Source organism: Acetobacter fabarum, assembly GCF_011516925.1.
GTDB lineage: Bacteria > Pseudomonadota > Alphaproteobacteria > Acetobacterales > Acetobacteraceae > Acetobacter > Acetobacter fabarum.
In genome coordinates this window covers 111,627-337,286 of record NZ_WOTG01000001.1, presented here as the reverse complement: position 1 = coordinate 337,286, position 225,660 = coordinate 111,627, and the positions used below count along the sequence as shown (strand labels likewise).

At 59.3% G+C, this 225,660-nt stretch carries 212 protein-coding genes and 2 tRNA genes (1 of these 214 cut by a window edge); 122 read left to right on the top strand and 92 right to left on the bottom strand.

Annotated elements, in window-relative coordinates; genetic code table 11:
* The 32 genes from rpsJ to GOB83_RS01480 all read left to right on the top strand — a co-directional run.
* On the top strand, window positions 1-96 hold the end of the coding sequence (rpsJ, locus tag GOB83_RS01635; RefSeq protein WP_007282720.1) for a 30S ribosomal protein S10. Its footprint begins 213 nt before the window's first position; the window shows 96 of its 309 coding nt (coding positions 214-309); its start codon lies off the left edge, out of view; it ends in the stop codon at window positions 94-96.
* 10 nt (window positions 97-106) lie between these two features.
* A complete protein-coding gene (rplC, locus tag GOB83_RS01630; protein ID WP_086647125.1) occupies window positions 107-787 on the top strand; it encodes a 50S ribosomal protein L3 in 681 nt (226 codons plus the stop codon).
* Between the two features lie 4 nt (window positions 788-791).
* Entirely contained in the window at window positions 792-1,406 is a 615-nt protein-coding gene (gene rplD / locus GOB83_RS01625; RefSeq protein ID WP_048852978.1) for a 50S ribosomal protein L4, read from the top strand.
* On the top strand, window positions 1,403-1,738 hold the full coding sequence (locus GOB83_RS01620) for a 50S ribosomal protein L23 (protein WP_165925039.1): 336 nt from the start codon (window positions 1,403-1,405) through the stop codon (window positions 1,736-1,738). The genes rplD and GOB83_RS01620 overlap by 4 nt, the downstream gene beginning before the upstream one ends.
* A 16-nt stretch (window positions 1,739-1,754) precedes the next feature.
* Window positions 1,755-2,585 carry a 50S ribosomal protein L2 gene (rplB, locus tag GOB83_RS01615; protein ID WP_086647126.1) on the top strand — a complete coding sequence of 277 codons (831 nt, stop codon included), beginning with the start codon at window positions 1,755-1,757 and terminating at the stop codon, window positions 2,583-2,585.
* Window positions 2,586-2,598: 13 nt separating this feature from the next.
* A complete protein-coding gene (gene rpsS / locus GOB83_RS01610) occupies window positions 2,599-2,877 on the top strand; it encodes a 30S ribosomal protein S19 (RefSeq protein WP_012812769.1) in 279 nt (92 codons plus the stop codon).
* An 8-nt stretch (window positions 2,878-2,885) separates the two neighbouring features.
* Entirely contained in the window at window positions 2,886-3,296 is a 411-nt protein-coding gene (gene rplV / locus GOB83_RS01605) for a 50S ribosomal protein L22 (RefSeq protein ID WP_086647127.1), read from the top strand.
* A gap of 3 nt (window positions 3,297-3,299) precedes the next feature.
* Window positions 3,300-3,977, top strand: coding sequence for a 30S ribosomal protein S3 (gene rpsC, locus GOB83_RS01600; RefSeq protein ID WP_086647128.1), 678 nt, complete (start codon window positions 3,300-3,302; stop codon window positions 3,975-3,977).
* 17 nt (window positions 3,978-3,994) lie between these two features.
* Window positions 3,995-4,411: a 50S ribosomal protein L16 gene (rplP, locus tag GOB83_RS01595; RefSeq protein WP_025826957.1), complete on the top strand. Its 417-nt coding sequence runs from the start codon at window positions 3,995-3,997 to the stop codon at window positions 4,409-4,411.
* 1 nt (window position 4,412) lies between these two features.
* Window positions 4,413-4,649, top strand: a complete 237-nt coding sequence (rpmC, locus tag GOB83_RS01590) for a 50S ribosomal protein L29 (RefSeq protein WP_086647129.1) — start codon at window positions 4,413-4,415, stop codon at window positions 4,647-4,649.
* Between the two features lie 13 nt (window positions 4,650-4,662).
* Window positions 4,663-4,932: a 30S ribosomal protein S17 gene (rpsQ, locus tag GOB83_RS01585; RefSeq protein WP_086647130.1), complete on the top strand. Its 270-nt coding sequence runs from the start codon at window positions 4,663-4,665 to the stop codon at window positions 4,930-4,932.
* An 18-nt stretch (window positions 4,933-4,950) separates the two neighbouring features.
* Window positions 4,951-5,319, top strand: a complete 369-nt coding sequence (gene rplN, locus GOB83_RS01580; protein ID WP_025826951.1) for a 50S ribosomal protein L14 — start codon at window positions 4,951-4,953, stop codon at window positions 5,317-5,319.
* On the top strand, window positions 5,319-5,639 hold the full coding sequence (gene rplX / locus GOB83_RS01575; protein ID WP_086647131.1) for a 50S ribosomal protein L24: 321 nt from the start codon (window positions 5,319-5,321) through the stop codon (window positions 5,637-5,639). The genes rplN and rplX overlap by 1 nt, the downstream gene beginning before the upstream one ends.
* A gap of 10 nt (window positions 5,640-5,649) precedes the next feature.
* Complete coding sequence (rplE, locus tag GOB83_RS01570) at window positions 5,650-6,219, top strand: 50S ribosomal protein L5 (RefSeq protein WP_048852987.1); 570 nt, start codon at window positions 5,650-5,652, stop codon at window positions 6,217-6,219.
* 71 nt (window positions 6,220-6,290) lie between these two features.
* The gene (rpsN, locus tag GOB83_RS01565) at window positions 6,291-6,596 is read left to right on the top strand and encodes a 30S ribosomal protein S14 (RefSeq protein WP_025826945.1); all 306 of its coding nucleotides are present in this window, start codon (window positions 6,291-6,293) and stop codon (window positions 6,594-6,596) included.
* 9 nt (window positions 6,597-6,605) lie between these two features.
* Window positions 6,606-7,004 (top strand): 30S ribosomal protein S8, encoded by a 399-nt coding sequence (gene rpsH, locus GOB83_RS01560; protein WP_086647132.1) that lies wholly within the window; start codon window positions 6,606-6,608, stop codon window positions 7,002-7,004.
* 10 nt (window positions 7,005-7,014) lie between these two features.
* Window positions 7,015-7,548, top strand: coding sequence for a 50S ribosomal protein L6 (gene rplF, locus GOB83_RS01555; protein ID WP_086647133.1), 534 nt, complete (start codon window positions 7,015-7,017; stop codon window positions 7,546-7,548).
* Window positions 7,548-7,910, top strand: a complete 363-nt coding sequence (gene rplR, locus GOB83_RS01550; protein ID WP_086647134.1) for a 50S ribosomal protein L18 — start codon at window positions 7,548-7,550, stop codon at window positions 7,908-7,910. Before rplF ends, rplR begins: the two co-directional genes overlap by 1 nt.
* A 15-nt stretch (window positions 7,911-7,925) precedes the next feature.
* Window positions 7,926-8,501 carry a 30S ribosomal protein S5 gene (rpsE, locus tag GOB83_RS01545; RefSeq protein WP_048852990.1) on the top strand — a complete coding sequence of 192 codons (576 nt, stop codon included), beginning with the start codon at window positions 7,926-7,928 and terminating at the stop codon, window positions 8,499-8,501.
* A complete protein-coding gene (gene rpmD / locus GOB83_RS01540) occupies window positions 8,494-8,679 on the top strand; it encodes a 50S ribosomal protein L30 (protein WP_086647135.1) in 186 nt (61 codons plus the stop codon). Before rpsE ends, rpmD begins: the two co-directional genes overlap by 8 nt.
* Before the next feature lies 1 nt (window position 8,680).
* Window positions 8,681-9,169 carry a 50S ribosomal protein L15 gene (rplO, locus tag GOB83_RS01535; protein ID WP_165925038.1) on the top strand — a complete coding sequence of 163 codons (489 nt, stop codon included), beginning with the start codon at window positions 8,681-8,683 and terminating at the stop codon, window positions 9,167-9,169.
* Window positions 9,170-9,309: 140 nt separating this feature from the next.
* The gene (secY, locus tag GOB83_RS01530) at window positions 9,310-10,662 is read left to right on the top strand and encodes a preprotein translocase subunit SecY (protein ID WP_086647137.1); all 1,353 of its coding nucleotides are present in this window, start codon (window positions 9,310-9,312) and stop codon (window positions 10,660-10,662) included.
* Window positions 10,659-11,327, top strand: coding sequence for an adenylate kinase (locus tag GOB83_RS01525; RefSeq protein WP_086647138.1), 669 nt, complete (start codon window positions 10,659-10,661; stop codon window positions 11,325-11,327). Before secY ends, GOB83_RS01525 begins: the two co-directional genes overlap by 4 nt.
* Window positions 11,328-11,448: 121 nt before the next feature.
* Window positions 11,449-11,826: a 30S ribosomal protein S13 gene (gene rpsM, locus GOB83_RS01520; RefSeq protein WP_086647139.1), complete on the top strand. Its 378-nt coding sequence runs from the start codon at window positions 11,449-11,451 to the stop codon at window positions 11,824-11,826.
* Between the two features lie 63 nt (window positions 11,827-11,889).
* Complete coding sequence (gene rpsK / locus GOB83_RS01515) at window positions 11,890-12,282, top strand: 30S ribosomal protein S11 (protein ID WP_025826926.1); 393 nt, start codon at window positions 11,890-11,892, stop codon at window positions 12,280-12,282.
* A gap of 110 nt (window positions 12,283-12,392) precedes the next feature.
* On the top strand, window positions 12,393-13,412 hold the full coding sequence (locus GOB83_RS01510) for a DNA-directed RNA polymerase subunit alpha (protein ID WP_165925037.1): 1,020 nt from the start codon (window positions 12,393-12,395) through the stop codon (window positions 13,410-13,412).
* A 31-nt stretch (window positions 13,413-13,443) separates the two neighbouring features.
* Window positions 13,444-13,869 (top strand): 50S ribosomal protein L17, encoded by a 426-nt coding sequence (rplQ, locus tag GOB83_RS01505; protein WP_025826922.1) that lies wholly within the window; start codon window positions 13,444-13,446, stop codon window positions 13,867-13,869.
* Window positions 13,870-14,064: 195 nt separating this feature from the next.
* Entirely contained in the window at window positions 14,065-15,105 is a 1,041-nt protein-coding gene (locus GOB83_RS01500; protein ID WP_165925036.1) for an ABC transporter substrate-binding protein, read from the top strand.
* Window positions 15,084-15,866, top strand: coding sequence for an ABC transporter permease (locus GOB83_RS01495; protein ID WP_369823061.1), 783 nt, complete (start codon window positions 15,084-15,086; stop codon window positions 15,864-15,866). Before GOB83_RS01500 ends, GOB83_RS01495 begins: the two co-directional genes overlap by 22 nt.
* Entirely contained in the window at window positions 15,863-16,669 is an 807-nt protein-coding gene (locus GOB83_RS01490; RefSeq protein ID WP_194301238.1) for an ABC transporter ATP-binding protein, read from the top strand. Before GOB83_RS01495 ends, GOB83_RS01490 begins: the two co-directional genes overlap by 4 nt.
* Window positions 16,670-16,754: 85 nt before the next feature.
* Window positions 16,755-16,988, top strand: a complete 234-nt coding sequence (locus GOB83_RS01485) for a hypothetical protein (RefSeq protein ID WP_086647141.1) — start codon at window positions 16,755-16,757, stop codon at window positions 16,986-16,988.
* Window positions 16,989-17,041: 53 nt separating this feature from the next.
* On the top strand, window positions 17,042-17,218 hold the full coding sequence (locus GOB83_RS01480) for a DUF1328 domain-containing protein (RefSeq protein WP_165925034.1): 177 nt from the start codon (window positions 17,042-17,044) through the stop codon (window positions 17,216-17,218).
* Between the two features lie 82 nt (window positions 17,219-17,300).
* On the opposite strand, the gene GOB83_RS01475 is transcribed toward GOB83_RS01480, so the two are convergent.
* The 5 genes from GOB83_RS01475 to GOB83_RS01455 form a co-directional block, all read right to left on the bottom strand.
* Complete coding sequence (locus GOB83_RS01475; RefSeq protein WP_165925033.1) at window positions 17,301-18,854, bottom strand: efflux transporter outer membrane subunit; 1,554 nt, start codon at window positions 18,852-18,854, stop codon at window positions 17,301-17,303.
* The gene (locus tag GOB83_RS01470; protein WP_165925032.1) at window positions 18,855-22,157 is read right to left on the bottom strand and encodes an efflux RND transporter permease subunit; all 3,303 of its coding nucleotides are present in this window, start codon (window positions 22,155-22,157) and stop codon (window positions 18,855-18,857) included.
* Window positions 22,154-25,333, bottom strand: coding sequence for an efflux RND transporter permease subunit (locus tag GOB83_RS01465; protein WP_165925031.1), 3,180 nt, complete (start codon window positions 25,331-25,333; stop codon window positions 22,154-22,156). Before GOB83_RS01465 ends, GOB83_RS01470 begins: the two co-directional genes overlap by 4 nt.
* Window positions 25,330-26,538 (bottom strand): efflux RND transporter periplasmic adaptor subunit, encoded by a 1,209-nt coding sequence (locus tag GOB83_RS01460; RefSeq protein WP_165925030.1) that lies wholly within the window; start codon window positions 26,536-26,538, stop codon window positions 25,330-25,332. The genes GOB83_RS01465 and GOB83_RS01460 overlap by 4 nt, the downstream gene beginning before the upstream one ends.
* Before the next feature lie 178 nt (window positions 26,539-26,716).
* The gene (locus GOB83_RS01455; RefSeq protein WP_086647147.1) at window positions 26,717-28,111 is read right to left on the bottom strand and encodes an MFS transporter; all 1,395 of its coding nucleotides are present in this window, start codon (window positions 28,109-28,111) and stop codon (window positions 26,717-26,719) included.
* A 112-nt stretch (window positions 28,112-28,223) separates the two neighbouring features.
* Between GOB83_RS01455 and GOB83_RS01450 the strand changes: the two genes are divergently transcribed.
* The 3 genes from GOB83_RS01450 to GOB83_RS01440 all read left to right on the top strand — a co-directional run bounded on the left by GOB83_RS01450 (window position 28,224) and on the right by GOB83_RS01440 (window position 30,383).
* The gene (locus tag GOB83_RS01450) at window positions 28,224-28,529 is read left to right on the top strand and encodes a DUF883 family protein (protein ID WP_165925029.1); all 306 of its coding nucleotides are present in this window, start codon (window positions 28,224-28,226) and stop codon (window positions 28,527-28,529) included.
* 124 nt (window positions 28,530-28,653) lie between these two features.
* Complete coding sequence (locus tag GOB83_RS01445; protein ID WP_095348972.1) at window positions 28,654-29,283, top strand: ribonuclease HII; 630 nt, start codon at window positions 28,654-28,656, stop codon at window positions 29,281-29,283.
* Window positions 29,280-30,383 (top strand): site-specific DNA-methyltransferase, encoded by a 1,104-nt coding sequence (locus GOB83_RS01440; protein WP_086647149.1) that lies wholly within the window; start codon window positions 29,280-29,282, stop codon window positions 30,381-30,383. The genes GOB83_RS01445 and GOB83_RS01440 overlap by 4 nt, the downstream gene beginning before the upstream one ends.
* Window positions 30,384-30,472: 89 nt before the next feature.
* Here the strand turns inward: GOB83_RS01440 and GOB83_RS01435 are convergent, their stop codons facing one another.
* The 5 genes from GOB83_RS01435 to GOB83_RS01415 form a co-directional block, all read right to left on the bottom strand.
* Window positions 30,473-31,066 (bottom strand): ankyrin repeat domain-containing protein, encoded by a 594-nt coding sequence (locus GOB83_RS01435; RefSeq protein ID WP_165925028.1) that lies wholly within the window; start codon window positions 31,064-31,066, stop codon window positions 30,473-30,475.
* Window positions 31,067-31,136: 70 nt separating this feature from the next.
* A complete protein-coding gene (locus tag GOB83_RS01430; protein WP_165925027.1) occupies window positions 31,137-33,287 on the bottom strand; it encodes a VWA domain-containing protein in 2,151 nt (716 codons plus the stop codon).
* A complete protein-coding gene (locus GOB83_RS01425) occupies window positions 33,284-36,034 on the bottom strand; it encodes a DUF4159 domain-containing protein (RefSeq protein ID WP_165925026.1) in 2,751 nt (916 codons plus the stop codon). Before GOB83_RS01425 ends, GOB83_RS01430 begins: the two co-directional genes overlap by 4 nt.
* Complete coding sequence (locus tag GOB83_RS01420; RefSeq protein ID WP_264802402.1) at window positions 36,031-37,029, bottom strand: DUF58 domain-containing protein; 999 nt, start codon at window positions 37,027-37,029, stop codon at window positions 36,031-36,033. The genes GOB83_RS01425 and GOB83_RS01420 overlap by 4 nt, the downstream gene beginning before the upstream one ends.
* Window positions 37,030-37,033: 4 nt before the next feature.
* A complete protein-coding gene (locus tag GOB83_RS01415) occupies window positions 37,034-38,053 on the bottom strand; it encodes an AAA family ATPase (protein WP_086647154.1) in 1,020 nt (339 codons plus the stop codon).
* Window positions 38,054-38,244: 191 nt separating this feature from the next.
* Between GOB83_RS01415 and GOB83_RS01410 the strand changes: the two genes are divergently transcribed.
* The 5 genes from GOB83_RS01410 to GOB83_RS01390 all read left to right on the top strand — a co-directional run bounded on the left by GOB83_RS01410 (window position 38,245) and on the right by GOB83_RS01390 (window position 44,745).
* Window positions 38,245-38,754 carry a DUF1285 domain-containing protein gene (locus tag GOB83_RS01410; protein ID WP_194301258.1) on the top strand — a complete coding sequence of 170 codons (510 nt, stop codon included), beginning with the start codon at window positions 38,245-38,247 and terminating at the stop codon, window positions 38,752-38,754.
* Window positions 38,741-39,964: a CCA tRNA nucleotidyltransferase gene (locus tag GOB83_RS01405; protein ID WP_165925024.1), complete on the top strand. Its 1,224-nt coding sequence runs from the start codon at window positions 38,741-38,743 to the stop codon at window positions 39,962-39,964. The genes GOB83_RS01410 and GOB83_RS01405 overlap by 14 nt, the downstream gene beginning before the upstream one ends.
* A 46-nt stretch (window positions 39,965-40,010) precedes the next feature.
* Window positions 40,011-41,795 carry an ABC transporter ATP-binding protein gene (locus GOB83_RS01400; protein ID WP_165925023.1) on the top strand — a complete coding sequence of 595 codons (1,785 nt, stop codon included), beginning with the start codon at window positions 40,011-40,013 and terminating at the stop codon, window positions 41,793-41,795.
* A 167-nt stretch (window positions 41,796-41,962) separates the two neighbouring features.
* The gene (locus tag GOB83_RS01395; protein WP_165925022.1) at window positions 41,963-43,171 is read left to right on the top strand and encodes an HlyD family secretion protein; all 1,209 of its coding nucleotides are present in this window, start codon (window positions 41,963-41,965) and stop codon (window positions 43,169-43,171) included.
* The gene (locus GOB83_RS01390; RefSeq protein WP_086647159.1) at window positions 43,168-44,745 is read left to right on the top strand and encodes a DHA2 family efflux MFS transporter permease subunit; all 1,578 of its coding nucleotides are present in this window, start codon (window positions 43,168-43,170) and stop codon (window positions 44,743-44,745) included. Before GOB83_RS01395 ends, GOB83_RS01390 begins: the two co-directional genes overlap by 4 nt.
* 130 nt (window positions 44,746-44,875) lie before the next feature.
* Here the strand turns inward: GOB83_RS01390 and GOB83_RS01385 are convergent, their stop codons facing one another.
* From GOB83_RS01385 to carA, 9 genes are all read right to left on the bottom strand, one after another.
* Window positions 44,876-45,382 carry an RNA pyrophosphohydrolase gene (locus tag GOB83_RS01385; RefSeq protein ID WP_165925021.1) on the bottom strand — a complete coding sequence of 169 codons (507 nt, stop codon included), beginning with the start codon at window positions 45,380-45,382 and terminating at the stop codon, window positions 44,876-44,878.
* Entirely contained in the window at window positions 45,382-46,497 is a 1,116-nt protein-coding gene (locus GOB83_RS01380; protein WP_165925020.1) for a divergent polysaccharide deacetylase family protein, read from the bottom strand. The genes GOB83_RS01385 and GOB83_RS01380 overlap by 1 nt, the downstream gene beginning before the upstream one ends.
* Window positions 46,498-46,523: 26 nt before the next feature.
* Complete coding sequence (locus GOB83_RS01375; protein WP_086647161.1) at window positions 46,524-47,972, bottom strand: S41 family peptidase; 1,449 nt, start codon at window positions 47,970-47,972, stop codon at window positions 46,524-46,526.
* A 182-nt stretch (window positions 47,973-48,154) separates the two neighbouring features.
* Window positions 48,155-49,600 (bottom strand): murein hydrolase activator EnvC family protein, encoded by a 1,446-nt coding sequence (locus GOB83_RS01370; RefSeq protein ID WP_165925019.1) that lies wholly within the window; start codon window positions 49,598-49,600, stop codon window positions 48,155-48,157.
* The gene (gene gpmI / locus GOB83_RS01365; RefSeq protein ID WP_194301237.1) at window positions 49,601-51,139 is read right to left on the bottom strand and encodes a 2,3-bisphosphoglycerate-independent phosphoglycerate mutase; all 1,539 of its coding nucleotides are present in this window, start codon (window positions 51,137-51,139) and stop codon (window positions 49,601-49,603) included.
* A gap of 169 nt (window positions 51,140-51,308) precedes the next feature.
* A complete protein-coding gene (locus GOB83_RS01360) occupies window positions 51,309-52,505 on the bottom strand; it encodes a threonine ammonia-lyase (RefSeq protein ID WP_086647164.1) in 1,197 nt (398 codons plus the stop codon).
* A 1-nt stretch (window position 52,506) separates the two neighbouring features.
* The gene (gene greA, locus GOB83_RS01355; RefSeq protein ID WP_025827198.1) at window positions 52,507-52,980 is read right to left on the bottom strand and encodes a transcription elongation factor GreA; all 474 of its coding nucleotides are present in this window, start codon (window positions 52,978-52,980) and stop codon (window positions 52,507-52,509) included.
* Window positions 52,981-53,123: 143 nt separating this feature from the next.
* The gene (carB, locus tag GOB83_RS01350; protein WP_165925018.1) at window positions 53,124-56,378 is read right to left on the bottom strand and encodes a carbamoyl-phosphate synthase large subunit; all 3,255 of its coding nucleotides are present in this window, start codon (window positions 56,376-56,378) and stop codon (window positions 53,124-53,126) included.
* Between the two features lie 16 nt (window positions 56,379-56,394).
* Complete coding sequence (carA, locus tag GOB83_RS01345; RefSeq protein WP_086647166.1) at window positions 56,395-57,801, bottom strand: glutamine-hydrolyzing carbamoyl-phosphate synthase small subunit; 1,407 nt, start codon at window positions 57,799-57,801, stop codon at window positions 56,395-56,397.
* A gap of 181 nt (window positions 57,802-57,982) precedes the next feature.
* On the opposite strand from carA, the gene GOB83_RS01340 reads away from it, so the two are divergent.
* From GOB83_RS01340 to GOB83_RS01305, 8 genes are all read left to right on the top strand, one after another.
* Window positions 57,983-58,438 carry a GatB/YqeY domain-containing protein gene (locus GOB83_RS01340; RefSeq protein ID WP_086647167.1) on the top strand — a complete coding sequence of 152 codons (456 nt, stop codon included), beginning with the start codon at window positions 57,983-57,985 and terminating at the stop codon, window positions 58,436-58,438.
* A gap of 24 nt (window positions 58,439-58,462) precedes the next feature.
* Window positions 58,463-60,298, top strand: a complete 1,836-nt coding sequence (gene dnaG, locus GOB83_RS01335) for a DNA primase (protein ID WP_165925017.1) — start codon at window positions 58,463-58,465, stop codon at window positions 60,296-60,298.
* A gap of 155 nt (window positions 60,299-60,453) precedes the next feature.
* Complete coding sequence (gene rpoD, locus GOB83_RS01330; protein WP_095348957.1) at window positions 60,454-62,439, top strand: RNA polymerase sigma factor RpoD; 1,986 nt, start codon at window positions 60,454-60,456, stop codon at window positions 62,437-62,439.
* Window positions 62,429-63,007, top strand: a complete 579-nt coding sequence (locus tag GOB83_RS01325; protein WP_165925016.1) for a GNAT family N-acetyltransferase — start codon at window positions 62,429-62,431, stop codon at window positions 63,005-63,007. The genes rpoD and GOB83_RS01325 overlap by 11 nt, the downstream gene beginning before the upstream one ends.
* A 157-nt stretch (window positions 63,008-63,164) precedes the next feature.
* The gene (gene rpsF / locus GOB83_RS01320; protein ID WP_086647171.1) at window positions 63,165-63,620 is read left to right on the top strand and encodes a 30S ribosomal protein S6; all 456 of its coding nucleotides are present in this window, start codon (window positions 63,165-63,167) and stop codon (window positions 63,618-63,620) included.
* Between the two features lie 5 nt (window positions 63,621-63,625).
* Complete coding sequence (gene rpsR, locus GOB83_RS01315; RefSeq protein WP_025827191.1) at window positions 63,626-63,901, top strand: 30S ribosomal protein S18; 276 nt, start codon at window positions 63,626-63,628, stop codon at window positions 63,899-63,901.
* Between the two features lie 11 nt (window positions 63,902-63,912).
* Window positions 63,913-64,503 carry a 50S ribosomal protein L9 gene (rplI, locus tag GOB83_RS01310; RefSeq protein WP_086647172.1) on the top strand — a complete coding sequence of 197 codons (591 nt, stop codon included), beginning with the start codon at window positions 63,913-63,915 and terminating at the stop codon, window positions 64,501-64,503.
* Window positions 64,504-64,625: 122 nt separating this feature from the next.
* Window positions 64,626-65,852, top strand: a complete 1,227-nt coding sequence (locus GOB83_RS01305) for an SAM-dependent methyltransferase (RefSeq protein ID WP_165925015.1) — start codon at window positions 64,626-64,628, stop codon at window positions 65,850-65,852.
* On the opposite strand, the gene rsmA is transcribed toward GOB83_RS01305, so the two are convergent.
* The 6 genes from rsmA to GOB83_RS01275 all read right to left on the bottom strand — a co-directional run bounded on the left by rsmA (window position 65,849) and on the right by GOB83_RS01275 (window position 74,540).
* Window positions 65,849-66,673 carry a 16S rRNA (adenine(1518)-N(6)/adenine(1519)-N(6))-dimethyltransferase RsmA gene (rsmA, locus tag GOB83_RS01300; protein ID WP_165925193.1) on the bottom strand — a complete coding sequence of 275 codons (825 nt, stop codon included), beginning with the start codon at window positions 66,671-66,673 and terminating at the stop codon, window positions 65,849-65,851. The genes GOB83_RS01305 and rsmA overlap by 4 nt on opposite strands.
* Before the next feature lie 2 nt (window positions 66,674-66,675).
* Window positions 66,676-68,046 carry a peptidylprolyl isomerase gene (locus GOB83_RS01295; protein WP_086647175.1) on the bottom strand — a complete coding sequence of 457 codons (1,371 nt, stop codon included), beginning with the start codon at window positions 68,044-68,046 and terminating at the stop codon, window positions 66,676-66,678.
* Window positions 68,047-68,127: 81 nt separating this feature from the next.
* Window positions 68,128-70,455, bottom strand: a complete 2,328-nt coding sequence (locus tag GOB83_RS01290) for an LPS-assembly protein LptD (RefSeq protein ID WP_086647212.1) — start codon at window positions 70,453-70,455, stop codon at window positions 68,128-68,130.
* Between the two features lie 6 nt (window positions 70,456-70,461).
* Entirely contained in the window at window positions 70,462-71,574 is a 1,113-nt protein-coding gene (gene lptG / locus GOB83_RS01285; protein ID WP_086647176.1) for an LPS export ABC transporter permease LptG, read from the bottom strand.
* Window positions 71,575-71,590: 16 nt separating this feature from the next.
* Complete coding sequence (gene lptF / locus GOB83_RS01280) at window positions 71,591-72,739, bottom strand: LPS export ABC transporter permease LptF (RefSeq protein ID WP_086647177.1); 1,149 nt, start codon at window positions 72,737-72,739, stop codon at window positions 71,591-71,593.
* 91 nt (window positions 72,740-72,830) lie between these two features.
* Window positions 72,831-74,540 (bottom strand): porin, encoded by a 1,710-nt coding sequence (locus GOB83_RS01275; RefSeq protein ID WP_165925014.1) that lies wholly within the window; start codon window positions 74,538-74,540, stop codon window positions 72,831-72,833.
* 492 nt (window positions 74,541-75,032) lie between these two features.
* Between GOB83_RS01275 and GOB83_RS01270 the strand changes: the two genes are divergently transcribed.
* Together GOB83_RS01270 and GOB83_RS01265 are read left to right on the top strand one after the other, a co-directional pair.
* Window positions 75,033-76,955 (top strand): ABC transporter ATP-binding protein, encoded by a 1,923-nt coding sequence (locus GOB83_RS01270; RefSeq protein WP_242005678.1) that lies wholly within the window; start codon window positions 75,033-75,035, stop codon window positions 76,953-76,955.
* Window positions 76,952-77,644: a GntR family transcriptional regulator gene (locus GOB83_RS01265; RefSeq protein ID WP_086647180.1), complete on the top strand. Its 693-nt coding sequence runs from the start codon at window positions 76,952-76,954 to the stop codon at window positions 77,642-77,644. The genes GOB83_RS01270 and GOB83_RS01265 overlap by 4 nt, the downstream gene beginning before the upstream one ends.
* A 133-nt stretch (window positions 77,645-77,777) precedes the next feature.
* Here GOB83_RS01265 and minE read toward each other — a convergent pair whose 3' ends face one another.
* The 3 genes from minE to minC all read right to left on the bottom strand — a co-directional run bounded on the left by minE (window position 77,778) and on the right by minC (window position 79,719).
* Entirely contained in the window at window positions 77,778-78,062 is a 285-nt protein-coding gene (minE, locus tag GOB83_RS01260; protein ID WP_086647181.1) for a cell division topological specificity factor MinE, read from the bottom strand.
* Entirely contained in the window at window positions 78,059-78,874 is an 816-nt protein-coding gene (gene minD, locus GOB83_RS01255) for a septum site-determining protein MinD (RefSeq protein ID WP_086647182.1), read from the bottom strand. Before minD ends, minE begins: the two co-directional genes overlap by 4 nt.
* Before the next feature lie 149 nt (window positions 78,875-79,023).
* Complete coding sequence (minC, locus tag GOB83_RS01250) at window positions 79,024-79,719, bottom strand: septum site-determining protein MinC (RefSeq protein ID WP_165925013.1); 696 nt, start codon at window positions 79,717-79,719, stop codon at window positions 79,024-79,026.
* Between the two features lie 185 nt (window positions 79,720-79,904).
* On the opposite strand from minC, the gene GOB83_RS01245 reads away from it, so the two are divergent.
* Together GOB83_RS01245 and GOB83_RS01240 are read left to right on the top strand one after the other, a co-directional pair.
* On the top strand, window positions 79,905-80,573 hold the full coding sequence (locus GOB83_RS01245) for a glutathione S-transferase family protein (RefSeq protein ID WP_095348950.1): 669 nt from the start codon (window positions 79,905-79,907) through the stop codon (window positions 80,571-80,573).
* 28 nt (window positions 80,574-80,601) lie between these two features.
* Window positions 80,602-81,780, top strand: coding sequence for a BaiN/RdsA family NAD(P)/FAD-dependent oxidoreductase (locus tag GOB83_RS01240; RefSeq protein WP_165925191.1), 1,179 nt, complete (start codon window positions 80,602-80,604; stop codon window positions 81,778-81,780).
* 44 nt (window positions 81,781-81,824) lie between these two features.
* On the opposite strand, the gene rsmI is transcribed toward GOB83_RS01240, so the two are convergent.
* Window positions 81,825-82,790 carry a 16S rRNA (cytidine(1402)-2'-O)-methyltransferase gene (rsmI, locus tag GOB83_RS01235; protein WP_165925012.1) on the bottom strand — a complete coding sequence of 322 codons (966 nt, stop codon included), beginning with the start codon at window positions 82,788-82,790 and terminating at the stop codon, window positions 81,825-81,827.
* Between rsmI and GOB83_RS01230 the strand changes: the two genes are divergently transcribed.
* Window positions 82,778-84,235, top strand: a complete 1,458-nt coding sequence (locus GOB83_RS01230) for a penicillin-binding protein activator (RefSeq protein WP_165925190.1) — start codon at window positions 82,778-82,780, stop codon at window positions 84,233-84,235. The two genes, rsmI and GOB83_RS01230, sit on opposite strands and share 13 nt — an antisense overlap.
* A 71-nt stretch (window positions 84,236-84,306) precedes the next feature.
* Here GOB83_RS01230 and GOB83_RS01225 read toward each other — a convergent pair whose 3' ends face one another.
* The 3 genes from GOB83_RS01225 to GOB83_RS01215 all read right to left on the bottom strand — a co-directional run bounded on the left by GOB83_RS01225 (window position 84,307) and on the right by GOB83_RS01215 (window position 87,577).
* Window positions 84,307-85,905 (bottom strand): tetratricopeptide repeat protein, encoded by a 1,599-nt coding sequence (locus GOB83_RS01225; RefSeq protein ID WP_165925011.1) that lies wholly within the window; start codon window positions 85,903-85,905, stop codon window positions 84,307-84,309.
* A 139-nt stretch (window positions 85,906-86,044) separates the two neighbouring features.
* Complete coding sequence (locus GOB83_RS01220) at window positions 86,045-86,635, bottom strand: CarD family transcriptional regulator (RefSeq protein WP_086647188.1); 591 nt, start codon at window positions 86,633-86,635, stop codon at window positions 86,045-86,047.
* A gap of 66 nt (window positions 86,636-86,701) precedes the next feature.
* Complete coding sequence (locus GOB83_RS01215; RefSeq protein ID WP_086647189.1) at window positions 86,702-87,577, bottom strand: bestrophin family protein; 876 nt, start codon at window positions 87,575-87,577, stop codon at window positions 86,702-86,704.
* 156 nt (window positions 87,578-87,733) lie between these two features.
* On the opposite strand from GOB83_RS01215, the gene fghA reads away from it, so the two are divergent.
* A complete protein-coding gene (gene fghA, locus GOB83_RS01210; protein ID WP_086647214.1) occupies window positions 87,734-88,594 on the top strand; it encodes an S-formylglutathione hydrolase in 861 nt (286 codons plus the stop codon).
* An 18-nt stretch (window positions 88,595-88,612) separates the two neighbouring features.
* Here fghA and GOB83_RS01205 read toward each other — a convergent pair whose 3' ends face one another.
* Genes GOB83_RS01205 through GOB83_RS01195 form a run of 3 tightly spaced genes read right to left on the bottom strand, consistent with a single transcriptional unit; the run spans window position 88,613 to window position 90,845 of the window.
* Window positions 88,613-89,242 (bottom strand): YdcF family protein, encoded by a 630-nt coding sequence (locus GOB83_RS01205; protein ID WP_338420629.1) that lies wholly within the window; start codon window positions 89,240-89,242, stop codon window positions 88,613-88,615.
* Window positions 89,221-90,168 carry a cell division protein FtsX gene (locus GOB83_RS01200; protein ID WP_165925010.1) on the bottom strand — a complete coding sequence of 316 codons (948 nt, stop codon included), beginning with the start codon at window positions 90,166-90,168 and terminating at the stop codon, window positions 89,221-89,223. Before GOB83_RS01200 ends, GOB83_RS01205 begins: the two co-directional genes overlap by 22 nt.
* Window positions 90,165-90,845 (bottom strand): cell division ATP-binding protein FtsE, encoded by a 681-nt coding sequence (locus GOB83_RS01195; protein WP_165925009.1) that lies wholly within the window; start codon window positions 90,843-90,845, stop codon window positions 90,165-90,167. The genes GOB83_RS01200 and GOB83_RS01195 overlap by 4 nt, the downstream gene beginning before the upstream one ends.
* A gap of 267 nt (window positions 90,846-91,112) precedes the next feature.
* Between GOB83_RS01195 and GOB83_RS01190 the strand changes: the two genes are divergently transcribed.
* Window positions 91,113-92,171: a zinc-ribbon domain-containing protein gene (locus GOB83_RS01190; RefSeq protein WP_165925008.1), complete on the top strand. Its 1,059-nt coding sequence runs from the start codon at window positions 91,113-91,115 to the stop codon at window positions 92,169-92,171.
* Window positions 92,172-92,227: 56 nt separating this feature from the next.
* Here GOB83_RS01190 and GOB83_RS01185 read toward each other — a convergent pair whose 3' ends face one another.
* Window positions 92,228-92,641 carry a hypothetical protein gene (locus GOB83_RS01185; RefSeq protein ID WP_165925007.1) on the bottom strand — a complete coding sequence of 138 codons (414 nt, stop codon included), beginning with the start codon at window positions 92,639-92,641 and terminating at the stop codon, window positions 92,228-92,230.
* Window positions 92,642-92,898: 257 nt separating this feature from the next.
* Between GOB83_RS01185 and GOB83_RS01180 the strand changes: the two genes are divergently transcribed.
* Genes GOB83_RS01180 through GOB83_RS01160 form a run of 5 tightly spaced genes read left to right on the top strand, consistent with a single transcriptional unit; the run spans window position 92,899 to window position 99,071 of the window.
* The gene (locus tag GOB83_RS01180) at window positions 92,899-94,695 is read left to right on the top strand and encodes an ATP-binding protein (protein ID WP_086647193.1); all 1,797 of its coding nucleotides are present in this window, start codon (window positions 92,899-92,901) and stop codon (window positions 94,693-94,695) included.
* Window positions 94,679-96,673, top strand: a complete 1,995-nt coding sequence (locus GOB83_RS01175) for a response regulator (RefSeq protein ID WP_086647194.1) — start codon at window positions 94,679-94,681, stop codon at window positions 96,671-96,673. The genes GOB83_RS01180 and GOB83_RS01175 overlap by 17 nt, the downstream gene beginning before the upstream one ends.
* A 45-nt stretch (window positions 96,674-96,718) precedes the next feature.
* Window positions 96,719-97,318 carry an ATP-dependent protease subunit HslV gene (gene hslV, locus GOB83_RS01170; protein WP_086647195.1) on the top strand — a complete coding sequence of 200 codons (600 nt, stop codon included), beginning with the start codon at window positions 96,719-96,721 and terminating at the stop codon, window positions 97,316-97,318.
* Complete coding sequence (hslU, locus tag GOB83_RS01165) at window positions 97,318-98,631, top strand: ATP-dependent protease ATPase subunit HslU (protein ID WP_165925006.1); 1,314 nt, start codon at window positions 97,318-97,320, stop codon at window positions 98,629-98,631. The genes hslV and hslU overlap by 1 nt, the downstream gene beginning before the upstream one ends.
* The gene (locus GOB83_RS01160; protein ID WP_095348939.1) at window positions 98,631-99,071 is read left to right on the top strand and encodes a SufE family protein; all 441 of its coding nucleotides are present in this window, start codon (window positions 98,631-98,633) and stop codon (window positions 99,069-99,071) included. Before hslU ends, GOB83_RS01160 begins: the two co-directional genes overlap by 1 nt.
* A 70-nt stretch (window positions 99,072-99,141) precedes the next feature.
* Here GOB83_RS01160 and GOB83_RS01155 read toward each other — a convergent pair whose 3' ends face one another.
* From GOB83_RS01155 to GOB83_RS01140, 4 genes are all read right to left on the bottom strand, one after another.
* Window positions 99,142-99,654, bottom strand: a complete 513-nt coding sequence (locus GOB83_RS01155) for a hypothetical protein (protein ID WP_165925005.1) — start codon at window positions 99,652-99,654, stop codon at window positions 99,142-99,144.
* A gap of 140 nt (window positions 99,655-99,794) precedes the next feature.
* Window positions 99,795-102,125 (bottom strand): xanthine dehydrogenase family protein molybdopterin-binding subunit, encoded by a 2,331-nt coding sequence (locus GOB83_RS01150; protein ID WP_165925004.1) that lies wholly within the window; start codon window positions 102,123-102,125, stop codon window positions 99,795-99,797.
* Window positions 102,118-102,594: a (2Fe-2S)-binding protein gene (locus GOB83_RS01145; RefSeq protein WP_048853986.1), complete on the bottom strand. Its 477-nt coding sequence runs from the start codon at window positions 102,592-102,594 to the stop codon at window positions 102,118-102,120. The genes GOB83_RS01150 and GOB83_RS01145 overlap by 8 nt, the downstream gene beginning before the upstream one ends.
* Before the next feature lie 20 nt (window positions 102,595-102,614).
* Complete coding sequence (locus GOB83_RS01140; protein WP_095348937.1) at window positions 102,615-103,943, bottom strand: c-type cytochrome; 1,329 nt, start codon at window positions 103,941-103,943, stop codon at window positions 102,615-102,617.
* A 546-nt stretch (window positions 103,944-104,489) separates the two neighbouring features.
* Between GOB83_RS01140 and rpmI the strand changes: the two genes are divergently transcribed.
* From rpmI to pstS, 5 genes are all read left to right on the top strand, one after another.
* Complete coding sequence (rpmI, locus tag GOB83_RS01135; RefSeq protein ID WP_048853984.1) at window positions 104,490-104,690, top strand: 50S ribosomal protein L35; 201 nt, start codon at window positions 104,490-104,492, stop codon at window positions 104,688-104,690.
* A gap of 14 nt (window positions 104,691-104,704) precedes the next feature.
* The gene (gene rplT / locus GOB83_RS01130) at window positions 104,705-105,064 is read left to right on the top strand and encodes a 50S ribosomal protein L20 (RefSeq protein ID WP_025824929.1); all 360 of its coding nucleotides are present in this window, start codon (window positions 104,705-104,707) and stop codon (window positions 105,062-105,064) included.
* Between the two features lie 154 nt (window positions 105,065-105,218).
* Window positions 105,219-106,289, top strand: a complete 1,071-nt coding sequence (gene pheS / locus GOB83_RS01125) for a phenylalanine--tRNA ligase subunit alpha (protein ID WP_086647200.1) — start codon at window positions 105,219-105,221, stop codon at window positions 106,287-106,289.
* A 4-nt stretch (window positions 106,290-106,293) separates the two neighbouring features.
* Entirely contained in the window at window positions 106,294-108,753 is a 2,460-nt protein-coding gene (gene pheT, locus GOB83_RS01120) for a phenylalanine--tRNA ligase subunit beta (RefSeq protein WP_165925003.1), read from the top strand.
* 28 nt (window positions 108,754-108,781) lie between these two features.
* Complete coding sequence (gene pstS / locus GOB83_RS01115; protein ID WP_086647202.1) at window positions 108,782-109,819, top strand: phosphate ABC transporter substrate-binding protein PstS; 1,038 nt, start codon at window positions 108,782-108,784, stop codon at window positions 109,817-109,819.
* Between the two features lie 83 nt (window positions 109,820-109,902).
* Here the strand turns inward: pstS and GOB83_RS01110 are convergent, their stop codons facing one another.
* Genes GOB83_RS01110 through GOB83_RS01100 form a run of 3 tightly spaced genes read right to left on the bottom strand, consistent with a single transcriptional unit; the run spans window position 109,903 to window position 112,037 of the window.
* The gene (locus GOB83_RS01110; RefSeq protein WP_165925002.1) at window positions 109,903-111,630 is read right to left on the bottom strand and encodes an ABC transporter substrate-binding protein; all 1,728 of its coding nucleotides are present in this window, start codon (window positions 111,628-111,630) and stop codon (window positions 109,903-109,905) included.
* On the bottom strand, window positions 111,617-111,790 hold the full coding sequence (locus GOB83_RS01105; protein WP_158093064.1) for a hypothetical protein: 174 nt from the start codon (window positions 111,788-111,790) through the stop codon (window positions 111,617-111,619). Before GOB83_RS01105 ends, GOB83_RS01110 begins: the two co-directional genes overlap by 14 nt.
* Window positions 111,780-112,037, bottom strand: coding sequence for a hypothetical protein (locus tag GOB83_RS01100; protein ID WP_242005676.1), 258 nt, complete (start codon window positions 112,035-112,037; stop codon window positions 111,780-111,782). Before GOB83_RS01100 ends, GOB83_RS01105 begins: the two co-directional genes overlap by 11 nt.
* A gap of 252 nt (window positions 112,038-112,289) precedes the next feature.
* On the opposite strand from GOB83_RS01100, the gene GOB83_RS01095 reads away from it, so the two are divergent.
* The gene (locus tag GOB83_RS01095; RefSeq protein WP_165925187.1) at window positions 112,290-114,932 is read left to right on the top strand and encodes a cation:proton antiporter; all 2,643 of its coding nucleotides are present in this window, start codon (window positions 112,290-112,292) and stop codon (window positions 114,930-114,932) included.
* 32 nt (window positions 114,933-114,964) lie between these two features.
* Here GOB83_RS01095 and GOB83_RS01090 read toward each other — a convergent pair whose 3' ends face one another.
* Window positions 114,965-115,495: an HdeD family acid-resistance protein gene (locus GOB83_RS01090; protein WP_086647205.1), complete on the bottom strand. Its 531-nt coding sequence runs from the start codon at window positions 115,493-115,495 to the stop codon at window positions 114,965-114,967.
* 302 nt (window positions 115,496-115,797) lie between these two features.
* On the opposite strand from GOB83_RS01090, the gene rpsD reads away from it, so the two are divergent.
* From rpsD to GOB83_RS01070, 4 genes are all read left to right on the top strand, one after another.
* A complete protein-coding gene (gene rpsD / locus GOB83_RS01085; RefSeq protein WP_025824941.1) occupies window positions 115,798-116,415 on the top strand; it encodes a 30S ribosomal protein S4 in 618 nt (205 codons plus the stop codon).
* 99 nt (window positions 116,416-116,514) lie between these two features.
* Window positions 116,515-118,062 carry a peptide chain release factor 3 gene (locus GOB83_RS01080; RefSeq protein WP_095348932.1) on the top strand — a complete coding sequence of 516 codons (1,548 nt, stop codon included), beginning with the start codon at window positions 116,515-116,517 and terminating at the stop codon, window positions 118,060-118,062.
* Between the two features lie 15 nt (window positions 118,063-118,077).
* Entirely contained in the window at window positions 118,078-118,983 is a 906-nt protein-coding gene (locus GOB83_RS01075) for a LysR family transcriptional regulator (RefSeq protein ID WP_165925001.1), read from the top strand.
* A 115-nt stretch (window positions 118,984-119,098) separates the two neighbouring features.
* On the top strand, window positions 119,099-121,018 hold the full coding sequence (locus GOB83_RS01070; protein WP_242005675.1) for an FUSC family protein: 1,920 nt from the start codon (window positions 119,099-119,101) through the stop codon (window positions 121,016-121,018).
* 80 nt (window positions 121,019-121,098) lie between these two features.
* Here the strand turns inward: GOB83_RS01070 and GOB83_RS01065 are convergent, their stop codons facing one another.
* The 4 genes from GOB83_RS01065 to GOB83_RS01050 form a co-directional block, all read right to left on the bottom strand.
* The gene (locus GOB83_RS01065; RefSeq protein WP_086645832.1) at window positions 121,099-122,130 is read right to left on the bottom strand and encodes an isocitrate/isopropylmalate dehydrogenase family protein; all 1,032 of its coding nucleotides are present in this window, start codon (window positions 122,128-122,130) and stop codon (window positions 121,099-121,101) included.
* Between the two features lie 98 nt (window positions 122,131-122,228).
* Window positions 122,229-124,010: an aminopeptidase P family protein gene (locus tag GOB83_RS01060; RefSeq protein WP_194301235.1), complete on the bottom strand. Its 1,782-nt coding sequence runs from the start codon at window positions 124,008-124,010 to the stop codon at window positions 122,229-122,231.
* Between the two features lie 84 nt (window positions 124,011-124,094).
* Window positions 124,095-125,009 (bottom strand): 50S ribosomal protein L11 methyltransferase, encoded by a 915-nt coding sequence (locus GOB83_RS01055; protein ID WP_165924999.1) that lies wholly within the window; start codon window positions 125,007-125,009, stop codon window positions 124,095-124,097.
* The gene (locus GOB83_RS01050) at window positions 125,009-127,234 is read right to left on the bottom strand and encodes an ATP-dependent helicase (RefSeq protein WP_165924998.1); all 2,226 of its coding nucleotides are present in this window, start codon (window positions 127,232-127,234) and stop codon (window positions 125,009-125,011) included. Before GOB83_RS01050 ends, GOB83_RS01055 begins: the two co-directional genes overlap by 1 nt.
* A 45-nt stretch (window positions 127,235-127,279) precedes the next feature.
* Between GOB83_RS01050 and GOB83_RS01045 the strand changes: the two genes are divergently transcribed.
* A complete protein-coding gene (locus tag GOB83_RS01045) occupies window positions 127,280-128,041 on the top strand; it encodes a JAB domain-containing protein (protein WP_165924997.1) in 762 nt (253 codons plus the stop codon).
* On the top strand, window positions 128,038-128,751 hold the full coding sequence (locus tag GOB83_RS01040; protein ID WP_165924996.1) for a JAB domain-containing protein: 714 nt from the start codon (window positions 128,038-128,040) through the stop codon (window positions 128,749-128,751). Before GOB83_RS01045 ends, GOB83_RS01040 begins: the two co-directional genes overlap by 4 nt.
* Window positions 128,752-128,783: 32 nt before the next feature.
* Here the strand turns inward: GOB83_RS01040 and GOB83_RS01035 are convergent, their stop codons facing one another.
* The 3 genes from GOB83_RS01035 to GOB83_RS01025 are packed head-to-tail and all read right to left on the bottom strand — an operon-like array spanning window position 128,784 to window position 130,756.
* A complete protein-coding gene (locus tag GOB83_RS01035; RefSeq protein WP_165924995.1) occupies window positions 128,784-129,956 on the bottom strand; it encodes a 5-(carboxyamino)imidazole ribonucleotide synthase in 1,173 nt (390 codons plus the stop codon).
* Window positions 129,953-130,504 carry a 5-(carboxyamino)imidazole ribonucleotide mutase gene (gene purE / locus GOB83_RS01030; RefSeq protein ID WP_255375210.1) on the bottom strand — a complete coding sequence of 184 codons (552 nt, stop codon included), beginning with the start codon at window positions 130,502-130,504 and terminating at the stop codon, window positions 129,953-129,955. The genes GOB83_RS01035 and purE overlap by 4 nt, the downstream gene beginning before the upstream one ends.
* Window positions 130,505-130,549: 45 nt before the next feature.
* Window positions 130,550-130,756, bottom strand: coding sequence for a YdcH family protein (locus GOB83_RS01025; RefSeq protein WP_025824960.1), 207 nt, complete (start codon window positions 130,754-130,756; stop codon window positions 130,550-130,552).
* 230 nt (window positions 130,757-130,986) lie between these two features.
* On the opposite strand from GOB83_RS01025, the gene GOB83_RS01020 reads away from it, so the two are divergent.
* On the top strand, window positions 130,987-131,151 hold the full coding sequence (locus GOB83_RS01020) for a YdcH family protein (protein ID WP_086646044.1): 165 nt from the start codon (window positions 130,987-130,989) through the stop codon (window positions 131,149-131,151).
* A 60-nt stretch (window positions 131,152-131,211) separates the two neighbouring features.
* On the opposite strand, the gene GOB83_RS01015 is transcribed toward GOB83_RS01020, so the two are convergent.
* The 3 genes from GOB83_RS01015 to rpmE all read right to left on the bottom strand — a co-directional run bounded on the left by GOB83_RS01015 (window position 131,212) and on the right by rpmE (window position 132,960).
* Window positions 131,212-131,802 carry a DUF1013 domain-containing protein gene (locus GOB83_RS01015; RefSeq protein ID WP_086645837.1) on the bottom strand — a complete coding sequence of 197 codons (591 nt, stop codon included), beginning with the start codon at window positions 131,800-131,802 and terminating at the stop codon, window positions 131,212-131,214.
* A gap of 204 nt (window positions 131,803-132,006) precedes the next feature.
* The gene (locus GOB83_RS01010; protein WP_242005674.1) at window positions 132,007-132,555 is read right to left on the bottom strand and encodes an Hsp20 family protein; all 549 of its coding nucleotides are present in this window, start codon (window positions 132,553-132,555) and stop codon (window positions 132,007-132,009) included.
* Between the two features lie 174 nt (window positions 132,556-132,729).
* Window positions 132,730-132,960 carry a 50S ribosomal protein L31 gene (gene rpmE / locus GOB83_RS01005; RefSeq protein WP_086638545.1) on the bottom strand — a complete coding sequence of 77 codons (231 nt, stop codon included), beginning with the start codon at window positions 132,958-132,960 and terminating at the stop codon, window positions 132,730-132,732.
* Between the two features lie 303 nt (window positions 132,961-133,263).
* Between rpmE and mscL the strand changes: the two genes are divergently transcribed.
* A complete protein-coding gene (gene mscL / locus GOB83_RS01000; protein WP_095348924.1) occupies window positions 133,264-133,743 on the top strand; it encodes a large conductance mechanosensitive channel protein MscL in 480 nt (159 codons plus the stop codon).
* A 62-nt stretch (window positions 133,744-133,805) separates the two neighbouring features.
* Entirely contained in the window at window positions 133,806-134,204 is a 399-nt protein-coding gene (locus tag GOB83_RS00995; RefSeq protein ID WP_086645839.1) for a hypothetical protein, read from the top strand.
* Between the two features lie 66 nt (window positions 134,205-134,270).
* On the opposite strand, the gene secF is transcribed toward GOB83_RS00995, so the two are convergent.
* Complete coding sequence (gene secF, locus GOB83_RS00990; RefSeq protein WP_165924994.1) at window positions 134,271-135,218, bottom strand: protein translocase subunit SecF; 948 nt, start codon at window positions 135,216-135,218, stop codon at window positions 134,271-134,273.
* 17 nt (window positions 135,219-135,235) lie between these two features.
* A complete protein-coding gene (secD, locus tag GOB83_RS00985) occupies window positions 135,236-136,795 on the bottom strand; it encodes a protein translocase subunit SecD (RefSeq protein ID WP_165924993.1) in 1,560 nt (519 codons plus the stop codon).
* A 265-nt stretch (window positions 136,796-137,060) separates the two neighbouring features.
* Here secD and GOB83_RS00980 point away from each other — a divergent pair, with 265 nt between their 5' ends.
* The 3 genes from GOB83_RS00980 (at window position 137,061) to GOB83_RS00970 (ending at window position 141,264) form a co-directional block, all read left to right on the top strand.
* Entirely contained in the window at window positions 137,061-138,041 is a 981-nt protein-coding gene (locus tag GOB83_RS00980; protein WP_165924992.1) for a Gfo/Idh/MocA family protein, read from the top strand.
* A 191-nt stretch (window positions 138,042-138,232) separates the two neighbouring features.
* On the top strand, window positions 138,233-140,170 hold the full coding sequence (locus tag GOB83_RS00975; RefSeq protein WP_165924991.1) for a ribonucleoside-diphosphate reductase subunit alpha: 1,938 nt from the start codon (window positions 138,233-138,235) through the stop codon (window positions 140,168-140,170).
* Window positions 140,171-140,247: 77 nt separating this feature from the next.
* Entirely contained in the window at window positions 140,248-141,264 is a 1,017-nt protein-coding gene (locus GOB83_RS00970; RefSeq protein ID WP_086646046.1) for a ribonucleotide-diphosphate reductase subunit beta, read from the top strand.
* 21 nt (window positions 141,265-141,285) lie between these two features.
* Here GOB83_RS00970 and GOB83_RS00965 read toward each other — a convergent pair whose 3' ends face one another.
* Entirely contained in the window at window positions 141,286-142,041 is a 756-nt protein-coding gene (locus GOB83_RS00965; RefSeq protein WP_165924990.1) for a tRNA1(Val) (adenine(37)-N6)-methyltransferase, read from the bottom strand.
* A 101-nt stretch (window positions 142,042-142,142) separates the two neighbouring features.
* On the opposite strand from GOB83_RS00965, the gene GOB83_RS00960 reads away from it, so the two are divergent.
* Entirely contained in the window at window positions 142,143-143,213 is a 1,071-nt protein-coding gene (locus tag GOB83_RS00960; protein ID WP_194301234.1) for a polyprenyl synthetase family protein, read from the top strand.
* 93 nt (window positions 143,214-143,306) lie between these two features.
* Here GOB83_RS00960 and GOB83_RS00955 read toward each other — a convergent pair whose 3' ends face one another.
* Together GOB83_RS00955 and GOB83_RS00950 are read right to left on the bottom strand one after the other, a co-directional pair.
* A complete protein-coding gene (locus GOB83_RS00955) occupies window positions 143,307-144,170 on the bottom strand; it encodes a glutamate racemase (protein ID WP_165924989.1) in 864 nt (287 codons plus the stop codon).
* A 4-nt stretch (window positions 144,171-144,174) separates the two neighbouring features.
* On the bottom strand, window positions 144,175-144,927 hold the full coding sequence (locus GOB83_RS00950) for an orotate phosphoribosyltransferase (RefSeq protein ID WP_086645846.1): 753 nt from the start codon (window positions 144,925-144,927) through the stop codon (window positions 144,175-144,177).
* A gap of 269 nt (window positions 144,928-145,196) precedes the next feature.
* On the opposite strand from GOB83_RS00950, the gene GOB83_RS00945 reads away from it, so the two are divergent.
* Window positions 145,197-145,436 carry a hypothetical protein gene (locus GOB83_RS00945; protein WP_086645847.1) on the top strand — a complete coding sequence of 80 codons (240 nt, stop codon included), beginning with the start codon at window positions 145,197-145,199 and terminating at the stop codon, window positions 145,434-145,436.
* A gap of 194 nt (window positions 145,437-145,630) precedes the next feature.
* On the opposite strand, the gene gltA is transcribed toward GOB83_RS00945, so the two are convergent.
* The 4 genes from gltA to GOB83_RS00925 form a co-directional block, all read right to left on the bottom strand.
* Window positions 145,631-146,941: a citrate synthase gene (gltA, locus tag GOB83_RS00940; protein WP_086645848.1), complete on the bottom strand. Its 1,311-nt coding sequence runs from the start codon at window positions 146,939-146,941 to the stop codon at window positions 145,631-145,633.
* Between the two features lie 150 nt (window positions 146,942-147,091).
* Window positions 147,092-147,637 (bottom strand): SixA phosphatase family protein, encoded by a 546-nt coding sequence (locus GOB83_RS00935; protein ID WP_165924988.1) that lies wholly within the window; start codon window positions 147,635-147,637, stop codon window positions 147,092-147,094.
* A gap of 14 nt (window positions 147,638-147,651) precedes the next feature.
* Complete coding sequence (locus tag GOB83_RS00930; RefSeq protein ID WP_369823018.1) at window positions 147,652-147,972, bottom strand: chorismate mutase; 321 nt, start codon at window positions 147,970-147,972, stop codon at window positions 147,652-147,654.
* 69 nt (window positions 147,973-148,041) lie between these two features.
* A complete protein-coding gene (locus GOB83_RS00925; protein ID WP_095349157.1) occupies window positions 148,042-148,785 on the bottom strand; it encodes a metallophosphoesterase in 744 nt (247 codons plus the stop codon).
* Window positions 148,786-149,093: 308 nt separating this feature from the next.
* Between GOB83_RS00925 and GOB83_RS00920 the strand changes: the two genes are divergently transcribed.
* On the top strand, window positions 149,094-150,611 hold the full coding sequence (locus tag GOB83_RS00920) for an acetyl-CoA hydrolase/transferase family protein (RefSeq protein WP_165924987.1): 1,518 nt from the start codon (window positions 149,094-149,096) through the stop codon (window positions 150,609-150,611).
* A gap of 130 nt (window positions 150,612-150,741) precedes the next feature.
* On the opposite strand, the gene GOB83_RS00915 is transcribed toward GOB83_RS00920, so the two are convergent.
* The 8 genes from GOB83_RS00915 to GOB83_RS00880 all read right to left on the bottom strand — a co-directional run bounded on the left by GOB83_RS00915 (window position 150,742) and on the right by GOB83_RS00880 (window position 162,034).
* Window positions 150,742-151,518: a hypothetical protein gene (locus GOB83_RS00915; protein WP_086645851.1), complete on the bottom strand. Its 777-nt coding sequence runs from the start codon at window positions 151,516-151,518 to the stop codon at window positions 150,742-150,744.
* Entirely contained in the window at window positions 151,505-156,052 is a 4,548-nt protein-coding gene (locus GOB83_RS00910; protein WP_165924986.1) for a coiled-coil domain-containing protein, read from the bottom strand. Before GOB83_RS00910 ends, GOB83_RS00915 begins: the two co-directional genes overlap by 14 nt.
* A gap of 47 nt (window positions 156,053-156,099) precedes the next feature.
* Entirely contained in the window at window positions 156,100-156,720 is a 621-nt protein-coding gene (locus GOB83_RS00905; RefSeq protein ID WP_165924985.1) for a DsbA family protein, read from the bottom strand.
* Between the two features lie 70 nt (window positions 156,721-156,790).
* A complete protein-coding gene (locus tag GOB83_RS00900) occupies window positions 156,791-157,738 on the bottom strand; it encodes a hemolysin family protein (protein WP_086646049.1) in 948 nt (315 codons plus the stop codon).
* Window positions 157,735-158,277 carry an rRNA maturation RNase YbeY gene (gene ybeY / locus GOB83_RS00895; protein ID WP_165924984.1) on the bottom strand — a complete coding sequence of 181 codons (543 nt, stop codon included), beginning with the start codon at window positions 158,275-158,277 and terminating at the stop codon, window positions 157,735-157,737. Before ybeY ends, GOB83_RS00900 begins: the two co-directional genes overlap by 4 nt.
* Entirely contained in the window at window positions 158,261-159,358 is a 1,098-nt protein-coding gene (locus GOB83_RS00890) for a PhoH family protein (RefSeq protein ID WP_369823019.1), read from the bottom strand. Before GOB83_RS00890 ends, ybeY begins: the two co-directional genes overlap by 17 nt.
* On the bottom strand, window positions 159,355-160,740 hold the full coding sequence (gene miaB, locus GOB83_RS00885; RefSeq protein ID WP_165924983.1) for a tRNA (N6-isopentenyl adenosine(37)-C2)-methylthiotransferase MiaB: 1,386 nt from the start codon (window positions 160,738-160,740) through the stop codon (window positions 159,355-159,357). Before miaB ends, GOB83_RS00890 begins: the two co-directional genes overlap by 4 nt.
* A gap of 205 nt (window positions 160,741-160,945) precedes the next feature.
* Window positions 160,946-162,034 (bottom strand): lysophospholipid acyltransferase family protein, encoded by a 1,089-nt coding sequence (locus GOB83_RS00880; protein ID WP_165924982.1) that lies wholly within the window; start codon window positions 162,032-162,034, stop codon window positions 160,946-160,948.
* A 304-nt stretch (window positions 162,035-162,338) separates the two neighbouring features.
* On the opposite strand from GOB83_RS00880, the gene GOB83_RS00875 reads away from it, so the two are divergent.
* Window positions 162,339-164,219 carry an autotransporter assembly complex protein TamA gene (locus tag GOB83_RS00875; RefSeq protein ID WP_242005700.1) on the top strand — a complete coding sequence of 627 codons (1,881 nt, stop codon included), beginning with the start codon at window positions 162,339-162,341 and terminating at the stop codon, window positions 164,217-164,219.
* Window positions 164,219-168,457, top strand: a complete 4,239-nt coding sequence (locus tag GOB83_RS00870) for a translocation/assembly module TamB domain-containing protein (RefSeq protein WP_165924980.1) — start codon at window positions 164,219-164,221, stop codon at window positions 168,455-168,457. The genes GOB83_RS00875 and GOB83_RS00870 overlap by 1 nt, the downstream gene beginning before the upstream one ends.
* Window positions 168,458-168,640: 183 nt before the next feature.
* Here the strand turns inward: GOB83_RS00870 and GOB83_RS00865 are convergent, their stop codons facing one another.
* Both GOB83_RS00865 and GOB83_RS00860 read right to left on the bottom strand, forming a co-directional pair.
* Complete coding sequence (locus tag GOB83_RS00865; protein ID WP_165924979.1) at window positions 168,641-169,330, bottom strand: class I SAM-dependent methyltransferase; 690 nt, start codon at window positions 169,328-169,330, stop codon at window positions 168,641-168,643.
* A gap of 321 nt (window positions 169,331-169,651) precedes the next feature.
* Entirely contained in the window at window positions 169,652-170,452 is an 801-nt protein-coding gene (locus GOB83_RS00860; protein WP_086646051.1) for an exodeoxyribonuclease III, read from the bottom strand.
* Between the two features lie 116 nt (window positions 170,453-170,568).
* On the opposite strand from GOB83_RS00860, the gene GOB83_RS00855 reads away from it, so the two are divergent.
* The 6 genes from GOB83_RS00855 to GOB83_RS00830 all read left to right on the top strand — a co-directional run bounded on the left by GOB83_RS00855 (window position 170,569) and on the right by GOB83_RS00830 (window position 175,915).
* Window positions 170,569-171,651 (top strand): dipeptidase, encoded by a 1,083-nt coding sequence (locus GOB83_RS00855; RefSeq protein WP_165924978.1) that lies wholly within the window; start codon window positions 170,569-170,571, stop codon window positions 171,649-171,651.
* 247 nt (window positions 171,652-171,898) lie between these two features.
* The gene (gene uvrC / locus GOB83_RS00850; protein WP_165924977.1) at window positions 171,899-173,812 is read left to right on the top strand and encodes an excinuclease ABC subunit UvrC; all 1,914 of its coding nucleotides are present in this window, start codon (window positions 171,899-171,901) and stop codon (window positions 173,810-173,812) included.
* Window positions 173,813-173,933: 121 nt separating this feature from the next.
* The gene (pgsA, locus tag GOB83_RS00845; RefSeq protein ID WP_086645862.1) at window positions 173,934-174,503 is read left to right on the top strand and encodes a CDP-diacylglycerol--glycerol-3-phosphate 3-phosphatidyltransferase; all 570 of its coding nucleotides are present in this window, start codon (window positions 173,934-173,936) and stop codon (window positions 174,501-174,503) included.
* A gap of 70 nt (window positions 174,504-174,573) precedes the next feature.
* A complete protein-coding gene (locus GOB83_RS00840; RefSeq protein WP_165924976.1) occupies window positions 174,574-175,107 on the top strand; it encodes a hypothetical protein in 534 nt (177 codons plus the stop codon).
* Window positions 175,108-175,179: 72 nt separating this feature from the next.
* A complete protein-coding gene (moaD, locus tag GOB83_RS00835) occupies window positions 175,180-175,443 on the top strand; it encodes a molybdopterin converting factor subunit 1 (RefSeq protein WP_165924975.1) in 264 nt (87 codons plus the stop codon).
* A 7-nt stretch (window positions 175,444-175,450) separates the two neighbouring features.
* Window positions 175,451-175,915, top strand: a complete 465-nt coding sequence (locus tag GOB83_RS00830) for a molybdenum cofactor biosynthesis protein MoaE (RefSeq protein ID WP_165924974.1) — start codon at window positions 175,451-175,453, stop codon at window positions 175,913-175,915.
* 34 nt (window positions 175,916-175,949) lie between these two features.
* On the opposite strand, the gene GOB83_RS00825 is transcribed toward GOB83_RS00830, so the two are convergent.
* Window positions 175,950-177,221 carry an adenosylmethionine--8-amino-7-oxononanoate transaminase gene (locus GOB83_RS00825; RefSeq protein WP_165924973.1) on the bottom strand — a complete coding sequence of 424 codons (1,272 nt, stop codon included), beginning with the start codon at window positions 177,219-177,221 and terminating at the stop codon, window positions 175,950-175,952.
* 58 nt (window positions 177,222-177,279) lie between these two features.
* Between GOB83_RS00825 and GOB83_RS00820 the strand changes: the two genes are divergently transcribed.
* From GOB83_RS00820 to bioD, 3 genes are read left to right on the top strand one after another with little or no spacing between them, the layout of a single operon-like run.
* Window positions 177,280-178,503 (top strand): aminotransferase class I/II-fold pyridoxal phosphate-dependent enzyme, encoded by a 1,224-nt coding sequence (locus tag GOB83_RS00820; RefSeq protein ID WP_165924972.1) that lies wholly within the window; start codon window positions 177,280-177,282, stop codon window positions 178,501-178,503.
* Entirely contained in the window at window positions 178,490-179,182 is a 693-nt protein-coding gene (locus tag GOB83_RS00815) for an alpha/beta fold hydrolase (protein ID WP_165924971.1), read from the top strand. Before GOB83_RS00820 ends, GOB83_RS00815 begins: the two co-directional genes overlap by 14 nt.
* Window positions 179,179-180,579: a dethiobiotin synthase gene (gene bioD / locus GOB83_RS00810; RefSeq protein ID WP_165924970.1), complete on the top strand. Its 1,401-nt coding sequence runs from the start codon at window positions 179,179-179,181 to the stop codon at window positions 180,577-180,579. Before GOB83_RS00815 ends, bioD begins: the two co-directional genes overlap by 4 nt.
* A gap of 69 nt (window positions 180,580-180,648) precedes the next feature.
* Here bioD and lexA read toward each other — a convergent pair whose 3' ends face one another.
* A complete protein-coding gene (gene lexA, locus GOB83_RS00805; protein ID WP_095348904.1) occupies window positions 180,649-181,302 on the bottom strand; it encodes a transcriptional repressor LexA in 654 nt (217 codons plus the stop codon).
* Window positions 181,303-181,387: 85 nt separating this feature from the next.
* Entirely contained in the window at window positions 181,388-182,659 is a 1,272-nt protein-coding gene (locus tag GOB83_RS00800; RefSeq protein WP_194301230.1) for a molybdopterin molybdotransferase MoeA, read from the bottom strand.
* Window positions 182,660-182,728: 69 nt separating this feature from the next.
* Between GOB83_RS00800 and rpmG the strand changes: the two genes are divergently transcribed.
* Window positions 182,729-182,896, top strand: a complete 168-nt coding sequence (gene rpmG / locus GOB83_RS00795) for a 50S ribosomal protein L33 (RefSeq protein ID WP_003623017.1) — start codon at window positions 182,729-182,731, stop codon at window positions 182,894-182,896.
* 112 nt (window positions 182,897-183,008) lie between these two features.
* Here rpmG and GOB83_RS00790 read toward each other — a convergent pair whose 3' ends face one another.
* On the bottom strand, window positions 183,009-183,338 hold the full coding sequence (locus tag GOB83_RS00790) for an FtsB family cell division protein (RefSeq protein WP_086645870.1): 330 nt from the start codon (window positions 183,336-183,338) through the stop codon (window positions 183,009-183,011).
* A gap of 177 nt (window positions 183,339-183,515) precedes the next feature.
* On the bottom strand, window positions 183,516-184,796 hold the full coding sequence (gene eno / locus GOB83_RS00785) for a phosphopyruvate hydratase (protein WP_086645871.1): 1,281 nt from the start codon (window positions 184,794-184,796) through the stop codon (window positions 183,516-183,518).
* Between the two features lie 179 nt (window positions 184,797-184,975).
* Between eno and GOB83_RS00780 the strand changes: the two genes are divergently transcribed.
* The 5 genes from GOB83_RS00780 (at window position 184,976) to GOB83_RS00760 (ending at window position 188,132) form a co-directional block, all read left to right on the top strand.
* Window positions 184,976-185,452: a DUF3429 domain-containing protein gene (locus tag GOB83_RS00780; RefSeq protein ID WP_095348902.1), complete on the top strand. Its 477-nt coding sequence runs from the start codon at window positions 184,976-184,978 to the stop codon at window positions 185,450-185,452.
* A gap of 106 nt (window positions 185,453-185,558) precedes the next feature.
* Entirely contained in the window at window positions 185,559-186,527 is a 969-nt protein-coding gene (thiO, locus tag GOB83_RS00775; protein ID WP_086645873.1) for a glycine oxidase ThiO, read from the top strand.
* Between the two features lie 20 nt (window positions 186,528-186,547).
* On the top strand, window positions 186,548-186,745 hold the full coding sequence (gene thiS / locus GOB83_RS00770; protein WP_086645874.1) for a sulfur carrier protein ThiS: 198 nt from the start codon (window positions 186,548-186,550) through the stop codon (window positions 186,743-186,745).
* 5 nt (window positions 186,746-186,750) lie between these two features.
* The gene (locus GOB83_RS00765; RefSeq protein WP_165924968.1) at window positions 186,751-187,527 is read left to right on the top strand and encodes a thiazole synthase; all 777 of its coding nucleotides are present in this window, start codon (window positions 186,751-186,753) and stop codon (window positions 187,525-187,527) included.
* Window positions 187,524-188,132, top strand: a complete 609-nt coding sequence (locus GOB83_RS00760; protein WP_165924967.1) for a thiamine phosphate synthase — start codon at window positions 187,524-187,526, stop codon at window positions 188,130-188,132. Before GOB83_RS00765 ends, GOB83_RS00760 begins: the two co-directional genes overlap by 4 nt.
* Before the next feature lie 42 nt (window positions 188,133-188,174).
* On the opposite strand, the gene recG is transcribed toward GOB83_RS00760, so the two are convergent.
* Window positions 188,175-190,322 (bottom strand): ATP-dependent DNA helicase RecG, encoded by a 2,148-nt coding sequence (recG, locus tag GOB83_RS00755; protein WP_165924966.1) that lies wholly within the window; start codon window positions 190,320-190,322, stop codon window positions 188,175-188,177.
* 68 nt (window positions 190,323-190,390) lie between these two features.
* Between recG and GOB83_RS00750 the strand changes: the two genes are divergently transcribed.
* Both GOB83_RS00750 and mfd read left to right on the top strand, forming a co-directional pair.
* Window positions 190,391-190,720, top strand: a complete 330-nt coding sequence (locus GOB83_RS00750) for an FAD assembly factor SdhE (RefSeq protein ID WP_086645878.1) — start codon at window positions 190,391-190,393, stop codon at window positions 190,718-190,720.
* A gap of 50 nt (window positions 190,721-190,770) precedes the next feature.
* Window positions 190,771-194,247 (top strand): transcription-repair coupling factor, encoded by a 3,477-nt coding sequence (gene mfd / locus GOB83_RS00745; protein WP_165924965.1) that lies wholly within the window; start codon window positions 190,771-190,773, stop codon window positions 194,245-194,247.
* 65 nt (window positions 194,248-194,312) lie between these two features.
* Here mfd and GOB83_RS00740 read toward each other — a convergent pair whose 3' ends face one another.
* Window positions 194,313-195,239: a hypothetical protein gene (locus GOB83_RS00740; RefSeq protein ID WP_194301229.1), complete on the bottom strand. Its 927-nt coding sequence runs from the start codon at window positions 195,237-195,239 to the stop codon at window positions 194,313-194,315.
* Between the two features lie 65 nt (window positions 195,240-195,304).
* On the opposite strand from GOB83_RS00740, the gene GOB83_RS00735 reads away from it, so the two are divergent.
* Both GOB83_RS00735 and GOB83_RS00730 read left to right on the top strand, forming a co-directional pair.
* Window positions 195,305-196,285, top strand: a complete 981-nt coding sequence (locus GOB83_RS00735) for a bile acid:sodium symporter family protein (protein ID WP_165924964.1) — start codon at window positions 195,305-195,307, stop codon at window positions 196,283-196,285.
* Between the two features lie 51 nt (window positions 196,286-196,336).
* Complete coding sequence (locus GOB83_RS00730) at window positions 196,337-197,812, top strand: pyridoxal phosphate-dependent decarboxylase family protein (protein ID WP_264802393.1); 1,476 nt, start codon at window positions 196,337-196,339, stop codon at window positions 197,810-197,812.
* Here the strand turns inward: GOB83_RS00730 and cobT are convergent.
* The 3 genes from cobT to GOB83_RS00715 form a co-directional block, all read right to left on the bottom strand.
* A complete protein-coding gene (gene cobT / locus GOB83_RS00725; protein WP_165924962.1) occupies window positions 197,809-199,719 on the bottom strand; it encodes a cobaltochelatase subunit CobT in 1,911 nt (636 codons plus the stop codon). The genes GOB83_RS00730 and cobT overlap by 4 nt on opposite strands.
* Window positions 199,720-199,748: 29 nt before the next feature.
* A complete protein-coding gene (locus GOB83_RS00720; protein WP_086645883.1) occupies window positions 199,749-200,756 on the bottom strand; it encodes an AAA family ATPase in 1,008 nt (335 codons plus the stop codon).
* Between the two features lie 66 nt (window positions 200,757-200,822).
* On the bottom strand, window positions 200,823-201,434 hold the full coding sequence (locus GOB83_RS00715) for a J domain-containing protein (RefSeq protein ID WP_086645884.1): 612 nt from the start codon (window positions 201,432-201,434) through the stop codon (window positions 200,823-200,825).
* 51 nt (window positions 201,435-201,485) lie between these two features.
* Here GOB83_RS00715 and GOB83_RS00710 point away from each other — a divergent pair, with 51 nt between their 5' ends.
* Both GOB83_RS00710 and GOB83_RS00705 read left to right on the top strand, forming a co-directional pair.
* Window positions 201,486-201,824 carry a BolA family protein gene (locus tag GOB83_RS00710; RefSeq protein WP_086645885.1) on the top strand — a complete coding sequence of 113 codons (339 nt, stop codon included), beginning with the start codon at window positions 201,486-201,488 and terminating at the stop codon, window positions 201,822-201,824.
* Window positions 201,821-202,378, top strand: coding sequence for a LolA family protein (locus GOB83_RS00705; RefSeq protein ID WP_165924961.1), 558 nt, complete (start codon window positions 201,821-201,823; stop codon window positions 202,376-202,378). Before GOB83_RS00710 ends, GOB83_RS00705 begins: the two co-directional genes overlap by 4 nt.
* On the opposite strand, the gene lipB is transcribed toward GOB83_RS00705, so the two are convergent.
* Entirely contained in the window at window positions 202,356-203,066 is a 711-nt protein-coding gene (lipB, locus tag GOB83_RS00700; RefSeq protein WP_165924960.1) for a lipoyl(octanoyl) transferase LipB, read from the bottom strand. The genes GOB83_RS00705 and lipB overlap by 23 nt on opposite strands.
* 74 nt (window positions 203,067-203,140) lie before the next feature.
* On the opposite strand from lipB, the gene GOB83_RS00695 reads away from it, so the two are divergent.
* From GOB83_RS00695 to moaA, 4 genes are all read left to right on the top strand, one after another.
* Window positions 203,141-203,226: transfer RNA gene (locus GOB83_RS00695), tRNA-Leu, on the top strand.
* A gap of 334 nt (window positions 203,227-203,560) precedes the next feature.
* Complete coding sequence (galU, locus tag GOB83_RS00690; RefSeq protein WP_086645888.1) at window positions 203,561-204,445, top strand: UTP--glucose-1-phosphate uridylyltransferase GalU; 885 nt, start codon at window positions 203,561-203,563, stop codon at window positions 204,443-204,445.
* Complete coding sequence (gene pgmG, locus GOB83_RS00685) at window positions 204,445-205,854, top strand: phosphoglucomutase/phosphomannomutase PgmG (protein WP_095348893.1); 1,410 nt, start codon at window positions 204,445-204,447, stop codon at window positions 205,852-205,854. Before galU ends, pgmG begins: the two co-directional genes overlap by 1 nt.
* Before the next feature lie 142 nt (window positions 205,855-205,996).
* A complete protein-coding gene (moaA, locus tag GOB83_RS00680) occupies window positions 205,997-207,013 on the top strand; it encodes a GTP 3',8-cyclase MoaA (RefSeq protein ID WP_086645890.1) in 1,017 nt (338 codons plus the stop codon).
* Window positions 207,014-207,043: 30 nt separating this feature from the next.
* On the opposite strand, the gene GOB83_RS00675 is transcribed toward moaA, so the two are convergent.
* Entirely contained in the window at window positions 207,044-207,910 is an 867-nt protein-coding gene (locus tag GOB83_RS00675) for a methyltransferase domain-containing protein (protein ID WP_165924959.1), read from the bottom strand.
* A 63-nt stretch (window positions 207,911-207,973) separates the two neighbouring features.
* Here GOB83_RS00675 and GOB83_RS00670 point away from each other — a divergent pair, with 63 nt between their 5' ends.
* The 4 genes from GOB83_RS00670 to GOB83_RS00655 all read left to right on the top strand — a co-directional run bounded on the left by GOB83_RS00670 (window position 207,974) and on the right by GOB83_RS00655 (window position 210,248).
* Entirely contained in the window at window positions 207,974-208,756 is a 783-nt protein-coding gene (locus GOB83_RS00670) for a double zinc ribbon domain-containing protein (RefSeq protein WP_165924958.1), read from the top strand.
* Window positions 208,757-208,833: 77 nt separating this feature from the next.
* Window positions 208,834-209,094 carry a glutaredoxin 3 gene (gene grxC, locus GOB83_RS00665; RefSeq protein ID WP_165924957.1) on the top strand — a complete coding sequence of 87 codons (261 nt, stop codon included), beginning with the start codon at window positions 208,834-208,836 and terminating at the stop codon, window positions 209,092-209,094.
* Between the two features lie 42 nt (window positions 209,095-209,136).
* Window positions 209,137-209,616, top strand: a complete 480-nt coding sequence (locus GOB83_RS00660; protein WP_165924956.1) for a DUF1178 family protein — start codon at window positions 209,137-209,139, stop codon at window positions 209,614-209,616.
* Between the two features lie 113 nt (window positions 209,617-209,729).
* The gene (locus GOB83_RS00655; RefSeq protein ID WP_165924955.1) at window positions 209,730-210,248 is read left to right on the top strand and encodes a DUF2147 domain-containing protein; all 519 of its coding nucleotides are present in this window, start codon (window positions 209,730-209,732) and stop codon (window positions 210,246-210,248) included.
* Between the two features lie 51 nt (window positions 210,249-210,299).
* On the opposite strand, the gene ubiG is transcribed toward GOB83_RS00655, so the two are convergent.
* Entirely contained in the window at window positions 210,300-211,040 is a 741-nt protein-coding gene (gene ubiG, locus GOB83_RS00650) for a bifunctional 2-polyprenyl-6-hydroxyphenol methylase/3-demethylubiquinol 3-O-methyltransferase UbiG (RefSeq protein ID WP_165924954.1), read from the bottom strand.
* A gap of 172 nt (window positions 211,041-211,212) precedes the next feature.
* Between ubiG and GOB83_RS00645 the strand changes: the two genes are divergently transcribed.
* The 6 genes from GOB83_RS00645 (at window position 211,213) to prfA (ending at window position 218,580) form a co-directional block, all read left to right on the top strand.
* A complete protein-coding gene (locus GOB83_RS00645; RefSeq protein ID WP_086645896.1) occupies window positions 211,213-212,466 on the top strand; it encodes an aspartate kinase in 1,254 nt (417 codons plus the stop codon).
* Window positions 212,459-213,547 carry an NAD(P)H-dependent flavin oxidoreductase gene (locus GOB83_RS00640; RefSeq protein WP_095348888.1) on the top strand — a complete coding sequence of 363 codons (1,089 nt, stop codon included), beginning with the start codon at window positions 212,459-212,461 and terminating at the stop codon, window positions 213,545-213,547. Before GOB83_RS00645 ends, GOB83_RS00640 begins: the two co-directional genes overlap by 8 nt.
* 37 nt (window positions 213,548-213,584) lie before the next feature.
* Window positions 213,585-214,853, top strand: coding sequence for a helix-turn-helix domain-containing protein (locus GOB83_RS00635; RefSeq protein ID WP_242005672.1), 1,269 nt, complete (start codon window positions 213,585-213,587; stop codon window positions 214,851-214,853).
* A gap of 138 nt (window positions 214,854-214,991) precedes the next feature.
* Window positions 214,992-216,152 carry a flavodoxin-dependent (E)-4-hydroxy-3-methylbut-2-enyl-diphosphate synthase gene (gene ispG / locus GOB83_RS00630; RefSeq protein WP_086645898.1) on the top strand — a complete coding sequence of 387 codons (1,161 nt, stop codon included), beginning with the start codon at window positions 214,992-214,994 and terminating at the stop codon, window positions 216,150-216,152.
* A 122-nt stretch (window positions 216,153-216,274) separates the two neighbouring features.
* On the top strand, window positions 216,275-217,522 hold the full coding sequence (hisS, locus tag GOB83_RS00625) for a histidine--tRNA ligase (RefSeq protein WP_095348886.1): 1,248 nt from the start codon (window positions 216,275-216,277) through the stop codon (window positions 217,520-217,522).
* Window positions 217,522-218,580, top strand: coding sequence for a peptide chain release factor 1 (gene prfA / locus GOB83_RS00620; protein WP_165924952.1), 1,059 nt, complete (start codon window positions 217,522-217,524; stop codon window positions 218,578-218,580). The genes hisS and prfA overlap by 1 nt, the downstream gene beginning before the upstream one ends.
* Before the next feature lie 5 nt (window positions 218,581-218,585).
* Here prfA and GOB83_RS00615 read toward each other — a convergent pair whose 3' ends face one another.
* On the bottom strand, window positions 218,586-218,930 hold the full coding sequence (locus tag GOB83_RS00615; protein WP_373321578.1) for a hypothetical protein: 345 nt from the start codon (window positions 218,928-218,930) through the stop codon (window positions 218,586-218,588).
* 159 nt (window positions 218,931-219,089) lie between these two features.
* Here GOB83_RS00615 and prmC point away from each other — a divergent pair, with 159 nt between their 5' ends.
* Window positions 219,090-219,968, top strand: coding sequence for a peptide chain release factor N(5)-glutamine methyltransferase (prmC, locus tag GOB83_RS00610; RefSeq protein WP_165924950.1), 879 nt, complete (start codon window positions 219,090-219,092; stop codon window positions 219,966-219,968).
* A gap of 93 nt (window positions 219,969-220,061) precedes the next feature.
* Here the strand turns inward: prmC and GOB83_RS00605 are convergent, their stop codons facing one another.
* On the bottom strand, window positions 220,062-220,202 hold the full coding sequence (locus tag GOB83_RS00605; protein WP_165924879.1) for a hypothetical protein: 141 nt from the start codon (window positions 220,200-220,202) through the stop codon (window positions 220,062-220,064).
* Window positions 220,203-220,240: 38 nt separating this feature from the next.
* Here GOB83_RS00605 and GOB83_RS00600 point away from each other — a divergent pair, with 38 nt between their 5' ends.
* Entirely contained in the window at window positions 220,241-220,684 is a 444-nt protein-coding gene (locus tag GOB83_RS00600) for a DUF4167 domain-containing protein (protein WP_165924949.1), read from the top strand.
* Between the two features lie 161 nt (window positions 220,685-220,845).
* Here the strand turns inward: GOB83_RS00600 and GOB83_RS00595 are convergent.
* Both GOB83_RS00595 and GOB83_RS00590 read right to left on the bottom strand, forming a co-directional pair.
* Window positions 220,846-220,920, bottom strand: a tRNA-Met gene (locus GOB83_RS00595).
* A 96-nt stretch (window positions 220,921-221,016) separates the two neighbouring features.
* The gene (locus GOB83_RS00590; RefSeq protein ID WP_095348883.1) at window positions 221,017-221,475 is read right to left on the bottom strand and encodes an MlaD family protein; all 459 of its coding nucleotides are present in this window, start codon (window positions 221,473-221,475) and stop codon (window positions 221,017-221,019) included.
* A 130-nt stretch (window positions 221,476-221,605) separates the two neighbouring features.
* Between GOB83_RS00590 and GOB83_RS00585 the strand changes: the two genes are divergently transcribed.
* Both GOB83_RS00585 and GOB83_RS00580 read left to right on the top strand, forming a co-directional pair.
* Window positions 221,606-222,454 (top strand): undecaprenyl-diphosphate phosphatase, encoded by an 849-nt coding sequence (locus GOB83_RS00585; RefSeq protein WP_165924948.1) that lies wholly within the window; start codon window positions 221,606-221,608, stop codon window positions 222,452-222,454.
* 12 nt (window positions 222,455-222,466) lie between these two features.
* On the top strand, window positions 222,467-224,011 hold the full coding sequence (locus GOB83_RS00580; protein ID WP_165924947.1) for an amino acid permease: 1,545 nt from the start codon (window positions 222,467-222,469) through the stop codon (window positions 224,009-224,011).
* Here GOB83_RS00580 and GOB83_RS00575 read toward each other — a convergent pair.
* Both GOB83_RS00575 and GOB83_RS00570 read right to left on the bottom strand, forming a co-directional pair.
* Complete coding sequence (locus GOB83_RS00575; RefSeq protein ID WP_194301251.1) at window positions 224,001-225,071, bottom strand: ATP-binding protein; 1,071 nt, start codon at window positions 225,069-225,071, stop codon at window positions 224,001-224,003. The genes GOB83_RS00580 and GOB83_RS00575 overlap by 11 nt on opposite strands.
* Before the next feature lie 8 nt (window positions 225,072-225,079).
* The gene (locus GOB83_RS00570; RefSeq protein ID WP_086645908.1) at window positions 225,080-225,646 is read right to left on the bottom strand and encodes a DedA family protein; all 567 of its coding nucleotides are present in this window, start codon (window positions 225,644-225,646) and stop codon (window positions 225,080-225,082) included.
* Window positions 225,647-225,660 lie beyond the last annotated feature (14 nt).

Sequence of the window (225,660 nt, the reverse complement as noted above, 5' to 3'; positions counted from 1 at the left end):
CGTTTGCTCGATATTGTTGAGCCCACTCCGCAGACCGTGGACGCTCTCATGAAGCTCGACCTCGCCGCTGGCGTGGATGTCGAGATCAAACTTTAAGGTCCAGACGATGCGCACCGGATTGATCGCAAAAAAGTTGGGCATGTCCCGACTGTTCAAGGAAGACGGCACTCATGTGCCTGTCACCGTTCTGCACGTTGATGACGTGCAGGTGGTAGACGTTCGTACTCAGGAGCGTGATGGTTACGTAGCCGTCCAGCTGGGTATGGGCAACGCCAAGGTGAAAAACGTAACAAAACCCAACCGTGGCCATTTTGCCCGCGTGAAGGTTGAACCCAAGAAAACAGTTCGTGAGTTCCGTGTGGCCGATGACGCTACGCTGGAAGTCGGTGCTGCTCTTTCTGCTTCCCACTTCGTTGTTGGCCAGAAGGTTGACGTGACGGGGACGAGCAAGGGTAAAGGGTTTGCTGGCGCCATGAAGCGCTGGAATTTTGCTGGTCTTGAAGCCTCGCATGGTGTGTCCATTTCGCACCGTTCGCATGGTTCGACCGGTAACCGCCAGGACCCTGGCAAAACCTTCAAGAACAAGAAAATGGCTGGTCATCTGGGTGATGAACGCGTGACCACCTTGAATCTGGAAATCGCAGCGGTCGATCCGGAAAAGAATCTGATCATGATTCGTGGCTCCGTTCCGGGAGCAAAGAATGGTGTCGTTCTCATTCGTGATGCGATCAAGAAAGCCCGCCATAGCGATGCGCCGTACCCGGCAGCTGTGAAGGCGGAGGCCTGAGATCATGGAAATCGAAATCAAGACACTTGATAACGGCACGGCTGGTTCAGCTACGCTTCCGGAAGAACTTTTCGGCGCAGCACCCCGGGCAGATGTAATGGCACGCGTTGTGCACTGGCAGCTGGCAAAGCGCCGCGCTGGTACGCACAAGGTCAAGGGCATGGGCGAAGTGTCCGGCACGACCAAAAAGCCGTACCGCCAGAAGGGCACGGGTAGTGCACGTCAGGGCTCCCTGCGCGCTCCCCAGTATCGTACTGGTGGTGTTGTGCACGGTCCGGTTGTGCGTGATCACGGCTATGACCTGCCTAAAAAGGTGCGTCGTCTGGGCCTGATCTCCGCTCTGTCGCAGAAGGCTGCTGAAGGTAAGCTTGTTGTTCTGGACGCCGCTTCCGGCGTGACCAAGACCAGCGAACTGGCCAAGAAGCTGCAGGGGCTCGGCTGGGGCTCGGCTCTGATTGTGGACGCATCCGTGGACGAAAATTTCGTGCGCGCTGCTCGCAACCTGCCGAAGATCGACATTCTGCCGACCATTGGCGCGAATGTTTATGACATTCTGAACCACGAGGTGCTTGCCATCACGCAGGCAGGCCTTGAAGGACTGAAGGAACGCCTGGCATGACGAATATTCTTGCTATTCGCAAGAAAGCCGAGCGTCTCTCTCGGGAGGCTCTGTACGACATCGTGCGGACGCCTGTCATTACCGAGAAGGCGACTACGCTTTCTGAAAAAAATCAGGTTGTTTTCAAGGTCGCAATGACGGCTAGCAAGCCTGAAATCAAGGTTGCGGTGGAAACGCTGTTCGGGGTCAAGGTTGTTGGCGTCAACACCCTTGTCCAGAAAGGTAAAACCAAGCGCTTTAAAGGGCGTATTGGTCAGCGTTCTGACGTTAAGAAGGCGTTCGTTCAGCTTGCAGAAGGTCAGTCCATTGACCTGACCGCGAAGCTGGCGTGACCAAGGGTAGAAACTAATGGCACTGAAGCACTTTAATCCTGTCACGCCGAGCCTGCGTGGTACGGTTCTGATTGATCGTGCTGACCTGTGGAAGGGCAAGCCGGTCAAGCAGCTTACGGAAGGTAAGAACAAGTCGGGCGGCCGTAATAATAACGGTCGTATCACGTCTCGTTTCCGTGGCGGCGGTCATAAGCAGTCCTATCGTTATGTGGACTTCAAGCGGCGCAAATTTGATGTGCTGGGCACTGTGGAACGTCTCGAATACGATCCCAACCGCACAGCCTTCATCGCGCTGGTGAAGTACGAAGACGGTGAACTGGCCTACATTCTGGCACCCCAGCGTCTGAAGGTTGGTGACAATGTCATCGCTGGTGCGCGTGTGGACATTAAGCCAGGCAATGCTATGCCGCTTGCTGCTATTCCGGTGGGTACGATTATCCATAACATCGAACTGAAGCAGGGCGCTGGCGGCAAGCTGGCCCGTTCCGCAGGGACGTATGCGCAGTTGGTTGGTAAGGATTCCGGCTACGCCCAGATCAAGCTGCAGTCTGGTGAATTGCGTGTTGTTCGCGGTGAATGCATGGCAACCGTTGGTGCCGTGTCCAATCCGGACAACATGAACCAGCACATGGGTAAGGCTGGTCGTTCCCGTTGGCTGGGTCGCCGTCCGCATAACCGCGGCGTGGTGATGAACCCGGTTGACCATCCGCATGGTGGTGGTGAAGGCCGCACATCTGGTGGTCGTCATCCGGTTACGCCGTGGGGCAAGCCCACCAAAGGTTACAAAACTCGGGTCAACAAGCGGACGGACGGTCTGATTATCCGTCGCCGGAAGACCGGCAAGTAAGGGGCAATAGAAGATGGCACGTTCCGTCTGGAAAGGTCCGTTCGTCGACGGGTATCTGCTGAATAAAGCTGAAGTATCCCGCGCATCGGGTCGGAATGAAGTGATCAAGATCTGGTCGCGTCGTTCAACGATTCTTCCGCAGTTCGTTGGTCTGACGTTCGGTGTTTATAACGGTCAGAAGTTCCTGCCCGTGCAGGTGACAGAGAATATGGTTGGCCACAAGTTTGGCGAATTCTCTCCCACCCGTACGTTCCACGGGCATGGTGCTGACAAGAAGTCTAAGCGGGGCTAAGAGCACAGATGAGCAAGCCGAAGCATCCGCGCACGCTCGCGGAAACAGAAGCGCAAGCTATCACGCGTAACATCCGGGTTAGCCCCCGCAAGCTGAACCTTGTGGCAGGCCTGATCCGTAATAAACCTGCATCTCAGGCAATTGCGACGCTGACATTCTCCAAGCGCCGTATCGCTCAGCAGGTTAAGAAAACGCTGGAAAGCGCGATCGCTAATGCTGAAAACAACCACCAGCTCGATGTTGATCAGCTGGTGGTGAAAACGGCCGAAGTGGGTAAGTCCATTGTCATGCGGCGTTTTCACGCACGTGGCCGCGGTCGTTCCGCACGCGTCGAAAAGTTTTTCAGTCACCTGAAGATTGTTGTAGCCGAGCGGGCCGTTGTGTCTGACACGGCTTCTTCCGAGCAGAAGGCGGCCTGAGCTATGGGGCATAAAGTCAATCCGGTCGGGCTGCGGCTCGGCATCAACCGCACCTGGGACAGCCGCTGGTACGCAGATGCAGACTATTCCCGTCTGCTGCACGAAGATCTTAAGCTTCGTGCATTCCTGCGTCGCAAGCTGGCTGGTGCAGGCGTATCCCGCGTAGTGATCGAACGCCCGGCCAAAAAGCCGCGCGTTACGATTTACGCAGCACGCCCTGGTGTTGTCATCGGCAAGAAGGGTCAGGACATCGACGCTCTGCGCAAGGAACTGACCCGCATGGCGGGTACGGAAGTTGCGCTGAACATCGTTGAAATCCGCAAGCCGGAAATCGATGCGACTCTGGTTGCTGAAAACATTGCCCAGCAGCTTGAACGCCGCGTAGCCTTCCGTCGCGCCATGAAGCGCGCCGTGCAGTCTGCCATGCGTCTGGGTGCCCAGGGTATCCGGATCAACTGCTCTGGCCGTCTGGGTGGTGCTGAAATCGCACGTATTGAATGGTATCGTGAAGGTCGTGTGCCCTTGCACACCCTGCGCGCCGACATTGATTACGGCACGGCAACGGCGAAGACCACCTACGGCACCTGCGGTGTGAAGGTATGGATCTTCAAGGGTGAAATTCTTGCTCATGATCCGTTGGCACAGGATCGCCGGGCGGCCGAACAGGCTCCTCAGCGCTGAGGAGAGGATAAAAAACAATGCTTTCCCCTAAGCGGACAAAATTCCGCAAAGCTCATAAAGGTCGTATTCACGGCCTTGCTAAAAGCGGTACCACACTGAACTTTGGTACGTTTGGCCTTAAGGCTCTGCAGCCGGAACGTATTACGGCGCGCCAGATCGAGGCCTCCCGTCGTGCCATTACCCGCGCCATGAAACGTGCGGGTCGTGTCTGGATTCGGATCTTTCCGGATATTCCGGTCTCGACAAAGCCTGCAGAAGTGCGTATGGGCTCTGGCAAGGGATCGCCTGAATTCTGGGTGGCCCGTGTGAAGCCTGGTCGTATTTTGTTTGAGATCGAAGGCGTACCGCCCGAACTGGCGCGCGAAGCGCTGGCTCTTGGTGCTGCCAAGCTGCCGATCAAGACCAAATTTGTGACCCGAATTGGAGATGCGTGAGATGGTAAAGGCAGTAAAGCCAGCTGATTTGCGCGCTAAAACACCAGACGAGCTTGAAGCCCGTCTGGTTGAGCTCAAGCGTGAGCAGCTCAACTTGCGTTTCCAGCAGGCCACCGGCCAGACAGAAGCGCAGAGCCGCGTCCGTGTGGTCCGCCGTGAAATTGCGCGCATCAAGACAATTGCTGCGCAGAATGCAAAGAATGCAGCAGGTGCAAAAACATCTGCTGCCAATGCCTGAGGAGAGGTAGCCGATGCCGAGGCGCGTCCTGACCGGACGTGTGACGAGCGACAAGATGGACAAGACCGTTACGGTTCTTGTCGATCGTCGCGTCATGCATCCTGTGTATAAGAAGTTCATTCGTCGCTCCAAGAAGTATGCGGCGCATGATGAAGAAAACATCTGCAAGATCGGTGATTCTGTGCGGATTGTTGAATGTGCGCCTATTTCTCGGCGTAAGACGTGGACCGTGATTTCCCGCAACGGTGAAGCCGTGGGCGTGGAACAAACCGCGTCGGCCTAACGTAAGGATTTCTAGGTTATGATCCATCCCGAGACCAACCTCGATGTGGCCGACAATTCCGGTGCACGTCAGGTGCAGTGCATTAAGGTGCTGGGCGGTTCCAAGCGGAAGTCTGCCTCGGTCGGCGACGTGATCGTCGTTTCCGTCAAGGAAGCCATCCCCCGTGGGAAGGTGAAGAAGGGCGATGTTCACCAGGCCGTTATCGTGCGTACGTCTTACCCGGTTCGCCGTCCCGATGGCAGCGCCATCCGGTTCGACCGCAACGCTGCCGTGCTGATCAACAAGCAGCAGGAACCGATCGGTACCCGTATTTTTGGCCCGGTCGTGCGTGAACTGCGTGCTAAGAAGTTCATGAAGATCATCTCTTTGGCGCCGGAGGTGCTGTAATGGCTGCCCGTATTAAAAAAGGCGATACGGTTGTCGTCATCACCGGCTCTTCCAAGGGTGTGCAGGGTGAAGTTCTGGAGGTTCGTCCTTCCGAAGATCGCGCTGTTGTCCGTGGTGTTGCAATTGCCAAACGTCACCAGCGCGCTAGCCGCATGGGTCAGGAAGGTGGAATTATTGCCCGTGAGGCAGCTGTTCACCTCTCCAACCTGAAACTGGTTGACCCGGCCTCCAAGAAGCCGACCCGCGTTGGCTTCCGTGTGCTGGAAAACGGCAAAAAAGTTCGCGTTGCCAAGGCGACTGGCGAAGTGATTGAAGGTTGAGAGGCCAGGTATGAGTGCGAATCAGGAAGGGCGTTCCCTCCCGCGCCTTCACCAGCGCTATGAGAGTGAACTTCGTGCCAAGCTGCGTGAGCAGTTTGGGTATAGCAACGAAATGCAGGTGCCGCGGCTTGAAAAAATCGTCCTGAATATGGGCGTTGGTGAAGCCGCGGGTGACCAGAAGAAGCTGGATGCAGCCGTTGCAGAAATGACCCTTATCGCAGGTCAGAAGCCGGTCAAAACGGTTGCTAAAAAAGCAATCGCTGGCTTCAAGATCCGTGAGGGGCTGCCGATTGGCTGTAAGGTCACGCTGCGTCGGGCTCGGATGTACGAATTTCTCGATCGTCTTGTGACGATTGCAATGCCGCGCATCCGCGACTTCCGTGGTCTCCCTGCGACAAAAGGCTTTGATGGTCGTGGCAATTTTGCCCTTGGCCTGAAAGAGCAGATTGTTTTCCCTGAAATCGAATACGACAAAGTGGACGAAGTCCGCGGTATGGATGTTGTGTTCGTGACCAGTGCGAAAACGGACGCAGAAGCTAAGGCTTTGCTGAAGGCATTTGATCTTCCCTTCTTGGGATGATACAGGCTGCTTTATTGTGTGATCTTGGAAAACCGTCGAAGGTTTTCGAAGGGTTCCGGAGGTAATGTTGTATGGCTAAAACATCTGCCATCCTGCGTAATGCTAAACGCAAGCGCATGGCGGCACGGGATAATGAGAAGCGTACTGCTCTCAAAAACATCGTAATGGATCGGTCTTTGCCCGTGGAAGATCGGTTCGATGCGTCTCTCAAGCTGGCAGAACTGCCGCGTAACGGTTCTCGTGTACGTGTGCGTCTGCGTTGCAAGCTGACAGGTCGTTCTCGCGGTAACTACCGTAAGTTTGAGCTGTGTCGTATCGCTTTCCGTGATCTGGCTTCTGATGGCCAGATTCCGGGAGTGGTGAAAGCTAGCTGGTAAGGGCTCGAGATGTCGCTTTCAGATCCTTTGGGTGATATGCTCACCCGTATTCGCAACGCTCAGCGTGCACGTCACAACTCTTGTGTTGCTCCGGCATCCAATCTGCGTGTGAACGTGCTTGAAGCTCTGCAGCGCGAAGGTTACATCCGTGGCTACAAGCGCGAAGAAGTGCGGAAGGGTATTTCCCAACTGCACATCGAGCTGAAATACGCGGAAGGTGAACCGGTTATTCGTGAAATCCAGCGTGTTTCCCGCCCTGGCCGCCGCGTCTATTCCAAAATTAAAGAACTGCCGCGTGTGTGCGCTGGTCTGGGTGTTTCCATCCTGTCCACGCCGCGTGGTGTTCTGTCCGATGTAGAGGCCCGCGCCGCCAATGTTGGTGGTGAAGTCCTTTGCCGCGTATTCTGAGGAGGGATAAATGTCACGAGTAGGCAAGTATCCCGTCGAAGTTCCGGCAGGGGTTACAGTTTCCATCGCGGACGGTGTTTTCAAGGCCAAGGGTAAGCTGGGTGAGCTTTCTCTGCCCATCTCCAGTCATGTTACGGCTGAAGTGAAGGACAATTTGGTTGTTGTGCAGCCAAATGGTACCGAATCTCAGGCACGCATGATGTGGGGTACAACACGCGCACTTATCGCTTGTGCGGTCAAAGGTGTTTCTGACGGGTTCTCCAAGACCCTGGAAATTACCGGGACAGGTTATCGTGCTGCAGTGCAGGGTTCTAACCTCGTTATGAACCTCGGCTTTTCTCACGACGTGATCTATCCGATTCCTGCTGGCATCAAGATTTCTACCCCGCGTCCTACCGCGATTGTGGTGGAAGGGATTGATAAGCAGCGTGTTGGCCAGGTGGCTCTGGATATTCGTAGCTATCGCAAGCCTGAGCCTTACAAAGGCAAGGGTGTTCGTTATGATACGGAAACCATCCGCCGTAAGGAAGGCAAGAAGAAATAATGAGCACTCAGCAGGAATTGCGGAATCGGCGGCGCGCGCGTCTCCGTTTTCAGCTTCGCCGCAAGGCTGGTGGCCGTCCTCGTCTGTCGGTTTTCCGGTCTGGTAAGAATATCTACGCTCAGGTGATTGATGACGCACAGGGGGTTACCCTTGCTGCAGCATCGACGCTGGATAAAGAACTGCGTGAAGCCCTGAAAAACGGCGCAACGCGGGAAAGCGCTGGTGCGGTTGGTAAGCTGGTTGCCCAGCGTGCTGTTGCGGCTGGTGTGTCTCAGGTCGTGTTCGACCGGGGATCTTATCTTTATCACGGGCGCGTCAAGGCCCTGGCGGAGGCGGCCCGTGAGGGCGGTCTCTCCTTCTGAGGAAAGGATCACGCAATGGCTCGTGAACCAAGAGAAGGCGGTCGAGGCGGCCGTGAGCGTGAACGCGAAGGCGATGAACTGGTTGATAAGCTGGTAACCATCAATCGCGTTGCAAAGGTTGTTAAGGGTGGTCGGCGCTTTGCGTTTGCTGCTCTGGTTGTGGTTGGTGACCAGAAGGGTCGCGTGGGCTACGGCGCCGGTAAGGCCCGTGAAGTTCCTGAAGCGATCCGTAAGGCTACCGAACGCGCCAAGCGTGGGATGATTCGCGTTCCCATGAAAGAAGGGCGCACGCTGCACCATGACGTTGCTGGTCACTTCGGTGCTGGTAAAGTTGTGCTGCGTTCGGCTGAAGCCGGTACGGGGATCATCGCTGGTGGTCCGATGCGTGCCGTGTTTGAAAGCCTTGGCATTAACGACGTTGTTGCCAAGTCCTTGGGGACCCGGAACCCGCATAACATGGTCAAGGCGACTTTTGACGCGCTGACACGTTGTGCCAGCCCCCGTGCTGTGGCAAACCGCCGCGGCAAGAAAGTGGCGGAAATCTTTGGCAAGCGCGACCAGGCTGCTGGTGCGGAGGCTGCAGATGTCTGATAAAAAAACTTTCAAGGTGACACAGATTGCGTCCGGTAACGGACGTAAGCCGGGTCAGCAGGAAACCCTGATCGGGCTTGGTCTGAACAAGATCGGGCGCGAAAAGGTTCTGGAAGATACCCCGTCTACCCGGGGTATGGTCCGCAAAGTGGCCCACCTGGTGAAGGTGGAGGACTAATATGAGACTCAACGAACTTCGTGATAACGAAGGTGCTCGCTACCGCAAAAAGCGGCTCGGGCGCGGTATTGGTTCCGGTAAGGGCAAAACGTCCGGTAAGGGTGTGAAAGGCCAGAAAGCACGTGAGGGTGTTTCCCTCAACGGGTTTGAAGGTGGTCAGCTCCCGATTTACCGTCGTCTGCCGAAGCGGGGCTTTAAAAACATCTTCCGCATGGTCTATGCACCAGTTAACCTTGGTGCAGTAGAACAGGCACTGGCCGATGGTAAGCTGGAAAACGGCGTGACCATCACCGAAGAAGCGCTGAAGAAAGCCGGTCTGGTCGGGACCGGTAAGTACGCAGGGGTTCGCATTCTGGGTGAAGGCGAACTGACAAAAGGCGTTTCTTTCGAAGTGTCTGGCGTTTCTGCTTCTGCTAAGGCTGCCATTGAAAAAGTTGGCGGCAGCATCAAGCTGCTGGTGACGGCACCTGTGGAAGCTAGCGCCTCCTGATTGGCATGGGGGAGAGAGCAGTGGCAGACCCTGTTCTCTCTTCCGTGTTTAAGTCAGAACAGCTGTCTGATATTTTTCAGGCAATCATGCCAGCGTCTCCACTTTGTGTGGCGGCGCTGTTTGTGTGAAAGGACGGATGCATGGCTTCCGCGGCCGAACAACTGGCTGCCAATTTTAACGTAGGCTCCTTTGCCAAGGCGACGGAACTCAAGAAGCGGATCTGGTTTACGCTAGGCGCGCTGATTGTTTACCGTTTGGGAACGTATATTCCTGTGCCCGGTGTAGATGCTACGGTTATGGGGCAGCTTCTGGCGCAGCATCAGGGCGGCATTCTTGGCATGTTCAACATGTTTTCGGGGGGTGCTCTTGGGCGTATGACCGTCTTCGCGTTGAACATCATGCCCTATATCTCTGCGTCCATTATCGTGCAGTTGATGTCTACGGCGGTGCCCTCTCTTGAAGCCCTCAAGAAAGAGGGTGAGCAGGGGCGCAAAAAGCTCAACCAGTACACGCGTTACCTGACCGTGCTGATTGCGGTTTTTCAGGCCTACGGGATTGCGATCGGGCTTGAGAATGTTCAGAGCGGCGCTGCTGTTGTGAATCCGGGTCCGCTTTTTCTGGTCACCTGTGTAACAGCACTGGTGGGCGGAACAATGTTCCTGATGTGGCTTGGTGAGCAGATTACGTCGCGCGGTGTTGGTAATGGGATTTCTCTCATTATCTTTGCCGGTATCGTGGCCAACCTGCCGCATGCCTTGGTGAGCCTTTTCCAGTTGGGGTACACGGGCGCTCTGTCGTCCTTCTTTGTGCTTCTGTTCCTTGTGCTGGCTGGTCTGACCATCATGTTCATCGTGTTCATGGAACAGGCACAGCGGCGGGTTATCATCCAGTATCCCAAGCGGCAGATGGGGCAGCGCATGTTTGGTGGAGACACCACGCATATGCCACTCAAGGTGAACACGGCGGGGGTTATTCCACCGATTTTTGCCTCTTCGGTGCTGCTGATTCCTGTTACCCTGGCAGGGTTCATGAACGGTAAGTCATTGCCGGGCTGGTTATCATTTCTGGGTGAAGAGCTGGGGCAGGGGCAGCCTCTGTATCTGCTCTTTTACGCATTGATGATTATCTTTTTCTCGTACTTCTATGCTGCGGTGACCTTTAACCCGGCAGAGACGGCAGATAACCTGCGTAAGCAGGGTGGGTTCATTCCTGGCGTGCGGCCCGGTGCTTCCACTGCATCGTACTTTGACAAGATCCTGACGCGTCTGACGACCATTGGCGCGGCTTATATGGTGGCGGTCTGTCTGTTGCCGCAGATCCTGATCAGTCGCTATAATGTGCCCTTCTACTTTGGTGGGACCAGCCTGATCATTATTGTGTCGGTTACGATTGATACGGTTACTCAGGTGCAGTCACACTTGGTGGCGCATCAGTACCAAGGGCTTATGCGTAAGTCTCGTGGTGGCAGGAAGCAGAGGATCATCAGACGATGAATATTATTTTTCTGGGCCCGCCTGGGGCCGGAAAAGGGACGCAGTCCAAGCTTCTGGAAGAACGCCACGGACTGATCCAGATTTCCACCGGAGATATGCTGCGTGCCGAAGTGGCGCGTGGCTCCGAGGTTGGTAATCAGGCGAAGGCATTGATGGTCGCGGGCAAGCTTGTGCCCGATGCCCTGATTATTGCCATGCTCAAAGACCGGATTGCCCAGCCGGACTGCCAGAATGGGTTTATTCTGGATGGCTTCCCCCGCACTCTGGGGCAGGCTGAAGAGCTGGATGCCATGCTCGCAGCGGATGGGAAGAGCATTGATGTCGTGCTGTTCCTGGACGTGAATGAAGAGATCCTTGCAGATCGTATTTCTGGACGTTTTACCTGCGCACAATGTGGGCAGACATATAACGAAGCGTCCAACCCGCCCGTAAAGGAAGGCGAATGCGATAGCTGTGGGAGTCATGAGTTCAAGCGCCGGGCAGACGACAAGCGTGAGACAGTTGTTGAGCGCCTGAAAGAATACCGCAATCTGACCGCGCCGATTCTGCCGTTTTATGAAAAAACGGGGCGTTTGCGTAAGGTAAACGGCATGCTTTCGACTGCTGAAGTGACAGCAGAAATTGAAGCAGCGCTTAAGGATAGCGGCGTGATCACGAAGAAGTGATCAGTTTTCGTTGACTTGTAACGGTGGTCGGTATATTTCGCGGCCACCAAGTGAAATCCGCCCAGTCAAGACAGGGCTATGAGCCGTTCGCTGTAAAAGCGGGCGAACAGGAGTATAAGGCGTGGCACGTATTGCCGGCGTGAATGTCCCGACAAACAAGCGGGTTGTGATCGGGCTTCAGTATATTTATGGAATTGGCGCATCTAAGGCGGCAGAAATCTGCAAGTCCTTGGAGATTCCGGAAGCAAAGCGGGTTAACGAACTCAGCGACGATGAAATCATGAAGCTCCGTGAGCTGATTGATGGCACCTATCGCGTTGAAGGCGACCTGCGTCGTGAAATTGCGATGAACATTAAGCGCCTGATGGATCTTGGTTGCTACCGCGGCCTGCGTCATCGTCGTGGCCTGCCGGTGCGTGGTCAGCGGACGCACACCAATGCCCGTACCCGTAAGGGTAAGGCAGTGGCCATTGCCGGTAAGAAGAAAGCAACCCGTTAATCCAATCCGCTAAGGCGGCCAGCCTGCAAACGCAGGCTGGACAGGGACTGAGGTAGAAAAGACATGGCGAAAGCCGCAACACCGCGTGTTCGTAAAAAAGAGCGTAAGAACATTATTTCGGGCGTGGCGCATGTGCTCTCCACGTTCAACAACACCATGATCACCATCTCTGATGCTCAGGGGAATGCTATCTCCTGGTCTTCTGCTGGTGCGCAGGGCTTTAAGGGCTCGCGGAAGTCTACGCCTTATGCGGCGCAGGTTGCGGCTGAAGATGCAGGCCGCAAGGCCCGTGAACACGGCATGGAAACGCTGGAAATTGAAGTTTCCGGTCCTGGGTCGGGGCGTGAAAGCGCACTGCGTGCCCTGCAGGCTGTTGGTTTCACGATCACTTCCATTCGTGATATGACACCAGTCCCGCACAATGGCTGCCGCCCGCGCAAGCGTCGCCGCGTCTGAGCTTACGAGCGGAAAGGCTGCCTGATAACAAGCCGCCTTTCCATTTGTTGTGTCCACTTCAGAGAAATCGCTGCGTAAGCAGTGGTTTTTCGTATTGAAAGGCCGGTCCATTGGTCCTTCAGAAAAACTGGCAATCTCTGATCAAGCCCGAAAAGCTTGAAGTTGAATCCGGAGTGGAGCCCGCTCGTATCGCAACCGTAGTGGCTGAGCCGCTGGAACGCGGTTTTGGTATGACGCTCGGTAACGCCCTGCGTCGGGTTCTGCTGTCTTCTCTTCAAGGTGCTGCGGTCACGGCGGTTCAGATTGACGGCGTTCTGCACGAGTTTTCGTCCGTTGCCGGTGTGCGGGAAGATGTCACTGACATCGTCCTGAACATCAAGCAGCTGGCGTTGCGCATGCACGGTGAAGGGCCGAAGCGTATGGTGCTGACGGCTACTGGCCCCGGCGAAGTGCGCGCAAGCCAGATCCAGACAGGTCATGACATTGAAATCATGAACCCTGATCTGGTCATCTGCACGCTTGATGACGGCGTCAAGCTGGGCATGGAATTTATTGTTAATACCGGAAAAGGCTATGTTCCTGCGGCGGCTAACCGCCCGGAAGATGCCCCGATCGGCCTGATCCCGGTTGATGCAATCTATTCGCCCGTCAAGCGCGTGTCCTATAAGGTGGAACCGACCCGTGTTGGTCAGGTCACCGACTATGACAGGCTGCTGCTTACGGTCGAAACAAATGGTGCGGTAACGCCCGAAGATGCAGTGGCTCTGGCCGCGCGCATTCTGCAGGATCAGTTGCAGCTCTTCATCAACTTTGATGAGCCGCGTCCTGTACAGGCTGAAGAGCCTGAGGATGATCTGCCGTTCAACCGTAATCTGCTGCGCAAGGTGGATGAGCTTGAATTGTCTGTTCGTAGCGCAAACTGCCTGAAGAACGACAACATCATCTACATCGGGGATCTGGTTCAGAAGAGTGAGCAGGAAATGCTGCGCACACCGAACTTTGGCCGTAAATCCCTGAACGAAATTAAGGAAGTCCTGACCTCCATGGGGCTGTCCTTGGGTATGAATGTCCCGGCCTGGCCGCCGGAAAATATTGAAGAGTTGGCAAAGCGGCTTGATGAGCCGTTTTGATCTGACTTTTCCCGATACTAGGAACTGAACCATGCGTCACCGGATTGCCGGCCGAAAGCTCGGCGTTACCTCTTCTCACCGTGCAGCCATGTTCCGCAACATGGCTGTGGCTTTGATCAAACACGAGCAGATCACCACCACGCTTCCCAAAGCGAAGGAACTGCGCCCGTTTGTTGAAAAGCTGATCACCCTTGGCAAGCGTGGCGATCTGCACGCACGTCGGCAGGCATTTGCTGTGCTGCGTGATGATGTGATTGTTAAAAAGCTGTTTGCAGCCGTGGCAGAACGCTACAAGGCCCGCAACGGTGGTTACACACGCGTCCTGCGTGCTGGCGTGCGTTATGGCGATGCCGCTCAGATGGCCGTGATCGAACTGATCGACCGCGATGTGAGCGCAAAAGGGCAGGACAGCGGTCCGCGCCCGGAAGTGGAAGATAAGCAGGATCTTGCTGCTTAATCTTTTGCTCGCAAGTGCAATGAAGGAAGCTGGCTCTCAGGAGCCAGCTTTTTTTATGTCCTGTGTGCGCGCCACGATGTGATGCAAATCTGCGTGGAATAAAAATATTTCATGCTTGCTCGTGAGTGATTGACAAAGACAAGAATATATCCACTATTATTTTTGATAAAATATTTCAGCGAAAGAGATAACGTCATGAAACGTGCGTTGCTAAAAATGCTAACGTTTGCCACCGTGGCATTGGGTTGGGCTGTAAGCCCGGCACAGGCGGCGGACAGCATTCGTATTGGCTATATTCCTGTTCTGGGCTCTTCCGCGCTGTTTGTGATTGATGGGGAAGGCTGGGCCAAGCAGGCAGGGCTGGATGTGCAGCTTGTCCGCTTTACCTCTGGCCCGCAGGCTATTCAGGCACTCGTATCCGGGCGGATTGACGGCTACGTAGCAGGGGTGCTGCCCTTGTTGCAGGCCCGCGCGCATGGCGTGGATGTTAAGGTTGTCGCAACCGCCTCGATTGAGGAACTGTCGGTTATTGCGCGCGGCGCACTGGCAGAGGGCCTGAAGCCGGATAGTGAGGCCGGACTGACGCCAGATGCGGTAAAGGATATTTTGGCGCGGTTCAAGCAGGACCAGAAGCGTCTGCCACGTCTGGCAGCCCAGCCTGCCGGTTCGGTGCCAGACACACTATTGCGCTACTGGCTGCAAAAGCAGCTTGGCTTTGCGCAGGTCAATACCGTGGCCTCCATTGTTGGGGTGGATATTGATGCGGCACAGCAGGCATTTCTGGCAGGTGCTGTGGATGGCGCGGTTTTGAGGGAGCCAGCCCTGACAGTTGTTAAAACCCGTCTGCCGGACGCCCGCATTCTGGCTTCGGGCCATAGCATGATGCCAGACCAGCCGGGTTCCGTTCTGGCAATTGTCAAGCCTGATGCACCTGAACACAAGGCATGGGCCGGAACACTGACCAGCCTGTTTGTGCGTGCGACAACTTTGCTGGCTCAGCACCCGGATGATGCTGTGCCATTTGTGCAAAAAGCGCTTGGCGGTGGTATGCTGAATGATAGTGTGATGAAAGCCGCGCTGGAGCATTCTGCTTCCCGTTTTGTCAGCGACCCGGCGCGTATTGTGGAAAGTGTCAAGCAGTTGCAGGAATTTGAAGTGGCCGAAGGTCTGTTGCGTAAGGCAGAACCTGTTGAAGATCTGTTTGATACGGGTCTGTGGCAGCAGGCCAAGCCGTGAGTGTAAAATTGTCTGGACCCGCTCGCCTGGGGCTTGGGCTGGCGGGGCTTGTTCTGTTCTTTGGCGTGTGGGAGGCAGCAGTCCAGTCCGGGCTGCTGCCATCTGGCATGGTGCCAGCACCTTCTTCCCTTGGTCCGGCCTGGCTGGATGAGGTGCGGGGAGGGTTCTGGCAGCAAGCCATTCTGGATAGTCTGAACCATTATCTGCTGGGCCTGCTTATTGGCTCCGTTCTGGGGGCCGGGCTTGGCATTCTGTGCGGTATGCTGGGGCTATTGGATAGTCTGCTGGAAGGCGTTGTCCGCCTGCTGCGGCCTGTACCGGGGCTGGCCTGGGTGCCGTTTGCCATTCTCTGGTTTGGGCTGAGCACGGCTGGGGCTACTTTTGTTATTGCCATATCGGTTTTCTGGATCAATTTTTACGCAGCCCACAGTGCCGTTCGTGGGGTGGACCCCGAGCTGTATGAACTGGCTTCCGCCTTCGGGCATGGCAGTTTTGTGGGGCGGTTGGTCAAGATTGTCCTCCCAGCTTCCGCACCGGGCATTATGGCCGGGTTGCGTACGGGGCTGGGGCAAGGGTGGATGTCCGTTGTGGCGGCGGAACTGTTTGGCGTGCCGGGTATTGGTGCCCGCATGATGCAGGCTTCCAGCCTTCTGGCGACCGATGTTGTGGTGGTTTACATGCTGACCATGGCCATGCTGTATGCCATTACCGATTTTCTTTTTGGGTTTGTGCGTAAATGGGTACTCAGGTGGCAGCCATGAGCAAGGCGGATGTGGTTGCCTCCTTGCATGATGTTGGCCTCTCTCACGATGGTGGCGCCCATTTTGTGCTGCGGCATGTCAGCCTGACGCTGGAGCGTGGGGAGTTTGTTGCACTTCTGGGGCCGTCTGGTGTGGGTAAATCCACGCTGCTCAGGGTTCTGATGGGGCTTATGCACCCAACGGAAGGGCAGACAGGAGGTTCGGCCTGTGTAGCGGATGCCGGGGCACATGCCACGCGGCGGAGCCGGGCTATGGTGTTCCAGGATGCGCGGCTTCTGCCGTGGCGCTCGGTGTTGCGGAATGTCATGTTCGGGCTGGAAGGCCTGCACCTGAGCAAGAGCGAAAAAATAGCCCGTGCGCAGGAGGCCCTGCGTCTGGTTGGGCTGGAGGATGCGCAGGACCGGCTCCCGCGCCGTTTGTCTGGTGGGCAGCGGCAGCGTGTGGGGGTTGCCCGCGCCCTGACCGTGGACCCCGACCTGTTGCTGATGGATGAGCCGTTTGGGGCGCTGGACCCCATTACCCGCACCAGCCTGCAGGAAGAGTTGCAGCGGATATGGCAGCAGACACACAAAACAGTGCTGTTTGTGACGCATGATATTGAAGAGGCTCTTCGCCTTGCCACACGTGTTGTGGTGCTGGCCGGTGGCCCCCCTGCGGGGATTACGGGCGAAATTGTGCTGGATATGCCGCACCGCAACCCCGATACCCCTGCCTTCAGAACCTATGCCGCGCGCTTGCGCGCCATGATTGCAGGTGAGCCTGATCCGGGTGGGGAAGCCTACTGGCGCTCGGCTGAAATCTAGTCTTGAGCAAAAAAATCGTTCACATAGGCATCTTTAGGGGTGCAAGGCGCGTTACCCCTTAATCCAGTATGGAGGACATCCTCGTATGAGTGATGAGAGCAAGGCAGATTTTGGTCTTGAGGATGGTATTGGCAATCTTCAGGACGGTGCCGATGGTTTTTTTGGCAAGGTGTCCAGTTACGATGCCCTTAATCCGGGCAAGCGCAGCACCGCAGTAGAAGCTCTGCGGGATGTTGTTATTGACCAGCCATTGTTGACCGTTGCTACGGCAGGTGTTGTCGGTCTGATTATTGGGATTTTTCTGCGGCGCAGAAAATAAGTGGGCAAGAGCGTTCCGGCTCTGGTCAGGATTGAAATGCAAGGGAGTGCGTTATGCTGAAACTGGCACTGTTTTTTCTGGTTGTTTCACTTGTTGCAGGGCTGTTTGGTTTTGGCGGAATTGCCTCTGCCTCGGCCGGTATGGCTAAAATCCTGTTCTTTATCGCCATCATGCTGTTTGTTGTTTTTCTGGTTGTGGCCCTGCTGGTCGGCCGTGCGGTCATGAAGTAACGGCGCCTGACCACTTTGCAAACGGTATAAAAAAACCTCCGGGGCCAGCGCTCCGGAGGTTTTTTGTTGGGCGGTGGTCCGCCTAGTTTTTGTCTTTTTGAATAAAGGAGGGCAGGAGCGGGTTGTCTGTCTGCATGGAGTTTTTGCTGGGGAGTTCGGAGGCATTCCATCCCCCGCCAAGGGCTTCCACCAGACTGACAGAGTCCAGAATACGGCTTTGCTGGATTTGCAGTGCGGTCTGCGCGTTGGACAGGGCCGTCACCTCGGCGGTAATCACGGTCGTGTAAATCTGGGTGCCTGCCATATACTGGTTGAATGCAACCGTAACGGCCTTGTTGGCGGCATCCAGCGCAACATGCTGCTGCTCTGCCTGATCAGCCAGAATACGCAGGTTGGAAAGCTGGTCTTCCACCCCCTGCAGGGCTGTCAGTACGGTTTGCCGGTAGGTGGCCACATAGGCGTTGTAATTGCTGTCGGCCTCATGGACGGCAGCAGTTCTTGCGCCCCCGGCAAACAGTGTTTCCGTAGCCGAGGCGCCAAGGGTCCAGATGCGGTTTGCAACCTGCACAAGAGAGCCAACAGGGTCCCCGCTATAGGAGTATGTCGCCGTGAGTTTGACATCGGGGTAGAACGCCGCCATGGCCGCGCCAATCTGGGCGTTGTATTCCTCCATCCGGCGCTCGGCCGCCGCAATATCGGGGCGGCGCTGGAGCAGACTGGCCGGAACCATAACCGGAATAGCCGGAATGGCCCGTGGCAATGCGCCATGGGGGATGGAAAGGTCCGCAGGGGCTTTACCCATAAGAACAGCAATGGCGTGCTCATACTGTGCGCGGGCTATGCCGGTTGCGGTGGCCTGAGCGCGGGTCTGTTCCAGCTGTGTTTTGGCCTGCAGTAGGGTGGTTGGGTCTGCCGTGCCTGCATCATACTGGTTTTTGGTGATCTGGTACGAGCGCTCATAAAACGCCACGTTTTTGGTCAGCAGATCATACAGGCTGTCCTGATACCGCAGGTTGAAATAAGCCGTGGCCAATTGTGCCTGATAAGACAGGCGTGCATTGGCAAGGTCTGCGGCTGTGGCTTGTGCTTCTGTAACCTGAGCCTGAATCTGCCGCCTGATCTTGCCCCATAAATCCAGATCCCACGAAACACTTGGCCCCGTGGCATAGGTGTTTTCGGTCGAGTTGGAGGGGGTTGCGCTCGTGCTGCTCGAGCCATCGGAACCATAATTGATAATGGTGCCGCTGGAGCGCGACCCGCGGCCCGAACTCTGTCGGTTGAAGGAGAGCGCACCGCTGAGCGTTGGGTAAAGCTGTGCCCGGATGGAGTTAATGGTGGCCCGGGCGTTACGGTAGCGTGCCTCGTACTGAATGATATTCTGGTTGTTGATGTCTACCTGAGCTTCCAGAGCATTCAACTGCGGGTCGTTATAGATTGTCCACCACGAACCTTTGGGCAGGCTGGCCAGTTGTGGGGCAGCGTACTGCCAGCCCGGTGCCGGACGCAGTTCCTTGAAGGTGGGCGAGATAATGGGAGTGGGCCGTTTGTAATCCGGCCCAACCATGCACCCGGCCAGAGCGGCAGGTGCCAGCAGCAGGGACAGGCGAAGGGAAAGGAAGGGACGATAAAAAGGCATTCAGCGGTCCTGCCTGAAGCTGCGGGAAAACGATAACGAGCGGATAAAAGACCCGGCACGGGCCTGCCAGGCATCGAACATCAGATAAATAACCGGCGTTGTATAAAGGGTAAGGGCCTGGCTCACGATCAGCCCGCCAACAATGGCAATGCCAAGTGGGTGCCGCAGTTCGGCCCCGTATCCGTTGGCGACCATAAGCGGGGCAGCCCCCAAGGCCGCTGCGACCGATGTCATCATGATCGGGCGGAAGCGGAGCAGGCAGGCGGTGCGTATGGCATCATGGGCGGACATACCCTCTTCGCGTTCGGCCATAATGGCAAAGTCCACCAACATGATGGCATTTTTTTTCACAATGCCAATCAGCAGGATCACCCCGATCATGGCAATGAGCGAGAACTCCTCCCCAGCCAGTTGCAGGGCCAGCAGGGCGCCTACACCAGCCGAGGGCAGGGTGGAGAGAATGGTCAGCGGGTGTACGTAACTTTCGTACAGAATACCCAGCGTAATATAGACGGCCACAAGGGCTGCCAGAATAAGCAGGGGTTCATCGCTGACCGCTTTCTGGAACTGCGCGGCATTGCCAGCAAAACTGCCGTGGATGGTATTGGGCATATGCAGCGCGACTTGTGCGGTGTTGATGATCTGCGTGGCCGTGCCCAGAGAAACCCCCTTGGCCAGATTGAACGAGAGCGTAGCCGCAACCGCCAGCCCCTGATGGTTGACCGAAAGCGGGGTGCGGCTTGGCACCAGATGAGTAACCAGTGTGAGCGGCACCATGGCTTCGGATGAGGTGCTGACTGCTGAACCATTGGACGCACCAGCCCCCCCGGCCAGCGCATTGGCAATCTGGTTTTTAAAGGACAGGGAACTCTGGCTGGCCTGCGTGCTGGTGGAGCCGGTGCTGGAGGCATTGCGCACCCGAATGGTGTTGGAGCGCGTTCCCCCACCAGCCGAGCCCCCGGCAACGCTTATCCAGACCTGCATCAGACTTTCCGGGTTGGACCAGCTTTTGGGGTCGGCCTCCATGATCACGCGGTACTGGTTGAGCCTGTTATAGATGACCGAGGCTGCGCGCTGGCCAAACGCATCGTACAGCGTGTTGGACAGGAGCTGGGGGGTAATGTTGACACGGGCGGACGTATCCCGGTCGATCTGGGTGCTAATAGCCGAGCCACCGAGCTGCACGTCGGAGGAAAGGGTTGTCAGTTCCGGGTGGCGGCGCAGCTCTGCCAGCAGGCGGGCGGTCCATGTGTAGAGCTCTGATGAGTTTTCACCCTCCAGCGTATACTGGTACGCCGCATTGCTCTGCCGTGCGCCGGAACGGATGGCACCGGGCTGCATCAGAAAAAAACTGGCTCCGACCAGATTACGCAATTTGCGGTTAACACGGGCGATCAGGTCGGTCGGGGTATCGTTCCGGGCAGCTTTATCCTTGAGCTGCAAAAACACCCCTGCCTCGTTGGAGGAGCCTCGCCCCCCGATAAAGGAGGACACGCTCTCCACATCGCGGTCGTGCAGCAGCACTTTCTGCACTTCGGTCAGCTTTTTGGCTAACGCCCCGAAGGAGATTGACTGGTCCCCCTGCAGGCGCCCCATGAGCATGCCCGTGTCTTCCACCGGGAAAAACCCCTTGGGCATCAGCATGAACAAGGCTGCCGTAAGGGCCAGTGTAAAGGGCAGGCTGAGCAGGACGGTCTTGTGGTAGCGCAGGGCAAGGTCGAGCGAGCGGGTATAACCGGTCTGCATATGGTCCAAAAATGCAGTCATGGCGGCAATAGCGTGGCGCATCAGGCTGCCAGAACCCGCAGGGGCCGTGCCTGCCGTATGGGGCACAAGCAGGTAAGCCGCCATCATGGGGGTCAGGGTCAGGGACAGCACCATCGAGATCAGGATGGTGATGGAAACTGTCATGGCGAACTCATGGAACAGGCGGCCAGCCAGCCCCCCCATGAGCAGAATGGGCAAAAAGACGGCAATCAGGGAGATGGAGATGGAAATAACCGTAAAGGCCACCTCCGCACTGCCTTTTATGGCGGCATCCCGTGGGGGGAGGCCCTGCTCTATGTAGCGGGCTATGTTTTCCATCACCACAATGGCGTCATCCACCACAAAGCCGGTGGAAACCGTAAGCGCCATGAGCGACATGTTATCGAGCGAAAAACCAAGCAGGCGCATAACGCCAAAGGTCGCCACAATGGAGGTGGGCACAACCACGGCGGGAATAAGCGTCATGCGGAGCGAGTGCAGGAAGAGCAGCACCACCAGCACCACAAGTATGACCGAGATCAGCAGGGTCAGCTGCGTATCTACCAGCGCTGCACGAATGGTCAGTGAGCGGTCAAGCCCCACATGCAGGGCCACACCACCGGGCAGGGCGGATTTAAGCAGGGGCATTTCCGCATTGATCTGGTCCACGGTGTGAATCACATTGGCCCCGGCCTGGGGGAACACCACCGCAATAACCGATGCCTGACCATTATAGTACCCGGCGTTGCGCAGGTCTTCCACGCTGTTCTGCACCTGCGCCACATCGGCCAGTCGCACGGGGCGGTTGTTGCGCCATGCAATAATCAGGTCACGGTAGTCCTGCGCCGTGCGGACCTGATCATTCGTGTCCAGCGTGTAGCGGACGCCGTTCTGGTCAATAATCCCTTTGGGGGTGTGGGCATTGGCAGAGGCAAGGGCTGCGCGTACGTCCTCAAACCCGATACCGTATTTGAACAGGGGCAGGGGGTTTATTTCCGCCCGGATGGCAGGCAGCGCACTCCCGCTGATTTCCACCTGACCCACGCCCTGTATGGCGGACAGGTGCTGCACCAGCACGTTGGTTGCGTAATCATAAAGCTGGGGGCGGGTGTGGGTGTCCGATGTCAGGGTGAGAATAAGGATCGGCGCGCCGTTTGGGTTGGCTTTGCGGTAGCTGGGGTTCTGCCGCAAGGAGGAGGGCATGTCCGCATGGGCGGCCTGAAGGGCGGCCTCCACATCCCGCGCGGCACCGTTAATATCGCGCGAGAGGGCGAACTGGAGCGTAATGCGTGTGCTGCCTTCGGTAGATTGGGATGTCATTTCCGTAACATCGGCAATCTGCCCAAGGTGCCGCTCCAAGGGGGCGGCCACGGCACTGGCAATTTCCTCCGGGGAGCCGCCAGCCTGCCGTGCCTGCACCTGAATAACCGGGAAGTCCACGTTAGGCAGGTCGGCAACAGGCAGGCCACGGTAGCCCAGTAGCCCCCCAAGGAACAGGGCTACGCTTAGCAGGATGGTGGCAACAGGCCGGTCAATAAAAATCCGGCTGATATTCACGGCACGGGTTGCCCGCTAGGGGGGGATGCAGAACCGGGGGGGCGCAGCCCGCGCCATTTATGCGCCCATGTGTCCAGCGTAAGGTAGATGACCGGTGTGGTGAACAGGGTCAGCAACTGGGAGAGGGCAAGCCCGCCAATAATGGCCAGCCCCAGCGGATAGCGCAGTTCGGACCCCGTACCATGCGAGAGCACCATGGGCACGGCCCCCAGCATGGCCGCCAGTGTGGTCATGAGAATGGGGCGAAAACGCAGTGTGGCCGCCGTGCGAATGGAGCGCAGGCTGTCCATCCCATGTTCACGCTCCGCCTCCAGCGCGAAGTCGATCATCATGATGGCGTTTTTCTTGACAATGCCAATCAGCAGCACAATGCCAATAATGCCCATGATGTCGAGGTTAACCCCCGCAACAATCAGGGTCAGCAACGCGCCAATGGCGGCCGAGGGCAGGGTGGAGAGAATGGTAACCGGGTGGATAAAGCTCTCGTACAGAATGCCCAGCACAATATAGACGGCAATAATGGCGGCAGCGACCAGAAACAGTTCGTTGCTGAGTGAGCCTTCAAATGCCGCTGCTGTCCCTTGGAAAGATGTCTGGAAAGCTGCGGGGAGGTGGATGTCCGCCTCCACCCGGCGGATGGCGGCTGTGGCATCCCCCAGCGCATAGCCGGGTGCGAGATTGAACGAGATGGTCGTGGCCGGGAACTGCCCAAAATGGGTTAACAGCAGGGGAGCTGTTTCCTGCGTGACCTTGGTGACTGCTGGCAGAGGCACCAGCCCGGAGGTTGGCGAGCGCGTGGGGCCGGATGTGCTCTCCCCCGTATTACCGCTGATACCGGGCAGGTAAAGCTGGTTGAGCGAGGACATCTCTTTTTGAAAGCGCGGTTCGGCTTCCAGAATAACGCGGTACTGGTTGGACTGCGTATAGATGGTGGAAATCTGGCGCTGGCCAAAGCTGTCATACAGCACGTTATCCACGGTCTGGGGTGTAATCGAGTAACGCGCACCTGTGGGGCGGTCGAGCGTTACGCGTGCGACCAGCCCTTCGGCCTGCAGGTCGGAGGTGACATCCGCAAGAGAGGGTTCCTGCCGCAACCGTTCGATCAGCTTGGGCACCCATGTTTTGAAGGCATCGTAATCGGGGTTTTCAAGCAGGAACTGGTATTGTGTTGCCGATACGGTTGTATCGAGCGAGAGGTCCTGCACGGGCTGGAGGTAGAGCTTTATCCCCGCAACCTGCGCTGTTTCCTGCTCCAGCCGTGCTGCAATTTCGGTGGCGGAGGAGGAGCGGCTGTCATGCTCTTTCAGGTTGATCAGGAAGCGGCCCTGGTTAAGCGTCGCATTCTGCCCGTCCACCCCCACAAAGGAGGAGAGGGAGGCCACATCCGGGTCCTTCAGGATTACTCTGGCCAGTTCCTGCTGATGCACCTTCATGTTCTCGAACGAGATGGACTGCGCCGCAACGGAAATACCCTGAATAACCCCCGTATCCTGCACGGGGAAAAACCCTTTGGGAATGTACCAGCCCAGCAGGCCGGTCAGCACCAGTGTCCCCACGGCCACGCCCAGTGTGAGCTTGCGCCATTCCAGCACCACATCGAGCATACGGTCATAGGCCGCAATCAGGCGCTCGGTTGCCACTTCCATCCGAGCGGACCAGCGCAGGAACGGGGTGGCAGCCGTGCCTGCGTCATGCGGGCGCTCGGAAAGAATACGGGCGCACATCATGGGAACAAGTGTGAGCGACACCACGGCAGACAGAATGATGGTCGTGGCCAGCGTAAGGGCGAATTCGTGGAACAGGCGGCCCACCACATCGCTCATGAACAGCAGCGGAATAAGCACGGCAATGAGCGATATGGTCAGCGAGATAATGGTAAAGCCAATTTCCCCCGCCCCCTTGAGCGAGGCGCTCATGCGGTCCTCGCCCGCTTCCACATAACGCGAGATGTTCTCGATCATCACAATGGCATCATCCACCACAAAACCGGTGGCGATGGTGAGAGCCATGAGCGAGAGGTTATCGAGCGAGAAGTCGAGCAGATACATAATGGCCAGTGTGCCGATAATGGAAAGCGGCACGGACAGGCTGGGAATAATGGTGGCGGGAACATTGCGCAAAAAGACAAAAATAACCGCCACAACCAGCACAAGTGCGAGAAACAGCTCGAACTGCACATCGGCTACGGAGGAGCGGATGGTGGTGGTGCGGTCTGTCAGGGGGATAATATCAATCCCCGGTGGCAGGGTCTGGCGCAGGGTGGGCAGGGTGGCCTTGACGTTGTCCACCACGGCAATCACGTTGGCACCCGGCTGGCGCTGCACGTTCATGATCAGGGCCGGGGTCTGGTTGGACCACGCGGCAAGCTGTGTGTTTTCCGGCCCGATCACAACCGTAGCTACGTCGCGGATGCGGACCGGCCCGCTGCTCTGGTAGGCAATGACCTGATTGAGCAGCATTTCCGGGCTGGTAATCTGCCCGTCCACCCGCAATGTGGCCGAGCGTTGTGCTCCATCAAACGTACCCGTGGGGGAGTTGACGTTCACATTGCCAATGGTTGTACGCAATGTGTCCAGATCAATGCCGTAGGAGGTCAGCTTGGGCACGTTGACCCGCACACGGTAGGCCTTGCGGTTGCCGCCTGAAAGCGTAACCAGCCCCACGCCCGAAATCTGGCTGATTTTTTGTGCCAGACGGGTGTCCACGTAATCTTCCACCTCGGGGAGCGGAATGGTGGCCGAAGTAATGCCCAGTGTGAGCACAGGGGTGTCTGCCGGGTTGACCTTGGCGTAAACCGGGGGGGCGGGCAGGTCGGTTGGCAGCAGGGAGTTGGCCTGGTTAATGGCGGCCTGCACTTCCTGCTCCGCCACATCCATGGACATGGACAGGTCAAACCGAAGGGTAATGACCGATGCCCCACCCGATGAGCGCGATGTCATCTGGTCCAGACTGGGCATCTGGCCAAGCTGTGTTTCCAGCGGCGCAGTCACCGAGGTAGCCATAACATCCGGCCCCGCACCGGGATAGAAGGTCTCCACCGTTATGGTGGGGTAATCAACCTGTGGCAGCGCGGAAATGGGCAGAAAATGGTAGCCCAGCAACCCGGCCATAAAAATGGCCAGCATCAGCAGCGTAGTTGCAACGGGCCTGCGGATGAAAATGGCAGATGGGTTCACGGCGTGGCATGGTCCGGTGCTGGGGTGGGAGCCGTGGTGGGAATGCTCACCTTGATTCCGGCGCGCAAATGGTCTGTGCCGTCCGTAACCACCCTGTCGCCTTCCTTCAGCCCGGAGGTGACAACGCTGAGCGTACCGTTGGAAATGCCGGTGGTCACGGGCTGGACGCTGACCGTGTCATCATCCTTGACAACATATACGAACAGGCCGGAGGGGCCGGTCTGCACAGCGGTTGTGGGCAGGAGCAGAACGTGGTCCAGCGTTTTAACCAGCAGGCGTGCGTTAACAAACTGGTTGGGGAAGAGGTGTTCGTCCTCATTGGTAAAAATGGCGCGCAGGCGCACGGTGCCGGTTGCCGTGTCAATCTGGCTGTCCAGCGTGCTGACCGTGCCATCGGCTATTTTTTGTGTGTTGGAACTGTTCCAGGCCGAAACAGGGAGCGATTTGCGCGCCTGTAGCTGGGCAAATACTTCGGGCAACTGGTCTTGCGGCAGCGTGAAAATGACCGAGATAGGCTGCATCTGTGTCAACACCGCCAGCCCGCCGGACTGGCCGGCCGCCACGTAGTTGCCCTGATCCACTGCACGAATGCCAATGCGCCCATCCACTGGCGCAATAATGTGGCAGTAGATCAGTTGCAGCTTCTGGTTATCCACCAGTGCCTGATCAGCCTTGACCGTGCCTTCAAGCTGCTGAACCGTAAACTGCTGGTCGCGTGCGGTTTTGGCGTCAATACTGTCCTGCTTGATCAGGCGCTGGTAGCGCCCGCTGTCCACCCTTGCCTGTTCAAGCTGTGCCTTGTCCTGAGCAAGCTGGCCTTCATACTGCTCCAGTTGTACCTGATAGGGGCGGGGGTCGATCAGGGCGAGCAGGTCACCCTTATGCACGTGCTGGCCTTCGGTAAAAAGCACCTGCATCAGGTAGCCTTCCACACGGGTCTGCACGGTTACGTTGGTAATGGGGACAACCGTGCCCAGTTCGGTCAGTTCCACGGGCATACTGCCGGCGTGCACTGTCTGTACCGCTACAGGCTGGCTCTGGCTGGAATCAGCCGCGCCGTGGTGCGTTTTGTGGCCTGCCTGCGGGCGCAGGAAGGCAAAGCCCAGAATACAGGCGGCCACCACGGCACCACCCGTCAGAAGCAGGCGCTTTTTGGAGGAACGCGGCTTGGCGGGGGAGGCGGAGGGCGGAGAGTTATCGTCCATGAGGTGCGCTGTTCGTTAACCTAAGTTGCGTCAGAAAATGCAGGGGAACGCTGTGCATAGGGGCACCCTGTTTACAGAGGGAACTGTGCTGAACTCTTTGTCCAAGTGCAAGCCTCCTCATTGAAACCGTGCATAAAATAACATTTCGCTATGTAATTTGTGCGTTAAAAGCGTGCGCTTAACGGCGGTTACCGCTCATGTTTGCCCCTGCAGAAGGCGAAAGTGCGGCGCATAGCGGCACGGCCAGCAGGGAGATGCCGCCAGTCACAACAAAGCCGAGTGCAAAATCGGTCATGTTTGCAGGGGTGTTATGGTGCAGCCTGCTCAGCACGGTCAGGGTGCCTGCGGCAATGCAGATTCCGGCCGAAAGCATGATCTGCTGCATGGTGGAATACAGGCTGGTGGCCGCACTCATCCGGTCCTGCGGAATGTCGGCATAGGCAACGGTGTTATAAGCCGAAAACTGGAGCGACTGGGCCGCCCCGGCCAGTGTGAGCACAAGCGAGAGCAGCCATAAAGGGTAGCTCGGGCGGAAAAGGGCGATCAAGGCAAAGACCAGTGCCGCGGATGAGCCATTGGCCATGAGAATGGTGCGGAACCCCCAGCGCTTGAGCAGTGCCGGCACAAAGGGGCGCATGGCAATGGCCCCCAGTGGAGCCACAAAGGTGACAAGCCCGCTCTGTGCCGCGCTCAGCCCCGCCCCGATCTGCAGGAAGGACGGGAGCAGAAACGGCAAAGACCCCACCGCAATGCGTGATGCCGCTCCCCCAAAAACGGAAATGCGAAAGGTCTGGAAGCGCATAAGCCGCAGGTCCAGGAGCGGAAAAGACGTACGCCCTGCGTGATGGGTGTAAATGCCCAGCAGCAGCAGGCCTGTGCATAAAAGGGCCGTAACAAGTGCAGGCGAGCCTGTACCGTGGCTGAACAGTTCTGCAAAAACAGACAGCACCGCCAGCCCGCCCCCTGCCAGAAACAGGCCTTTGAGATCAAACGGAGGGGGGGAGGGTTCGCGTACTTCGGGGATAAAGCGGTAGGTCAGGAACAGCCCGACCACACCGACAGGAATATTCAGGTAAAAATTCCACCGCCATGTCAGCCAGGAGGTAATATACCCCCCCACCACAGGCCCCAGCAGGGGGCCGAGGGTGGCTGGCAGCATCATCCATGTCATGGTGCGTACAAGCTGGTCCGCTGGGGTGCTGCGAATAACCGCCAGCCGCCCCACGGGCACCATAAGGGCACCACCAATGCCCTGTATGGTGCGCATGATGGCCAGAAACAGCAGAGAGTGGGCGGTACCGCAAAAAATTGAACTGCCCACAAAAATGCAGATTGCCACCATCAGGATCGTGCGGCTGCCCAGACGGTCAGCCAGCGCACCAGATGCGGGAATAAAAATGGCCAGCCCGATAATATAGGACGTCAGGGCAACAGACGTGGCGACCGTGTCCACATGCAGGCTATGGGCGATGGAAGGCAGGGCCGTTGCCAGAATGGTGCCATCAAGCTGTTCCATAAAAAACATGGAACCAACAATGAGCGCAGTCAGTTGTGTGGACGTCGGAGAAGGCATGCCTAGTCAGAGACGCGTTTTTGCGGTCTGATGCAACAGGCGATCGTGCAGATCTCCGGTCGCTTCCATGCGCGGGCCGTTACGGAATGGTTCAAAAAAGGAGAAAGTCGTCATGGCTAAAGATAAAATCGACATCATCGAAAACAAGATCGACGCCAAGGTTCGGGACGTTCAGGGACATGTCAAGGATGCCGCTGGTGGTCTGACCGGCGATATCGGTCTTCAGGCGGACGGAAAGCTCGACCAGTTCACCGCACACATGCAGGAAGATTTTGCCGATCTGTATGAGGAAGGTGAGGGCGTGGTTGAAAAAGCAGTCACTTTTGTGCGGGATAAGCCCTTGCTTTCATTGGGTATTGTCTCGGTTGTGGGTGTTCTGCTCGGCTGGCTCTTCTTCCCCCGTCGTAGCCGTTCCTAAAAATCATTTGACCGGGACTCTTGCGCACCCGGGTAAAAAAATGCTTTTCCTTCCCTACGGAGTCGCAATTGCTGCGACTCGGTAATTTTAACCGAGTCGTTTCAAGCGGACGGGAAGGGATGCAATGCCGGACTTTAGGCGGGAACAACAGCATGGCGGCTTGGTCGCCGGAGTGGATGAAGTGGGCCGTGGCCCGCTTGCCGGTCCGGTTGTGGCCGCCGCCGTGGTGTTTGCCCGTGGCGTGCCGGATGATCTTGCTGCCGTTATTGATGATTCCAAAAAATTAAAACCCGCATTGCGTGAGGCCATTGCCGAGCGTCTGCCCCATGTGCCCGGTGTGGCCATTGGCGTGGGTGCCGCCTCCACGGCGGAAATTGACCGTATCAACATCTACCATGCGTCCCACCTTGCCATGCAGCGTGCAGTTGCCCGCCTGCCGGTCCGGCCTGACCATGTGCTTGTTGATGGCAACAAAATTCCGGATTTCGGGTGTAGTGCAGAGGCCATCGTGGGTGGGGACGGGGTGAGCCTGTCCATTGCCGCGGCCTCCATTATGGCCAAGGTGGTGCGTGACCGCATCATGGCGCGGCTGAATGTGCGCTGGCCCGATTATGGATGGGAAAAAAATGCAGGTTACGGCACGGCGGTTCATCGCCGGGCTCTGCTGCAAACGGGTGTAACCCCGCACCACAGAAAAACATTTGGCACCGTACGCCAGCAGCTAGAACATTTGAAAACGGAGACCCGGGCATGAGCGGCGCAAAAGCAGTTTCCATGGACCTCCCCCTAGACGAAATCCTGCGGGGTGAATGCGTGGAGACCATGCGCACCCTGCCTTCGGGCTCAGTGGACTGCATTTTTGCCGACCCACCGTACAACCTGCAGCTTCGGGGGGAACTCCGCCGCCCGGACGACAGCGTTGTTGATGGCGTGGATGATGACTGGGACAAGTTTTCCGACCTGCAGGAATACGACCGCTTCACGCGGGAATGGCTGAGCGAAGCCCGCCGTCTGCTGCATAAGGATGGAACAATCTGGGTGATTGGTTCCTACCATAACATCTTCCGCCTCGGGGCTATTCTGCAGGACCTTGGGTTCTGGATCCTGAATGATGTGGTCTGGCGCAAGTCCAACCCCATGCCCAACTTCCGTGGCCGTCGCTTTACCAATGCGCACGAAACGCTCATCTGGGCTGCCCGCAGTCAGGATAGCCGCTACCGCTTCAACTATCAGGCCATGAAGGCGCTGAATGATGACGTGCAGATGCGCTCGGACTGGTATCTGCCGCTCTGCACAGGCAATGAGCGCCTGCGGAACGAACATGGGCTGAAGCTCCACCCCACCCAGAAGCCTGAAAGTCTGCTCCATCGTGTGCTGCTGGCGTCCACCACGGTCAATGATGTGGTGCTTGACCCGTTCTCCGGCTCTGGCACTACGGCCGCCATGGCCCGCCGCCTGCGCCGCCATTTTGTAGGCATTGAGCGGCACCCGGATTATGTGGAAGCCGCCAGAGCCCGCGTGGCCAGCGAAGTGCCCCTGGATGATGATGCCATACAGACCACGCAGGATAAGCGCGAAGCCCCGCGTGTGCCTTTTGGTAGTCTGGTGGAGCAGGGCGCACTTGTGGCCGGAACAGTGCTGAGTGATAAAAAACAGCGTATTCAGGCTACAGTTGCCGCAGATGGCACGCTGATCAGTGGTGCCAAGCGTGGCTCAATCCATAAAATGGGGGCCATGCTGACCAACGCCCCCTCATGCAATGGCTGGACATTCTGGCACTTCGAGCGTGAAGGCGTGTTGCTCCCGCTGGATGTGCTGCGGCAGGAAAGTCTGGGGGCTACAGTCGCGCTGTAAAGCCTGACGACATAGCTTGAAGTTATAAAAAAAGGGGCACTTCTGGTGCCCCTTTTTTTATGTGTAGTCCGGCAGGGCGGGCAGGTGGCTTAGCTGCCACCAAACCCCAGAAAGCCGATGGAAGGCTGGGCAGCCCCGCCCGTGCGGTCATAACGCGGGTCATGCGTTTTGCTTTTGGTATCGTCTTCCATATCCACACTGCTGTTGCCTACGTGCAGGTCGGATGTGCTGACCGTTCCCACGCTATCATTCCCCTGCAGGCTGCTGGAATTGCGCAGGGACAGAAGCAGGAAGGTAATGGGGTTACGGTTCAGGTCGATGGACATATCAAGCGGTGTCTGGCCCAGAATATTATGCCCGTTCAGGTCCGCACCACGGTTAATGGCATCACGCGCGGAGGAAACACTCCCCCGGTTTATGGCCTCGAACAGTGCAACTGTGGGTTCCACATCCTTGTTGGGATGGCCACCGCCTTCCCCTGCTTCATCATCGCTGCCATCGGCACCGGGAATGGCCGTGGGCGGGGCTGCGCGTTTGGCGGCCTTGGCGCTTTCCGCTTTTTCGGCGGATTCCGCCGCCGCAGCCTGATCTTCGGCATCATCAGCAAATGCCGGAACCGCAGCAAACATGGCAAGGCTGCTGAACAGCAGAGCGGATGAAACAAGGCGTGGAAAACGGGTCATTGTCTGTCCATCAATACAGGAGCCGCTAACGTATCACAGCCCATGGGAGCGGAAAAGACGCTCCGGGAGCCTATCGGGTCCGTCCTTCCCGCCACCATGCGCCAAACAGCAGCAAAAGGGCGAGCACCATGGCTAGAGGAGCGGGCAGGAGGGGTATGGGTGTTCTGCCCGTTACCAGATGTGCATCGCGCCGGGCAAAGCCCAGCCAGTCCGCCCCGTGTAGCGCGCCTGATGCAACCAGTCTTGGCGTGGGGGCATGCAGGCTGGCTGTGCTGTCACCGAGCCAGAAAATACCCCCGCCACTCTGTTTGACCACATCCGCCAGACGGGTTGCGGTCGCGCGCAGGTCGGTTAGCTCACGCGTGTTTTCTGGTTCAGGTGCCGCATAGGTTGTGCGTGTGCCATCGGAAATACGCCAGATACCGGACTCCGTTATGGGCAGTTGTGCTGTCTGGGTGCCTTCCTGTGCGGATGCGTGCATGGGCACGGTGCTGCTCTGCCCGGTGGGGGAGGTCAGGGTAAGGGTGGTGGCCGCAGGTGTGCCCACACTGTGGCGGGTAATGTGGAGCGTATTGGCGCTTATACTGGCTGTAAGCTGCTCCTCCTCCAGTTCCGGCTCTTTCATCAGCCAGTGCGAAATGCGGCGGAGCAGTTCGGCCTGCGGGCCGCCGCCATCCTCCCCGCGTGACCATAGCCATATCTGGTCAGACAGAAGCAGCGCAATCCGGCCCTGATCAACCCGATCCAGCACCAGCAGGGGGCTGTTATCGGGTCCATTCATCAGTACCTCACCATGGGTGCTGTCGGGGTGCAGGGCGCGGTACCACGGCCCCCACAGGCCCGGTACGGCTGTAGCACTGTTGACCTGTGCACCCGCTTTTGGCGCACCGGGAAGTGATGCCGTAACAGGGTGCCTGCGCCCGGTATCGGTCAGGGTGGGGCGGAAGCGGCTGACGAGCATGCTGCTCTGGTCAGGGGTTACGTGGGCGGGCAGCACGTCCCCCACCGGAGTATCCTGCAAGGAACCGGGGCCAATAAATTCGGGTCCGGCGGTCAGGAGCAGGCCACCCCCGCGGCGGACAAAGCCTGCAATATTTTCCAGATAACTGTGCGGCAGAATATGCCGGTTTTCAAACCCATCAAGGATGATCAGGTCAAACTGGTTGATCTTGTCCTGAAACAGCTCGCGCACGGGGAATGCAATCAGCGCAAGGTCGGACAGGGGGGTGCCATCGTCCTTTTCGGGGGGGCGCAGAATGGTAAAGTGGATCAGATCAACCGAAGGGTCCGCCTTGAGCAGCCGGCGCCAGACCCGTTCCCCCTGATTGGGTGTGCCCGAGATCAGCAGCACCTTCAGCCGGTCCCGTATGCCGGTAATATGGGCTACGGTCTGGTTGTTCAGTTCCGAGACTTCCCCCGGCAGGGCCGAGGCGGACAGGCTGACCAGCAGTGGCCCCGGCTGGGTTACGGGCACGGTAATTTCCTGCGGCATCCCGCTCAGGACAGAAATGTGCTGCGGTTCCTCCCCATTCACCCGGACCGTCAGCTCTGCCGGTGTGCCTGCCTGCGTGCCCGGTCCCATGTCATCTACCTGCACGCGCAGTTTGGCGCTCTGGCCCGCAATGGCGTAGGGGGGAGCCTGAAGGATGCTCAGCTTGCGGTCTTTCTGCTCCGTGCTGGCGGTGAGCAGAACGTGCAGGGGCAGGGTTGTGCGGCTGCCATTGTCCTGCATGGGGCGCAGGCGCTCGGGCAGGGTGGCGGGAACATCGCTGACCTCCCCATCAGTAACCATCATGGCCCCGGCAAACTGGGCGGGGGGAATGTCGGCTGCGGCCTGATCCAGCGCGTCAAACAGTTTTGTGCCATCACGTGCAGCACCGCGTACGGTTACGGTGCGGAGGTTCAGCCCCTCCACCTTGGCCTGCGCCAGTGCGTCCGCCACCTGCCGGGCAATGGCGGCACGCTGGTCCAGCGCCATGGAGGGGGACTGGTCCACTACCAGAAGTGCAGTCTGGGGGAGCGCGCGCCGCTGCTCGTGGTAACGTTGTGGCCCGGCCAGCCACAGCAGCACCATACCTATGGCGCACAGGCGCAAAATGGCTCCCCCCGTGCGCTGGAACAGGCTCCACCCGCATAGGCCCAGTGCCGCAACGCCCAGTATGGCCAGCAGCCACAACGGCAGCAAAGGTGCAAACCCAAAGGAAGCCAGAAGAGTGCTCATGGTTTGTCCTCCAGCCGTTTGAGCAGCATGGGAACATGCACCTGATCAGCCTTGTAGCTGCCTGTTAAGGCGTAAATAACGGTGTTCAGCCCAAAGCGGTACGCCTGCAGGCGCTGGTCGCTGCCACCGGGGATAACGGCAAACGGGGTATTGCCCGCACTGTCCACCGCCCAGGCGTGCGCCCAGTCTGCCGAGCCAATAATGACCGGGCTGACATCATCATTCTCGGCATCTCCTTCCTTGGCGACCCAGATCGGCAGGCCTGCATACCGGCCCGGAAAGTCGTGGAGCAGGTAAAAGGTATGTGCCAGCAGGTGGTGGTCGGTCATGACCACCAGCGGTGGCACCGCAAGGCCGGTTGTAACCCGGCGCAGGGCTGCGGCCGTGCCGGGGGCATCGGCGGTAAAGGTGGTGTCGGCTGTGCTGGAGCTGCCGTCCTGCCCCTGTGTGTCAATCAGCAGAATACCGCCGTGGGCCATAAAGGTGTTCAGCGCTGCCGTCATGGCCGGAGTGGTGGTGGCGTCTGCGGTAATCGGCCAGTAAAGCAGGGGGTAGTAGGTCAGGTCATCCGTGCCGGGGTGGACGGCATCGGGGTGCCCCATAACAGCGGAGGTGCGGGCGTTTACAAAGTCGGACAGGCCCTGCAACCCCTCGCGGGAGGCTGTGTCCACGTCCTCATGCCCGGTTACAATATACCCCAGTCGGGTTTCCAGCGCTGCGGCGGGGACTGCGGGTGGCGTGCTCAACTCCTGTGCATGCAGGGGGGATGTTAGCGCACCAAGGGTGGCCAGCAGCGCAAGCAGGGTAAGGAGCCGTGGTGCAAACAGCCTGCCTGTGCGCATAAGGCCTACAACCACGCCATCGAGCAGTAAAAGCAGAATGGCTGCCAGCAGGCAGTAACGCCCGAGAGGCAGAACCGGCTTCTGGCCCGAAGCATCCGTAATGGTGCCAACAGGGGGGGGGGGGGGCAGGCTTTGCACACCCGCTGCGGTATTGAGTGCCCGGCGTCCATCCGTGGGGCCATACAGGCCGGGCGGGTGGATGGGGGAGGCAGATGTGGTGGCAAACACATTGCCCTGTATGCCCCGTGCGGTTGGCGGCGGCGGGCCGGCAATGCCCTCACCGTCCAATGTCAGGGCCGGGGAGAGCAGTATATTTTCGGCAGGAATGTTCAGCCCGTTGGCGTGTTCGGTCAGGCGTTGCAGCATGGCTACAAACAGGCCGGACAGCGGCAGGTTGGACCAGTCCGCCGTGCTGCTGACATGGAACAGGATTACCTCACCCTTGCCCAGTTCGGCATGGGTGACCAGCGGCGTGCCATCAGCCAGCCGTGCCCATACATGCGTGCCCAGATCGGCCGAAGGGCTGGCCAGCACCTGACGGGAAACCGTTACATCGGCAGGAATATCCAGCCCCCGGAAAGGGGATTCCTGTTCAAAGGGTGCAAGTTTTTGCGGTGTGCCCCATGTCATGGACCCACCGAGCTGGCGGGCTCCATCCAGCAGGGGCACGGGCAGCAGGTTCCGTGCCGTGTCGGCCGGGTTGGAAGGGCTTGTATCCTGCTGGCTACCAGCAAGTGCCGGGCCTGCAAAGCGAATGAGCGTGCCGCCGTTTTTTATCCATTCCAGTACGGTTTTCTGGCTTTGCGCGCCGGCCAGTGTGCCATCGGGCGCGATCAGCACGGACAGAGGGCGGCTGAGCAAGGCGTCCAGTGTTCCTTCATGCAGGTCTGACAGGGGAGCCAGCGCGCGGCGGAGGTAAAAGACAGAGCCAATCAGGGGAGTATCTGCCCCACCGCTGGAAAGCAGGCCAACAGGGTGCAGGCGTGTGTTTTCGTCCAGCAGAACGGTTGTGGCGGCACTCGCAATACCCTGCACGCTCAGCGTATCTATCCGGTTGCGTACGGTTATGGGCAGGTTGATGCGTACATCCGCCTGTGTGGCATTGGCCGCTACGGGCACAGGGATTACGGCCAGCGTTCCCCCATCTGTCGCGCGGGCCACAACATGAACAAGCCGGGGCTGCGCCGATGGGAGCATGATCAGGCGCGCCATGGTCCCATCCGACGTGGGGGCAACGGGGGCAAGCACCATGCCTGACTGGGAGGAAAAGCGGATTTCCTGCACGGCACCCCGTGCGCGCAGGGCTTGGGCAAAAGCGTTATCCCCGCTCTGGGCAACGCCATCAGCCAGATAGACAATGCGGGCAAAGGGGAGGGCTGGCAGTTGCCCGATCTGCCGGGCAGCCTGTGCCCGGTCCACACTCCATGGGCTGGGGTGGAGGCTGTTCAGCATCCGCCGCACAGTAGCGGCTGGCTGTGGCGCAGGCGGTATTGCGGAAGCCTCCGCCTGTGGAGCGGTAGTCAGGAGCAGCAGGCTGGATTTTGTGTGCTCCGCATCGTCCACAATGGTTTGTGCGGTGGTCAGGCGGTCGGTCCAGTCTGCGGCACTGAACATACCGTCATCCACCACCAGCAGAACCGGGCCGGGGGTTTGTGTGCTGTCCCTGCTGCCGGGAATAAACGGGCGGGCAAAGCCCGTAATCAGCAGGCCCACAGCCAGCAGGCGCAAGAGCAAGACCCACGGGGGCGAGCGTGCGGCTTCGGTTTCCTTCGGGCGCAGGCGGGCGAGGAAAGCAATGGGGGGAAAAACCTGCTGGCGCGCGCGCGGGGGCGTGGCACGCAGCAGCCACCACACCAGCGGCAGGCAGAGCAGGGCAAACAGCAGGGCAGGGAACTGGAAAATCATACGCGTTGGCTCATCTGGGCATGGAGCGCCAGCAGCGTGGGGAGGGGGGACTGATCGGTCTGGTGGTGTGCCAGCGTGTGGCCGCAATGGCTTGTGGTTTGTTCAAGCCACTGGCTGCGCGCTGCTACAAGGGCTGCGTAGTCCGTGCGCAGGCTCTGCACATGGGGCAGCTCCAGCGGGGGCTCGTGCTCAAGCCCGCAAAACTCGGTGCGGCCGGTATAAGGGAGCGTGCTTTCCGCCGGATCGCTAACATGGAGCACATAGGCCCGCGCCGGGTGTGCGGCCAGTTGGTGCAGGCAGTCATGGATATGGGTGTCAGGGCAGAGCAGGTCACTGGCCAGCAGCAGGCGTGCGCGCCGGGGCACAAGGGCGGGTGGGGGGAGTGCTGCATCCATGGGGCTGCTATTGGCTGCCAGCTCGCACAGCCCGAGTGCCAGCCGCTCCAGCGCGTTGGGGGCAGGGGGCAGGGACACAATACCGGAAGGAGAAAGCAGCAGAACCCGCTCGCCATTGCGCAGCAGCAGGGCCGCCATGCTGAGCAGAAGCAGGATGGCGCGGTCCAGCTTGCCGGGCAGGGCATGACCGGAGCGCCATTGCATGGAACCGGAAAAATCGCACCATAGCAGGACTGTCTGCGCCGCTTCGGCTTCGGTTTCACGCACATGGGCGCGGGCTGTGCGGGCGGATTGTCGCCAGTCTATGCGGTTGACCGGCTCGCCGGGCTGTGCCGGACGGTACTGCCAGAATGTGTCCCCCCATCCTGCGCGGCGCTGGGGGTGCCTGCCTGCTGCCAGTGTGGTGGCAATGTGGCTGGCATGGAGCAGCAGGTCCGGCAGGCGGGTGGCCAGTGTTTGGGCTGCACAGGCCATGTCCGCCGTAGCGGAAACCGGGGGGCTGGGCGTGGCCGCAGGGCTGAATGGCGCACCCGCCACGGGCTGGTCCCGGCCCAGAAACCGGCGCAGCAGGGTGGTTGGGATCGGTCGGAACCGGCTCACAGGGTCAACCCAGGGTCTTGAGCAGTCGGGTTATAATATCATCCGTGGTGACCCCTTCGGCCCGGGCGGCAAAGGTCAGTGCCATGCGGTGGGCCAGCACCGGGCGGGCCAGTGCGGCTACGTCATCCAGACCGGGGGAGAGCCTGCCATCCAGCAGCGCGCGCGCACGGCTGGCCAGCATAAGCGTTTGTGCTGCACGGGGGCCGGGGCCCCAGGCAATCTGCTCGCGCAATGTGGCATCGGACGTGCTCTGGGGGCGGGCTGCGCGGACAAGATTTACGATGGCATCGAGCACTTTTTCACCCACAGGCATGCGCCGGACCAGTGCCTGCGCCTGCATAAGGCTTTGCGCGTCCATGACCTGCTGGGCCTGTTTGTTCTGTGCGCCGGTTGTGGCTAGCAGCATGGCGCGTTCGGCCGCAGCATCGGGGAAGGTCAGTCCGATCTGGAGCATAAAGCGGTCAAGCTGGGCTTCGGGCAGGGGGTAGGTGCCTTCCTGCTCCATCGGGTTCTGGGTTGCCAGCACATGAAAAGGCTCGGGCAGGGGGTATTCCACCCCAGCCACGCTCACGCGGTGTTCCTGCATGGCCTGCAACAGGGCAGACTGGGTACGTGGGCTGGCACGGTTGATTTCGTCCGCCATCAGCAACTGGGTAAAGACGGGGCCGTGCACAAAACGGAAGCTGCGGTGCCCGGTTGCATCCTCGTCCAGTATTTCACTGCCGGTAATGTCGGAGGGCATCAGGTCGGGGGTAAACTGCACGCGGCGGGCGTTCAGCCCCAGCACGGTGCCAAGGGTCGTAACCAGCAATGTCTTGCCCAGACCCGGTGCCCCGACCAGCAGGGCATGCCCGCCAGCCAGAACGGTGGTCAGTGTCTGGCGGATAATCTGGTCCTGCCCGAAAATGACGGTTGAAATTTCCTGCTGGACGGCGGCAAGCCGTTCACAGATACGATCTGCCTCCCGCACTTCTGGGGGGGAGGAAGGCTGTTGTGCCGGGAACGGTGCGTCTGATGTGGTCATGGATCCAGTCTGAATTACATGCAGGGCTTACATCAAGCGGGGTAAGCTCCCTATATCATTGTGCACAACACAAGGACACGTATTAACAGGATGGTGAGTCAGTGAAAGGTGAACAGGAAAGCGGCGTGCAGGCCCTTTCGTGCCACGATAAGCACGAGACCGATACCCCCGATACGGCGGAAAACAGGCGTTTGCCGTTTTTGGTCAGGCGGGATGGCGTGTGGCTGTACCGTGGGTCCGAGATCAAACGCAAGGCCATGTCCTGCCTGTTTGGCTCCCTGCTCACGCGGAATGCGCAGGGTGCCTACCTGCTGCGCACACCATTCGAAAGCGGGCTGATCGAGGTTGAGGACGTTCCTTTTCTGGCGGTGGAACTGGACTGGACCGGCATGGGCCGCATGCAGCGGCTGAGTTTTCGCACCAATATGGACGAAGTGGTGGTGGCCGATTCCGAACACCCGATTCGGACTGTGTGGGACATCCCGCCCGAAGCCTGCCCGGAGGGGTGCCCCCCGTACCTGAGCGTACGCGCGGGGGAGGGAGCCTACCCGCTGGAAGCCCGCCTGTCCCGCGCAGTGTGGTACGAACTGGCTGCTCTGGCCGAGCCCGGAGCCTGCCAGGGAGTGCCCTGCATGGGCGTGTGGAGCTGCGGCTGCTTTTTTCCCATAGCGCGGATGGCGGTGAATAATGGGGGCGCATGACACGCTCATAAACGGGCTGGACCCATCCCGGCAGGCCGCTCTGGCGCGGTTGTGGCAGGTTCTGCCTGCCATGCGCCTTGTGGGCGGGTGTGTGCGCGACCTGCTGGCGGACCGCCCGATTGCCGATATTGATCTGGCTACCCCCGAACCTCCCGAGCAGGTCATGGAGCGTTTGCGCGCATATGGGGCGCATGTTGTGGCGACCGGCCTGCAACACGGAACCGTAACCGCCGTGCTGGACGGCGCTCCGTACGAAATCACCACCCTCCGGCGTGATACGGAAACAGACGGGCGACACGCCGTTGTCCGCTGGACGCAGGACTGGCAGGCGGACGCACAGCGGCGGGACTTTACAATAAACGCCATGTCGGTCGATCAGGCCGGGGTTCTGTACGATTATTTTGGCGGGCAGGCCGATCTGGCGGCAGGGCATGTGCGGTTTGTTGGCGCGCCCGCATTGCGGATTAAAGAAGATGCCCTGCGCATCCTGCGGTTTTTCCGGTTTTATGGGCGCTACGGGCATGGCGCGCCAGACCAGCAGGCCGTGCAGGCCATAACCTGCGGCGTTGCCCTGCTTGATGGCCTTTCTGTTGAGCGGATATGGATGGAACTACGGCGGATTCTGGCTGGCCCCAATGTGGCAGCCATTCTGCGCCTTATGGACAGCACGGGTGTTCTGGCCCGCATTTTGCCGGAAGGGCATACGCTGGACCGGTGCGTACGCCTGCTGGATGATGGTGCCCCGGCAAACGCATTGTTGCGGCTGGCAGGGCTGACAACGCACACCGCAGCCGTAGCCCGCCGCCTTAAACTCTCGCGCGCTGAGACCGGGGCGCTTGCCGCCTTGAGCAGATCCGCCCCCCTGCCTGACGTGAGCATGAGCGAGGTAGCACTGCGCCGCCTTGTGGCAGAAGAACCGGCGGATGTGCTGGCCGGGCGCATATGGTTGCATCAGGCCGCCCAGCCGCGTACGGCGGAGGAAAAAGCGGCATTTGCACAGCTTAGGCACAGGCTGTGCGGGCTGACTGTTCCGGCTTTTCCCGTTGCGGGGCGGGATGTTCTGGCCATGGGGGGGCAGGCCGGGCCAGAGGTCGGGCGTATTGTGGGCCTTGTCCGCCAGTGGTGGCTGGATGGCGGCTGCCATGCGGATGCACAGGCATGCCGGGCACAGATCGCACTGTATCTGGGCACAAAAGCGGCACAAAGCTGAGTTCCGCCCCTTACATGCAGGGCCGGGAGGCTGGTAGAGACAGGGTATGACGTCCCAGCCCCATGCCCCCCGGCCCGCACCCCGCCCGCATCTGCGCCCTGATGATACGCGCACCCTGCTCATGCGGCTGTGGCGAACCCAGATCAGCCGTTACCCTGCCCGGATAGTCACCGTTTTTGTCTTTACGGTGCTTATGGCGGTGTTAACGGCGCTGTACCCGCTGGTTATCCAGCGTGCGCTGGATATGTTTGCCACGCGCGACCCGCGCATTCTGTCTCAGGTCCCGTTGCTGGTGGTGGCAATTACGTTGGCAAAGGCTCTGGCCCAGTACGGGCAGACACTGGCAACCCATGGGCTGGTGCTGCTGGTGATCCGTGGCTTGCAAGGGCAGATGTTTGACCACCTGATCCAGACCGACATCGCCCATGTGGAGCGGGAGGCCCCGGCCAAGCTGGCTGCACGGTTTACAACAGATGCCGTTATTATCCGCGATGCCATGATCCGCGCCGTAAGCGGCATAGGAGACGTGGTTACGGTTGTGGGGCTGATTATCTCCATGGTGTACATGGACTGGGAGCTTAGCCTGATAGCAGCAGTGCTGTACCCCATAGCGGCTGTTCCCCTCCAGCGGCTGGGCAAACGGGTACGCCGCGCCTCCAGCGGTATGCAGGAACGGGTGGGGGAAACGGCTGCCTTTTTAACCGAAAGTTTTGCGCAGGCGCGCACGGTGCGTGTTTACAGGCTGGAGGAAAGCGAGGGCGCACGGGCGGCTCTGTCGTTCAACCATCTGTATCAGGCCATGCTGCGGATTACCCGTGGCCGCGCAAGGGTGGAGCCCATGCTGGAAACGCTGGGTGGTGTGGCCGTGGCCGCAGTGCTGGGCTTTGCTGGCTGGCGGGCTACCATGGGCGGGGCCACGCTGGGGGATTTTTCGGGCTTTGTGGCGGCTTTGCTGCTGGCCTCGCGCCCGCTGCGTGCCCTTGGCTCGCTTAATGCCGCCTTGCAGGAAGGGCTGGCCGGGCTGGTGCGCATATTTGCCGTGGTGGATGACCCACCAGCCGTGACCGACAGCCCACAGGCCCGCCCGCTCCCCGCTGGTGGTGGGCACCTTGTGTTTGAGAACGTCCGCTTTGTTTATGCCGATGGCCGCGTGGGCCTTGAGCATTTAAGCTTTGATGCCCGGCCGGGTAGCACGGTTGCGCTGGTCGGCTCCTCTGGGGCGGGTAAGTCCACAGCATTGTCCCTTGTGCCCCGCCTGCATGATGTTTCTGGCGGTCGTATCCTGCTGGATGGAATGGACCTGCGGGATGTGCAGCTGGAAAGCCTGCGGAACAGCATGGCGTATGTTAGTCAGGACCCGCTGCTGTTTGACCTGTCTGTGCGCGATAATATCCTCATTGGTCGGCCGGGAGCTTCCGATGTGGAGGTCGCTGCTGCCGCACAGGCTGCGGCGGCGGAGCAGTTTATACAGGCCCTGCCCAACGGGTATAATACGGTGGTCGGCCCGGGTGGGCAGCGCCTGTCGGGCGGGCAGCGGCAGCGGGTGGCACTTGCACGGGCCTTGCTGCGCAACCCCCGCCTGCTTTTGCTGGATGAAGCCACGAGTGCTCTGGATAGTGAGAACGAAGCACTGGTGCAGGATGCGCTGGCCACGCTGCGCAAGGGGCGGACAACGCTTATTGTAGCCCATCGCCTGTCCACTGTGCGCTCGGCGGACATGGTGGTGGTCATGAAGGATGGGTGTGCCGTGGAGTGCGGCACGCATGATGAACTGATGCAGCAGGATGGGCTTTATGCCCGTCTGGTGAGAACACAGGGGCTGGACCGCTAGAAAACTGCTGGCGGTTTTGCTGGTATAAACGCAAATTATGGGCATGGGGGCCTATGTGGCGCTTGATGCAGGGATATGAACGTGGCACATACTGACCGAACTGGTCGGTCAGAGCATCTGACCGCAAAAATGCCGCGCAGGATGTGTTAGAGAGGGCAAGGAACAGAATGGCCGACGACCATAACGAGCAGTCTTTATCATCCCCCCCTGCGCCGGAGCAGAATAGTGCTGCGGAACAGCCATCGGCCGATAAGCCGCAGGCCAAAAAGAGCAGCCGGGGCAAGGTTATTCTTTCCGGCGTTATTGGCTGTCTGGTTGTGGCAGGCGGGCTATACTGGTTCATGACCCGTAATGAGGTGGAAACGGACGACGCCTTTACCGCAGGGCGCTCCATTACCATCGCACCGCATGTGGGTGGCTACGTAACCGAACTGCTGGTGAACGATAACCAGTTTGTGCGCAAAGGCCAGATTCTGGCCCGCATTGACCCGCGTGACTGGGTGGCGGAAAAAGACAAGGCCGCCGCGCAGTTGGCCAATGCACAGGCCGCCGCACAGGCGAGTGACATGATGCACCGCGTGGCGCTGCTGGAATTCCCCGGTAAGCTGTTGCAGGCGCAGGGCCAGCTGGCCGATGCCAAGGCGCAGCTTTTCAAGGCGGAAACAGACTACCGCCGCCAGCATGGTGTGGAACGTGCCGCAACATCCCAGCAGGATATAGATTACGCCAAGGCTGCGCTGGAAGCAGCACAGGCACGGGTCATGGCATCCGAAGGTGCGGTGCAGATGGCCCAGCCCGTCCAGCCGAATATTGAAAACGCAGCCGTGCAGATTTCGCAGCAGGAAGCGCAGGTCAAGGCCGCGCAGGCCAGTCTGGTTTCTGCCGCGCTGAACGTGGAATGGACCGTTATCCGCGCCCCGCATGATGGCTGGATTTCCCAGCGTAACATCGAGCAGGGCAACTACGTCCGTCAGGGCCAGAGCCTGTTTGCCATTGTGGAACCCGAAGTCTGGGTTGTCGCCAACTACAAGGAAACGCAGATCACCAGAATGCGCCCCGGCCAGAAGGTGGACATCCGGGTGGATGCTTACCCCAGCCTTAAACTGCATGGGCATATTGATTCGCTGCAAAAAGGCACAGGGGCGACCTTTAGCGCCTTCCCGCCCGAAAATGCGACCGGCAACTACGTCAAGATCGTGCAGCGTGTGCCTGTTAAAATCCTGATTGATGATGGCCTGAACCCCGACCAGCCACTGGCCCTTGGCCTGTCGGTTGAACCAACGGTGCATGTGGATACGCAGGGCCATTCCGATGCCCCTCCGTCCGATGCGCCATCCAGCGCAGGCGTGGGTAACGGCGGGCAGACCGCTCCATGAGTGCACAGGCAGGGGCTGTGTCGGCCGGGTGGAAGCCAAAGCATAATCCATGGACCGTTGCGTTTGTGGTGACCATGGCAGCGTTCATGGAGATTCTGGACACCACCATTGTCAACGTGTCCCTGCCGCATATCGCGGGTAGTCTTTCCAGCACGTATGATGATTCAACGTGGACGCTCACAGCCTATCTGGTGGCCAATGGCATTGTGCTCACCATTTCGGGCTGGTTGGGAAAAGTGTTTGGCCGCAAACGCTATTTTCTTATCTGTATTGTCATGTTCACGGTCTCGTCCTTCCTGTGTGGTATGGCGACCAGTCTGGGTGAGCTGGTTGTGTTCCGGCTTATGCAGGGGTTTTTTGGTGGCGGGCTACAGCCCAACCAGCAATCCATTATTCTGGACAGCTTCCCCCCCGCCAAACGCGCGGCAGCCTTTGGGCTAACCGCCATTGCCGCGGTTGTGGGGCCGGTTATTGGCCCAACCCTTGGGGGCTGGATTACCGATAACTTCTCATGGCGGTGGATCTTTTTCATCAACGTGCCATTCGGGTTTTTGACCACCGTAGGGGTTATGGCCGTGGTGGAAGACCCGCCATGGGCACAAAAGCAGAAAGCCCCGGTGGATGTTATTGGCATCAGCCTGATTACCCTTGGCTTTAGCTGCCTTGAGGTCATGGTGGACCGTGGGGAGGATGCAGACTGGTTTGGCTCCACCTTTATCCGCATTATGGGTGTTCTGGCTTTTCTGGGCCTGACAGGCGCTGTTTTCTGGCTGCTGCGTACCGATAAACCCGCTGTGGACCTGCGTGTTTTCAAGGACCGCAACTTTGCCGTGGGTACGGCCCTTATGGGGGCCATGGGGGCATTGCTTTATGCTTCGGCCATTGTGGTGCCGCAGTTTGCCCAGCAGGTTATGGGGTACACGGCAACCTTGTCCGGGCTGCTGCTTTCCCCCGGTGGTATTGCCGTTATCGTGCTTATTCCCGTGGTGGGTAAGCTGATGACACTGACCAGTGTGCGCAACGTGATTGCCATAGGCTTTACGCTTATGGGGGTATCGTTGTTCTATTCAGCCCAGCTGCTGCCATTGCTGGATTTCAAACACCTCATGCTGTACCGCATGAGCCAGACGGCATGCTTGGCTTTTCTGTTTGTGCCGCTTTCCACTATTGCGTATTCCACTATTCCCGAACGGCTGAACCCGGATGCTTCGGCCCTGTTCAGTATGGCGCGTAACGTGCTGGGGTCTTTGGCTATTTCCGGCGCAACAGCCATGCTGACCGAGCGCAAACAGGCGCATCAGTCCTATATGGTGCATTGGATGACGCCGTTTCATCAGCCGTTCAATGAGTATCAGGAGCAGGTGCGGCAGGCCGCCATAGCGCGTGGCGCGCCAGAGGGGCTGGCCGATGCCGCGGCACAGCATACCCTGTTTCAGGAATTTTCGCGTCAGGTGGCCATGTTGTCTTATAACGAGGTCTTCATGATTCTGGGCATTGGCGCATTTTTGTGTGTGCCACTCTGCTTTTTGCTTTCCCCCCTTCGGGGTGATGGAAAAGCCAAAGGTGCGCACTAACGCCCATAGGGTGTAAGACCAGCATTAAAAAAAGCCATTGGTTGGGAATGTTTTATTCCAGACCAATGGCTTTTTTGTTTTTGGGGCGTTCAGCTCTGCTCAAAGGTGCAGAGAATGCAAAGCTTATGGTTCAGCCGGCCACGGCGTGGCGGGCAAAATCCCTGACCAGTTGCTCGTAAATCGGTTTTTTAAAACCGACTGAACAGTTGGGCAAAGTTTGCAGGTCAATCCACATCCATGCATCAAATTCGGCAGGCAGGTGGCTGTCCAGCTGAATGTCGGCTTCGGTGCCGGTAAAGCGCAGGGCAAACCACTTCTGGGTCTGGCCACGGTAGCGCCCGCCAAGGGCATGGCCAATGAGTGCGACTGGCAGATCGTAGGCAATCCATTCCGGGTGTTCGGCCAGAATACGGACGTGGCTTGTGCCTAGCTCTTCCCCGACTTCACGCAGGACAGCGGTGCGGGGGTCTTCCCCTTCATCTATCCCGCCTTGTGGGCATTGCCATGTTCCCTGCGAAAGCGGACCACCTGCGCCGGGCATGTCGGTCCTGCGGGCAATAAGCACCTGACCTTGGGCATTAAAAATCAGTGCCCCGACATTGGGGCGGTAGGGCAGGGTGTTTGGGTCAACAGGCATTAGTGGCTGCCTCCCATCATGCGGGGGGCCGGGTTGGTCAGGTTGACGTGCATCTGGCCATTGCTGGCAGGCTGGGGCAGGCTGGCCGGGTCCGGGGGCTGGATCAGCTGACTGACAGGTACCAGCGTTATGCCCACATCCTTGAGGTGGGGCAGCCATGCCCGCAGGCAGGCCAGAGCAACAGGGCGCAGGGGGCCAAGCACACCAATGGCGCGCCCGTTCTGGCGGGCAAGCTGCTGGAGTTTAAGCAACTGGATGTCGATATTCACAATGTCTTCGTCGGTGTTGATGCTTACATCAGCCGTGCCGACTGCATTGCTGCTCTCAATACGGGTATCGGGGCTTGCGTTCAGGTAAAGCAGGCCGCGCTGGTCCAGAGCAGAGAGAATGGATTTGAATCCGCTGGAATTGGGGAACCCACCACCATTCTGCCCGTCAAAGGCATTGGTAACCCCGACATAGCCCGCCAGATGGGACAAAGACCAGTTCAGGTTTTCCATGTTCTGCTGGGCAGAAAGTAGAACACCCAATGCTTTGGGGCCTTCGCTGTCGGCTGCGGCATCCTTGCCTGCATCGGCCGTTTTTGCAGCATCCCCCTGCATGGGGAGCGAGAGCAGCAGTTCATGCTGGTGCTGGCGGGCTGCCTCCATAATGGCATCCGGGTCCGCCACATAAGGGGAGACGGCAAGGGATACCTGACCGGGCAAGGCGGCAATGGCTTCTTTTGTCAGGTCTTCAGACTGGCCGACACCATCCACCAGCAGGGCCACCATTGGGGTGCCGGGGGGCACGTCCACTGTGGGGGCTGCGTAAACCTGCCGTGGCAGGGCACCATGTGGCCCCCGCTTGGGTAGGGGAAAGCCGCCCGGTCCAGCGCTCTTGTCCAGCAGCCCGGCCTGTGGAGGGGGAATGTTGACAAGGTGGGCACCAGTGCCGGTTTTGTTGCCCGGTTCTGCCACGGTATCAATATCGTCCCCACCGGCAATCAGGTGGGGTGGTCCCATCATCTGGAGGGCCAGAGCCAGGACAGCCGTTGCAGCAAAAGCCCCCCCCCAAAAGCGGATGAACAACCGGCCATTGGCCGGCAGTTGCTGCCATAAGGGGGGTGTCTGCATGACCACTGCCTTGTACCTGCTACGCGTTAGTTATGGGCTGAACAGTCGGTTTTGGCCGCTGGCTTGACCGGGGGCAGGGATGCCGTGGGGTCGGGGGCTGGCAGGCCAGCCATGGAGCGTACAACACGCAGGCCTTCCTGTAGCTGGAAGTCTGTGTTGGGCTTGTTGTATTCAAACTCCGGCCAGTTGGCGGGTGGCTGGTCAGGAATAATCTTGGCAATGGCGGGCAGGTCCGTACGGGGCTGCGCCTTGGTCTGGTTGCCGCCCTGATTTTTAAGGATATGCTCAAGATCCGCTTCGCGCAGGCTGAAGGCGGGGTCTTCTCGCGTTTCCTTGACCACAATATCAGGCGTAATGCCTAGTGCCTGAATGGAGCGGCCCGAAGGTGTGTAGTAACGCGCGGTGGTCAGGCGTACGGCCCCGTTGCCGGGAATGGGAATAATGGACTGCACGGAGCCCTTGCCAAAGGTGCGTGTGCCAATAAGCACGGCGCGGTGGTGGTCTTGCAGTGCGCCGGACACAATTTCCGATGCGGAGGCCGAACCACCGTTGATCAGCACCACCATGGGCAGGCCGTCCGTAATATCCGTACCATGCGCATCCCAGCGCTGGCTGTCCTTGGCGTGGCGCGCACGGGTGGAAACAATCTCGCCCGAGCGGATAAAGCTGGAGGAAACCTCTACCGCCTGATCAAGCAGGCCGCCGGGGTCGTTCCGCAGGTCCAGCACCAGACCGCCAAGCTTGCCACCGGCCTGCTGCTTGAGGGTGTTGTAGCCCTTGAGCAGCTCTTTTTCCGTGGTTTCATTAAACTGGGCGATGCGCAGGTAGCCAATCCGGTCGTACAGAGCGGATTTAACCACATCGATATGAATGATCTCGCGCGTCAGGGTAACCGTAATGGGCTTGGGTGTTTTTTCACGCACAAGGGTCAGGGTGATTTTGGTATTGGCCTTGCCGCGCATTTTTTTAACCGCTTCATCCAGCGGTGTGCCGTCTATGGTGTGGCCATCCACGGCAATAATGTAGTCGCCCGGCTTGATCCCTGCACGAAAGCCCGGTGTGCCATCAATGGGGGATACAACGCGGATGTGGCCGTCCTGCTGCTGGAGCTCCAGCCCAAGGCCGCCAAACTCGCCCTTCATCTGCACCATCATGTCATCATACTGCTTCTGGGTCATGTATGAGCTATGGGGGTCCAGGCCGCTGAGCATGCCGTTCAGGGCATTGGTGATCAGGTCCCGGTCGGAAACAGGCTCAACATAATCCGCCCGCACAAGGTCCAGCACCGTGCCAAACAGGGTCAGCAGGCGGTAGGTTTCCGCATGGTTGGTGGTGGGGGAGGCGTCCGGGGTGGTGCTTTCCGCCTGAGCCGGTGTGCTCAGGAACCCAGCGCCATTGTGGTATCCGGGGTGAAAAGTCAGGGCAAGGCCGGTCATGGCTGCGGCGCCGAGCATCAGACCTGTGCGGAACTTCATGCGATCTTGTCTCCTGTCGCAGGGCTTTGCCCGTGCGCTTGTTCTTCCTGTCTTTTCAAATGCGCGCACCAACCATGGTCGGGTGCGTTGCGCGCCGTGCCGGAGCATGGCGGCATATTGCGCAAGACTAGCGTGTTCCGCAACAGAGGGAAACAGCCTGAGCGTGCAACCCGCCTCTCTCTTTACAGAAACGGAGCGGGGTTGACGGTTTTTTGTCCGTTACGCAGCTGAATGAAAAGTGTGGCGGAACTGCCTGCTGCACTCATGTGTCCCACGGGTGCGCCTTTTGTCAAACTCTGGGCCGTGTCCACACTCAGCTCGGAAAGTCCTGCCAGAACAAAGCGGTAATGCCGCCCGCAGTTTAAAATAACCATCTGCCCGTAGCTGCGGAATGCCCCGGCAAAGTCCACGCTGCCAGAACAGGGGGCCCGTACACTTGCCCCCGGTGGGGTGCGGTACGTCATGCCGGTTGTGGGGCCGGAATCGCTGGCAACCCCCCAGCCCGAAACCAGTTTGCCTGCCACAGGTTGTGAGCCCGTGCCTGTGCTGTGTTCAGCCAGACCCGGCCCCTGGTTCTGGCTGAGTGTAGCCTCCTGCTGGCGGGCGGCCCGTACCCGCTCGGCCTGATGCGCCTGCTCGGCGGCGGCAATTTCGCGCTGCAGGGCGGCGCGGGCGGTATCTTCCAGCGCGTCCAGCCGGGCAATCGCATCCTGCAGGCTGGAGGCGCGCTGGGTTGCAGCAAGCAGTTGCTGTGCGGTGTTTTGCGCCAGTTTGCTGGCCTGTTGCTGGGTTATGCGGGCACGGGCAGCCTGCTGGCGTACGGTATCACGCTGCTGGCGCTGGTTCTGCTTTAGCCCCGCAAGGGTTGCGTACTGGGCGGAAAGGTCCGCATCCACAGCACTCAGGCGCGCCTGCTGGGTGCGCATGCCCTGTGCCTGCACCTCCATCTGACGAGATAACCCCCGCAGGATCAAGAACCCGGTTACGGCCTCCCCCTGTGGTACAGGGGCTGCGAGCAGGGTATCGGACGGGTAAAGGGATAAGCGTTCAGCCAATGGCAGAATGGGGGCAAGGGCCTGTGCGCTGGTGCGCAGGGCGTTTTGCAGGTTCCGTTGTTCATCCCGGATTGCGTTAATGCGCTCGCTCAGGTCGGAGATCTGCTGTTCCGTATCATGCAACTGGCTGGTTGCGGCCACGGTTGCTGCAGACAGGGCAAGTGCCTGATTTCTGGCCTGCATGGCCGCTGCCTGTGCGGCTTCGTTTTTAAGGCGTGACGCCTCTATGGCTTCTGCCTGCCGTTTTTTTTCCTGCTCCATGGCCAGATGCTGCGCGCGGGCGGCTTCTACCGCCGCCTGTGCCTGCAAAACGGAATGCCCCACCTTGCCGTGGGCTGGGGGGCGCGCATTGGGCAGCGTATCCGGGGCAGGTGTGCCCTGTTGGCTGGCATGCTTTTTTTTGTGCGTGCTGGTGGTGCCGGCCTGCCGGGCGTGGTGTGTGTGCTCGGCCCCCCAGACTGCCTGTAGGGGGCAGAACAGGCCCACCCCCAGCAGCAATGCTGCCCCGACCAGTGTGCCACCTGTTTTGGCAGAGGGGCCTGTGGCGTAAAAAAATGGCCGGGGGGTACTCATTCAGTGCGCAAGCAGGGACTGGCCTGTCATTTCGGCGGGTTTGGGCAGGTTGAGGGCATCAAGCAGGGTAGGGGCCAGATCAGCCAGTTTGCCGCCATCATGCAGTTTTGTTGCGCTGGCACCAGCAACAATAAAGGGCACAAGGTTAAGCGTATGGGCTGTGTGCGGGCCGCCTGTCTGCGGGTCTTTCATGGTTTCGCAGTTGCCGTGGTCGGCTGTGACCAGCAGGATTCCGTGTTCTTCCTCCAGCGCGCGTGCAATGCGGCCCAGACCGGTATCCACGGCTTCCACGGCGGTAATGGCCGCGGCCAGCACCCCGGTATGGCCTACCATGTCCGGGTTGGCAAAGTTGAGCACGATCAGGTCGTATTCCCGGCTTTTAATGGCGGCTACGGCCTTGTCGGTCAGTTCCGGTGCCGACATTTCGGGTTGCAGGTCGTAGGTGGCCACTTTGGGGGAAGGCACCAGAATACGGTCTTCGCCTTCAAACAGTTTTTCGCGGCCACCATTCATGAAGTAGGTGACGTGCGGGTATTTTTCCGTCTCCGCCATACGGAGTTGGCGGAGCCCAGCCTGCGCGACCACTTCACCCAGCAGGTTGGTCAGTTCTTCCGGCGGGAATAGGACGGTCATGCGCCCTGCCAGTGCATCGCTGTAGTGGGTCATGGCTAGAACTGCGGCAAAATGCACCGTTTTGCTGCGGGCAAAGCCTGCAAAATCCGGCTCCAGCAACGTATCCATCAACTGGCGGATACGGTCTGCCCGGAAGTTGAAGGACAGAATACCATCCCCATCCTGCATGCCCGTATAGCCTGCCAGCACGGTGGGGAGAATGAATTCGTCCGACACATCCTGCGCATAGGCCGCATCCACAACTTCTTCTGGCGTATTGGCCTGCGGGCCGGTGGCACTGACCAGAGCGTTGTAGGCTTTTTCCACCCGGTCCCAGCGTTTGTCGCGGTCCATGGCGTAATAGCGGCCCGATATGGTGGCAAGCTGCACACTGGCAGGCAAAGCCGCGCGGAGCTGTTGCAGGTAGGTGTGTGCCGAGCGGGGGGCTGTATCGCGGCCATCGGTAAACAGGTGTAGGGCTACGGGTACGCCTGCGTCACTGACAATACGGGCAAGGGCTGCGGCGTGGTCCTGATGTGAATGGACCCCACCGTTGGAAATCAGCCCCATAAGGTGGCAGGTGCCACCGGTTTTTTTGAGCGTGGCAATAAAATCAGTCAAAACCGGGCTGCGCGCCAAGGACCCGTCCTCAATGGCGGTAAAAATACGTGGCAGTTCCTGCATGACCACCCGGCCTGCGCCAATATTGAGGTGCCCGACTTCCGAATTGCCCATCTGCCCCGCAGGTAGGCCTACGTCCTCCCCGCTTGTGCGCAGGAAGCTGTGCGGGTTGGCCTGCCACAACTGGTCAAAGTTGGGTGTTCTGGCCAGTTGCACCGCATTGTCTGACGAGTCTTCGCGCCAGCCAAATCCGTCAAGAATGACCAGCATGGCAGTGCGCTTGGGGGGCCGCGGGGTGGATGGCATGGTGTTGGACCTCATTTTTATGTTTTTTTGGTTCTGCATGAATAATGCCACCAAAACGCGGGGAAGATAAAGAGGTCGCGCACAGGGTAGGCGGGTGGATACAAAAACGGGGTGGTGGAACTGCTTCCACCACCCCGTTCAGGGTTTATTCCAAAGTGCAATAAAGCCTTCAGGCCCTGCGTACGATGTAGGTGCGTTCCAGCGCCTTGGTAATAAGGGCTGCGTGTTCGGGGTCACGCGCTTCTATCATCACCTCAAGCTGGGCAGCCTGCACGGAGGGAGCGGCAAAAAGCCTCTGGTGCGAGACTTCTATAATATTGCCACCCGCTTCCCCGATGGTTTTGGAAATATCGGCCAGCACGCCCGGGCGGTCGGGAATTTCCATAACCAGCCGCAGGATGCGCCCGTCGCGCAGCATGGCGCGCAGGAGGGTGTTGGCCAGAATGCGGCTGTCAATGTTCCCGCCAGAGATGGGAAGAGCCACCTTTTTACCCCGGAACAGGTCGGGGTAGGTCAGCACGGCGGCAAGAGCAGCGGCTCCGGCCCCTTCGCTCACCTGTTTTGCACCTTCGGCCAGCAGGGTAATAGCGTTTTCAATCGCACATTCGGAAACAACCAGAACCTTGTCTACCTGCTTGCGAATGACCACATCCGTCTGTTTGCCAATCTGGAGTACGGCAATGCCTTCGGCAATGGTGGAACCACCATTGGGGTGTGTGGCCGGGCCGGGGAAAGCCGCAAGGGAATCGTACGATTCAACCTGCACGCCAATCAGCTCCATGTTCGGGCGCAGTGCGCGCGCGGCAATGGAGCAGCCCGCCAGCAGGCCGCCGCCCCCAATGGGGGCTACCAGCATGTCCAGCTCGCCCGCATCTTCCAGCAGTTCCAGTGCGCAGGTGCCCTGGCCCGCCATAACGGCGGCATCATCATACGGGTGCACAAAGGTCCGGCCTTCGCGCGCCTGCATGTCCTGTGCAAACATCAGCGCTTCGGCAAAGGTTTCACCTTCCAGTATCACGCGCGCACCCCAGTTGCGGGTGCGTACTACTTTGCCGGTAGGCGTGAACTTGGGCATGACAATAACCGCGTCAATGCCCAGCAGGCTGGCATGGCGGGCCACACCCTGTGCATGGTTGCCAGCAGATACGGCAATAACACCGCGTGCGCGTTCCTCCGGGGTCAGCAGAGCCAGCTTGTTGGCGGCCCCGCGTTCCTTGAAGGAGCCAACGGCCTGAAGGTTTTCCAGCTTGAGCGTAATATCCGCCCCCGTTGCGCGGGAAAGCGCGTGGGAGGGCAGTGTTGGCGTGCGGATAACCTTGCCACGAATGCGCTCGGCCGCGGCGGTGACATCTTCGAGGGAGATCATGTCAGATAAATTTGACGGACAGGATTTCGTAAGTCCGGTCCCCGCCGGGAGCGGGCACGGAAACGGTGTCACCTTCCTGCTTGCCAATCAGGGATTTGGCGAGCGGGGAGGAAATGGAAATCTTGCTCTGTTTGATGTCCGCCTCGTGCAGGCCCACGATCTGGTAAGTGATTTCCTTGTCCGTATCTTCGTCAACAAGGCACACGGTCGCACCGAACTTGATATGGCTGCCAGACAGGGAGGAAGGCTCGATCACCTCGGCGGTGGAGATCAGTTCTTCCAGTTCCTGAATCCGCCCTTCAATAAAGGACTGGCGCTCGCGCGCGGCATGGTATTCAGCGTTTTCCGAAAGGTCGCCATGGCTGCGGGCTTCCGCAATGGCGCGGATAACAGCTGGGCGTTCTTCTGATCTCAGCTTGCGCAGCTCGTCTTCAAGCTGAAGCAGACCCTTGCCCGTCATTGGAGTTTTCTGCAAGACGTGTCCCCAGAATAAAAGCTGCCGGGCCTGCTGGCCCGGCGCAGTAGTTACACAATAATCGCGTCGGGTGACGCCTCACACTCGTGGGGTTTGGCCCGGCATGGAACGGATGGGGCAGCCCTAAAGGCTACCCCGTGCGCTCAGAACGAACCGCTAAAGTATGACTGAAGTGGCGCAACATCAAGCGGTCCTTCACGCATTGCCGCAATCGCATGGATTGCCGCACGCGCGCCCGCCATGGTGGTGTAGTGCGGAATGCCCAGTACAAGGGCCGAGCGGCGGATGTCAAAGCTGTCTGCCACCGACTGCGCCCCCTGTGCGGTGTTGATGACCATCTGCACTTCACCGGAGCGAATGGCATCCACGCAGTGCGGGCGGCCTTCAAGCACCTTGTTGACCACGCTGACCTCGATCCCGGACTCACGCAGCTTGCGTGCCGTGCCCCGTGTGGCCACGATCTTGAAGCCCATGGAAGCCAGCAGGCGGCCAAGTGGCGGCAGCTGGGGCTTGTCGCTTTCCCGCACGGACAGGAACACCGTGCCGCTCATGGGCAGGCGCACGCCAGCCCCAAGCTGGGATTTGGCAAAGGCCCGCTCGAACGAGGTATCCAGCCCCATGACTTCACCCGTGGAGCGCATTTCCGGCCCAAGGATGGTGTCCACTTCCGCAAAGCGGTTGAAGGGGAACACCGCTTCCTTGACGGCCACATGCGGCACCACGGCGCGGTCGTCCAGATTAAAGGTGTTCAGTTTGCTGCCTGCCATAACCCGTGCGCCAATTTTGGCGACCGGCACACCCGTTGCCTTGGCCACAAACGGCACAGTGCGCGATGCGCGAGGATTGACCTCGAGCACAAAGATCTCCTGATCCTTGATGGCGTACTGGACGTTCATCAGCCCCACAATGCCAAGCTCGCGGGCCATGGCTTCGGTCTGGGCCTTGAGCTCGGTCACAATGGCGGGGGAGAGGGTATAGGGCGGCAGGGCGCAGGCACTGTCACCCGAGTGAATGCCCGCTTCTTCAATGTGTTCCATAACGCCGGCGACGTACACATCCGTGCCATCGGCAATGCAGTCCACGTCTGCTTCAATCGCTTCGTTCAGGTAGCGGTCGAGCAGGATCGGGCCGGAGGAAATCTCATGTCCGGCAACCCGCAGCACGTCACGCATGTAACGCTGGAGGGAGGCGCGGTCATACACGATTTCCATCGCCCGGCCGCCCAGCACGTAGGATGGGCGGACAACCACGGGGTAGCCTACGCGCTCGGCTACGCTTTCGGCTTCTTCGGGGCTGCGGGCAATGCCGTTTTCGGGCTGGCGCAGGCCAAGCTTGTGCAGCATGGCCTGGAAGCGCTCGCGGTCTTCCGCACGGTCAATGGCATCTGCCGGTGTGCCCAGCAGCGGAATGCCAGCGGCTTCCAGTGCGCGGGAGAGCTTGAGCGGGGTTTGGCCGCCGTACTGCACAATGCAGCCCTTGACCGTGCCGTTACGCTGTTCGCAACGGATCAGGGCAATTACGTCCTCGGCGGTCAGGGGTTCAAAATACAGGCGGTCGGAGGTGTCGTAATCGGTGGAGACCGTCTCGGGGTTGCAGTTGACCATAATGGTCTCATACCCAGCCTCACGCAGGGCGTAGGCGGCATGCACACAGCAGTAGTCGAACTCGATACCCTGACCGATACGGTTGGGGCCACCGCCGAGAATAATGATCTTTTCGCGGTCCGTCGGGTTGGATTCACAGATCGGGGGGGCAAAATGCCCTTCGTAGCTGGAATACATGTAAGGCGTTGCCGAGGCGAACTCACCAGCACAGGTATCAATCCGGCGGTAAACGGGGGTAACACCCGCTTTTGTGCGGAGCTGGTCCACTTCTTCAGGCTGCGTGCCCGACAGGCGGGAGAGCTGCACATCGGAAAAGCCAAGGGCTTTCAGGCGGCGCAGGCTCTGCGCATCCTTGGGTAGGCCGTGGTGTTCGATTTCCCGTTCCGCATGGATGATTTTTTCCATCTCACGCAGGAACCACGGTTCAAACTTACAGGCTTCGTGAATGGCTTCAACCGACAGGCCAGCCCGCAGCGCCTGAGCTGCCATGAGAATACGCTCCGGCCGCGGCTGGGAGAGCGCTGCACGGAAGGCATCTTCCCCACCATCGCCGGGGGCTTCCACGGGGTCCAGCCCATGCAGCCCGGTTTCCATCGAACGCAGGCCCTTCTGGAGCGCTTCGGGGAAGGAGCGGCCAATGGCCATGGCTTCCCCAACCGACTTCATGGAGGTGGAGAGCAGGGCTGGTGCGCCGGGGAATTTTTCAAACGTAAAGCGCGGGATCTTGACCACAACGTAGTCAATGGTCGGCTCGAAGGAGGCCGGGGTTGTGCGCGTGATGTCGTTTTTCAGTTCATCAAGCGTGTAACCCACAGCCAGCTTGGCCGCGACCTTGGCAATGGGGAACCCCGTAGCCTTGGAAGCAAGGGCCGAGGAGCGCGAGACGCGGGGGTTCATCTCGATCACCACCATACGGCCGTCGGCGGGGTTTACGCCAAACTGCACGTTGGAGCCGCCCGTTTCCACCCCAATGGCGCGCAGGCAGGCCAGGGAGGCATCGCGCATACGCTGGTATTCCTTGTCGGTCAGCGTAAGGGCGGGGGCTACGGTAATGGAGTCACCCGTGTGGATGCCCATGGGGTCGATGTTTTCGATCGAGCAGATGATAATGCAGTTGTCCGCGGTGTCGCGCACAACTTCCATTTCGTACTCTTTCCAGCCCAGAACGGACTCTTCAACCAGCACTTCCGTGGTGGGGGACGCATCCAGCCCCGAGAGGATGATCCGCTCGAACTCCTCCCGGTTATAGGCGATGCCACCGCCGGAGCCGCCCATGGTAAAGGAAGGGCGGATAATGGTGGGGAAGCCAATCTGCTTGAGCGCTTCGTGCGCTTCGGCCAGCGTATGGGCAATAAAGCTGCGCGGGCTTTCAATGCCAATGGCATCCATGGCTTCGCGGAACTTCTGGCGGTCTTCTGCACGGTCGATCACGTCGGCCTTGGCGCCGATCAGCTCAACATTGTGCTTTTCCAGAAAGCCCGAGGCATGCAGCGCCATGGCCGTGTTCAGGGCCGTCTGCCCGCCCATGGTGGGCAGGACTGCGTCTGGCTTTTCCTTGAGGATAATGCGCTCGACCACTTCTGGCGTAATGGGCTCCACATAGGTGGCATCCGCAAGGCCGGGGTCGGTCATGATGGTGGCGGGGTTGGAGTTGACCAGAATAACCCGGTACCCTTCTTCCCGCAGGGCCTTGCAGGCCTGTGCGCCGGAATAGTCGAATTCGCACGCCTGACCGATAACAATGGGACCGGCGCCGATGATGAGGATGGAGCGGATGTCTGTCCGTTTGGGCATGATGCGTTCGGTCCTGTTAGTGCTTGACGCCGTTGGTGTCGATCAGGGTGACAAACCGTTCAAACAGATAAAAGCTGTCTGACGGGCCGGGGCTTGCCTCGGGGTGATACTGGACGGAAAAAGCTGCGTATTTGTCGGATGCCAGCCCTTCGTTCGAGCCGTCAAACAGGCTGACATGGGTCACATGCGCGTCGTCGGGCAGGGTTTTGGCATCTACGGCAAAGCCGTGGTTCTGGCTGGTAATTTCCACCTTGCCGGTTGCCAGATCCTGCACGGGCTGGTTGGCGCCCCGGTGGCCGCGTTCCATCTTGTAGGTCTTGGCCCCAAGAGCCTGTGCCAGAAGCTGGTGCCCAAGGCAGATGCCAAACAGCGGTATGCCTGCTTCCAGCACGGTGCGGATGGCAGGTACGGCGTAGGTGGCCGTGGCTGCCGGGTCCCCCGGACCGTTGGACAGGAACACACCTTCGGGCTTGAGGGCGAGGATCTGCTCACCCGTGGTGGTGGCAGGGACTACGGTCACATCACAGCCAGCACTTACAAGGCAGCGCAGAATGTTGCGTTTTGCCCCGTAGTCCACTGCAACAACCTTGCGGCGCTTGCCGGTGGGGGCTGCGGTGTTGTCTGGCCATGACCACACACCTTCGGACCAGTCATAGGGCGCTGCACAGGTGACTTCCTTGGCAAGGTCCATACCTTCCAGCCCCGGCCATGCGGCAACTTCTGCGGCAATGGCGTCCAGATCGAACTTGCCATCGGCAGGGAATACAAGGGCTGCGGTCTGTGCACCGCCGTCACGGATTTTCAGGGTCAGGCTGCGGGTGTCCACGCCGGCAATGCCGGGGGTGCCGTGCTGCTTGAGCCACGCATCCAGACTGCTGGTTGCGCGCCAGTTGGCCTGCTCGGTCGGGTCTTCCTTGACCACAAGCCCAAGGGCTGCGGGGCGTACGGCCTCATCATCCAGCGCGTTCGTGCCAACATTGCCGATATGCGGGAAGGTAAAGGTAATGATCTGCCCGGCAAAAGAGGGATCGGTCAGGGTTTCCTGATACCCGGTCATGCTGGTGGAAAAGCAGATTTCCCCAATGGCGGGCTTGGGTGTGAAGGCGCCAAAGCCTTTCCCCCACAATACGCTGCCATCTGCGAGAACAAGAGCGGCGGTCGCGCCATCCGGGCGGGCTTGAGGCATGGATGATCCTGTCTGGCTGCCTCCCGCAAGGGGGGAGGGTCTGTCTGTAACTGCGGGTGTGGGCTGGAGGTCCTGAAGGGAAAGACCCGTGGCCTGCGCAATGGCTGGCCAATGGCGGGAGGGAATGGCCTGCGCCTGCCGCCATTTGCGAATGGCCTCGGTGCCAACGCCGGTCAGCCGCGCTGTGGCATCTGCGCCGCCAATGCGGGCTATAATGGAGTCGATTGACATGGGCATGTGCAAAATGGTTCCTCCCGGAGCGCTCTTCTAGCAGCATGTCAGCGAGGTGGGAAGAAATTTCCCACCCGAAGAAAACGAACGCGCGGGACGCTGGGAAGTTTTTTCCCGTAAAGCTTTTTCCCGTGCCGGGTGGTATGGTGCGGGGCGATTGTAAACACATATGGAGCGTAGAAGAAGCATGACCCTTCGTGAAAGCCTGATGGCAGACCTGAAAACCGCAATGAAGGCAGGCGAAAGCGCACGCGTTGCAACCATTCGCATGGTTACGGCCAAGCTCAAGGATGTGGAAATTGCAGGCCGTGCAAAGGGGAATGAAGGGCTGAGCGAGGAAGAAGGCATTTCCGCCCTGCGCGGCATGATCAAGTCCCGCACGGAATCCGCTACCCTGTACCGCGAAGCCGGGCGCCCCGAACTGGCAGACAAGGAAGAGGCTGAAATTGCCGTCATCCGTGGCTACCTGCCGCCTGAACTGGATGAAGCAACGCTGAATGCTGCCGTGGCCGAGGCTGTGGCTTCTACCGGTGCTGCGTCCATGAAGGATATGGGCAAGGTCATGGGTGTGTTAAAAGGCAAGTTTGGCGCTGCGCTGGATATGAGCCGCGCAAGTGCCGCCGTAAAGGCCCTGCTGGGCTAAGGCACGGAGTAACATACGCACCCCATGGCCATTGATTCCAACTTTCTGGATGAACTGCGCGCCCGTACGCCCATAACCTCTGTTATCGGGCGTAGGGTCAAACTCGCGCGTTCGGGGCGGAACTGGAAAGGGTGCTGCCCCTTCCATGGGGAAAAAACGCCGTCGTTCTATGTGTATGATGACCACTTCCATTGCTTCGGCTGTGGTGTGCATGGGGATGTAATTTCCTTTGTCATGCAGATGGAGGGCAAAAACTTCCCTGAAGCGGTGGAGGAACTGTCCGCCGCCGCAGGGATGGAAGTGCCAAGGGACACCCGCGCCACGCGTGAGGAGGTGGCCCATGTCCGCTCGCTGGAAGATGTTCTGGAGGCCGCTCAGGTCGTGTGGTCCGCCGCCCTGTACAAGCCCGAAGGGCGTGCAGGGCTGGACTACCTGCTCGGCCGTGGCCTGACGCGTGAGACCATAACGGCTTTTGGGCTGGGCTGGGCCAGTGCGGGGCGTGGGCATCTGGTGGAGGCACTCGCCCCACAGGGCATAACCCCCGAGCAGATGGCGCAGGCCGGGCTCATGCGGGTGGATGAGGATGGCAGGCCAAAGGGCGAGCTGTTCTGGGGGCGTGTGACATTCCCCATCCGTGACCGCAAGGGGCGGCTTGTCTCCTTCGGGGGGCGTATTCTGGGGGATGGGCAGCCCAAATACCTGAACGGGCCGGAAACGCCACTTTTTTCCAAGCGCAGGCTGCTGTTCGGGCTGGACCGCGCCCGTGCGGCCGTGCGGGCGCCAAGGCCCAAAGGTGTGGTGGCCCCGGACCTGATTGTGGTGGAAGGGTATATGGATGTCATAGCCCTGCATCAGGCGGGCTTTACAGGGGCTGTGGCCCCCTTGGGCACCGCCCTGACACCTGAGCAGATGGAAGTGCTGTGGCAGGTCGATCGGGCACCCATATTGTGTTTTGATGGTGATGGCGCAGGCAGGCGGGCTGCCGTAAAGGCGGCGGAAACCGGCTTGCCCCTGCTTGCCCCCGAGCACACGCTGCGCATCTGCCTGCTGCCTGATGGGGAGGACCCCGATAGTCTGGTCCGCCAGCGGGGCGCCGCCTTTGTGGCGGAGTTTTTTGCCGGGGCTTCCCCCTTGTCCAGCGTGCTGTTTGACCTGCTGGCCGCCGGGGTTACCAACCCGGGGCCGGAGGAACGTGCCGCCCTGCGGCGCAGGCTGACCGATGTTGCCGCCCTTATTCCGGACAAGGCTCTGGCATCGGAATACCGCGCGACATTGCTGGACCGGTTTTTTGCCACTTTCCGCCAGCAGGGGCGGGGGAAGGCAAAGTCCGGGGGAGGGAAGTCTGCTTTTGCCAGCCCCGGTGCCGTGCAGGATTCGCACACGGTCAATCTGGACCAGACGCAGGAGCTGCAACGCCTGATGCTGCTCCTGCTGGTGGAGCACCCCCAACTGGTGGCAGAAATGGAAGAAGCCCTGTGCCGCCTTGACTTACCAGTGGATTTTGCGCCATTGCGTGGTGTGCTGCTGGATCTGTCGGCCGATGGTTGTCTGCCCCAAACGGAGGATGACCTGCGGGCATGGCTGAAGGCACACGGGCAGGAGGCAACTCTGGCGCCGCTCATGCGTGTTGATGGCGCAGGCCTGAGTCATGGCGACGTAGAGATTGTTGCTGCCAGAACACGATGGTGGCATTTTTACGGCTTGTTGTACCGTGACCATTTCATACGCGAGGTTATGGACGACGCGGCCCGTTTTTGTTTGGAAAAAACGGGAGATACCAGCCAATGGCAGAGATTACAGGCGCGGCTGGAGGCTATGGAGCGCCTGCGTCGTGGTGGACTGGATGAGGCAGATATCTGAGTAGTGGCTGAATGTTCCTGAGGGTGTTCCTCTTGACTTCGCGCTCAGTATATCCCACGTCCTGCCCGCCCCGAATAACGTGAACAGTGTAGTGTGGTAAACTGGTCGTTCTGTATCCTGCCCGGGATACAGATGGGGGGAGGAGCAGGTCTGGCATGGCGACAAAAACGGCATCAACGAACGCAGCGCAGGAACAGGATGGTGATTCCAGCCTGTTGGATACTCAGTCATCCGCGGTCAAAAAGCTGATCGCAAAAGGGCGCGAGCGGGGATGCATCACGTTTGATGAGCTGAATGCCGTTCTGCCGCAGGATAAAATGTCCTCCGAACAGATCGAGGACATTATGGCCGTCCTGTCCGAAATGGGCATTCAGGTGGTCGAAAGCGAAGAGAGCGAAGAAGGCGAAGCCCAGAAGCCTGCCGAAGACGATGAAGAATCGGATGAGGAAGAGCCCGAAGCCGAGGCCGATGCAGAAGGCCCGGCGGCCGGGAATGTGAACGAAAGCGCAGGTCGCACGGATGACCCCGTCCGGATGTACCTGCGCGAAATGGGCACGGTTGAACTGCTCTCCCGCGAAGGCGAAATCGCCATCGCAAAGCGGATCGAAGCAGGCCGTGATGAAATGATCGGCGGTCTGTGCGAAAGCCCGCTGACCTTCCGCGCCATTATCTCCTGGCACGAGAAAATCCTGAACAATGAAATGCTGCTGCGTGACATTGTGGACCTTGAAGCCATGCAGAGCGGCGGGCCGATGGAGGAAGGGGCTGAGGGTGCCGAAGGCGGAGCCTTTGCCGAATCCGAGTCCGAAACCGAAGAGGCTGAAGAGTCCGACAGCGAATCCGAAGGCGATATTGAGGGTGAAGGCAGCGGCCTGTCACTTTCCGCGCTGGAAGAAAAACTCAAGCCAGAGATTCTGGCCCATTTTGCTGAAATCGAACCCCTGTACGAGGCCCTGCGCAAATTGCAGGTGCACCGGATTGAAGCCCTGACATCCGGTGAGGATGTGGATGGCGCGTTCGAGGATAACTACATCGCATTGCGCGACCAGCTTGTGAGCAAGGTTGAGCAGGTTCACCTGCACAACAACCGGATTGAAGATCTGGTGGCCCAGCTCAAGCAGATGTTCCAGCGCCTGAACGTGCTGGAAGGGCGCATGCTGCGTCTGGCTGAAAGCTGCCGTGTCTCCCGCGATGATTTTTTGCTGAAATACCGTGGCCGCGAGCTGGATCCGGGCTGGATGGACATGGCTTCCGCCCTGCCGGGCCGCTCATGGAAAAACTTTGTGGCCAAGCACGCAGCAACGGTTATTGACCTGCGGAACAACGTGGCAGGGCTGGCGCAGGAAACCGGTCTGCCAATTGGTGAGTTCCGGCGCGTGTATGCAACGGTCGCCCGTGGTGAGCGTGATTCCGCCCGCGCCAAAAAGGAAATGATCGAAGCCAACCTGCGGCTGGTTATTTCCATTGCCAAAAAATACACCAACCGTGGTCTTCAGTTCCTTGACCTGATTCAGGAAGGCAATATCGGCCTGATGAAGGCGGTGGACAAATTTGAATACCGCCGTGGCTACAAGTTCTCCACCTACGCTACGTGGTGGATCAGGCAGGCGATCACCCGCTCTATTGCGGATCAGGCGCGGACAATCCGTATTCCTGTGCACATGATCGAGACCATCAACAAGCTGGTGCGCACCTCGCGCCAGATGCTGCATGAAATCGGGCGCGAACCAGCCCCCGAAGAACTAGCCGAAAAGCTGGGCATGCCGCTGGAAAAAGTGCGCAAGGTGCTCAAGATCGCCAAGGAGCCTATCTCCCTCGAAACCCCGATCGGGGATGAGGAAGACAGCCACCTTGGGGACTTCATTGAAGATAAGTCGGCTGTTATTCCGCTTGATGCGGCTATCCAGACCAACCTGCGCGAGGCAACAACCCGCGTTCTGGCCTCTCTCACCCCGCGTGAGGAACGCGTGCTGCGCATGCGTTTTGGTATTGGCATGAACACCGACCATACGCTTGAAGAAGTCGGTCAGCAGTTCAACGTTACCCGCGAGCGTATTCGCCAGATTGAAGCCAAGGCGCTGCGCAAGCTCAAACACCCCAGCCGGAGCCGCAAGCTGCGTTCCTTCCTGGATGATAACTGATCTAGGCTTGTTGGAACCGGTCACACGCATGCAGGTGCAGGTCACCTTCATGCGTATGGACCGGCCCCCGGCAACGCCTGCTCTGGCCTTGCCGCCGGGCTGGGTGCTTGATGATGATGTACACCTATCTGTCAGCCAGTACCGGGCCCTGCATTTTGGTGTCGGGCGCAACTGCTGCTGGTGGATGCGGCAGGTTCTGTCAGACAAGGCCCTGGCCCATCTGCTGGCGACAGCTCCCATAAAAGTTGGCCTGCTGCGTGAGCATGAGCATATTCGCGGCTTTTATGAGCTTAATCTGGGTGACCCGCAAAACATCAATCTGGCCTATTTCGGGCTGCTGCCCGACGCCATAGGGCTTGGTGTTGGTCGGGCTTTTCTGGATGGAGTGCTGCGCCGCGCATGGGCTTATGGCCCGCAGAGCGTGCGGGTCAACACCTGCACGGCAGACCACCCCCGCGCCCTGCCGCTCTACCGGCAGATGGGGTTTGAGGTGATCCGCCGTGTTGATGAGGAATGGGACGTGCCAGACCGCCTTGGGCTGGATATTCCTGCGCATCTGCGCTGCTAAATATCTTGCATTTTCGGGCTGGGTGTGGTTGACACTCCCTTTCCCTGCCGGGCTCAGGCATTGGTCCGGCTATACCCTCGCTTTCTGGCCAGTTCAGAGGCTCCGCTGCCGAAAGGGTTCGGCGTGGATGGGTTGATTGTATCCGAAGGGAGCAAACATGCCACTTTACGAAAGCGTGCTTATTGCACGTAATGACATTTCTCAGCAGCAGGTAGACGCTATTCTGGACGGCATTGCCGCTCAGATCGAAGCAGACGGCGGTGCCGTTCGCAAGCGTGAATACTGGGGCCTGCGCAGCCTTGCATACCGCATCAAAAAGAACCGTAAGGGCCATTACGCTCTTCTGGGTCTGGAAGTGCGCTCCGAGCTGCTCAAGGAAATTGAACGCCAGCTGTCCCTCAATGAAGACATCCTGCGTCTGCTGACGCTGCGGGTGGAAGAAATTGACGAAGCACCGTCCCCCGTTCTGTCCCGCAAGGGCGAAGATCGTGGCGAACGCGGCAGCTTCCGTGGCGGCGCCAAGCCGGCCGGTGGTCGTTTTGAAAGCGGCCGTGGTGGCCGTCGCGGTGGCGACGACCGGGTTGCTGACCAGCCTGAAAACGCAGCGGAGTAATTCAGATGTCTGAAACAACAGAAATCAACCCCGCCGCCCGTCGTCCGGCTGTTGGCGCTCGCCGTCCGTTCTACCGTCGTCGCAAGTCCTGCCCGTTCTCCGGCCCCAACGCGCCGAAGATCGACTACAAGGACGTGCGTCTGCTCAGCCGCTTCCTTTCCGAACGTGGAAAGATCGTGCCGAGCCGTATTACGGCGGTTTCCGCAAAAAAGCAGCGTGAGCTGGCACAGGCTATCAAGCGTGCCCGCTTCCTGGCTCTGCTTCCTTACGTTGTGAGCTGAGGGGAACAACCATGGCTGCTACAGAAGTAATCCTGCTCCAGCGCGTAGCGCATCTGGGTCAGATGGGTGATGCGGTAAAGGTTCGTCCGGGTTATGCCCGTAACTACCTGCTGCCGCAGGGCATGGCTATTCGTGCGAACGAAGCCAACCGCGCCCGTTTTGACCGTGAACGTGCACAGCTTGAAGCACAGAACATCAAAAACCGCGAAGAAGCAGAACGTCTGTCCGAACGGATGGAAGGTCTGGCGGTTGTTCTGATCCGTCAGGCTGGTGACAGCGGCAGCCTGTATGGCTCCGTGAGCACCCGCGACGTGGCACAGTCCGTAACGGAAGCTGGTTTTACCATCTCCCGTCAGCAGGTCTCCCTTGCTCACCCCATCAAGTCCCTCGGGCTTTATGAGGTCAAGGTTGCTCTGCACCCGGAAGTTGTCGTGTCTGTTATCGTTAACGTTGCCCGTTCGCAGGAAGAAGCTGAACGTCAGGCACGTGGCGAAGCGACCTCCGTGGAAGAAGAAGCCACTCTGGCCGGTGACGAAGCCTTTGTTGAAGGCGAAATCGTTGCTGACGCTGAAGAAGTTGAAGCTCAGGACGCAACGGCCTGATTTTTCGCTTTTGCGAGAGTGTGAAAAGAGGATCGGCTTAGGCCGGTCCTTTTTTTTTGTCGGTTTGTCCGTTTCGTTCTATGTATTTGCTTAATTATTTTTAAGCATAGGGAAACGTGGACATGAAGCGCGTTCTGGGGCCGATCTTGCGGCATTTTGTGGAATCTGGCTCCCTGCGCGTGTTATGGCCAGACGCGACAACCACTGTTTATCAGGGCGCAAAACCCGGCCCGCAGGTTGGCGTGCATTTAAAGAATGCAGCTGCCGTTAAATCCCTTGTGCTCAACCCCGGTCTGGCCTTTGGCGAAGCCTATATGGATGGCTTTCTGGAGCCGCTGGACTGCACCCTGTACGACCTGCTGCACCTGCTTATGTTGAATGCCATGAACCCCTCTGGCCATATTGCAGAGCAGCTTTCCGCAGCATTACGCTATGTGCGGCGCGGCTGGATCCAGTTTAATTCCACCTCGCGCTCCAAGCAGAATGTGGCCCATCATTATGACTTGGGGAACAGCCTGTATGCGCTGTTTCTGGATAAGGACTGGCAGTATTCCTGCGCTTACTTCCCTACCGGGGAAGAAACGCTGGATGAAGCACAGGAAGCCAAAAAACACCACATTGCGGCCAAGCTCAAACTCGACCGGCCCGGGCTGGAAGTGCTGGATATAGGTTGTGGCTGGGGTGGCATGGCCCTGACACTGGCCAAGGATTACGGTGCCCGTGTTACGGGGATTACCCTCTCGGAAGAACAGCTGGCTTTTGCACGCCAGCGTGTGCAGGATGCGGGGCTTGCCGGGCAGGTAAGTTTTGAGCTGCTGGATTACCGCCACCTCAAGCGCAAGTTTGATCGGATTGTCTCGGTTGGCATGTTCGAGCACGTTGGGGTCGGGCATTACAAGGCGTTTTTTGAAACCATCCGCAATGCCCTTACCCCCGATGGCATAGCGCTGATTCACTCCATAGGCCGGAGTGATGAGCCGGGTACAACCAATCCGTGGATGAACAAATACATCTTTCCCGGTGGCTATTCCCCTGCATTGAGCGAGGTTTTTTCTGCCGTGCAGCAGACGGGCCTATGGGTAACGGATTGTGAAATCCTGCGTCTGCACTACGCCAGAACCATTGCCATCTGGCGCGAGCGTTTTGCCGCACGCCGCCCCGAAGCCGTAGCCATGTATGACGAACGCTTTGCCAGAATGTTCGAGTTCTATCTGGCCGCAGCCGAGCTGGCTTTCCGTGTACAGGGGCACATGAACTTCCAGTTGCAGCTTTCCCCCTCCATAAGCGCTGTGCCTTATACCCGCGACTATATGGTGGATGCAGAGCGGACCAAAACTGGCGCGAACTAACCCAGCGCCAGATGGGCGCGGGCTAGCTGGTCAAACTCTGCAATGCTCAGGGTTTCGGCCCGGCGGGTGCCGTCTATATTGGCGGCATCCAGCAGCTTTGCACCGTTCAGGCTTTTGAGCGAGCCACGCAGCATTTTACGCCTTTGGCCAAAAGCCGCAGCAGTAACGCGCTCCATGGCTTTGAACAGGGCAGGGGCAGGCTGCTCGCGGTGGGGCGTAATGCTGGCCACAGCGGACCAGACCGCCGGGGGAGGCGTAAAGGCCCCCGGTGGCAGCTTCATCACCACAGCGCAATCCGCACACCACTGGCTTAGCACGGCAAGGCGGCCGTAATGTTCGCTATCGGGTGCGGCACAGATCCGCTCTGCCACTTCCAGCTGGAACATAAGGGTCAGCCGCCCCCATGCCGTACCCTGCCGCAACCAGCCCACAAGCAGGGGAGTGGCCACATTGTAGGGCAGGTTGGCGATAATCTGCCGGGGGGCAGGGCAGAGGGCTGTCAGGTCCTGTTTAAGGGCATCAGCCTCGACCACGCTCAGGCGGTCGGGATAGAACTGGGCCAGCTCCTGAATAACCGCCACAGCGCGGCTATCCAGTTCCACTGCGGTAACGCTGGTAGCCCCAGCCGTCAGCAGGGAGCGTGTTAGCCCACCCGGGCCGGGACCAACCTCCACAACATGTTGCCCGTCCAGCGCGCCTGCAAGGGCTGCAATGTGGTCGGTAATGCCGGGGTCGAGCAAAAAGTGCTGGCCCAGCGCCTTGCGGGCGTCCAGTTCATGGCGGCGAATAACGTCGCGCAGGCTTTCCAGTTCGGGAGGCAGGGTTACGCCCCTTTCAGTTTAACGTGCAGGTCGATCATGGCGCGGCGGTGCAGGTCGCTATCCAGCTGGCGGGCAGCCTGTTCCACGCGCTCGTTCATCAGCTGGTCAGCAATTTCGCTCGGGGAGCGGTTGGAAAAGTTCTTTTCCGTTTTGGAGCAGACCATCAGCAGATCAATCCCCTCGCGCGAGACCATGGGGCGCGAAACCTGACCAATGGGAAGTTCCGCCAGCACAGACTGCATTTGCGGGTTCAGGCGTTCCAGCGGCAGTTCACCGGGGTTGCTGGGGCGTTTTTCCCCTTCGCCCTTGTTGGCAGCTTCCATTTCCGTGCAGCTATGGGTTGTCTGGGCTATGTGCATGGCCTTCTGGAGAGCAGCTTCCTGCTGGGGGGTCACATGCTGGGGGTCGAGCGGTGTGTCAAACCCGACAAAAACCTGACGGACATCAACCATATGCCCCATTTCCTTGCCCACAACCCGCTTGCCGTTCAGTGTGACAATCAGGAACCCGCCGGGTACGGTAATGGGGTTGGAAACAGCGCCGATGCCCACAGGCATCCGGCGGACAATATCGACCACGCTGGGGTCCAGCTCATCCTCCTGCACCCAGCCCATGGAGCCACCGTCAAGCGCTGTCTGGCTCTGGGAGAACTGGGCCGCAACAATGGGGAAGGGCGCGCCTTTGTGCAGTTCGTCAATAACCGTATTGGTAAAGGCGAGCTCTTCCTCCGCATGGCGGGGGTCGTCCACCTTGACAAAAATTTCGCTGATTTCGTATTCCGTCCGGCCTTCTTCACGCTTTAGCGCGGCCTGTCGCTGCGCAATATCGCCAGCGGAGACGCGCGAGCGTGGGCCAAGCTCCTGCCGCAGGACCTGAATCCAGCCGATCTGGACGCGCAACTGGTCGATCAGCGTGGTCAGGGAGACACCATCCTTTGCAAGATGGTTGCGCAGGGTGCCTTCGGGCATGCCATTGCGTTTTTCAATATTGCCAATGGCGGCGGCAATCTGTTCAGGCGCAATATTGATGTGGCGGCTCAGGATTTCCTGTGTGCGCAGCTTTTCATCAATCATCTGGCGGATAATCTGCGGGCGCAGGCGGGCCATCAGGTCATCGGATACGGGCAGGCCGGTGGAAAGGGCAAACAGCTTGCCGCGGTTGTCCACGTCTCTCTTGGTGAGGGGAATGCTGTTGACGACCGCAACGATCATGTCATCCGGTTCGGGCTGTGCCTCGGCAGCAGGCGCCTGCGCGGATTTGGCGGCAGATGAGTGGTGGTGGGTGGCCGCTGCCGCGTGGGGAGCCGCCGCACAGACCGGAAGAGCCAGCGCGGTAAGAGAACAACAAGCCAGTGTTAAGGAGCGCAGACGCATACGGAACGGTCTTTCAGCTTTCTGCCATATCAGAACGGTCTGTTTGTGATACCGGAGATGGCACTATTTTTGAAGCGGTTCTTACTTGAGCCCGAAAGCCCCCAGGGTTTTAAGGCTTACCGTGACCAGATAGGTCGAGTTACGCTGCTGCCCACCAATGGTGGTGTATTGCTTCAGATACATGAAGTCGATAGCGAAGCAGTCATTATCATACCCAAGATCCCCGCCGAGAGAGACGAAGTTCTTGCGTGAGAGGCTGCGCCGCGAAAAGCCAGAAGCGTGCCAGTTCTGCCAGTCCACGGAGACCCCGCCACTGAGTTCGCTGGTCTGTGTCGTGTAAAGCTGGTTGGGGGAGTAGGCGCGGTAGTTGGTGGCAAAGTAGTAGTAGGGCGTTACGGGCTCGTAAATATAACCGCCACGAATGCGGAAGTGCGGCACACCTGCGCTGAAGAGTGCATCGCCAAAGTTGATTTTGGTCTTGTGCGGGTCCAGGCGCATGCGGGCCGTGAAGTCAAAATACTGGCTGGGAATAACGCGTGCGCGTGCCACCACATCCGACGCATGGTGATCCAGCCCGGAGTAGGGGATCATGTCATGTGTAATGTGCTGCTGAAAACTTTCGCCCGCCAGCAGGTCCACAATATGGCCGTCCCATGTCCAGTTGGCATGCACACCCACGTTGCCGCGTAGCCCGCCGTCTAGCCTGTCCGTGCCCTGATACCGGTTGAGGGCAAACAGCGTGCTATCGGTAAACTCGTAGCTCATGCTGTCTTCGTTGGGGATCATGTCGTTGCCGTTGTTGCCGGTATTGGGGGCGTAAATGCCCTGCACAATCGGCTCGATTAGCTGCGTGCCACGGCCGTGCTCAAAAGTCCGCACAAACGGCCAGTTGGTTTTAAGGGCTATGGTTGGCAGAACCTGCCCGGTTACGGAGGTATGGGACGTATTATAATAGGTTGGCTGCTGGTACAGTTTGCGGGCGCGATAGACCATTGAATCCAGCCGCAGGGTCAGCAGGAACTGCTGGCCCATTTTGGTATGGAACGGGCGGTTCCAGTTCAGCTGCAACTCGCCACGCTGGTCGGAAACCCCGTTATCGCGCTTTACATTGAAGTCTGTTGTGTTGACGCTCAGACGCCCACCCAGCATGTCGGGCTGGCCGGTAAAGCTGTAGGTGTAGCGGGGCAGCACAAGGGGCAGGTCCCTGTTGTGAATGATCCCCTGGTTCAGCCCTTCATAGTACTGCCCGTCCAGCCGGTTGTAGGAGCCGGTGCCAAACCCTTCCAGGTAGGCGTTGGAGTTCAGGGTATCTGCCCCATAACCCTGCACACGGTAGTCACGCATGTAGTTGGCGGAGCTGGTGTAGTTGATGTTCGCACCCGCGCGCCAGTATTTGTTGATGGAGAAGTTGCCGCTGATGAACACATGGCCTTGCAAGCCATGGTTGCCGCCGCTTTTTTCCTGATGGCCGAAGTTGTTGGTGTACATCTCGGCTCTGTGCGTATCGTAGGCTACGCCTGCACGCACGCTCAACTGGCCAAAGTTCAGGCGGTTGCGGTAAAGCCCGCTTAGCTGCGGCCCCGTTTTGGTGGCAAACAGCCCCTGTATGTTCATGTCCGACTGCTGGTTGATTACCCAGTAGTAGGGAATTGTAACATAGGTGCCCAGATAACGGTCATGCGGTGTAAGCCCGGGCATAAGAAAACCGCTGCGCCGCTTGGCCGAGGGGTCGGTCATGGAAAAATAGGGCAGGTAGACGACTGGCACGCCCAGAATATCCAGATAGGCATCACGGAAGTCTATTTTCTGGTGTTCAAGGTCCTGCGTCGCGTTAAAGGCGCGGAACTGCCAGAAGGGCGGGCGGGTCTTGTCTTTTTCACAAATTTCGCAGGCCGTGTATACGGCGCGGCTCATATCGTTGATCTTGCCGCCGGTGCGCCGCATGCCGTTGGCGGCCAGTTTGGCGTTATCTGGCATGGTGGAGTTCACATGCAGCATGATCCCGTCCTTCATGCCGCCTGTCAGCTCGGCATAATGGGCGTATATGACCGAGCCATTGGGCTGGATGGTGGCCACATTCCCGCGCGCGGCCATAAGGCCTGAATCCCGGTCGTACACGATCTTGTCCGCACGCAGGACGCGGTCGCCCTGCCATACCTGCACGTTGCCGGTCCAGGTTACGGTGTGTTCCACATCGTTGTAATCGACCTTGTCAGCCTGAAAGGTGGCCGGGTCGTTGGGGGATGTCCGCTGCTGGGAGTTGACGTGCATGGACCGGGGCTTGAACTGCGCAAAAGCCGCTTTGGGCTGGCTGATCACCAGACACGCGGCAACGCTCCCCAGCGCTGTTGCAGCACTCAGGGTGGAGCGGCGGCGCAGCAGAGCGCAGCAAAAGGGCCGGAGCGCCACGATCAATCAGCCATCCTCCAGATGAAGAAGTAGTGCAACAGCCAGACAAAGCCCGGCAAGGGTAGGTGCCCATGCAGCCAGAACGGGGGGAAGCGCTCCTGACTTTCCTAACTGCTCAGCGACTTTGGATATGGTGAAAAGCAGAAAACCCGCCGCAACACCAGACCCAACCATTTTGGCAACGCCCCCCCGCCGTGACGGACGCATGGAAAAACCGGCGGAAACCAGTGCCATGGTGCCAGCCAGTATAGGTAATGCCAGAAGAGACTGGAAATGAATACGGTGGCGTATGGATGAAAAACCTGAATGATCCAGCAAGGTTATAAAACCCGGCAGCGCCCAGACGGAAAGCGTGTCGGGCGAGGCAAAGCTTTCCTGCACCCGATCAAGGGTCAGGCTTGTGGGGAGGACGATGACGCCAACAGGCGTTAGAATGTTGTTGGGCCGGACCACAGATGCCTCGGTAAGCTCCCACCCTGCGTTTTTCAAAGCCCCTCTGGGGGATTCGATTCGCATGATCAGCTTGTCTTCATGGTCGAGCCGAAACACGCTGATATCGCGAATATGCAGTTGCCCCTGAGTTACCTGTACGTCCCCCGCATGCAGCATGGTTACGCCGTGCGGGTCGTATTGTGTGTCTGCCTGACGCAGCCACAGTGAACCGCCTGAAAGGCTGAGAGGCCCTCCGTCGGAGCGGAGGTACTGCTGGTCCAGATCCGCAGCGCGGCGGTACATGACGGAGGAAAGGGGGGAGATGACGCATGTGGCCGTAATGCCAAGCAGAATGGCGCAGGCCAGAGGTGCTGCCAGAAACTGCCAGACCGAAAGCCCCGCCGCACGCGCGACTATGAGCTCGGATGAGCGCGTCAGCCGCCAGAAACACACAATGCCGCCCAGCAGAATGCCAAATGGCAGAATTTCCATGGCAAAATAAGGTACGTGCAGCCCGGCAATTTCCGTCACGATGTTGGAGGAAACTTCAGGGCGGGAGGAAACCCGGCGGAACAGGTCAATCAGGTCAAACAGGCAGATAATACCCGTCAGGGCCGCAATCATGGTCAGCACGCACAGCAGGAACTGCCGCGCAATATAACGCGAGAGGGTGACGGCAACGATCATGCGTTCGGGCGTCCTCTCATGCCTGCTGGGGCTGGCGGCGGTTGGCTTTTATTTCCGGCATGAACAGCAGATAGGCACAGACCAGCCCGGGCAGCGTGGCAAAGAGCGGAATAAGGGGAATAAGCCGCATGTTGCGCCCGGCCAGATTTTGCAAAAGCATGGTTACGGCCAGCAACCCGACAACACACAGCACCGCCACAAGCGGGCGCGTTACGCTGCCATGGCGCGAGAATGCGCCCCGGAGCATGGCAAACATGCCGATCATGGCAAAGGAAAAACAGGTTAGCGGGGAGGTCAGGCGCCGCCAGCCTTCAACCTTGAACTTGCCCGTATCCCGTGCCGAGACAGCGCTGGGGTCGGGGGAGAGCAGCTCGGAGAGGGACATCTCGGCTGAATCACGCAGATGCTGGCTGGATGGGTGTGCGGTAGAAAAATCCATGGTGTCCTGTTTGAAAACCAGCATGTTCAACCGGCCGGTTTTGCGGTCGAGAACCTGACGGGACCCATCATAAAGCACAACGCGCGGCACGTCATTGACCATGACCATATTGCCGTGGCTGGCCAGAATTGTGGCATGGTTGTCGGGTTGCCGGTCATCTTCCACCAGAATACCCCACAGAACCCCATTCTGGTCGCGCGAGCGGATATAGACGGTCATGGTGTTTGATACTTTTGTAAAAACACCATCCTGCAGCATAAAAGCCGCCATTTTGTTCCGGATCTGGAGCTCGTACTGGCGGAACGCATGGTAGGAGGAGGGGACAATCCACACGTTGAGCACAAATACAATCAGGGTGGAAAGTGCCGCGCAGATTAGCCCCGGTCGCGCCAGAGAGAAGGGGGAAAGCCCCGCAGCCTGCATGACCGTAAGTTCACGGTCGCTGGCCAGACGCTGGTAAACAAACAGGCTGACAATAAAGGTGGTAATGGGCATGACCACCGCCACAAAGGACGGCAGCAAAAGACTGGTCAGTTCTATGAACACACGCAGGGACAGGCCCCTGTCCACAACCAGCGACACAAAATGCAGGGACTGCATGAGCCAGATCAGTGCCGCCAGCCCGCCCGTAGTGGCTGCCAGCGCCACCAGCAACTGGCGCAGCACGTAGCGGTCCAGCGTTAAAAAGTGGTGTTGGAGCCACAGAAGAAGGGAGCGGACAGTCATGCTCTCGGTTATCTACCTCTGTGGTGTCAGAGGCAACAGCCCGGGCTGTAATCGGTCTATAAAATAGAGACGATAGAACCCCTTGACCGGACTAGAACATCAGCATGACACCGCCAGATGCGGTGTTGTCGCTCTCCTTGCTGCCCCCATGTGCGGAGGAGGACGTGTGGGAATATTCGCCAACCACGGTCAGCCAGTCGGTCATCTGGTAATAGGCGGCCCCGACCTCGGACTGGTTGCGGCGCACAAGCCCCGCAGAACCCGCCTGACTTTCCAGAGCCGTATTTTCCCCACCAGCCAGATACAGGTTGCTTACGCCATAGCTGCCAACCAGACGGAATTTTTTGGTAATATGATAGGCGCCCTGCACGTAATACCCTTCCGAGTCACGTTTGCGGCCACTGGCATCCACACCATCAAAGAACAGGCCGGTCGTGCCCAGCCCGCTGCCACGGTAGTAGTAGGCAACGCCTTCAAGCGGCCCGTAGGTGACCTTGGTGCCAATATCCCCCGCTTCCACCATCGCGCTGTGGTGCTGGTCGGAGCTGAGCAGGGGTGTTTTGCCATCTGCCTGCAGGCTGCTGAGTCCCTGCATGTGCTGGATCAGGAAGCTGGCCCAGATGTGGAACTGCACATCGGAGACGGAAAAATCATACACGGCGCGGCCCTGCACCATGGGGGAGGAATGCTGGGTGGACCCGGCCGAATACTGGCTGGCAGCGGAGGCCGCAGTGGGGTTTGTGGCATCGGCGTAGCCAAATTCATCCAGCGGCTGGAAAATACCCACTGACCCCTGAAAACCGCCCAGCTTGGGGGAAGTATAGGAGATCTGGGGGATCCAGTCCGCGTACACATAACCCACGCCAATACGGCCCAGCGATGTATTGGCAGGGGAGGCATTGCTGCCTGTGGAACCAACACTGAGCAGGGTTGCATCGTTCATGATCGCATCGCTGGCGAACAGGGCCAGATCACGACCGATCTTGAAGGTCCCCATGTCCTTGTTGCCAAAGGTCATGTACACCTGACGAAGGTCGATGCCTGCCGTGCCCAGCCCCACGGGGCTACCGCCGGAGTTGGCGTTAAAGGCGGCAGGTTTGGCGTTGTCCAGCCCCGGATACATGCCCAGAACAGCGGAAATATCCATACCCTGCTGCACGGTGTTCATTTTGAGAATAAACCCGGCAGGCAGCAGCCCGTTCCTGACTGCGGAGGAATCAAAGCCCGAAGACCCGGAGGAAACACCACCGGCAACAGGGCGGCCACCCGCAGGGCTGTTATAGGTGTAAAAACCGTTCACAAAGCCTGAAAGGTTGATGTCTATGGGGCCAGCTTTAAAGGTCAGCCCCTTGCCCGGCACATATTTGGCAACGCGTACAAAATTGCCGCTATCCAGCGCTTTGGCGGCTTCCTGTGCGGAGCGCGCGCTGGCTTCTGCCCGGGTGGCGGCATCTTCTGCTCGCAGGGATATGTCGTTTTCACCCGCGCCGGGATCAAAGCGGATACCTGGCTCATAGCCCGATTGCGCACCATGGGCTGCATGCGCCATGGCCGTGCGCGTGCCGCCGGAAGCTACATGGGCCGGGCGTGTTGCACGGGGTTCAGCCGCAAGGGCGGCATGGTGGACATGCTTGGCCAGAAGTGTGTCATATTCATGTCTGGTCAGGCTGCCCTTGGCACGCAGAACATCCAGCAGGTCTGCGTAGTCATCCGCGTAGGCAAGCGTGGGGAGCATATAAGGCACCCCGGCAACTGATGCAGCCATGACAGTAGCCAACAGTGCCTTTTTTCGCGATGCCATGAACTGTGTACTCCCTTGAATTCTCATGTTCTCTGTGGAAGCCAAGGCTTGCTGTCGTCAATATGTGGATAATGGGCGGCAAGGCTGCGCAGGCGGTGCGGTTGCCCCCCGTTTTTGGGCGTTCTGATATGCGCGCATTGGGTGGCGTGTACCCCGGTTGTGTGTGGAGCCCGCTGGATGCTGCGTTATTTCAGTTAAAATAGTGTAATATTTTCAGGGATTTATATAATTTTTAGCATATGTGGGCCGGGAAAAATTCTGTTTGGAGATGAGCCAGTAGCGGATAGCCCGCGCCACAGAACGGGGTGGAAAAGTTGAAAAACAGGTGAAGGATGGTTGCCTCGGGTCGTGGCTCATCACGCAATGTTTATCGTTATAACAAGGGGTTCTGGCGCTTCCGGTTGGTTCGGAATCATAACGGGCATGGCGTAGGCCGCGTGTTGGTATGCGTTAAAACCTGTTTGGGATAAGCCGGAAAGACACGTAATGTGGATGCAATACCCGACTGCGGCAGGCAGGATGGGGGCTGTTCCGGTCTGGCTGTTGGGTCAGGCGTATTCTGCCAGGGAAGAAAACCAGAGCGTGTTGGTGGACGACAAAAACAACAAGACCGACGGGGCCAACCCCGTATCCGCCCATGTAACCGTACCCGATGAAGCCTTGCCCGCCTATGCAGGCAGGCCGGTACGCTTTTTGCTGCGCTACATGCGGGCAAGGCCAGTGGGGCATACACTGGTTTTTGGGGCCGTGGGTGGGGCCATAAGCTGCATTGTGCTCTCCTCCTACGGTATTCGCCATCTGGTGGACCTGATGACCAGCCACTCCGGCGCGGCTGCGGTTTCGGGCGTATGGGCCGCCGTGGGGGTGCTGATCGGGCTGATCGTGGCGGACAACATATGCTGGCGTATTGCAGGCTGGTTTGCCGCCCGGACATTTGTGGCGGTTACGGGGGATATACGGCAGGACCTGTTCCGGTTTTTAACGGGCCACTCTCCAGCTTATTTTGCTGATCGTATGCCCGCCTCCCTTGCCGCGCGTATTGCAACGGCGGGGAATGTCAGCTTCACCATTGAGAATATGCTGGCATGGAACGTGCTCCCGCCCAGCCTGAATGTGCTGCTCTCTGTGGTGCTTATGCTCTCGGTCAGCCTGACCATGGGTGGGGCGACTGTTCTGCTGGCTGGCGGTTTGTGCCTGATCATGTTCCGTTTAGCACTCAAGGGGCGCAGGCTGCATGGGCATTACGCGGTGGCCGCCGCCGGGCTGGAGGGGGAGACACTGGATGTTATGGGCAATATTGCCCTTGTCCGTGCCTTTGGTATGCGCAACCGCGAACGCCAGCGCTTTAATGCCCTGACCGAGCGGGAAATGGGAGAGCGGCTCAAATCCCTGCGCTATATGGAACAGCTCCGTATGATTCATGCGGGCATGACCGCTGTGCTCACAACGGGCCTGCTGGTCTGGGCCGTTCTGCTGTGGCAGTGGCAACAGGCCAGTGTGGGGCAGGTGGTTATGGTGATCACGCTGGGCTTTGCCATTCTGCATGGCACGCGCGATCTGGCTCTGGCACTGGTGGAAACCATTCAGCACAATGCGCGCCTGTCCGAGGTGCTGTCCTCCCTGCTGGTACCGCATGACATGCCCGACCCGCAGGTTGCCGCCGACCTGCCCAGCCCCGTGCGGGGTGATGTCCGCTTTGGCGATGTAACCTTTGCCTACCCCGGAGGGGAGCCGGTTCTGGCGCATTTTAACCTGCACATTGCCGCAGGGAGCCGTGTGGGGCTGGTGGGGCGTTCAGGCTCGGGCAAAAGTACGGTGCTGGCCCTGTTGCAGCGCATGCGTTTTGTGCAGTCCGGCTCCATACTGATCGACGGGCAGGACATCCGGGAACTGACAGATGACGCCCTGCGGGCCTGCCTGTCTGTTGTGCCGCAGGATGTCTCGCTTCTGCATCGCAGCGTGATGGAGAACATCCGCTACGGTCGGCCCGATGCGAGTGACGAGGCCGTGCGCGCCGCTGCCGCCGCCGCCGGATGTGCCACGTTTATTGATGCCCTGTCCGAAGGGTTTGAGACAATTGTGGGGGATAGGGGGGTCAAGCTCTCGGGCGGGCAGCGCCAGCGTATTGCCATTGCACGGGCCTTTTTGCGCAATGCCCCTATTCTGATCCTGGACGAAGCAACCAGCGCGCTGGATACGGAAAGCGAGGAGCACGTCCAGCGCGCACTGGACCGGCTTATGGTGGGGCGCACGGTTATTGCCGTGGCGCACCGCTTGTCCACCCTACGAAACTTTGACAGAATCGTTGTTATGCAGGATGGCAGAATTGCAGAGGACGGCTCTCCTGCGCAACTTGAGCAGCAGAATGGTCTCTACAGTCAGTTTCTGAACAGGCAAATGGCACATGCGCAATGACATTTAACACCATCACCATTCCAGCGCAGGGTGAGAGCAGGCCCGAAGGGCGGGGCGCTCTGGCGGCGTATGCCTACCAGCAGATCCGTGACCAGTTGATTTATTGCCGGTATCAGGGTGGGGAGCGGCTGGTGCTGCGCCCACTGGCTGCATCGCTGGGCTTAAGCCCAACCCCTGTGCGTGAGGCCCTGCTACGCCTTGTATCCGAGCAGGCACTGGTGCTGGATGAGCGCAATACGGCGTGTGTCCCGCTGACTTCCCGCCCTGTTTTTCTGGATATTCATGGGGTGCGCGAAGTGCTGGAAGAGCGCGTAACCCGCGATCTGGCCGCCCATATCACGCCCGAGCAGATTGCCGTGCTTGAAGAAAAGCACGCGGCATTTATTGCCGCGTATGAGGCGGGTGAGCCGCATGCAACGGCCATAACCAATGTGTATTTCCATAGCACCGGGGCTGGTTTTTCAAGGCTGTCGGTTACTGTGGGGCTGATCCGGGGGCTATGGACCCGCATGGGACCAATTTATGCCGCCGCCAATGGCCTGCCTACCATAAGCCCTGCCAACCCCGACCACCCACACCTGCAACTGCTTCAGGCCTTCCGGGCGGGGGATGCGGATGCCGCGGTAAAAGCCCTTAAGCGGGACTTCATGCAGGCTAAGGAATGGCTGGAGCCTCTTCTGCCCGGCTAAGGCGCTTTTATGGCCTATGTATGAAAAACGCCCTGTTCGCACCATACCAGAGATATGGCGCGAGCAGGGCGTTTGCGTACTGGCAGCATAACAGACCGCTTGGGCCTGCTATGCTGGGGCATAATAGGTGCTGTCAGTCTTTTTTGGCGTTTTCGGCCCTGTCGGTCAGGCCGGGAACTTCCACATCAATTTCCAGCACCGAACATTGCGCGCCACGGTCCATTTTAATCTGAACCTTGTCCTGATCGACCGCGACATGCCGTTTGATCACTTCCATGATCTCACGGTGCAGCTTGGCAAGCAGGTCATCCTTGCCATCACCAACAGCAATACGTTCGTGCGCCAGCAAAATCTGTAGCCGATCGCGCGCAACCGGCGCCGAGGAGCGGCGCTTGAAAATGCTGGAGAGGAATGTCATGCGACTCTCCGTTTGAACAGCCAGTCAAACAGGCCCTTGCGTTCTGTGGGAATGGTGACTTCCACCTTCTCTCCCATCAGGCGGCGAGCGGCTTCGGTATAAGCGCGGGCTGGCGCGCTATCCGGTTCTGCAATGGTTACGGGCGCACCCACGTTGGATGCCTTGAGCACATCTGCGCTTTCGGGGATAATGCCCAGCAGCGGGATGGACAGAATTTCCAGCACATCGTCCGTGCCCAGCATGTCGCCACGGGCGGCACGCTGCGGGTCGTAGCGGGTGATCAGGAGGAACTTCTCCATTTTTTCACCGGCTTTGGCTTTTTCTGTTGTGCTGTCCAGCATGCCGATAATGCGGTCACTGTCACGCACGGAGGAGACTTCGGGGTTGGTCACGATCACGGCCATGTCGGCGTGGTGCATGGCCATTTGTGCGCCGCGCTCAATCCCTGCGGGGCTGTCACAGATCACCCAGTCAAACTTTTTGCTCAGGTCGGCAATAACCTTGGCCACACCTTCTGGCGTCAGGGCGTCCTTGTCGCGCGTCTGGGACGCGGGGAGGAGGGAGAGCGTATCAACCCGCTTGTCCTTGATCAGGGCCTGAGCAAGGTTGGCGTCCCCCTGAATAACGTTGATCAGGTCAAACACCACGCGGCGTTCGGCCCCCATGACAAGGTCGAGGTTACGCAGACCAACGTCGAAATCCACCAGAACCACGCTCTGGCCAGCTTTGGCCAATGCTGCCCCAAGAGCTGCGGTGGTGGTGGTCTTGCCGACACCCCCTTTGCCTGACGTGACGACCAGAACCTTTGCCATCAGTCTTCCTCTTCCTTATGCAAGCCGGTAAAGGCGCGCGCTTTATGCCACGGCCCAATCTGGGTGAGACATTACAATCTGTGCGCGAAAATGAAACGTATAATGTGACATTAATACGGCTTTTGTAGCATGTTTTATTCAAACCCGCATCAGGGTAGGGGTTTGAATACCAGAGTTTCCCCCGCAAGCATGACCTGTGTGGGTTTGCCGGTGCATTGTGCGTCCATTTCTTCCGCCGTGGCGTAGAATCCGTCTATGGCAACAAGCTCGGCGGCAAGGTTGCGGGTAAAAATCCGGGAGTCCGCATTGCCGCCAATGCCAGCAATGGCGCGGCCCCGCAGTGCGCCATAAATATGCACGGACCCGCCAGCTGTGACTTCCGCCCCCGAGGACACGGCCCCCAGAATAACCACATCCCCATCAGGCCAGATAATGTGCTGGCCGGAGCGCACGCTTTCTTCCACCACAAGGGTAGGGGCCAGTGTTGGGTTTTTTTCCCCTTCCGGGATGCTGACCGGGCCGGAGGCGCGCCCACCCATCGGGCTTTCCGGCCATGCCCAGTCGGCTACGGCAGGCCAGGACCTGTCTCCCCCTTCTATGCCCAGTACGCGTATGCCGCGTTCTTGCAGGGCGGGCAGGAGGTGGGGCAGGTCGGGTGTGTCTGCCTGCATGAGGCTGAGGTCCAGAATAACAGGCTTGCCCGCAAAAAAGCCCACTGCGCGCTGGATCTGGTGGTCCAGTGCGGCCAGCCAGTCCACCAGCGGTGTTTCCGGTGTGAGGGTCAGGGCCAGAAAGGAGCGCCCAGACATACGGATGCGGGAGGAATTGGAATGTGTGCCGGACAACGAACAGATGCTCTCTCAAAAACAGGAACGCCAGTTAGCGTGTAGAATAACAGAGTTGTATTGCAACAGAGAAGTTTGTGTTGCGGGTTAGTTTTTGCCGCACAAAAGGAATATGTGGAAATTGATGGGCTTTGCCCGGTTTTCCCTCTGGCGTGGCTGCATGCAATGGCATAAAGCACTAGGGTATGCGTACCCTGTTCCATTTCCCCCTTTCTCCAGCCAGCCGCACGGTGCGCCTTGTGCTGGGTGAAAAACGCCTGCCGTTTGAAGCCATTGTTGAACGCCCGTGGGAAAAACGCCCTGAGTTTCTGGCGCTCAACCCTGCGGGTGATGTGCCCGTTCTGGTGGAAGATAACGGATTGATCGTACCCGATGTGTACGTGATCAGCGAATATCTGGAAGAGGCGTATGCCGATATTCCCCTGCTGGGCCGCACACTGGCCGAGCGGGTGGAAGTGCGCCGTGTTGTCGCGTGGTTTGAAACGCTGTTCGCCCGCGAAGTCTCAGGCCGGTTTATTGATGAACGGGTGATGAAGCGCCTGAGCGGGCGCGGCAACCCCGACGGCGGTGCCCTGCGTGAGGCCTATGCCTCCATGCGTCCGCTCATGAAATACGTGAACGACCTGGCCGAAAACAGGAGCTGGCTGGGAGGGCACTTTTTATCCCTTGCCGATTTTACGGCGGCAGCACACCTGTCCTGCCTCGATTTTATTGGCGACATAGACTGGGCCAAGGTGCCCGCCGTGCGTGACTGGTACGCCAAAATGAAGTCCCGCCCGTGTTTTCGCCCACTGCTGAACGACCGGGTTTCCGGCATTACGCCGCCTGATTACTATACCAATCTGGATTTCTGATACTTTGACACAAAAAAACGTAACGCCGATGTTTGATGTTCTTGTCATCGGTGGGGGAGCGGCCGGGTTAATGGCCGCCCTGACGGCAGGCCAGCATGGCCGCAGCGTAGCAGTGCTGGAGCATGGGCCGGAAGTGGGGCGGAAAATCCTTATTTCTGGTGGTGGGCGGTGTAACTTTACCAACCAGACCATGCGGGCCGACCGGTTTTTGTCCGCTAACCCGCATTTTGTAAAATCGGCCATCAGCCGGTATCAGCCCAGCCATTTTCTGGACCTGCTGGCCAAGCATCGCATTGCCTGGCACGAGAAAAAATTCGGCCAGCTTTTTTGCGATAATTCCGCACATGATATTGTGCAGATGCTCCTCAACGAGTGTGCCGCAGCCCGTGTGCGGATCCTGACCGATGTGCGGGTTTATGATGTCAGCAAATCTGATGTGTTCCGGGTCCAGACCTCCCGGGGGGATATGACCGCCCGTTCCGTGGTGCTGGCAACGGGTGGGCTGTCTATTCCCAAACTGGGGGCCAGCCGCTTTGCGTATGAAATGGCGCGGCAGTTTGGCCTTGCGGTTATTCAGCCCGAACCCGCTCTTGTTCCGCTGACCTTTGGTGGGGAGAGCGAGGAATGGGTGCGCTCACTGGCCGGGCTTTCGCTCCCCGTGCGGGTCACATGTGGCAAAACCACGTTTGAGGAAGCCCTGCTGTTCACGCATCGGGGCATGTCTGGCCCGGCCTTGTTGCAGATTTCCTCCTACTGGTCGGCGGGGCAGCCCCTGTTTGTGGACTTTCTGCCGGGGCAGGATATTGCCGCCCTGCTCATGAAGCTGAAAAAGGAAGGCTCCAAAGCCAAGGGTGCTGGGGCACTGGCACGCTGGCTGCCGCAACGTCTGGCCCACGCCATGGTGGAACTGGGCGCGTCCGAGCGTACACTGGCGGAATGGGCCGACCGGGACATCCGGCTTATGGCGCAGCGGGTCCACAGCATGGAGCTTAAACCGCAGGGGACGGAAGGCTTTGCCAAGGCCGAGGTCACGCGCGGAGGGGTAGATACCAAAGCCCTGTCTTCTCGCACCATGGAGGCGCAATCCGTGCCGGGGCTATATGTGGTGGGCGAAGCCGTGGACGTAACGGGCTGGCTGGGGGGCTACAACTTCCATTGGGCATGGGCCAGCGGCCATGCCGCAGGCGAGGTTGCGGGCGCGCTCTAGCCTGCCGCGGCACCCCGGCCCGCAAGGGAGCCGGGGTGTTTTTTTTATGCTTCTTTTGCTTCTGCCGCCAGTTCCAGCGTGCGCGCATAGACCGTGCGTTTGGGCAGGCCCGCTGCTGCGGCTGCCAGTGCTGCGGCATCCTTGACCGAATGCGTGCCCAGCAGGGCGCGTAATGTGGTGTCCAGATCATCAGCGGACGTTTCAACTTCCGGGGCCGGGCCGAGCAGTACGGTAATTTCGCCCCGTGGTGGGGTCTCGGCATAAAACGTGGCCAGTTCTTCTGCTGTGCCGCGCTTGACCTCCTCAAACCGTTTGGTCAACTCCCGCGCTACGGCACAGGGGCGGTCGGGACCGAATACGCTGGCCATGTCTGCCAGTGTTTCCGCTAGGCGGTGGGGGGCTTCATGCCAGATCAGCGTTGCACTCAGCCCTGCGCGTTCGGCTGCGTGCAGCCGGGCGAATGTTTCTTTCCGCGCGGCGGAGCGGGGGGGCGGAAAGCCCACAAACATATACGGGTGGGGCGGCAGGCCGGACAGGACAAGGGCCGTCAGTGCCGCGTTGGGGCCGGGGACAACGGTTACGGGAATATCGGCATCAATGGCGGCGCGCGTCAGCCTGAATCCGGGGTCCGAGAGCAGGGGCATACCTGCGTCGGATACAAGGGCAATCTGTGCCCCTTCGCTTAAGCGGCGGATCAGGTTGGGTACGCGCTGGCGCTCATTATGTTCATGCAGGGCTTCTGTCCGGACAAAAATCCCCCGGTCCGCCAGCAGGCGGGCTGTCATGCGGGTATCTTCACACAAAACCAGATCGGCCCGGGCCAGTGCCTCCGCCCCTCTGGGGCTGAAATCCCCCAGATTGCCAATAGGGGTCGCAACCAGCACAAGCCCACCTGAAAAACGCGCATGACTTGGCGCATGTCCTTCGGTATGCAAAGGTTCGATCCCATTGGAAGACGGTGCCTCGGACGGGGTGTTGGTAGAGGATGATCTGGATGATGACGCGTGCATACTCGCTCCTGTCAGGGCTTTCCCGTCAAGGTCTGGCGGCAAACCGGGCATTGTGCAAGACCGGAGTGGCTGCCCTTGGCGTAACAGGGCTGATCCTTGCCGGATGTGCCGACCAGTCCGGAACACCGGGTATGGGTGCGGTGAGCGCGCCAGCCACGCAGGCCACCAGCCACAAGGTTGGAGTGCTGCTGCCGTTGGGTGGCAACAATGCAGCCCTTGGCCACGAACTGCTTGCCGGTGTGCAACTCGCCCTTGGGGGGGAAGGACTGCCCCCCGATATGCAGATGGATGTGCATGATACGGCAGCCATAGGGGGCGCTGCTTCGGCCACGTCTGCCGCCTTGCAGGCCGGGGATGGTATTCTGCTTGGCCCGCTGACCAGTGGAGACACCGCAGTAGCGGCCCCCGCGGCACAGGCGGCAGGTATTCCCGTGCTGGCCTTTACCAGTGACATTACACAGGGGCGGCCCGGTGTGTGGGTTATGGGCATTACCCCCGAGGAGCAGGTGCAGCAGCTTGTTGCGCAGGCCAAGCGGGACGGGCGGCAGCATTTTGCGGCCCTGCTGCCCGATAATGCTCTGGGCCACGCTATGGGGAATGGTCTTGTCAGCGCCTGCCGTGATCAGGGTCTGGCAGCACCCACCATAGCCTACCATAACGGCACGGCAGACGGGATTACCCAGACGCTGCGCCAGCTATCGGGCTATGATGCGCGCGTTGCCGCAGTCAAGCAGGCCATGCCTTCAAACCCCGTACCCGGTGCCACCACAACAAGCGGTAACCCCAGTGAAGTATCCGGCCTGACCGAACTGCCAAAGGTTGCGCAGTTGCCTGCCAGTCTGGCGGCAGCCCTTGGGCAGGACCCCAACCAGCCTGCGGCCCCCATTGCCCAGCCGGGGCAGGCACCCAATGGTGCGGCAACCCTTGTAGCCCCGGCAGCCCCGCAGGTTACACTGGGCGCTCCGCCGTTTGATGCCCTGTTGCTGGCCGATATTGGGCTGGGGCTGAAAAACGTGCTGGATGCGCTGGTTGTTACGCAGGTTAATATGCCTGATGTCCGCATTATGGGGCCGGGGTTGTGGGCATCTTTTGCCTCCAAGCTCGGGGCGATCAAGGGGGCGTGGTATGCGGCACCTGACCCCACCTCCCGTCAGGCTTTTGTCACGCGCTTCATGGCGCGTAATCACCACATGCCCAAGCCACTGGCTGATATGTCGTACGATGCGGCAACCGCAGCGCTGACCGTGGCTCGCAGCGGCGTACCCGGTTACCCCGCTGAATCCCTGACGCGTCCAGGTGGTTTTGCCGGGGTGGATGGCACGTTTACCCTGTTGCCGGATGGGCGCGTACGCCGCGCACTTGGGGTGTTTGAGGTTATCGGGAACGGGAGCGACGCCCGTATGATTTCAACCCCGGTGCAGGCACGGACCGGCACATCCGGCTAAACCGTTCCAGCCAGAACAGACCAAACAAGGCGGCCCGGCATATGTGCGGGCCGCCTTTTTTGTTGGATGGCTCAACGCCGGTGTGCGGCCATGTCTGCCAGCGCCTGCGCGACGCGTACCATAACATCATCCCAGTGGCGGGGTGTGGTCTGGCGGATAATGCGCAGGGTTGGGTACCATGGGGTATCCTCCCGCCCATGCAGCCAGCGCCAGCAGTTATCGTAACGGTCCATCAGCAGGACGGGTTTGCCCAGCGCCCCGACCAGATGAACAACCGAGGTATCGACCGTTACCACCACGTCCAGCCCCATGATCAGGGCTGCCGTGTCATCCAGAGTGTGCAGGCTGTCCGTCGGGTCGTAGAGCATCATACCTTCTGGTGGGTCCATCATCTGTTCAGCGTAAGGCCCTTTTTGCAGGCTGATCAGATTAATGCCCGGTATGGCCCCTAATGGAGCAAGGGTGTGCAGGTTCATGGAGCGCTTGCGGTCAATCATATGGGCAAAGTGGGAGGTCGGGCGTGGCGCCCCTCCCCAGACCAGCCCTACATTCAGTTTGCCATTCATGGGCAAAAGCGGGGCCAGTGCCACAACCTTGTGGCTGTTGGCCCGGATATACGGCACGGGGGTACCCCATGGCTGCGATGTTGCGGCAAAAACCCGCGGCAGGCTGATAAAGGGGCAATGCCAGTCATAGGCCGGGGTCGTGCCGCCAACCTGCACCGTGTGTACCCCCGGCATGTTGCGGCACAGGTCCGCCAGTGCTTCTGGCACCCACAGGTGGGTTATGGCGCCACGTTCGGCCAGTGGGCGAACATAGCGCGCAAACATGAGCGTATCCCCCAGCCCTTCCTCGTGCGTGATCAGGATACGCTGGCCGCTCAGGTCGGTGTTGGGGCCAAGGGTTGGCAAAAGGCGTTCCATGGGCAGGCTGGTGTGCCCGGGGAGCTGGAAGCGCCATTCATGCTCGCGCCAGCCCTGAGCGTACTGGCCAGCCTTGAGCAAGGCAACGGAGTGGTTGACCCTGATCCGGGCATCCTGCGGGCGCAGGGCCAGTGCTTGGGCAAAATAACCAAAAGACTGCTCCATATGCCCCTGTGCTGCCAGAACGGAGGCAATATTGGCCAGAGTGGGTACATCTTTGGGGGTATGGGGCAGGCATGCCATGAGGCATTGCAGGGCGGTGTCCAGCGCCCCGCTTTCGGTATACGCCATGGAGAGCAGGTTATGGGCAAGCATGTCCTGCGGGTGCTTGGAGGTTGCTTCTGTCAGCGTGGTTATGGCGGCCTCGAACTGGCCTGTCTGGACCAGCAGATCGCCCAGAGCCGTGTGTATGCGTGTGTCTGCCGGGGCAAGACGGGCTGCCGCGCGGCAGACGGCAATGGCGGAAGGGCGCTGGTCCAGAGCAGCCATGATCTCGCTCAGGTCCTGTAAGGGGTGCTGGCTGCTGGGGTTGCGCAGGCCAATGTCCGCCAGAATTTGGGCGGCTGCGTGGCTGTCTCCCTCCCCACACAGGCAGAAGGCGTGCAGGATCAGGGCCTGTTCGTTCTGTTGCGCCACAAGGGGGGCCAGCAGGGCACGGGGCTGGCTGAACTGGCCTGCCTGAATGGCCTGCATGGCGTGGCGCAGTGTTGTAAGTTCCGTGCCGGGTGTTGTGGAGGGCGGGCGCATGGTTGTGTTCCGCATGGTTATGGGGCGGGCGGTAAAAACACACGGTTTCTGGCGGGGTATAAAAAACCCGGCAGGGCTGTGTGCCATGCCGGGTCAGGGTAAACTGGACCAGAAGAAAAACGCGCTTTGGCCAAAAAGCTCAGGCGGCTTTCATGACCGCGGTCAGTTCTTCTAGAACCGCGTTGGGTTCTTTCTTTTCCAGCACGGCAACTTCCGCCACAAAACGCTCCTGTGCGGCTTCGAACAGTTTGCGTTCGCTAAAGCTGCCATCCAGACTATCCACGTTGCGGCGCAGGTCACGCAGAACTTCGGCAATCTGTACCAGATCACCGGAGTTGATTTTTTCCTGATACGCAACAGCCCGGCGGGCCCACATGCCTTTGCTGACATGCGGCTTGCCTTTGATGATGGACATGGCTTTGTCCACAATCTCGCGCGAGACAATCTTGCGCAGGCCAGACTTGCGGGCCTTGGAAAGCGGGATACGCAAGGTCATCTGGTTGCCGGGGAAGGAAATCTGGATCACTTCCAGCTTTGTCCCGGCAATTTCGTCAATCCCGATCCGGTCTACACGCCCGACGCCGTGAGCGGCATAGACAATGGAATCCCCTTCCTGAAAAGGGTCTTCGTCTTTCACCTTGGTTTTGGCCTGGGCCGCAGTGGTGGCGGCAGCGGTGCGTGCCATTGCATCTGTCACGCCGCCTTTTGGAGGTGTTCTAAACGTGTTCATGGTCGAGACCTGTAGCATAAAATGCGCTGTTTGTCTGCAATATAAAGAATAGGGGCGGCAATGCTCTTATTGCTGGACGCCGTTTTGTGTCTGCAGGGGTGGTGCGGTCTGGTCACCCGTGGGCTGGACCACATCAATTTCAATATTACGGGCCATGGTTGCCATGGGCAGCGCGTGCGGAGTGCCCGAAAAAGGGTTTTGCAGGTCGTCTGCACTCTTGTCCAGAATAAGGAACAGGCACCCCACAAGCGATGACCCAAGGGGGGTAATCCATTCCAGCGTCTGCACCATGGAAAGGGGCAGAACAATACAGAAAATATTGACCAGCGCGCGCGGCAGGGCGGAAAACTGCATGGGCAGGGGGGTGTTGCGAATACGCTCCAGCCCGCCCTGTGCGTTGGCAATGTCGGACAGGATGCGGTCAATCTGGCCATGAACGGCGCCATCTATGCCCTTGCGGGTGACTTCCTCCGTCACGCCCAGACCAATCTGGTAGAGAATGGCGTTGGGTTTGTTGCGGTATGGCTCAATGGCTTTGAGCATGTGGGGGGGCAGCAGGCGCTCCACATCCGCGCTGGCATCAACCGGGCCAAGCGCCATGCGCAGGGCGTGGGGGTAGGCGGCAATGGCGTACATCAGGTCATGCCGGTCGCCCAGCAATGTGCCGGCCTGCCGGCCAAAGGAGCGGCAGTTATTGGTAATGGCGCCCCATAATGTGCGCCCCTCCCACCACCGCGCATACGCACTGTTGGAGCGAAAGCCCATGAACAGCGCCAGTGCCGAACCAATAAGGGAGACGGGCAGGCTGGGCTGTTCCATCCATTCCTGATGGAAAATCTGAAAAAGAATGACAACAACCAGATCCCACGCAGCCATAAGCAGGATGACCATAAGGATTTCCCGCGTGATAATGCGTAAGCCGACCTTCTGGTCAACGATCATTCAAAAATCTCCGGTTTCTGTGTCACTGGGCGGAATGCCCGGTGCCATTTTAACACACAATACATCGCAGGGTTGCCAGTGCGATTATGGTTTGTGCATGCTGGGTAATGGTAAGCATGAGCACGTATGGCTGACCAGATGAAAAGGGTCGTGGGGATGACGGAAACAACAGGGCTGACACTGCTGGAAGAACACCGGGCGCATGGTGGGCGCGTGATGTTTTACGAACATGCCTCCAGCGTGCTGGGGTTGCCCGCGCGTTTTGGCGTGTTTTTGCCACCAGCGGCAGAACAGGGTGGCAAAGTGCCGGTTGTGTATGCTCTGGCCGGGCTGACCTGCACACAGGAGACTTTTCTGATCAAGGCAACAGCACTGGCCGAAGCCGCCCGGCTGGGCGTGGCTCTGGTTACGCCAGATACCTCCCCCCGTGGTGCAGGTATTGAAGGTGAGAACACGGACTGGGATCTGGGAACAGGTGCGGGCTTTTACCTGGATGCAACCCGGCAGCCATGGGCACAGCATTACCGTATGGGCAGTTACATAGCACAGGAACTGCCTTTGCTGGTGGAAGCCGCCCTGCCACTGGATGGTGCAAGGCGGGGGATCATGGGGCATTCCATGGGTGGGCATGGTGCGCTGGTGCATGGTTTGCAGGCCCCCCTATTCTGGAAGTCCATTTCCGCCTTTGCGCCGGTTGTGCACCCTTCTGTTGTGCCATGGGGCAAAAAGGCGCTCTCCACCTATCTGGGGCCAGACCACGCGGCATGGCGCGCGCATGATGCCGTGTGCCTGCTGGAGGATGGCTATACCCATCCCGCTCCCATTCTGGTGGATACAGGGCTGGCCGACCAGTTCCTGCAACGCGAACTCCAGCCGTGGCACCTAGTAACCGCAGCAGAAAAAGCCGGGCAGGCCCTGATCTGCCGCGAGCATGAAGGGTATGACCATTCCTACTGGTTTGTGCAGAGCTTTGTGGCCGACCACCTGCGCCACCATGCGGGGTTGCTGGGGGCATAAGCTCCCGGCTCTGCACCTTTAAACCTGAAGTGAGGGGTTGTGCTTCATGCCCGCCAGTGCGCCCAGCCACTTCATGTATTCCATGCCCATCAGCCGCAGGGTGGACAGCCGCCACGGGTGGTCCATGGCAGGGGGCATGACCGGGTAAGGTGTTAAGGTCACATCGGGCAATGTGCGCCCGAGTTCGAGCATGGCGCGGCGCATATGGTAGCCTGCAGTAACAATAATCAGGCTGTTGATATGGTGGTCCGCAACCCACGCGGCAGTTTCGGTTGCGTTGCCAATGGTCGAGCGTGCCTGATAGCCCAGTGTAATGCGGGCGGCCATGTCTGGCGGGGTAGAGGCTGGCAGTAATGCGCGCACCGATGTCTGAAGGTCCACGCCGGAAATAAGCAGGCGAGCATCAGGGTTGCTGGCCAGCAGGCGGAGGGATGTTTCCACCCGCCCTGTGCCCCCGGTCAGGGCCACAATACCATCAGCATGCATGGTGGGGGCTGGGGGCTGGCGCGCATCATGGACAAACCAGACAAACCCGGCCAGCCAGCACCCGGCGGCCAGCAGGCAGGTTTTTTGCACCAGAGGCAGGAACCGCCGGGTCAGGCAGGGCAGGGGCGTGGCATTGCGCATTATGGGAGGCGGAGCAGCCACAGGCGTACCATGACCTGAGTTGTAAACCAGCAGATAAATGCTGCGGCAAAAGGCAGAAGTGCCAGTGCGCACAGCATGTCTGACGGTATGGTGTTTGCCAGTGCCTGCCAGTTCTGGGGCAATAGCCGGTCGGGCGTGGTGAGCGGCGCACTGGCAAAAGGGGCTGCCATCTGCAGGAGCAGCAACAGGGGCAGGCAGGCCATAAGGGTGCCGCTTAACCCACCACCAAAGCCAAGGGTTGCGGTCCGCCATGCAAAGCGGCCGGCAATATAACTGTCCGAGGCCCCAAGCCCGTGCAGGGTTTTAATAATATCCTTGCGTGTGGCAAGGCCGGTGCGCGTGGCAAGGCCTGTTATCATGGTGGCAATGCCGCCCACACTCAGCAGGGCCAGCCCCGCGCAGGCCAGCAGGCTGTTGGCCAGTGCCCGCAGGCGTTCGCCCCAGCGGGCGTTATGCTCCATAATGGTGCCGGGAACATGGGTGCCCAGTGCCTGCTCCAGTGTGGCAGGCACACTGGCGTCTGGTGGAAGTTTAACGCGGATAATTGCAGGCAGCGGCAGGGCAGAGCTATCTGTTTCCCCCAGCCACGGTTCCAGCAGGCGGGCCAGTTCGGGTGGGGTTAACTGGTGTACTTCTGTGCCGTCTGGCAGGCTGGCAAGGTCTGCCAGAACGGCCTGCACACGGGTTGTGGTGGCGCTGCCACCACCTTGTGCGGGCAGTGGAGCATTTGCATCTGGTACCTGAATGGTGAGCAACTGGGCAGCCCCCCCTGACCAGCGGGCGGAAAGTGCCCGCGCACCACTGGCCCCGGCCAGAGTGAGTGCCGCCAGAAAGCCCATCATGGCCACCAGCGCGAACAGGCTGCGATCCGGCAGGGCTTCGGAAAGGGAGAGGCCATCCTTACGGCCGGAAAAAGGCCGCGTCATACCTGTGCATCTCCCTCATCCACCAGCCGCCCACGTTCAAGGAACAGAAAAGGCCGTTCAAGCCTGCGCACCAGAGATTCGTTGTGGGTCGCCACAATAACCGTGGTGCCCATGGCGCTGAGTTCGGCAAACATATCAAGCAGGCGGCAGGCCTGACTTTCCTCCAGTGCATTTGTCGGTTCGTCCGCCAGAATAAGGCCCGGCCGGTGGATAATGGCGCGCGCAATGGCGGTGCGCTGCTGCTCCCCGCCTGAAAGCCGGGTGGCGGGAACATCCAGGCGCTCGCCCAGCCCCACCCATTTGAGAATGGCGTGAACCTCGTCCTGAATTTCGTCCTCAGGGCGGTTTTGCAGGCGCAGGGGCAGGGCCACGTTATCGGCCACGGACAGATCGGGCATGAGCTGATAGTCCTGATGCACCATGCCGATTCTGTGGCGCAGGCGCACAAGAGCTGCACGCTTTTCGTCCTGCGCAACGGTTTTACCCAGAATGGTCATCTGTCCGTCGGTTGGCAGGTTTTCAAGATGCAGCAGGCTGAGCAGGCTGCTCTTGCCCGCCCCTGAAGGCCCAAGCAGCCAGCGGAATCCGCCCTGCGGCACAGCAAAGGACAAATGGGCCAGAACAGGCCCGCTATCCTTTTTGCCCCGGCGCCAGGATACATTGTCCAGACGAATCATTTACCGCTTTCCGGGCAAAAAAGCACAAAAATAAGGCAGTTTAGTCATCCCTCAACTGTAGCGGATTGTTCCGTGCACTGTCGATTGAGAAGCGCCATTCAGTGCTGAATTGAAAAAGGCGCTCCGTGCCTTTAGGATCGGGGGCTGGCACGGATTGCCTTTTCCTGTGATAGGAAGGGGGGTTACGTTTGTCTTTCGCCCTGATGCCTAGCCTGCCGTTCCAGCCAGACCGGGGCAACAGGGAGAGGCCCTGCTAAGAGAGTGTTCATGAAGATTGTCTGTCCTTCCTGCGGTGCGGCATATCAGGTTCCCGAAGCTCTTCTGGCTAAAAGGCATACGCTCAAATGTTCGGCCTGCGGCGTTAAATGGCGGCTGACCCCGCCTGATGCACCCGAAGATGCCCCAGCAGGCACAATAGCCCCCGCAGCAGCCCCCGATGCCCCTCCCGCAGTAATAGCTGCACCTGTTGAGAACACTCTGGCAGAACCGCAGGCTCCATCACTGCCAGCCCAAAGTGATCCGGGTACACCAGAACACACCCCGGAGCCGGCGGATAACAAGGTAGAGCCGGTTGTGGCTCCCTTTGCTGCCCCTCCGGCAGAAGCCAAAAGTGTGCAGGTTGAACCGCAGGAGCCTGTGACCCCCGCTCCTGCACCTGCTCCCCTGGAGGCCGAAGCAGCCGGGGAGGGGGATAACGCCAGCGAACCCCCGATTGTTCCCGTACCATCTGCTCCGCAGGGGGATGTGCCCCTTGCACCCGCCCCCGTTCAGGCCGAAATCCAGCCAGAGCCAGAGCCAGAGCCAGAGCCAGAGCCAGAGCCAGAGCCAGAGCCAGAGCCAGAGCCAGAGCCAGAGCCAGAAGTTCCGGCCGTTGTTGCTCCCGTGGTTCCTGCTCCAGTGCCCCCCGCTGCACCGCTGGTTGCGCCTCCCGCACCAGCAACGCCTGTGTCTGCGGTTCCTGTGGCCGAGAGGGCAGCACCACCAGCCCCTACACTGTCACGCACAGTGCAAATGCCGGGCAGGCTGCCGCTGCGTGCGGAAACAGATAAAAAAGAGAGCGCACCACTCGCGGCCCATATTGCACGCCCGGCTTATAAGCTGGGCACAGGCTCTGCCTTGCAGATGGTGCGCGAAGCGGTTGCCAGCGTATCCAAACGGGCTGCCGGTACGGATATACGTGCCCTGCTGCAAAGCGAGCTGTTCTGGCGCAGGGCCTGGATTGCGAGTTTTGTGCTGGCCGCACTGGTTGTGCTGGGGGCATGGCACTGGTGGGCGGCCATTGTGGACGCATGGCCTGCCGCGGCCCGGCTCCACCAGCCGGGCTAACACCGTTTGATGCCCCGCAGGCCGTGCGGGGCAGGTGGAAGCGTGTGGGTGGGCGCTTAAAGCTTGCGGCCGACCAGCATGGCCAGCGTGGCGCCTGCCGCGGCCACGGCCATAAGCCCCAGACCATCGCAGATCAGCCCGCTGGCGGTCAGTTCGTGCCCGGCAAGTACAATCTGTTCGGGAATGGCGCTGGCAACGCTGGCAATGGCGTCATGCGCCTGCGGGTCGGCTGATGCGGTGGTGCGGGTCAGGGTTTTGACCAGTGCTGGCAGTGCCGCCCATGCGGCCCCTGCAATGAGCAGGAGAGGGGCAAACAGTTCGGCCATCTGCTGCACAAAATAGAAAACAAAATAACAGGCGGCTCCAATGGCCGTACGCAGCACCCGCAGCCCGGCAGAGGCCGAAGTGTTCTGGCGGGAGGACATGGCAAGAGGTTGCTGGGAAGCGGGTATAGGTGTGCGCGTGTCCATGAACCTGTGTTCCTTCAGGTAATCCGAGGCGGAAATGTCGGTCAATCTGCCAGTGGGGCAGGCTGCTCAAGTAAAGAGCGGCCTTTATACCGTTCTTGTGTGTGTCTTGCCACCATGCTTGCAGCGGGGCAGATGCAGGCCGCCGGAGTGGTAACGCATTCGCGAGCAGACGGCGGATGTTTTTGTTTGGTATGGGTTTAAAATCGGATTTAAGCGCAAAAAGGATGGGCCTAGGCGTCCAGCTATAGGCGGAATTTATGGATTTTCTTTCCTGCTCCATCCTGTTCGCGGGTGTGAATGCAACATGCGAACAACAGCTTGTGGCCGAGCTGGACAAACGTGGTCTGGGTGTGCGCGTAGCCGCAGATGGCCGCGCGGTTTTTGCCGGGTTTGATACCGAACTCCCAAGCCTTCTGGTGGTGCAGGACCACCTGCCCGATATGTCTGCCGCCCAGCTATGCCAGCGCTTGCGGCTGACATCGGCCACGCGGGGTATACCCGTGGTTGTGCTTGTAGATGAGCATGATGCCGAGCAGGAGCGGGAAATTCTGGAACGTGGGGCAGATGCCTGCTTTTGCGCGACGGATGACCCGGTTTTTCTGATTTTTCGCATATGCGCACTTCTGCGCGAGTTCGGGGATGAAACCGCCGAGCGTGAAGGGGCTGTGTTCCGTCAGCCGCGTGTTTCTGTTGTGACCGCACCGGGGGGCGTTTTATGGGCATGGCCCGATGGGGCGAGTGTTGGCAAAACGCCGCGCCTTGTCCAGATGCTCCGCCAGAATGGTGAGGACGCAACACTGGTGGAAGACCCCGACAGGCTTGAACTCTCCAATGTCAGTGCCGGGCGTATCCAGCCCGACTGCATTGTGGTGGATCTGAGCTGCCCGGCCTTTAACGGCCTTGCTCTGGCACAGACAGTTGCAGCCTTCCGGCGCAGGAGCCGCCAGTGTACGCGAGTGCTGGGGGTGGTCGAGCATGGCCAGCTCACGGCCGAAAAAATACGGCTGGCGTTTAACGCCGGTGTGGATGACCTGACGGACTCGGACATAGCCCCCGCACTGCTGGTTGCCCGCATAAGCAGCCTTGTGCGCCGCAAAACCTTGCAGGATGAAGCCCGGCGTGAGGAAGCGCATATAGAAAGTGCCCGCGCCCGTATGGCACTGGCCGATGCCCTACGCCGCGTTAATGCGGATCTGGCAGCGGCTAACCGTAAGTTGATTGATGCACAGGTCAAACTGGTGCAGTCGGCCAAAATGGCGTCTCTGGGGGAGCTTGCAGCAGGTATTGCACATGAGTTCAATAACCCGCTGGCCTTTGTTCTGGCGCATGAAAACACGGTCAAGCGCAGTATGGCGCAGGCTTTGCAGGCAGTAAGGCAGAACGATATTGGCGTGGCTGAAGCTGCCCTGACCAAAGGGGCCGAGCGTCTGGCCTCCTCCCTTGTCGGGTTATCAAGGCTGCGTGAGCTGGTGGCCAGCCTGCGGCGTTTTTCCCGTCTGGAGGAAGGCGAGTTCCGCCGTCTGGACGTGCCCGAGGCCATTGCCATGGTGCTGACACTTCTGGCCCCCAAACTTGGGCAGGAAATAGCGGTGGAGTGCCGCCTGGAAGCACCGCCGGAACTGGTCTGCCAGGCAGCGCTGGTTAATCAGGTGGTCATGAACATTGTCAGCAACGCAGCTGACGCCATTCTGGAGCAGCGCGAAACAGCCCGCAAACAGGGTGGTTCTGCACCGGCCAGAGGCAAGGACCAGATTTTGATCGCCTCTTTTTTGGAAAAGGCAGAGGCCGAAGGGGCCGAAAATTACGTGTTGCAGATATCGGATACAGGGCCGGGGGTGCCGCAGGAATTGCAGGAACGCGTTTTTGAACCGTTTTTTACAACAAAACCTGTAGGCTCGGGGACCGGGCTAGGTCTGGCAACGGCATATGGGGTTGTGCAGGCCCATGGCGGGAGTATTGTTATAACAAACTCGGGAGCCTTGGGTGGTGCCTGCTTTACCATTCGTGTGCCCTATAAATCAGGAGAGGAGAGGCGCGGTGAGCACGTTATATGAACCAACACAGCGCCCTTTTGTGCTCGTTGTGGATGACGAGCCGGAAATTCTGGTCGCACTGTCCGACCTGCTGGAAAGTGCCTACACGGTCCTGACCGCTTCCTCGGGGGAGGAAGGGCTTGAGCGCCTGCGCAGTAACCCCGGTGTTGCTGTTATTGTTTCCGACCAGCGCATGCCGGGCATGACGGGTGATGTCTTTTTGGCCCATGCGCGTGACCTGTCTGCGGCGGGGGCTATCCTGCTCACGGGGTATGCGGATATTTCCGCCGTGGAAGCAGCCCTTAACCGGGGCCAGATTTCCTTTTTTGCGTATAAGCCGTGGGATGATGAAACCCTGCTGTCCATGGTCGGGCAGGCGGCTGCGCGGTATTTTCTGGAAAAAGAGCTGGAGTGCGAACGCCTGCTTCTGCGCGGGTTGCTGGATAACCTGCCCTTTGGTCTTGCAGTCAAGGATCAGGCGGGCTGCTTTGTGCGGCTTAACCAGCAGATGGCAAGCCAGCTGGGCCACACGGTTGCGCAGTGCATTGGCCAGCGCGAAGAGGATCTGGTGGATGGCCCACGGCTGGAAAGCCTGAAGGAAGCACAGGGTCAGCTTGCCCAGACCGGGCGCGACCAGCAGGTGCTCCAGCTTCCGGCACAGGATGGCCCGGCCCGCTGGCATGACCTGACGCGCGTCAGGCTGGATAGCCTGCGCAACACTCCTGTACAGTCCTCCATGCTCTCGGATTATTCCATTCTGATCGACCGGGATGTGAGCGAGCTTTTAAGTCTGGAGCAACGGCTGCGGCAGGCGCAAAAAATGCAGGCCATTGGCACATTGGCCGGTGGCATTGCGCATGACTTCAACAACCTGCTCACGGCTATTCAGGGTTCTCTGGAACTGGTGCAGGACCTTGAACCTCCAAAGGAGGCCTCGGTCGTCCGGCTGTATGAGAACGCCATGGAAGCCGCCCGGCGTGGCGCGGTGCTTACCCGCAAGCTGCTGGACTTCAGCCGCCCGAGGCATCTGGTCTGCCAGCGGGTGGATATGCATGATGTGCTGGAAAACCTCCAGACCTTCATGAAGCAGGGGAAGGTGCCCGAGGAAATCCGCGGCGCGCTGGATGCATCCCGTCTGGAGGGCATGAGCCGCTTTAGCAGCGTGCGCTTCAATATCCCTCAAGAGCCGCTGCCCCCGGTCTGGACAGATGCCGTGCAGCTTGAACTGGCGGTCTTCAGCCTGTGTGTCAATGCGCTGGATGCCCAGTCGGAAGGGGGAGAAACCTGCGTTTCTGTCCGTCAGGTTGCGCGCCTGCTGGGGCGGCATGTGGGGCGTGAGCATGCCGGTGCATGGGTGGTTGTGCAGGTGACCGATCGCGGCATTGGCATGACGGAGGACATACGCGCCCGTATTTTTGACCCGTTCTTTACCACCAAGGGAACAGGGCAGGGCATGGGGCTTGGCCTGTCCATGATCTATGGCTTTATCAGCCATTGCGGGGGAGAAGTGCGGGTGGATAGTGCCCCCGGTGGTGGGACGTCCGTTGAGCTATGGTTCCCCGCCATGGATCAGGAAATGGCCGCTGCCATTCCCGCCGTGCCAGCCAACACGGTGCAGACCATAGCGCGTGTTCTGCCAGAAAACGGGGCAGGCAGCACCATTCTGGTCGTGGATGATGAACCGGGTGTGCGCGCGGTAACCAGCGGCTTTTTGCGCCGTGCTGGGTATGAGGTCATGGAGGCGGCAAGTGGCGCCGAAGCCGTGGAAAAAGTGCAGTCCACCCCCGGCATTGCCCTTGTGGTCATGGATGTGATGATGCCGGGCATGAACGGGGGCGAGGCCGCACGACGCATCCACGATGTGCGTGCAGACCTGCCGGTTCTGTTTGTTACCGGCTATGCGGATTTTGGCGTGCTGCCAGAAGGGGTTGCCGTTTTGCACAAGCCTTACACGCGTGATGCGTTACTGGGAGATGTAAGGGCTATGCTGGCAGCATAGCCCACCCCCTTGTGTCCTGCGCCAGAACGCCTATTTCTTGGTGTTATGGATAGTTTTCATTCTGCTTCGTCTTCGCATGATCCCGTCGGCTGGCACGGGACCACCATTCTTTGTGTGCGCCGTGGCGCGCAGGTTGCCATGGCGGGGGATGGCCAGGTGACACTGGGCAGCACCGTGATCAAGGGCAACGCCCGCAAGGTCCGGCGCATTGGCCCTTCCGGCACCATTCTGGCAGGGTTTGCCGGTGCTACAGCAGATGCCTTTACCCTGCTGGAGCGGCTGGAAGCCAAGCTGGAGCGCTACCCAAACCAGCTGGAGCGCGCCTGTGTGGAGCTGGCAAAGGACTGGCGCACGGACCGCTACCTGCGCAGGCTGGAGGCCATGATGGCCGTGGCCGATGCAGAACACTCCTTTACCCTGACCGGCAATGGGGATGTGCTTGAACCCGAGGACGGTATTATTGCCATTGGTTCGGGCGGGAACTACGCCCTTTCGGCAGCGCGGGCACTGCTGACGGTAGAAGGGCTGGGGGCGGAGGAAATTGTAACCCGCGCCATGAAGATTGCAGGCGATATCTGCGTCTATACCAACCACTCCGTGCGGATAGAAACGCTGGATGCCAAAACGGCGGGAGACAAAGCCTGATGCAAGCCCCCCATCTTTCCCCGCGTGATATTGTTGCCGAGCTTGATCGCTACATTGTAGGGCAGGGCGATGCCAAACGTGCGGTTGCCATTGCCATGCGCAATCGCTGGCGCAGGGCGCAACTGCCAGAAGCCATGCGGGAGGAGGTTGTTCCCAAGAACATCCTCATGATCGGCCCGACCGGCTGCGGCAAAACCGAAATTGCCCGCAGGCTGGCCAAACTGGCGCAGGCACCCTTCCTTAAGGTGGAAGCCACAAAGTTTACCGAGGTCGGCTATGTTGGCCGGGACGTGGATAGCATTGTGCGCGATCTGGTGGATGCTGCCATTGTCATGCTCAAGGACATGCGTCGCAAGGATGTGGAAGAGCAGGCAGCTCAGGCGGCGGATGAGCGGATTGTCAACGTACTGGCAGGTGATGGCTCCTCGGCCGATACCAAAAGCAAGTTCCGCACCATGCTGCGCAGCGGTCAGCTTGAGGATAAGGAAATTGACATTGCCATAACCGATCCCGCCCCCACAGGCCCGGCAGACATGCCGGGTATGATGCCGGGGAGCGTGATCAACATTGGCGATATGATGAAAGGGTTTATGAACCGCGCCCCCAAGCAGAAAAAACTCCGGATTTCCGATGCCCGCAAACAGTTGCAGCGGGAGGAGGTCGAGCGTCTGCTGGATAGCGAGAGCTTAACGCGTGAGGCTGTAGCCCATGTGCAGAACAACGGCATTGTTTTTCTGGATGAGATCGACAAGGTCTGTGCCCGTTCATCCGAGAGCGGAGTAAAGGGGGGCGATGTCTCGCGCGAGGGGGTGCAGCGCGACCTGCTGCCCCTTATTGAAGGCACGACCGTTTCCACCAAGCACGGGCCGGTCAAAACCGACCATATCCTGTTTATTGCTTCTGGTGCGTTCCATCTGGCCAAACCGTCCGACCTGCTGCCGGAATTGCAGGGGCGTCTGCCTATTCGTGTGGAACTGCAACCCCTCTCACGCGATGATCTGCGGCGTATTCTCACCGACCCGGAACACTCCCTGCTCAAACAGTATTCCGCCTTGATGAAAACCGAAGGTGTAAACCTGACCTTTGCCAATGATGCCGTGGATGCGCTGGCCGAACTGGCTGCGGACATTAACGAACGGGTGGAAAATATAGGCGCGCGCAGGCTTGCAACAGTGCTGGAAAAACTGCTGGAAGATATTTCCTTCACCGCACCCGAGCGTGGGGGCGAAAATGTTGTTGTGGATGGCGCCATGGTGCGGGACAAGGTGGCCCCACTGGCCCGCAAGGGCGATCTGAGCAGGTTTATTTTGTAATGGAAGCACCTTTTGTAACGCCGCAGGAAGACACTGCGGCAGAAGCCATCGAAGCCATTGGCGACGAACTGGACGTGTTTGATGACTGGATGGAACGCTACCAGTACATCATAGAAATGGGGCGCAAGTTGCCACCATTCCCACCAGAATGGTGCAATGATGCGCACCGTGTGCCCGGTTGCCAGAGCCAGGTCTGGCTGGAGGCAAAGGAAGCTGATGGCAGGCTCTACTTTGCGGGCCTGTCCGATGCCGCCATTGTCAGCGGGTTGGTGGCACTTCTGCTGCGTGTGTATTCTGGTCGCACGCGGGAGGAAATTCAGGCAACGGACCCCGGCTTCCTGCGTGATCTGGGGTTGGTACAGGCTTTGTCCACCAATCGCGGTAACGGGGTTGAAGCCATGGCCCGCGCCATGCGCTCGGCTGCTGCCGTATCTGCCTGATCAGGCCCGGTTGTCTGTGCCCCCAGCCTGTGGGTTACAGGCTGGTTTGGGGGGGTGAGATATAAAGTGTTCAGTAGTCCACCACGCCGGGGTAAAAACAGCCAACAAGATGTTCAATAATCTGTTGGTAACGGGCTTTTTCGGCTTTTGGGTATCTCAGTTCAAAATTTGAGAACTGATGTTTTTTCCAGAATATCTTGGCGTAAAATTCTGATTTTTCATCTATATCACCCGAAAGAACGGCGCAGTCCCGGTGAATGGTCCTGTAGGTGATATTGCGCTTTCCTTCGGCGATATAGGAAATTTCCTCCTCGAGAGTTTCAGGGGCGAAGGAGCCGTAAACCAGAAGGTCACCGCCATCTTTGGCCAGAAAATGCTGGCCGTCTCCATTCCCAGCTTCCCCCTGCGGCGTGAAGAGGTGAGACGGGTAGCATATCTGATACCCAAAACGTCCGTTTGTATAAGTCTGCCATGTAATGGCCTGTGTTCTGGCTGGTGCACAAAGCGCAGAGGTCGGCCCAGCACTTGCTAAGGCAAACGGCAAGGCTCCCAGCAGGAGTATTTTTCGTACACTGACAGACATATCGGTTTTTCCTGCTGTTTTCTTGCAAAGAGCAGCCTACATGGTTCGGCTGTCTGGTGGAATGCAGGTGCTCAGGCACAAAAAAGCCGGTCCCCCCGTGTGGAGGACCGGCTTTTTTAAAGTGTGGAAAGCCCGGTGCTTCAGGCGTTCCCTTTTTCCTTCAGCGCTTTCAGCACATCCGCCGGGCGGATGGGCAGGTGGCGCAGGCGCACACCTACTGCATTGAAAATGGCGTTGCCCACGGCAGGTGCAATGGTTGTAACGCCCGGCTCACCCAGACCCATGGGCTTTTCCGTGCTGGGCAGGAACTCAACATCCATTTCAGGCACATCCGCAATGCGCAGGGGGGTGTAGGTGTTCAGGTTACGGTCGCGCACGTTGCCGTCCACAATTTCCGTTCCTTCAAACAGGGCCATGCTCAGCCCCCACAGGGCACCGCCCTCGGTCTGGGCAGCGGCCCCGTCGGGGTCGATAATTGTGCCAGCATCCAGCACCAGCCAGATTTTCTGGCAGGTTACAACGCCTGTCTTGCGGTCAACATGCACCTGCACGGCACCAGCCGTCCATGTTGGCATGGCGCGTTCCTGCCCAAAGGTGGTGGCAATGCCAATGGCTGTATCCGCAGGCAGGGAAACCTTGCCATAGCCACATTTTTCCACCAGATGCCTGAGCACATTGGCCTGACGGCTGGCCCCACCCACGGAGTTGGGGGCGCTGCCTGCATTGCGGCCTTTGCTGTCCAGCAGGCTCAGGCGGTAGTCCACCGGGTCCAGCTTACGGGCATAGGCAATTTCGTCCAAAAAGCTCTCATGCGCCCATGGGGTCCAGCCGGAACTGACCGAACGCAGCCAGCCGGGGCGGAAGGTTTCGCTTGCCAGTTCATTGTCCAGCGCGCGCACCAGCATGGGGCCGACATCGTACCAGTGGTCGGCACCTGCAATGGCAAACTGGTCATAGGGTTTGCCGTCCGCGCCTTTTTCCATGAATGCGCTGGCCATAACACGGGTTGGCCAGCCAGCGGAGGCATGGTGCTGCCACGCAGTAATTGCGCCGTCCTGCCCCAGTGCTGCGCGGACCGTCTGCACGGAGGGGGAACGGATGGAGTCAAACAGCACGTCATCCGAGCGGGTAAAGATCAGCTTGACCGGCTTGCCCCCGATGGCCTTGGAAATAAGGGCAGCAGGCACTGCGTAGTCCCCGTTCAGGCGGCGGCCAAAGCCCCCACCCAGCAGGTAGCTGCGCATGACCACTTCGGATTCAGGCACCTGGAGCGCTTTGGCAATAACGGGCAGGAACAGGGTCTGCCACTGGTTGCCGCAATGCACTTCCCACTTGCCTTCGTGCTGGCGGGCCAGCGCGTTCATGGGTTCAAGCTGGTAATGCAGTACGGAGGAGCAGGTATAGGTCTGCTCCACCACCTTGGTGGCCTTGGCGAATGTTTCGTCCACGCCGGGGTCGTTGAACACGCACGAACCACCGGCTTTGTTTGCAATCTGCTTGCGGCCGTAGTCCAGAATATCCTGCTCGGTTACGTTGGCGGTCTTGCCCGGGGTCCAGACAACCTTGAGCGCATCCGTTGCGCGGATGGCCGCAGGGTAGGAGGAGGCCAGAACCGCAACCCAGCCCGGTACGGTATCGGACGGGTCTTCGAGCACAATGTAGCGGATGTACCCCTTGACCTTTTTGGCCTCGCTGTCATCCACCGAGACAACTTTGGAGCCATAGCGCGTGGGCGGCAGTTTGGGGCGGGCGTACACCATGCCCTCAAGCTTGGCGTCTATGCCGTAAATGGCGGTGCCGTTGGTTTTGGATGGAATATCCAGCGCCTTGACATCCTTGCCAATCAGCCGGTGCTCGGATGCAGGCTTGAGCGGCAGCTTGGCCATTTCTTCTGGCGTGTAGGTTTTGGTCGGGTGCGCACGGCTGACAATATCGCCGTAGCTGATCGACCGGCCGCCAGCAATAACCTGCCCGTTGCGGGCAATACAGGCAGCGGGGGAAACCCCCAGCAGTTTAGCACCCTGTTCCACCATGACCGTGCGCGCAGCAGCCCCGGCCTGACGGAACTGGTCCCACGTCATCCACACGGACCAGGAGCCACCTGTTACCATAAGGCCCCATTTGGGGTCTGTATCCACATAGGTAATGCGGACCTTGTTCCAGTCGGCTTCCATTTCATCCGCAATAATGCGGGCAAGGGCCGTGCCAATATGCTGGCCCATTTCCGCACGGATGATGTTCACATTCACCCAGCCATCGGGGGCAATGGAGCACCAGATCGTGGGTTCAAAGGCGGCGGCTTCCTTCAGGGCTTCCGGTGCGCCCTGCGGGTAAACCTGCGCTGCCTTGCCCTGACGGGCAAACCCGAACAGAAAGGCAGAACCTGCTGCGGTGAGCAGAAAACTGCGGCGCGAAGGTCCACGGCCCGCAGCCCGGTCCTGCTGTGCGGCAATACGTTCGAGCTTACCCATTGGATGCCTCCTCCTTGCGCAGGGCGGCAGCTGCTTTTTTAATGGCTTTGCGAATACGGACATAGGTCATGCAGCGGCACAGGCTGCCGCCCATAACACCATCAATTTCCTCATCCGTGGGGTCCGGGTAGTCCTTTAACAGGCTAACGGCCTGCATGATCTGGCCAGACTGGCAGTACCCGCACTGCGGAACCTGAATGTCCTTCCATGCTTCCTGCACGGCATGTTTGCCATTGGGGTCCAGCCCTTCAATGGTGGTAACATCAGCCCCTTCCAGCGAACTGAGCGGAGTAATGCAGGAACGGGTTGCCCGGCCACCAACCAGAACGGTGCAGGCACCACACTGGCCTACGCCACAGCCAAACTTTGTGCCTGTCAGGTCCAGATCATCACGCAGCGCCCACAGCAGGGGGGTGTCGTCCGGCACATCGACAGAAACGTCACGGCCATTGAGTTTGAATTTTACCATCTCGTGCTCCGTGGTCCGTCTTAGTGCGATGAATTGACAGGAATGGTGGTAATGGTCTTGCGCACTGCGGCTGCTTTCTTTTCCAGATCCGTCCATGGTGGCAGGGTGGTGCGGGTGCGGCGCAGGTAAGCGGCAATCCGCGCCATATCCTGATCGGACAGGGCATTGTAGAAGCTGGGCATGGCTACGCCGGACTGGCCTTCTTCCGCTGTCAGCCCATGCAGGATGACCTGATAGAGGTTGGTGGGTTCATCCAGCCAAAGCGCGTTGTTCAGCGCCAGATCGGGGCGGCCCAGTACGGGGGAAGGGGCTGCATTGTAATGGCAGGCCGCACATGCACCCTGATAAAGCTTGGCGTCGGGGTCCACGGTCGGGCCGATCAGGTCGATCTTGGACTGTTCCATGGCGCGGGCAAGGGCGGCCTTGTCGTGCTTTTCACGCTCGGCGGCATGGTCCACATCGGCAAAATAATGCGCGATGGCGTGTACATCTTCTTCCGGTACGGTGGAGAGGAAGCGGTGCGGCACGGGGGACATGGGGCCACCAGCAGGCCCATGGAGCGGTGCCACCCCATAACGCAGGTACTGGAACAGCTCGTCTTCCGTCCATGTGGTGGGGGTCGGGTTATGCTCGTTCAGTGGGGGGGCAATCCAGTTGTCCACCACTGCGCCGTCGTACGGGGCGCTCTTCTTTTCCGCCCCCATGAAGTCACGTGGGGTATGGCATGCGCCGCAATGGGCGTTACCTTCAGACAGGTAAGCTCCACGGTTCCACAAGGCATCATGCCGCGGGTCGGGTTTGTACACGCCGGGGGTGAAGTACAGCAGCTTCCAGCCGGCCTGCAGAATACGCAGGCTGAGCGGGAAGGGCAGCTCGTTGGTGCGGTGCGTCATGTGCACGGCAGGGCGTGTCATCAGATAAGCATAAAGGTCGGAGACATCCTGCTCGGTCATTTTGGTAAAATGATCAAACGGGAAGGCCGGAATAAGGTGGACCCCCTTGCGGGAAACCCCAAGGTGCATGGTGCGTTGGAAGGCTTCTTCCGACCAGTTGCCTATGCCGGTTTCGGGGTCTGGGGTAATATTGGAAGAATAGATGGCACCAAACGGGGTCTCCATCTTGTAATCGCCAGCCAGTTCCGGCCCACCGCCCATGTCTGTGCGGGTATGGCACTCTGCGCAGTATCCTTCGGCGGCAACAATACGGCCACGTTCGATCTGCTCGGCAGAAAAACTGCTGCGGTCAGGGGGTTCCACGGGTTCTATGGGGGGGTACCAGGCGTAATAAAGAAAACCCAGGCCACCCACGGCACCAATGGCGGCTGCTCCTGCTAAAAGACGTTTGATCACTCTAATCCCCACCTTATGTGTAAACGTCCCGTCTGGCGGGCAGATGGATCAAGTCTGCCCAACACAGCCAGAGGAACAGCATCTGCGGTCTGTCGTTGATTGAGATCAATCTTATCTGGATTTCTGTCACAGATAAACGCATAGAAGCCGCGTTATTACACGACAAAGTGTATATGATTTATCTATATCGCAAGAATATTACAAAAATCGGCCTTTTTTGGTTATTATCTATATTCTATAAAATATAGACAGGTGAAAATTTGCATGTGCGGCATGCATTTTGCTCGGGCAAGTAGAGGGGCATACCTTATATATGTATGCGGAACAGGCGCTTTACGCTGCACAGAATCCGACCGGTCGAAGAATCGGTTGCCCCTTGTGGAGCAGATTTGTTGCAAGCAAAGGCTTGAAAGCTGCCCCCCTTTCTTTTAAGGAAGCGCATTCGCGCACGCGTCCGGGCCTGTGGGGCATGCCCGGCCGTGCAGAAGCCACTTTATTCCTTCGGGGGTAGGGCGGTTATGTCCAGCGTATTTCAGGAGTAATGAAATGCCCAAAATGAAGACCAAATCGTCGGTCAAGAAGCGGTTCAAGATCACCGCGACCGGCAAGGTGCTCTCCGGCCCGTGCGGTAAGCGTCACGGCATGATCAAGCGTACCCAGAAGATGAAGCGCTCCGCTCGCGGCACGCAGGTTCTTCAGCCGCAGGACGGCCGTACGGTTAAGCAGTGGGCCCCCTACGGGCTGTAAGGAGCATCTAAGATATGGCACGTGTTAAACGCGGTGTAACCACACTCGCTCGCCACAAAAAAGTTCTGGAACTGTCCAAGGGTTACCGCGGCCGGTCTTCCACCAACTACCGCATTGCTCTGGAACGCGTTGAAAAGGCGCTCCAGTACGCATATCGCGACCGCCGCAACAAGAAGCGTGAATTCCGCGCTCTGTGGATCCAGCGTATTAACGCCGCTGTGCGTGAACACGGCCTGACCTACAGCCGTTTCATTAACGGTCTGGCCAAGGCAGGGATCGAGATTGACCGTAAGGTTCTGGCCGCCATCGCATTTGATGACGCAGCAACCTTTGCCGAAATCGTCAAGAAGGCACAGGCCGCTCTGGCAGCCTGATTGCCGGTTCTGACAGATCCGGTATACAAGAAGGCCGTCCCTTACCGGGCGGCCTTTTTGCTTTTTGGCGGATGGTTTTTGGGCCTAAGGGCTTTTCTCCCGGAGCGGGAGATTGTATCCGCCGGGTAGTATTTTTTCCTCAGCGCGGGGTTCCATGAGCGACGATCTAGAAACTCTTCGGCAGGATGTCCTGTCCGAACTGGCTGGTGCCACAGACCTGCGGGCATGGGATGCCGTGCGCGTTGGCACTCTGGGCAAATCCGGCCGCCTGACCGGTCTGCTCAAGGCGTTGGGGAAAATGCAGCCCGATGAGCGCAAGGCGCGGGGCGTTGCCCTGAACCGCCTGCGTGATGAGCTGACCCAGGCGGTAGAAGCCCGCGGCAAGGAGCTGGAAGCCGCTGCCCTGCAGGCCCGCCTGATTGCCGAAAAACTGGACGTAACCGTACCCCCGCCGGCAGAGGCCGCAGGCTACATCCACCCGATCAGCCGCACGATCGAGGAAATGACGGCCATTTTTGGTGTCATGGGTTTCCAGGTTGCTGAAGGGCCGGATATCGAGACTGACTGGCACAACTTTTCGGCCCTGAACACGCCTGACCATCACCCCGCCCGGACTGACCACGACACGTTTTACCTCCCGCCTGCGCCGGGGCTGGATGTAACCCGCGTCCTGCGGACCCAGACCTCGGGCGTGCAGATCCGCACCATGCTGGGGCAAAAGCCGCCTATCCGCATTATTGCGCCCGGCCGGACCTACCGCGCTGACCACGATGCAACGCATTCCCCCATGTTCCACCAGTGCGAAGGTCTGGTTGTGGGGCAGGGCATTACTCTTGGGCACCTCAAGGGCTGCCTGATCGAGTTTTTGCGTGCATTTTTTGGCAAGCCGTCTCTGCCGGTGCGTTTTCGCTCATCCTACTTCCCGTTTACCGAGCCATCTTTGGAAGTGGATATTGGCTGGTCGCGCAAAACGGGTGAAATCGGGGCCGGGGAAGACTGGCTGGAAGTGCTGGGCGCAGGCATGGTCCATGCCCGTGTTCTGGCCAATTGTGGGCTGGACCCGCGCGTATGGCAGGGTTTTGCCTTTGGTATGGGGGTCGAGCGCCTGGCGATGCTGAAGAACGGCATCCCCGACCTGCGCTCGTTCTATGAAAGCGATATCCGCTGGCTGCGACATTACGGGGCAGACCCGCTCGCACCCGCACTGCTGCACGAAGGGGTGTGAGAGTATGAAATTCACGCTGTCATGGCTGTATGAGCACCTGGAAACACAGGCAACGCTGGCCGAAATATGCGCCATGCTCAACCAGATTGGCCTGGAGGTGGAAAGTGTCGAGAACAAGGGCGCCGCTCTCGAACCGTTCCTGACTGCGCGTATTCTGGACGCCCAGCCCCACCCCAATGCTGACCGCCTGCAGGTTTGCCGGGTGGATGCCGGTCCCGGCTTTTCGGATGTGCAGGTGGTGTGCGGTGCCCCCAATGCCCGCAAGGATCTGGCGGTTATCTTTGCACCGCCGGGCGCTTACGTGCCGGGGCTGGATATTACCATCAAGGCAGGCAAGGTCCGGGGCGAACTCAGCGGCGGCATGCTCTGCTCCCTGCGTGAACTGGGGCTGGGGGAAGAAACCAGCGGCATTGCCGAGCTGCCAGCCGACACGCTGCCCGGCCAGTCCTACCCCGATTTTGCCGGGCTGGATGATGTGGTGATCGACATTGCCATAACCCCCAACCGGGGCGATGCACTGGGTGTGCGCGGTATTGCGCGCGATCTGGCTGCTGCCGGGCTTGGCACGCTGCGCCCGTGGCTGGCCGAAACGGTGGAAGGTACGTTTGCCTCCCCCGTGGAATGGGCCATTACCTACCCCGAGGCCTGCCCGTGGGTGCTGGGGCGGACCATCCGTGGGGTCAGGAACGGACCCAGCCCGGAATGGCTGCGTAACCGGCTGGAAAGCATTGGCCTGCGCCCCATTTCCGCACTGGTGGATATTACCAACTACTTCTGTTTCGACCTTGGGCGCCCGCTGCATGTGTTCGATGCGAACACAATTGCCGGTGGCAGGCTGACCCTGTGCCGTGGCGCGGGGGAAACCTTCCGCACGCTGGACGGGCAGGATTGCACCGTAACGGCGGAAGACTGCGTTATTGCGGACCAGAATGGTGTGCAGTCCCTTGCCGGGATTATGGGCGGGGAAGCCACAGGCGCTACTGAAGCCACAACGGATGTGTTTGTGGAATGTGCCCTGTTTGACCCCGTGCGTGTGGCCCTGAGCAGCCGCAGGCTCGGCCTGTCGTCTGATTCGAGCTACCGCTTTGAGCGCGGTGTGGATCAGGCACTCCCCATAGCCGCTCTGGAAGCGGCCACCCGCATGATTATTGACCTGTGTGGGGGGGAAGCCAGTGAGGTTGTCTCCGCCGGGGAGCAGCCCGCATGGCAGCGCACGGCAACGCTGCGCTTTGACCGGGTGCGCGACCTTGGCGGGCTGGACGTGCCGGCTGATGAGAGCGTCAGCCTGCTGGAAAAGCTGGGCTTTGAAGTGCGCGAGCGGACCGCCGGGCAGGTGGAACTGGGCGTACCTTCCTGGCGGAATGATGTGGCACAGGCCCCTGTTCTGTCGCAGGGCAAGGACCTGCCCGCCGATGTGGCAGCCCTTGCAGCACAGGGCGTTGCAGGCATTGAAGCCGAGAGCGATCTGGTGGAAGAGGTTCTGCGCCTTAAAGGGCTGGACGCTGTTCCCGCTGTGCCGCTGCCCCCCATCAGCGTGGTGCCCGGTGCATCGCTTACTCCCGCACAGGCCCGTTTTGCGCTGGCACGCCGCGTTCTGGCCGCCCGTGGCCTGACTGAGACTGTGGGCTTCTCCTTTGTCTCGCACGAGGAGGCCATGCATTTTGGCGGCGCGCCGGAAAGCCTGCGCCTGCTAAACCCCATTGCCTCTGATCTGGACCAGATGCGCCCGACCCCGCTGGTTAATCTGGTGGCGGCCATCCGGCACAACAGTGTGCGCGGGTGGGGGGATATTGGACTGTTTGAGATTGGTCCGGCCTTTGCGCAGTCCGCACAGCAGACGCTGGCAGCGGGTGTGCGCTCGGGTTCCACGCAACGTTACCCCGGTGTGCCCGGGCATGCGGTGTCGCTCTGGGCCGCCAAGGCGGATGCGTTGGAGGTGTTGCGGCAGTTTGGGGTTAACCCCGATGCCATAACCACCACGGCGGACGCCCCGGCATGGTACCATCCCGGCCGTTCGGGTGTGCTGCGGCAGGGGCCCAAAAACATTCTGGCGTATTTTGGTGAGTTGCATCCTTCCGTACTTCAGGCTGCGGGGATTGATGTGCCGGTTGTGGCCTTCGAAGTGTTTGTCGAAGGCGTGCCTCAGCCCAAAAAGAAGAAGAAAAGCGCGCCTGTTCTATCCGCCTTCCAGCCGGTGCGGCGTGACTTCGCGTTTGTGCTTGCGCAGGACATTCCAGTGGAAAGCGTGTTGCGCGCAGTACGTGGTGCGGACCGCCAGCTTGTGGCCGATGTCAGCCTGTTTGACATTTATACAGGGCCGCATGTGGCGGAAGGCACACGCTCGGTCGGGGTGGAGGTAACACTCCAGCCTACCGAGAAAAGCCTGACAGATGCCGAACTCGAAGCTGTATCCGAGCGTATTGTGGCTGCTGTCAGCAAAGCAACCGGGGCTGTCCTGCGCTAAGGGCAGGCTGCGGTAGAAGGAGCAGGTCATGGCATGTTATTCCCCCGCCCATGTAAGCCGTTGGGTTAAGGCTGGTTTTGCCGCTGTGCTGCTATGCGGCGGGTTTGCCCTGCCGTATGCCGCACGGGCGGACGAAATTACAGGGGCAGGCTCCAGCTTTGCCGCGCCGCTGTATCAGGCATGGTCCGCGGCGGCTCCTTCTGGCGTGGACGTGCGGGTGAACTACCAGACCATAGGTTCGGGGGCCGGGCAGAACCAGATTCTGGCCGGTACGGTGGATTTTGGGGCATCCGATGCCCCAATGGGTCATGCGCGTCTGGTGGCTGGCGGGCTGGTGCAGGTGCCCACAGCTATTGGCGGTGTGGTGGTAACGGCCAATGTTCCCGGTGTGGCGGATGGTGCCCTGCGCCTGAGCGGGCCTGTGCTGGCTGCCATTTACGCAGGCACCATAACCCAGTGGAACGATGCCCGGATTGCCGCCCTTAACCCCGGAGTTAAGCTGCCAGATCAGGTTATTGCCCCTTTGCACCGGGCGGATGGCTCGGGCACGACCTATGTTTTTACAGATTATCTGGCTCATGTATCCCCCGAGTGGAAAAATGGCGTGGGCAAGGGCACATCCGTGGCATGGCCGGTAGGTGCTGGCGCGCGTGGTAATGACGGCATTGCCGCGTATGTGCAGAATACGGCAGGCAGCATAGGCTACCTTGAATATGCCTATGCCGCACGCAACCATCTGGCTCTTGTGCAGATGCAGAACCATGATGGTTTTTTTGTAAGCCCCTCCGCCACAAGCTTTGCGCAGGCAGCCCAGTCCGCACAATGGGATGAGGCCGACCTGACCGCCGCCCTGAGTGATGTGGAAGGGGCGCAAAGCTGGCCCATTATTACCACCACCTATGTATTGTTCCCGGCCACGGCCACCGCCGATAATCAGGGGCAGGCCGTACGGCGCTTTTTCCGCTGGGGGCTGGTTGGTGGGGAGGCCGTAACCGGGCAGCTTGATTACGTGCCGCTCCCTGAGCAGATCCGTGCCCGTGTTTTGCGGCGGCTTGGCGGGGAGTGAGCCATATGCGGGGGTTATCCCGCGCTCATTCCAGACTTGTCCTATATTTCATCCACAGATTCTGTGGATAACCGCCCCGGTGGTTAATGCAGCCAGACCTGAGAGAACAGGATCTGATTGACCTCGGTATAAAAAAAGTTCCGAACACGGGCGGATGTCAGCACCACGTTGTCTTTTTCAATCATGGGAGCGGCGGGTGCCTGCTCCATGATCAGCCTGTTGGCTTCCATCCAGAGCTGGTCGCGCTGGGTTGTGCTCAGGCTGGTATCCGTTTTGGCTCGCTCCATGACAGACTGGGCATGGGGGTCACAAAACCCGGGTATGTTAATCGAGCTGTCGGAATGGGGGTGAAAATTCTCACACCCGAAGAGCGCGTCCACAAAGTTGGAGGCCGAGGGGTAATCGGCTGACCAGCTCGTGAGCGAGATTTGCACATGGTTATCCGTATTCTGGATATAGGGCAGATGCAGGCTGCTGCTTATGGGGCGCAACATGGCCTGATAACCAAGGGATTGCAGCATGTCACGCACCCAGGCACCCATGGCCATGTCTGCGCTGGTATTGTCCACAACCAGCGTAACTTTCTGCCCCGCAGTGCCACTTGCGCGGACCAGATTACGCGCTACCTGCATGTCTGGCGCGGACCATTGCTGTGCCGGTGCGGTGGGTGATGCCCCGCGTGTATAGGCGCAGTTCTGCCCCGCAACATCCAGAGCAGACGGAACAAGCCCGCATAACGGGCGGGCAATACCCGGTCCACCGTACAGAATAACCAGCGCTTTGCGGTTGAGAGCATAATTAACAGCCTGACGCACCCTTATGTCCGTAAAAGGGGGTTCATGCATGTTCATGGGTAAAAAGTAGATCGAAGGGTGGCGCATGACATGCGTCCGCCCCGCAAAGTGGCTGCCAAGTTCCCCCAGCCGGTCCAGGGGGATGGTATCGGCCATCCAGTCATACTGCCCGTTTTCCACCGCAGTTACGGCGGCCTCTTCGGGAATGCCAAAGGTATATTCAATCCGGTCCGGGTAGCCTGCGGGCTGTGCCTGCGGGTTCCAGACATGGAATGCGGGATTGCGGGCAAGATACAGAAAATTGTTGGGGTTGTAGGCTTCCAGCCGGTAGGGGCCGGTGCCGGGCAGGGGGGTATTGCCTGTATCGTGGTCGGGGGTGCTGGCTGGCAGAATAACGGCGTGGGTAAAGGCCAGTTTTTGCAGGAACTCGGTATCGGGGTGGGTCAGATGGAAGGTTATGCGCCGGGTGGCTGCATCGGCTTCTATTCCATGTTCGAGTGTGCAGTGTGCGGGGGTACGCAGGCAGGCATCCGCTCCGACAAGAGCGCCATAAAACGCCCCCGCTGTTGGCGCACCAATACGGAAAAGGCGCTGGAAGGAGGCAACAACATCCGCCGTGGTCACGGGCTGGCCGTTGGAGAAGGCAATGTTGGGGCGCAGCGTAAACGTGTAACGCAACCCGCCATCCTGCGGGGCTGGCAGGGTTTCTGCCAGATCGGGCACGACCTCCTTACCCGCAGGGCCTGTAACCTTACGAAAAGTGGTGAGCCCATCATACACATTGGCAAAAAGGTTTATGTATTTGCCAGTGTAGTTGATCTGGGGGTCCAGTGTGCCGCCAGAAGCAGAGGCAACCAGCCGGAGCGTTCCACCTGCATGTTCGGGCAGGGGGAGTTCGGGGGGAGGTGCCGGAGGGCTCGCGCATATTCCATGGGGAATGGGGGAGCCCAGCAGCCCTGCCAGCAGCCCCCCTGCAAGCCGACAGTAAAAAGAGGGTGACTTTTTAGCGGGGTGCATTCTGGCCCATGGTCTGGGCGGGCTGCCCGGGCATGGGTTGGCCGGTCATAAGGGCGGCAAAGCCGGAATACATGGTGGTCAGGACAATAATGCCAACCATGATAGCCCCGGCAATAATGCCCAGACGCACAACTTTCTCCGTCTTGTCATTATCGGTCATATTGGATGCCTTGTGGGGAGCCAACGGCCTGTTTTTCATAGAGCATTGGCGCTTTTTTGTATTTGAAGGTGTTTTGCGGCGTGGCTGGCGGCCTGTACCAGTCTGGTGCTGCCTGCCCCTTATGGGTGCGGGCATGGTAGTAATGCGCATTGGGGTCTTCCGCACAGGCCGAAAGACCTGTGAGCATCAACACAAGCATGGCAAGCCGGGTGCAGGAGCGCGAGGGTGTTTTCATGGTGTGGAGCATACTCTCAATCCTTGTGCCAGAAAAGTCTTGCCGGGTGTGGGTTACACTCATGCCTCGTGGGGCCTGTAGGTTCCGCAAAATACATAGTCATGCGCTGTGTGCATGTTCCTGACCTGTGCTTGCGGGTGTGGCATGGTTGCCTCGGGCCTGTTAAAAGCGGAGCCAAAGAGCAGAGTCTGCCATTTCCTTGCCTTATCATTGTGTTAGCAAGGAAGGAATCAGACAGGTTTTGGCAGTAAAAGGGGCATGAGTATGGCGGTAACAGGGCTGGCTGCGATACTGCTTGTTATTGCGCTTTTGCTGGTTGTGGTGAGTGCGGTACAGCCCATTGCCCGCAAGCTTGAACTTTCCGAAACCGTTCTGCTGGCTATTGTCGGCATTATTATTGGTTCGCTGGCAGATTTTGCGCTGCGTACGTCTTATGCCTCTGCTCTGAGTGGCATAGCCGAAACCCTGCTGGATTTTCCCATAAGCAGTGAGTCGTTCCTGCTTATTTTCCTGCCCGTGCTGGTTTTTCAGGGCGCGCTGGCCATTGATGTGCGGCGTCTGGCGCATGAGGCCGCAACCGTGCTGCTGCTGGCCGTTGTGGCAGTGGCGCTCTCCACCGCCCTTATTGGTTTTGCCCTTATGCCCTTTGCGGGCATGCCGCTTGTGGTCTGCCTGCTGCTTGGCTCCATTGTGGCTACCACGGACCCGTCCGCCGTGGCCGGGATTTTCCGCGATATTGGGGCCTCCACCCGCCTGACCCGGCTGGTGGAAGGGGAAGCGCTGCTCAATGACGCTGCCGCCATTTCCATTTTTTCCATTCTGCTGCCAACGGTTACGCTGCACCGCGCCATCCATCCGGGGGAGGCGGTTGTTTCGTTCGTTGTCTCCTTTGCCGGGGCTGTGGTGGTTGGGGTGCTGTGTGGGCGGCTGACATTGGCCATGATGTCGGCCATTGGCAGTTCCGCTGCCGAAATTACGCTCAGCGTTGCGCTCCCCTATGTTGTTTATATTATTTCAGACGAGTTTCTCGGGGTGTCCGGCGTGGTGGCCACTGCGGCTGCGGGGTTGACGCTCTCAGTTTACGGGCCATCCACCGTGCGGCCACAGACATGGCTGTTCCTTAACCAGCTCTGGCAGCAACTGGTGTTCTGGGCAGGGTCCTTGGTGTTTGTGCTGGCGTCCATGCTGGTGCCGCACCTGCTGGTGGGCATGACCCGCTGGGACTGGGTGCTGATCCTGATCGCCAGTGTGGCCGGGCTTACCGCGCGTGCAGCCGTGGTGTTTGGCATGCTGCCGCTTCTGGCGTGGTCGCGCCTTTCTCCCCCCGTACCAACACCGTTCAAGGTAACCATGGTCTGGGGTGGGCTGCGTGGGGCCATTACGCTGGCGCTTGCTCTGGCCGTGACAGAGAACGAGCATGTGGCAACGCCCATTGCCCACTTTATTGGTATTATCGCCACCGGTTTTGTGCTGATCACCCTGTTGGTCAATGGCACCACATTGCGCTCGCTTGTTCTGTTTTTGAAGCTCGACCAGCTTTCTCCCATTGACGAGGCCATGCGCCATCAGGTGCTGGGCATTGGTCTGGGGAATGTGCGTGAGCGGGCGGAGGAACTGGGGAGCGAACTCGGCTTTAGCGCAGATGCCACGCGCCCCGTGCTGGACCAGATCGAGCGCCGCTCGGAGGAGGAACAGGCCGCCAATGTATTCGATCAGGCTTTGTCGGATACCCAGCGCGTTAATCTGGCCCTGATCACCATAGCCAGTCAGGAACGCTCCTTACTGCTGGACCTGTTCCGTATGCAGGGGTTGTCCCGCCGGGTGATGGAAACGTTGCTGCGTTCGTCCGAAGCGGCAATTGATGGGGCAAGGCTGGAAGGGCGTCTGGGGTATGTGCGCGCGCTACGGCGGCGGCTTAGCCCTTCCTTCCGGTTTGATCTGGCGCAGTGGGTGCATAATTACCTGCGCTGGGACCGGCCGCTGATGCTGTGCATGGCCGAGCGGTTTGAAATGCTGATGGTGGCGCACTTTATTTCCATCTCGCTGACCCGCTTCATGCGTGAACGACTCGAACCCACGCTGGGCAGCCGTATTGGGGAAATTGTGGCCGAGGTGCTCTCCCGCCAGCGCAAGCTGCTGGATGAGGCGCTCGAAACCTTGCGCCTGCATTACCATGGCTACGCCGAGGCACTGGAAAACCGTATTTTCCGCCAGATATCCCTGCGTCTGGAAGGGGAGGAATACGACACCCTGCTCGCGGAATCCCTGATCAGTGATGAACTGAACCGTGAGCTGCTCAAGGAACTGGAGCGCCGCAGGCACCGCCTGAACAAGCGCCTGAGCTTTGACCTGCGGAGCGGGATTGAGGACCGGATTAAAAATGCAGCCGTATTCCGTGGGCTCCCGGGCGCGGAACTGCATGATCTGGCGACCACCACATCCCTGCGCTTTGTTGCACCGCAGGAACTGCTGTGCCGCAAGGGGCAGAAGATGCGCTACGTCTATTTTATCAGTGCCGGGCTGGTGGAGGCGCATGTGGCCGGGGTGGATGAACTGTACGGGGCAGGGGACCTGCTAGGCGCGCAGGAAGCCCTCCAGCGTTGGCGTTGTGTTGGCAATGTGCGGGCCGTGCAGTTCGGGCACTTCATGGCGATCAAGGCATCGCGTTTCCGCCGTCTGGTAGATGACTACCCGGTGGTCATGCAGAATATAGAAACAATTCTGCGCAAGCGCGAGGCAGGGGAGCGCCCGACATCGCTCCTGCCAAGGCAGAAAATAGCCGCTATGGATGAGGATGGTCTGGCGGCCAGAGCCCTGCTTGCCCCCGAGGGGGATGTGCTGGCCCTTATGCCGCCGGAAAAGCCCGATGCAGAGGCATCAGACGATAAAGAGGCAGGCAAGGCGTAAGCCGCCCGCCTCTTTGGGTGCGCTCAGGCGCTTTAGCGCAGGTTGCTCTGGCGCAGAGCAAGCCCGAACTGCACCCAGCCAATGCCGCTTGCTATCAGTTCAACGGCAATAAAGGTGCCAATCAGCCACAGGCCGGACCAGGGCAGGCTAAGGTACAGGCAAATACCCACCACAAGGCTGATCAGCCCGCTGCCCAGAATAATGCCCCAGCCTGGCAGCCCACGGTACTGGAGCGCCATGACCGAGCGCAGAACGCCCACCACAACAAAGCAGACCGAGGCAAACACCGTAATGGCCACGGAGCCGGAGACAGGCTCCTTGATCAGCAGGGCGCCGGCAATAATATAAAGCCCGCCGCAGAGCAGGGAAAACAGAAAGCCCCCCCAGTCCTTGACCGCAAGAGCATGCACGCCCTGCATGATCCCGGCAAAAATAAGCAGGCCACCAATAAACATGGTGCTGGCGAGGGTAACAGACACCGCATCAAGGCAGGCAACAAAGCCCAGTATGACCAGCGCAACGCCCAATCCGACAAAGAGGGCCCATTTGTGTGCAAATGGCATGGAGTATATCCTTGCGTACCAGAGTGAAGAGTAGTGCTGTCCTGATAGTATGTTGCCGCGTGTTAATACAAAATAAAAACGGCTACAGACGCTTCCTGCACCCCACCCACATGGCTTTTGTTGACAGGCCGGTGACGTTCTCGTAAACCCTGCGACCATTGCCGGGAATGTGGACAGACCGGCCAGCGTCTTTTTGCTGGTAATGCGGTGTGCGCCCGCTCCGATCCGTGGTGGACGGAGACTACCGGTGTAATGACGGGCTGTTTCTCCCAGCCCGCCTGTTGAGAGATGAAGAGCGCACTATGAGCAAGCGCCTTGAGAGCAAGTACAAAATCAACCGCCGCCTTGGCGTAAACCTGTGGGGCCGTGCAAAGTCCCCCGTTAACCGTCGTGAATACGGTCCGGGTCAGCACGGTCAGCGCCGCAAGGGCAAGCCTTCTGACTTCTCCGTGCAGCTGATGGCCAAGCAGAAGCTCAAGGGCTACTACGGCAACATCACGGAAAAGCAGTTCCGCCGCTACTATCAGGAAGCCGTGCGTCGTAAGGGCGATACGTCTGAAAACCTGATCAACCTGCTCGAACGTCGTCTGGACGCGGTGATCTACCGCATGAAGTTCGCGATCACGCCGTTTGCTGCACGTCAGTTCATCAGCCATGGCCACATTCTGGTCAACGGCCGCAAGCTGAACATCCCGTCCTACATCGTTAAGGATGGTGACGTGATCGAAGTGCGTGAAAAGTCCAAGCAGCTTGCCATCGTTCTGGATGCAACTCAGTCCGCTGAGCGTGACGTGCCGGAATACATGGAAGTGGATCATCGCCAGATGAAGGGCACGTTCCTGCGTGGCCCGCAGCTTTCCGATGTGCCGTATCCGGTGCAGATGGAACCGAACCTGGTGGTCGAATTCTACTCCCGTTAATCGGGAACTCCGGTTCGACCTGTGGACGCCGGGTGGAGGGGTTACTCTCCATCCGGCGTTTGCCGTTTTTATTCATGCCAGAAGCCCCGGAACTGATTTATGTCTGATACCGCCAATCCTGAACTGGGTAAGGAAATTGTCCGCCGTCGTACGTTTGCGATCATCTCGCACCCCGACGCCGGTAAAACCACACTGACCGAGCGTATTCTGCGCGCGGGTGGTGCCATTCAGCTGGCGGGGAACGTGCGGGCCAAAGGCGAGCGCCGCCGCACACGTTCGGACTGGATGGCCATTGAGCGCGACCGTGGTATTTCGGTTGTCAGTTCGGTCATGACGTTTGATTACGGCGGGTGCGTGTTCAACCTGCTCGACACGCCGGGCCATGAAGACTTCTCCGAAGATACGTACCGGACCCTCACCGCCGTTGACTCGGCCGTTATGGTGATTGACGCTGCTAAGGGGATAGAAGACCGGACACGCAAGCTGTTCGAAATCTGCCGCCTGCGCGATATTCCCATTGTAACCTTCATCAACAAGATGGACCGCGAGGCACAGGACCCCTTTGCCCTGCTGGACGAAATTGCCTCCTCCCTAGCACTCGATACATGCCCCGCCACCTGGCCGGTTGGCCGTGCGGCCACGTTTGTTGGCACGTATGACCTGCTGAATGGCAAGCTCAACACGCTCACACCGCTGGCGGAGGATGATGCCCGTCTGGTGCAGATGCGTGAGGAACTGGAACTGGCCGAGGCCGCTCTGCCGGAGTTTGACCGTGCTTCGTTCGACGCCGGGCACCTGACCCCCGTGTTTTTCGGGAGTGCGATCAAGGAAATCGGCGTAACCGACCTGTTGGACGCGCTTGTGGCCTTTGGTCCATCCCCCCGTGCGCAGGCGGCAGAAAACCGCACAGTTACGGCGGATGAGCCGGGCATGACGGCTCTGGTGTTCAAAATTCAGGCCAACATGGACCCCAACCACCGTGACCGCATTGCCTTTGCGCGCATATGCTCCGGTCGTTTAACGCGGGGTATGCGGCTCAAACACACGCGCACGGGCAAAAGCTTTGCCGTGCACACGCCCCAGTTCTTTTTTGCGCAGGACCGGCATCTGGCGGAAGAAGCCTTTGCGGGCGACGTTGTGGGCATTCCCAACCACGGCACCCTGCGTATTGGTGACACACTGACCGAGGGGGAGGACATCCGCTTTACCGGTGTTCCCCATTTTGCCCCCGAAATCCTGCGCCGCGTGCGCCTTGATGACGCCATGAAGGCCAAAAAGCTCAAACAGGCTCTGGTGCAACTGGCGGAGGAAGGGGTCGTGCAGCTCTTCAGGCCGCAGGATGGCGCGCCCCCCATTGTGGGTGTGGTGGGCACACTTCAGCTTGATGTGTTGCAGGCCCGGCTGCGGGCGGAATACGGCGTGGGCATCGGGTTTGATTCCACGCCATTCTCCCTTGCCCGCTGGATAACCGGACCGCGGGATAAAATTGAGGCATTTGCCGCCTCCAACCGCTCTGCCATGGCGGATGATCTGGATGATGACCCTGTTTTTCTCGCAACGTCGGGCTTTATGATGCGCCGGACAGAAGAACAGAACCCCGACATCAAGTTCCACGACATTAAGCAGATCGGGATCGAAATCGGCTAAGGGGCGCGCGTACAGGTGTTTTTGCGGCAACTCAGTTACCTGATCGCGCTGGACCAGCACCGCCATTTTTCGCGCGCAGCACAGGCGTGTGGGGTGTCCCAGCCCGCACTTTCCTCTGCAATCAGGCAGTTGGAAAACGAGCTGGGCATTACCATCATCAACCGCAACCGCCGGTTTTTCGGGCTGACGGAGGAAGGCCAGCGTGTGCTGATCTGGGCCCGCCAGACCTTGGCGGATCTGGACAGCCTGCGGCAGGAGGCCGCTTTTGCACAGGATGTGGCGGGCGGGTTTGTCTCCATTGGTGTTATGCCTCAGGGGGTGCAGGTTGTGCCTCTGCTGCTGGAGCATTTTCGCAGCGCCGTGCCCGCTCTGCGGGTTGAGGTCACCGTTTATCCCAATGCGGAAATCCTGCATCAGCTCAGGGAGCAGCGTATTCAGCTGGGGTTAATGTATCTGGAGCAGGTGCCCAAGGATGGACCGTTTGAGGTCCAGCGCCTGTACGCCGAGCATTACGTGCTTATTGCAGCCCCTTCCATTCCATTGCCGGCGGAGCACAGGTGTGGCTGGGCAGAGGCGGCTACCCTGCCGCTGGGGCTGCTCAACCGCAACATGCACAGCAGGCAACTGGTGGATGCCTGTTTTGCACAGGCTGGCGTGGTGCCGCAGGTTATGCTGGAAACCAACGTGCTGGAACTGCTGCACGCGGAAATCATGGCAGGCAAGGTTGCGGGCATTATGCCCATATCCGCCTTGCCTGAACGTACGGGCCTTATGCCACCATTGCAGGTGTGCAGGTTGGACCCGTCCCCAGCGCCAGATGTTGGCGTGCTTAGGCTGAACCAGCCTAACTCCACCGCGCTACTCACCCGTCTGTGGCATGTTGCCAGCACTTTGGAACTGGACAGTATTTATACCGTTTAGCGGATTGTGGGTTCATCATAAATTCTGCTTATGATGTGATCAGAACAAACGCTTGGACTTATGCGGGCGACCTGAACATCGTGCGGTTTTTCCGGCTGGCTGAGTACAACACACCATGAGCAATATGGACCCAGACGCAGGCATGCCCGTTGTCCATCGGTGGGGGGGCATGCAGCTGCTGGCTGCGTGGCAGGCTTTGAGCGCGCAATGGGCGGGCAAGCTTAAATGGCTCGTTGCCCCATCCTACGGGGATGTCGCCTTTGCTGTGCGCTCGGCCCTTGCTGCCGGGTTGTCCCTTGTTATCGCCATGGCCATGGAGCTGGACAGCCCCCAATGGGCACCGCTGACCGTGTGGGTGGTTGCGCAGTCCTCCCGGGGGGAGAGCTTATCCAAGGCGCGCTGGCGTATTGCGGGTACAATTCTGGGCTGTTGTGTGGCGGTGGGGCTTATTGCCGCTTTTCCGCAAAGTCCTGCCCTGTTTTTTGGCGTGCTGGCCTGCTGGATTGGCCTATGCTGTGGCATGGCCACGTTTTTGGAAGGGTATAAAGCCTACGGCTTGGTCCTGACCGGCTTTACCTCCGCCATTGTGGCCACCGGGGCCATTATGCAGCCAGATCAGGTGTTTGACATCGCCATGGCGCGCGGCACGTATATTGTGCTGGGTGTAGTGTGCGAGGCCCTGCTGGCCCTGCTGTTTATGCCCGGCTTGCAGGCCCATGCGCGCGCCCGGCTTAAAACCCGGCTGGAAAGCGCACAGGCACTGGTGCGCAAGCGCGTGACCTGTCTGGTAGAAGGGCACCCGACAACCGAACTGGACCAGAGCCCTCTGCTGGGCGAACTGACTGCTGCAGGCAGTCGTATTGAATACGATGCGCTGGAAGCCGGGGGGTATGGCCATATGGCCGACCATGCCCGTGCCGCACTGGCGGGGCTGCTGGTTATGCTGGCCCGGGCAGAAGGGCTGGCGACCCTTAAGCTACTGCCTGCCAGCAAGGTGCCAACATCCATCCGCAAGGATGAGCGCAGTATTGACGAGCACGTGCAGGCCTGCCTGACCCACCGGCGGGGGGACCATTTCCGGTTTCGTATCCGGTCGCGCAGGCATACGCTGGAAGCGGTGGAAAACGGTGTGCGCGCCTGTGCGGGTATTCTGGTTGGCTGGTTGCTATGGGAGGTCACGGCATGGCCCGCAGGGCCAACTTTTATGTCGCTGCTGGCACTTGTATACGGCCTGCTGGCCACGCGGGAAAACCCGGTTGTAGCTTCGGCTCCGTTCTTTCGGGGGGCTGTGTGGTGTGTGCTTGTCGCCGGGATTTACGTAACGCTGGTGCTACCCGCGCTCAGCACGCCCGAACTGCTGGTACTGCTGCTTATGGTGCCCATGGTTATTGGCGGGCTTGCCGCGCGCAACCCGGCTACGGCGGGCTATGCGTTTTCGTTCAACATGTTTCTGCCTGTTCTTATGGGGCCGAATAATCAGGGGCGGTATGATGAGGTTTCGTTCCTCAATACCGCATTGGCATTTTTGGGGGCTGTGCTGGTGGCGGGGTGGACGTATCGCACGGTTCTACCGTTCCGCCCCGATTCCCACATGCAGCGCACGGCACGCTGGACCAGCAGGCAACTGCGGGAGCTGGCCTCTGCTAATAACCGGGTTTCGGTTTATCAATGGTTGTCGGGTAATGCGGATAGTCTGGTGCGGATTGTGCGTAATGCCCAGGGTATTGCCCTGCCGCAGCGCAAAGCATTTGCCCGCCAGCAGTTCTCGGGCATGGTGAGCGGAATGCATGTTATTCTGCTGCGCGAGCTTGCTCTGGCCCCCACCACGCCGCGCAATGTGCAACAGGCGTTCCGGGCTTTTCTGCGGCACTGGGAGCAGGATGATGGTGTGGTGGTAACCCGGCAGGCAGCCATAACCGCCCGCTGGCTTGGCAGGCAGGTCGCGCAGATGCCCCCCCAGCAGCAGGAAATATTTGACCACGCTTTGCTCAGTCTCCAGCTTCTGGCCTGCGCGCAGCCTATGGAACTGCCATAAAAAAAGGGGATGCCGTAGCATCCCCTTGTGGTCACCCTCCGCTACCGGGCCTGCCCGTGGCGGAGGAGGTGGCCTGTAACTTAGGCCAGACCCTGCTTGAGGGCTGCCGTCAGTTCCTTGGATGTGGCATTGCCGCCCAGATCCTTGGTGCGGACGCCGCCTTCGGTGATCACTTTTTTGATCGCGGCATCAATCCGGTCAGCCTGCTTGTCGTGGCCAACATGGCGCAGCATCATAACCGCAGCCAGCAGCAGTGCCAGCGGGTTGGCAATGCCTTTGCCAGCAATGTCGGGTGCAGAGCCATGGACGGCTTCAAACACGGCGGCTTTTTCGCCAATATTCGCGCCCGGTGCCATGCCCAGACCACCCACCAGACCAGCGGTCAGGTCGGACAGGATGTCCCCGAACAGGTTGGTGGTCACAACCACATCAAACTGCCATGGGTTGATGACGAGCTGCATGGCGCAGGCGTCTACAATCCGTTCGTTAAAGGCGATGCGGCCTTTGTATTCCTCGGCAACCTTGCGCCCTTCTTCAAGGAAGAGGCCAGTCAGCAGCTTGAGGATGTTGGCCTTATGCACGATTGTAACCGTCTTGCGGTTGTTTTTTACGGCATAATCAAAGGCGTATTTGACAATCCGGCGGCATTCCGCGCGGGAGGTAAAGCCGGAGCTCAGAGCAATACCCTTGGGGTCTTCACCCACGGGAATGTAGTGCTCCATGGCGGCATAATAGCCTTCCAGGTTCTCACGGAAGAGAACGAGGTCAATGTCCTCAAACCGGCCACCGGGGACAATGGTCTTGGTGGGGCGCAGGTTGGCGAACAGGCCGAATTCCTGCCGGAGTGTCACATTGATGGACTTGAAGCCACCACCAACTGGTGTGGTCAGCGGGCCTTTAAGGGCAAGGCCCGTACGGCGGATGCTCTCAATGGTCTGCTTGGGCAGTGGGTCGTTAACCGCATCTACACCAGCCATGCCGGCCAGCTGACGGTCCCATACAAACGGGGCGTCAACCGCGTCCAGAATTTCTATAACCGATTCAACAATTTCAGGGCCAATGCCATCACCGGGAATAAGTGTGGCGGGAATGGTCTTGCTATGTGCTGTCATTCTGAGAAGCTCCCTTTCAACTTCGGTGCCTGTTCTGCGCCTCTTTGGGCGCTCAGGCGATTCCCATTTACGTGACCATTGGTGGCTAGAGCCTGCTATCACGCCTTATTGAGAGGCGCACAGGCTGTTTGCAGCCAATTTTTTGCATCTGCGGGCAGGTGCGGGCCAATCTGGTGCAAGATTTCTGCATGGTAGCTATCCAGCAGGGCGGTATCTGCTTTCCCCATAAGGGAGAGGTCGATCAGTTTCCGGTCGAACGGGGCCAGGGTCAGGGTTTCAAACTCCAGAAAAGACCGCGTGGAGTCTGCAACTTCGGCCGGGCGGACCAGAACAAGGGTTTCCAGCCGGATACCGTAAGCACCGGGCAGGTAAAAACCCGGCTCGTTGGACAGGACCATGCCCGCCTGCAACGCAATGGCGGAAACGGCCTTGGAAATACGGGCAGGCCCTTCATGCACCGATAAAAAGCTGCCAACGCCATGGCCTGTCCCGTGGTCAAAATCCAGCCCGGCCTGCCACAGGTCGTACCGTGCCAGTGCATCCAGCGCGTGGCCTTTTGTGCCCGTGGGGAAGCGCGCATGGCCAAGGCGCAGGTTGCCCTTGAGTACGCGGGTAAACGCGGCTTTTAGCGCTGGCGGGGGTGTGTTGGGGCCACACCAGAGCGTGCGGGTGACATCGGTTGTGCCATCGGGGTACTGGCCACCGCTGTCGATCAGGTAAACGTCATTGGCGGCTATGGCGCGGTTGCTTTGCGGGGTTACGCTGTAATGGATAACGGCCCCGTTTGGCCCCGTGCCTGAAATGGCCGTAAACGAGTCCTCCACATAGTCTGCCGCAGCCCGCCGGAATGTGGCGAGCTGTTTGGCGGCATCCAGTTCGGTTGTGGTGGTGGCGTGGGTGTCCATCCAGTGCAAAAAGCGGCACAGGGCCACGCCATCGCGCAGGTGGGCTGCGCGCATGCCCTGCTGCTCAACCGGGTTTTTGCAGGCTTTGGGCAGCAGGCACGGGTCGGGTGTGGTGGCAACGGTTGCGTTATGGCGGCCCAGTGTTTGTGTAAACCACACGGCATTGCTTGCCGGGTCTACCCCCACGGTGCGCCCGGCCAATGAGGCCAGCACCTGCTCCAGCTCTGCGGGGGCATGGATACGCACCTCCGCCCCCAGCCATGCGCGCACGTCTGCGGGAATTTTGTCGGGCTGGATAATCAGGTCAACACTTGCATCGGCGTGGATAATGGTAAAAGCCAGCACAACGGGGGTGCAGGGAATATCCGCCCCACGGATATTGAGCAGCCAGGCAATGGAGGCTGAATCGCTCAGCACGGCGGCATCCTGCCCCAGATGGCGCAGGTCATGCGCAATGCGCTCGCGTTTGCTGGCCGAACTTTCACCCGCATAACGCAGGGGGTGTATAAACGCGGGGCCAGCTGGCAGGGCAGGGCGGTCCTGCCAGAGTGCATCCACCAGATTATGCGCGGTGGGGGTAAGGCAAAGCTGCTCATGTTGCAGGTAGGGGGCCAGTTCCGCGGCACTCATAATGCGTGGGTCGTAGCCAATGCTGGCATCGGGCCGGGCGTTGGCGGCCAGCCATGTGGCGGGGGGCACCTGCCCGCCATGCACACGCTCCCAGCACGTGCCATCCACCTGCTGGTCCATTTGTGTGATGTAGCGACCATCGGAAAAAACGGCGGCCTTGTCTGCCAGCACAATGGCTGTGCCTGCGCTGCCGGTAAAACCGCTTATCCATGCCAGCCGCTGTGCGCAGGCCGGGGTGTACTCCCCCAGGAACTCATCACCATGTGGAATAATCACGCCATCCAGCCCGTTCTGGCGCAATGCGGCACGTAGCGAGGTGAGTCTGCTCATGGATAAGGAAGCCAAGGTACTACTCCGCAGATTTGGGGCTAAGGTTTGGCGCAGGATAGCCCAGGCATAGGCTGCCCTGCGCAAAGGTGTGGCAAAAGATCAGGCGGGGCAAGAGCCGCCGGGGCGGCGCAGGATCAGGGTTGCCCAGTCCCCTTCGGTCAGGACCTGCTCAAGCACCAGCCCCTGCCTGCGGTGGGCCGCCAGCACCATGCGGATTTGCGTTTGCAGCAGGCCTGCCAGAATAACCGTGCCGCCGGGGGCCAGTGCCTGTGCCAGATCCTTGGCCATAAGGCACAGCGGGCGGGCCAGAATATTGGCAAAAACCAGATCATACGGTGCGTTCTTGCGGATGGCGGGCGTTTGCCAGCCATTGCCAAGGCGGCAGGTAAGGGCACGGTTCAGCCGGTTACGCCGCGCATTCTGGGCGGAAACACGGACCGACCACGGCTCAATATCCACCGCCAGCACCTTCTGGTGCAAAAGGGCTGCTGCGGCCATGGCCAGAATACCCGTGCCACAGCCAAGGTCCAGAATACGGCGGGGGTGGCGGTGGGCAATGCGTTCCAGTGCGCGCAGGCAGCCACGGGTGGAACCATGCTCGCCCGAGCCAAAAGCCACGCCTGCATCCAGCGTGAGCACAATGCGGGTTGCCTCGGGGGCATCGGGCAGATGGGTGCCGCGCACCACAAAGCGTTTGCCCACCTTCTGTTCGGGAAAAGCCTCATAAGTGCGGGCAAGCCAGCCTTCGGCTTCGGTTGCCGCGCGTTCCAGCGGGGCGGATACGCCACTGGTCAGTTCGGCCAGCATAAGGGCCAGTGTCAGTTCGTCCTCACGGTGGCCCGTGTCTTTTACGCCCTCAACCCGCCACTGAGTGCCTTCGGGGTTGGCCTCAAAAATACCAACCGTGGTGCAGACGCTGCCAATGGCGTTTTCGTAAGCTTCCACCGCAGCTTCGGGTACGGTGACAGAAATGGTTTCCAGGCTTGTAGCGTGGCGGCGGGGTGTGGGGGCCATTATAGTTTCTCGATAAAGGAGGAAAGAAGTCGTTTTGTGCTCGCGTCTTCAAACGCGATTTCCAGATGGTTGCGGTCAGCCGCAATAACGATGCCCACACCAAAACGGGGGTGGCGGACCTGCTGCCCCAGCTCAAAGGCTGGTTCCGCTTCGGGCGGGCGTTTGCGGCGGGCCACAACGGGGCCGCTGTCAAACAGGCTCTGTTCGGCAAACAGGCCGCGGCGGGCGGAGCCGCCTTCGTTTTTGCGGCTGATGTGCTCCTCTGGCAGTTCATCCAGAAAGCGGCTGGGCATGGAAGGCTGCCAGTTGGCGTAAATGCGCCGGCTCCCGGCATGGAAGATCATGGCCTGTTTGCGTGCACGGGTAATGCCCACATAGGCCAGACGCCGTTCCTCCTCCAGCCCTTTAAGCCCGCCTTCATCCAGCGTGCGCTGGGAGGGAAAAACCCCTTCCTCCCAACCGGGGAGGAACACCGTATCAAACTCCAGCCCTTTGGCTCCGTGGAGTGTCATGATCGAGAGTTTGGCATCCTGCGCTTTTTCGTCCGTCTCCATGACAAGGGAGACATGCTCCAAAAACTCGCCAAGCGTGCCAAAATCGGCCAGAGCGCGCACAAGTTCCTTCAGGTTTTCCAGCCGCCCGGGGGCTTCGGGCGAGCGGTCAAGGCGCCACATTTCAAGGTAGCCGCTCTCTTCCAGCAGGTGTTCAACGGCCAGCACGTGTCCTTCACGGCCCAGAATATCTCGCGTGGTGTTCAGGGCATTGGTGAGTGTGCGCAACTGGTCGGCCATTTTGCCCTTGAGCTGGCCGGTTTCGAGCATGGTCTGGGTTGCAACACTCACCGGAGTATTGGCAAAGCGGGCCGCCTCGCGCAGTTTTTGCAGGCTGGCCGGGCCAACGCCGCGCTTGGGCACGTTGATGATCCGCTCGAACGCCAGATCATCCGCCGGTTGGCTGACCACGCGCATATAGGCCAGTGCATCGCGGATTTCGGCTCGCTCGTAAAAGCGCACACCACCAACAATGCGGTAGGGCAGGCCGGTCTGTACAAGCCGCTCCTCAAATGCACGGGTCTGGAACCCGGCACGGACCAGAATGGCCATTTCCGCCAGAGACTGCCCCTTGTGGTGCAGGCGCTCGGCTATGTCGCACACGCTGCGGGCCTCGGCGTCTGAATCCCATACGCTGGTGACCAGCACTTTTTCCCCATCCGAGGGGTCATCCCGCCCCGAGCGCAGGGTTTTGCCCAGCCGTTCCCCGTTATGGGCGATCAGCCCCGCGGCGGCACCCAGAATGTGGCGGGTCGAGCGGTAGTTCCGTTCCAGCCGGACAATTTTTGCGCCGGGAAAATCTTTTTCAAACCGCAGAATGTTTTCCACTTCCGCACCACGCCAGGAGTAGATGGACTGGTCATCATCCCCCACGCAGCAGATATTGGCCGTGCCATCGGCCTGTTTGGCCAGCAGGCGCAGCCACAGATACTGCACGGTGTTGGTATCCTGATACTCATCGACCAGAATATAGCGGAACAACCGGTGGTACTGGGCCAGCACATCGGGGCGGGTCCGCAGGATTTCGGTCACGTGGAGCATCAGATCGCCAAAGTCGCAGGCGTTGAGCTGTATCAGGCGGGCCTGATAAGCCTCGTAAATGGCGCGGGCGTGATGATTGGCAAAGTCCGTATCTTCGGACGGGGTGACACGCGCAGGCGTTAACCCCCGGTCCTTCCAGCGCTGGATAACCCCAAGCAGGCCGGGGGCGGGCCAGCGTTTGGTGTCAATCTGCCAGGGTTCCATAACCTGCTTGAGCAGGCGGAGCTGGTCGTCCGTGTCCAGAATGGTAAAGCTCTGGGTCAGCCCCACATATTCCGCGTGGCGGCGCAGCATGCGTGCGCACAGGGCATGGAAGGTGCCAAGCCACAGCCCCTCTGCCGGTGCACCAAGGAGCAGGGCAACACGCTCGCGCATTTCCCGCGCAGCCTTGTTGGTAAAGGTTACCGCCAGTATCTGCCACGGCTTTGCGCGCTCGGTCAGCAGGACATGGGCAAAACGTGTGGTTAGCACACGGGTTTTGCCGGTTCCTGCACCAGCCAGAACCAGCAGCGGGCCATCTGTTGTCTCAATGGCCGCGCGTTGCTCCGGGTTCAGGCGCGCAAGGTAGGAGGAGCCGCTCTGCGGAGCAGCATCGGAGGTGGGGTGAGAAGGGGGCTCGAATGTCGTCACCATTCTCTTATATAGTGATGTCCGCCTCAGGCCAATCGGAGCAATAGGATGGCGAAAACAAAGATGCCACCGCCCCCGGCTTCTTCCGTTCAGGAAGGGGGGAGCGTGTTTGCATCAACCGGGCCTGTGGGGCATCGCAAACGTATGCGCCAGCGGGTGCTGGCCCACGGTGCGGGCGGGCTGGCTGATTACGAATTGCTGGAAATGCTGCTGTTTTACGGCGTCCCCCGGCGCGATACCAAACCCTTGGCCAAAAGCCTGATCAACCAGTTCGGGTCTTTTTCCGCTGTGCTCGATTCCGCGTCTGCGGTGTTGCAGGGGGCGGGGGCACCACGCGGTGCCGCAGCCTTGTGCGCACAGTTGCCGGATGTGGCAGCCTGTCTGGTGCGCGATGGCGGCAGTAACCGTGCCTATCTGGGCGATTGGGACAGTCTTTTGCTGTATTGCAACACGGTTTTGCGCACGGCGGAGCGGCCGCAGATGCGCATGCTGCTGCTGGATAGCCGCAATACCCTGCTGGCGGACGAGCAACTGGTATGGGCCATGCCAACCGCAAAAGTCGAAGCAGAGCGTGTGCAGCAGGCTGTGGCCCATGTTCTGCAACGCGCGCTGGAGGTGCAGGCCAGTGCGATTGTGAGCGTGTATCTGGCCGAACCGGGGCAGGACGTGCAAACCTTGCTCCAGAATTGCACGCCTTTTGTTGCGAGCCTGCGCAAAGCTGCGCCTTTGCTTGCGGTTAGCGTGCATGACCATATGGTGGTTGGGGCGAGTGCATGGGCAAGTGCACGCCAGATGGCAGCAGACTGGTGAGCCGCCCCCATACTCCACCGGGCATGGCCGATGGCATGGCTTTTTTAACAAGGCCGCCAGAAGGGCTGGTGCCGGGGCTGCCTCAGGCTAAAGCCGTAGGGCGGGATGACAGGCAATGCCTTGCCGCATTGCTTGGGGCGGCAGGTATGGCCCAAGCACAGGCCATTGAGCAGGCTGAAGCTTTGATGGGGGAATACGCAACCCTCTCTGCCGTGCTGGCGGCAGCGGCACAGCACGAGGGGAGTGTAAGCCTGCTCCCCGAAGCTGCGCGCGTGTTGTTAATTCTTGCGCGTGAGAGTGCGTTCCGCCTGCACCGTGCGCGTTTGCAGCAGGGGAGTGTACTGCTCGAACGCCCGGCCCTGAATGCGTATCTGTCTGCCCTTATGGCGCATGAAAAAACCGAGCAGATGCGCGTAGTGTTCCTTGATGCAGCCAATCGGCTTGTGGGGGAGGAGGTTATGGGGCGCGGTACGGTGGACCATGCTCCCGTTTACCCGCGTGAGATTGTCAGGCGCGCACTGGCTTTGCGGGCGGGTGGTTTTGTGCTGGTGCACAACCACCCAAGCGGCGATGTTATGCCCTCTGCCGAGGATATGAGCATGACTGCGCAGATCATTGCCGCCGCCCGCGTTGTAGGGCTGCACGTGGCGGACCACCTGATTGTAGGCCGGGAGCGGGTCCTGAGCATGAAGGAAGCAGGGCTGCTGTAGCCGCGCCTCTTCTGCTCAGGCCGTGGGGGTGTTCAGTCTTCGCCCGCAGGTGGGGGGGAGGCACACTTGGTTGCCAGCGGGCCAAGAGCTGCCTGTATGCCCCAGTCCCCGGGGAGTGCGCCGTAGGGGAACAGAATATTCACATGCCCCATCTTGCGCCCTTCACGGGCCTCTTTTTTGCCGTACAGATGCGGGATATGGCCCGGATTAGCCAAAATGGCGGGCCACAGGGCCATATCTTCGGGGCCTACAAGGTTTTTCATCACCGCATCCGAATGGCGGGTGGCGTGGGGCAGGGGCAGGCCCGCAACTGCGCGGATGTGCATGTCAAACTGGTCCTGCGCGCAGGCATCCATAGTCCAGTGGCCCGAATTATGGGGGCGAGGTGCGACCTCGTTCACCATGAGTGAGCCATCACGCACAAGGAACATCTCCACGCCCATAATGCCAACCAGATCAAACCGCTCGGCAATAAGGGCGGCCAGCCGGCCGGCTTCTGCCGCAACGCTTTCAGGCACGGGGGCCGGGGCGAGTGTCAGGTCCAGAATGCCGTGCCAGTGGTGGTTGAGAACCGTGTCAAAGCACCGGGTTGTGCCATCTGTGCCGCGGGCGACCATAACGCTCAGTTCGCAGGCAAAATCGACCATGCCTTCGGCCACCAGCGGGTGCGGCGCGAGTGCAGCAAAGGCTTCATCCAGTTCCGCAGCACTTTGCACACGGCGCTGGCCCTTGCCATCATACCCGTTGCGGGTGGTTTTGAGGATAAGTGGAAAGCCCAGCCGGTCTGCCGCTGCGTGCAGGGAGGCATGGTCCGTTACCGCATGCCACGGTGCCAGTGGTACCCCGGCTTCTGCCAGAAAGGTTTTTTCCGCCAGCCGGTCCTGGCTGATGCGCAGGATATTGCCCGACGGGCGCACAGGGCAGTGCCTGCTCAGCCGGTCCAGTGCATCGGCACTAATGTTTTCAAACTCGAAGGTGACCACATCAACCGCTTTGGCAAAAGCGTCCAGTGCTGCGGGGTCATCATACGCACCAAGGGTTATGGCGCTGCAAACCTGTGCGGCCGGGCCATGTGCGTCCTGAGCAAGAATATGCGTTTTATAGCCCAGCCGGGAGGCTGCAACAGCAGACATGCGGCCAAGCTGCCCCCCCCCCACAATGCCAATAACGGCATTGGGGGCCAGAGCTGCGTGTGTATGGGTCATTCGTTTTCTGTCACGGGTGTATCGGCAACCGATGCGGTCTGTACCGCGCGCCATGCTTCCAGCCGTGCGGCCAGTTCGGGGTTTTGCAGGGCCAGAATGGAGGCCGCCAGCAAGGCTGCGTTCTTGGCCCCGGCCGAGCCAATGGCCAGTGTGCCAACGGGTACGCCACCGGGCATCTGCACAATGGAGAGCAGGCTGTCCATGCCTTTGAGTGCGCGGGATTCCACAGGCACACCCAGCACGGGCAGGCGGGTCCATGCCGCGCACATGCCGGGCAGGTGGGCTGCGCCCCCAGCCCCGGCGATAATAACAGACAACCCCCGATCCGCCGCCGTACGGGCGTATTCCGCCAGCCGGTCCGGTGTACGGTGGGCAGAGACAATGCGGGTTTCGTGCGGGATTTCCAGCGTGTTCAGAATGGCATCGGCATGGCGCATGGTTTCCCAGTCTGACTGGCTGCCCATGATAATGCCAACCTTGGGGGGCGCGGCCGCTGCGCTGTTATCTGCTGCGTGGGAGGTGGTGGTCTGGGGGGCTGTTGTGTTCACAGGGGTAGGGTATCCGGTCTTGCTAATGCTGGTCCTGTTGCAAAGTCAGGCAATATTGTCGGGTATCAGCTGGCTTTCAACCCGTGTTATGCGGTCTTTGAGCAGTAATTTCCGTTTTTTCAGCCGCTGAAGGTACAACTGGTCGATAAAGGTTGTCTCATTGGTCATTCTGTTGATGACCGTATCCAGATCACGATGCTCGCTTCGCAGCTCAAGAAGCTGCCCCAGTAGTGACTCGCGGTCTTGCATCATGGCGCTGGTTCTCCCTGTGTGCATCTGACTCGTGCATTCAATCGGATTACTCCGTTGTTGCATTTATGGCGCTCTTTACCAACCATGCATTGCGCGACCAGCTTGCGCAAACGGGAAAAAGTTCCATGTGCACAGCGCATATCGGCATGCAGTGGAATATGAAATTAACATGAAATTTCTGGCCGTCTGTACGCTAGCGTAAAAGAGTCACTAACCGAATGGAGGCAGCCATGGCGCGCCTAGCAAGGATAGAGTCTCTCAAACACCGCCATTCCCATATTGACCAGAAGATTGCTTCCGAAGGGGGCAGGCCCAGACCGGATGAGCGCGTTCTGATGTGCCTGAAGCTGCAAAAGCTCAGGATCAAGGAAGAAATTGAACGGCTGGCGGGCTAAAAACGCAGTGCGGATTTATCTGCCGCACATGTAAAAGCGGCAGATAAATCCGGCAGGATTTTATTCAGCAGAAAAATCAAGATCACCTGCATCCAGTGCAGGTACGGGAATTTCCGCCCCTTCGCGCTCAAGCCGGGCATTGGCGTCGGCTACGGCTGCGTTCAGGTCTGTCTGGCTGCACAGGCCAACGGTCACCGGGTCACGCGGTTTGATGTTGGGTGTGTTCCAGTGTTGCTTGTCGCGCACCTTGGCAATGGTGTCCTTGGTGGTGCCAAGCAGTTTTACAATCTGCTGTTCGCTCAGCTGCGGGTAGTTGCGCAGCAGGAAGGCAATACCATCCGGACGGTCATGGCGCTTGGCAACCGGCGTGTAACGCGCACCCTTGGAGCGGCGGCGCACGGGGTTGTTGGTGGCCAGAATTTTAAGCCGCGCCGTAGGTGTTGCTTCGCAACGGCGGATTTCTTCAAGTGCAAGCTGGTGGTTGGCAACGGGGTCGTAGCCAACAATGCCCTGAGCGACTTCACCATCGGCAATGGCCTGCACTTCCAGCGGGTGCATCCCACAAAAAGCGGCAATCTGTTCAAAGCTGAGCGCGGTCTTTTCGATCAGCCACACAGCGGTTGCTTTTGGCATCAAGGGTAAGGTCGTCATTTGGCTTCTATCCTGTCGTCGGGCGGCGCTCACGCAGGCACCGGTAAATTGACGGCCTGGAACCTCTTCCGAAGCCTGCGTGCCTGCCGACGCGCATCTATGCCCCCGATATGGAGGGAGCAGCCCGTTCAGGTCAAGCTGCAAAAATACAACAAAAGGGAGCGGAACCGGAGTTCCACTCCCTTTTGGGGCTGCAAGGCGGGTTCAGGCCGCGTTTGGCACGCTCTGGTTTCGGGGGGAGGCAGGTGTTGCCAGCGTGGACGTGGACGCAAAGGGAGTATGGGCCTGTTGAGGTGGCGTGGGCGCCTTAGCCACGCCATGTGGCCCTTCCGTCTGGCCTGCATTAACAGGAATACGCCGTGGCTTGAGCGCTTCAGGCACAATCTGGCGTACACTGATGCGGAGCAGACCGTTATTCATATCCGCCCCTGTAACCTCAACATGGTCTGCCAGCGCAAAGCGGCGTTCAAAGGCGCGGCGGGCAATGCCGCGGTGCAGCACTTCGCCCTCGTCCTGTGGGGCGCTGACCCGGCCGGAGACAACAAGCGTGCTGTCCTGCACCAGCAGTTCAATATCATCCGGGGCAAAGCCTGCTACGGCCATGGTCAGGGCGTAACTGTCGCTCCCGGTCTTGGCAATGTCATAGGGGGGGTAGCTGGGGGTGCCCGTGCTGCGGGCTGCGGTGTCCATTACCTGTGCCAGCCGGTCAAAGCCGATGGCGGTACGGAATAGGGGTGCAAAATCGTAAGTCATGTGGAACCTCCTCGTTCAGCAAGGTTCTGCCGTGCAGCAGGCCCCATAAGGCGGCCTGTGTGGCAGGTCTTTCTGGCTAACCCCCGTGGGGCATCAGCCATGCTCCAAACGTGGAAAGCCCCGCCTCCTTTTTCAAGAGGGCGGGGCCAAAAGCACACGGTAAGGCTAGAAAAATCAGCCTTTGGAACGGGTGCCGATCCCAGCAAAGCGCTTGTTGAACTTGGCGACCTGGCCCCCGGTGTCCATGATGCGCTGCACGCCGGTCCACGCCGGATGGGACTTGGTGTCAATGTCCAGACGGATGGTGTCACCGGCTTTGCCGTAGCAGGAGCGGGTGGTGTATTCCGTGCCGTCGGTCATGATGACGGTGATTTCGTGGTATTCGGGGTGAATGCCGGACTTCATGGGACAGGTCTTTCTTTACAGCAGACGAAGGCCCGATACCGACCGGGCCGAATTGCCGTGCATATAACGGTATGCGGCAGCAGGATCAACCGTTGATTATGCACCTTTTGCCTGCAACTGGCGTTAAGGCCACAGCCCAATGCGGGGTAACGTCCTGAATAGTCTGTACCAATATACGGCGCGGCGGGGGCAGATATGGCAAAGATTTTTGGTTATTCCAATAATAACGCTTGAGAAATAGCCAGCCACACGGATACAGAACAGTATCTTTGCAGAAAACCTTTTAAACAGGACACCGAATTTATGGTTGATCTTAAAACTGATCTTAAGGCCCACGTGCGTACACCGGGCTGGGTGGGCGAGTTCCGCTCCTTCATCATGCGCGGCAATGTGGTTGATCTGGCTGTTGGTGTGGTCATTGGTGCGGCGTTTACAGGGATTGTGAACAGCCTGGTCAAGGATGTGTTCAACCCCGTTATTGGTCTGCTGGTCGGCGGGATTGATTTTTCCAACCTGTTTGTCACCCTTAAAGGCCCGCATGAAGCAACGCTGGACGCCGCGCAAAAAGCTGGCGCGGTTACGCTTAACCTCGGCCTGTTCGTGAACGCTGTTATCCAGTTCCTGATCGTGGCTATGGCCATTTTCTGGATGGTCAAAGCCCTGACCCGCCTGCATGTGCGTGAGGAAGCCAAGCCCGCAGCACCGCCCGCACCAACCCAGACGGAAATCCTGCTGACCCAGATCCGTGATGAACTTGCCGCGCGGAACACGCAGCAGGGCTAAAGGCTTGGCCGGGGGCAAGCGCTGTGTTTTCGACAGGCGGAATATGGAGTAGGCTCTCAACCATGAAGCCCTCTGTATTCCGCTTTTTTTATAAAGCGCCTCCGTTTGCCGCCCTGCTTGCCCTTGTTGGCGTGGCGGGGTGCCAGAGTGTGCCGTATCAGCTCAAGGTGGAGCAAACGCCCAGCACGTTGCTGTATAGTTACGCCATAGCCAATGGCATGGCGCGCGGGCAGTTGATGAGTGGCGGCCTGAGCCTGCCGCAGATTGTACAGATCGTTACAGCCGACCGGGAGGCGCTGGCCGCCATTCTGGTTTTTCGGGACCATCCGGGCAGCAATACGCTCAAGGTGGCAGGGCTTAAGGTGGAGGCCTTTCTGGCAACCATTGATGAACCTGCTCCATTAGGGAACAGCATGCTGGTGTTACCCAACGGTGTGCCCGTTCCACTCTCCCGCCATTAAGGCGTAAAAAAACGGAGCAGTCAGACTGCTCCGTTTTTTTGTGTCAGGCGTAATTGTCGTGGGGCTTCAGGCCGATGGGGCTGTAGCCTTGCCACTTTTGGCGCCGCGCTTGAGGCGACCTTCCCCCATGAACAGCAGCAGAGGTGCTGCGATAAAGATGGAGGAGGACGTGCCAACAACAATGCCAAACAGCATGGTCCACGCAAAACCGGACAACGTGGCGCCTCCCCACAGGGCCAGCGGCAGGGATGCCAGAAAGACCGTGGAGGACGTGCCCAGCGTGCGGTTGAGTGTTTCGTTGATCGAAAGGTTGATCAGGTCGATCAGCGGCATGGTGCGGTATTTGCGCAGGTTCTCACGCACACGGTCATAAACCACCACCTTGTCGTTGGTGGAGTAGCCCAGAATGGTCAGGATTGCGGCAACCATAACCAGATCGAACTCAAAGCCGGTCAGGACCAGAAAGCCCACGGTCTTGGTCAGGTCGAGTACGAGTGTAATGACCGCACTCAGGGCGAACTCCCACTCGAACCGGAACCAGATGTAACCCAGAATCATGGCAAGGCTGAGAGCCAGAGCCAGCATACCGTTGCGGAACAGCTCGGCCGAAACCGAAGCCCCGACCGCATCGGCCCGCAGGATGGTGGTGCCGGGCAGGGATTCGGCCACGGTGTGGCGCACCTTGTCCACAATGGTCTGCGTATCCTGCTCGGAGCCCGCATCCAGCCGGATCAGAACATCATTGGCAGCCCCGAAGGACTGGAAGGAGGCGTGCGATACCCCATGCTCGGCCAGAGCCGCGCGGATTTTGGCAAAATCAGCCGGGCCGGGGGTCTGGGCTTCCACCACAATCCCCCCCCGAAAATCCAGACCCAGCGTAAGGCCGGGATGGAAGAACAGAACAAGCGATGCGATCGAAAGCACGGCCGAGACAATCAGCCCCATGAAGCGGCCGCGCATGAAGTTGATGTGCGTATCCTTGCGGACAAAACGCAGGAGAGGACGTCCGAGCATAAGTAGCGCCTCGTTCTTCAAACAGGCAGGCTGGTGGGGCGCGTACGCGCGTACCAGCGGGCCATGAGCATGCGGGAGAGCAGCAGGGTGGTGAACAGGGTGGTCACAATGCCAATGGTAATGGTGAGTGCAAACCCACGGACCGGACCTGTGCCAAAAACAAACAGCATCACATGGGCCAGCAGGGCCGTGGCGTTACTGTCGATAATGGTGGAGGTCGCTTTTTCAAACCCTGTCTGCATGGCTGCCAGCGGGGTGCGCCCGCGGGCAATTTCCTCGCGTATGCGTTCGTTGATCAGAATGTTGGCGTCCACCGCCATACCCAGTGTGAGCAGCATGCCCGCCATGCCGGGCAGGGTGAGTGTTGCCTCAAAGAGCGAGAGAATGGCCACCATGAGCACAAGGTTGGCCAGCAGGGCAAAGTCCGCGTACCAGCCAAAACGGCCGTAGAACAGCACCATAAAGGCCACGACCATAATAAAGCCGACACCGAGGCTGATCATGCCCGCGCGAATGGAATCCGCCCCCAGTGATGGGCCAATGGAGCGCTGCTCAATAACGCTCAGCGGGGCGGGCAGGGCGCCTGCGCGCAGCATAAGGGCAAGGTCGGTTGCCTTTTGTGCATCAAACCCGCCGGTAATCTGGCCATTGCCGCCTGTTATGGGGCTCATGATCACGGGTGCTTCGATAATCTTGTTATCCAGCACAATGGCGAATCGCTTGCCAACATTGGCCTGCGAAACAGCAGCAAAAGCATGCGTGCCTATCGAATCGAAAGAGAAGCTGACCGCCCATTTGCCGCTCTGCTGGTCAATGACCGCGCCGGCGTTGGTCAGGTCCGAGCCATCAACATCCACATGGTCAAAAACGGGGAGGGGGCCACCCTCAGCCGGGTCGGCCATTGGCAAAAGGCTGACACCCTGCGGCGGGTAGGTTGCGTGCAGCGGGTTGGCATCGACCAGATGGAAGCTCATCTTGGCTGTGGTGCCCAGCAGTGCCTTGATCCGCTCAGGGTCACTAATGCCGGGCAGTTCCACAACAATGCGGTCATCACCCTGGCGGGTAATTTCGGGGTCAACAGCCCCCGTTCCGTCAATACGGCGGCGCACGATCTCAATGGACTGGGTTACGGCTTCACGCGCACGGGTGCGAATGGATTCGGGAGCCAGAACAAGGGCTATGCTGCCATCTTCACGCTTGCTGACGCTGAACTCGTTGGGCACTGCACGGGGCAGGGCGTTCAGGGCCGCTATGTCTGCCTCGGTTTCCGCGGCGGAGCGCGGCATGAACGATATGGTGCCTTTGGCGGCATCCACCGCAATGTTCTGGTAGCCCAGATGCGCGTTCAGCAGCGCATCACGCGTGTTTTCCGAGAGGGTTTGCAACCTGTCATGGGTCAGGCTTTGCAGATCCACCTGCATGAGCAGGTAGGAACCACCCCGCAGATCCAGTCCAAGGTGGATCTGTCGCCATGGTATGGAAGGGAGCGGCTTGCGCATGCCGTTGGGCAGGCACAGCAGCAGGCCTAAAAGGCATACGCCCAGTACCGAGGCCAGTTTGAGGCGGCTGTAATACATTCTTACCTGATCGCTTGCAGTTTTGCTGCCCGGAACATGCCGCTCAACCCTGACAGATGCAACCCGTTCGCGTGCTTATGGGTGGAATGCTTTGCTTTTTCGCTCATTCTGCGTGGCTCAGGCGCATCACCCAGCCGTAATATGGGGTGGGTGGGCATGGCAGGTAGCGCATGGGCAGGAGCGGGCCTTGTTTGCATTCGGGGGTGGGGCTGCTACCCCTTGGAGGAAGCAAAACACAGGCCAGATCAGGCAGGGGCTGTAACACATGAGCACAACGCTGCGCGTAGGGGTTATTGGGGCAGGGCATTTTGGACGGTACCACGCCCTGAAAATACGTGATGTGCCGGGGGAGAGCCTGTCCGGCCTGTTTGACCCTGACCCCGCCCGCGCCCAGCTGGTCGCGCACGAGGCCGGGTGCCCGGTTATGGCGGATGTGGATAGCCTGCTAGCCCAGTCCGATGCGGTGGTGGTGGCAGCCCCGGCAGAGTTTCATTTTGAGCTGGCCGTGCAGGCCCTGCGGGCAGGGCGGCATGTGCTGGTGGAAAAACCGGTAGCGGCTACGCTGGAACAGGCAGACATGCTGGTAACGCTGGCGCAGCAGAGCGGGCTGGTCTGTCAGGTTGGGCATTTGCTGCGTTATTCCGCCGAGCACGCCGCCATAAGCGCGCGCATAACCCGCCCGCTCTATATAGAGGCCACGCGCATTGCCCCATACAAACCGCGCGGAACAGACGTGTCGGTTATTCTGGACCTGATGATCCATGATCTGGACCTGGTTCTGGCCCTTGTGGACAGCCCGATTGCACAGGTGGATGCGCTGGGAGCTGCGGTCAGTTCCGCGCATGAGGATATTGCGAATGCGCGGGTGCGGTTCGAAAACGGGTGCGTGGCCAGCATTACCGCAAGCCGCATATCGCTCAAGACCGAGCGGCGGATGCGCCTTTTTTCCGAGGAAGGGTATCTGTCGGCTGATTTTGTGAAACGTGAGCTAAGCATGATCGGGCGCGAGCGGGGGCTACCCCTGCCGGGCACCGGTGGATTCCGGCGTGAGGGCATAAGCTGGGCTGAGCATGATTCGCTGTTCGCGGAGCATCAGGCTTTTGTGGCGTCGTGCGTGCAGGGAGCGCCTGTTGTGGTGGACGCGGTGGCCGGGCGGCGCGCTCTGGCGGCGGCTTTGGCGGTGGCAGATGGAATCACCACCTCGCGCAGTCTTATGGAGCAGTCCGGGCTGATCCGGGGAGGCTGAAAAAAGACACCTTTGAGGAAGCGGGAAGAATCAGCCATTTTTTGGATAAGCAAGTCTAAAATCACGCATTCCGGGCAAAAAAAATCCTAGATATGGGGGCAAAGTAGGGTAAGAAGCGCGATATATGGTGTATGCGGCGGCATCAGCCACATACCAACATGATCGTTCGCAAAAACCGGAGAGTAAGCGCCATGAGTCTGATTGACGTGCATGAGAATGACGTTCGTCGTTCCCATTCAGGAGTATCAGGCTCGGCTGAAGAACCGGACCTGTTCGGCGCTGAGCAGATGCAGGATATGGTGCAGCTCCCCGGGCACCATCAGGTGCGTGTTGACCGCTCGCGCGATGCGCTGCTGACCCCCTTTGGCAAAGCCACGCTTGATAACCGCTACCTGCTGCCTGATGAGAGCTATCAGGACCTGTTCGGGCGTGTGGCGTCCTATTACGGGGCGGATGCGGAGCATGCCCAGCGTATTTACGACTATATCAGCCGCCACTGGTTCATGCCCGCAACCCCGGTGCTGTCCAATGGTGGCACAACGCGCGGTCTGCCTATTTCGTGCTTTCTGAACGAAGCCAATGACAGCCTCAAAGGCATTGTCGATCTGTGGAACGAGAATGTGTGGCTGGCCAGCAAGGGTGGGGGCATTGGCTCCTACTGGGGCAACCTGCGCTCCATTGGCGAGAACGTGGGCCGCAACGGCAAAACCTCGGGGGTTATTCCCTTCATCCGCGTGATGGACAGCCTGACACTGGCTATTTCTCAGGGGTCTTTGCGTCGTGGGTCGGCTGCGGTCTATCTGCCGGTCTGGCACCCCGAGATTGAGGAGTTCATAGAACTCCGTCGCCCCACAGGGGGGGACCCCAACCGCAAGGCGCTCAATCTCCACCACGGTATTCTGGTCTCTGACGCATTCATGCGCGCGGTGGAAGCGGATGACGAATGGGCGCTGCTCTCCCCCAAGGATAACTCGGTTATCCGCAAGATTTCAGCGCGCGGGTTGTGGATTCGTATCCTGACCGCACGCATGGAACAGGGCGAGCCCTATATTGTTTACTCCGACCATGTGAACAACGCCCGCCCCGAGCACCACAAACTCGCGGGGCTGGAAGTCAAGACCTCCAACCTGTGCTCCGAAATTACGCTGCCAACGGGCATAGACCATCACGGCAAGGCACGTACGGCAGTGTGCTGCCTGTCCTCCCTCAACCTTGAGACATGGGATGAATGGTCGGATAATCCCCAGTTCATCGAGGATGTGATGATCTTCCTCGACAATGTTCTGCAGGACTTCATCGACCGTGCGCCAGAGGACATGGAGCGGGCCAAATACGCAGCCATGCGTGAGCGTTCCGTAGGGCTGGGGGTTATGGGGTTCCACTCCTTCCTCCAGGCCAAGAACGTGCCGTTTGAAAGCGTGATCGCCAAGGTCTGGAACCGCAAGATATTCAAGCACATTCGCGCACAGGCCGATGCCGCCTCCCGCCATCTGGCCGAGCTGCGGGGCCCTTGCCCCGATGCCGAGGAATACGGGATCCAGGAGCGTTTTTCCAACAAGATGGCTATTGCGCCCACGGCGTCCATTTCCATCATTGCGGGGAATGCCAGCCCGGGTATTGAGCCCATTGCTGCCAATGTGTTCTTGCAGAAAACCCTTTCCGGCTCCTTTACGGTACGCAACCGGCACCTGCTGAAGCTGCTGGTGGAAAAAGGGCAGGACACGCCGGAGGTGTGGTCCTCCATTACCACCAGCAAAGGCAGCGTGCAGCATCTGGACTTTTTGACCCAGCAGGAAAAGGACGTGTTTAAAACCGCGTTCGAGCTGGACCAGCGCTGGGTGGTGGAACATGCGGCCGACCGGCAGCCCTTTATCTGCCAGGCGCAGTCGGTCAACCTGTTCCTGCCCGCGGACGTGCATAAGCGCGACCTCAACCAGATTCATTTTCAGGCATGGAAGAAGGGGCTGAAGTCCCTCTACTACTGCCGCAGCCTGTCCATCCAGCGGGCGGATACGGTGAGCAACGTGCTCGCCAAGTCCGAGGTACTGGGGGCAGGTGTTGCCGAACAGGCTGCCGCAGAGCAGGCCGCCGGTGGCAACAATTATGACGAATGCCTGGCCTGCCAGTAAGGGCAGGCTGGTCCGCATCAGTTTTGTAAAAAAGTCGAGAGGCGGCCTCCCGGGTGGTGCCGCCCGATGGAGGCATCATGAGCGAGCATAAAGCTGGCGAGCAGCCGCAGGAAGAACGTTTTGACCTGCTAACAGCCAACCCGGTGTACAAGCCGTTTCGGTACCCGTGGGCGTATGATGCGTGGCTGACTCAGCAGCGCGTACACTGGCTGCCCGAAGAAGTGCCTCTGGCTGATGACGTAAAAGACTGGCACCGCGTGCTCAACGAGAGCGAGCGCCACCTTGTGACCCAGATTTTTCGCTTCTTCACCCAGTCGGATGTGGAAGTGAACAACTGTTACATGAAGCACTACAGCCGGGTTTTCAAACCGACTGAAGTGCTGATGATGCTCTCGGCCTTTTCCAATATCGAGACCATCCATATTGCAGCCTACAGCCACCTGCTGGATACGCTCGGCATGCCCGAGGAAGAATATTCCGCATTCCTTAAGTACAAGGAAATGAAGGATAAATACGATTACATGCAGTCCTTCAATGTGGACAGCAAGCATGAAATCGCAAAAACACTGGCAGCTTTTGGTGCGTTTACCGAAGGGCTACAGCTGTTTGCTTCCTTTGCCATCCTGCTTAACTTCCCGCGCTTTAACAAGCTCAAGGGCATGGGGCAGATCGTGTCCTGGTCGGTGCGGGACGAAACCCTGCACTGCCTGTCCATTATCCGCCTGTTCCGCGTGTTCATTCAGGAAAACCCGCATATCTGGACTGACAGGCTGCGGCAGGAACTGACCGAAATCTGCAAAACCATTGTGGAGCACGAAGAGGCCTTTATTGATCTGGCGTTTGAAATGGGGCCGGTAGAAGGGCTGGATGCCGCACAGGTTAAAACCTACATCCACTTTATTGCTGACCGCCGCCTGACCCAGCTTGGGCTGGATCCGGTTTACAACACGACCACCAACCCGCTGCCCTGGCTGGACGATATGCTCAATGCGGTCGAACACGCCAACTTCTTTGAAAACCGCGCGACTGAATACAGCCGTGCCTCCACGCTGGGCACGTGGGAAGAAGCGTTTGAAAGCTCTGTCTTCTCGTAATATCGGGCGGATGGAGCGGGTTTACAGGCCCGGCAGGGCCGTGCCGTTTTCCAGCACATCACGCGCCTGAGGGGTAAAGGCTCCGTCCGCTTCGTGTAGTGTCAGGCCAGACAGCACGCGGGCGGGGCTTTTAACGCCCAGTTTGGCCTGAATAAGCAGGATGCGTGCCTCCCGGCCTGTTTTGGGCCAGAAGGGGTAAAGGGTGACACCCCCAAAACCATGGGCGCTCAGCTCCGCTATGGCCCTGTCGGTCAGGGCTGTGGGGAGTGCGAGCGTCAGGCTGCCTTTGTGGCGCAAAACGGCAGCGGCTCCCTTAATCCAGAGTGGCAGGGTCTGCATGTCCATCCTGCGGGCAAGGTCCCGGCGCGGCTCGGGCGAGGCTGTGCCTGTTGGGGCATGCCATGGCGGGTTGGTCATGCAGTGGTCAAACCGCAGGAACTCAGGCACCCCTTCGGGGAAAGATGCTGTAATTACCGACGCTTGCACTTTTTTGTTGGCGAGCAGGTTGGTACGGGCCAGTGCCGCTGTTTCGGAGTCTTTCTCCACCCCTGTTCCGTGCAGGTCTGGTACGCGGTGCATCAGGCATAACAGCCCTGCACCGGCTCCACAGCCGATTTCGAGCACGTGCTGGCCCGGGCGTGCGGCTACGGCCGCAGCCATCAGAATGGGCTCAAGCCCTGTGCGGTAGCCTTGCTGGAACTGGCTGTAAGCGATACGTCCACGCAAAAGAGTGCCTTGCGAGGTCGGTGGAAGGTGGAGAGATGGGGCTTGCTGCATCGCTGTATCTGGCTGGCTTGAATGTGTTGGTGCTTGACCGTTTTTCAGGTGCCTCGCATATAAGAGGACGTCAACTCATCCCGAGGCTGGGGGAATAGCATTTGGGTGTTGCAGTCAGTCTGTCGGAAATGGACAGTGCCGCGAGCCAGGATGGATCTGGAGTTTCTGTGAGTAAACCAGGGGAAGCTGGCCTTAAGGCGCTGGCTGATTATCTCGCTGCGGATATGCAGGCATGTAATCAGGTCATTGTGGACCGCATGCAAAGCTCCGTAGCGCTTATTCCGCAGTTAGCTGCGCATCTTGTGGCCGCTGGCGGCAAGAGGCTGCGGCCACTGCTCACGCTCGCCTCTGCGCGGCTGTGTGGCTACAACAATCAGGACGGGCGCATGCGGCATGTGGAAATTGCCGCCTGTGTCGAGTTCATTCATACAGCAACACTGCTGCATGATGATGTTGTGGACGACAGCCAGCTACGGCGCGGTCTGGCCAGTGCCAACGCCATTTTTGGCAACAAGGCTTCCGTGCTGGTGGGGGACTTCCTGTTCGCCCGGTCGTTCCAGATCCTTACGGCTGATGCTTCGCTGGATGTCATGGCGATTCTCTCCGCTGCATCGGCTACGCTGGCGGAAGGCGAGGTTATGCAGATGACCACGCAGAATGACCTTTCCACCTCTGTTGAGCAGTATCTTCAGGTTATTTATGGCAAAACAGCGGCGCTGTTTGCCGCCGCATGCGAATCTGGTGCTGTCATAGGGGATGTAACCCCCGCCGACCGTGAAGCCCTGCGTGTGTACGGTGCCAATCTGGGCATGGCGTTCCAGCTTGTGGACGATGCGCTGGACTACTCGGCAGATCAGGCCGTGCTGGGTAAAGAGGTCGGGGACGACTTCAAGGAAGGCAAGGTTACACTGCCGGTGCTGGCAGCATACGAGGCAGGCAGCGAGCAGGACCGTGTATTCTGGCGGCGTGTGATTGAGGAGTGCGAACAGCAGCCAGAAGATCTGGATGCCGCACTGGCTCTTATCGCCCAGACCAATGCAATTGGCGTGACCTTGGCCAAGGCGGAAGAATACGCCGCATTGGCCCGTCAGGCGTTGCAGGGCTTCCCTGACAATGACCTTAAAGCCCTGTTGCTCGAAACCGCGAGTTATTCCGCCAGCCGCGCCAGCTAAGCTGGCCTGTGGCCGTTTTGGCAGGATCGGCAAAAATGCTGATTGTAATGCTGAAACGGCCTTTATCTGCCCGCCAGAGCTAGCCTCCGGCGTTCAGGCCGTGCAGGCGCGTTGCTGGCTTGCCTGCTCGGGCCATAATGTAATCTGGTTAAAACCAAAAGCAGGCAGATGCACGCGTAGGGCGTCTGCGTCGGTTGGCATGGCCGTAAACCACGCCTGCTCTGGCTGTGTGCCTAAACCGGGCATGGGGGGCAGGGTTTGCAAAACCGTGCAGGTCTGCCGCGCAACGGCATCTGCCGGGTCCAGCCATACCATACCTGGTGGGGCTATCCTGCGTAGCTGATCAAGCATGAAAGTGTAATGGGTGCACCCTAGGCCCACGGCATCAAGCCGTGCAGAGTCCGGGTGGCTGAGCAGACCTTCAATATCTTTATAAACAAGATCATCAGGTACGGAGCGCCCGCGAAAAACCTGTTCGGCATAGCTTGCCAGATGTGGTGCCGCATGGGCGATGAGCGTGCATTCCGGCGCATAAAGCGTGTGCAGACGGGACAGGTAGGGGCGGCGGATGGTTGCCCGGGTGGCCAGCAGGCCAATAACGCCGGTTTCTGTCTGGCGTGCCGCCCACCGGATGGGGGGCACACAGCCAATAAACGGCAGGCTGGGGCATGTGGTGCGCAAGGCATCCAGCGCCAGAGTGCTGGCCGTGTTGCAGGCAATAACAACTGCCTGAGGCCGCAGGCGTTCAACCGCGTGGGAAAGAAGGGAGATAATGCGTTGGGTCAGGACCGCATCATCCTGCTCACCGTAGGGAAAAACGGCGGTGTCGGCCAGATAGTCCACCTTGACCGACGGAGCATGTGCCCGAATGGCCCGCACAATGCCTAATCCACCAATGCCTGAATCAAACGCCAGAACACGGTAGGGACCAGTCAGTGCGGGGCCAGTCGTCTGCACGGTGTTATTTGTCCTTGCGTGCCTTGAACGCGGCGGCTTCTTCAAGGCTGCCTACGCCGCCACGGCGGGCGGACCAGCCACAGGGGTCTTCCAGAAAGCGGCGGACTTCAGATGCCGCTTCTTCGGAAAAGTAAGGGCGGCTCGCGCAGGCTTCAAGCACATCCCACCATGTGCACAGGGAGTGCAGGGCTACGTTCATGTCTGTCAGCGTCTGCTGGGCACCGGGGAAAACGCCGTAGTAGAACACCACAAAGGCGTGGTTCACAATGGCGCCTGCGTTGCGCAGGGCATTGGCAAACTGCACCTTGGATGCGCCATCCGTGGTCAGGTCTTCCACCAGCAGGGTCCGCATGTTTTCGGGCACGTCGCCTTCAATCTGGGCGTTGCGGCCAAAACCTTTGGGCTTTTTGCGCACATAGGCCATGGGCAGCAGCATGCGATCAGCCATCCATGCGGCAAATGGAATACCGGCTGTTTCGCCCCCTACAATGGCTTCCAGGCTTTCGTAACCAACGTGACGGCCAATTTTTTCTACGCCCAGTTCCACAATTTTTGCGCGTGCGCGGGGGAAGAAAATAATCCGCCGGCAGTCAATATAAACAGGGGACTTCCAGCCAGATGTCAGGGTGTAGGGGTCTTCAGGGCGGAAATTGACTGCCTTGATTTCAAGCAGCAGGCGTGCGGTGGTGAGGGCGGCATCACGATCCCATTCGCTGGTCTCTCCGGTGGGAGAGGCAATGCCTGCTGGCGACATCATGGCAGATTCCTTGAAGTTATGGTGGTTAAAGCTGGATTGGCATACCGCTAGCCGGGCCGAAAATCCATGCCCATCTGCCTGATATATGTGATTTGCTGCGTAGTTTTAGCCGGAAAAGGGAGGATTTATGCACAATACAGAAAAACGGCGAATATAAGCAGGTTGTGATTTTATGTGTAAAGTAAAATGGAACTTAATCCTTGCGTTGGGGCTGGATGTGGCGTTTAATTGCGCGAGTTGAGATTGGTTATCAGTTAAGGGTAAATGTCGTGGCTATAGAAGCAAGTCGGATCGCACGGAAATGCGAGCGGGCCGTCATCACGGCTTACACGGAACTACGCGAAGTGGGTACGGCAGACGTAACCGCGTTTAACGCCTGTACCACCCTTTACCGTATCCACCACCCCGAATCGTCCCTGAGCGAAGCGCGTATGCTGGTTTCCGAATGGATTGACCACCATATGGTCCGCAAGGATGATGGCCCGACAGCCGGGTGCAACTGCGGCTGAATAACCGATTTTTACCGGCCAGCAAGTGTAGGCCGGTAGCACCAGACAGTTCTGGCGGATGCTCATGGTCAATGAGCATCCGCTTTTTTTATGGCTGATAACGGCACAGTATTTATCTGGTTTTGACTGACGCAAAAAAAACTGGCCCGCGTTACCACGGACCAGTTTTTTACAAACAACAGGGCAGTCAGCTTTTAGCGCTTGCTGAAGGGGACAAAATCCCGCTCAGTAGCACCCAGATACAACTGGCGCGGGCGGCTGATGCGCTGGCCCGGTTCCTCAATCATTTCTTTCCACTGGCTTACCCAACCGGTGGTGCGGGCAACCGCAAACAGCACGGTGAACATGCTGGTGGGAATGCCCATGGCCTTGAGGATAATGCCGGAATAGAAGTCCACGTTGGGGTAGAGCTTGCGCTGCACAAAGTAGTCGTCGCTGAGCGCAATGTTTTCCAGCTCAACAGCCAGATCAAGCAGCGGATCATCCTTGATGCCCAGTTCCTTGAGAACTTCGTGGCAGGTCTGCTGCATGATTTTGGCGCGCGGGTCGAAGTTCTTGTAAACGCGGTGGCCAAAGCCCATGAGCTTGACGCCACTGTTCTTGTCTTTGACCTGAGCGATAAAGGCCGGAATGTTTTCTTTTTTGCCAATATGGGCCAGCATTTTCAGTACGGCTTCATTGGCCCCACCATGAGCAGGTCCCCACAGGGCGGCAATACCTGCGGCAATACAGGCAAACGGGTTGGCCCCGGTGGAGCCTGCCAGACGCACGGTGGAGGTGGAAGCGTTCTGCTCATGATCTGCATGCAGGATCAGGATCCGGTTCATGGCGCGGGCCAGAACGGGGTTGACCTTGTAGGGTTCGGACATGCGCGCGAACATCATGGACAAAAAGTTTTCCGCGTAGTTCAGGTCATTCCGCGGGTAAATAAAGGCATCGCCCTGCGTGTACTTGTAAGCCCAGGCCGCAATGGTCGGGATTTTGGCAATCAGACGCATGGCAGCCAGTTCCCGGTTTTCGGGAATGGCGATGTCGCTGGCATCGGGGTAAAAGGCAGAAAGAGCGCCAACCGTGCCACACAGAATGGCCATGGGGTGGGCGTCACGCCGGAAACCGTTAAAGAAGTTACGGATCTGCTCATGGAGCAGGGTGTGGTTTGTCAGCGTGGTGGAAAAAGTATCGTACTGCGTCTTGTTGGGCAGTTCGCCATTGAGCAGGAGGTAGATCACCTCTTCGTAGGAAGCATTTTCCGCCAGCTGGGCAATGGGGTAGCCACGGTGTAGCAGAACGCCCTTATCGCCATCAATAAAGGTGATCTTGCTGTTGCAGGAGGCCGTTTCGCCGTAACCGGGGTCAAACGTAAACACGCCCAGTTCTGAGGGCAGTTTACGAATATCAATAACATCCGGTCCAAGGTTGCCAGAAAGTACGGGCATCTCGGCGGTTTTGCCACCGATCGAAATGGTAGCGGTGGACTGCTTACCCTCGTTCTGCGACACGCTCATGGTGTTTCCTTTTGCATAATGGGGTCACGGTCGCGGCTGCGGCCTGCTGTTTGAGTGTTGTCTCCCATTCAGGAGCAAACAAAAAGGTTCATCCCGATAAACCGCGCGTTATCACGCGTGCACACCGGCAGAAAACCGGGGTTTTTTCTCTCAGGGTCGCGTGAATGTGTGCAATGTAAGGCTCATGCTGTCGCAGTTTGCCCAAGTGGTCGGGTCCGGAACAAGGTCGCTTCCGATCATCTCGAAGACCGCGAGAGAGGCCGGAGCGAATCCCTGATCGAGCTTTTCGTTCCTGCTATCCAGCCAGCGCGCAAACTCTGAAATACCGGGATTATGCCCGACCAGCAGAACCGTACGGGCCTGTGGGGGAGCCTGCCGGAGCGCATTGCTTAACGCGCCAAGTGCCGCCTCATAGATTTCGGGGCACAACAACACGGTGTCTGGGCTGGCGGGGGGGAGAGCGCTCTGCACGCCTGCAAGGGTCTGCTGCGTTCTTACCGCCGGACTGCACAGGACCGCATCGGGGGCCAGCCCGTTCTGGTGGAGCCACATCCCGCACCGTATGGCGGCGTGCTCGCCATTGTGGGTCAAGGGACGCGCCATGTCTGACTCGACAGAAAAATTGCCCGGATCAGGTGGCACCGCTTCCGCATGACGGAGCAGAATCAGGCGGCGGGGTGTGGGGAGAGCGGGCATAAGATCACATGATGTTATGGGGAGGAGGGGTGAGGAGCCGATTCAAGCGCGATGGCTTCATGGTGGCGGATCACCTCGTGGATGATGAAGTTGAGGAACTTCTCCGCAAAGTCGGGGTCAAGATGTGCATCTTCCGCAAGGCGGCGCAGGCGCGCGATCTGCTGAGTCTCACGCGCGGGGTCCGCGGGGGGGAGCTTGTGGAGAGCCTTGAGTGCCCCCACGGCCTTGGTGCAGCGGAAGCGTTCTGCCAGCATGGCCACAAGAGCTGCGTCAATATTGTCTATGCTGCGGCGGAGGTCCTGCAGGGCTTCCGGGGGGCACGGCTGATTTGTCACGGTGATCAAGGTCTCTGGCTGCTGGAAAAGAACATTATGGGAGCGTTATAAACGCGTAACGCCCTGACGTTAACAGACAAAAAGTTTTTCTTCCACAGGCGGGTAAGGCAGGTCCACCCACGCCAGATGTCCGCCTTTGCCTGCACCCGTATCCACAAATATGGCGCGCCCGCCAGCCCGGCCGGGTATGGTCAGGGGGCAGCCATTGGTCGAACGCTGGTCGTGGCCACAGTAAACCGTGTAGCCGTTGGGAATGTGGTTGACCCAGTTAAGCGTGCGTTCGGGGTAACCATCGGCCTGCACGCGGCTCGTTGTTTCGCCAAACAGTGCGCGTGAGAGCAGGTAGGTTACGCGGCCCAGCGGTGGGGGCGGTGGCTCGTTCAGCATGTGTGGCTCAAACGCACCGTGCACAAAAATGGTCCGCCCCATGACCAGCCATGCCGGAGCCTGCTCCAGTGCTGGCAGCACGTCATGCAGGACATCCACGTTATCTGGTGCACTCAACTGGGCCAGTGTTTCATCCAGATGGGGGGAGGAGCGGAGCTTCTTGCCCATAAGCGCACGGCCGAGTTTGCGGTCGTGGTTACCAATAAGGAACAGGCCGCGCCCCTCGCGCTGGACCTGGAGCATCAGGCGCAGAACACCCGCGCTATCTGGCCCGTAATCCACCAGATCACCCAGCTGGATGATAAAACGATCCGTGGCCACGGCATGGCGGAATGCTTCCAGATCCCCATGCACATCGCCCACAATGCGGAGTCCTTTTCGCATTGCGTTCTTCACGTTTTCGTCATGCCTGGTATCCGTGAACATGCCATCCATACCCGTTCTTTCCTAACCTTCATGTAGGCTTTTCGAGCGAAAACAGGAACGGTGCTGGCAAGTTTTTTTTGAAGGGGGCATACACATGCACAAGTATGTGACGCGCCAGAGGCTTCTGTTTGCGCATAGGGTGCAAGAACTTTCAGGGGCGGAAACAAGCCTGAAAATGCGAAAGCAGGGCAGGGCCATTGCCAGATGGCGCACAGCTCCGGACCGGGGCGTGGCGCAGGAACTCTGTGGTGGTTTGCAGCTTTTGTATGTTCGGAACAGTTTGAGAAGAAAAAACAGGAAGGCCTCTCATGACAGAGCGCATTCGGAACGTCGCGCTGCGTAGCAAGGTTTGCCCGGCAGAGGCCGCGGCAAAGCTGATCCGAAACGGTGACGTAGTGGGCACCAGCGGTTTTACTGGCGCAGGCTACCCCAAGGCCGTGCCCATGGCCCTGGCCCATCAGATGGAAGCCGCCCATAATAATGGGCAGGAACACCGGATCAGCCTGATTACGGGCGCATCCACCGGCCCGCAGCTTGATGGCGAGCTGGGCAAGGTGAACGGTGTTTACTTCCGCTCCCCGTTCAACACCGACCCGGCCATGCGCAACCGCATTAATGCTGGCGAGACGGATTATTTTGATAACCATCTCGGGCAGGTGGCCCTGCGTGCGGCTCAGGGCAATTACGGCAAGTTCGATGTTGCCGTGGTGGAAGCTACCGCCATTACGGAAGAAGGCGGCATTGTACCGACCTCCTCCGTGGGCAATTCGCAGGCTTTTCTCGATCTGGCCGACAAGGTCATTATCGAAGTCAACGAATGGCAAAATCCGGGGCTGGAAGGCACGCATGACGTCTGGGATGGCAACAGCTATGGTGCCGCCCCGCGTGATATTATCCCGCTCTCCCGTGCGGACCAGCGCATTGGCCGCACCTTCCTCAAGGTTGATCCGGCCAAGATTCAGGCCATCGTCCGCACGAATGACAGCGACCGTAACGCACCTTTTGCCGCGCCAGATGGCACAGCAAAAGCTATTGCGGGCTACCTGCTTGATTTTTTTGAGCACGAAGTCAAACAGAACCGCCTGCCGCCCTCCCTGCTGCCGTTGCAGTCCGGTGTTGGCAACGTTGCCAATGCCGTGCTTGATGGCCTGAACGAAGGGCCGTTCGAAAATCTGGTTGGCTTTAGCGAAGTTATTCAGGATGGCATGCTCGCCATGCTGGATTCGGGGCGTATGCGTATTGCCTCGGCAACCTCGTTCTCTCTCAGCCCCGAAGCGGCGGAAGAGATCAACAACCGGATGGACTTCTTCCGCTCCAAGATCATCCTGCGCCAGCAGGACATCAGCAACAGCACGGGCGTTATCCGCCAGCTAGGCTGTATTGCCATGAACGGCATGATCGAGGCGGATATTTACGGTAACGTTAACTCCACCCGCGTCATGGGTTCCAAGATGATGAATGGTATTGGGGGTTCGGGGGATTTTGCCCGCAACGCCTACCTGTCCATCTTCCTGTCACCGTCCACAGCCAAGGGTGGCAAAATTTCTGCCATTGTGCCCATGGCAGCCCATGTGGACCACATCATGCAGGACACCCAGATTTTTGTGACCGAGCAGGGGCTGGCCGATTTGCGTGGGCTTTCGCCCGTCAAGCGCGCCCAGACCATTATCGAAAAATGCGCACATCCGGATTACCGCCCGATGTTGCAGGATTATCTGGACCGTGCATGCAAGGAGTCCTTCGGCAAGCATACACCACACCTGCTGACCGAAGCCCTGTCCTGGCACCAGCGGTTTATTGAAACAGGCTCAATGCTTCCCGCGTAAGCGGGTTGCATCCAACGGCCACAAGGCCCCTGCTCCTGTAAAAAGGGCAGGGGCTTTTTTGTTGGGGCGTTTAAAACGCAAGCCGACCCACTATCCGGTTTTGCAAGGAGCAAAAGGTTAGGGGCAGATGTTATTCGGAATGTGTGGTGGAAGACCCGGGCACCGTAAGGGATGTGGTCAACTGGTACGGCTGGTGGGTAATAACAATATCAACCGGCCTGTTTGCCAGAAAATCCGCCGTAGATATTTTAGCCGAAGGGGTGTCGGTAATAATGGCTTCGGCATCGCGGTGAACCAGAGAGAACAGGCTGGGTGCCGCAGTGGGGGAAAGATAGGCCGCGTAGGGATGGCGCCCGGCCATGCGGTGCGCGTTATAGGCATCCCGCTCGGAGTTTATGGGAATGGCCACCATAACCTTGGAATCGGCTTTTAGGGCTGCTGCGGTGCTTTTGTAATCGGCTGGTACAAAAATCACCCGGTCACGCATATGGGCCTTGCTGACCTCATGCGCTACTTCCTTGGGGTCTGCTCCATGCAGGTCAAGCATCAGCAGGGTGTTGGAGTGGCTGGCCGTGTCCAGAATGGTCGCAAGCGTGCTGCTGCCCGGTTCTACGGCAACCTGCCCGTCTGCACCACTGGTCAGGCTCAAACGTACCATGCCGGGCCTCCCCATGGACGAAATGGTCGCGGCCTGTGCCACGCTCTGTGTGCCCGTATTACTGGCACAAACAATAAGCCCGTGGTGAATGCGCGCCATAATACCACTGGTTTTGGTGTGGTGGATGGCCAGCACGGCTACGGATGCAGCGCATAGGGTTGCTGCAAAGGCAATTTTTTTCAAACACCTGTGCGAGGTGGTGGCACCGCAGCAAACAGATATGTCAGCTCCCTTTTCAGGATGTGACATCAGTGGGTTCCTTGTCCTTCTGACCGACCATAGAGGCCGCTTTAGCCAGATCAACAGAAAGAACGCGGCTTACTCCGCGTTCCTGCATGGTTACACCAAAAAGCTGGTCCATATGGGCCATGGTGAGCTGGTGGTGTGTCACGACCAGAAAACGCGTACCGGCTTCTGCAACCATGTCGCCCAGCAGGGCGCTAAAGCGGCCCACATTGGCGTCATCCAGTGGGGCATCCACTTCGTCCAGTACGCATATCGGAGCAGGGTTACAGCGGAACACCGCAAAAATCAAGGAAAGCGCGGTTAAAGCTTGTTCACCTCCGGACAGGAGCGAAAGTGTGGCCAGCTTTTTGCCCGGTGGCTGGGCATAGATTTCCAGCCCGGCTTCCAGCGGGTCATCGCTCCCGACAAGGCCCAGATGGGCGCGCCCACCGCCAAACATACGGGTAAACAGGGACTGAAAATGCTGGTCTACCTGTGTGAACACCGCCATAAGCCGCTCACGCCCTTCCTTGTTAAGCGAGCCTATGGAGCCGCGCAGGCGGTTTATGGCTTCCTCCAGATCACTCATTTCCGCCCCAAGGGTCTGGGCCTGGGTGGAGGCTTCCTCCGCTTCCAGTTCCGCCCGCAGGTTGACCGGCCCCATATCGTCCCGCTCGCGGGTCAGGCGGGCAATCTTGCGGCGCAGGGAGGTTTCGGCCCCTTCTGTCAGGTCGGAAACGGGTTGTCTGGGCGGGTTAGGGGTTTCCACCAGCAACTGGTCCAGAATGGCCTGAGCCTGTTCGCTCTTGCCTTCCGCCTTCAGCTGGTTTTCACGCGCGGTGGCCAGTTCGCCTTCTGTTTTGCGGCGCAGTTCGTGGGCAGTGGTCAGGGCTGCTTCGGCTTCGGCCCGTAGGCGGTCGGTCTGGGCAAAGTGTTCCTCGGCATCTTCCAGTGCCGCCAATGTGCTGGCTTTTTGCTGTTGTGCCGCCGTGGGGAGTTCGGCCACCTTGTTGTGGTTGGCCCGCGCCGCTTCCAACCGCTGGAGGGCATTTGTGGTGTCTGTCCGGGCAAGGCCCTCACGCGCGCTCCACTCGGCCTGTGCGGTGTTGAGCGTGTTAATCCGGTCTGCCAGCGTGGTGGATTCGGCCTGCAGGGCTGCACGGAGTTCGCGCGCGGCATCAAGCTTGCCCAGCAGGTCGGTTTTCTGGGCGTGCAGGTTGTCCAGTCTGGCCTGTGCATCTTCTGGCACTGCGGCGCAGGCGGCTTCCAGCGCGGCTTGTGCTGCAAGCAGGTTCTGCTGGGTGTCTGTGTGTTCGCTGTGCAGTTCGGCCTGCCGTGGGGCCAGCCCCGCCAGACGGCTGCGCAGGGTAAGGGCCTGCTCGTGCAATGCACGGCTGGTCTGCGCAGTTGCGGCCATCTGCGCATCGGCCTGCAAGGTGGTCTGGGTTGCAGCCTGTAGGGCTGTGTTGGCGGCGTTCAGCTTTTCCTGTGCTGCGTGCAGGGCATTCTGGGCCTGCTGCATGGACTGGGCAGAGGCCAGTTTATCTTCCATTTCTGCAACAGTTGTGGATTCCGTTGCCAGATTATGGCGCAGGCGTTCAAGCTCGGGGGTGAGCGTTTCCAGCCGCGTTGTGGCGGAGGCATGCTGCTGTTCGGCGCGGGCTAGTTTGTCCCGGGCCGTTTGCAGGGCCGCCTGTGCCTGTTTGAAGGCAGCATGCGCCTGCTGCTCGGCGGTTTGTGCTGCGGTGTTTCTCTCACGCGTGGTGGCGAGGGCACGCTGGGTATCCTGTAAGGATGGCAGGCTCTCATGCGCGAGCCGGGCATTGCTGAGTGTGGTCTCGGCTTCGGCTAGAGCAGCCTGTGCGCGCTCATGCTGGGGGAGTGTGGCATCCAGCCTTGCGCGGTAGGAGGCATGGCGGCGCTCTGTTTCGGTCTCATGCGCGCGGGCCTTCTGGAGTGCTTGTTCCTGCGTGTTGCGGCTGCTGCGCAGTTGCCTGAGCAGGTCTTCATTGGCCTGTACTGCGGCAGCACAGCTTGCAACGCTTGCCTGTATGGCGGGCAGGTCGGCCTGCAGCACGCTCAGACGGCTTTGGGTTTCGCGCAGAACACGGCGTTGGGCCAGCCTGCGCGCGGCCGTGCTGGTTCCCCCTGCCTGAGTGTAAAACCCGTCCCACCGCCATAGATCCCCTGCGGTGGAGACCAGACATTGCCCCGGAGCCAGCAAGGGCTGAAGCGCTCGCCCATCCGCACCTTCGGGCAGCAGCCCGGTACAAAGCAGGACCCTGTCCAGCTCCGGCGGTGCTGTAATGTGGTTTTTGAGCGGCTGTGCGCCGCCGGGCAGGGCAGGCAGGGATTCAGGCGGGAGGTGCCGCCAGCCTTGGGGGGCATCGGGGGCTGCGGGTGCGTCCAGCCCTTCCGCCAAAGCGGCAGCCAGAGCGTTTTCGTATTCTTCGGGAACGGTAATCTGGGCGGAAACCGGGTTTTCCGCCACAGCACTATCCTGCCCCAGAGCCTGATCCAGCCCTTCGGCCTGTGCCTGCAGGCGGGTCAGTTCGGTCTGGAGTGTGGTCTGCTGCTCCTGGGCTGTTGCGTACTGGGCCTTATGCACACTTAGCGTGTGTTCGGCCTGCTCCAGCTCGGCCCCGGTCTGGGCCAGCGCATTTTCCTGCTGGGTGCGTGCCTGTCGGGCGCTGTCCAGAACCGTGTCAGCAATGGCTTCGGCCCGCACCTTGTCCAGTTCCCGCGTAAGGGTCTGTGCTTCGTGCTGTGCGCGTTGCTGCGTGGTGCTGGCCGTGCGCAGGGCTTCGGCAGCACTGCGCTGGTGTGCTTCGGCCTCCTGCGCAGCGCGACTGGCCTCGGTAAAGGCGGTGCTGGCGGCGCGGCGTTCGGCCTCGGCTTTTTCCTGCGTTTGCGTGGCCTGTTCCAGCGTGGCGGCTGCTTGCTGGGTGCTGGTTTGGAGCGCATCCAGCACATCGGGGCTGATGAGCGCCTCCAGCGCTTCGGCATGGCGCTTTTCGGCCCCATGCAGTTCAGCCTGCAGGGCTGTCAGGCGTTGTCGGGCCTGTTGCAGGGCTTTTTGTTGCTCGTTTTGAGCGGCCTGTGCAGCCTGTGCATTATTTTTGGCAATGGAGAGGTCAATATTGCATTGCGCACAAAGGCGCTCGGCTTCCTCCTGCGCGGCTTTGGCTGCCTGCTGGGCCTGTGCGGCCTGCTCTGCCTGCTCCTGCGCCGTAGCCAGTGCCTGCTCGGAGGGAAGCTGGCTTTCCAGTTCCGCCAGTTCAGCCTGAATGGTGTTGAGTGCGAGGGCAACCCGCTCGTGCCGTGTGCGGGCGTTGTTCAGGCTGTCTTCGGCCCGTTCCTTGCCTGCGCGGGCTGCACTCAGCTCGGCTGTCAGGCTGGCAAGGGCCTGTTCGGTTTCGGTCTGCTGGGTGCCCAGTTGTTGTATCTGCTGCTCGGCCTCGGCCGTGCGGGTGGGGAGCGATGTCTGGGCGGTCAGCACTTCGGCCATATCCGCCTTAAGGCGTTCGAGCGTGTCCAGCACGTCCTGCAGGCGGGTCTGTGCGGCCTGTGCATCGGCCTCGTGCTGTTGCAGCAGTTCGGCTGCGGCTTGCGCCTGAGCGGCTGCGCGTTCTTCTTCCTTGACCACGCCTTCTGCCAGAACACGGCAGCGTTCCAGTGCCGTGCGGGCGGCATCGGCTTTCTCACGCAGCGCGGGGAGGGCTTTGGTGGCTTCAAATTCGGCCAGAACAGCGGTTTCGGCCGCTTCTTCATGTGTCGTCAGGGTTTTGCGGGCCTGCACGGCGGCATTTGCCGCGCGCTCCACGGCCAGTCTGGCCCGTGCGTGCAGGACTGCCAGCAGCTCGGTTTCCGCGTCCCGCAGGGCCGCTGAAATTTCGCGGTAGCGCGTGGCCTCGCGCGACTGTTCGGCCAGACCACTCAGCCGTTCGGTCAACTGCACACGGCGGTCTTCCGCGCGGGTCAGGTTGCCTTCGGTTGCGCGGAGCTTGATCTCGGCTTCGTGCCGGCGGGCATGCAGGCCGGTAATGCCTGCGGCTTCTTCCAGAATGCTGCGCCGCTCTTCCGGGCGGGCACCGACCAGCATGGCCACCCGGCCCTGACTGACCATGGCGGAGGAGCGCGCACCAGATGCCAGATCGGCAAACAGGGTCTGTACATCCCTTGCGCGAACGGGGCGGCCGTTAATGCGGTAATCGCTCCCGGCACCGCGTTCTGCCCGGCGGGTAATCTGGAGTTCATCCAGATCGGCAAAGGCTGCGGGGCCAAAGCCCTTTGTGCCTTCCAGCGTTACGGTGACTTCCGCCAGCGAGCGGGCCGGACGCCCGGCTGTGCCTGCAAAAATAAGGTCATCCATTTCCCCCCCACGCAGGGAGCGGGCGGAGGATTCCCCCATAACCCAACGGAGTGCTTCCACCACGTTGGATTTGCCGCATCCGTTAGGGCCAACAACGCCGGTCAGACCGGGGAGCAGTTCCACGGTTATGGGGTCGGCAAAGCTTTTGAACCCCACAATGCGGAGGCGAACAAAACGAACCGTCATACAGATCTGTGTTTTTCTGGTCGGGAGGGCTGACTGTTAAAAAACAGTCAGCTTGCCTTGTTCAGATATTTAACAAAGTCGTCGTAGGAGAGGGCGCTGGACACCTGCTCCTTGTTGTTGAAGCGGAAGGTGGGGGTGGACTCAATGTTGTATTTGTCCTGCGCTTCGCTCTGCTCGGTCATGATGAACTGGAGCAGCTTCTGGTCCGTTACCGCTTTTTCAAACGTTTCGGGTGGCATGCCGGCAAAGGCCGCCATTTTTTGCAGCTCGGCCTTGTGATCGGCCTCGTTGTTGTACGCCCAGCGATCCAGGCTGGAGAGCACGGCCGAGCAGAAGGGCTCGTACCGTTCTTCGGGCAGGGAGCGTGCGACCATGGCAGCAAGTGTTGCAAGCTGGTCGGTGGGGAAGTCATGAAAAACGTAACGGATTTTGCCCGTATCGATCAGGTTTTTCTTAACCTGCGGGAAGGTTTCTTCCGCAAAATGCGCACAGTGGATGCAGGTCAGGGAGAACCATTCCTCCACCACCACCTTGGCGTTGGGGTTGCCCAGCACGCGCGGGGTAAAGCGCGTATCGGCTGCATCGGCCGCAAAAGCCAGCCCGGGGAGTGAACTGGCGGTAAGGGCGGCGCCCGTAGCGACAAGAAAAGAACGACGTGTAAAGGACATGAGGAACCAAGCCTTCCCGATCAATGGACCAAAATGCTGCGAACAGGGATGGCGGCAGAAAGAACTGCCGTCAACCTGTTGTTGCAGGCAGACCTGCCTGCGCCGGTGGATTGGAGGGGTTTTCTCCCTCGCTACCCAGCTTGCGCACCCGTACCCGGCGGATATGCCGTGCATCCGCATCAAGCACGCGGAACAGATAACCGTTTTCGTGCGTCAGCACCTCGCCGCGTGTGGGCACATGCCCGGCCATACGAAAGACAAGGCCACCAATGGTCTCGATTTCGGCTTCTTTTTCGCTATCGGTCAGAATCGGGCCAATTTTTTGCTCGAACTCTTCCACCGGGCAGCGGGCATCCACGTCATATGACCCATCGGGGCGGGGGGTAATCAGCACCGCCTCGGGTTCATCATGCTCGTCGGAAATATCGCCCACAATGGTTTCGATCAGGTCTTCAATCGTTACCAGACCATCAATGCCGCCGTATTCATCAATAACAAGGGCAAGGTGCATGTGGCGCTGGCGCATTTGCAACAGCAGGTCCAGCACGGGAATCTGCGGGGCAATAAACAGGGGCTGGCGGAGCAGGGGTTCCAGATTGAACGCCTCGCTGGTGCCCACATAGGCAATAAGATCCTTTACGTGGATCATGCCAACAATGTCATCAAGCTGGTCGCGGTACACGGGCATGCGCGAGTGGTTTTCGCGCCGCATCATGGCCAGGGCCTCGTCCAGAGAGATGGAAACCGGCATGGCCACAATATCGGCTCGGGGCACCATTACGTCATCGGCCGAAATATTGCGCAGGCGCAGGATATTGGCGATGAGCGCACGTTCCTGCCGGTCCAGTTCGGGTTTTTCGCCGTCCGGGGCGCTCTCATCCCCTGCTTCGGCGGCCTGCTGCACAAGGGCGGCAATAGAACTGCGCAACCCGCCCGTAGGCTTTTTGCGATGAAAAAACGAAAACAGGCTTCGCCCGGAAGGCTCCGCCCGCTCGGCTGACGTATCGTGTTCGCTCATGACCGGGTCTTCCACGGGTTAGGCACTTTCATGCGGGAAAGCAGGCGGGATTCCAGCATTTCCATTTCCCGTGCTTCGCCTGGGTGGTGGTGGTCATACCCAGCCAGATGCAGGCTGCCATGCACAACCAGATGCGCCAGATGGTGGCTGACTGGCCGACCAGCCTTGCGGGCCTCACGCACAACCGTTTCCAGCGCCAGAATAATATCCCCCCCGCCATAGCCGGGTGGGGGTTCAAAGGTCAGTACGTTGGTGGGTTTATGCTTGCCCCGGTGCCTGCCGTTGAGCAGCCGCACCTCCCGGTCGCTTGCCAGCACAACACTGCCGGGTTCAAGCCCATACTGCGCGCAGGCCGCCAAGGCGCGGCGCACGGTTTTTTCGGGTGCGGGGGCGTAGGAGCGCCAGCGTGTATCCCGGATAAGCACATCCGGGCCATCCTGCGTCAACTCATCATGAAACCCTGTTGGATACGGGTCCGTATCCACAGGGTCGGCCACGTCCTGCGTCAGGACAGGGCCAAGGCTACTTCGCGGTTCCATTGTTCTCCTGACGGCCCTTGTGGCGGGAGTGCCCTTTTTTATCAGCCGTCGTCGTTTTTGCATCATAAGCTTCAATAATGCGCGCGACCAGCTTGTGTCGCACAACATCAGCCGCTTCAAAACGGCAAATGGTAATTCCCTTGACGTTTTCAAGCGTATCTACCGCATCCTGCAGGCCCGAGGGTGTGTCATGCGGCAGGTCAATCTGGGTCAGATCCCCCGTTACAACCATGCGTGAGCCCGGCCCCAGGCGGGTCAGGAACATCTTCATCTGCGCGATGGTGGTGTTCTGGGCTTCGTCCAGAATAACATATGCGTGCGAGAGCGTGCGCCCGCGCATGAAGGCAAGGGGGGCGACTTCAATCTCACCCGCACTCATGCGGCGCATGACCTGATCACCGGGGAGCATGTCGTGCAGTGCGTCATAGAGAGGGCGGAGGTAGGGGTCGATCTTGTCCTTCATGTCCCCGGGCAGAAAGCCGAGCCGTTCGCCCGCTTCCACCGCAGGGCGGGAGAGAATGATCCGGTCAATGGAGCCTGCCAGCAGGAGGGAGACCGCCTGAGCCACGGCAAGATAGGTTTTGCCCGTACCCGCAGGGCCAATGCCAAACACAAGCTCCTTGGTGGCAAGGGCGCGCATGTAGCTGGCTTGTCCGGGGGAGCGGGGCTCTATGTTGCCCTGCCGCAGCCGGATAACGGGCAGTGTGGGGTCCTGATTGGCAAAGGGCGTTGCCGGAGCAACAGACAGGGGGAGGGTAGGTCTGCTTTCATGTACTCTGGACATGCGTATGGCCGCCTCTACTGCGCTGATGTCTATGGTCTCGCCTGCTGCCAGTTTCTGGTACAGCAGGCTCAGGGTCGTGCGGGCAAGGGATGTGGTTTCTGGCAGACCCCGGATGGAAATGCGGTTGCCGCGTCGCGCAACGTCCACTTCCAGCCCTTCTTCCAGGCAGCGCAGGTGCCTGTCGTGGTCTCCGACCAGTCGGGCAAGCAGCGCGTTGTTTTCAAATTGCAGGGTTACGGGCTGAGCCAGCTCCGCAACCGCGACGGAAGGAGGGGGGGACGTGCGCGTGGTGTTCAAGCGTATACATTCTCCTCTTCCAGAATACCGCCCAGCGAGTTTGTCAGGCGTTCTGTTATGCGGACTGGCACCGTCTGGCCGATCAGGCGGTCAGGGCCGATCACATGGACCGGCTGGAGCCAGGGTGAGCGTCCTGCAATCTGCCCGGGCTTGCGCCCTTTGCCAGTAAACAGGACGGGCACGGTCTTGCCAACCATGGATGCGTTAAACGCATCCTGCTGTTCGCGCAGGAGTTTCTGCAGGGCTTGCAGGCGGGCATCCTTTACGTCCTCGGGCACCTGCAGGGGCGCGCCCGCTGCCGGGGTGCCGGGGCGGGGGGAGTATTTAAAGGAATAGGCCAGCGCAAACCCCACATCGCGCACAAGCTGCATGGTGGCTTCAAAATCCTCATCCGTCTCGCCCGGGTGGCCGATAATAAAGTCGGAGGACAGGGCAAGGTCCGGCTTGGCCGCGCGCAGGCGATGCACAAGGTCGCGGTACTCATCTGCCGTGTGGCCACGGTTCATGGCGCGCAGAATACGGTCGGAGCCGGACTGTACGGGCAGGTGGAGGAACGGCATGAGCTCTGGCAGGTCGCGGTGGGCTGCGATCAGCGCATCGTTCATGTCCCGCGGGTGGGATGTGGTGTAGCGGATGCGGGACAGACCGGGAATTTCCGCCAGCGCATAGGCCAGACGGGTCAGGTCCCATACCGTGCCATCAGGGCCTTCGCCGTGATAGGCGTTGACGTTCTGCCCCAGCAGGCTGATCTCGCGCACGCCGCTTTGGGCCATGCGGCGGGCTTCGGCCAGAACGGACAGCACGCTGCGGCTGCTTTCCGCCCCGCGGGTGTAAGGGACCACGCAGAAGGAGCAGAACTTGTCGCACCCTTCCTGAATGGTCAGGAAGGCTGTGTAATTCCCCGGTGTCTGCGGGGCTTCGGCTTCGGGCAGGAAGTCGAATTTCTGTTCGGTGGGGAAGTCGGTTTCAATAACGGCATTCCCCGCACGGGCCGCGCGGGCCACCATTTCTGGCAGGCGGTGGTATGTCTGTGGGCCAAGAACGATGTCCACGTATGGCGCGCGGGCCAGAATTTCCTGTCCTTCGGCCTGCGCCACACACCCGGCCACGGCAATAATGGTCTGCTGGCCTTCCGCCTTACGGGCTTCCTTGATCAGCCGCAGGCGGCCGAGTTCGGAAAAAACCTTTTCCGCCGCACGGTCACGGATATGGCAGGTGTTAAGGATGATCATATCTGCCGTATCGGGCGTATCCACCGGCTGGTAGCCCAATGGGCGCAGCACATCCCCCATGCGTGCACTGTCATACACGTTCATCTGGCAGCCCCATGTAATCACATGCAGGGCGCGTGACGGTGCTGTTTGGTCGGGGGTTCGGGTCATAATGGCTGCCACTCCGCTCTACCGCTGGCCCATTCCATGCGGCGGAAAGAGGACATCAGGCGTGCGGGGGCGCAGGTCAAGCCTCTTTTCTCACGGCTTGGAAGGGCGTGGTCAGGAATGGTGCGTAATAAGAGCCATGCCGTGCCGGACAGAGTGGCCTCCCGCCGTGAACAATATGTCGGCCGTTTTGGGGCGGCCGCGCTGGTTATGTCCTCTTTTTCAATGAAGCAAAAAATGAGGCCGTTCTGTCAAGCAGCAGTTTTGTTTTCTTCACATGCGCGGGTAAAAAATTGGCGGGCAGGGATGCCGCATTGAACCGGCCGGGCTGCACACGTGGCTCACGGTTCTGCCGTAGGTCGGCGCAGCCATCGGCCACGGCTTTCCATGCGGCCTGCGCCAGCGCCTTGCGGCTGGGGAACAGGTCGGGGTCCAGTGGTTCGTGTAGCACAACGGTTACGCGCGAGCGCTTCCACTGCAAAAGCTGCCAGACATGCGGGCCCAGATCCATATCCCCGTACCATGAGAAAACAGGGCGGCGGAACCGGCTGATCGGCAGGCCCTCCAGCTCGTCATAAACAAGGGAGACGGGTTGTATAAGGGGCACCATGCCGGGCTCGTAGGTTACAGGCAGCAGGCTCTTGTCCATGCCATCCTTGAGCTTGGGTAGCTTGGCAATGGCAAAAAAAGCGGACATGAACGGTAGAACGCGCGACCCATCGGAGGATGTGCCCTCGGGGAAGAGGACCAGATTATCCCCGTTCACCATACGCTGGATCATCTGGTCGCGTTCGCGCCCGGTGGTGCTGCGCTGGCGGCTGACAAAAATGGTGCGGCCAATATGGGAGATAAGCCCCATGACCGGCCATTTTTCAATATCTCCTTTGGCCACAAAAACAGACGGCAGCAGCGTGCCCAGCACGGGCACATCCAGCCATGACATGTGGTTGGAAATATAGATAACAGGCCGCTCACCCCGTTTGCGGGCCTTGATGCCCCCAACCGTGCCCACCCGTTTGCCCACAACGGTAATATGCAGGCCAATAATGCGGCACAGCACACCCCAGATAACCCGCGTCCAGCGGATTTTGGCCGTGCCGGGCACGGGCAGCAGGCAGGCTTCAAACCCGACGGAAAGCGGCACCCATACCAGCAGTCCGGCCAGACGTATGGCCGAGCGGGCCTGCCCCGCACGGCGGAACAGCATATCTACCCATGACGGAAGGGGAGAGATCGGAGCGGTGGCAGGCGTGCCCAGGGGCAGGGACTGCGTAGGTTGGTCAGGCTTGGTGCGCATGGTCCTGCTTCTGCCAGAGGCTGGCCGGTTGGGCCAAGGAGCGGGCAGCAATGTGGAAGAAACACATAAACATGCGTTCTCATACCGCGAAGAGGGGGGAGGGGACAATCCACCGTGTGAGAAGGTTTTTTTTGGCGGAATACCTAATTTTTGTCATGGTATGCTTGTAGGCCGGGAGAAACATGTAAAAATAAGCCCCGATAACGGGCCACATAGCCTACATGCAGCAACAGACAGACAGGACAGAGTGGCCGTTTACAATCGCAACATACTTGGCAGGTTTACTGGTACCGCGAATCGGCTTCTGGCTGGAGCGGCGCTGTGGAGCGTTTTAACATGTGGCGCGCGGGCAGCAGACCCACAGCCCTATGTGACAAACCTCGACCCAACCGGGCAGAGCGATCTGGATACCGCGCTCAAGGCTTCGTCCGACCTGTTAAGCCTGCAATCCACGCGGGCGGTTGGCCCGTTTGCGCTGGCCGGGCGCGTGCGCAACGAATATGACCGCCTGCGCGGCGCGCTGGAAAGCTGCGGGTATTACGACAGCACGGTGCATATCATGCTCCGCAATGGCAAGCAGGGCATTGCCATGGATGGGATGTCCAACGCTCTGGCATCATGGATTGGGACCGTGCCCGAGCATGACAAGGTGGATATTACCGTTAAGGTTGATAAAGGTCCGCTTTTCCACCTTGGTTCGGTCAAGCTGGTGGAAAGTGCCACTGGCGTTGCCCCGCAACTTACCCCCGAACAGCAAAAAGCGTTTGGCCTGCATACCGGCCAGCCTGCCATAGCCGCAGATGTGCTGGCCGCAGGTGGCCGCCTGATGGATGCTTTGCGTGAGAGCGGGCACGCACTGGCACAGGTTGACAAGCCCATGGCCTACCTGCGCCCGGGCACCAAAACAGTGGATATTGTGTACCCTGTTGTTCCCGGTCCCATACTGGATATTGGCAGGATCAACCTGGAAGGACTCAAGCGGGTGCATCAGTCGTTCGTGCGCAGGCGGCTGACCGTGCATGAAGGGGAGCTGTACCAGCCATCCCGCATAGAAGCCGCACGGCAGGACCTGACCACCTTGGGTGTTTTTTCCAATGTTACGGTCAGGGATGCCTCCAACAAGGCGGTTAATGGCACCATGCCGCTGGATTTTTCCTTTCAGGAAGGCAAGCGCCACTCCATTGGGGCAGAACTCGGGTACTCCACGGACCTTGGCGCCCGCGTGGGGGCCATGTGGACCCACAACAACCTGCTCGGCAATGCCGAGCGCCTGCGCCTGACAGCCCTGATCACCGGCCTTGGCGGGTCTGCCCAGCAGGGGCTGGGGTATGATGTGTATGCAGATTTTTTCAAACCTGACTTTCTGGAAAGCAAACAGAACCTGAATGCCCGCATAGAAGGCCTGCGGCAGCTCTTCTGGTCCTACCGGCAGACGGCATTGCTGTTGCGCGGGGGCATAACCCGCCCGCTGGCCAAGAACTGGAACGGCAATTTTGGCCTGGCCGCAGAGCAGGAAAGAATTGAGCAGTTCGGCGTTTCGCGCAGTTATACCATTCTCTCGGCACCGCTTTCAGGCATGTATGACAATACCGGGGTGGGCAACCCCATAGAGCCCGCAACACATGGCGTGCGTGCGAGCATTAACGTGACCCCCTCGGTCTCTCTGGGGAGCAAGGAGGCGGGTACATCGTTCTTTACAATCATGAATGCAACAGCCTCCACTTACGTGGACCTGCACAAGCTGGGTATAAGCCGCCCGGGGCGGAGTATTCTGGCGTTCCGTGGAACTATTGGCAGTATTCAGGGTGCAGGCACGTGGGACATTCCGCCTGACCAGCGCATGTACGCGGGGGGGAGTGCTACGGTGCGTGGTTATCGCTGGCAGGGCGTTGGGCCGCAATATGGCCACACCAAATATGCCATTGGTGGCACCTCGCTGGATGCGGGAACGGTGGAATACAGGCAGCGCCTGTTCAAGAGCTTTGGGCTGGCCGCTTTTGCGGATGCCGGGCAGGTGGGGAGCAACAGCATGCCCTTTACCGGAACCCTGCGTGTGGGTGCTGGTGGTGGTGTGCGGTATTACACGCCTATTGGTCCGGTCCGGCTGGATGTGGCCGTGCCGCTTAACCGTGCGCCACGTGGGGATTCGTGGGACTTGTACATCGGGCTGGGGGAAACATTCTGATGCCAGAAGCCACACCCGCCCCCCCGAACGCACCCACACCTCCACCACCGCGCAGCCTGTGGCGGCGCGCAGGCCGTTTTGCGCTGATAACCGCAGGCTCGCTGGCTGGTATTGGCGCATTGGCGACAACCGTTCTGCTCATAGGTGCCAATACGGGGCCGGGGCGGCGGATGCTGGTGCGCCAGACCGCATCCCTGACCGGGGGCATGGTTACGCTGGATGGGCTGTCTGGCCGTTTTCCCGATAACCTGCGTGTTAAAACGCTGGCGATCCATGACCGGCAGGGAGCGTGGCTAACACTGCATGACGTGCGGTTTGACTGGTCGCCCATGGCCATGGTGTGGCGGCAGGCCCGCATTTATGTGTTTAGTGCAAGTGTGCTGGATATTCCGCGCCTGCCTGTGTCCGACCCAACTCCACAGCCTGCCCAGCCGACCTCGTCCTCCCCTTCTGCCCTGCGTATGGGGGTGGATATTCGCAAGCTGGAGGTCGGGCAGATTAATGTGGGCGCGCCCCTTGCCGGGCAGGCAGCCAGTTTCCGGGTGAGTGGGCATGGCAAGCTTGCCAATATTGACCCGGTTATTAACGGGCTGAGCCTGCCAAAACTCCCCCGTTCCGACATTGCCATACAGGTTACACGGCTGGACCAGACCGGGCAGATCAGCCTGTCCACGGCAACGGGGAGGGGCAAGCTGGCCCTGCACCTGAATGCGAGCGAAGGCGCAAATGGTGGGTTTGTGGCAACCCAGCTGGGCATGCCGCAACTGACCCCCATAGCGCTCAAGCTGGATATGCAGGGGCCGGTTACGGCCAATACTCTGGCGTTTTCGGCCTCCGCCGGAGCAGTAAGCGCGCAGGCACGTGGTACGCTGGACCTGCTTGCGCAGCAAATGGCCCAGCTGGAGGTTTCGGCCCAGTCACCCCAGCTTTCTCTTACGTCCGAGATCGGGTGGCAGGCCGTGCGCCTTGCTGCCCGGCTGAATGGCAAAATGGCGGCTCCCCATGGCACGGCGCAACTGGATGTGGACCAGCTTGCCGCTTCTGGCGTGCAGGTGGGTACTCTGCGTGTCCGCTTTGCGGGGGAAGGCGGTAATGCTGCTGCACTGGCCGAACAACTCCACCTGATGCTCACGGCCGATGGGCTGCGCCTGCCGGGTAAAGCGCCCACATTGCTGGCGGCAGCCCCGCTCAAGCTGGATGTTGTGGCCAAGCCAGCCGTGCCGGGGTTGCCGGTGGTCTTTACCCTTGAACATCCTGTTATTGCCCTGTCGGGTTCTTTGCAGGCAGCAGCACCACAGCGTGGCACACTCAGCCTGAACGTGCCTGACCTGCTCCCCGTGGGGGAGGCTGCAGGCGTGCCTCTGCGCGGGCATGCAAGCCTGAATGCCCAGTTTGACCGCTCCCGCGACCCGCAGGGCGAGACACATCTGGCGACCGGCGGCCAACTGGCCATAACGGGCGGGCAGGCGCAGGCTGCCGGGCTTATTGGCCCGGATGGGCATTTGGCCCTTGCCGCAGCCATGCACCCGTTGCCAGCGCAGGCGGGTATGGCTGCCGGGCAGCAGATTGACCTGTCCTCGCTCACCCTGTCGGGGCAGGCGCTGGACGCCAAGGTGCAGGGCCATGTGCAGACTGGCCGCAATGTGGATATAACGGCCAATATCGGCCTGCCCGCGCTGGAAAAACTGGCCCCTACCTTGCGGGGGGATACCAGTATTGTGCTCGCCCTCAAGGGGCCATTGCAGGACTTTGTTGCCACATTGGGGGCAAAGGCCAATCTGGGTACTGCCTCAATGCCCAAGGGAGCTTTGGCGCTGGATGCCTCGGTTGCCCACCTGCCAGTGGCTCCTCAGGGCACACTTGCTCTGGAGGGCACGCTGGACCGCGCGCCCGCGCAGCTGGCTGTGGCATTTGGGCAGGCAGCCGATGGCACGCGCCACCTTGACCTGCAAAAACTGGCCTGGAACAGCACCAAAGGGGAAGGCGCGCTTACACTTGCCCCTAAAGAGGTGGTGCCACAGGGGAACCTGGACCTGACAATTGGCCGGCTGGCGGATTACAGCCCTCTGGTTGGCCAGAAAATAGCGGGCTCACTGGCCGCATCGGTCAATACCACCACTGCCGAGGACAAGCCGGTTGTGGCCCTCAAGCTCAAGGGGAATGTGCAGACCCCCACATTCAAGGTGGGGTCGATTGCGCTGGCGGGTTCCATAACCGACCCGGTTGCTCATCCCACGCCAGACCTGACCCTGCGCCTTGGCGGGCTGGCCGCCGCCGGGGTAAGCGGGCAGGCGCAGCTGAGTGCAAAAGGGCCGGATACAGGCATGGTGCTGGCCGCGCAGGTGGGGCCTGCTAGCTGGATGAACAGCCCCCTGATGCTGAACACACAGGCTGTGCTGAATCTGCCGGACAAACAGCTTAAACTCCAGAAGCTGAACGCCACGGCAAAGCAGGAAACCCTGCGCCTGCAAGCGCCTGTGCTTGTCTCGTTTGGGGATACGCTGGGAATCGACCGCCTGCGAGCGGTACTGACCACGCCGGGTAGCCAGCCTGCTACGCTGGATGTGGCCGGGCGGATAAAGCCCAGCCTGTCGGTTACGGCGGATATTCGCAATGTAACCCCGGCACTGGCACACCCGTTTATGCCGGACCTGAACGCCACGGGTGTGGTGTCTCTGAACGCCAAACTCTCTGGCGCGCTGGATAAGCCAGAAGGCAAGGTGCAGGTCAGGGGCAGCAACCTGCGTATGGCAGATAGTTCTGCTGCGGCCTCCGTTCCTGCAATGGAGGTGGAGGGTACGGCCACTTTTGCCCGCACGCAGGCACAGGTGCAGCTTGATGCATCTGCCGGAAGCAAAATGGGCCTGCAGGTGCGTGGCAGTGCGCCCCTGTCCAAAACGGGGCCGCTGGATTTGCGGGCCAATGGCAATCTGGACCTGAGCATCGGCAACGGCATACTTGGCGCGCAGGCCCGGCAGGCGCAGGGCAAGGTGCAGCTGGCCCTGCAGGTGCGTGGCACGCCGGCCTCTCCCGCCATTATGGGGGCGGTTGACCTGATTAATGCAGATTTTCAGGATTTTGCGCAGGGGTTCCATCTGAGCGCCATTAACGGTCGTGTGGTCGGGGCGCGGGACCGCATTGTTATTCAGACACTCAGCGCAAAAGCAGGGGATGGCACATTGGGTGCAAATGGCTTTGTGGGTGTTGCCATGCCGGGCATGCCCATAGACCTGCATCTGTTTGCCAAGGACGCACGCCCGGTTACAAGTGACCTGCTGACTGCGGTGCTCAATGCCGACATAACCGTGCGCGGGCAGGTACAAACCCGCATGGATGTGAGCGGTGGGGTCGATCTGCGGCGCGTGGAAATCAATATTCCCAATTCGCTCCCGGCCTCTGTCGCGCGCCTGGACATCATACGCCCCGGCGAGGAAAAAAAGCGGGTGGAGGAAGCCATGGCCGCCTCCACGCACCAGTCGGTTATCGGGCTGGACCTTAAGCTGACATCTCCGGGCAAGTTTTTTGTGCGCGGGCACGGGCTGGATGCGGAAATGGCAGGCCGCCTGAATGTAACGGGCACGGCACAGGCCCCCGTTGTAACCGGTGGGTTTGACCTCAAGCGCGGTAATTTTGATCTGGCGGGGATCTCGCTCAACTTCACCAAGGGCCGGGTCGGCTTTAATGGTTCGGGCGTTGGACACAAGCTTGACCCAACGCTTGATTTTGAAGCCGACCGGGCGGTGGAAGGCCAGACAGCCATGCTGAAGGTAGGGGGCTATGCCAGCGCTCCCAAGATCAGCTTTGATTCCATACCCTCCCTGCCGCAGGATCAGGTGCTGGCCATGCTGCTGTTTGGTACGGATGCCCGCTCGCTTTCTTCCACCCAGATGGTGGAGGTGGGCACGGCGCTGGCAACCCTGACCGGGCTGACCACCTTTGACCCCATGGGCACCTTGCGTAAAACCCTACATCTGGACAGGCTGGCCGTTGGCGGCGGTTCAGGCGTTGGTAATGGTGGTACCAGCGTGGAGGCCGGCAAATATGTCATGAAAGGTGTTTACGTAGGTGCCAAGCAGGCGACCTCTGGCTCCGGCACGCAGGCGCAGGTGCAGGTGGACCTGACAAACCATCTTAAGCTCAACACCACGGTAGGCACGGGTGGCTCCGTAACGGGCTTTACTACGCCCGAAAACGACCCGGGGAGCAGTGTGGGGCTGGTCTGGCAGTATCGCTACTAGGTGGGGGTATTTGCGGCCCATGGGGCCTCTGGCGGGGCTGTATTGGCTGCGCCGGAGCGTTTTCAGGCAGCAAAGTATGCGTCACTCACAAGGCGGGCTCTGCAAGGGGGACTGTTGTGAGTGACGATAGGCTTTTAAAGGCAGCGAGCGAATGTATGCAGTCGCGTGGAATAGGCCCGGATCTTAAATGATCCTGACCGCGACGTGCCCTTTTTCTGATGAAAAGCCGATGTATTCGTATTTTATTTTTGTGTCGGCAACAAATTCCTGAAAAGCCTTGAATTCGTTTTCTTTCCATCCGGGGTAGTTAAAATATTCATCGAATACTATTACGGTTCCGGTTTTTATTCTGTCTTTGGTTAGATCCAGCAGGATTTTTGTTGATTCGTACGTGTCACAATCAACATGCATATAGGCTATGCTGTTGTCTGTCTGTTTTAGAAAAACAGGAATAACGTCATCAAACCAGCCAATGTGGAGCTGAACATTAGGGCGCACTTTGGGGGGAGCCTTGTTCATATCGAACGCTCCTTTTGTTTCCATCGTGCCTTTCCAGTCGGTCGGGAGGCCTTCAAAAGAATCGAACCCGTGGACCGTCTGCTGGGTAAGGGAGGCTAAGTAATTGATTGAGGCCCCTTTTTCGACGCCAAATTCAAGTATTAGTCCTTCTTTGTCGGCATGTTGGAAAGCGTATTTTAGCAAAGAGTAACGGTCTTTGGAGATAATGGCACGACCCATATTATTTAATATGTAATCTACAGTTTCCTTCTTTGCATTTATTTTCAAATCTATCCATAGGTCATTTGAGTAGTATTTATGTAATAATTTTTTATATATATGGCATAGAATGCCTCTATTATCAAAAATAGACATCGCGACCTTTTTTGAGTGAAAGAAGTTGCCTGTTTGTAAAATAATAGTGGCACTTCTGGCATAAAACGACATTGCCGCACAATTTAAATTTATGCTTGCCGTGCATGGTTCTTGGTCAGCTTATCGGCCCCTTGCGCATGTGTTTACTCGCGTGTGTTGCGCTGTTTTTTACGCGTGCATTGCATGCCGCCAAGGTTGGTACAGGCAGACCCCCTGCCGGTTCTTCAGAACCGGCAGGCGGCCTTGGTCGGGCGGCGGGCAGGCGCATCGTGCGAGCACTAAGAGGGCATGAATATAATAGCCCCCTGAGCCTGCTTTTGTTCAGGATTGAGGGTGAATGTCCATGACCACAGGCACATGGTCGGAGGGGGATGGCCAGTCTCTGGCCTCTTCCAGCACGGACATGCTGGCCAGTTCCGGCACCAGATCGGGGGTGACCCATATGTGGTCCAGCCTGCGGCCCCGGTTGGACTTGCGCCAGTCCTTGTTACGGTAAGACCACCATGTGTACAGCTTGTCGGTGGGGGGTACAAAGCGGCGCATGGCATCCACAAAGCCGGTCTGCTGCCATTGGGTCAGGCGCTGGGTTTCCGGTGGTGTGTGGCTGACAATTTTCAGCAGTTGCTTGTGGCTCCACACATCATGCTCAAGGGGGGCAATGTTCAGGTCGCCTACCAGCACCGTACGGGCTGGTTTTTGCTGAGCAAACCACTGTGTGGCTTCGTCCACAAAGGCAAGCTTGTGGGCAAACTTTGGGTTGGTTTCCGGGTCCGGTTCATCCCCGCCTGCGGGGACGTAAAAATCATGCAGAGTGATGTCCCCCCCCGGTGCATGAACGGTGGCAGCAACATGGCGGCAGTCTTCCTGAGCGTACCATGTTGGCGTGTCCACAACCGGGCTGAGCGGCAGGCGTGAGAGAATGGCCACGCCGTTATACCCCTTCATGCCCTTGTAGTGCAGGTGTTCAAACCCAAGGGCACGCACGCTCTCATGCGGGAAAAGTTCGTCTGTCACCTTTGTTTCCTGCAGGCAGACAACGTCTGGTTGCAAGGCGGTGGTCAGTTTTTCCAGCAGCGGCATACGCAGGCGGAGGGAATTGATGTTCCATGTCACAAGTCGCATGGGCAGGGCATGGCGTATTGTGTGGGGGAGGGCAAGCAAAAAGACAGACACCTCCATGCACACAGGGGTGGGAGGAGTCTTGCAATTTCTGGCAACCACACCATGATATTAGAAGCATGGATACCCAACGCCCCCAGCCAGCCCCCCCGCAGGATGCCGTAGCCCTGCACCGCGCCCTCCTGACACTCGATAGCCATATCGACATTCCATGGCCTGACCGGGCCGATGCGTTTGAGGACACCCCCCAGCGCAAGGTGGATCTGCCCAAAATGCAGCGTGGCGGTATGTCGGCAGGCTGCTTTGTAGCCTACACGGCACAGGGGCCGGTTACAGCGCAGGCGCACGCACAGGTGCAGCAGGAATGTCTGGCCATGCTGGACGCCATCAACACCATGCAGGGCACCCATAATGGGGTTACGGCCCGGGTGTGCTCCCGCGTGGCTGATATTCGGGCAGCTCACGCCCAAGGTGTGATCGCGGTTATTCCCGCTGTGGAAAATGGTTATGGCATGGGCGAGGACCCGGCTCTGCTTGGCGCATTTGCCCAGCGCGGCGCGCGGTACGTTACCCTGACCCATAACGGGCATAACGCTCTGGCGGATGCGGCCATCCATCGCCCCAGTCTGGGGGATACACCGCAAAAACACGGCGGGCTTTCCACCCTTGGGCGTGAGGCCGTGCGGGAGATGAACAGGCTTGGTCTGCTGGTGGATGTGTCCCACGCCTCCAAGCAGACCATGTTGCAGGCTGTTGCGGCTTCGGCCACACCGGTTGTTGCCAGCCATTCCTGCGTGCGCACATTGTGCGATCATCCGCGCAATCTGGATGATGAACAGCTTGATGCACTCGGGGCCAGCGGCGGGCTGATCCAGATAACCGCCATGCCGGCCTTCCTCAAACCCAAACCGGAGGAGGGGCGGCGTTCTGCTGGTGTTGCTGACCTTGTGGACCATATTGACTATGTGGTGCGCAGGCTTGGCCCCGCTTATGTCGGGATTTCCTCCGATTTTGATGGCGGCGGCGCACTGGCGGACTGGCAGGATGCAACGCAGGGTGCCAACATTACCGCCGAGCTGCTGCGCAGGGGGTATGACCGAAGCGAGATAGCGGCCTTCTGGGGGGAGAATTTTTTGCGGCTGCTGGAAAAGGCGGAGCAGGTGGCAGAACAAAGCGGGACTACAGCCCACGCTGCGGACTGAAAATTTTGTCCACTATTCCTCTTGACACGCCCTATTTTCAACAAAGAGTTCAAAAAAGCAAAGATGGGTTAAGGGTGCTCAGGAGTAAAATCCTTTTAAATCAATGGCATGATGTGTTTGATTAAAAAATATGCAATCCGTTGGAAGGGCTGAAAATCTGCGGTTTGCACCCTTTCCGCCCCCCATCGTCCACAGACTTATCCACAAAAACGGTGGATGAAATTGATCGCCCCCCAAAGAGCGCCAGATGACTGCACAAAATTCGCCACAGGATAACGCGGAGGCCCAGACCAACGCCCAGCCTGACCTTCCGGCCAAGGGGGTGGAGGTCATTCGCCATGCCCTGCGCACCATGCCCTTTGCCCCTGGCGTTTACCGCATGCTCGGGAGCAAGGGGGAGGTGCTGTATGTGGGCAAGGCGCTCTCGCTCAAAAAACGTGTCACGTCCTATACGCAGGTTGGCCGTCTGCCCGAACGCCTGCGGCGCATGGTGTCGGAAACCGCCTCCATGGAGATCGTGACAACCCATACCGAGGCCGAAGCCCTGCTGCTGGAGGCCAATTACATCAAGCGGATGAAGCCCCGCTTCAATATCCTCCTGCGTGATGACAAGAGCTACCCGTGGCTGATGCTGACCGATGGGCAGGCATTCCCCCAGATTGCCAAGCATCGGGGCAAGGCGGTCAAGGGGGCCAGCCTGTGGGGGCCTTTTGCCTCCGCATGGGCGGTCAACCAGACGCTGAACCTGATCCAGCGGGTGTTTTTGCTGCGCTCTTGTGCGGATTCCGTTTTTAACAGCCGCAGCAGGCCGTGCCTCCTGTTCCAGATCAAACGCTGTTCCGCTCCGTGCGTGGAGCGCATAGACCAGCAGGCTTACGGGCAATTGGTGGAACAGGCGCGGGATTTTCTGTCCGGCAAGGACACCGCATTGCGTGAGACACTGGGCGCGGACATGAACCGTGCGGCGGAGGAGATGGATTTCGAGCGCGCGGCCGTGCTGCGCGACCGTATTCGCGCGCTGGCGCAAATGCAGGAGTCTAGCGTGATCAATCCCGCGTCCTTGCAGGATGCGGACGTGTTCGGGCTATGGCAGGAGGCCGGGCAGACCTGCATTCAGGTCTTTTTTGTGCGTGGCGGGCGCAACAATGGCAGCCGTTCGTTTTTTCCGGCTCATGCGCAGGATGAGGCCCCGGCTGATATTCTTTCCGCTTTTATCGTCCAGTTTTATGACGACAAACCTTGCCCGGCGCAGATTCTGGTCAACCATGCTCTGGCGGAAAGCCCGCTCATGGCCGAGGCCCTTGCCCTACGGCGCGGCAAAAAGGTGGAGATTCTCAACCCGCAACGCGGTGAGAAAAAACAGGTGGTCGATCACGCCGTAACCAACGCGCGGGATGCGCTCAACCGCAGGCTGGCCGAAACAGCAGGGCAGGCCAAGCTGCTTCAGGGCGTTGCGGATGTGTTTGCGCTGGATGCCCCGCCTGAACGCATAGAGGTGTATGACAACAGCCATATTCAGGGCGCGCATGCCTATGGGGTGATGATTGTGGGCGGCCCGGAAGGGTTCAACCGCAAGGCGTACCGCAAATTCCGTATTAAAGGCCCCATCACACCGGGGGATGACTTTGCCATGATGCGTGAAGTGCTGGAGCGCCGCTTTGGCCGTGCCCTGCGGGAAGCGGAGGATGGAGATACCTCCAACTGGCCCGATGTGCTGCTGATAGATGGTGGCGCAGGCCAGTATTCCGCCGTGCGAGCCGTGCTGGATGAGCTGGGTGTCACAGGCGTCAAGCTCGTGGGGATTGCCAAAGGGCCGGACCGGGATGCAGGGCGGGAGTGGTTTTATATCGACCATACGGAGCCTTTCCAGCTCCCCCTACGCGACCCGGTTCTGTATTACCTGCAAAGGCTGCGGGATGAGGCGCACCGTTTTGCCATTACCACGCATCGCTCGGGGCGTTCCAAGGCACTTGTGACATCTGAGCTGGATGACATTCCCGGCATTGGCCCTGCGCGCAAAAAAATGCTGCTCAACACCTTTGGCTCGGCCCGGGCGGTCAAGCAGGCGGGGCTGGAGGCACTGGAGGCGGCTCCGGGGGTTAGTCGGGAGCTGGCCCGGGTGGTTTACGGGCATTTTCACCCCGGTTGGTCACCAGACTAAACGGGGTAAGCACTTTTTTGCGTGCCGATGGCAGCCCTGCAACCAAATTGTGGATGGGTGACGACTTTGCGATAGGTCAAACCATTCCAGTTTGGTGGAAAATGCGCTAGCATGCACCGCAATGCTGACAGACCTGCCCAACGTCCTGACACTTTCGCGCATTGTGGCCATTCCCATCGTGGTTGGATTTGCCGCATGGGGAACGCCGCAGGCAGATGCGTTGGCCTGTCTGCTGTTCATACTGGCCGGTATTACCGATTATTTTGATGGCAAGCTGGCGCGCTCGCGGCATCAGCTATCCGATTTCGGGCGTATGTTTGATTCCATAGCGGACAAACTGCTGGTAGGGGCCTGCCTTATGGTGCTGGCGGGCTTTTTGCGCCTGCCATACCTTAGCCTGTGGCCTGCCATTATCATTCTGTGCCGCGAAATTCTGGTATCTGGCATGCGTGAGTATCTGGCCGAGCGGCGCGCCAGCCTGCCCGTAACCCGGCTGGCAAAATGGAAAACCGGATTCCAGATGACCGCCATAGGCTTTTTGCTGGCGGGGGATGGAACGGGCGCGCTGCTGGGTATCCCCTGGCTACCTGTTGCCCTGATTGGCGCGATACTGCTCTGGATTGCCGGTGTGCTCACAATGATTACCGGCTGGGATTATCTGACCAAGGGTTTGCAGCACGTCGATCTGTAGTAGCCTTTGCGCCAGAATGGGCAGCATTGGTCCTATGGCAGACAATACTGGCGGAATGCGGAGTCTGGGTATGCGAAAAGCCGCTCTTCTTGGAGTGTGCGTGATGATGAGCGGATGTGCTGGCTTTGAAAAAGTCATGTCCGACACCATCTCCCTACCCGGGGAAAACCCCAATGCCCCGGCTGGTTCGGACCTGAACATGCGGCGTGTGCAGGGGCAGGCTACCAAGGAAGTGCCTATTCTGCCTCAGGGGGGCAATATATGGCCCGGCCCGCCAGACCCGCTGCCAACGCTGGAAGATGTCGCCAAAGGCCGCATGAGCAGCCAGCAAGGCGCAGAACTGCCAGCTACAGGCCCACAACTGCCAGATGGGCAGGAAATCAGTCTGGGCGAGCAGGAGAGCATCCACAAAGGGGTTGTCAGCCCGACCCGGTACGCTGCGCCAGAACTGGGACACACCAGTGCGCAACCCGCAAACGCAGGCAAGCCCGTGCCTGCACCTATTGAAATTCCCAATGGGGATGGCACAACAACCCTTGTTCATTCGGATGGTTCCATCAGCACCATTGGCACACCCAGCCGCCTGAGGCTGCCTGTGCATTGATGTCAGGCAGGTTCCGCAGCGCAAGCGGTGCGCAGGACCTGCTGGTAAGGTAAAAGGTTGGTAAGGCGGATTATGGCAGACCGGGTAACAGTTTTGTTTTTTGCAGCACTTCGTGAGCAGATCGGTCAGGAAAGCCTGAGCGTGACCATACCCGCATCCGGGGTCACGGTTGCCGCCCTGCGTACCCAGATTGAAGGGGCAAACCCCACCATTGCACAGGCATTGGCGGACCAGCCCAAACTGCGCGTTGCCGTGAACAGAACACTCAGCACATTTGAGCAACTGGTTACGCCGGGGGATGAAGTTGCCTTTTTCCCACCCATGACGGGGGGCTGAGCGGGCCATGGTGGTGCATGTTGCGGTGCAGGCCGCTCCGTTTGACGTAGGGGTGGAGGCTGAGCGCCTGAGTGCGCTTTCTCCGCTTACAGGTGGGGTGGGGCTGTTTGTCGGGCAGGTGCGTGGCGGGCAGGGACTCCGCGCCATGACGCTTGAACACTATCCGGGCATGACCGAAGCAACCCTGCATGCGCTGGCGCAGGAAGCACAGGCACGGTTTGACCTGACAGGCTGCACCGTAATTCACCGCGTAGGGCGGCTGGAGGTAGGGGCGGGCATTGTTTTTGTTGGGGCCGGGGCTGCGCACCGGGGTGCGGCACTTACGGCCACCTCCTTTTTGATCGACAGGCTAAAAACCGGCGCACCATTCTGGAAGCGCGAAGAATATGACGATGGCCGTACTATCTGGGTCGATGCGCGCGAGACGGATGAAGAGGCCGCCCGCGCATGGATGAATAACCCGACCGCCTGAGCGTGCCCCTTCCTGCCCGGCGTATAAGCCGGGCTTATCCTGCCAGCACGGTATGGATTGTGCGGCACAGGAACCGCAGGTCTGCCTCGGTTATGGTAAAGGCCGGGGTCAGGTACACAATATTCCTGAAAGGCCGTATCCACGCGCCGTGTGCGATCAGCTTCTGGCGCAGCCTGTCCGGGTTGCCCAGTGTTTCCAGCTCCACAACGCCAATGGCACCAAGTGTGCGCACGTCCCGCACACCGGGGAGCGTGCGGCATGGTTCCAGTGCTTCGGTCATGATCGCATTGATCGTGGCAACCTGTTCCAGCCGTGGTTCTGTTTCAAACAGGTCTAGGGCCGCATTGGCGCAGGCGCAGGCCAGCGGGTTGGCCATAAAGGTGGGGCCATGCATCAGGGCATGCTCGGGGTTATCGGACAGGAATGCCTCAAACACATGCCGCCGTGCAACGGTCGCGGCCAGGGCCATGGTGCCGCCCGTAAGGGCTTTGGACAGGGTGATGATGTCTGGCGTAATGCCGGCCTGCTCGCAGGCAAACAGGGTGCCGGTACGGCCAAACCCTGTAAAAATTTCGTCCAGAATCAGCAGTACGTCATAGCGGTCCGCTGCCTTGCGGACTGTGCGCAGGACTTCTGGCGCATGGAAAAGCATGCCCCCGGCCCCCTGCACCAGTGGTTCCATGATAATCCCCGCCAGTTCATGCGCATGGCGTGCAAGGAGCGCCATAAAAGCCTGCGTGCTGGGGGCATCTACTGGCAGGGGGGCTATAACGTGCTCGGTCAATGCGGGGCCGTACAGGTGGTGCATGCCTTCTTCGGGGTCACATATGGCCATGGTGGCCAGTGTGTCCCCGTGGTAGCCGCCCCGAAAGGCCAGTAATCGGGTGCGCTGGCGTTCGCCCCTGTTCAGCCGGTACTGGATAGCCATTTTCATGGCGACCTCCACCGCGACCGAGCCGGAATCGGTAAAAAACACCCGCTCCAGATCGTCGGGCAGTAGCGCGCATAATCTGCTGGCAAGGCGCAAGGCGGGTTCATGCACCATGCCACCAAACATCACATGGGGCATGGTCCCGAGCTGCTCCGTAACAGCCTGGCGGATATGGGGGTGGTTATAGCCGTGGCAGGCTGTCCACCATGCGGCAACACCATCCACCAGCACGCGTCCATCGGTCAGGGTGATGTGGCTGCCCTGCGTGCTCCGTGCCGCCAAAGGTGGGGAGGCTGTTTGCATCTGGCTGTAGGGAAGCCAGATATGGGGCAGGCCCTGCTGGTACCAGTCGGGCATGGAGGCGGGTGCGGACATGCTGTGGTGTTCCTGTAGATGATTGACCCGGAGGGCTGGCTCCGGCACCACAGATGTCATGACGCGGTTTGACAATCTTTTCCAGCAGGGGCTGGCCGGTTTTGCGGAGCAGGGGCGTATGCGCTCCTGCAAACAATGGCATGCGGCAGGCTCCGGCCTTTTGCAGCGCCCCGATACGGGTGCTGTTCTGGTTGATTTTTCGTCCAATGATTATCTGGGCCTGCGCACCCACCCGCGCCTGCTTGAGCGGGCCATTGCATGGGGGCAGGCAGAAGGGAGTGGGAGCGGGGCTTCACGCCTTGTTACGGGCACTCCACCCCAGACCATGGCGCTGGAGCAGCGGCTGGCTACGCTTAAAGGCATGGAAGCGGCCCGCATATTTTCCTCCGGCTGGCAGGCCAATGCATCCGTGGTGCCTGCTCTTGCCCGTTTTTCTGCTCAGGTTATGGGGGCGCGGGCCGTTATTGTGGCGGACAAGTTCATCCATGCCAGCCTCTACCATGGGTGTGCTGCCTCAGGGGTAACGCCCAAACGCTTCAGGCATAACGATATGGCGCATCTGGATGCTCTTCTGGCACAGGATGCAGGGGCAGGGCTGAAAATTGTCCTGACCGAGAGCGTGTTCAGCATGGACGGGGACCGGGCGGATATGGCCCAGCTCCGTGCCATAACCCAGCGGCACAATGCTTTTTTGTGTGTGGATGAAGCCCACGCCACGGGTATTCTGGGCACGCAGGGCAAGGGGCTTGCCAATGGGCAGGCGGACCTTGTTGTTGGAACTTTCAGCAAGGCGCTGGGCGGAATGGGGGCCTTTGTCGCGGCATCCGATGCGGTATGCCGTTGGCTGGATAACACGGCTTCTGGCTTTATTTATTCCACGGCTCCTTCGGCCATGGTGCTTGGGGCGGTGGATGCCGCACTGGACCTTCTGCCCGATATGGAAGAGGCCCGCACACATGTGGCGGAGCTTGCCTGTGGCTTCAGGCAGCGCATGGGGCAGGCCGGGCTGGAGGTTGGCCCTTCCACGACCCAGATTGTTCCCGTTGTGGTGGGGGCGGAGCAAACGGCGCTTGCACTGGCGCAGGCTGTTGAGCAGGCTGGTTTTCTGGCGGTTGCCATTCGCCCGCCAACGGTGCCACCGGGTGGTTGCCGCCTGCGGGTTGTTTTTCACGCTCACCATACGCAGGAGCAGATGCACGCTCTGGCTGCCGCCATTATCAGTGCTGCGGCGCAAAATGGCATTTTGCAGGAGCATGGAGCCTTGGCGCATGAGCCCGGTTAAACCCGTATTTGTGCACGGCTGGGGGTTTGGTCCGGAGTTCTGGGCACCGGTGGTGGACGCTCTGGGGTGGACGGATGCGCTGATTCTGGACCTCGGTTTTCTGGAAGGTTCAGCCCCCGCATCCCCAATGCTTGCTGCGCAATTATTGCAGGCCGTGCAGGTGCCGGGGGAGGCATTGCTGGGGATTGGCCACTCGCTGGGTTTTTTGTGGCTGGCCGAGCATATGGCGCTCTCCCCCACGGATCGGTTGGTGGGGATTAACGCCTTTGCCGCCTTTGCTGCGCGGGAGAGCTTTGCCTCTGGCGTGCCTGCCCGGGTTTTGCAGCGCATGCTCAAAGGACTGTCAAACACGCCGGAAAAAGTTCTGGCCGATTTTTACAATCTTTGTGGCGCATCAGGCTCCAGAGTGGTGCCATGTGTGCCTAATCTGCGCGACGGGCTGGACCTGCTGCTGGCAGGCGATGCCCGGCCCGCACTGGCAGCCAAGGCCGGTCAATACGATATTCTGGCTGCCCGGCAGGACCCGGTAGCCACCCCCGCCATGACGGAGCAGAGTTTTGCCGGGTGCGCAGCCGTGCAGTGGGTGGACGGCGGGCACCTGCTCCCGCAAACGGATGTGTCAGCCTGTGTGACGTTCCTACAGGCTGTGCGCAGGACAATGGAACAGGACGTACAATGACAGACCCGCAGCACAGGGAGCGGATACGCCGCAGCTTTGACCGAGCCGAAGGGTATGATAGCGCAGCAACGGTGCAACGCCTTGCCGCCCACAGCCTTGCCGCACGGCTTGTCCGTGCGCTGGACGGCAGAAAACCAACCCGTATTCTGGAAATAGGGTGTGGCACCGGCCTGCTGACTGAACGGTTGGCCCGGAACTGGCCGGAAGCACAGATTGTCGCAACCGATTTTGCCCCGCAAATGCTCGAACGCGCCAGCCGTCGCGCCATCCCGCGGACCGAGTTCAAACTTATGGACGCCGCCAACCCCACGGTTGAAGGCCCGTTTGATGTGGTCTGCGGTAATCTGGTCATGCAATGGCTGGAGCAGCCTGAGCAGGTGATGGAGCGGCTGGGCGGGCTTTTGGCGCCGGGTGGCGTGCTGGCGGTTTCTACCCTGCTGGACGGGACATTCGCGGAGTGGAAAGCCGCCTGTGCGAGCGAAGGTGTGCAACCCGCCACACCGCATTACCCGCAGGCCGGGCAGATACAGGCATGGACGCCATGGCTGTTCGCAGGTCTGTGGGAGAGCGAGAGCTGTGTGCAGGCTTTTGGCTCCGGTCTGGAGTTTGTCAGGCACCTCAAGGCAACGGGGGCTTCTGTTCCGCAGGCCGGGCGTAAACCAATGGGGGCGGCAGCACTCCGGCGGGTTGCGCGTAGGCTGGACCACTCCGGGGCCGCCATAACGTGGCAACTGGCCTATGGCTGTTTTCGCAAGCCGCCGGTTGCGGGGGTGTTTGTTACGGGTACGGATACGGGGGTGGGTAAAACCCTTGTTTCCGCCTGTCTGGTCCGGCGCTGGCAGGCCATATACTGGAAACCCCTGCAAAGTGGTCTGGCAGATGAGGCAGGAGATACCATCACCGTTGCCCATCTTGCGCAGGGGGCTGAGTGTTTGCCCCCCGCTGGGGCGTTTCAGGCTTCGCTTTCCCCTCAGGCTGCAGCCGAGGCGGAGGGCGCGCATGTAAGCCGCGCCCAGCTTGCGTTGCCTGAAGTTGAAGATGGCAGGCTGCTGGTGGTGGAAGGTGCTGGTGGGGTGATGGTCCCCGCAACGGATGAATTGATGATGCTGGACCTGGCCGCAATATGGGGGCTGCCGGTTGTGCTGGTGGCCCGCAGCGGGTTGGGCACACTCAACCATACACTGCTTAGCCTACAGGCATTGCGTAACCGGGGCGTAGCCGTAGCGGGGGTTGTGCTGAATGGCCCGCCTAATCCGGCTAATAGCCGCACCATTGCGCAACTGGGCAAGGTCCGTATTCTGGCAGAAGTAGGGCATATGCCAGCACTTTCTCCCGCTTCCGTGGCAGAGGCGGCCGCCACATTCCCGGCGTGGGAGGCCGTTTGCACAAGGCCTTAACGGCATGTGAGTGTTTACAGGCAGGAAAAGCACAAAGGCCACGTCCTAATCAGGCGTGGCCATTGGTGATTAGTACTGGCGGATCAAACCGGCCAGATGGCCCTGAATAACCAGCCGTTCAGCGGGAACAATGCGGGTTTCGTAGCGGGCATTGGCGGGCTCAAGGGCAATCATGTTGCCTTTGCGGCGCAGGCGTTTGAGTGTGACTTCCTGCCCGTCAATCAGGGCAACGATAATCTGCCCGTTTTCGGCCTGATCCGATTTTTTGATAATGACCTGATCGCCATCCAGAATCCCGGCTTCGATCATGGAATCCCCGGCCACTTCCAGCGCGTAATAATCCCCTGACCCCAGCATGTCCGCGGGGATGGAGAGGGAGTTGGACGTATCTGCCAGTGCTTCAATCGGCAGCCCGGCGGCAATGCGGCCATAAAGCGGGATTTTAACAGGGTCCTGCTTTTGCCGGGTAAAACTGCCACGGATGACGTTGGTTGGCAGTTCCTCTTCCATTTCGGGGAGCTGGATGACTTCCAGCGCGCGGGCGCGGTGGTGGTGGCGGCGCAGAAAGCCGCGTTCTTCCAGCCCCGAAATCAGGCGGTGGATGCCGGACTTGGAGCGCAGGCCCATGGCCTCACGCATTTCGTCAAAAGAGGGGGAAAAGCCGGTCTGCTTGAGGTGCGAATCAATAAAAAGAAGAAGCTTGTGCTGTTTTCGGGTCAGCATGTCGCACCTCGAGCTGTCTGTTTGTAATGGAACATCAATCTTATGGTTTGTTCTATGTAAGTTCTTGTTTTTGTCAATATTAAAATCAGGGCAGGGGCATAATCTGGCACGCTGTGCCTGCTTTTTGGGCGGGGTCGTGGGGAGGGCGTATAATCAGCGCCTGACTTTTGGACAGAATGTTCAACTGTGCAGAATCCTGCGGCCCAAACGGGGTGGCAACAAGCTGGCCTTCCTGCGTGGTCTGGAGTGTGGCGCGCAAAAAATCCTGGCGTTGGTCATTTTCGGGCACATCTGAACCCAGGAGTGCGGTCTGGGTTGGCATGGTGTCGGCCACGGCAATGCCCATGAGCTTGTGCAGGGCTGGCAGCACAAACACCAGACTGCAAACCAGTGCTGCCACAGGGTTGCCGGGCAGGCCAAGCACAGGCATGCCGTGGAGTGTGCCAGACATGAGCGGCTTACCCGGGCGCATGGCAATTTTCCAGAAGTTCTGGACAAGCCCGGCTTTTTCCAGCGTCGGGCGCACTAGATCGTAAGCACCTACACTGGCGCCGCCAATGGTGATTAGCATGTCCAGATCACGGGTATGAGCAAATGCGTTGGAGAGCGATGTGGCGTTGTCACGCGCAACGGGCAGCACAATGGAGTCTGCCCCGTTCTGCCCCAACAGGGCTGCCAGCATGAAGGATGCTGAATTGAAAATACCATCAGGCGGAGCAGTATCACCGGGCAGGAGAATTTCGTCCCCCGTCGCCAGAATCCCCACACGGGGGCGGCGGAACACTGGTAGCCAGACCAGCCCGCCAGCGGCTGCCAGGCCTATATCCCGCGGGCCGAGTCTGCTGCCTGCGCTCAACAGCACGGCACCTTGGGCAAAATCCTGCCCCTGCCGGCGAATAAACTGCCCTGCCGTGGCAGCCTGCGTTAGCGTGATCTGCTGGCCTGCTCGCTGGGTGTTTTCCTGAATAATAATGGCATCTGCCCCGGCTGGTATCTGGCTTCCCGTAAACAGCCGGATACACTCACCCGCAGCCACGGTGCGGGCAGACGGCCTGCCTGCGGGGGCCTCGTCTATAATCTGCAATACAGCGCCGGGCCGGGTATCTGCCGCTCTTACGGCGTATCCGTCCATTGCAGACACACAGACCGGTGGGTTAGCCCTGCGTGCATGCACGTCCTGGGCCAGAATACGGCCGCATGCAGCACTCAGGGCGACGGTTTCCTGCCCGCACGGCAGCAGATTTTCCAGAATTCTGGCCCGCGCGGTTGCCACATCCAGCATGAATTCGTCTCCTTTTGGCGTCCGTGGCGCCATATTGATGTAAGAAAGCTTGACCTTTTGCCTTTGTATGCGCATTTTGCCGCAACTTGAACACCGCCGGAGCCGTATGGACCGGCTCTGTAAATATGTTCTGCTGAGGAAGTCATGGCCAAGACCAACGTCATCAAGATCCGTCTCGTCTCGACGGCTGACACCGGTTACTTCTATGTGACCAAGAAAAATGCCCGCGCTCACACGGGTAAAATGGAACTGAAGAAGTACGACCCGGTTGCACGCAAGCACGTCGTATTCCGTGAAGCCAAAATTAAGTAATTCTGGCCAGATCGGTATCTTATAAAAAAACGGCGCCATCGAGCGCCGTTTTTTTATGCGGGCATACAGGCTCACGCCCGGTTAACCCGGCTTGGATATATGTTGGGTCGGCTTAAAAAAGCGGATCGCGCCGGTCGTAGGGGATAACCACATCATTGCGGTTGGCCATGTTCAGCATGGCACGGGCGCGTTCATCCAGAATATCTGTATCCAGCGTGTTTTCACGCAGGCCATTGACGCGGCGCTTCCATGCGTTCTGTTCGGCCTGCGCATCTGTACGGGCCTGTTTGGCCTGTTCAAGCAGGCCAAGCTGCTGCTGGTAGGCCTGCATGCCGTGGTCGCCCTGTGTGGCGTTCCAGCCAAAGTAACCGGCAATGCTTAAAAACGCCAAAGGTGGCACCACGGCGCGTACAACGCGGCGAAAGAAACGGCCAATCTGCACTTTTGGTCAGCTCCTTGCCAGAGTCGTGGTTACCAAGAGACATGAATACAGAGTAATCTGTAGCCCATGTTACGCCAGATGGGGAAGGGCGTTGCATACAAAAAAAGCCGGCCCCAAAAGGGACCGGCCTGATCTGGCGTGGCACAGGGGCAGAACAGGCTACCCGCGCCACAGTTTTTAGCTGTTTTTAAGGATCGTACGGCCTGCATACTGGGCGGCTGTAACCAGTTCCTGCTCAATACGGATGAGCTGGTTGTATTTGGCCGTCCGGTCGGAGCGGGAGAGCGAGCCGGTTTTGATCTGCCCGCAGTTGGTTGCAACGGCCAGATCGGCAATGGTGGAATCTTCCGTCTCACCCGAGCGGTGGCTCATAACGGCGGTGTAGCCCGCCCGGTGGGCCATTTCCACGGCCTGAAGGGTTTCGGTCAGTGTGCCAATCTGGTTGACCTTGACCAGCAGGGAGTTGGCAATGCCAGCCTTGATCCCGCGGCTGAGGCGTTCGGGGTTGGTTACAAAGAGGTCATCGCCGACGAGCTGCACTTTTTTGCCCAGTGTCTGCGTCAGCAGTGCCCAGCCTTCCCAGTCATCTTCGGCCATGCCGTCTTCAATGGAAACAATCGGGTAGCGGTTGACCAGATCTTCCAGATAAGCGGCCATGCCTGCGGAATCGAGGCTCTTGCCTTCACCTTCCATGACGTACTGGCCGTTTTTGAAGAATTCCGTGCTGGCGCAGTCCAGTGCAAAGGTTACGTCCTGCCCGGGGCGGTAGCCTGCGGCTTCCACGGCGCGGGTAATAAAGCCCAGTGCTTCATCAGCAGATTTAAGGGCCGGGGCAAAGCCACCTTCATCACCGACATTGGTGTTCAGGCCCGCAGCGCTCAGCGCTTTTTTGAGCTGGGCAAAAATTTCAGACCCCCAGCGAATGGCGTCCGCAACGGTTGGCGCACCCACGGGCTGGATCATGAATTCCTGAATGTCGATCGGGTTGTCCGCGTGCTGGCCACCGTTGACAATGTTCATCATGGGAACAGGCAGGATGTGGGCAAAAGACCCGCCAACATAGCGGTACAGGGGCACTTCCTGCTCTGCCGCCGTTGCCTTGGCCACAGCGAGTGAGACACCCAGAATGGCGTTGGCCCCCATGCGGCTTTTGTTGGGTGTGCCATCCAGATCAATCATGGCGTTGTCGATGTCGATCTGGTCAGAGGATTCTGCACCCTGCAAGGTGGGCAGGATTTCGCTCTCAATGTTTTCAATGGCGCGGAGCACGCCTTTGCCACCATAGCGCCGTGCATCACCATCGCGCAGTTCCACGGCTTCATGTGCGCCGGTTGACGCGCCAGAGGGAACAGCCGCGCGGCCTTTGGCACCGGATGCCAGTTCCACGTCCACTTCCACGGTGGGGTTGCCACGGCTATCCAGAATTTCACGGGCGATAATGTCAACAATGGCGCTCATGGTGTTTGTTCCTGCTTGTCAGTGGCACTGGCTGGGGCCGGTGCCGTCGTTTCTTATTCTTGATCTATGACGCAACCTGCATGGAGCTTTTCCCCACGCGGTTGCTAGTGGCAGCGTCTTGGGCTTTTCTGTCAACACTGAGAACAAGAAAATACAGAGAAAAGGGTGTCTGTTCCCCTATGAAGAAGCTTCCGTTTCTGGGTGTGGTTCTGATGCTGGCAGGGGTTGTGCCCTATGTCTTATGCACATGCGCCATAGTGTTTTACGATTCCCGCATTCCCGTGCCCAACCTGCTCATGGCCGAGCTGTTTTACGGGGCCATCTCCCTTTCCTTTATTGGTGCGGTGCACTGGGGGCAGGCGCTGGAGATGGAACGCACCATTATTGTGGCATCTGCTGCACGCACGGACCATGTGCGTCTGCTGGTGGGTGTTGTGCCCGCCCTGCTGGGCTGGGTTGCAGCCTGCACGGGGTTTATGTGGCAACCATTGGGCGGGATTGCCGTGTTGATAGTTGCATTCGCGCTTGTTGCCGTGGCCGAGCGCGCGGCATGGCGGCGCGGCTGGGTGCCGCCGGGTTATATGGGTGTGCGCTGGATTGTAACGGCGGTTACGGAGTGTTGTCTGCTTATGGTGCTGCTGGTTCGTTTTTTGTGAATGGCAGACGCTGGAGCGGTGCGCTAAAAGTTACGCCGAGTATGTTATAACACGCAGGTATCGCATTAAGGCGCGCATATCAGTCAGGAAGTGGAAAGCAGGGCTTATGAACGGCAAACCGCGCATTCTGGTAAAAGGTGCTGGTGTGGCGGGGCTGACCGCCGCCGTAACACTCGCGGAGCGTGGCGGGGTTGTAACCCTGTATGACTGCGCGGAGCGGGTCGGGGCTGGTGCATCGTGGATGGCGGGCGGCATGCTGGCCCCATGGTGTGAGGCGGAATCGGCCCCGGCGGAAGTTACTGCCCAGTCGGTCGATTCGGTGGACTGGTGGGCAACCCATGTTCCCGGTGTTGTGCGGCAGGGCAGTCTGGTGCTGGCCCCCGCGCGTGATGTGGGTGAACTGGCCCGCTTCGGGCGGCGTACTTCGCACTACGAAACCGTGGGTGAGGCTGACATTGCACGGTTGGAGCCGGACCTTGCCGGGCGTTTTCAAAAAGGCCTGTTTTTTGCGGATGAAGGGCATGTGGACCCACGCAAGGCTCTGCCTGCACTGGCCCATGCGCTGGAGCAGATGGGGGGGCAGGTTCTGGTGGCTCCCGAGCCAGCCCCGGATGAGGCCGGGTTTGACTGGGTGGTGGACTGCACGGGCCTGAGGGTAAGGGATCAACTCGACCACCTGCGCGGTGTTCGTGGCGAAATGCTGCTGCTCCATTGCCCGGATGTTATTCTGCACCGCCCCGTGCGCATGCTGCACCCACGTATTCCGGTTTACATTGTGCCGCGTGATAACCATGTGTTCATGGTCGGTGCGACCATGGTGGAAAGTGAGAATGCAGGCGGCATGACCGTACGCTCCATGATGGAGCTGCTCAATTCCGCATGGACCCTGCACCCCGGCTTTGCCGAAGCGGAAATTCTGGAAATGGGAACAGGCCTGCGCCCATCCTACCCCGATAACATGCCCCGTGTGGTGCGGCAGGGGCAGCATATTTATGTTAATGGCATGTACCGCCATGGTTTTCTGCTCTCCCCCGCTCGGGCACGGGAGGCCGCAGATCTGGTTTTTGGGTCCTAAACCCCAAGGAGTAATGCCCGATGAAAATAACCGTCAATGACGAGGCACAGGACGTGTCCGCCACAACCCTGGCAGGGTTAATTGATGAGCTGGGATACGCCGGTGCACGGATTGCCACCGCGCTGAATGGGCAGTTTGTGCCAAAAACCGAGCGCGAGCGTGCAGCACTCGCAGCCGGTGCGCGGGTGGAAATTGTCGCCCCCATGCAGGGGGGGTAAAAAGCATGACGGCGTTATTTTACGGGCAGGCACTCTCCTCCGCCCTTATGCTGGGCACAGCGCAGTACCCATCCCCCGAAATCCTGCGCGATGCCGTTCTGGCCGCGCGTCCGGGGGTGTTGACCGTATCCCTGCGCCGCGAGTCCGCGGGGGAGCGGGCCGGGCAGGCGTTCTGGTCTTTGGTGCATGAGCTGGGTGTGCCCGTTCTGCCCAACACGGCAGGGTGCCACACGGTCAAGGAGGCCGTAACAACCGCGCACATGGCGCGCGAGGTGTTTGGCACGGACTGGATCAAGCTTGAGGTGATCGGTGAGGCCGATACACTCCAGCCCGACGTGTTCGGGCTGGTGGAAGCCGCACGGATTTTGAACGAGGAAGGCTTTAAGGTTTTCCCCTACACCACGGAAGACCTTGTGGTGGCCGAGCGTCTGCTAGCCGCAGGGTGCGAGGTGCTTATGCCGTGGGGGGCGCCCATAGGCTCGGGCAAGGGGTTGAACAACCTGTTTGGCCTGCGGGCCATGCGGGCACATTTTCCCTCCGTGCCGCTGGTGGTGGATGCAGGTATTGGTGTGCCCTCCCACGCCGCTCAGGCGTTGGAACTGGGGTATGATGCCGTGCTGATCAACACTGCCGTAGCCAAGGCGGGGGACCCTGTGCGCATGGCGCAGGCTTTTGGTCTGGCTGTGCAGGCCGGTATGCTGGCACGTATGGCCGACCCGATGGAAGCGCGCGATATGGCTGCCCCATCCACCCCCGTTGCAGGAAAGGCATTTTTGGGATGAGCGCACTACCACAGAAGTTCTACCCGGTTGTGGATCACGCCCAGTGGGTCAAGCGCCTTGGCGCTGCGGGTGCGCGTTTTATTCAGCTACGGCTCAAGGACCTGCCGGAGGAGGAACTGCGCGCACAGGTTCGTCTGGCGCGCACATACGCGGCAGAGCATGACGTTTGTCTGGTGCTGAACGACTTTTGGCAGCTCGCGCTGGAGGAGGGAATTTCCTACATCCATCTGGGGCAGGAAGATCTGGATACGGCAGACATGCCGGCTATTCGCAAAGCAGGCCTGCGCGTGGGCATAAGCACGCATTGCCCGGAGGAACTGGAGCGTGCTCTGGGCCTGACCCCCGACTATGTGGCGCTGGGGCCGATATGGGAAACCCGGCTCAAAAAAATGGCGTTCGGCCCGCAAGGTGTGGACAAACTGCATGAGTGGAAGCAGCGTATCGGCACCATGCCACTGGTTGCCATTGGCGGCATAACGCTGGAGCGTGCGCCGCTGTGCCTTGCCGCCGGGGCGGATTGCGTTTCGGCCGTATCCGCCTTTACCCAGCACGCGGACCCGGAAGGGCAGGTCCGGGCATGGCTGGAGGCCACCACAGGCGTGTGATGCCAGCGGTGGCGCACCGCTTGCCCGCGTGGTGGGTGCGCCTTAACCGCCGCTAAAAATGCGGGAGGCATCCGCCTTGCCAAAAAGGGTAAGCAGCACACGGGCCGAGGCCGGGAGCCGATAGGTGCCGGTTGGTCTGGCCCCTGTGTCGGGCAGAATACGCTGGGCTTCGGCGTGGGCGGTGTCGAGCAGCAGGTCAACCAGAATTTCCGGGGCCATGCGGTATTCGGGTAGGCCCGACTGCCTGCGGCCTGTCGCTTCCCCCCCGCCGCGTAGGCGAAAGTCCTCATCCGCGATCAAAAAACCATCTTCCGTCTCGCGCAGGCAGGCTAGTCGGCGGCGGGCTGTCTGCCCCAGTCCGGCATCATGCAGCATCAGGCAGTAAGAGGCCTTGGCCCCCCGGCCCACGCGCCCGCGCAACTGGTGGAGCTGGGCAAGGCCAAAGCGTTCGGCATGCTCAATGACCATGATGGTTGCACTGGGCACATCCACCCCGACTTCGATTACGGTTGTGGCGACCAGAATACGGGTGCGGCCGTTGGCAAAATCCTGCAGGGCCTGTTCGCGCGTGTTTGTGTCCTGCCGCCCGTGGGCGATGCCCACCAGATCACCAAACCGGTCGATCAGAGCGGCCTGCCGGGCTTCGGCTGCCGCAATGTCGAGCGCTTCGCTCTCGGACACAAGCGGGCAGACCCAGAATATCTGTGCCCCGGCATCAAGGGCGCGGCTAATGCCGTCAAGCACATCGTCCATGGTGCTCAGGCTGTGCAGGGAGGTGCGGATAGGCTTGCGGCCAGATGGTTTGCCCTCCAGACGGCTGACCTGCATATCCCCAAACTGGGTGAGCAGCAGGGTGCGCGGTATGGGGGTTGCGGTCATGACCAGCATATCCGCCTTGTGGCCTTTTTCTACCAGTGTCAGGCGCTGGTCCACGCCAAAGCGGTGCTGCTCATCCACTACGGCCAGCCCGAGGTCTGCAAATTTTACGCTCTCCTGCACCAGCGCATGGGTGCCGACCACCAGCTTGGCTGTGCCGTCCGCCATATCTGCCAGAGCCTGCTTGCGGGCCTTGCCTTTGACCGAACTGCATAAAAACGCAACCGGCACGGGGGACAGGCGCGTAAAAGTTGCAGCATGCTGGCGGGCCAGAATTTCGGTCGGGGCCATAATGGCGGCCTGCGCGCCAGCCTCCACCGCCCGGAGCATGGCCAGCAGGGCAACCAGTGTTTTGCCTGCCCCCACATCACCTTGCAGGAGCCTGCTCATGCGGTGGGGGGCGGCCATATCGGCCTCTATCTGGCGCAGCACATGCGCCTGCCCGTGTGTGAGCGGGTGCCCAAAGGCGGCAAGAGCCTGTTGTTGCAGGTGCCCATTGCCCTGCATGCTACGGCCGGGGCGGCTACGGATGGCCTGCTGGGCAATACGCATGGCAAGCTGGTCGGCCAGGAGTTCGTCACAGGCCAGACGGGTCTGTGCGCGGGAGCGTTCTGCCTGCCAGTTGGTGCCTATGTGGCTGTCGGGAATACTGTCTGGCCTGTGCATCCATGTGAGAGCGGTGACAAAATCGGGCCAGTTTTTTTGTGCAATCAGGGCTGGGTCATGCCATTCGGGCAGGTCCGGAGGGAGCAGGGCCAGCGCTGTGGTCATGGCTTGGCGGACCTGCCCGGCAAACAGGCCCGCAGTCAGCGGCCAGACCGGGTCCAGCAGGGGGATGCGCTCAATCTGGCGGGCGGGAAGCAGGTAGTCGGGCGAGGTCATGCACAGCCGCTCACCAAACCGTTCGATTTTGCCCGATACGGCAATCTCCGCTCCGGTGGTGGCCTGTTTGGCCTGCCATGGGGAGAAAAAAGCAATTTCCAGCAGCCCGGTCCCGTCCGAGAGTGTGGCCCGCCACGGTTGGCGTGTGCGCGGGGCAGGGGCGCGCAGGTCCTGCACCGTGCCGCAAACTGTTGCAATTGTGTCAGCCCTGAGTTGTGCCACAGATGGGCGCAGCCGCCTGTCCGTTACACTTTCGGGCAGGCAGAACAGCAGGTCCGTGACCCGGGACCCACCGGCAATTCTGGCCAAAAGCCGCGAGCGGGCGACATTAACGCCGCTCAGGCTGTCGAGCGGGGCGGTCAGGGCCTGCAGGGCAGGCACGTTTGCCCATTGCGGAACCGAAGCGGATGTGAAGGATGGGGGGCTGGACACGGACGGTATACAGGCCTCTGTTTGCAGGCTGACAGACAGGAACAGCCCCGGTATAGGACAGCAACGCCATGCAACACAATTTTACAACGTCTTCGCACACGCTTCCCTCCAATGCACCTGCCGGGGAGGAAGAACCTCTGGCGGCCCGCCGTCGGCGGCTCAAGTTCCGTGCCAACCATCGCGGCACGTTTGAGACCGATATTCTGATCGGTGGTTTTGTGGAGGATACAGCGGATAGCCTGAACGCCGCAGAACTGGCGGACATGGAATCCATACTCGAAATGCCCGACCCCGACCTGACCGACTGGCTGTTTGGCCGTCTGCCCTTGCCGGAGGAAAAAGCAACCCCCATGTTGCGGCGCATGGTTGAGGCATGCCGCGCAAGGTGCGGAAAATAAAATTTTCTTTCCGTAAGGGAAGAGCAGGCAGGACAAGAGAAACAGGGCCTATGACAGCAAACACAGGTGCAGCACCAGACCGTCGGATTGCCACTATTTGGGGCGTGCCGGAGGGGTACGATGCCCTTTTGCTTGCCCGGCGCGCGCGTGAGCATAAGGGGCCTTTGCTGCACATAGCCCGCAACGATGCCTCCATGGCGCGGCTGGCCGAAACGCTGGCTTTTGTTGCGGCCGATGTGGACGTGCTGCGTTTTCCCGCATGGGACTGCCTGCCATACGACCGGGTTTCGCCCAACCCGACAATCGTGGCCGAACGGGTGGCCACACTGACCCGCCTGCTCGAACCCTCGGGGGGTAAGCCGCGCCTTGTGCTGACCACGGTTAACGGCGCAATCCAGCGCGTGGCTCCGCGCAAGACCTTCAAGGGGCAGTCTCTCACTATCCGCACGGGGGAAAGCCTTGACCAGTCCCTGCTGATCGAACTGCTGATCGCCAATGGCTACACCCGTACCGATACGGTGATGGAGGCAGGGGAATTTGCAACACGCGGCGGTATTTTTGACCTGTACCCCGCAGGTGCGCCCGAGCCTGTACGCCTTGATCTGTTTGGGGATGAGGTGGAGAACATCCGCGCCTTCGACCCCGGCACCCAGCGCTCGACCGACAAGCGGGACGGGTTGGTGCTCTGCCCGGTTTCGGAATTTTCGCTCGATGCGGCCAGTATTTCCCTGTTCCGCACCGGCTGGCGGGATGCGTTTGGCCCCGCCGCGGCGTCCGACCCCCTGTACGAACATATTTCCGACGGACGGCGCTACCCCGGAATCGAACATTGGCTGCCTCTGTTCCATGAGCAGATGGAAACCCTGTTCGACTACCTACCCGGTGCCGCACTCTCGCTCGATTATCAGGTGGAAGACGTTCTGGCCGCCCGGCTGGATATGATTGCCGACCATTATCAAGCCCGCAAAATGCCGGTGCGGGAGGGGGAAACACCTTACCGCCCGTTACCACCACACCTGCTCTACATGGACCTTAAAGGGTGGGAAGCCTCCATTGCCCGCCTGCCTGCCGTGGCATTCAGCCCCTATGCGCAGCCTGATGGTGCGGAGGGCATGGATGTGGGCGGCAGACCGGGAAAAATGTTCTCCAAGATCGTGCCGGGTGCGCAGCGCGAGCAGGTGTTTACCCTGCTGGGCGAGCAGGTGCGGGAATGGGCGCAGGTTAAACGCCGGACCTATGTGGCCGCATGGAGCAAAGGCTCGCGCGAGCGGATTGGCGTGCTGCTGCGTGAACACGGTGTGGCGACAGATACGTTTGAGACATGGGAGCAGGCGAGCAAGGCCAAGGCTGGCCCCGTAGGGCTGCTGACCCTTGGGTTGGAACGTGGGTTTGTGGCCGAGGATGTGGCGTTTGTATCCGAGCAGGACCTGCTGGGCGAGCGCATAGGCCGCCCACCACGCCGCCGCCGCCGCGCAGATGAACTGATTGCCGAGGCCAGTGAACTGTCTGCGGGGGATCTGATTGTTCATCAGGACTACGGCATAGGCCGGTATGACGGGCTGGAAACAGTGAGCGTAGGCGTGGCCCCGCATGACTGCCTGCGCCTGTTGTACGATGGTGGGGAAAAGCTCTACCTGCCGGTAGAAAATATTGAACTGCTCAGCCGGTTTGGCTCGGATCAGGCCGGGGTATCGCTCGACCGTCTGGGCGGGGTCGCCTGGCAGAACCGCAAATCGCAGATGAAAAGCCGCATCCGCGATATGGCGGGTGAGCTTATTCGCACCGCAGCGGCCCGAGCGCTCAAGGAGGCGCCTGAACTGCTCCCGCCCGAAGGAATGTGGGACGAGTTCTGTGCCCGCTTCCCCTTTGTGGAAACAGAGGACCAGTCCCGTGCCATTACCGATGTGCTGGAGGATATGTCCTCCGGCCGCCCCATGGACCGGCTGGTGTGTGGGGATGTGGGCTTTGGCAAAACTGAGGTTGCCCTGCGGGCTGCGTTTGTTGCCGCCATGTCCGGCGGGCAGGTGGCCGTGGTTGTGCCCACCACCCTGCTGGCCCGCCAGCACTACCGTACTTTTGCCGCGCGTTTTGAGGGCTTCCCCATCAAGGTGGCCCAGCTTTCACGCATGGTAACAGGCAAGGAAGCCACGGAGGTCCGCAAGGGGCTGGCCGATGGTAGCGTGAATGTGGTGATCGGCACCCATGCTCTGCTGGCCAAGACAATCAAGTTCGCAGCCCTCGAACTGCTGATTATTGATGAAGAGCAGCACTTTGGCGTCTCGCATAAGGAAAAGCTGAAGGCCCTGCGTGAGGATGTGCATGTGCTCACCCTCTCCGCCACACCTTTGCCCCGCACACTCCAGCTCTCGCTCTCCGGTGTGCGGGAGATGAGCCTTATTGCAACGCCGCCTACGGACCGCCTTGCCGTGCGGACCTTCATTATGCCGTTTGACAGCGTGGTAATCCGCGAGGCCATTCAGCGTGAGCGCTTCCGCGGCGGGCAGATTTTTTGCGTAGCCCCCAGAATTGAAGACCTGGACCAGCTGGCTGAACGCCTGAGCAGCATTGTACCCGATGCCCGGCTGGTACAGGCCCACGGCCGCCTGTCCCCCACGGAGCTGGAACGGGTGATGACCGAGTTCTCCGATGGGCAATACGACATCCTGCTCTCCACCAATATTGTGGAAAGCGGGCTGGATATGCCTGCGGTTAACACGTTGATCATCCACCGGGCCGATATGTTTGGCCTTGGCCAGCTTTACCAGCTCCGTGGGCGTGTGGGGCGTGGCAAGCAGCGTGGCTACGCGTACCTCACATGGCCGCAGACACACACATTGTCCGCTTCGGCGGAAAAGCGGCTTGAGGTCATGCAGACGCTCGACACACTGGGTGCTGGCTTTACGCTGGCCTCGCACGATCTGGACCTGCGTGGTGCGGGCAACCTGCTGGGGGACCAGCAGTCCGGCCATGTGCGTGAGGTGGGCATTGAGTTGTACCAGCAGATGCTGGAAGACGCCGTAGCCGACCTGCGTAGCGACAAGGGGCGGAGTACGGAAAACGACCGGGACTGGACCCCCAATATTGTTATGGGGCTGCCCGTCCTTATCCCCGATGCATATGTGCCTGACCTGCCAGTGCGTCTGGGACTTTACCGTAGAATCAGTGCTCTGGCGTCTGATGCTGAGCTGGAGGCTATGGAGGCAGAACTGGTGGACCGTTTTGGCACGGTTCCCGAGGAAGTTAAAAACCTGCTCGATATTGTTGATCTTAAAAGACTTTGCAGGCAGACGGGCGTGGAGCGGGTGGAGGCTGGCCCCAAGGGTATGGTGCTCCAGTTCCGCAACAACAGCTTTGCCAACCCCGGTGGCCTTGTGCAGTGGATGGGCCGCTGGAAAGATGGGGTGGTCCGTCTGCGGCCAGACCATAAAATGGCTGTTGTGCGGGAATTGACCAACGTGCAGCGGATTGACCTTGCCCGTAAGGTGCTGCGTGAACTTGCTAACCTGTGTGAGCGTGAAATGGCCTGACGGAATACCCCACCAGTTGAGTGCCCAGTGCCCTCCGCACGGAACAGCCCGTACGGAGGGTGTGGTTATTTGATGGGTAGGGGAAAACCGTTAACTGTAAGAACGCCACCTTCCCATGTGGTGTCCCACGTATTCTGCTCGCCCGCGCGGTGGCTGACCAGCCTGCCCAGCACAAGGCCTGCGGCCAGTTTCATCTGATGTGCAGCGCGGGCTTTTTCTATCAGTTCCTCCAGATTGGAAATTTCCAGATGTCCGGAGGCGGATGTGGCTGCAACATCCCCTGTTAGCGTGGCCTGACCATGCCCCTGAAGTTTGACCGTGCCTTCGGATGCTTCAAAGCTGCTTATGGTGGCGTGCACAGCGGGGGCTGCAGTACTCCGCCCGCCTATGGCGCTCATAAGTGCTGGCAGTTCCGATGTGGGGAGCGAAAACGCCGCATGGGCCTCAGTGGGCAGCAGTTGCTGGTTAAGCACGTTGTGGAAGGATAACCCGCTCATGCTCAGGGTTGCTGCACTGGTCCGCGGGGTGGCGGCACCCTGAATCTGGTAGTGCGCCATTGTGGCGTTGACGTGTGCTGCACCCTGTTCAACCGTGGCGTTGTTCCATGTCAGGTCATAATGCCCGCCGGACTGGAGGCTGCTGGTCACCAGTCTGCCCTGTTCCATAAGCCACTGGGTGCAGGCTGCATTGTGGTGCCCGGTCATGGCGGAAACCAGCAGCAGGGATGCTGCCTGCGCCAGATCCTGCGTGGCTTCCGGGCTGGATGCCTGACCGGTAAAGACCAGTTTTTTAACATGCAGGCTGGTTGTGCCGCTGGGGGCGCGTACGCTCAGGTCATGGTAAATCAGGCCTTTGGGTGTGTCTTCCTCCGCGCTGGCGCTTACGGTTGCGCATGCGGTGGGAGGGGCGGCTAGGGCGGTTTCTGCGGTGGCGATGGTGCAAAGACTCACGACCCCGAGAAGATGGAGGGAAAAAGGAGAGTTCTGCTTCATTTCATCATGAAGGTGCCGTAAGTAAAAATTGCAGGCAACAAGATTATCATGGAAGAGCCCCAACCGTGCGCTTTTTGAAAATTGACCCCTTTTTGCTGGGGCTGCTGGCCTCTGTTCTGCTGGCAACGCTTGTGCCGTGCCATGGGGCCGCGGTGCCGGTTTTTCACTGGCTGTCTGTCGGGCTGATTGCGCTCATGTTTTTTTTGCAAGGTGCGCGCCTGTCACGCAAGGCCGTGCTGGATGGTATGGTGGCATGGAAGCTGCACCTGCTTATCCTGAGCTGCACGTTTGTCCTGTTTCCGCTTTTGGGGCTGGCAGCACATGCCCTGTTCCCCGGTCTGTTGCAGCCGGATATATGGATGGGTGTGCTGTTCCTGTGCTGCCTGCCTTCCACGGTACAGTCCTCCATTGCGTTTACCTCCATCGCGGGGGGTAACGTGCCTGCCGCCGTGTGTGCGGCCACGGCGTCCAACGTGTTTGGTATTTTTATTACCCCCGTGCTGGTGGGGCTGGTGCTGAGCCAGCACGGCCAGACCACAGGTAACCCGCTGGATATTGTTTACCAGCTTCTGCTTCCGTTTATTCTGGGGCAGGTGTTGCAGCCATGGCTTGGGGCATGGGCGCACCGGAACAAGAAAATCCTGTCTTTTTCCGACCGGGGTTCGGTTCTGGTCGTTGTTTATGCGGCTTTTAGCGATGCAGTCATGCAGGGGCTATGGCACCGCCTGCCCATGGCCGAGCTGGGCATGATTGCCATTGCGGATTCAGTTCTGCTGTTCAGCGTGTTGGGCCTGACCATTTTTGGCGGCCGCCTGATTGGTCTGCCCCTGAAGGACGAAATTGCCGTAGTGTTCTGCGGCTCCAAAAAAACGCTGGCATCTGGTGTGCCCATGGCCAACGTTCTGTTCCCGCCTGCCTCCGTGGGGGTTATTGTTCTGCCGCTCATGCTGTATCACCAGATTCAGCTTTTTGTCTGTGCCGTGCTGGCCCGCAGGTTTGCCCGGCTCAGTCAGGAGCACGATCATGCATCCACAACGCCAGCGTAGCAGTCTGGCGAGGGCGCATTTGTTGATATTATGCAAGAGGAGAGCAAGGTTGTGGCGGGTCTGGATCCTGAAGACTGGGAAGAACTGAAAGCTCAGGGGCACCAGATGCTGGATGATATGCTGGAAAATATCCGCCATGTCTCGCAAGGCCCCGTCTGGCAACCTATGCCTGCTTCTGTGCGCGAGGGGTTCAGGGATGCCCCGCTCCCTGCCAGTGGGCAGGAACTGGGGGCACTGTACGAGCAGTTTACACAAACCGTGCAGCCCTATGCCGTGGGCAACCGGCACCCACGCTTTATGGGCTGGGTGCATGGGGGGGGCACCGCACAGGGTATGCTGGCGGATATGCTGGCCGCAGGGCTAAACGCCAATCTGGGCGGGCGTGATCATGCACCTGTAGAAGTCGAGCGGATGGTTATCCGCTGGGCCGCGGAAATGTTCGGTTTTTCCCGCGAAGCCACGGGGCTGCTGGTAACCGGCTCCTCCATGGCCAACTTTATTGCCATCCTGACCGCCACCCGCAATGTGAGCGGAGGGCAGGACCTGCGGCAGCAGGGTGTTGGTGGCCGTAGGCTGGTGGGTTATGCGGGTGAGAGCGCACATGGTTGCGTAGCCCGTGCGTTTGATATGGCAGGACTGGGCGAGCAGGCCTTGCGCCGTGTGCCAATGGACAGCGCATTCCGTATGGATCTGGCAGCCCTTGAGCGCATGATTGTGCAGGACAGGGCCGCCGGGTTTGAGCCGTTTCTGGTCGTTGGTACGGCAGGAACAGTGGATACGGGCAGCATTGACCCGCTGAATGCACTGGCCGATCTGGCTGCGCGGGAGGGGCTCTGGTTCCATGTGGATGGGGCTTTTGGTGCGCTGGCAAAGCTTGCACCTGACCTGGCCCCTTTGCTTGCTGGTCTGGAACGGGCCGATAGTCTGGCCTTTGATTTTCATAAATGGGCACAGGTTCCATACGATGCAGGCTGCGTGCTGGTGCGTGAGCCGGGCAGGCAGGCGGCGGCTTTTGCGCAATCCCTCGCATATCTCTCACGCGAGGATAGGGGGCTTGCTGCGGGTGCCCCATGGTTTTGTGATCTGGGGCCGGATCTCTCACGCGGGTTTCGGGCACTCAAGGTCTGGTTTGCGCTGGCAGGGTTTGGCACCCAAAAGCTGGGGCAGGTAGTAACCCAGTCCTGTGCACTGGCGCAGGAACTGGCACGGCAGGTGCAGGCCACGGCCCAGTTGCAACTGCTGGCACCTGTAACGCTGAATGTTGTGTGTTTCCGTGTGGCGGCACCTGATGTGGAGGACCTTGACCGTTTGAATGGGGAACTGGTCAAGGACCTGCAACTGAGCGGCGTAGTCGCGCCATCCACCACCCGGATCGGGGGTGTGCTGGCTATTCGTGTGGCACTGGTTAACCACCGCACGACCAAGGCAGATATTGCTATTCTGCTTGACGCCATACATTCCTTTACGGAAGTACGCTTGGCGCATGCGAAGATGATGAAAGAACTGGCGGATACGCCGCAGGCTTAAGCCCGCTTGCGCATCCGCTTTTCATCAAACAGGGCGGAAAGGGACTGGAGCATGGTTCCGCCCAGTTCCTCCGCATCGGTAATGGTAACGGCCCGCTGATAATAGCGGGTCACGTCATGGCCAATACCTATGGCGCTCAGTTCCACCGGGCTGCGGTTTTCAATCATGCCGATCACCTCGCGCAGGTGGTCCTCCAGATAGGAGGCCGGGTTGACGGACAGTGTGCTGTCATCCACTGGAGCGCCGTCCGAGATCACCATAAGAATCTTGCGGGCCTCGGGCCGGCTTTTAATACGTCGCCATGCCCAGAGCAGGGCCTCGCCGTCTATGTTTTCCTTCAGCAGCCCTTCACGCAGCATCAGGCCCAGATTGGTGCGTGCGCGCCGCCACGGTGTGTCCGCACCTTTGTAAACAATGTGGCGCAGGTCGTTCAGGCGGCCGGGGTTTTCGGGCTTGTTGTTCTGTACCCAGAGTTCGCGGCTTTGCCCGCCTTTCCATGCGCGGGTGGTAAAGCCCAGAATTTCCACTTTTACACCGCAGCGTTCAAGCGTGCGTGCCAGAATATCCCCGCAGGATGCGGCAACGGAAATGGGGCGACCGCGCATGGAGCCGGAATTGTCGATCAGCAGCGTGACCACTGTATCGCGGAACTCCGTGTCTTTTTCCTGCTTGTAGGAAAGAGACAGGCGCGGATTGACCACAATGCGCGACAGCCTGCCTGCATCCAGCATGCCTTCTTCCAGATCAAACGACCAGGAGCGGGTCTGCTGCGCCATAAGGCGGCGCTGGAGCCGGTTGGCCAGACGGGAGACAACTCCGTGCAGCGTGGCTAATTGCAGGTCCAGCTGGTGCCGCAGGCGGGAGAGTTCCTCGGGGTCGCACAGGTTTTCGGCCAGAATTTCTTCATCAAAACTGGTGGTGTAGGCGTGGTAGCCTTTGGCGGTCTGGCCCGGTTCTATCTCTTTACGGTTGCCCGGTCCTGCGGCATCCCCCGTGCCTTCGGCAGAGCCGGATTCCTGCTCTACCTCTGGGGTATTGTCGGCTGCATCCGCACTGCCCGCCATAAGCTGGGGTTCGGACACCGCATCGGACATATCCGGTGCCGCGCCGGAGGTTTCGTCCTCCTGCTCGGGGGGGGGCTGTTCGCTTTCATCCTCGTTGGTGTCTGGCGCATTGCCCGAGTTTTCGTCCTCTTCCTCCTGATCAGAGAGGGAGTCGTCATCGGTTAGTGCGCAGGCGGCGAGCAGTTTGCGGGCCGTGCGGGAGTAAGCTTTCTGGCTATCCTGGTCAGCGGCCAGCGTGTCCAGTGCGGCCAGTGCATCTTCGGGCAGGCTCTGCTTCCACTGCTCCATAATGGCACGGGCTGATTCGGGCAGGGGTTCGCCTGTCAGCTTTTCACGTGCCAGAAGTTCCAGCCCTACAACGGGGGAAAGCTGGGCGGCATCGGTCATATGATCCAGACCAGCAGCGCGGATTTCCTGCTCCAGCCTGTGGCGCAGGTTGGCGGCAACGCCTTTCATGTGGCGGGCCCCTACGGCTTCCACACGGGCCTGCTCCAGTGCGTCATACACTTCGCGGGCAATGGTGTCTGCCGGTCGGCGTGCGGCGTGCAGGTCAAAATCGTGGTGTTTCAGCCGCAGGGCCTGTGCGTCTGCCGCACCACGCAGGCGCTGTGCTTCTTCCTCATTCAGGTTGAGGGAGGGGGAGGAGAGGCGAATTTTCTCCCCCAGACTGATCGGGGCCATGGGCATGTTGCCGCTATGGAAGGAGACATTGGTCTCCTTCCGCCCGCCAAGGGCGCGTAGCGTTGCCTCGGTTGCCTGTTTAAAGGCATCGGCCCGTTTTTCCGCCTCCTCGCGGGAGAGGCGGATGGACGGGTTGCCCGTGTTGCTTGCCTGATCAGCCATAACGCCCCCTGTCTGTTAGATTATTTTTGTCAGGCAGGGCGCTTGGGCAGGGGGCTGCTGTTAAAACAACGCTGGTAATATTCCGCCACCATGCCGCGCTCGGCCTCGTCACACTTGTTGAGGAATGTTACGCGGAAGGCAAAAGCCAGATCCTTGAAAATAAGGTCATTTTCTGCCCACGCGATAACCGAACGGGGGGACATGACGGTGGACAGATCCCCCGCCATGAAGCCTGCGCGCGTCAGCCCGGCCAGAGCCACCATATTGCCAATTTTTTCACGCTCGGCCTTGTCGTCCGCCGCAATGCCCAGACGGGAGCAGACAATGCCGACTTCCTGCGCATGGGGCAGGTAGTTGAGCGAGGTTACAATGTTCCAGCGGTCCATCTGCCCCTGATTGATCTGCTGGGTGCCATGGTACAGGCCAGTAGTATCGCCCAGCCCCACAGTGTTGGCCGTGGCAAACAGGCGGAACCACGGGTTGGGGGTAATGACGCGGTTCTGGTCAAGCAGGGTCAGCTTGCCCTCGACTTCCAGAATACGCTGGATAACGAACATGACATCCGGCCGCCCGGCATCGTATTCATCAAACACCAGTGCGCAGGGGCGTTGCAGGCACCATGGCAGCAGCCCTTCCTGAAACTCGGTGACCTGCTGGCCATCCTTGACCACAATGGCATCCTTGCCCACCAGATCTATGCGCGAAACGTGGCTGTCCAGATTGATGCGGATACACGGCCAGTTCAGGCGCGCTGCAATCTGCTCCACATGGGAGGATTTGCCCGTACCATGGAAGCCCTGCACCATAACGCGGCGGTTAAAGGCAAAGCCTGCCAGAATGGCCAGCGTTGTATCGTGGTCAAACAGGTAGGCCGTATCAATCGGGGGGACATGCTCGGTACGCAGGGAGAAGGCGGGAACCTTCAGGTCGGAATCGATCCCGAATACCTCACGGACGCTGACTTCCGTATCCGGTACGGAAACCGCCGAAATGGGCGGAAGATCAAGAGCTGCTGTCTGGGGGCTGGAATCCGTCATGATTATCCGTCTGATCGTAAGGGGTTCAAAACAAAACCGGCGGGCATACCGGAGCAGGATACATGATCAGCCTGCTTTTTCGAGTTCTTCCGTCTGCAGATGTGCCTTCACAATAGTAAAGGCAACGTTGATCTTTTTCAGACGTTCCTCAGCCGCAAGGTCCCCCTGATTGGTATCAGGGTGATGTTTGCGGGCAAGGGCGCGGTAATGCGTTTTGGCATTTGCCAGCGTAACCGGCCAGTCCAGCCCCAGAACGGCGAGTGGTTCGCGCAGATGGGCAGGAATCCGTGGTTCGGCCTGTGCGCGGGCCCGGTCGGCGCGGGCGCGGCGGTTCTGGCCCAGTATGTCCAGCGGGTCCAGAATATCTTCTTCGTTCGGCATGGTGCGTTTGCTCTGGCCCGGACCCTGGCCAAACGTCCATGTTGGCCGGTCCCAGCTTATATCGGCCCGCAGATGTGCTTCTATCTGGCCGGGAGACATGCCTTTGTAATAGTCCCATCGTGCATTGTATTCACGCACATGCTCCAGACAGAACCAATAATACTGGTTCAGGCTATCGCGGGAGCGGGGCGCGCGGTATCCTGCCGGGCTTGTGCAGTCCGGCATGTCGCAGCAGCGCTGCGGCGCGTTGGGATCAGGATCAAACGCGCGGGGACGGGTGTTCCTTCGCTTCATCATTCATCGTTATTTGCGTTGCAAATGCTTTGGTCGCAAGAGGTGAGTTGCCATATGACCAGTCTTTCAGGCCCAACATCATCCTCCATATCGGGTGCCACGCGCGCCGTGCGGGTACGCAAAGTGCTGGAAACAGCGCTTTTTCCGACCAGATTGGACATACAGGACGAAAGCCACCGCCATGCCCACCATGTGGAGCAGACGCGCGGCCCCAATGCCGGTGCGACGGAAACGCACTTCCGCCTTTATATTGTCTCACCTGTGTTTGAAGGCATGAGTCGCGTTGCACGCTCACGCAAGGTGCATGACCTGCTGGCCCCCGAACTGGCCGATGGCCTGCACGCACTGGCGCTAACCCTGCGCACCCCGGCGGAAGAAGAGGCAACTGTATGAGCAAGGGGGTCTTCAGCCGTCGTTCCCTGTTTGCCCTTGCGCCACTTGTGCTTGCCGCCTGTGCAACGCAGCAGGTGGGGGGAGGGCCACAAAACGCCACGGTCAACCGGGTGGAGGCATATTTCCGCACGGTTAACCTGCAGGATGCACCGTTTACGCAAATATGGCCCAATGGTGCCAGTGGCAGCGGGCTGATCACCTACCGCCCCGGTTACCTGGACATGCGCTTTACCACCCCGCATGAGATGGAACTCAAAGCATCCGAGCGTTCAGCCGTGTTTACGGATGCAGCTAATGGGTCGGTCACTCATATCGGGCTGGGCCATAGTGCGTTGGGAATGTTGTTGAGCAACCCGGTGCGCCTGTCTGGCCCGGTTATGGTTTCCGACGTTCAGCAGCAGCGCGGCCTTGTCCAGATTTCGCTGACCAGAGCGGATAATCCCTCGCAGGGGTTGGTCACGCTCCGGTTCAGGGACGAACAGGGCGTTTTAAGCCTGTATGACGTGCGTATTCTGGATGCGCAGCGCAAGCTTACGCAAATTCGACTGGACTAGGTGCCAGCTCAACAGGTGTCAGGGCAGATGGCGTGCTGCCAAATACGGTGTGCCACGCTGCTGCCAGAGCAAGGTCCAGGTCCTGCATACTGGCTTTGATGCCCAGTTTTTCAAAACTGGTCACGCCGTATTCCCGAATCCCGCAAGGTACAATGCCATCAAAGTCAGGCAGGGCAGGGGCCAGATTAATGGCTACGCCATGCCAGCTTACCCAGCGGGAGACGCGGACACCTATGGCCGCAATTTTTTCTTCTATCCCTGTCTGCGGGTTGGTAACCCACACGCCCACCCGGCCTTCCCGCACTTCTCCACGCAGGCCAAAACTGGCGAGTGCGGTAATAATCCACGCTTCCAGCGCCTGCACATAGGCCCGCAGGTCGCGCGCGGGGGTGTTGCCATGGGCGCGTTGCAGGTCAAGCATGACATAGGCCGTGCGTTGGCCCGGCCCGTGGTAGGTCCACTGTCCGCCCCGGCCGGCATGGTAGGTGGGGTACCCTGCTGGGTTGAACAGGTCCTCCGCCTTGGCAGATGTGCCGGATGTGTACAGGGGGGGGTGTTCAAGCAGCCATACGCGCTCGGCGGCCTCTCCCGCCCTTATGTCTTTGGCAATCTGTTCCATTCTGCTCAGGGCCGCAGGGTAAGGCACCAGTTTTTTGCTTATTTCCCATAAAATTTGTTCTTTGGTCATTGCCGCCTGCTTATGGTTCGGTTATAGGGCTTCCTAACACACGGTATCGCCTTTTTTGATACCGTTTGTCACGTGCGGTCGTGGCGGAATGGTAGACGCGCAAGCTTGAGGTGCTTGTGGGGGAAACCTCGTGGAAGTTCGAGTCTTCTCGACCGCACCATTTTCTTTCATGACAAAATGTTATGTTATGGACGGCAAAAGGCTGACGCCTTGAGCCGTTTTTTTTCGTTTGCACGCGTTTTTTCTGCAAATTAGGCGGAAGTTGTCATATTCACGCCGTTCTTTTGCGGTCTGTTGCGGTGTAGAAGCATGGTTGTGATTATGTAAAAAAGACTATGCAATCGGCCACGGATACAAGGCACAATGTCAGCTAGCACTGTCGGCCGCCTTGATCTTTTTCCGGCGCAGGCGGGTATTGGGGTGGATGCCTCCATGCTTTGGCCAGGTCAGGTCGGATGGTCTCAGGTTTAACTTGATTTAAAGGTGTTATATTCGTGTCCAATCCCAAGCCTTTACGTAAAGCAGTCCTGCCAGTTGCGGGGCTGGGAACGCGCTTTTTGCCTGCCACCAAGGCCATGCCAAAAGAAATGCTGCCGGTCGTGGACAAACCCCTTATCCAGTACGCAATTGATGAAGCACGCGCCGCAGGCATTGAGGAATTCTGCCTTATTACCGGCCGCGGCAAAGATTCCCTGATCGACTATTTCGATATTGCCTATGAGCTGGAAAGCACGCTCAAGGAACGCAACAAGGTTGATTGTCTGGAGGCGCTGGAACCCAGCAGCATTCAGGCCGGCTCGCTTATTGCCGTGCGCCAGCAGGAGCCGCTGGGGCTCGGGCATGCCATCTGGTGTGCGCGCTCCTTTATTGGCAACGATCCGTTTGCCATCCTGCTTCCTGACGACATGGTGATGTCGCAGAAAGGCTGCCTGAAGCAGCTGGCTGAAGCCTATTACGAAACCGGGGGCAACGTGGTTGCCGTGTCCGAAGTGCCGCGTGAGCATACCAACCGCTACGGTATTCTGGACATTGGCAAGGATGATGGCCGCCTTGTGGAAGTTAAAGGGCTGGTTGAAAAACCCAAACCTGAGGATGCGCCGTCCAACCTGTCCATTATCGGGCGTTATATCCTGACCCCTGATGTCATGCCGCATCTGGCCAAGCTGGAAAAAGGTGCTGGTGGTGAAGTGCAGCTGACAGATGCCATGGCCAAAACCATTGGTCACGTGCCGTTCAATGGCCTGCGGTATGAAGGCGTGCGTTACGATTGCGGTAACAAGCTCGGCTTTCTGGAAGCCCAGATCGCCTTTGCGCTCGAACGCCCTGAACTGGCTGAAGGCGTGCGCGAATTCCTCAAGAAGTATGAGGGGCAGAACTAATGTCTTTTGCGCATGACTTTGAAGCAACAAGCCTGCGGGAATACGATATTCGCGGCATTGTTGGCAAAACACTGAGCGCTGAAGATGCGTTTGCCATCGGCCGCACATTTGGCAGCCTTGTCCGCCGTAATGGCGGCAAAACGCTGGTGGTCGGGTATGATGGCCGCCTGTCTTCCCCCATGCTGGAAGAAGCCCTTGTAAAAGGAGCTCTGGAGTGTGGTCTGGACGTAACCCGCGTTGGGCGTGGGCCTACCCCCATGCTGTATTATGCATCAGCCACGCTTAATGCGGATGGTGCCATTATGGTGACGGGTAGCCACAACCCGCCCAACTATAATGGCTTTAAAATGATGCTGGCGGGCAAGCCGTTCTTTGGTGCCCAGATCCGTGAACTCGGGGATCTGTCGGCTAAGGGGAATGTGGTCGCGGCAGAACAGGGCACCGTACGCACGATTGATGTGCGTGATGACTACGTCAAACGCCTTGTAAAGGATTATGACGGCGGCACGCGTAAGCTCAAAATTGTCTGGGACAACGGCAACAGCTCCGCAGGCGAAGTGCTGGAAAAAATGGTCGCGGCCCTGCCGGGCGAGCATATTGTGCTCAATGCCGCCATTGATGGCACATTCCCTGCCCACCACCCGGACCCCACGGTTGCCAAAAACCTTGAGCAGCTTATTGCCGCGGTAAAGGACAACCACGCCGATCTGGGCATTGCCTTTGATGGGGATGCAGACCGAATCGGGCTGGTGGACAATAAGGGCGAGATTTTGTGGGGCGACCAGATTCTGGTTCTGCTGGCGCGGGATGTGCTCAAAAGCCATTCCGGGGCAACCATTATTGCCGACGTCAAAGCCAGTCAGGTGCTGTTTGATGAGGTCGCACGCGCTGGCGGCAAACCGCTCATGTGGCGTACGGGGCATTCGCTCATTAAGTCCAAAATGGCGGAAACCGGCTCCCCGCTGGCGGGCGAAATGTCCGGGCACATCTTCTTTGCCGATAAATGGTACGGGTTTGATGATGCACTTTACGCCGGTGTGCGTGTGCTTGGCATTGTAGCGCGGTCCACAGAATCGCTTGCCGCATTCCGTGAGGCCCTGCCTGCAACGCTTTCCACGCCGGAAGTCCGCTTTGACTGTGATGACCACCGCAAGTTCAAGGTGATTGAGGAAGTTGCCGAACGCCTGCGTAAAGCTGGCGCTGACGTGTCCGAAATTGATGGCGTGCGTGTTAACACAACCGATGGCTGGTGGCTGCTGCGGGCATCCAACACGCAGGCGGTGCTGGTTGCCCGTGCAGAAGGGCGCGACAGCGCAGGACTGGAACGGCTGAAGGATGCTCTGGTGGAGCAGCTTGAGCACTCCGGCCTCTCCAAACCTGACTTTTCAGGTAACAACGCGGGGCACTAACCTCCGTTTTTTCAACTTGCCTGCTGCATACGGCCCGCTTAAAGCGGGCCGTATGTTTTTTAAGAGCAGGGTGCTGTTTCTGCTGCGCCGGGGTGCTCTTTTGCATTTAAAGCCGTCGAGGTTTCTGATATAAAGTGTACCTATGTTGTCCTCTTTAACGGACCCCGCCGGAAGGCGGATTTCCTACCTCCGTCTTTCTGTAACCGACAGATGCGACATGCGGTGTGTGTACTGCATGTCCGAACAGATGTCGTTTTTGCCACGGGCGGATGTTCTGGATTTTGAGGAACTTCTGCGTCTGAGCCGGGTCTTTGTGCTCCATGGCGTACGCAGGCTGCGCATTACGGGGGGCGAGCCCCTTGTGCGGCGTGACATCGGGCTTTTCTTCAAGGAACTTGGGACATGGCTGCGCCACCCAGAGCAGGCGGGGCGGCTGGATGAGCTGACACTAACCACCAATGGCAGCCAGTTGGCGCATTACGCTCCCATTCTGGCGCAGGCTGGAGTCCGGCGTGTGAATGTCAGTCTGGATTCTCTGGACGAGCAACGTTTTGCCAAGCTGACCCGCCGGGGCAGGCTGGCCGCAACGCTGGAAGGTATCCGCGCTGCCCGTGCAGAAGGGCTGGCCGTGCGTATTAACACCGTGGCCATGGCGGGTGTGAATGATGATGAGTTTGATGCCCTGCTCGCCTGGTGCGGAGAAATCGGGGCCGACCTCTGCCTGATAGAAACGATGCCGATGGGGGAAACAGGGGAAGACCGTGCCGCGCAGTACCTCTCGCTCGACGCGGTACGGCGGAGCCTGTCTCAACGCTGGACGTTAGAGCCTCTGGCCTACCAGACCGGAGGGCCCGCGCGTTACGTGCGGGTGGCGCAAACCGGGCAGCGTCTGGGCTTTATTACGCCCATGAGCCACAATTTTTGCGCGACCTGCAACCGCGTCCGCCTTTCCTGCACCGGGCAGCTTTATACCTGCCTTGGGCAGGAGGAGGGGGTGGACCTGCGCCACCTCATGCGCGAGGGGGCAACAGATGCTGCACTGGAAGTGGCCATACAGCAGGCCATAGCCCGCAAACCCGTAGGGCATGATTTTCTGCTGGATGGGCAGACAGGTGCTGTATCCGGCCCGCAAAGGCATATGAGCGTAACCGGGGGCTAATCTCGGCCCGGCTGGGTTGTGGGGGCGAGATTAAGCGGATGGTTCCTGCGGGTTCAGGGCATCATGCAGGGAGTGCTGGAACTGACCGGGCTGTAAGGGTACAGGTTGGGTTGGAGCCGGTGCCCAGCCGGATAAAACAGCCATATGCAGGGGCATGGCAAAGCTGTCTGCCCCCGTTTTTTCCAGCTCGGCTGCGGCAGCAGCAAACATCATGCGTGGTGGTATGGTGCGTGTACGCTGGGTCAGGGCATTTGTCTCACCCGCAGCACGCAGGTCGGCCATAAGCGCGCTGAGCGAGCGGTAGCGCAGGTCCAGACATTCGGTATCAATAACAGGTAGGGCAAATCCGGCCCGCTGCATAAGCTGCGCACAGCTCTGCTGCGTGGGAAAAGGTGATACACGGGGCGATACGCCATCGCACACCGCCAGTTCGGCGGCTTCCAGCGCCGTGCGCAGGGGGCGCAATGTGGGGAGTATGGGCATGCTGGCCAGAAAAAGCCCATCGGGCCGCAGAACATGCCGGATCTGGGCAAAAACACCGGGCAGGTCGTTCACCCAGTGTAGGGACAGATTGGCAATGACCAGATCAAAGCTATGCGGGGCAAACGGCAGCCATTCCTCATCCGCACAAACACGCATTTCTCCGGAGCGGGTGACGAGTCTGGGGGAGAGGTCCATGCTGGTAGTGGCAATGCCCCGCGCAGCAAGGCGCGGGCTAATGGCACCACGCCCGCCTATATCCAGTGCCGCGGAAAAACTGCGCACCATATCGTCCAGTCGGTCGAGCAGCAGGTCGGCGGTAATGTCCAGCACAGGCATAATGCCATCCAGCCTGCGTGCCGCACGGTCCCTGTGCTGCCTGACGGCTTTGCGGTCAAAAATAACAGGTGTATTCATAAAGGCAGATGTGCGCGTATCCACACTTTTTGCCAAGCCGCCAGCCATGACAAACCTGTGTTTATGCTAGGCGCGCGCGTTGTGGCGCAACTGCGCGCCCTTGGGCAAATGGGGTTGGGGGTTCTTTACCCGCCAGCCTGCCTGCATTGTGGGGCGGATGTTGCGCAGCATGGCCTGCTTTGCGCCTCCTGTTTTGCGCATGTGCGGGTTGTTGTTGCGCCATTTTGCAAGGCGTGTGCTGTACCGCAGGTAAGTGCCGCAATGCTGGGAGTGAATGATCTGTGCCCGGCATGCGAGCGGCATCCTCCCGTATGGGGGCAGGCCCGTGCGGCTTTTATTTATGAAAGCGTGGCAAGGGAGCTGATTTTAAAGCTTAAATATGCCGATCAGACGGAAAACACATCTTTTCTGGCCCAGCAGATGGTGCGGATAGGGCAGGATATTGTGTGTGGTGATGCGCTGGTGGTGCCCGTACCCGTGCATCGCTGGCGGTTGTTCAGGCGGCGTTATAATCAGGCAGCGTTGCTGGCGCACGGTGTGGCCAAACTGGGCGGCCTGCATTGCCTGCCCGATGCTCTGGTTCGTGTCCGCTCCACGGTGCCTCTGGCGTCCTTTTCCCGTCAGGCGCGGCGGGATGAGGTTGCTCAGGCCATGAGTGTCCGTCGCACGCGTGCACACAGGGTGCGGGGGCGTGATATTGTGCTGGTCGATGACCTGCTTACAACAGGCGCGACTGCTACAGCCTGCACCAATGCCCTGTTACAGGCGGGTGCGCGCAGTGTCAGCCTGCTGGTGGCCGGGGTCGTGCCCGCCCGCCCGGAGGTGGATATTGACCAACCCGGCTAGACAAGGCGCATGAAGCCCATAACATGGCCCGGCAAAAGCTGATTGAATCCATAACCCGGAACCAGTAAGGACAATCTATGCCTGAAATCAAAATCTATACCCAGCCCGGTTGCCCCTACTGCATGCGTGCAGTTGCCCTGCTGGAGAGCAAAAACATTCCGTTTACCGAGATCAATGCCCCACGTGGCACGCCCGAGCGGGACGAGGCCATAAACCTGTCCGGTGGGCAGACAACCGTGCCCCAGACCTTTGTGGATGGCAAAGCCCTTGGCGGGTGTGATGACCTGATGCGGCTTGAACGTACGGGCCAGCTGAATGGCCTGCTCGGGCTGGGCTGAGTATTCATAACGACCAAAGGGTATCTGCCAGGGTAATACACTATGATCTGCTATCGTCTGCGTTGCGCCCATGACCATGTGTTTGAAGGCTGGTACAAAGACAGCAGTACATTTGCCATGCTCAGGCAGAAGAACCTTTTAAACTGCCCCGAATGTGGCACGTCCAGCGTGGATCAGGCCCCCATGGCTCCGGCCATTGTGGGGCGTGCGCCTGAGCGTTTGCCACAAAGTGATCCCACCCCCACACCAGATATGGCAGCGCCCCCGGCGCCCGCAGCAGGCCAGATACCTCCCGGCCTGCCGGATGCCATGCTGAGTGCCCTGCGTGACGTACGGCGCACAATTGAAGAGAATTGTGAAAACATGGGCAATCGATTTGCCGATGAAGCCTTGCGCATTCATTATGGCGAAGCCCCCGAACGCGGGATTTACGGTGAAATGTCCCAGTCCCAGAAAGAAGAGCTGGAAGAAGAAGGGGTTGCGTTCCAAAACGTGCCCTGGGTGCGGGATACGGATAGTTGAATGTCTGGGCTGACCATATACAAATGGGGGTGGTGCGTAAGAAGGTGATCCCCCACATCTTGGAGGGCTAGGCGGGCAAGCCAGACCGCCGCCCGCTTGAGGGAGAGGCAGATATGACAAAGAACAGAACGTGCGGCGCAGTGCATAAAGCCAAGGTGGGGTTTGCTGCCCTGCTGGCCATTTTGCTGGCTGGTGCGCACGCTGTACCTTCATCTGCCGCAGAACCGCCGGTGTCGAACGCCGCCACCTTAACAGGGTACTGGCTTAGTCAGGACCATGACGGCGTGTTTAAAATTGACCACTGCGGGCAAAATCTGTGCGGCCATCTGGTTGGCCTGCGTTACGATGGTACGGATGTACCCCGTGGGCATGATGGCAAATCCGAGTGTAACCTGCTGATGTTAACGGATTTTCGTCCTATGGGCGAAAGTAATGCAGGGCGCTGGGCCGGGCATATTCTGGACCCCGATACGGGGCATCTCTATGATTCTCAAATCTGGCTGGCGCAACCTGATGTGCTCAAGCTGCGTGGCTATATAGGGCTGCCTATTTTTGGCGAAACCCAGACATGGACCCGCTACAATGGCCCCGCCATGGGGCCTGTGTGCAAAATTCCCGATTCAGTCAAATAGGGGGCTGGTCTGGAGTGACTGTAAGCCTCCAGACCATAAAAAATTTTAAAATCAGTATTTTGTAAACGCCGCGATGTAGTTGATGCCAAGGTCGCGGGTTTCCTTCCAGCCCATTGGGCCGGGTGCCATGCCTGCTATGGCGGTCATGCGCAGGCCCGCCGCACGGGCATACTGGCCCAGTTCGGATGGCTGGATGAACTTGCGCCATTCGTGTGTGCCCACGGGCAGCAGGCGCAGAATATACTCGGCGCCAATCTTGCCAACCGCAAGGGAGCGCAGGGTGCGGTTCATGGTGGAAACAATGACCGTGCCCTTTGGCCCTGCAAGCTGGGCCAGCATGTCCATAAATGCTGCAGGATCAGTGACATGCTCGATAATTTCTAACGCCACAACCGCGTCAAACTCGCAGCCTTCAGCCACAAGGTCTTCGGCACTGCCATTGCGGTAGTGCAGTGGCCCCGCATGTTCGGGCAGCGGGCAGGTGGCCAGATGCTCCTTGGCGGCGGCAATACCGTTGGCTGATGCATCCAGCCCCAGTACGTCATAGCCTGCTTTGGCCAGGGCTTCACTCGCAAGCCCTGCGCCACATCCGATGTCCAGAATTTTTGCGCGGCGTGTGGTGCGGCCACGCAGGGGCAGGTGGCGGCTTGCCCAGTCTATGCGCAACGCATTCATGGCGTGCAGTGGGCGCATGGGGCCGGAAGGATTCCACCACTGCTCCGCAAGGGCGCTAAACCGTGCGATTTCTTCATCAGAGACGGATGAGGGCGCGTGTGGAGTGGTGGCGTTCATGCAACAAAATCCTTTCCTGCTGGTCTCCCCGCTGGACGAAAGGGGGCCGGGAAGGTTATGTGACGCGCCTTGTAAAGCTGTGCAACCATTCCTGTTCGTCTTTTCTGGCAAAGCTGGGGTCGAACTGGAGCTGGTGGCATGTTCTGCGGCTTGTCTGGTGGAGAATAAAGCTATGTCCGGTTCCGCACCCCGGATTGTCATGAAATTCGGCGGAACGTCTGTCGGCGACCTTGATCGTATTCGAGCCGTGGCCGAGCGCGTCAAAAAACAGAAAGACGCAGGATGTGATGTTCTTGTTGTCGTTTCCGCCATGGCGGGGGAGACAAACAGGCTTGTCGGTTTCTGCCAGTCCCTCTCTCCCCTGCATGACCCCAAGGAATACGATTCCATCGTGGCCACGGGTGAGCAGGTGACCAGCGGCCTGCTGGCCATTGCGCTGCAAAAGCTCGGTGTGCCTTCACGCTCGTTCGCGGGGTGGCAGGTTCCCATTCTGACCGATTCGGCACATGGCAAGGCCAGTCTGGATACAATTGATGGCACAAAGCTGCTTGGCTGCATGGCCGAGGGTATGGTGCCGGTTGTTGCGGGCTTTCAGGGCGTTGCGCCAGACGGGCGTGTTTCCACCCTTGGGCGTGGCGGGTCCGATACCTCGGCCGTAGCTCTTGCCGCGGCAATCAAGGCGGACCGGTGCGATATTTATACGGACGTGGACGGGATTTACACAACCGACCCCCGTATTGTGCCCAAAGCGCGCAAGCTTGATAAAATTACCTATGAGGAAATGCTGGAGCTGGCATCAGTCGGTGCCAAGGTGCTGCAAACCCGCAGTGTAGGGCTTGCCATGCGCGAAGGGGTGCGGGTGCAGGTGCTTTCCAGCTTTGCAGATGGTCCGGCAGTTATGGAAGGGCACCTTCCCGGGTCTTTGGTGGTGGATGAGGACGAAATCGTGGAAAAGAAACTGGTTACCGGCATTGCCTACTCGCGTGATGAAGCCAAGCTGTCGGTCCGGCGCATTCCGGACCGCCCTGGCATTGCCGCAGCAATTTTTGGTCCCATGAGCGAAGCGCATGTGAATGTGGACATGATTGTGCAGAGCACAGGCGCAGACGGCACCACCAACATGACCTTCACAACAAGCAAGAGCGACCTGCCGCAGGCGATCAATGTGCTGGAAAGTGTCCGGGACTCCGTGCAGTACGAAGAACTGGCAACAGACCCGGATATTGTTAAAATCAGCGTTGTTGGCACGGGTATGCGCTCGCATGCCGGTGTGGCCAGCACCATGTTCCGCACACTTTCGGAACGCTCGATTAATATTCAGGCCATTTCCACCAGCGAAATCAAGATTTCGGTGCTGGTGGCGGCGGAATACGCAGAGCTTGCCGTGCGGGCCCTGCATACCGCATATGGGCTGGATAATGTCTGAGCAGAACAACACGGTTGCCGTGACCGACGCCCCAACCCAGCCCGAACTGCAACGCGCGCGCAAGCGGCTGGATGCGTTGTGGCGGCGTGGGACCGACTTTTTGGGAACACAGTACGCCATTCTTGGCGGGGCCATGTCCTGGGTGAGCGAGCGCAATCTTGTGTCCGCCATTTCCAACGCAGGCGGGTTTGGCGTTATTGCCTGCGGGGCTATGGAACCTGCGCGTCTGGCGGAGGAAATTCAGGCAACCCGTGCCCTGACCGACCGCCCGTTTGGCGTAAACCTGATAACCATGCACCCGCAGCTGACCGAGCTGGTACAGGTCTGTCTGGATGCAGGCGTTGGCCATATTGTGCTGGCTGGTGGCATTCCACCTGGTGCGGCCATCAAGGCCATCAAGGACGGCGGGGCAAAGGTTATTGCCTTCTCCCCGGCGTTGGTTCTGGCCAAGCGTCTGGTCAAAATGGGCGTGGACGCGCTGGTAATTGAAGGGGCGGAAGCAGGCGGGCATGTTGGCCCTGTTTCGCTGACCGTTCTGGCGCAGGAAATTCTGCCGCATATTCAGAGTGTTCCGGTTTTTGTGGCCGGTGGTCTGGGGCGCGGGGATGCTCTGGTGTCTTATCTGGAGCTTGGGGCTTCGGGGGGGCAGCTGGGTACGCGCTTTGCCGCGGCGGAAGAAAGCATTGCTCACGAAAAGTTCAAAAAAGCGTTCGTGCGTGCCGCCGCGCGGGATGCCGTAACGTCCGTGCAGCTGGATGACCGTTTTCCGGTTATTCCCGTACGTGCCCTTGGTAACGAGGGCGGGCGGCAGTTTGTTACCCATCAGGCCGATGTGATCCGCCGCTTTCAGTCGGGGGAACTCACGCGTGAGGCAGCCCAGCTGGAAATTGAACATTTCTGGGCTGGTGCGCTGCGCCGTGCGGTTATTGACGGCGATGTTGAACAGGGGTCTGTTATGGCAGGCCAGTCTGTTGGTATGGTAACGTCAGTCCAGCCTGTGGCGCAGATCATTGACGATCTGGTGGAACAGGCGACTGTGGCTTTGGTACGTCAACAACGTCGTATGGATGCGGATGGCTGAATACGCCCAAGGTTCCGATCAAGAGCAAGGCTCGCCTTTGCCTCCGCTTCCCGATGTGGAGGCGCTGGGGGTAGGCGAAGCTTTGCGTAAACGCCGCGAGCAGCTTGGCTGGAGCATCGGGGATGTTGCGGCCTGGCTGCGGATTCGCAGCGTTTACTTGGAGGCGCTGGAAAATGGGAATGCCAGCGTATTACCAGCAGAGGTCTATGCTCTGGGCTTTTTGCGGGCATATGGGCAGGCTCTCGGGTTCAATCCCGACCAGATGCTCAAGCTTTATCGTCAGGAAGGGCGGCTGGGTACGCGCAAGCCGGATCTGGATTTTCCCGATCCGCCGCCAGATCGCCGCCTGCCGCCTGCCGTTAGTATTTCCCTTGGGTTGGTCGTTATTCTGGCAAGCTATGTGGGGTGGTACTGTTTTGTGGGGCATGCCCCACCTGTGCCCGAACGCGTGCCGCCCGTTGCAACCCTGATGCCTGGTGAGAGTGCAAAGAATGCGCCCTCGCCACAGGTTGCTTCTATCCTGCCTGATCACAACATGGCACAGCTTCCTCCCTTGCCGGCGGCCCAGCCTGCACCGGCACAGAGTACGCCAGTGGTGCCTACAGGGGCAGATGCGCCCGCACCAGTTAATGCGCCCGGTGTGGCGGACGCATCGGTGGCACCACAACCGGATAAGCCGGTTGCAGGGGAAGTGCCCGCCGTTCCTCCTACGGTTGAGCCGCCTGCTGCCAGTGTGCCAGAAACGGCCAGTGCCAGTGCCAGTGCCAGTGCCAGTGCCAGTGCGGATGCGCCTCTTATGCTTAAGGCGCAGGCTCCAAGCTGGGTGCAGGTCAGGAATGCGGCAGGCAAGGTCGTGTACGACCATATTCTGCAACCCGGTGATGTCTGGACTGTTCCTGCCGATAACGGGCCGTACAGCCTGACTGTTGGCAATGCAGGCGGTGTAGCTTTTGCCCAAGGGGACATGACAACCCCGCCATTGGGGCGGAATGGTGCGGTTCTGCGGCACATTGCCCTAACGCCGGAAGTGGTTCAGCAGGTCCAGGCCGGTGGGGGAGTAAGTGCCACAGGAGCACCAGTGGTTGTGCCGTCACCTGCTGCGGTGGCGGCTGTGCCTACCAGAACCAGCACGGGTGCAACGCCTGCGGCTGATGCGCCCGTAGCACCAGAAAATGGAGCAGGGCGTGTTGCCCAGCCTGCGGTAGAGATGGCCAAACCACCACCGCACCGTGAGGCACCACCGCCTGCCGAACCAAGTGCGGATGACCTGAATGCCCGCCAGTTGAATGGGGCTGGCGCGCACTGAATGGCTCTTTCCATGCTTTATGTGTAGCCAACCGGACTTGATTTTGGCAGGAAAGCACCAAACCTAGAGCGGGAGACACCGCAGCGCCGAACTGCGGCCAGACCTCCCCCAACTGTCGTTTCGACAAAAGGATGCAAGATGAGCGGCTACCGGCCTTACCAGCATATCGAGCGTCGGAAATCTCGGCAGATCCACGTCGGCAAGGTAGCCGTCGGTGGTGATGCCCCGATTTCCGTCCAGACCATGACCAATACCCTGACCAGCGATGCACAGGCGACCATCGAGCAGATTCGTCGTGCCGAACTGGCCGGGGTGGATATTGTTCGTGTTTCCTGCCCGGATGAGGATAGCACGGCAGCACTGGCGGAAATCGTAAGGGAAGTGAACGTGCCGATCGTGGCCGATATTCACTTCCACTACAAACGCGCTATTGAGGCCGCCAAGGCCGGGGCTGCCTGCCTGCGTATTAACCCGGGCAATATCGGCAGTGCCGAGCGTGTGCGTGAGGTGGTGCAGGCTGCCAAGGATTACGGCTGTTCCATTCGTATTGGCGTTAATGCCGGATCGCTGGAAAAGCACCTTCTGGAAAAGTATGGTGAGCCCAACCCCGAAGCACTGGTGGAAAGCGCGCTCGAACACGCCAAGATTCTGGAAGATCATGACTTCCGTGAATTCAAGATCAGCGTAAAGGCATCGGACGTGTTCATGGCCGTTGCGGCTTACCAGCAACTGGCAGATGCGTGCGATTACCCGCTGCACATTGGCATTACCGAAGCCGGTAGCAAGCGCGCAGGTACGGTCAAGTCCTCCATCGGGCTGGGTAACCTGCTCTGGGCTGGCGTGGGCGACACCATGCGTGTTTCCCTGTCTGCCGCCCCGGAAGAAGAAGTGCTGGTCGGGTGGGATATTCTTAAATCCCTTGGCCTGCGGCACCGTGGGGTTAAAATTATTTCCTGCCCGTCCTGCGCACGTCAGGGCTTTAATGTGGTGGAAACGGTGCAGACTCTTGAAGATCGTCTGGCCCATATCAAAACCCCACTTACGCTTTCCATCATCGGTTGCGTGGTCAATGGTCCGGGTGAAGCCCTTATGACCGACCTTGGGGTGACCGGGGGCGGTTCTGGCCGCCATATGGTCTATTCCGCCGGTAAGCAGGACCATACAATTGCTGCGGATGACATGATCAACCATGTTGTTGATCTGGTTGAAGAGCGCGTGGCTGCCATTGAGGCAGAAGAAGCCCGCGCAAAGCAGGAAGGGGCTACCCCAGAACTGCCGGATATGGCGTCCGCCAACTAAGTTCGCCTATCACCCGCCACGCGCTCCGGGCATGTTCGGGGCTGTGGCGGGTTTTATTTGCCCAATAGACAAAGATCAGGGAGCAGCCCGCAAGGTGCCGCTCCAATCAGGAAAAACAGGCCGTGAGCAGCATTCAGCCCGTAAGAGGAACGCACGATCTTATTGGAGAAGAGCAACGCCGCCATGCGCGCGTGGTCAATACCGCACGCCATATTGCCGGGCTCTACGGGTTTGATGAGTGGTCTACCCCCATTTTTGAAGAAACCCGCGTATTCTCCCGCTCTTTGGGCGATACATCGGACGTGGTTTCCAAGGAAATGTATTCCTTCAATGACCGTGATGGGGATAGCCTAACCCTGCGGCCAGAAGGTACGGCTGCCGTCTGCCGTGCGCTGGTGACCAATGCGCTCACCCAGTCACTCCCCCAGAAGGTGTTTTATACGGGGCCCATGTTCCGGCATGAGCGGCCACAAAAAGGGCGTTACCGCCAGTTCCACCAGATTGGTGCAGAATTGCTGGGCGCGGCCGAACCTCTGGCTGATGCGGAAGCCATAGCTCTGGGTTATGCCGTGCTTGAAGCACTGGGTGTTGCCCAGTACGTAACACTTGAGTTGAATACGCTGGGTGATGCAGCCAGCAGGGATGCATGGCGGCAGGCGCTTGTAACGTATTTTTCCGCCCATAGCGCCAGATTGTCTGAAGATAGCCGCATCCGGCTTGAAAAAAACCCACTGCGTATTCTCGACAGCAAAGATCAGGGCGACCGTGAGCTCGTGGTCAACGCGCCCTTGATGGAAGAATTCCTGACCCCAGAGGCCCGGACATTCTGGGAGGAACTGCGCCACAAGCTCGACCTCTTTGGTATTGCTTACACGGTTAACCCCGCCATTGTCCGTGGGTTGGATTACTACAACCACACGACGTTTGAATTTGTAACCAACCGCCTTGGCTCGCAGGGTACGGTGCTGGCCGGTGGGCGGTATGATGGTCTGGTCAAGCAGATGGGTGGCCCGGAAGTGCCCGCCATTGGCTGGGCCGCCGGGGTGGAACGCCTTGCCATGCTGCTTGAAGAGGCTCCCTTGGCCCCGCGTTCCGTGGTGCTGATTCCGGTAGGCTCGCCGGATGAAAAAGCCGTGTGCCAGATTTTGCAGGCATTGCGCCAGCAGGGCGTGCGGACCGAAATCGGCTACAAGGGCTCGCTGCGTAAGCGTATGGAACGGGCAGGCAAGCAGAACGCAAGCCATGTGCTGTTTCTGGGCGAGGATGAACTGGCCCGCGGTGTGTTCCGTGTCAAAAGCATGGAAACCGGGCAGGAAAACGAAGTGGCGACACAGGCGCTTCTCTCTGATGCGCGGAGCATTTTTGCGTAATGAACCTTGATGAACGGCTGGACCGGATTGCCAGTCGCGCGCTTGAACTGGAAGCGCTTCTGGCGAGTGGCCTGAGTGGGGATGCCTTTACTCAGGCATCGCGCGAATATGCGGAAATTGAGCCGGTTGTAAGCTGCATTAACGGCCTGCGTGCAACAGAAAAGGGTATTGCTCAGGCAGAGGCCCTTATGGCCGACCCGGAAATGCAGGAACTGGCGGGGGAAGAACTGGCAGAACTGCGTGAGCAGTTGCCAAGGTTGCAGCGCGAAGTGCGGCTGGCACTGCTCCCCAAGGACGTAGCGGACGAGCGCAGCGCCATTCTGGAAGTGCGCCCCGCCGCTGGTGGGGATGAAGCGGCTCTGTTTGCGGCTGAATTGTTCGATCTGTACCGGCGGTATGCGGACCTCAAGGGGTGGCGCTTTACCGTTATGGATTATGACGAGAGCGAACTCGGTGGCCTGCGCTGTGGCATTGCCGAAATTAACGGCAAAAGTGTTTTTGCGCGGCTTAAATACGAATCTGGTGTGCACAGGGTGCAGCGCGTTCCCGCAACAGAAGCGCAGGGGCGTATTCACACATCCACGGTTACGGTGGCTGTTCTGCCAGAGGCGGAAGAGGTGGATGTAACCATTAACGAAAGCGAACTGCGCATAGACGTTTTTCGGGCGTCAGGGGCTGGTGGGCAGCACGTTAACAAAACTGAAAGTGCGGTGCGGATTACCCATCTGCCGACCAACATTGTTGTGTCCATGCAGGAGGAAAAAAGCCAGCACAAGAACCGTGCCAAAGCGATGAAGATCCTGAGGGCCCGTCTGTACGAGCGCGAGCGGGAGCAGGCTCATGCCAATCGTGCGGCGGACCGGCGCTCTCAGGTTGGTACGGGGGATCGGTCCGAGCGGATACGCACGTACAACTTTCCGCAAGGTCGGGTTACGGACCACCGGATCAACCTGACCCTGTATAAAATTGATCGCGTTATGCTGGGCGAACTGGATGAGTTTGTGGATGCGCTTGCGCAGGAAGAGCAGGCCGCTCTTCTGGCGGATGCGGGGTTCTAGCGTTTTCAGCTAATCGGGGCGGAGCAGACTTCGCCCCGACCGGGGAGCCGCTCTGCCACCTGCGGAGCCTGTGGGTCCAGTAGAAAGAAATCCTTAAATCCGTATGAGCCAAAAGCATAAAAGTGGTGGCCATCGGGATTGTGCAAAATACCGTTACTGCTCACTTCGTGCGTTTCTGTCCGGCCATCCGCGGTGCGAATGGTAATTTCCCCGCACAATGTATAGGTGTGGTCCACACGGCCCAGTGGGGTAGGGATACGCACAGTTTTGTGCCGCGTGGCATCATCAAGCCGGAACTCGGATACGAGCTTGCCGTCCAGATAAATGCGTGAGACTTCGGAAATTTCCATGTCAGCTTTTCCATCCGTTACCGTAAACTCGCCAGCCAGAGCCGGGCGCAAGGGCACCGCCACAGCCAGCAGGCTTATGGCGCTCAGCAGCACAGCAGTCGGGAGAGTGAATGAAAAGCGTGAAGTAGACATGGATATTGGGTCGGGTGATTTGTTGAAATGACGTGTTCGAGCAAAGCAGAAAAAACCGTGCACCACCAGTCTCTACACGACCTGCTGGTCAGTGGTGCGCAACTTTTGCGTGACGCGGGGGTGGAAAACCCCCGGCGGGAAGCACGTCTGCTCTTGCAGCATGCTCTGGGCATAACGCCCGAGGCGCTGTTGGGTCTTTCCCCGCGTGAAGAGGTCGCTACCGAACCGTTTTTGGACTGGGTTACCCGCCGGGCAAGGCACGAGCCGTTTGCTTATATTACGGGTAGCAAAGGGTTCTGGAGCCTTGATCTGGCAGTCTCTCCGGCGTCCCTTGTGCCAAGGGGGGACACAGAAACCCTGATTACCGCCCTGCTGGACGCTTACCCGGACCGCAATGCGCCTTTGTCGTTTCTGGACTTGGGGACGGGGTCTGGCTGCATTCTGTTAGCGGCTCTGGCAGAGTACCGGCAGGCTTGGGGTATTGGGGTGGATGTTAATCCGGCTGCCGCCAGTCTGGCCCATGCCAATGCCCGGCGCTGCAATATGGTTGATCGTGCGCTGGTTATGGCAGCCCGGTGGGGAGATGCACTGGCCCCCCAGACCCGGTTTGATGTTGTGTTCAGCAATCCGCCCTACATTCCCACACCAGACCTTGACGGGCTGATGGAAGAGGTAAGGGCGCATGAGCCCGTGCGGGCATTGGATGGCGGGAGTGATGGCCTGGACGCCTACCGCGACCTGTGTGCCCGACTACCTTTGTTGCTGCGTGATGGCGGGGTTGGTATTTTTGAAATCGGGGTAGGGCAGGAGCAGGCTCTGCGGGGCATAGCCGCGCAGAACGGGTTGGGTGTAGTGCGTGTACTGGCCGATCTGGCCGGAATAGCCCGCTGCGTTGTGCTGCGTTAAGGGCTGCCATAAGCCGGAATATAAAAAAACCGGTTGGCTTTGTGGTTGTGCGTTGTTATTGTCGTCTGGCTCAGTCCTGCGGCAGTATTCAGATTAGCCAGATCTGCCTCGGTGGATGAGCGGTAAGGGCCTTTCTTCCGGCAATAAAAACAGATTGCCGCCAAAAGCCCATTCCGAAAAAACAATTCGGCCTTCATTCAGGAACATGCCTTTTGTATCGGACTGTTTCTTCATGCAAAGTGCCATGAACAGGAAAGCACTGTGATAAACCCATGAATGTAAAACGGATGCGTACCAGACACCATCGCTCCAACGGGAGCAATGGAGCGTCCAGGCAGTTGAATGGCCAGATTCCAATGAACCGGAATCATGTTTTTGACAGTCATGGCCCCGATGTACGGGTCAGAGGCACAGCACAGCAGCTTTTTGAAAAATATCTCCAGCTCGGCCGTGATGCAACGGGGAGCGGTGACCGCGTGGCGGCTGAAGCCTATTTCCAGCATGCCGAACATTATTTCCGTATTCTCAACGCCATGGCGCAGGCTGCGCAGCAAAGCCAGCAGGAGCGTGCGGAACGTCAGGCTGCCCGCCAGCAGCGTGTTACGTCCAATGCGTCTGAGGACGAGGAAGACGATCAGGCAGAAACCGAGAACGAAGCTGTGGCCGAGGTCAAGGACCTGTCGAGCGAGCCGCAGCCCGAACTGTCCGAAGGTTAATTCCGGAGCTTTGCTACCCTGCATTCGCCCTGCTGACCACGTATGTGGAGCAGGGTGGAGCAGGTTTGCTTCCGTGTGCAGATGCCAAGCACAGGTATAACAATGCCTGTTTGGTCTGTTTGACCAAAAGGTAAAGTTAACGTTTTGATTTTTAGGGAATTTGGTAGCGGCGGAAGGATTTGAACCTCCGACCAAGGGATTATGATTCCCCTGCTCTACCACTGAGCTACGCCGCCATTGGTTGGTGGCGGTTATGTATCTGTTCCCGGGGGGGGCGTCAATCCATCTTGTCAGATTTTTTTGAAAAAACTGATTGGTTGGAGGCAATTGGCTTACTGCTCCAGATTGCCCGCGCCAAAAATGTAGTTGCTTACCTGCTGTTCAAGGCTTGAGGGTTCAAGTGTGTGGGTCATTACCTGCCCGGACTGGGCGAGGGTTGTAGCTTTTCCCGGCTCGATCATCAGCGCATTTTCGGAGGAGAGGGTGCCGCTGCCAATGGTCAGGGTGCTGTCGGTTGGCAGGTGGAGTGCGCTATCCAGCCGGAAGCGGACAATGGCCATCTGGGATGCCGGGTCGAGCACAATGCTGGACACGCGACCAACCTTGACCCCGGCAATATCCACATCTGCCCCGCGCGCCAGACCGTTGGCAGAAACAAAGCGGGCTGTAAGTTCGTAGGATGATTTGCCCGGTGTTTTCTGGGTATTAATCGCGTACATGCCAAACCCTGCTGCCGCAGCCAGAACCAGAGTGCTGCAAATAATAGCGCCTATGTGGTTTTGTCGGCTCATGGTTGGCTCAGGCCCTTATCAAAAAGTGTGCTTGCGCAAAAAGTTAAACAGGACGAAATCCTTGCAGCACTTAGGCGCATGGTGCAAGGACAGCAGTCAGATAACAGACCGTTTGGAACGCTAAACTTACATGTCCCTTTTTCAGGCACTTATCATGGCGCTGCTACAGGGCGCTACAGAGCTTTTTCCTGTCAGCAGTCTTGGGCATGCTGTTGTCCTGCCGTCTTTGCTGCACTGGTCGTATGATCTGCATGACCCGACCTTTCTGCCATTTCTGGTCATGCTGCATATGGGGACATCCGTCGCCCTGCTGATTTTTTTCTGGCAGGACTGGCTGGCCTTGGGCAAAGGGGCGTTTGGGGCGTTCGGGCACCGTATCCAGCTGGAAAGCCTGCATATCCTGTGGCTGATCTGTCTGGCAACTGTGCCTGCGGTTATTGTTGGTGGTCTGTTCGAGCACTGGTTGCGCAGTGTGTTTGGTTCTGCTTCCTCTGCCGCATTATTCCTGTTCCTTAACGGGGTGCTGCTGCTGGTGGTGGAAAAACTGCGGAACCGTGTCGTCCGCAAGGATGTCCGGTATCTGGCCAGCCTGACATCGCACGATGCGCTGTTTATTGGTTTTTTCCAGTGCTTTGCTTTTTTTCCCGGCCTGTCGCGTTCGGGCGCAACCATTTGCGGGGGGCTGCTGCGCGGACTGCACCATGATGCAGCGGCGCGTTTTTCGTTCCTTATGGCTCAGCCGGTCATTATTGCCGCAACAGTGCGCGAAGCCTTTAAAATGCGCCACACCCCCATCGACCCGGCCCAGATGCACATTGCCCTGTTGGCGGCGGTTGTGTCGGGGGTAACTGCTCTGGCGAGTACGGCTTTTCTGATGCGCTATTTCCGTAAGCATGACAGTTGGGCGATGTCACCTTTTGCATGGTACTGCATGGTGGTTGGCGGGACTGCGTTTCTGATCTTCCATTTCGCACGGTAAGTGGTGGGCGGGATGAAACGGGTGCGTGCTCCCTTGCTGCGCAAGTCACTGGCCAGAATAGAGCTGGAAAACGGACAGCAGCGCCTGAAAAAAACGCTGGGACCATTGCAGTTGACCATGCTGGGCGTGGGCTCAACCATTGGTGCGGGTATTTACGTCATGACCGGAACTGCCGCCGCCAATTACGCTGGCCCCTCCATTCTGCTGTCTTTTATTATTGCGGGTATTGCCTGCCTTTTTACGGCTCTGTCCTATGCGGAGCTGGCATCTGTTATGCCGGTATCGGGGTCAGCCTACACGTATGCTTACGTATCCATGGGGGAAGGGTGGGCATGGGGCGTTGGCTGGCTGCTGTTGATGGAATACGGCATTTCCTGCGCGGGTGTTGCTGCCGGTTTTTCAGGGTATGCTGCCAGTCTGCTGGAAGATCTGGGGGTGCATATTCCGTCTGCTTTGCACACCACAACTCTGGAAGTGGTTTCTCTAGGTCTTAACCGGCATATTGCAGGCCATTGGCAATGTGACCTGCTGGGAGCCTTGTCCATTGCGATCGTGACCGGGCTTCTGGTCGTGGGCGTGCGGGAATCCTTTAAAATCAATTCACTCATTGTGGTGCTTAAGGTGGGTGTGCTGGCGGTTTTTGTGGCTCTGGGTGTGTGGCAAATGCACCCGGCCTACTGGACGCCGTTCATTCCTGCGTATCAGGGTGGTTTTCGCTACGGTGTTCCCGGTATTTTCCGGGCGGCGTCGGTTATCTTTTTTGCTTATGTCGGGTTTGAGGCCGTTTCTACCGCAGCGGCCGAAGCCAAAAACCCCAGGCGGGACGTGCCGGTGGGGATTGTGCTGTCACTGGTGGTGTGCACGGCGGTATATATGGTGGTGGCTGCCGTGCTGATAGGTGTTGTGCCATGGCAGACGCTGGATGTGGCGGACCCACTGGCTATTGCGGTTAATGCCATGCATCAGCCGTGGCTTGCCCTATTTGTTAAAATTGGCGCGGTCATTGGCCTGTGTTCGGTACTGATGGGTCTGTTATACGCCCAGAGCCGAATCTTTTTTGCCATGGCTGAAGATGGCTTGCTGTTTTCCGTTTTTGCGCGTTTGCACACGCGTTACCACACGCCATGGCTTGGCAGCATCATGCTGGGGAGTGTGGTCGCTCTGGCGACTGCCGTTCTACCAATTGATATTATTGGTGATCTGGTCAGTCTGGGCACGGCAACAGCGTTTGGCATTGTCTGCTTTACCGTAATATGGATGCGCAATACGGCTCCGGACTATAAGCGCGCTTTTGTTGTGCCGTTTGGCGGGTTTGTGCTGCGCGGCGTATGGGTTGGGTATGTGCCGTTGCTCGGCATGGTGTTCTGCGGGTTTATGGTTGCTCCGCTCTGTTGGGAAATGGTGTTGTCCCTTATGGGGGGGGACCCCGTACCCGCTCTATTGTTGGCGGTTTATGCGTTGTGTGGGTGGGGGTGCTACCGCTTTTACGGGCGGCGTCATTCCCGTCTGGCGCAGGAGCACCGGGCTACAATGGCGCAGGATGCGCTCAGTCATTAAGCGGGTAGGACGCCAGCAGTTTTTTCTGTTCGCGCCACAGGCGTAACCCGTACCACAGGTTTGTGGGTTTCCAGCCTGCGGCCTTGTTTTTGGCCCCTATGCGGTAGCTTTCTCCGTAATGCAGGAACTGTGCTGCATAGGCCTCGCGCAGGGTCGTTCTGGCATCCCAGATATGGATGGCTTCCGCGCCAACACCGTTGATTTCTATGATCTCAAAATTCTCGCCGCGGGCGAGGTCTTCCTCACACCGGAATTTCAGGTCAATGCGCCCGAAATAAAAGTCGGGAATATCCTGCATGATCTGGTCGATCCGCTGGGTCAGTTCCGGCGTAATGTCGGCTATGCCATTGCGAAAAACCGCCCCTTTGCAGTGATTGCCTGCAAAAACCAGATCAATCCTTTCCCCCTGCTCGGGAATGGTGTGCAGGCGGTGCTGCAGGCGCGGGGTGTAAATATGCAGTACCTTGCTGGTGCGGGCGTCCTGTTTGAGCAGTTCCAGAACGGTATTCCGGCCATTGCCGATCAGGAAGGGGATGTCCTTGTATGTCAGGGATGTCAGGCGGCCTGTGGGTTCATCCGGGTGGCGGATGTAAAACAGCCCGGCTTCATGCGGCCATGTGATCAGTTTTTGAATAACAAGTTCCACATTGCGCGGGAAGGATGCACAGACCTGTGCCAGTTCCTCCTGCGTATGTACCAGCTTGACCCCCGTGCCGTTGCACCCGATGTCGGGTTTGACAACAACAGGGAATGCCAGCTCCTTGGCGTGCATGGCCTGCGTGGCCTTGGCCAGATCGTTCTCGCCAGTGGTTAACGTTGCGTATGGCGCAATCCATTGGGTGGCATATGGGCCAGCCATGTCCAGCAGGTCGCTTTTCTTTTCCCCGCACAGGCCACCGGTGGTTATACGGGGGTTGGCGGCGGTGGGGAGTGTGACATCCCTGTAGCGCAGGCCAAGCAGGATCCAGTAAGCCACAACGGGTGTGTAAAATACCCAGCGCGGCCAGAACTCGAAGAGTGAGAGAGGGTTAGGTTGCTTGTCTTGCTGGGAGGGGGGCATGGATAAGGTCATATCTTGTGTTTTTGGGTGCGCGCAACAAGCCGCCCCACCAGAATGATGGCGGCTACAAAGCCGGCCACGCCAACCCAGCGCCATGCGCCAAGATGGGCCAGAAGTGCCCCCCCCACACGCAGAGAGAGCATAAAGAGTGCTGTTGTCCACAACAGGGTGGCGCAGAAGGTGGCCGCTGTAAAAACAGCCAGCCCGGCCCGGAAAAAACCACAGGCCGTATAAAGGGGCAGGCGTGTGCCCGGAATAAACCGGCTGACAAATACAACCACAAACAGGTTCCTGCTCAGCCATGCCTGCTGTGTCTGGGCAGAGGGAACGTTAACCCAACGCTGTGCGGGGGGCCATTTGGCGGCTAACGCGCCCAGAGCGTAAAGCCCCACATCGCCCAGAACAATGCCCGCGTACAGGGCGCCCAGAGCAACGGGAATACTGATTGTGTGGAGATGAACCTGAATGGCCGTAACAACGGTTGCCGCGTCCTCCAGCACAAAAGTTGCCAGAATAACAATCAGAACCTGCAAAAGAGGTTGTGTGGCAGTCAGTTCCAGAAAATGGTCAAGCACAACGGAGCCTGCTC

What these genes read in the sequence shown, in the direction of transcription:
- rplC (WP_086647125.1), top strand. Translation starts at nt 107, where the DNA reads ATGCGCACCGGATTGATCGCAAAAAAGTTGGGCATGTCCCGACTGTTC.
- rplD (WP_048852978.1), top strand. Translation starts at nt 792, where the DNA reads ATGGAAATCGAAATCAAGACACTTGATAACGGCACGGCTGGTTCAGCT.
- GOB83_RS01620 (WP_165925039.1), top strand. Translation starts at nt 1,403, where the DNA reads ATGACGAATATTCTTGCTATTCGCAAGAAAGCCGAGCGTCTCTCTCGG.
- rplB (WP_086647126.1), top strand. Translation starts at nt 1,755, where the DNA reads ATGGCACTGAAGCACTTTAATCCTGTCACGCCGAGCCTGCGTGGTACG.
- rpsS (WP_012812769.1), top strand. Translation starts at nt 2,599, where the DNA reads ATGGCACGTTCCGTCTGGAAAGGTCCGTTCGTCGACGGGTATCTGCTG.
- rplV (WP_086647127.1), top strand. Translation starts at nt 2,886, where the DNA reads ATGAGCAAGCCGAAGCATCCGCGCACGCTCGCGGAAACAGAAGCGCAA.
- rpsC (WP_086647128.1), top strand. Translation starts at nt 3,300, where the DNA reads ATGGGGCATAAAGTCAATCCGGTCGGGCTGCGGCTCGGCATCAACCGC.
- rplP (WP_025826957.1), top strand. Translation starts at nt 3,995, where the DNA reads ATGCTTTCCCCTAAGCGGACAAAATTCCGCAAAGCTCATAAAGGTCGT.
- rpmC (WP_086647129.1), top strand. Translation starts at nt 4,413, where the DNA reads ATGGTAAAGGCAGTAAAGCCAGCTGATTTGCGCGCTAAAACACCAGAC.
- rpsQ (WP_086647130.1), top strand. Translation starts at nt 4,663, where the DNA reads ATGCCGAGGCGCGTCCTGACCGGACGTGTGACGAGCGACAAGATGGAC.
- rplN (WP_025826951.1), top strand. Translation starts at nt 4,951, where the DNA reads ATGATCCATCCCGAGACCAACCTCGATGTGGCCGACAATTCCGGTGCA.
- rplX (WP_086647131.1), top strand. Translation starts at nt 5,319, where the DNA reads ATGGCTGCCCGTATTAAAAAAGGCGATACGGTTGTCGTCATCACCGGC.
- rplE (WP_048852987.1), top strand. Translation starts at nt 5,650, where the DNA reads ATGAGTGCGAATCAGGAAGGGCGTTCCCTCCCGCGCCTTCACCAGCGC.
- rpsN (WP_025826945.1), top strand. Translation starts at nt 6,291, where the DNA reads ATGGCTAAAACATCTGCCATCCTGCGTAATGCTAAACGCAAGCGCATG.
- rpsH (WP_086647132.1), top strand. Translation starts at nt 6,606, where the DNA reads ATGTCGCTTTCAGATCCTTTGGGTGATATGCTCACCCGTATTCGCAAC.
- rplF (WP_086647133.1), top strand. Translation starts at nt 7,015, where the DNA reads ATGTCACGAGTAGGCAAGTATCCCGTCGAAGTTCCGGCAGGGGTTACA.
- rplR (WP_086647134.1), top strand. Translation starts at nt 7,548, where the DNA reads ATGAGCACTCAGCAGGAATTGCGGAATCGGCGGCGCGCGCGTCTCCGT.
- rpsE (WP_048852990.1), top strand. Translation starts at nt 7,926, where the DNA reads ATGGCTCGTGAACCAAGAGAAGGCGGTCGAGGCGGCCGTGAGCGTGAA.
- rpmD (WP_086647135.1), top strand. Translation starts at nt 8,494, where the DNA reads ATGTCTGATAAAAAAACTTTCAAGGTGACACAGATTGCGTCCGGTAAC.
- rplO (WP_165925038.1), top strand. Translation starts at nt 8,681, where the DNA reads ATGAGACTCAACGAACTTCGTGATAACGAAGGTGCTCGCTACCGCAAA.
- secY (WP_086647137.1), top strand. Translation starts at nt 9,310, where the DNA reads ATGGCTTCCGCGGCCGAACAACTGGCTGCCAATTTTAACGTAGGCTCC.
- GOB83_RS01525 (WP_086647138.1), top strand. Translation starts at nt 10,659, where the DNA reads ATGAATATTATTTTTCTGGGCCCGCCTGGGGCCGGAAAAGGGACGCAG.
- rpsK (WP_025826926.1), top strand. Translation starts at nt 11,890, where the DNA reads ATGGCGAAAGCCGCAACACCGCGTGTTCGTAAAAAAGAGCGTAAGAAC.
- rplQ (WP_025826922.1), top strand. Translation starts at nt 13,444, where the DNA reads ATGCGTCACCGGATTGCCGGCCGAAAGCTCGGCGTTACCTCTTCTCAC.
- GOB83_RS01500 (WP_165925036.1), top strand. Translation starts at nt 14,065, where the DNA reads ATGAAACGTGCGTTGCTAAAAATGCTAACGTTTGCCACCGTGGCATTG.
- GOB83_RS01490 (WP_194301238.1), top strand. Translation starts at nt 15,863, where the DNA reads ATGAGCAAGGCGGATGTGGTTGCCTCCTTGCATGATGTTGGCCTCTCT.
- GOB83_RS01485 (WP_086647141.1), top strand. Translation starts at nt 16,755, where the DNA reads ATGAGTGATGAGAGCAAGGCAGATTTTGGTCTTGAGGATGGTATTGGC.
- GOB83_RS01480 (WP_165925034.1), top strand. Translation starts at nt 17,042, where the DNA reads ATGCTGAAACTGGCACTGTTTTTTCTGGTTGTTTCACTTGTTGCAGGG.
- GOB83_RS01475 (WP_165925033.1), bottom strand. Translation starts at nt 18,854, where the DNA reads ATGCCTTTTTATCGTCCCTTCCTTTCCCTTCGCCTGTCCCTGCTGCTG.
- GOB83_RS01460 (WP_165925030.1), bottom strand. Translation starts at nt 26,538, where the DNA reads ATGGACGATAACTCTCCGCCCTCCGCCTCCCCCGCCAAGCCGCGTTCC.
- GOB83_RS01455 (WP_086647147.1), bottom strand. Translation starts at nt 28,111, where the DNA reads ATGCCTTCTCCGACGTCCACACAACTGACTGCGCTCATTGTTGGTTCC.
- GOB83_RS01450 (WP_165925029.1), top strand. Translation starts at nt 28,224, where the DNA reads ATGGCTAAAGATAAAATCGACATCATCGAAAACAAGATCGACGCCAAG.
- GOB83_RS01445 (WP_095348972.1), top strand. Translation starts at nt 28,654, where the DNA reads ATGCCGGACTTTAGGCGGGAACAACAGCATGGCGGCTTGGTCGCCGGA.
- GOB83_RS01440 (WP_086647149.1), top strand. Translation starts at nt 29,280, where the DNA reads ATGAGCGGCGCAAAAGCAGTTTCCATGGACCTCCCCCTAGACGAAATC.
- GOB83_RS01435 (WP_165925028.1), bottom strand. Translation starts at nt 31,066, where the DNA reads ATGACCCGTTTTCCACGCCTTGTTTCATCCGCTCTGCTGTTCAGCAGC.
- GOB83_RS01430 (WP_165925027.1), bottom strand. Translation starts at nt 33,287, where the DNA reads ATGAGCACTCTTCTGGCTTCCTTTGGGTTTGCACCTTTGCTGCCGTTG.
- GOB83_RS01425 (WP_165925026.1), bottom strand. Translation starts at nt 36,034, where the DNA reads ATGATTTTCCAGTTCCCTGCCCTGCTGTTTGCCCTGCTCTGCCTGCCG.
- GOB83_RS01415 (WP_086647154.1), bottom strand. Translation starts at nt 38,053, where the DNA reads ATGACCACATCAGACGCACCGTTCCCGGCACAACAGCCTTCCTCCCCC.
- GOB83_RS01405 (WP_165925024.1), top strand. Translation starts at nt 38,741, where the DNA reads ATGGGGGCGCATGACACGCTCATAAACGGGCTGGACCCATCCCGGCAG.
- GOB83_RS01400 (WP_165925023.1), top strand. Translation starts at nt 40,011, where the DNA reads ATGACGTCCCAGCCCCATGCCCCCCGGCCCGCACCCCGCCCGCATCTG.
- GOB83_RS01395 (WP_165925022.1), top strand. Translation starts at nt 41,963, where the DNA reads ATGGCCGACGACCATAACGAGCAGTCTTTATCATCCCCCCCTGCGCCG.
- GOB83_RS01390 (WP_086647159.1), top strand. Translation starts at nt 43,168, where the DNA reads ATGAGTGCACAGGCAGGGGCTGTGTCGGCCGGGTGGAAGCCAAAGCAT.
- GOB83_RS01385 (WP_165925021.1), bottom strand. Translation starts at nt 45,382, where the DNA reads ATGCCTGTTGACCCAAACACCCTGCCCTACCGCCCCAATGTCGGGGCA.
- GOB83_RS01380 (WP_165925020.1), bottom strand. Translation starts at nt 46,497, where the DNA reads ATGCAGACACCCCCCTTATGGCAGCAACTGCCGGCCAATGGCCGGTTG.
- GOB83_RS01375 (WP_086647161.1), bottom strand. Translation starts at nt 47,972, where the DNA reads ATGAAGTTCCGCACAGGTCTGATGCTCGGCGCCGCAGCCATGACCGGC.
- GOB83_RS01370 (WP_165925019.1), bottom strand. Translation starts at nt 49,600, where the DNA reads ATGAGTACCCCCCGGCCATTTTTTTACGCCACAGGCCCCTCTGCCAAA.
- gpmI (WP_194301237.1), bottom strand. Translation starts at nt 51,139, where the DNA reads ATGCCATCCACCCCGCGGCCCCCCAAGCGCACTGCCATGCTGGTCATT.
- GOB83_RS01360 (WP_086647164.1), bottom strand. Translation starts at nt 52,505, where the DNA reads ATGATCTCCCTCGAAGATGTCACCGCCGCGGCCGAGCGCATTCGTGGC.
- carB (WP_165925018.1), bottom strand. Translation starts at nt 56,378, where the DNA reads ATGCCCAAACGGACAGACATCCGCTCCATCCTCATCATCGGCGCCGGT.
- carA (WP_086647166.1), bottom strand. Translation starts at nt 57,801, where the DNA reads ATGCCCATGTCAATCGACTCCATTATAGCCCGCATTGGCGGCGCAGAT.
- GOB83_RS01340 (WP_086647167.1), top strand. Translation starts at nt 57,983, where the DNA reads ATGACCCTTCGTGAAAGCCTGATGGCAGACCTGAAAACCGCAATGAAG.
- dnaG (WP_165925017.1), top strand. Translation starts at nt 58,463, where the DNA reads ATGGCCATTGATTCCAACTTTCTGGATGAACTGCGCGCCCGTACGCCC.
- rpoD (WP_095348957.1), top strand. Translation starts at nt 60,454, where the DNA reads ATGGCGACAAAAACGGCATCAACGAACGCAGCGCAGGAACAGGATGGT.
- GOB83_RS01325 (WP_165925016.1), top strand. Translation starts at nt 62,429, where the DNA reads ATGATAACTGATCTAGGCTTGTTGGAACCGGTCACACGCATGCAGGTG.
- rpsF (WP_086647171.1), top strand. Translation starts at nt 63,165, where the DNA reads ATGCCACTTTACGAAAGCGTGCTTATTGCACGTAATGACATTTCTCAG.
- rpsR (WP_025827191.1), top strand. Translation starts at nt 63,626, where the DNA reads ATGTCTGAAACAACAGAAATCAACCCCGCCGCCCGTCGTCCGGCTGTT.
- rplI (WP_086647172.1), top strand. Translation starts at nt 63,913, where the DNA reads ATGGCTGCTACAGAAGTAATCCTGCTCCAGCGCGTAGCGCATCTGGGT.
- GOB83_RS01305 (WP_165925015.1), top strand. Translation starts at nt 64,626, where the DNA reads ATGAAGCGCGTTCTGGGGCCGATCTTGCGGCATTTTGTGGAATCTGGC.
- GOB83_RS01295 (WP_086647175.1), bottom strand. Translation starts at nt 68,046, where the DNA reads ATGCGTCTGCGCTCCTTAACACTGGCTTGTTGTTCTCTTACCGCGCTG.
- lptG (WP_086647176.1), bottom strand. Translation starts at nt 71,574, where the DNA reads ATGATCGTTGCCGTCACCCTCTCGCGTTATATTGCGCGGCAGTTCCTG.
- lptF (WP_086647177.1), bottom strand. Translation starts at nt 72,739, where the DNA reads ATGACTGTCCGCTCCCTTCTTCTGTGGCTCCAACACCACTTTTTAACG.
- GOB83_RS01275 (WP_165925014.1), bottom strand. Translation starts at nt 74,540, where the DNA reads ATGGCATCGCGAAAAAAGGCACTGTTGGCTACTGTCATGGCTGCATCA.
- GOB83_RS01270 (WP_242005678.1), top strand. Translation starts at nt 75,033, where the DNA reads ATGCAATACCCGACTGCGGCAGGCAGGATGGGGGCTGTTCCGGTCTGG.
- GOB83_RS01265 (WP_086647180.1), top strand. Translation starts at nt 76,952, where the DNA reads ATGACATTTAACACCATCACCATTCCAGCGCAGGGTGAGAGCAGGCCC.
- minE (WP_086647181.1), bottom strand. Translation starts at nt 78,062, where the DNA reads ATGACATTCCTCTCCAGCATTTTCAAGCGCCGCTCCTCGGCGCCGGTT.
- minD (WP_086647182.1), bottom strand. Translation starts at nt 78,874, where the DNA reads ATGGCAAAGGTTCTGGTCGTCACGTCAGGCAAAGGGGGTGTCGGCAAG.
- GOB83_RS01245 (WP_095348950.1), top strand. Translation starts at nt 79,905, where the DNA reads ATGCGTACCCTGTTCCATTTCCCCCTTTCTCCAGCCAGCCGCACGGTG.
- GOB83_RS01240 (WP_165925191.1), top strand. Translation starts at nt 80,602, where the DNA reads ATGTTTGATGTTCTTGTCATCGGTGGGGGAGCGGCCGGGTTAATGGCC.
- GOB83_RS01230 (WP_165925190.1), top strand. Translation starts at nt 82,778, where the DNA reads ATGACGCGTGCATACTCGCTCCTGTCAGGGCTTTCCCGTCAAGGTCTG.
- rsmI (WP_165925012.1), bottom strand. Translation starts at nt 82,790, where the DNA reads ATGCACGCGTCATCATCCAGATCATCCTCTACCAACACCCCGTCCGAG.
- GOB83_RS01225 (WP_165925011.1), bottom strand. Translation starts at nt 85,905, where the DNA reads ATGCGCCCGCCCTCCACAACACCCGGCACGGAACTTACAACACTGCGC.
- GOB83_RS01220 (WP_086647188.1), bottom strand. Translation starts at nt 86,635, where the DNA reads ATGAACACGTTTAGAACACCTCCAAAAGGCGGCGTGACAGATGCAATG.
- GOB83_RS01215 (WP_086647189.1), bottom strand. Translation starts at nt 87,577, where the DNA reads ATGATCGTTGACCAGAAGGTCGGCTTACGCATTATCACGCGGGAAATC.
- fghA (WP_086647214.1), top strand. Translation starts at nt 87,734, where the DNA reads ATGACGGAAACAACAGGGCTGACACTGCTGGAAGAACACCGGGCGCAT.
- GOB83_RS01200 (WP_165925010.1), bottom strand. Translation starts at nt 90,168, where the DNA reads ATGACGCGGCCTTTTTCCGGCCGTAAGGATGGCCTCTCCCTTTCCGAA.
- GOB83_RS01195 (WP_165925009.1), bottom strand. Translation starts at nt 90,845, where the DNA reads ATGATTCGTCTGGACAATGTATCCTGGCGCCGGGGCAAAAAGGATAGC.
- GOB83_RS01190 (WP_165925008.1), top strand. Translation starts at nt 91,113, where the DNA reads ATGAAGATTGTCTGTCCTTCCTGCGGTGCGGCATATCAGGTTCCCGAA.
- GOB83_RS01185 (WP_165925007.1), bottom strand. Translation starts at nt 92,641, where the DNA reads ATGGACACGCGCACACCTATACCCGCTTCCCAGCAACCTCTTGCCATG.
- GOB83_RS01180 (WP_086647193.1), top strand. Translation starts at nt 92,899, where the DNA reads ATGGATTTTCTTTCCTGCTCCATCCTGTTCGCGGGTGTGAATGCAACA.
- hslV (WP_086647195.1), top strand. Translation starts at nt 96,719, where the DNA reads ATGGATAGTTTTCATTCTGCTTCGTCTTCGCATGATCCCGTCGGCTGG.
- hslU (WP_165925006.1), top strand. Translation starts at nt 97,318, where the DNA reads ATGCAAGCCCCCCATCTTTCCCCGCGTGATATTGTTGCCGAGCTTGAT.
- GOB83_RS01160 (WP_095348939.1), top strand. Translation starts at nt 98,631, where the DNA reads ATGGAAGCACCTTTTGTAACGCCGCAGGAAGACACTGCGGCAGAAGCC.
- GOB83_RS01155 (WP_165925005.1), bottom strand. Translation starts at nt 99,654, where the DNA reads ATGTCTGTCAGTGTACGAAAAATACTCCTGCTGGGAGCCTTGCCGTTT.
- GOB83_RS01150 (WP_165925004.1), bottom strand. Translation starts at nt 102,125, where the DNA reads ATGGGTAAGCTCGAACGTATTGCCGCACAGCAGGACCGGGCTGCGGGC.
- GOB83_RS01145 (WP_048853986.1), bottom strand. Translation starts at nt 102,594, where the DNA reads ATGGTAAAATTCAAACTCAATGGCCGTGACGTTTCTGTCGATGTGCCG.
- rpmI (WP_048853984.1), top strand. Translation starts at nt 104,490, where the DNA reads ATGCCCAAAATGAAGACCAAATCGTCGGTCAAGAAGCGGTTCAAGATC.
- rplT (WP_025824929.1), top strand. Translation starts at nt 104,705, where the DNA reads ATGGCACGTGTTAAACGCGGTGTAACCACACTCGCTCGCCACAAAAAA.
- pheS (WP_086647200.1), top strand. Translation starts at nt 105,219, where the DNA reads ATGAGCGACGATCTAGAAACTCTTCGGCAGGATGTCCTGTCCGAACTG.
- pheT (WP_165925003.1), top strand. Translation starts at nt 106,294, where the DNA reads ATGAAATTCACGCTGTCATGGCTGTATGAGCACCTGGAAACACAGGCA.
- pstS (WP_086647202.1), top strand. Translation starts at nt 108,782, where the DNA reads ATGGCATGTTATTCCCCCGCCCATGTAAGCCGTTGGGTTAAGGCTGGT.
- GOB83_RS01110 (WP_165925002.1), bottom strand. Translation starts at nt 111,630, where the DNA reads ATGCACCCCGCTAAAAAGTCACCCTCTTTTTACTGTCGGCTTGCAGGG.
- GOB83_RS01105 (WP_158093064.1), bottom strand. Translation starts at nt 111,790, where the DNA reads ATGACCGATAATGACAAGACGGAGAAAGTTGTGCGTCTGGGCATTATT.
- GOB83_RS01100 (WP_242005676.1), bottom strand. Translation starts at nt 112,037, where the DNA reads ATGCTCCACACCATGAAAACACCCTCGCGCTCCTGCACCCGGCTTGCC.
- GOB83_RS01095 (WP_165925187.1), top strand. Translation starts at nt 112,290, where the DNA reads ATGGCGGTAACAGGGCTGGCTGCGATACTGCTTGTTATTGCGCTTTTG.
- GOB83_RS01090 (WP_086647205.1), bottom strand. Translation starts at nt 115,495, where the DNA reads ATGCCATTTGCACACAAATGGGCCCTCTTTGTCGGATTGGGCGTTGCG.
- rpsD (WP_025824941.1), top strand. Translation starts at nt 115,798, where the DNA reads ATGAGCAAGCGCCTTGAGAGCAAGTACAAAATCAACCGCCGCCTTGGC.
- GOB83_RS01080 (WP_095348932.1), top strand. Translation starts at nt 116,515, where the DNA reads ATGTCTGATACCGCCAATCCTGAACTGGGTAAGGAAATTGTCCGCCGT.
- GOB83_RS01070 (WP_242005675.1), top strand. Translation starts at nt 119,099, where the DNA reads ATGAGCAATATGGACCCAGACGCAGGCATGCCCGTTGTCCATCGGTGG.
- GOB83_RS01065 (WP_086645832.1), bottom strand. Translation starts at nt 122,130, where the DNA reads ATGACAGCACATAGCAAGACCATTCCCGCCACACTTATTCCCGGTGAT.
- GOB83_RS01055 (WP_165924999.1), bottom strand. Translation starts at nt 125,009, where the DNA reads ATGGCCCCCACACCCCGCCGCCACGCTACAAGCCTGGAAACCATTTCT.
- GOB83_RS01050 (WP_165924998.1), bottom strand. Translation starts at nt 127,234, where the DNA reads ATGGTGACGACATTCGAGCCCCCTTCTCACCCCACCTCCGATGCTGCT.
- GOB83_RS01045 (WP_165924997.1), top strand. Translation starts at nt 127,280, where the DNA reads ATGGCGAAAACAAAGATGCCACCGCCCCCGGCTTCTTCCGTTCAGGAA.
- GOB83_RS01035 (WP_165924995.1), bottom strand. Translation starts at nt 129,956, where the DNA reads ATGACCCATACACACGCAGCTCTGGCCCCCAATGCCGTTATTGGCATT.
- GOB83_RS01025 (WP_025824960.1), bottom strand. Translation starts at nt 130,756, where the DNA reads ATGATGCAAGACCGCGAGTCACTACTGGGGCAGCTTCTTGAGCTGCGA.
- GOB83_RS01020 (WP_086646044.1), top strand. Translation starts at nt 130,987, where the DNA reads ATGGCGCGCCTAGCAAGGATAGAGTCTCTCAAACACCGCCATTCCCAT.
- GOB83_RS01015 (WP_086645837.1), bottom strand. Translation starts at nt 131,802, where the DNA reads ATGACGACCTTACCCTTGATGCCAAAAGCAACCGCTGTGTGGCTGATC.
- GOB83_RS01010 (WP_242005674.1), bottom strand. Translation starts at nt 132,555, where the DNA reads ATGACTTACGATTTTGCACCCCTATTCCGTACCGCCATCGGCTTTGAC.
- rpmE (WP_086638545.1), bottom strand. Translation starts at nt 132,960, where the DNA reads ATGAAGTCCGGCATTCACCCCGAATACCACGAAATCACCGTCATCATG.
- mscL (WP_095348924.1), top strand. Translation starts at nt 133,264, where the DNA reads ATGGTTGATCTTAAAACTGATCTTAAGGCCCACGTGCGTACACCGGGC.
- GOB83_RS00995 (WP_086645839.1), top strand. Translation starts at nt 133,806, where the DNA reads ATGAAGCCCTCTGTATTCCGCTTTTTTTATAAAGCGCCTCCGTTTGCC.
- secF (WP_165924994.1), bottom strand. Translation starts at nt 135,218, where the DNA reads ATGCTCGGACGTCCTCTCCTGCGTTTTGTCCGCAAGGATACGCACATC.
- secD (WP_165924993.1), bottom strand. Translation starts at nt 136,795, where the DNA reads ATGTATTACAGCCGCCTCAAACTGGCCTCGGTACTGGGCGTATGCCTT.
- GOB83_RS00980 (WP_165924992.1), top strand. Translation starts at nt 137,061, where the DNA reads ATGAGCACAACGCTGCGCGTAGGGGTTATTGGGGCAGGGCATTTTGGA.
- GOB83_RS00975 (WP_165924991.1), top strand. Translation starts at nt 138,233, where the DNA reads ATGAGTCTGATTGACGTGCATGAGAATGACGTTCGTCGTTCCCATTCA.
- GOB83_RS00970 (WP_086646046.1), top strand. Translation starts at nt 140,248, where the DNA reads ATGAGCGAGCATAAAGCTGGCGAGCAGCCGCAGGAAGAACGTTTTGAC.
- GOB83_RS00965 (WP_165924990.1), bottom strand. Translation starts at nt 142,041, where the DNA reads ATGCAGCAAGCCCCATCTCTCCACCTTCCACCGACCTCGCAAGGCACT.
- GOB83_RS00950 (WP_086645846.1), bottom strand. Translation starts at nt 144,927, where the DNA reads ATGATGTCGCCAGCAGGCATTGCCTCTCCCACCGGAGAGACCAGCGAA.
- gltA (WP_086645848.1), bottom strand. Translation starts at nt 146,941, where the DNA reads ATGAGCGTGTCGCAGAACGAGGGTAAGCAGTCCACCGCTACCATTTCG.
- GOB83_RS00935 (WP_165924988.1), bottom strand. Translation starts at nt 147,637, where the DNA reads ATGCCCGCTCTCCCCACACCCCGCCGCCTGATTCTGCTCCGTCATGCG.
- GOB83_RS00925 (WP_095349157.1), bottom strand. Translation starts at nt 148,785, where the DNA reads ATGTTCACGGATACCAGGCATGACGAAAACGTGAAGAACGCAATGCGA.
- GOB83_RS00920 (WP_165924987.1), top strand. Translation starts at nt 149,094, where the DNA reads ATGACAGAGCGCATTCGGAACGTCGCGCTGCGTAGCAAGGTTTGCCCG.
- GOB83_RS00915 (WP_086645851.1), bottom strand. Translation starts at nt 151,518, where the DNA reads ATGTCACATCCTGAAAAGGGAGCTGACATATCTGTTTGCTGCGGTGCC.
- GOB83_RS00910 (WP_165924986.1), bottom strand. Translation starts at nt 156,052, where the DNA reads ATGACGGTTCGTTTTGTTCGCCTCCGCATTGTGGGGTTCAAAAGCTTT.
- GOB83_RS00905 (WP_165924985.1), bottom strand. Translation starts at nt 156,720, where the DNA reads ATGTCCTTTACACGTCGTTCTTTTCTTGTCGCTACGGGCGCCGCCCTT.
- GOB83_RS00900 (WP_086646049.1), bottom strand. Translation starts at nt 157,738, where the DNA reads ATGAGCGAACACGATACGTCAGCCGAGCGGGCGGAGCCTTCCGGGCGA.
- ybeY (WP_165924984.1), bottom strand. Translation starts at nt 158,277, where the DNA reads ATGGAACCGCGAAGTAGCCTTGGCCCTGTCCTGACGCAGGACGTGGCC.
- miaB (WP_165924983.1), bottom strand. Translation starts at nt 160,740, where the DNA reads ATGACCCGAACCCCCGACCAAACAGCACCGTCACGCGCCCTGCATGTG.
- GOB83_RS00880 (WP_165924982.1), bottom strand. Translation starts at nt 162,034, where the DNA reads ATGCGCACCAAGCCTGACCAACCTACGCAGTCCCTGCCCCTGGGCACG.
- GOB83_RS00870 (WP_165924980.1), top strand. Translation starts at nt 164,219, where the DNA reads ATGCCAGAAGCCACACCCGCCCCCCCGAACGCACCCACACCTCCACCA.
- GOB83_RS00865 (WP_165924979.1), bottom strand. Translation starts at nt 169,330, where the DNA reads ATGTCTATTTTTGATAATAGAGGCATTCTATGCCATATATATAAAAAA.
- GOB83_RS00860 (WP_086646051.1), bottom strand. Translation starts at nt 170,452, where the DNA reads ATGCGACTTGTGACATGGAACATCAATTCCCTCCGCCTGCGTATGCCG.
- GOB83_RS00855 (WP_165924978.1), top strand. Translation starts at nt 170,569, where the DNA reads ATGGATACCCAACGCCCCCAGCCAGCCCCCCCGCAGGATGCCGTAGCC.
- uvrC (WP_165924977.1), top strand. Translation starts at nt 171,899, where the DNA reads ATGACTGCACAAAATTCGCCACAGGATAACGCGGAGGCCCAGACCAAC.
- pgsA (WP_086645862.1), top strand. Translation starts at nt 173,934, where the DNA reads ATGCTGACAGACCTGCCCAACGTCCTGACACTTTCGCGCATTGTGGCC.
- GOB83_RS00840 (WP_165924976.1), top strand. Translation starts at nt 174,574, where the DNA reads ATGCGAAAAGCCGCTCTTCTTGGAGTGTGCGTGATGATGAGCGGATGT.
- moaD (WP_165924975.1), top strand. Translation starts at nt 175,180, where the DNA reads ATGGCAGACCGGGTAACAGTTTTGTTTTTTGCAGCACTTCGTGAGCAG.
- GOB83_RS00830 (WP_165924974.1), top strand. Translation starts at nt 175,451, where the DNA reads ATGGTGGTGCATGTTGCGGTGCAGGCCGCTCCGTTTGACGTAGGGGTG.
- GOB83_RS00825 (WP_165924973.1), bottom strand. Translation starts at nt 177,221, where the DNA reads ATGTCCGCACCCGCCTCCATGCCCGACTGGTACCAGCAGGGCCTGCCC.
- GOB83_RS00820 (WP_165924972.1), top strand. Translation starts at nt 177,280, where the DNA reads ATGACGCGGTTTGACAATCTTTTCCAGCAGGGGCTGGCCGGTTTTGCG.
- GOB83_RS00815 (WP_165924971.1), top strand. Translation starts at nt 178,490, where the DNA reads ATGAGCCCGGTTAAACCCGTATTTGTGCACGGCTGGGGGTTTGGTCCG.
- bioD (WP_165924970.1), top strand. Translation starts at nt 179,179, where the DNA reads ATGACAGACCCGCAGCACAGGGAGCGGATACGCCGCAGCTTTGACCGA.
- lexA (WP_095348904.1), bottom strand. Translation starts at nt 181,302, where the DNA reads ATGCTGACCCGAAAACAGCACAAGCTTCTTCTTTTTATTGATTCGCAC.
- GOB83_RS00800 (WP_194301230.1), bottom strand. Translation starts at nt 182,659, where the DNA reads ATGCGCATACAAAGGCAAAAGGTCAAGCTTTCTTACATCAATATGGCG.
- rpmG (WP_003623017.1), top strand. Translation starts at nt 182,729, where the DNA reads ATGGCCAAGACCAACGTCATCAAGATCCGTCTCGTCTCGACGGCTGAC.
- eno (WP_086645871.1), bottom strand. Translation starts at nt 184,796, where the DNA reads ATGAGCGCCATTGTTGACATTATCGCCCGTGAAATTCTGGATAGCCGT.
- GOB83_RS00780 (WP_095348902.1), top strand. Translation starts at nt 184,976, where the DNA reads ATGAAGAAGCTTCCGTTTCTGGGTGTGGTTCTGATGCTGGCAGGGGTT.
- thiO (WP_086645873.1), top strand. Translation starts at nt 185,559, where the DNA reads ATGAACGGCAAACCGCGCATTCTGGTAAAAGGTGCTGGTGTGGCGGGG.
- thiS (WP_086645874.1), top strand. Translation starts at nt 186,548, where the DNA reads ATGAAAATAACCGTCAATGACGAGGCACAGGACGTGTCCGCCACAACC.
- GOB83_RS00765 (WP_165924968.1), top strand. Translation starts at nt 186,751, where the DNA reads ATGACGGCGTTATTTTACGGGCAGGCACTCTCCTCCGCCCTTATGCTG.
- GOB83_RS00760 (WP_165924967.1), top strand. Translation starts at nt 187,524, where the DNA reads ATGAGCGCACTACCACAGAAGTTCTACCCGGTTGTGGATCACGCCCAG.
- GOB83_RS00750 (WP_086645878.1), top strand. Translation starts at nt 190,391, where the DNA reads ATGCAACACAATTTTACAACGTCTTCGCACACGCTTCCCTCCAATGCA.
- mfd (WP_165924965.1), top strand. Translation starts at nt 190,771, where the DNA reads ATGACAGCAAACACAGGTGCAGCACCAGACCGTCGGATTGCCACTATT.
- GOB83_RS00740 (WP_194301229.1), bottom strand. Translation starts at nt 195,239, where the DNA reads ATGAAGCAGAACTCTCCTTTTTCCCTCCATCTTCTCGGGGTCGTGAGT.
- cobT (WP_165924962.1), bottom strand. Translation starts at nt 199,719, where the DNA reads ATGGCTGATCAGGCAAGCAACACGGGCAACCCGTCCATCCGCCTCTCC.
- GOB83_RS00720 (WP_086645883.1), bottom strand. Translation starts at nt 200,756, where the DNA reads ATGACGGATTCCAGCCCCCAGACAGCAGCTCTTGATCTTCCGCCCATT.
- GOB83_RS00715 (WP_086645884.1), bottom strand. Translation starts at nt 201,434, where the DNA reads ATGATGAAGCGAAGGAACACCCGTCCCCGCGCGTTTGATCCTGATCCC.
- GOB83_RS00710 (WP_086645885.1), top strand. Translation starts at nt 201,486, where the DNA reads ATGACCAGTCTTTCAGGCCCAACATCATCCTCCATATCGGGTGCCACG.
- GOB83_RS00705 (WP_165924961.1), top strand. Translation starts at nt 201,821, where the DNA reads ATGAGCAAGGGGGTCTTCAGCCGTCGTTCCCTGTTTGCCCTTGCGCCA.
- lipB (WP_165924960.1), bottom strand. Translation starts at nt 203,066, where the DNA reads ATGACCAAAGAACAAATTTTATGGGAAATAAGCAAAAAACTGGTGCCT.
- pgmG (WP_095348893.1), top strand. Translation starts at nt 204,445, where the DNA reads ATGTCTTTTGCGCATGACTTTGAAGCAACAAGCCTGCGGGAATACGAT.
- moaA (WP_086645890.1), top strand. Translation starts at nt 205,997, where the DNA reads ATGTTGTCCTCTTTAACGGACCCCGCCGGAAGGCGGATTTCCTACCTC.
- GOB83_RS00675 (WP_165924959.1), bottom strand. Translation starts at nt 207,910, where the DNA reads ATGAATACACCTGTTATTTTTGACCGCAAAGCCGTCAGGCAGCACAGG.
- GOB83_RS00670 (WP_165924958.1), top strand. Translation starts at nt 207,974, where the DNA reads ATGCTAGGCGCGCGCGTTGTGGCGCAACTGCGCGCCCTTGGGCAAATG.
- grxC (WP_165924957.1), top strand. Translation starts at nt 208,834, where the DNA reads ATGCCTGAAATCAAAATCTATACCCAGCCCGGTTGCCCCTACTGCATG.
- GOB83_RS00660 (WP_165924956.1), top strand. Translation starts at nt 209,137, where the DNA reads ATGATCTGCTATCGTCTGCGTTGCGCCCATGACCATGTGTTTGAAGGC.
- GOB83_RS00655 (WP_165924955.1), top strand. Translation starts at nt 209,730, where the DNA reads ATGACAAAGAACAGAACGTGCGGCGCAGTGCATAAAGCCAAGGTGGGG.
- ubiG (WP_165924954.1), bottom strand. Translation starts at nt 211,040, where the DNA reads ATGAACGCCACCACTCCACACGCGCCCTCATCCGTCTCTGATGAAGAA.
- GOB83_RS00645 (WP_086645896.1), top strand. Translation starts at nt 211,213, where the DNA reads ATGTCCGGTTCCGCACCCCGGATTGTCATGAAATTCGGCGGAACGTCT.
- GOB83_RS00640 (WP_095348888.1), top strand. Translation starts at nt 212,459, where the DNA reads ATGTCTGAGCAGAACAACACGGTTGCCGTGACCGACGCCCCAACCCAG.
- ispG (WP_086645898.1), top strand. Translation starts at nt 214,992, where the DNA reads ATGAGCGGCTACCGGCCTTACCAGCATATCGAGCGTCGGAAATCTCGG.
- prfA (WP_165924952.1), top strand. Translation starts at nt 217,522, where the DNA reads ATGAACCTTGATGAACGGCTGGACCGGATTGCCAGTCGCGCGCTTGAA.
- GOB83_RS00615 (WP_373321578.1), bottom strand. Translation starts at nt 218,930, where the DNA reads ATGGAAATTTCCGAAGTCTCACGCATTTATCTGGACGGCAAGCTCGTA.
- prmC (WP_165924950.1), top strand. Translation starts at nt 219,090, where the DNA reads ATGACGTGTTCGAGCAAAGCAGAAAAAACCGTGCACCACCAGTCTCTA.
- GOB83_RS00605 (WP_165924879.1), bottom strand. Translation starts at nt 220,202, where the DNA reads ATGAAGAAACAGTCCGATACAAAAGGCATGTTCCTGAATGAAGGCCGA.
- GOB83_RS00600 (WP_165924949.1), top strand. Translation starts at nt 220,241, where the DNA reads ATGAATGTAAAACGGATGCGTACCAGACACCATCGCTCCAACGGGAGC.
- GOB83_RS00590 (WP_095348883.1), bottom strand. Translation starts at nt 221,475, where the DNA reads ATGAGCCGACAAAACCACATAGGCGCTATTATTTGCAGCACTCTGGTT.
- GOB83_RS00585 (WP_165924948.1), top strand. Translation starts at nt 221,606, where the DNA reads ATGTCCCTTTTTCAGGCACTTATCATGGCGCTGCTACAGGGCGCTACA.
- GOB83_RS00580 (WP_165924947.1), top strand. Translation starts at nt 222,467, where the DNA reads ATGAAACGGGTGCGTGCTCCCTTGCTGCGCAAGTCACTGGCCAGAATA.
- GOB83_RS00575 (WP_194301251.1), bottom strand. Translation starts at nt 225,071, where the DNA reads ATGCCCCCCTCCCAGCAAGACAAGCAACCTAACCCTCTCTCACTCTTC.